Source organism: Streptomyces sp. NPDC002671 (genome assembly GCF_053592475.1).
This window is the reverse complement of the sequence record NZ_JBSFVU010000017.1, coordinates 1-217,920: the sequence shown is the minus strand read 5'-3', so window position 1 is coordinate 217,920 and position 217,920 is coordinate 1. Positions and strand designations below refer to the sequence as shown.

The following is a 217,920-nucleotide window of genomic DNA, read 5'->3' as shown; positions in this document are numbered from 1 at the left end:
ACGCCAAAGAGGTCGACGCAGAGGCGCCGAATCTTGGCTGGTACTTGCGGAATGGCTGTCCGGGGACCGACCGGAGTCGGCGCTCACGTCGGACAACTCGGAGAACACTACGGATCGGCATGGGGCGTGTCAACTCGGGTCCCCGGGGTTCAGTCCTTCTTGCCGGAGGCGAGTTCGCGGCTGCGGTCGCGGGCGGCCTCGAGGGCGGCGATGAGGGCCGCGCGTACGCCGTGGTTCTCCAGTTCGCGGATGGCGTTGATCGTCGTACCGGCCGGGGAGGTGACGTTCTCGCGCAGCTTGACGGGGTGTTCGCCGCTGTCGCGGAGCATCACGGCGGCTCCGATGGCGGACTGGACGATGAGGTCGTGGGCCTTGTCGCGCGGCAGGCCGAGCAGGATGCCGGCGTCGGTCATGGCCTCGACCAGGTAGAAGAAGTACGCGGGGCCGGAGCCGGACAGGGCGGTGCAGGCGTCCTGCTGGCTCTCGGGGACGCGGAGCGTCTTGCCGACGGCGCCGAAGATCTCCTCGGCGTGGGCGACGTGCTCGGCGGTGGCGTGGCTGCCGGCGGAGATGACGGACATCGCCTCGTCGACGAGGGCGGGGGTGTTCGTCATGACGCGGACGACCGGGGTGCCTTCGGCCAGGCGCTCCTCGAAGAAGGAGGTCGGGATGCCGGCGGCGCCGCTGATGACGAGGCGTTCGACGGGGATGTGCGGGGCCAGTTCGTCCAGGAGGGCGCCCATGTCCTGCGGCTTGACCGTGAGGATCAGAGTGTCGGCGGTCTTGGCGGCCTCGGTGTTGCTGACCGGGGTGACTCCGTAGCGGCTGCGGAGTTCTTCGGCGCGTTCGGGGCGGCGGGCGGTGACCAGGAGATCGGCCGGGGCCCAGCCCGCCCGGATCATTCCGCTGAGCAGGGCTTCGCCGATCTTGCCGGTGCCGAGGACTGCGACTTTCTGGCTCATGGGGTCATCCTCGCACCGGCGGGGAGAGGCGCGGGTGGATTGTCCGCTGGGCGGACGGGCTGGGCGGGCCGGGCCGGCTCACGCCGTCCGGCGGCGCAGGGTCGCCGCACCGAGGCCCAGTACGAGCACCGCGCACCCGGCGACGATCAGCGCGTCCCGTACGAACGTGGCGGTCATGTCGGCGTGGTGGAGGACCTGGTTCATGCCGTCGACGGCGTACGACATCGGGAGAGCGTCGGAGATGGCCTCCAGCACCGGGTGCATGTTCGAGCGAGGAGTGAACAGGCCGCAGAGGAGGAGCTGGGGGAAGATCACCGCCGGCATGAACTGGACCGCCTGGAATTCCGAGGCCGCGAAGGCCGAGACGAAGACGCCGAGGGCCGTGCCGAGCAGGGCGTCGAGGAGGGCGACCAGCAGGAGCAGCCAGGGTGAGCCGGTGACGTCGAGGCCGAGCAGCCACAGCGAGAGTCCGGTGGCGAGGGCCGACTGGACGATGGCGAGGATGCCGAAGGCGAGGGCGTAGCCGGCGATGAGGTCGGCCTTGCCGAGGGGCATGGCGAGGAGGCGTTCGAGGGTGCCCGAGGTGCGTTCGCGCAGGGTGGCGATGGAGGTCACCAGGAACATCGTGATCAGCGGGAAGATGCCGAGCAGAGAGGCCCCGATGTTGTCGAAGACGAGCGGGCTGGCGTCGAAGACATAGCGGAGCAGGATCAGCATCAGGCACGGGACGAGAAGCATCAGCGCGATGGTGCGCGGGTCGTGGCGCAGCTGACGTAGGACGCGGGCGGCGGTGGCGGTGGTGCGGGAGACGCTGAGCGTGGTGGGCGGCGCGGCCGGGCTCAGGTTCGTGTTCGGGTCCGGGTTCGTGTTCGTGTTCGGGTCCGGGTTCGTATTCGGGTCTGTGGGCGTCGGCGCGCTCGCCGAATTCGCTTTCGCCTTCGCCGCGTCGGCTGGATCGGCTGGATTCGTCGTACTCATCGGGTGCTCTCCTTGGTGCGGCCTGCGGCAGCCTCCCCCACGCTCGGATTCGCTCGCGCGGGGGTACCCCCACCGTCCACCAGGTGCAGGAAGGCGGCCTCGACGGTGTCCCGCGCGGTGCGGGCCCGGAGGGAGTCCGGGGTGTCGTCGGCGAGGAGCCGGCCCTCGCGCATGAGGAGCAGGCGGTGGCAGCGCTCGGCCTCGTCCATGACGTGGGAGGAGACGAGGAGGGTGGCGCCGCGGGTGGCGGCGAGGTGGTGGAAGAGGTTCCACAGGTCGCGGCGGAGCACGGGGTCCAGGCCGACGGTGGGCTCGTCCAGGACGAGGAGTTCGGGCGCGCCGAGCAGGGCCACGGCCAGCGAGACCCGGCTGCGCTGGCCGCCGGAGAGGTTGCCGGCGAGGGCGTCGGCGTGGCTGGTGAGGTCGACGTCGGTGATGGCCCGGGTGACGTGCGCGCGGCGGCGTTCGGCGGCGGCGCGGCCCGGGTCGAGGACGGCCGCGAAGTAGTCCAGGTTCTGGCGGACGGTCAGGTCGTCGTAGACGGAGGGGTTCTGGGTGACGTAGCCGATGCGGCTGCGCAGGGCGGGGTGGCCGGCCGGGAGGCCGAGGACCTGGAGGGTGCCGGTGACCTTGGCCTGGGTGCCGACGATGGCGCGCATGAGGGTCGTCTTGCCGCAGCCGGAGGGGCCGAGCAGGCCGGTGACCTGGCCGCGGGGGACGGTGAAGTCGAGCTGGTGGATGACCGGGCGGGGGCCGCGGACGACGGTGAGGTCTTCGGCGTGGACGGCTGGTGCGGGGGGTGGAAGGGGTGGCTCTGGCTCCCGCGAGTAATTCATCATGCGATGAATAATCCGCCCGGTGAGCAAATGCCGTCAAGGGGAGGTGGCTGGTGTGTCGTGCCGACCGGCCGGCCGTCAGGGCTTGAGCGCGACGAGCAGCAGGACGTCGTACGTCTCCTCGACGATGCCGTCCGGGAAGGCCTTCAGCAGGTGGGCTCGCTCCTCCTCCAGATAGGCGGTCCTGCGTTCCTCGGGGGCGACGAGGACGAACGAGTGGCTGCCTAGGTTGGCGAGGTGGGTGTCGAGCGGGACGCGGCGGCTCCAGCGGATCTCGCGGCGGGTGAAGCGGAGACGGCCGCTGGGGTCGGCGCGGTGGGTGCGTTCGGCTGCCTCGCGCCGCTCGCGGGCGGTGCCCACGCCGAAGCAGCGGCCGACGCGGTCGGCGGCCTCGGCAATCCAGTCGATGTCGAGGGCGTCGGTGTTCCACCACACGGCCAGCGCGCCGCCCGGGCGCAGCACGCGCAGCGCTTCCGGCGCCGAGCGGGCGGGGTCGGTCCAGTGCCAGGCCTGGGCGTAGGTGAGGAGGTCGGCGTGGTCGTCGGGCAGCGGCAGGGCGTTGCCGTTGCCCCGGACGAGCGGGATGTGCGGGAGTCCGCGGCGGAACTCGGCGGCCATGCCCGCGCCGGGTTCGACCGCGAGGACGTCGGCGCCGCGGGCGTGCAGCAGGGCGGTCGAGATTCCGGTACCGGCACCGACGTCCACGACCCGGGCGCCGGACAGGGGGCGGCCGGCCAACTCCTCGACGACGTCGAAGAGGGCGGGCGGATAGGAGGGTCGGTTCGCGGCGTACTGGGCTGCGGCGGCGTTGAAGGAGTCGGCGCGGCTGGTGTGGTGCGGGACCGAGGGGCCGGAAGGCGGCTGCGTCGTGGTCATACAGCCATGGTGTGTGGCGGGAGCGGGGGAGAACAGCGAGTTACGGCCACCCTGGTCCCCGCGCCTGTGACTCCCCCTCGGCTACCGGCGCTTCTTCCTCTTCGCCGGGTTGCCTGTGCGGCGGGTGGTACGGCGTTCGTACTCCGCGCGGGCCTTGTCGTACTCCTCGCGGTGCAGCTTCTCGCCGGGGGCCTCGGTGAGGGAGCGGAAGAAGTAGGCGAGGAGGGAGCCGACGAAGCCGATGGCCAGGAGGCCGCGCAGGGAGGCCTGGCGTGCGGGGTCGTGGCGCTTGCCGAAGCCTTCCCAGGTGTTGCGGAAGGCGAGCGCGCTACAGATCGCGAACATCGCGACGACCAGGACGGTCACGAGGGTGCCCGGCTCGGCGATCTGGATGCCCTCGTAGGCGAGGCGCAGCACGAAGCAGGAGGCGGCGGCCAGGGCGAGGGAGCCGACGGCCACGCCCGCCCGGCGGGCCGCGTAGCCGTCGTCATGGTTCACCCAGGACGTGCCGAAGAAGCGCAGGGGCTCGGGACGGGGGCCACCACCCTGGGCCCCGCCCTCGGAGCCCGCCGGGGTGCCCGGGGTGCCGGTTTCGTCGCTCACGGGACGATTATGACGCCGGGTGGGGGCGGGCCGGGGGGCGGGGGTCAGCCGCAGCGGGCGGCCACGTAGCCGTCGGTGCCCGTCTGGACGAAGGCGTCGGAGACGTACTGGCCGTTGCTGATGTTGTCCCAGATGTTGGTGGTGCCGTACGGGCCCGTGACCGTCGTGCCCGGTGACTGGCAGTAGATGTGGACCTTGGAGCCCTCGGGCAGGACGCCGACGAGGCCGTAGTTGGTCCCCGGACCACTGCGGACGTTCAGGCGGACGCCCGGGGCCACCGAGAAGTAGCGCAGAGACTCCGTCTGGACCGCCGCGGTCAGATCCTCCTGCCCGCCAGTGGTCTCTGCGTCTTCGGCGCGCTCCACAGACATGAACAGCTCCCCCCTCGAGCCCATGACTGCCATGGGTCCCGTCGACTCTCCTGAATCGCGTCTTGAAACACGTGTGCGCGACTCGCACGCGGAGGTTAGCAAGCCGTCTCCGTCTCGTACGAGTCATCGACTAGGCTCCGTGCGTCGCGCGCGCGGACGAACAGCACGGGGGTGGTCCATGGCGCCACAGCGCAGCACCGGAGCGGGGGCGGAAGCGGAACTTCCGGAGTACGCCGGTCACTACCGTCTGGAGTCCTGTCTGGGGTCCGGCGGCATGGGCGTGGTGCATCTTGCCCGCAGTACCTCGGGGCTCAAGCTCGCGGTGAAGGTCGTACACGCCGAATTCGCCAGAGATCCCGAGTTCAGGGGCCGTTTCCGGCAAGAGGTGGCCGCCGCCCGCAGGGTGAGCGGTGCCTTCACCGCGCCTGTCGTGGATGCCGATACGGACGGCGAACGGCCCTGGATGGCCACGCTGTTCATTCCTGGGCCGACGCTCTCCGAGCAGGTTAAGCAGAATGGTCCTTTGGCGCCCGAGCAGTTGCGCCGGCTCATGGCCGGGCTCGCGGAGGCGCTGCGCGACATCCATCGGGTCGGGGTCGTGCACCGGGATCTGAAGCCGAGCAATGTGCTGCTCGCCGAGGACGGGCCGAAGGTCATCGACTTCGGCATCTCCCGGCCGAAGGACAGTGAACTGCGGACCGAGACCGGCAAGCTGATCGGTACGCCGCCGTTCATGGCGCCCGAGCAATTCAGGAGCCCGCGTGAAGTGGGGCCGGCGGCGGACATCTTCGCCCTGGGGTCAGTGATGGTGCACGCGGCGACCGGGCGGGGGCCGTTCGACTCCGACAGTCCGTACATCGTCGCGTATCAGGTGGTGCACGACGAGCCGGATCTGACCGGGGTGCCGGAAAGCCTGGCTCCGCTAATACTCCGCTGTCTCGCCAAGGAGCCCGAGGAGCGGCCGACTCCCGACGTGCTGATGCGGGAGCTGCGGTCGGTGGCAGCTTCGTACGACACGCAGGCGTTCATACCGGCTCAGCGGAAGCCTGCGGAGCCGGCGTCCGAGGTGCACGCCGAGAAAGCGGTGCGCCGGCCCGGGAGGCGGGGCAAGAAGCGCATTGCAGCCTTGGGTGCCGCAGTGGTCGGCCTGAGCCTGCTCGGCGCCCTGGCTTCGGTTCAGCTGCTTGACCGGACGGGACACGGCCCTGAGGGCAAGCACCCGCAGACGGAGTCCGCCGCGTTCAGTACATGGGCGGTCAATCGGGTTGCCCCGGGCACCGGTATGCCTCAATGCTCATACGGGGCTGGGAAGTTGCTCTGCAGCCAGCCGGGAAAGGTCTTCGCGCTCTCCCCCGCGAACGGTGCCCTGCTGTGGCGGCACTCGGTCACCAAGCAACCCGCCGGCGGACCACCGGTGGTGTCGGCCGGTCTGGTGCAGCCCTCCACGAACGGCGGGTCACGTCTCACGGCCCTCGACCCAGCCTCGGGCGAGGAGGTCTGGCATCGGCGTCTGGGGGCGGGGACTGCAGTGCGGTATGTCGGCGGCATGGCCCTGCTCGTACGGTCCGACGGAACAGTCACCGGTGTGGACGCGGCGACCGGCGACACGAAATGGCAGCGCGGCTTCCGAGGACAGGACGCTTCGGCCTTCCTCCTCTCGTTCCCGGGGGACCCGTTGGCCTACGCGACCCGTACGTCCGATGACGGATCGAGCACGCGGGTGACCGCCGTGGATCCGCGCACGGGGCATGTGCGCTGGGACGCTCGACTCAAGGGGATGCTGACACCGTTCGGCAGCCAGGGCGGCGCGCTCTTCCTGCTCTCCACCGACAGTGTCTACAGGGGGACGAAGGGGGTCGTCCGCTACACGCCGGCCTCGAAGGCAACCCACCAAGTCACGCTGCCTGTCGCACTCGAAGACGCTCAAGCCACCGTACGGGGACATGTGGCCTACGTCCTGGCGGCCGATGGTTCGCTCGTGGCCGTCGACATGGACGCGCGGCGCCAACTGTGGCGACTGGAAACTGCCGTGAGCCGTGGATCGGCACCCGTCACCGATGGCGAGAAGGTGTACTTCAGCTCGGCTGACGGGAGGCTCCTCGCCGCCGACGCCCGGAAGGGAACGCTCGTCGGGCAGACGGAAGCACGCCTCGGCGATCACTCGGCCAGCGTCATGGGAGCACCCCCCTCGCCGATCGTCATCGGCACCCACGTCTACGCCACCGCCCCCGACGGCACCGTCTTCGCCCTCGACGGGCGGAACCCGGCGACCTGGTAGGCGGCGGGGCGTCAGACAGGGCCAGAAAGGGAAGGGGCCGCCCCCCGTTCAGGAGGCGGCCCCTTGTCAGGCTGTCAGGCGGTTCACGCCAGCTTCGTCACATCCCGCACCGCGCCCTTGTCCGCGCTCGTGGCCATCGCCGCGTAGGCGCGCAGGGCGGCGGAGACCTTGCGGTCGCGGTTCCTGGGGGCGTACGCCCCGTCCAGTTCCCGCTCGCGCCGGGTGAGTTCCGCCTCGTCGACCAGCAGCTCGATCGTGCGGTTCGGGATGTCGATGCGGATGCGGTCGCCGTCCTGGACGAGGGCGATGGTGCCGCCGGAGGCCGCCTCGGGGGAGGCGTGGCCGATGGAGAGGCCAGAGGTGCCGCCGGAGAAGCGGCCGTCGGTGATCAGGGCGCAGGTCTTGCCGAGGCCGCGGCCCTTCAGGTACGAGGTCGGGTAGAGCATCTCCTGCATGCCGGGGCCGCCCTTGGGGCCCTCGTAGCGGATGACGACGACGTCGCCATCCTTGACCTCGTGGGTGAGGATCCGCTGGACGGCCTCCTCCTGGGACTCGCAGACCACGGCCGGGCCCTCGAAGGTCCAGATGGACTCGTCCACGCCGGCCGTCTTCACCACGCAGCCGTCGACGGCCAGATTGCCCTTCAGGACCGCCAGGCCGCCGTCCTTGGAGTACGCGTGCTCGGCCGAGCGGATGCAGCCGCCCTCCGCGTCCTCGTCCAGCGCCTCCCAGCGCTCGGACTGGGAGAAGGCCTCCGCCGAGCGGACGCAGCCGGGGGCCGCGTGCCACAGTTCCACCGCCTCCGGGGACGGGCTGCCGCCTCGGACGTCCCAGGTCTTCAGCCAGTCGGAGAGAGACGGGCTGTGGACCGCGTGGACGTCCTCGTTCAGGAGGCCGGCGCGGTGCAGTTCGCCGAGCAGGGCCGGGATGCCGCCCGCGCGGTGCACGTCCTCCATGTAGTACGTGCGGTTCTTCGCGACGTTCGGGGCGACCTTCGCCAGGCAGGGGACGCGGCGGGACACCGCGTCGATCTGCTCCAGGCCGAACGGGACGCCCGCCTCCTGGGCCGCCGCCAGCAGGTGCAGGATCGTGTTCGTGGAGCCGCCCATCGCGATGTCCAGGGCCATGGCGTTCTCGAAGGCCTGGAAGGTGGCGATGTTGAGCGGGAGGACGGAGTCGTCGTCCTGCTCGTAGTAGCGGCGGGTGACGTCCATGACCGTGCGGGCCGCGTCGACGTACAGCTGCTTGCGGGCCGTGTGGGTGGCGAGGACGGAGCCGTTGCCGGGGAGGGAGAGGCCGATCGCCTCGGTCAGGCAGTTCATGGAGTTCGCGGTGAACATGCCGGAGCAGCTGCCGCAGGTCGGACAGGCGTTCTCCTCGATACGGAGGATGTCCTCGTCCGAGATCTTGTCGTTCACGGCGTCGGAGATCGCGTCGACCAGGTCGAGCGTGCGGACCGTGCCGTCGACCAGCGTGGCGCGGCCGGACTCCATCGGGCCGCCGGAGACGAAGACCGCCGGGATGTTCAGGCGCAGGGCCGCCAGCAGCATGCCCGGGGTGATCTTGTCGCAGTTGGAGATGCAGACCAGGGCGTCGGCACAGTGGGCCTCGACCATGTACTCGACCGAGTCCGCGATCAGGTCGCGGGAGGGGAGGCTGTACAGCATGCCGCCGTGGCCCATGGCGATGCCGTCGTCCACCGCGATCGTGTTGAACTCGCGCGGGATGCCGCCCGCCTCCTTGATCGCCTCGCTGACGATCCGGCCGACCGGCTGGAGGTGGGTGTGACCCGGCACGAACTCGGTGAAGGAGTTCGCGACCGCGATGACCGGCTTCCGGCCGATGTCCGCACCGGGTACACCGGAGGCGCGCATAAGGGCGCGGGCGCCCGCCATGTTGCGGCCGTGGGTGACTGTGCGGGACCTCAGCTCGGGCATCGTCGCTCGCTCCTTCGAAGACCTTCCGCCAGAGAGCTCTGGCACTTTCCGAGAGTACGCCGCCGCTCCAAGGGCTGGACTCGGTTGTCCGGAATACGGGACGGTCGTTTCACGGCGGCGGATCCGTGCGCCGCCCTCAGGGTGCGGTCAGGTGGCGCTGCACCACCGGTGCCACCCGCGCGATGATCTGCTCCAGGTCCGCCGACGCCACCGGCTCCAGCTTGATCACGTAGCGCATGATCGCCACGCCCACCAGCTGGGCCGCGGCCAGCTCGGCGCGCAGTTCCGCGTCCGGCAGGTGCACCTCGGCGGCAACGCGGTGCAGCAGCTGGGAGGCGACCAGGCGGCGGAAGACGGCGGCGGCGGTCTCGTTGTTCACCGCCGAGCGCACGATCGCAAGGAGCGGGGTCTGGGTGGCGGGGTCCTCCCAGATCCCGAGGACGAAGCGGGTGAACCGCTCGCCCACCCCCTCCAGCGGCCCGTCGGCGAGCGCGTGCGGCGCGTTGAGCGCGGGCGCGAAGGCGACCGCGATCGCCGCCTCGAAGACCTGTTCCTTGGTCCCGAAGTAGTGGTGGACGAGCGCCGAGTCGACCCCGGCGGCCTTGGCGATGCCGCGCACGGACGTCTTCTCGTACCCGCGTGCGGAGAACTCCTCGCGGGCCGCGGCCAGGATGCGGTCCCGGGTGTCGGCGGACTCCGTACGCGGCGGCCGTCCCCTTCTGCGCGCGGTTGCCCCCGTCATCGCCGGGGCACCTTCACCGCGGAGGCCAGGTGCAGCCGCGTGTACGCCAGGGCCTCGGCGAGGTCGGCCTCGCGTTCGGCGCTGGACATCGCGCGCCGCGTGTTGACCTCGATGACGACGTGGCCGTCGAAGCCGGTCAGCGCGAGCCGCTCCAGCAGCTCCGCGCAGGGCTGGGTGCCGCGGCCGGGGACCAGGTGCTCGTCCTTGGCCGAGCCGCGGCCGTCGGCGAGGTGGACGTGACCGAGCCGGTCGCCCATGCGGTCGATCATCGCCAGGGCGTCGGTGCGGGCCGTCGCGGTGTGGCTGAGGTCGATCGTGAAGTGCCGGTAGTCGTCCTTGGTGACGTCCCAGTCGGGGGCGTAGGCGAGCATCTCGCGGTCGCGGTAGCGCCACGGGTACATGTTCTCGACGGCGAACCGTACGTCCGTCTCGTTCGCCATCCGCCAGATCCCGCTGACGAAGTCGCGCGCGTACTGGCGCTGCCAGCGGAAGGGCGGGTGTACGACGACGGTGCTCGCCCCCAGCTTCTCCGCCGCCGCGCGGGCCCGCTGGAGTTTGACCCAGGGGTCGGTGGACCAGACCCGCTGGGTGATCAGCAGGCAGGGGGCGTGGACGGCGAGGATCGGGATGCCGTGGTAGTCGGACAGCCTGCGCAGCGCGTCGATGTCCTGGCTGACCGGGTCGGTCCACACCATGACCTCGACACCGTCGTATCCGAGGCGCGCGGCGATCTCGAAGGCCGTCGCCGTCGACTCCGGGTAGACGGAGGCGGTGGACAGCGCGACGGCCACGGGCACGTCCCTGGGTTCAGCCACGTCCGTCACCTTACGGGGTCGAGTGGCTCGGGGGTTGGGTGACTATTCGCCGTTGTGACGTTCGCCATTTGCCCGGGTGCGGGGGCGTCGTGGTTGCTCGCGCCCCGCGGCGGAGCCGCACATCGATACCGCCCCGCGCCCCTTCTCGCCGCAGTCAAGCGCCATCCATGTGGTCCAGGCGCCGGAGGATCACGCCCTCCCGCAACGCCCACGGGCAGATCTCCAGGTTCTCCACGCCGAACAAGTCCATCGCGCCCTCGGCCACCAGGGCGCCGGCCAGGAGTTGGTTGGCCCGGCCCTCGGAGACTCCGGGGAGTTCCGCGCGCTGGGCCGTGGTCATGCCGGCGAGGCGGGGGACCCAGGCCTCCAGGGACTCGCGTTTGAGTTCGCGCTGGACGTAGAGGCCCTCGGCGCTGCGGGCGGCGCCTGCGATGCGGGCCAGCTGCTTGAAGGTCTTGGAGGTGGCGACCACGTGGTCGGGGGCGCCGATGCGGCTGAATTCACCGACCGTGCGTGCTATCTCGGCGCGGACGTGGCGGCGCAGGGTGCGTACGTCGTCCGCGGTGGGCGGGTCGCCCCGCAGCCAGCCCGCGGTGAGGCGGCCCGCGCCGAGCGGGAGGGAGACGGCGGCGTCGGGTTCCTCGTCGATGCCGTAGGCGATCTCCAGGGAGCCGCCGCCGATGTCCAGGACCAGCAGCCGTCCGGCGGACCAGCCGAACCAGCGGCGTACGGCGAGGAAGGTGAGGCGGGCTTCCTCCTCGCCGGAGAGGACCTGGAGGCGGACGCCGGTCTCGTCGGCCACGCGCGCGAGGACGTCGTCGGCGTTGCCGGCCTCGCGGACGGCGGAGGTGGCGAACGGCAGGAGGTCTTCGACGCCCTTGTCCTCGGCGGCCTGGAGCGCGTCGCGTACGACGGCGATCAGCTTGTCGACGCCGTCGGTGCCGATGTGGCCGCTGCCGTCGAGCAGCTGGGCGAGTCGCAGATCGACCTTGTGCGAATGTGCGGGCAGCGGGCGGGCACCGGGGTGCGCGTCCACCACCAGCAGATGCACCGTGTTCGAACCCACGTCCAGGACACCGAGTCTCATATAGGGAACGCTACTGCCAGATCGCCGGTCCTCGTTCCCCGGAGCGGTCCTGGGCCACTTACCCTGGACGCGTGCCAAAGACGAAAAAGGCGAAGGCCGACAAATCCTCCAAGGGATCGAAGGATTCAGCGAAGGGTTCGGTGAAGGATTCTTCGCAGGTGAAGGCGGACAGGAAGGCCCCGAAGGTGAGCGACGAGAAGGGGCTCGACTTCGCGCGCGCGTGGGTGGAGTTTCCGGATCCGGCGGACGACGAACAGGTCTTCCGGTGCGATCTGACATGGCTGACCTCTCGCTGGAACTGCATTTTCGGCAGCGGCTGCCAGGGCATTCAGGCGGGCCGCGCGGACGACGGCTGCTGCTCGCTGGGCGCGCACTTCTCCGACGAGGACGACGAGAAGCGGGTCGCCGAGCATGTGGCACGGCTCACCCCGGAGATCTGGCAGCACCATGCCGAAGGCACGCGCGACGGCTGGGTGTCGGAGGACGACGAGGGGTCCCGGCAGACGCGGCCCTTCCAGGGGTCGTGCATCTTCCAGAACCGGCCGGGGTTCGCGGGCGGCGCGGGCTGCTCGCTGCACATCCTCGCCCTGAAGGAGGGCCGGGAGCCGCTGGAGACCAAGCCGGACGTGTGCTGGCAGCTGCCGATCCGGCGGACCTACGACTGGATCGACCGGCCGGACGACACCCGCGTGCTCCAGGTGTCCATCGGTGAGTACGACCGCCGGGGCTGGGGTCCGGGCGGCCACGACCTGCACTGGTGGTGCACGTCGGCGACGTCGGCGCACGGTGCGGGCGAGCCGGTGTACGTCTCCTACCGGGCCGAGCTGACCGAGCTGATGGGCAAGGCCGGCTACGACCGTCTGGTCGAGCTGTGCGAGGCGCGACTGGCGTCGCAGCTGCCGATGGTCGCACCGCACCCCGCCGACCCGGCGCCGTAACTCCGGCGCCACTCCTAGGGTCTTTCGTTTGGATCAGGCCGGATCAGGGAGCGGGGCCTGGTGCGTGCAGCTGCAAGGCGGAGGAGGGAGTCAACGCGGCGCGTTGGCGACTGACGACAACGCCGCTGGGGGTCCCCCCTCTGGGGGAGTGCGTGCCAGGCCCCGCGAGCCCGGCGTGATCCGAACGAGAGGCCCTAGCTGCCCGACGGGCTGGGCGTCCCGCTGTCGGACGGGGAGGGGGTCGGGGTCGGGGGGTCGGACGGGGGCGGGTCCGTGGGAGGGGTGCTCGGGTCGGTCGGGGTCGGGGACTGGCTGGTCGGCGAATCGCTGGGGGTGGACGGCGGGGGCGTCGGGCCGGAGCTTGAGGTCGTGGGCGGCGGGGTCGCGGGCGGCGGGGTCGCGGGGCCGCTGGGGGCGGTGCCGTAGCCGTCGATGGAGACGACGGCGCCGGCCGGGGCGATGGCCACCTGGGCGTGCCAGTGACCGGAGGGCTCGCGCAGATGGTCGACGTACACCTTGATCGTCAACGTGTCGCCGGGCGCCAGGGTGCCCGAGGACTGGCTGAGGTAGAGCCAGGCCGCCGTGGTGGTCGCGGACCAGCGGACCGGTGAGGGGCCCGAGGCGGTGAGGGTGATCAGCGTGGTGTCGCCGTCGTTCCCGGCGTCGACCGTGAGGTGTCCGGCGCCCTTCCTGTCCGCTCCGGTGATGCCGATGACCTCGACCGAGACATCCGCCTTGCCGTCCTTGCCGAGCCGGGCGCCGGGCTTCACGCGCGCGTTGCCGGCGTTCTCGTAGCCGCCGGACGTGTCGCCGCCGAGCGCCTCGGCACCCCGGGCCTCGCGCGCGGTGGCGGTGTGGCCGTCCTCCTCCCCGGCCGGTGAGCCCCGGTATGCGGCCCACAGGGCGAGCACGGGCGCGGCGACGACGGTGGCGACGACGGTCGTGGTGACGGCACGCGCGCGGATGCGGTCGCGGCGGGCCGCGCGGTCCTTGGGGTCCATCGGGAAGCCGCGCCGGTCGAAGCGGGGGACGGCCGCGCGCGGGTGGTTCGCGAGCGCGGCGTGCAGGTCCGCTCGAGGCGCCTCCAGCACGGGCAGTTCGGCGGGGGTGACCGTGGCGCCGGGCCACTGGCCGGTGACGGCGCGCTCGGCCGTGCGGCGGCAGCGCGGGCAGTCGTCCACGTGCCGGACCAGTTCGCGGCGCAGGGCGGTGCTGAGGACGAGGCGGCTGTCGCCGGTGAGGTGCGCCACGCTCGGACAGCTGCCGGCCTCGACCACGGCGAGGGCCGCGCTGGTCCGCTCGACCTCGCAGGCGGCGGAGGCGAGCAGTTCGCGGGCGGTGGCGGGTTCCATGCCGAGGACGGCGGCGACCTCGTGGGGGTCGAGGTGGTGGCGGACGGCGAGTTCCAGCGCCTCGCGCTGCTCGGGGCTCGTGCCGGCGGCCTCCGGCCAGGCGAGCAGGGCGAGTTCGCGGCGCCGCTGGTCCTCGGTCTCGGGGGCGAGGGGCGGATCGGGGACGTGTTTCCCGGCGGGGGCTTTTCCGTTGGAGGCCTTCCCGGCGGGGGCGCGGCCCGCCGCGTGGGTGGCCTGACGTTTCTGCTTGGCCTCGGCCAGCTTGCGCAGGCACGCCCAGCGGGCCAGCGCGTACAGCCAGGCCCTGCGGTCACCGGCCGCCTCCGGGACGCGCTGCCCGCGCCGCTCGGCCAGCGCGAGGACGTCCCCGAGGGCGGCGGTGGCGGCGTCGTGGTCGCACAGCACGGACAGGCAGTAGGTGAACAGACCGTCCAGGTACGGCTCGTAGCGCGCGGGCGTGCGCTGGGCGAGGGTGCGCGCGGCGGCGCGGTCGCGCGCCTCACGGTGTGCCCGGTGCGCCCGGTGCGCGCCGGTCGTGCGGGTCGTGGTCTCCGGCCTGCTGCTCATCACCCGTGCGACCGTAGGCGGCGGCGGAGTGCCCGTTCTGGCACCTTGAGCACTTTTAATCCGTACGGGTGAAACGATCCCTCATAAGAGGACACGAGGGCCGAATTCGGTGGCTCGATTCCGCTGGATGGTGGCCGGTTCAGGGTCCTTCGAAGGACGGCGGGGCGAGGAGGTCGAGGCTTCCGGGGAGGGGTGCCTCGGGGTCGTCGTAGAGGAGGGACAGCTGCTGGTTGTCGGGTGCGTCCCGACGGTCTCGCCAGAGTTGGACGGGCAGCTCCGCCAGGCCCCTGCACCGCAAGACCAGCGCCCTCGCCAGGGCGAACCGGTCCATGCACTCCGGACCGCAGTTGCCCGGGTGCGGCAGCGTGCTCCACAGGACGGCACCGTGCCCCGCCCTGATCAGCCGGGACATGAGCCGCCGGCCCGCGCCCTGGCTCACCGGACCGCAGAGGCAAGGGATCTGGCCGGCCGGGACCGAGGAGAACCGCCAGGAGCCGCTGCCCAGCGGGGTGTGGACGGCATCGAGCCGGCCGGCGTCGCGCAGGCTCTGCCAGTGGCGCAGCCGGTTCTCCTCCAGGGCCCCCCGCCCGAGGCCACGGATCGTCACCGGGCGCTGCTCGCCGAGGCGCCCGGCTGCGGACCCGGCCGTCCACGTATGCGGAGCCGAGTCGAAGTACTCCAGAGGAAGGGTGACTTCGAGCGGGACCGGGCGCTCCGGCAGGTCGCAGGAGCGGACGAAGGCGGCCAGCTGCTCGCCCATGGATCCGCCCAGCTGCATCCGGGGCACGGGAGCGCGTTCGGTGCCCTGCGCCAGCGCGGTCGGGAGGGAGTCCCTGACCACGCGCAGTGTCCAGTGCGCCCGCGTGGACCATGCCCCGCGTTCCACGTCCAGCTGGACCCGGAGGTCGGCCTCGGCCGCGCGCCGCCGCCGGTCCTCCGCGTAACTGCGGGTGCTCCGGGCCCGCACGGTGTCGCCGGCGGCGGCGAACGCCTGCTCGCTGATGTTCCAGGCGGCCTCGGCCTCCGAGGCGAGCCCCAGGTTCTCCCGGGCCCGTGCCACGACCTCCCAGGCGCGCGCCAGGGCGTGCTGGTCGCGCAGGGCCGTGAAATCGCGCATGACCCGCTCCGCGGTGCCGACGGCCGCCTCGGCCATGCCGGACCGGCTCAGCGCCTCGGCCCGGTACAGGTCGGCGCGCGCCGCCCCCGGCTGGTCACCGAGGGACCGGAACTCGTTGACGGCGGCGTACAGCGCCGCCAGCGCCTGCTGGTCGTCGCCTCTGTGGAGCAACGCCACGCCCTCGTGCATGAGCGCCTCGGCCTCGCCCCGCCGGTCCCCGACGCGGCGCAGTTCCCGGATCGCCTGCTGGAACGCGGCATGGGCGTTGTCCCAGTCGCTCTGTTCGGCACGCACCTGCCCCAGCGCGTCGTACGCCTTGGCGCAGCCCCTGAGGTCGGCGAGATCCTCGTAGAGGGCGAGCGCCCGCACATGGGAGTCGGCCGCCTCGTCGAGCAGGCCGAGGCCGCTCAGGGCGGCCCCGTGCAGGTTCCACAGGGGCGCCGCGCGGTGGCGGCTCCAGTCCGACTGCAGCCCCGCGAGGCAGCACCGGCGGCTGTCCTCGAAGCGCCGGCGCCAGTTGAGGTGGGCGCCGAGGTGCAGGGCGAGTTCGGCGGCCTGGTCGGCGTACGGCCCCTGGCTGTCCTCCAGCACCAGGGCGAGCAGGGTCGGGTGTTCCCCGTCCAGCCAGTCGAGGGCGCTGCTCCAGCCGTCGCGCGGCTCGACGGAGTCCTCGGCATCGCTCAGGCCGAGCGCCCGGACGGCGCCCCGGGTCCGCTGGACGCAGTAGCCGAGCAGGAGCTGCCGTGCCGAGGTCACCTCCTCGTCCGCGATGTGCCGCCCCGGGCTCTGCCGGACGTACGACCGCACCAGCGCCGGCATCCTCCAGCGTCCGCCGGCCTGGTTCCGCTCGACCAGGCCGGCGGCCTCCAGGCGGGCGAGGGACGCCTCCAGTCCGGTGGTGCCCATGCCGAGGAGCAGCTCCGGGTGGGCGTCCTCGCCGGGAACGACGGCCAGCAGGCGCAGCGCCCGCTCCTCGTCGGGTGCCAGATGCGCGAACTCGGCGTCGTACGTGCGCCGCAGCTCGCCGAAGTGGTGGAAAACCCCGCCCGCCCGCTCGACGGCCGCCCGGACCTCCGGTAGGGGGGCGGACGAGCGGGCTACGAGTTCCAGGGCCTGCGGTACCCGGCCGCACAGCTCGGCGAGTGCTGTCGCCGCTTCGGGGTCCGTGGCCTGGGGATCCAGCAGCTCGGCCGCGGCGCGGGGGGACAGCGGGTTCAGTCGCACGGGGTCCGGGCCGGCGGGGCTGCGGTGCCTTGAGGTGACCAGCGTGTGGAAGCCGTACTCCTGGGTGGAGTTCCACGGGGTCGGTCCGTCGTCGGGATCCACACCGTCGAAGAGGAACAGGGCGGGCCCGATTCCGGACTGCGTCACGGTCAAGGCGTGTCGCGCCCTCTCGTACGAATCCGGCTCACCGGGGAGGAAGTAGATCCCGCCGGGATACCAGCCCCGTGCCTCGGCCTGCTCGGCGGCGGCCACGGCGAGCGCGGTCTTGCCGATGCCGGGGATGCCGGTCACGGCCGTGGCGCGGCCTGCCGTCTCCGGGTTCAACAGCTCCACCAGCCGCGCGAGTTCCTCCTCCCGGCCGATGAGCAGGTCCGGAGCCGGCGGTGGCACGGACGGCAGCGCGGCGAGCAGCGACACGACCGCGTCCACCGCCAGTCGCGCCGCGATGTCGTCCACGGCGCAGATGCCGAGGTGTTCGACGCGCAGACCGTACATGGTCATGAAAGACGGATGCTGATCCGCATAGAGGACCGCGTACGGGCCCCCCGGGCGGACTCGTTCGACAGCACGGGAGGTTCGCAGTTCCCCGAACCGCACCCTCCCGTACAGAACCGCACGGGTGACCGACCGCAGCCACGCGGACGGCCCCGAGTACCTCGGGACCGTTTCGACCTTGTCCGCCACGAGGACGTCGCTGGGCAGCATCCCGCCCGGACGCCCCGGCACGACCGACACCGCGAGCGAGACGCGGAACTCACGGATGGCGGACGCGGTGTCCGCGACATTCCCCCCGCCGAGCATCTCGCCCCTCAGCAGCACCACCCGCCACCCGGTGTCCGACAGCCGCCCGACCTCCACCGAACTGCCGTACGTATACCGCCGCGGTTCTCCCTCCAGCCCCTCGACCCGGCTCCGCACCAACCGGTACAGCTCCTCGGAGCCGGGCGCGATCAACACGGTCGGGCCCGTCCGCCCCGAGTCCAGCCCCTCCGCCCTCGGCGACACCGCAGGCTCCCCCGCCGGCCCCGGCAGCGGCACCTCCACCACGTCCAGTACAGGTGCAGCCTCCCCCGCCCCGACCCGCACCTCCAGCCGCTCGCTGCGGAACGGCACCCCGCCCGCCGTGACGAGCGTGAGCCGCAGCGCGGTCTCGCCCTCGGGGCCGCCCGCCGCGTAGGTGACGAAGCGGGCGGGGCCGTACGTCCCGCCGAAGCGGTGCAGGACCAGGGTGGTGTCCCCGACCGCCTCCACGGCGAGGCCGGACTCGGCCTCCAGGACGCAGCCGACGGCGTACTCCTCGGTGTCGTACGGCCAGGTGCCGGGCTCCGGCCCGGCGAGCTCTACGTCGACGGTGACCAGGTACTTGCGGCCGGTCTCGACCTCCTCGGGCCAGCTCACCAGCGGGCGCAGGGGTACGGCGGACGCGCTCATGTGCCGTCGCCCCCTTCCCGGCCCTCCCGGCCCGGCTTCTCCAGCGTCAGCGTGGTCCCAGGGTGCCCGAAGTAGACGTACATGAAGCCGCTGAAGAACGCCTCCAGCGCCTGTTCGACCCGGGGTTCGTCGGCGTCCTCCAGGGCCCGCTCGGCCTCGCGGGCGTAGTACGCGCGGTGCCGGGTGAGTTCCTCGGCCAGGTTGACCGGGCCGTTCCGCGCGGCCTTGCGGACCAGCCGGGCGGCGAAGTCGTGGGCGTGGACCTTGCTGACCTCCGCGACGGTGGCGATGACCGCGCCGGCGCCCCATTTGAGGAACACCTCCGCGAAGTTGCGGGGCACGGCCGCCTTGTAGCGGTCGTCGACCACCGGGCGGGCGGAGACGCAGGAGTTGATGAGGACGGCGGCCCCGGAGGCGTGCAGGGCGTACATCTTCCAGTTCAGGGACAACTGGGGGTAGGGCACGCCGCCGAGTGTGAACTGCCTGATGTCCTCGGAGTATCCGCCGTGGCAGCGCATCAGCAGCAGGCCGAAGCCGGTCCGGGTGTCCTTGAGGCGGGTGCGCAGGTCGGCCATGGTGGTCGACCGGGTGCCTATCTCGTGCTGGGCGACGCCGTCCTGGTCGACGGCGAAGTCCGGGTCCTCGTAGACCATGACGCCACCCTTGCAGTGGCGGGGCCGGGCGTCGTAGCGCCAGGCGCGGTCGCCGTCCCACACCGTGGTCCAGCGGATGACGGGGAGCACGGCGCCGAGCCAGCCGCCGGTGTCGCCGGCCGGGTCGTCGGGCGCGGGGATGCCGACAGGTTCGCGGTGCAGGAGTTCCCAGGGGATCTCGTGCGCGGTCTGGTCCCAGACGATGAGGGCCGGGTCGTCCCCCTGGCGCAGGCGGTCGACCCAGGCGGCCAGCACCGGCTGGGTCTGCCACCAGCCCTTGAGGTGCAGGTAGGTGTCGCTCCAGGTCCCGCCCTCGCTCGTGGCCCGCGCGACCAGCTGGGGTATCCCGAGGCCGGGCGGGCGGCGCGACGCCAGATGGTGGGGCCGGTTCGGGCTGGACACCCGGCCCCGGTGGTGGAAGTGCAGCCCGATGCTGGGACGGCCTTCATGGGTGATGTTTTCGACGCGCAACAGGGCGGCACCGGGCGGGAGTTCGGCCGGCAGGACGACGTCCTCGGGCGGGAACTCCAGCGGGTCCGAAGCGGCTTCGGCCTCGAACTCGGGCTCGGCCCGGTCCGTGCCGGGCGCGGGCACCGGTGTGCGGGGCTGCCCGATCCTCGCGGGCGCGAGCTCGTCCGCGGGCTGGTCCGCGTCCGCGTACAGCCGGCTGCGCAGGCTCATCGGCTCCGTCGTCATGCGGGCGCCCCCGGGGCCACGACGAGGGTGGCGCCGAGCGCCTCCGCCAGTTCGACGGGGAGGTGCGGGTACTGGTCGAGGTCCGGTGCGATGACGACCGCGCGGACCCGGTTCAGGGTGGCCGCCGTGGCCGCCACCCGCAGCGCGTCGGCGACGCCCTCCCGGCGCACCCCGCTCGGCACCCGCCCCCGCAGGCTCGCGTCCAGCGGTACGTTGCCCCGGCCGTCGGTGGCGACGACGAACAGGACCTCGTCGACCACCGCCCGGCCCCGGCGCAGGTACCGGCGCAGTTCCTGCACGGCCAGGTCGAGGGCGTGGGCGAGCGGGCTGGCGGTGCCGGGGGGCCGGTCGAAGGCGGCGAGGAGGGCCGGGTCGAGCAGCGAGGGCACCCGCACGCGTTCCGCGCACAGCTCGTCCTCCGCGCCCGCGTGCCCGAACTCCACGACGGTGACGGCGGCGTTGGTCGCATAGGCCCAGCGCAGGCAGGGGGCGAGCGCGGGCGCGCGGTCCCAGTCGCGGCAGGAGTGGTCGAGGACCAGGACCAGGGCGTGCGCGGGCTCCGGACGACGGCGGTACTGGCGCAGGTCGGCGGGGCCGAGGCGGAGCGGCCGGGTCCGCGTCTCGGGCTCGGACAGCCGGGACTTGGCGGCCTCGACGAGGCTCGGGACGAGCGCGAGGTCGTGGACGTCCCGGGCGCGCATGGTGCCGTTCGGGCGGCCGTGCCGGCGCAGGGCGGCGCCCCGGCGGCGGGTCGCCGGGCGCAGCGAGCCGAGCTGCGGGACCGCGTCCGCGGAGTCCTCCGGGTACGGCGAGTCCTGGGGGTAGGGCGACGGCGGGGCGGCCGGCGGCTGCGGGGTCACCGGTACGGCCGTGAGGGGGCGGGGCGGCGCGGGAACGGCGACCGGGGTGGGTACGGGGGCGGTGGGGCCGGGCGGCTGTGCCGCGGGCTCCTCGGTGGGCTCCGGCGGGGCGTCCGGGCCGAAGGTGCGGCGGGGCGGCGCCTCCGGGCGGGGCGGGAGCGGTGCGATGCCCAGCAGGACGGCGGCCTGCCGGAGGTGGTGGACGTCGGCCCGCGGGTCCCCGGCGCGGGCCGCGAGGGCGCGGGCACAGCGGGCGAGGGCGAGGCCCCGGCGCAGGCCGCTGTCCGGGGGCACGAGGTCGGTCGCGAGCGCGGCGGCTTCCGGGGTGAGGGCGGGGGACGGCCCGCCCGCCGGGACGTACGGCAGGGTGGGCAGCGCCGCCACGAGCTTGTCCCGATCGGCGGGCAGGTCCCAGAAACCGTCGGTGCCGAGGCTCCACAGCGCGTCGTTGAGCGCCTCCGCCGCGACCCGCACCGGGAACCGGTCCAGCAGGTGCGGGGAGAGCCCGGCGGCCTCGGCGCGGCCGGTGGCCGCGAGCCAGTGCGCGCGGGGGCGCCAGCGCAGGCTGTGGCCGTGCATCTCCACGTGGGCCGCCTCGGCACCGATCAGGCTGACGGCGGCCCGTACGACAGCGGGGCCGGCCTGGCCGAGATCGGGGACGAGAAGCACCGGGGGCGGGGCGCCGGCCCCCTCCACCAGCAGCCCCGGCACCAGCCGGAACCCGTCGTCGTCCAGCCGTGGCCGCAGCCACAGCTCCTCCTCCCCGAGCCAGGACCCCAGGGTGCGCACGGGAGCGCCGGTACCGCTGTGGGCGGCCAGCCAGGCGCCGAGGACGGGCAGGAAGCCGGGGTCGAGCCCGAGGAAGAGGACGCCGCCCGCGCCGGGTTCGGTGGCCAGGCAGGCGAGGACGGCCAAGGCACGACCGATCGGGTCCTGGTGACCGCCGTCGTCGCGGGAGGTCGAGCCCGGCGGGCCACCGCCGTCCTTGCCGGTCCGGTCCGGCATCGTCAGGTCCGGCATCGTCAGAACGCGGGGCCCACGAGCAGGTTCCACACCAGGACGTCGTCCTCCTCGGTCCACGCCGGAAGGGTGCCCGTGTCGCCCCGCCCGCGGCGGTGGACGAGGGCCGGTTTGGCGACCCGGCGTACGTGCTCGACGGTGGCCTGTCCGGCGTCCTCGATCGCGGCGAGGGCGCGGGCGGCCCGCAGCAGGACGATCTCCCCGCGGTGACCGGCGAGCCCGAAGCCCTCGGCGAGTGCGGCGCAGCCGGCGTAGACGTCGGGGCCGCAGGCGATGGTGCCGAGGCGGTCGCGCGCGGCGTTGAGCGTGGCCCGCTTCTCGGCGTCCGCGCGGCGCGCCTCGGCTATGAACTCCGAGTCGGGGTCCTCGCGTTCGGCCTCGAAGCGCAGGACGGTCTCCACGATCCGCCGCCGCTGCCGCGCGTCGCTCTCGGACTCCACCACGGCCACCAGCCCGAAACGGTCGAGGAGTTGGGGGCGCAGCCCGCCCTCGTCCGGGTTCATGGTGCCCACCAGCGTGAAGTCCACGTGCCGGGTCTGCTCGGAGCGGTGGTCGCGTTCCAGGGAGAGGATGCCGGTGGAGGCGGCGTCCAGGATGATGTTGACCAGGTAGTCGTCGAGCAGGTTGATCTCGTCCACGTACAGCATGCGGGCCTCGGACCGGGACGCCTGCACCAGCAGCCCCTCGGACCTGAGCGCGGTGCCGCCCATCAGCTCTTTGATCCGCCAGCCGCCCAGCACCCGGTCGTCGGTGGCGCCGATCGGCATCGTCACGGGCAGCCCGCCGACGGCCATCTTCGTGAAGGCGCGCACGGTGGTCGTCTTGGCGGTGCCGCGCTGGCCGGTGGCGAGCACGCCCCCGACGGCCGGGCAGACGTAGGCGATCTCCAGCGCGGTGCGCAGTTCCTCCTGGCCGACTATGAGGTCGTACGGCAGGACGGTCGCGAGCGCGGCGGCCTCCTGGGCGGCGGCTTCGCGGGCGTACTCGTCCCACGGGTCGTCCGACGGGCCGTGGTCGTCGTGCCCGACGTGTTCGCCCCGCTCGTCCGTGTCGGGCGTCTCGTCCATCATCACTGTCCCTGTCCGCGTGCCTGTCCACGTGCCTGTCCGCCGGTCGTGCCCTGGTTCGCGCCAGGCGGGTCCGCCGAGGCCGACGAGTCGTGGGTGTACTGGAAGCCGGGCGGCAGGGGTACGCCCTGGCGCCACAGGTCGCACCAGGCCGCCGCGACGCGCTGTTCGTCCGCCGGGGCCCCGGGGAGTCCGACGGCCAAGGCCCGCAGCAGCGCGAACCGGTGCAGGTCGAAGGCCACGTGCAGGGACTCCCCGTAGGCGAGCGCCGCCTGCACCGCGCCCCGGTAGGCGAGCCACGCCGTCGCCAGGGGGATCAGGGCCAGCAGCAGCCCCCAGCCCGTGCGGGCGAGCAGGACGGCCGCGACCACGCCGGCGACGGCCGCGGTCGCGGCCATCCGGGCCGCGCCGTCCACGGTGTCCCGGCGGTCGTCCACGATCGCCCGGGTCTGCTCGCCGAGCAGCGGGTAGAGCCGGGGCCAGGCGACCACCGCGTCGTACCCGAACTCCCGCCCCGCGGTGTCCTCGGCGGCGGCCAGCGCGTTGCCGAGGGCGGTGGGGCGCACCAGGTGGTCGGGAAGGGGGTAGCGGCGGCGCAGTTCGCTGCCCGCGACCCCGGCGCGCTGGACTGTGTCGGGCGGGAGGGCGAGCGCGGTGGGGGCGGGGAGGCCGTGCGACTGCGGAGGGGGGACGGGCCCGATGGCGGGCAGCTCGGCCCGGCGTTTCCACTTCGCCCGGCGGGCCAGCTGACGGCGGCGGGCCCAGCCCGAGCCCAGCCGCTCGGGCCAGCCCCCTTCGAGGAGCCGGACCAGGGAGGTCTGCAGCGGGGCGAGCAGGACGGCGGCGAGCGTGACGCCGATCAGCAGCAGGAGCGTCTGCCCCACGCCCAGGGAGCCCGCGGTCTTCCACGCGCGCGCGGTGCTCAGGTGGCCTCCGGCCGGGCTCTTCCAGCCGCGGGCCCCGGCCCAGACCAGCAGGAGGATGTAGAAGACGGCGGCGTACGTCGGCAGGTATCCCACCTGGTAGAAGCGCCGCCCGCTCCCGAGCCCGGACGGCGGCTGCAGCGCGTCGTTCAGCTTCATCGCACCAGCTCCATGACGCCGTGGCCGTTCGGGCACCCGGGCAGCTCCCGGACGTCGTAGTAGGCGGTCGCCTTCCGGGCCCCGCACACCCGGCACACGAACTGCAGGGCGCGGTACTGCGTGGACACGCCGAGCAGGCCGGCCCGGTCGCCGGCGCCTAACTCGGGGGCGGGTGCGGGGGCGGGGGGCGCGGCGGTCTCTTGGGCCCGCCACAGACGCGTGCGCCCGCTGATCCCGATCAGTGCGGTGTCTTCAGGCTGCCCTTTGAGCAGGAGGGCGACGCCCCGGCAGCCGGGGTCGGCCCTGAAGAGCGATTCGAGGAGCTGCGCGACCACGGGGGCGCGCTCCTCATCAGGGTCGACACGGAGGGAGTTCTGGTACGTGGTCAAGCCGGGGTCGAGAAGTCCGCCATAGACCTCGCGCGCATACGCGATCCGGTCCTCGTCGCCCGGCACGTGCCCCTCCGCCCCCTGCTGTGGGCCGCTCCACGACCGCCCCGACGTGGAGTTCTGCAGCGCCGATTGTAGGGAGATCCCCCGCCCGGGGAAGGCGCATTGCCCCAATCCGAGGGCCGCGCCTCACCCGCACAGCCGAGGCGTTGTCAGTGGGCTCGGCTACGGTTTCCGCATGGCTGCCCGTTCCAAGACCACCAAGGACCGCCCGTCCTACCGCTGCACGGAGTGCGGCTGGCAGACGGCCAAGTGGCTCGGGCGGTGTCCCGAGTGCCAGGCCTGGGGCACGGTCGAGGAGTACGGCGCGCCCGCGGTGCGTACGACGACCCCGGGCCGCGTGACGACGTCCGCGCTGCCCATCAGCCAGGTCGACGGCCGCCAGGCCACCGCCCGCGCCACCGGCGTGCCGGAGCTGGACCGGGTGCTCGGCGGCGGTCTGGTGCCCGGCGCGGTCGTGCTGATCGCGGGCGAGCCCGGCGTCGGCAAGTCCACCCTGCTGCTGGACGTGGCGGCCAAGGCGGCGAGCGCGGAGCGCCCCACCCTGTACGTGACCGGCGAGGAGTCGGCGAGCCAGGTGCGGCTGCGCGCCGACCGCATCGGTGCCCTGCACGACCACCTGTACCTGGCCGCCGAGACCGATCTGGCCGCCGTCCTCGGCCACTTGGACGAGGTCAAGCCGTCGCTGCTGATCCTCGACTCGGTGCAGACGGTGGCCTCCCCGGAGATCGACGGCGCGCCCGGCGGCATGGCCCAGGTGCGGGAGGTGGCCGGGGCGCTGATCCGCGCGTCCAAGGAGCGCGGGATGTCCACGCTCCTCGTGGGCCACGTCACCAAGGACGGCGCGATCGCGGGCCCCCGCCTCCTGGAACACCTGGTGGACGTCGTCCTGCATTTCGAGGGCGACCGGCACGCGCGCCTGCGTCTGGTCCGGGGCGTGAAGAACCGCTACGGCGCCACGGACGAGGTCGGCTGCTTCGAGCTGCACGACGAGGGCATCACGGGCCTCGCCGACCCCAGCGGGCTCTTCCTGACCCGGCGCGACGAACCGGTCCCCGGCACCTGCCTGACGGTCACCCTGGAGGGCCGCCGCCCGCTGGTCGCGGAGGTGCAGGCGCTGACCGTGGACTCCCAGATCCCCTCCCCGCGCCGCACCACCTCGGGCCTGGAGACCTCCCGCGTGTCGATGATGCTCGCGGTGCTGGAGCAGCGCGGCCGGATCAGCGCGCTCGGCAAGCGGGACATCTACTCCGCGACGGTGGGCGGCGTGAAGCTGTCGGAGCCGGCCGCCGACCTGGCGATCGCCCTCGCCCTCGCCTCGGCGGCCAGCGACACCCCGCTGCCCAAGAACCTGGTGGCCATCGGTGAGGTGGGCCTCGCGGGCGAGGTGAGACGGGTCACGGGCGTGCAGCGCAGGCTCGCCGAGGCGCACCGGCTGGGCTTCACGCACGCACTGGTGCCGGGCGATCCGGGCAAGGTCCCGCCCGGGATGAAGGTCATGGAAGTCGCCGACATGGGGGACGCGCTCAGGGTGCTGCCGCGCTCCCGTCGCCGAGAGGCCCCGCGGGAGCCGGAGGAGCGCCGGTAGACTTTGCCCAGGTCTCGCCCGTCCGTACGAACCGCGTGCGGTAGCGGGGGCGCGTCAGAACCTGCGACCGGAGGAGTGCAGTGGCAGCCAACGACCGGGCAACGGCTCCCGGAAAGTCCGGTGGGAGTGCCGGTTCCGATCGCCTGATGCGCGCCTCGCTGAGCGCCGTGGCTCCTGGTACGCCGTTGCGCGACGGCCTGGAGCGGGTCCTGCGCGGCAACACCGGCGGGCTCATCGTCCTCGGCTCCGACAAGACGGTCGAGGCGATGTGCACGGGCGGTTTCGTCCTGGACGTCGAGTTCACCGCGACCCGGCTGCGGGAGCTGTGCAAGCTGGACGGCGGCATAGTGCTGTCGTCGGACCTGTCGAAGATCCTGCGCGCGGGCGTGCAGCTGGTCCCGGACCCGACGATCCCCACGGAGGAGACGGGCACGCGGCACCGCACGGCGGACCGGGTGAGCAAGCAGGTCGGCTTCCCTGTCGTCTCGGTCTCCCAGTCCATGCGTCTGATCGCCCTCTACGTCGACGGTCAGCGGCGGGTCCTGGAGGACTCGGCCGCGATCCTCTCCCGCGCGAACCAGGCGCTGGCCACGCTGGAGCGGTACAAGCTCCGCCTGGACGAGGTCGCGGGCACGCTGTCCGCGCTGGAGATCGAGGACCTGGTCACGGTCCGGGACGTCTCCGCGGTGGCCCAGCGGCTGGAGATGGTCCGCCGCATCGCCACCGAAATCGCCGAATACGTGGTCGAACTGGGCACCGACGGCCGTCTTCTGGCGCTCCAGCTGGAGGAGTTGATCGCCGGCGTGGAGCCCGACCGCGAACTGGTCGTGCGGGACTACGTCCCCGAGCCGACGGCAAAGCGTTCCCGCACGGTCGAAGAGGCCCTCTCCGAACTGGACGCACTCACCCACGCCGAGCTCCTGGAAATGGGCACGGTGGCGCGTGCGCTGGGCTACACCGGCTCCCCCGAGACCCTCGACTCCGCGGTGTCCCCGCGCGGCTTCCGCCTGCTCGCCAAGGTCCCCCGGCTCCCGGGCGCGATCATCGACCGCCTGGTGGAACACTTCGGCGGCCTGCAGAAGCTGCTCGCTGCGAGTGTGGATGACCTGCAGACTGTGGACGGCGTCGGAGAGGCTCGGGCGAGGAGCGTCCGCGAGGGCCTGTCGCGGCTGGCCGAGTCGTCGATCCTGGAGCGGTACGTCTGATTCGGGGCTAGTCGGCCGACAGTACGAACGACGCCTGGGTCTTCGTGAACCCCGGTGCCTTCGCCTCCAGCAGATACGTCGTACCCGTCTTCGCCGAACCCCCGGAGGGCTTCGCGCAGTGCGGAGCACTCGGCTTCCGGTCCCACTTCACCGTGTACGTGATGCTCTCCCCCGCCGGCACCCGGAACATCAGGCTCCCGGGCCCCTGCGGACAGTCGGCCGACGACCAGAACGTGTCGCCACCATCCGTCGGCGTGATCGTCAACACCGCACTCTTCGGCCCGAGATCGACCTTGCAGTCCCCGGACGACGTGTTCTTCGCGGTGAGTTGGAAGGTCGGCACCTGGTCCGGCGAGAACGAGTTGTGCAGACTGCGCAGGTTCAACGCGACTGCCCCGGCGGTGCAGTCGGGCAGCGAGGAGGACGTGGGCAGCGCGTCGGCGGCCCCGACGCCGGTCCCGCCGGAGCCGGAGCCCCCGCCGGAGCCGGAGTCCCCGCCCGAGCTGGACGAGCCGTCACTGGAACCGCCCGTGTCCTCGGAGCCGGAACCGCCGTCGGAGCCGGACGAACCGTCACCGGAACCACCGGAGCCGCCCGACTCGTCGCTCCCGCCCGGGTGTTGGCTGATGGCGGGCCCGGAGACGGACGGACCTGGAGTGATCGTGGGTGCGGGATTCTTGCCGTTGGACGCGCCCGCGTTCTTCTTGCCACCCCCGCCGCCGGCCGTGACGATCCAGGTGACCAGCAGCGCCAACACGGCGACCACCGACAGCATTACGGCCCTCCTTCGCCAGTAGATGGAGGAGGGAAGCGGCCCGACCGGATTGCGCAGAGAACCCACGCGCAAACTGTACGAGAGATCGGCGCGCTGTCTTGCGCCACCCGCCGCCCGGACCCCAACTTTTCCGGATCATCATCCCGGCAACTTCCGTGACAGTCAGGCACCTTCACCCGTGATCGCCATCCGTGATCACATTCAGTGACCGCGATGTCACCACGCCGCCGCGCCGCCACGGCCGGGCCCGCCCCAGTCGTGGCAGGATCGGAAGGCCATGACTGAGAAGCTCCACACCCCCGTGATCGCCTGGTTCGACACCCACGCCCGCGACCTCCCCTGGCGCCGCCCGGAAGCGGGCCCGTGGGGGGTGATGGTCAGCGAGTTCATGCTCCAGCAGACTCCGGTCAGCCGGGTCCTGCCGGTCTACGAGCAGTGGCTGTCCCGCTGGCCGCGCCCCGCCGACCTCGCGAAGGAGCCGCCGGGCGAGGCGGTCCGCGCCTGGGGCCGGCTCGGCTATCCGCGCCGCGCACTGCGTCTGCACGGCGCCGCGGTGGCCATAACGGAACGGCACGGCGGGGACGTACCGACGGACCACGCGCAGTTGCTGGCCCTGCCCGGCATCGGCGAGTACACGGCAGCCGCGGTGGCCTCGTTCGCGTACGGGCAGCGGCACCCGGTGCTGGACACCAACGTCCGCCGGGTCTTCGCGCGGGCGGTGACCGGGGTGCAGTACCCGCCGAACGCGACCACGGCCGCCGAGCGCAGGCTCGCCCGCGAGCTGCTGCCCGAGGACGAGGGGACGGCCGCCCGCTGGGCCGCGGCCTCCATGGAGCTGGGCGCGCTGGTGTGCACGGCGAAGAACGAGGAGTGCGCGCGCTGCCCGATCGCCGCGCAGTGCGCCTGGCGGCTGGCCGGCAAGCCGGAGCACGAGGGGCCGCCGCGCCGCGGACAGACGTACGCCGGTACCGACCGCCAGGTGCGCGGCAAGCTGCTCGCCGTACTGCGGGAGGCGCACACGCCGGTGCCGCAGGCGGTGCTGGACCGGGTCTGGCACGAGCCGGTGCAGCGCGCCCGCGCGCTCGACGGGCTCGTGACGGACGGTCTGGTGGAGCCGCTGCCGGGCGGGCGCTATCGGCTGCCGCTCACCTGACGCACTGCCAAGTCACAGCGGAACGGCCTCCGTTACAGAACACCTCACCCGGCAAAACGCACCATAAAGGGGCAAAGATAACCGCCCCCTTACCCAGGACCTACTTCCGTTACACAACCGACGGACAGCCGATTGCCAGCCGCAGGCTGCCTCGGACAACGCCGTGACAACAGCTCCGTAGCTTCTTGTGCGTGCCGGCGGACCACCGGCACAGCAGCAGGGCTTCAGGCATGAGCCGGAGAACACGGGGAACGGAGGCGGTTGATCATGGCGCAGGGCGAGGTGCTCGAATTCGAGGAGTATGTCCGCACTCGGCAGGACGCGCTGCTGCGCAGCGCCAGGCGGCTGGTGCCGGACCCCGTCGACGCCCAGGATCTGCTGCAGACCGCGCTCGTGCGGACGTACGGCCGCTGGGAGGGCATCGCGGACAAGCGGCTTGCCGACGCCTACCTGCGCCGTGTCATGATCAACACGCGGACCGAGTGGTGGCGGGCGCGCAAGCTGGAGGAGGTCCCCACCGAGCAGCTGCCCGAGGCGCCGGTCGACGACGCCACCGAGCAGCACGCGGACCGCGCGCTCCTCATGGACATCCTGAAGGTGCTGGCTCCGAAGCAGCGCAGCGTCGTCGTGCTGCGACACTGGGAGCAGATGTCCACGGAGGAGACGGCCGCCGCCCTCGGCATGTCGGCCGGTACGGTCAAGAGCACGCTGCACCGGGCGCTCGCCCGGCTCCGCGAGGAGCTGGAGGCCCGCGATCTGGACGCACGCGCGCTGGAGCGTGAGGAGCGGGAGCGTTGCGCGGCCTGACCGGGGCCGGGCCCAGTGGGGCCCGAGAGAGTTCTATGGCGGTGATCGCGGCTGCGGCCTCGGTCATCGCCCTCGCCCTTTTCGTCGCCGCGTGCAGCACCGGCGGCACCGGCGCCCGGGACGAGGGCCCGGCGCACGCCTCCGCGATGAAGGGCGCCGTCGCCGCGCCCTCGCCGAGCCCCACCGAGAGCTACCGGCAGGTGAACGCCCTGGCGCTGCTGCGGCAGGATCCGGCGGTCTCCCCGGCGATCAAGCGCGAGCTGAAGCCGTGCAGCGGCGAGGACGGATACCCGGTGAACGTCACCTACGGCGACCTGACCGGCGGACCCGTGAACGACGTCCTCGTCAACGTGGTGAGCTGCGGCGACCAGGTCGGCATCGGGGCGTATGTGTACCGGGACGAGGACGGCGCGTACAAAAATGTGTTCAAGGCCGAGGAGTCCCCGGTCTACGCGGAGATAGACGGGGCCGAGCTGACCGTGACCCAGCAGGTGTACGACACCGACGATCAGATGTCGAACCCGTCCACCGAGAACGTGATCACCTACGACTGGAGCGCGAGAGCGGGACATTTCTTCGCGAAGCACACCCACCGCACGGACTACGGCAAGGCCGGCGTGAACGCGGCCCCCGCGCCGGACAACTGACCGGCCCCGCGCACACCGACCACCAGCACACACCGACCACCAGCACACGAAGACTGAGAGCACCGGGATGGCTGACCAGACCCACGTCCTGTTCGTCGAGGACGACGACGTCATCCGCGAGGCCACCCAGCTCGCCCTGGAGCGGGTCGGCTTCGCGGTCACCGCCATGCCCGACGGGCTGTCCGGCCTGGAGGCGTTCCGGGCCGACCGCCCCGACATCGCGCTGCTGGACGTCATGGTGCCGGGCCTGGACGGGGTCAGCCTGTGCCGTCGTATCCGCGACGAGTCCACCGTGCCGGTGATCATGCTCTCCGCACGTGCCGACTCCATCGACGTCGTCCTCGGCCTGGAGGCGGGCGCCGACGACTATGTGACCAAGCCGTTCGACGGTGCCGTCCTGGTCGCCCGGATCCGCGCGGTGCTGCGCCGCTTCGGGCACGCGGCCGGCGGGGCCGCGCAGCCGGCGGATCCCGGTACGGAGGTGAACGGCGGCCTGCTGACCTTCGGCGACCTGGAGATCGACACCGAGGGCATGGAGGTGCGCCGGGCCGGGCGGACGGTCGCGCTCACCCCGACCGAGATGCGGCTGCTGCTGGAGTTCTCCTCGGCGCCGGGCACCGTGCTCTCCCGCGACAAGCTGCTGGAGCGCGTGTGGGACTACGGCTGGGGCGGGGACACCCGGGTCGTCGACGTCCATGTGCAGCGGCTGCGCCAGAAGATCGGCCAGGACCGGATCGAGACGGTCCGCGGCTTCGGCTACAAGTTGAAGGCCTGAGCGGGGCGGCATGATGCGGGGGATACTTCGGCACCCGGTCCGCAGCATGGAGCGCGCGGGCCTGCACACCGGGCTGAGATGGAAGCTCAGCGCGGCGATCGCTCTGGTCGCCGGGCTGGTGGCGATCGCACTGAGCCTGGTCGTGCACAACGCGGCGCGCGTCTCGATGCTGGACAACGCGCGCGACCTGGCCAACGAGCGGGTGCAGATCGCGCAGCGCAACTACGAGCTGTCCGGGCGCCCGAACTTCCCCAACATCAAGATCGACGACCCCGAGCTGCCGCCCGCGCTGCGCGAGAAGGTCGAGGGGGGCCGCCGGGCCAGCGACGTCTCGGAGCACCCCGGTTCGTCCCCGGACATCTGGGCGGCCGTACCGGCCAAGGACGGCCATGTGCTGTCCCTGCACAGCCACTTCCCGAACCGCAGCGCGGACGTGATGCGGGACCTCGACCAGGCCCTCGTCATCGGCTCCATCGCGGTCGTACTGGGCGGCAGCGCGCTCGGCGTGCTGATCGGCGGGCAGCTGTCGCGCCGGCTGCGCAAGGCGGCGGCAGCCGCGAACCAGGTCGCCAACGGCGAGACCGAGGTCCGGGTGCGGGAGGCCATCGGCGGGGTCGTACGGGACGAGACCGACGATCTCGCGCGCGCCGTCGACGCCATGGCGGACGCGCTGCAACAGCGCCTGGAGGCCGAGCGGCGGGTCACCGCCGACATCGCGCACGAACTGCGCACCCCGGTGACAGGCCTGCTCACGGCCGCGGAACTCCTGCCCCCCGGCCGCCCCACGGAACTGGTCCTGGACCGGGCGAAGGCGATGCGCACCCTGGTCGAGGACGTGCTGGAGGTCGCCCGCCTCGACAGCGCCTCCGAGCGGGCCGAGCTGCAGGACCTCATGCTGGGCGAGTTCGTCGCCCGGCGCGTCGCCGCCAAGGACCCGGACATCGACGTACGGGTGGTGCACGAGTCGGAGGTCACCACCGACCCGCGCCGCCTGGAGCGCGTGCTGTTCAACCTGCTCGCCAACGCCGCCCGGCACGGCAAGCCGCCCATAGAGGTCACCGTCGAGGGCCGGGTCATCCGGGTCCGCGACCACGGCCCCGGCTTCCCCGAGGAGCTGCTGGCCGAGGGCCCGAGCCGCTTCCGCACCGGCAGCAAGGACCGCTCCGGGCAGGGCCACGGCCTGGGCCTGACCATCGCGGCCGGCCAGGCCCGCGTCCTCGGCGCCCGCCTCACCTTCCGCAACATCCGCCCCGCCGGCACCCCCGACCACCTCCCCGCCGAGGGCGCGGTGGCCGTGCTCTGGCTCCCCGAACACGCCCCGACGGACACCGGCAGCTACCCGATACTGCCGCTGTCCGCGGACATCGGCTGAAACCAGGGACACCGGCTGAAAAAGCCGAAGACCCCCGGGGCGGACACCGACCGGGGGCCTTCAGTTCGGTTCAGGTGCGGCTCAGACCGCCTCGACCACCTGCATCGGAGCGACGTCCGCGCCGTCCTCCGACGGCTTCTGGGGCCCGCTGCGCAGCGGGACCTCCTTCACGAACAGCGCCGCGGCCAGGACCGACACCGCGATCACCGCGCCGAGCAGGAACGCCGAGTGCGTACCGGCTGACACCGCGTGCTGGTAGGCGTCCCGGATCTGCGGCGGCAGCTTGGCCAGGTGGGCCGCGTCCAGCTGGGCCGACTTCTCGGTGATGCCCTTGCCCATCGTGCCGGCCCGCTCGGCCATGACGTCCTTGACCCGGTTGTTGAACAGCGCGCCCATGATGGCCACACCGAAGGAGGAGCCGAGCGTACGGAACAGGGTGGCCGAGGAGGACGCCACGCCCATGTCCTTCATCTCCACGCTGTTCTGCGCGACCAGCATGGTGACCTGCATCAGGCAGCCCATGCCGGCGCCCAGCACGGCCATGTAGAGACCGGACGTGAAGCGGGTGGTCCCGGTGTCCATCAGCGACAGCAGGTACGCGCCCCCGATCATCAGGGCGCCGCCGACGATCGGGAACACCTTGTAGCGGCCGGTGCCGGTGGTGACGCGCCCGGCGATCATCGAGGTGACGAGCATCGCGCCGAGCATCGGCAGGAGCAGCAGACCCGAGTTGGTGGCGGACGCGCCCTGCACGGACTGCTGGTACAGCGGCAGGAACAGCGTGGCGCCGAACATCACGAAGCCGGTCATGAAGCCGATGACGGACATCAGGGTGAAGTTGCGGCTGCGGAAGATGTGCAGCGGCAGCACCGGCTCCACGGCCTTGGTCTGCCAGAACACGAACCCGACCAGCGAGGCCACGCCGATGCTGATCAGCTCCATGATCCGCGCGGACGTCCAGGCGTACTCGCTGCCGCCCCAGGTGGTGACCAGCACGATCGAGGTGATGCCGAGGGTCAGCAGCGCGGCGCCCAGGTAGTCGACGCGCGCCTTGGAGCGCTTCTTCGGCAGCTGGAGCACCACGGTGACCAGCGCGAGCGCGACCACGCCGAGCGGCAGGTTGATGTAGAAGGCCCAGCGCCAGCCCCAGTTGTCGGTGATGGTGCCGCCGACCAGCGGGCCGCCGATCATGGCGAGCGCCATGACACCGGCCATCAGACCCTGGAACTTGCCGCGCTCGCGGGGCGGGACCAGGTCACCGATGATCGCCATCACGCCGACCATCAGACCGCCGGCGCCGAGACCCTGCACGGCCCGGAAGCCGATGAGCTGGCCCATGTTCTGCGCCATGCCGCTCAGCGCCGAACCGACCAGGAAGATCACAATGGAGGTGAGGAAGGCGCCCTTGCGCCCGTACATGTCACCGATCTTGCCCCAGAGCGGGGTGGAGGCCGCGGTGGCCAGGGTGTAGCCGGTGACCACCCAGGACAGGTGCTCCAGGCCGCCCAGCTCGCCGACGATCGTCGGCATCGCCGTGCCCACGATCATGTTGTCGAGCATCGCGAGCATCATCGCGATCATGAGCGCGAGCACGACGACCCGTACGCTCCGGGGCTTCTTCTCGCCCATGTCCCGGCCCGTGCCCTTGGGTTCTGCCACGTGCGCGGCCCTGGGCTCCTCGGCCTCGGGGGCGCTTTCCGCCGCGCCCGTCAGCGTGTCCGCCATTTTCGACTCCCCCCGCAGCGCCACTTACTTGACGCCCGGCTAGTTGACTACACTTGGGACGGTAGACCTGTAACTAGCCGGGCGTCAAGTAAGTATTTTCGGGGCGTCAAGCGCATTACCTCGGGGGGCGAGGAGTACGAGAATGAGCGGCACCATGGACGGCATCAAGCAGCAGCGACGCGGCAACACGCGTCAGCGCATCCAGGACGTCGCGCTCGAACTCTTCGCCGAGCAGGGGTACGAGAAGACCTCGCTGCGCGAGATCGCCGAGCGCCTCGACGTCACCAAGGCGGCCCTGTACTACCACTTCAAGACCAAGGAAGAGATCGTCGTCAGCCTCTTCGAGGATCTGACCGGACCGATCGAGGCCGTGATCGAGTGGGGCCGGCACCAGCCGCACACGCTGGAGGCCAAGCAGGAGATCATCCGGCGCTACAGCAAGGCCCTGACGGGCGCCGAGCCGCTCTTCCGGTTCATGCAGGAGAACCAGGCGACGGTGCGGGAACTGCGCATCGGCGACACCTTCAAGGATCTGGTGCGCCGCCTGAGGGACATCATCATCGAGCCCGGGGCCCCCCTCGTCGAACAGGTCCGCTTCGTCAGCGCCATCTTCACGATGCACGCGGGGATGTTCGTGATGCAGGACATCGAAGGCGACCCCGAGAAGCGGCGCGAGGCCGTTCTCGAAGTCGCCGTGGACCTCGTCACGCAGGCGTACGAGGGCGCCCACAAGGACCGTTAGTCCGCAAGGACTGCCGGATCACCTGGGTCAGACCTTCACGCCCTGGGCGCGCATGAAGGCGACCGGGTCGACCGCGGAGCCGTAGTCGGGCGTCTTGCGGATCTCGAAGTGCAGGTGCGGGCCGGTGGAGTTGCCGGTGCTGCCGGACAGCGCGATGTGCTGGCCGGTCTTCACGACCTGGCCGATCCGGATGTCGACCCGGGACAGGTGCGCGTACTGCGAGTAGATGCCGTTCCCGTGCTTGATGACGATGGCATTGCCGTACGCGGGGCCGTCGCCGGCGCCGTTGGGGCCGGCCTTGACGACGGTGCCGCCGTGCGCGGCGACGACCTCGGTGCCGGTCGGGACGGCGAAGTCCTGGCCGCTGTGCTTGTGGATCCAGTGGCTGCCGGCCTGGTCGAAGCCCGCGGAGAGCGTGTACTTCTTCACCGGGTCGACCCAGGCGGTGGAGGACGGCGCGGCAGCGCTCGCGATCCCGGTTCCCACCACGGCCGTGGCCCCGACTCCGGCGGCCAGGACGGCCACGCGGGTGGAGAGCGAGGACGTACGGGAAGAGCGGGACGTGAAGCGCTTGAACATGGAGACCTCATGGGTTCGGGGACAGATCGGCCACCTGGCGTAAAGAAGTTCGCCGCGGTGGCCATCCCTTGGTAACCCAGCCCCCCGTCCGCGCCCAACCCCCCTCATTTACGGCACCCGGTAGTAGATGACCACGGAACCAGGGGCGGACATCTGCGCAAATGCACCACTATCAAGGGTCGTAACGGACATATCGCCTGTGCGCCATATCACCTGCACCGCAAACCTCAGCGCGCATAAATGTGACGCACACCCCTGTCCACCTACCGTTCAGTAACCTTACGGTTCCCTTCACGCCACCATCGCCTCAGATCATGCGCCTGACAAGCAGGCACGTGTACGACGTGAGAGGACCCCCCACCGATGACCACACGCCCCTGGGCGCTCCGCATATCCGCGACCGCCGTCTCCGTGGCCGCCCTGGCCGCGATGGCCGCCCCGGCCCAGGCCGCGACGGCGGACAGCACCGCCGCGAAGGTCGACTACGCCACCTGGCAGAAGGACTGCACGGCGGTCATGAACCAGGCGCTGCCGTACCTCAAGGAGCGCATCGAGGACGCCAAGCCCGGCGAGAAGCAGGCGATCGTCTTCGACATCGACAACACCACCTTGGAGACCGACTTCGGCTTCAGCTACCCGCAGCCGGCCAACAAGCCCGTGCTGGACGTCGCCAAGTACGCCCAGGAGCACGGGGTCTCGATCTTCTTCGTCACGGCCCGCCCGGGGATCATCTACTGGCCCACCGAGTACAACCTCGAGTACGACGGCTACGACGTCTCCGGTCTCTACGTCCGCGGCCTGTTCGACCTCTTCAAGGACGTCGCCGCCTACAAGACCGCCCAGCGCGTCGACATCGAGAACAAGGGCTACACGATCATCGCGAACATCGGCAACAGCGCCACCGACCTCTCCGGTGGCCACGCCGAGAAGACGTTCAAGCTGCCGGACTACAACGGGCAGTTGTCCTGACGCACGGCTGAATCCGCAGGTTAGGCTCCATCCATTCGCCGGACTCACGGGGGTGGACGGATGGAGCCGACCGTACTGGGCAGCAAGCTGGCGTCCAGCCTGATCGGGCCGCTGGTCAAGAAGCTGTTCGTGGCCGACGGGCCGGGCGCGGGGCTGGTCGACAAGCCGGTGCGGCTGTCCGCGCTGGTGTCCTTCCGGGGCGAGAAGCGGACGCTGGGCGAGAAGGACGTACGCAAGCTCGCGAGCCGGCTCGTCGCTCAGGCCATGGCCTCCCCGGGCGCGCCGCCGTTCCCTCCCGACGAGGAGACGGCCGTCACCGACACCCTGACCGGCCGGCTGCTCGCCCTGGGCGACCTGGACATGGACGACGTACAGGCCGTACACCTGGGCAGCCACGAACTCGCCCAGCAGCTGCACCGCCACGCCCCGCCCCCGGACGGCCTGTCCGCCGACGCCTGCGTCTTCCTCGACTCCGCGACGCAGTGGGCGTGCCTGCACATCCTGGAGTTCTTCACCCGCCGGTCCACGTTCGTGGCCCGGACCCTGGTCGAACAGACCCGGATCCAACGGGAACTGATCGCCCGAGTCGACGAGTTGATCGCCCGCGTCCCGCGCCCCGACGCCCGCGACACCGCCTTCGAACGCCGCTACCTGCCCTACGTGGCCGACCGGCACAACCACATCACCATCTACGGCATCGACCTGCGCGACTCCCCCGACCGCTGGCCCCTCGAAGTCGCCTACCTCAGCCTGGAGGCGACCCCGGCCGAGGAACCCGTACCGGACGCGGCACCCGACGAGCGTCCGCCCGCCCCCGCGGGCCGGCTGCCCGCCGAGGAGGCGCTGCTCACCGACTCCCGCGTGCTGCTGCGCGGCGACGCGGGCTCCGGCAAGACGACCCTGGTCCAGTGGCTGGCGGTCACTGCGGCCGGTGACGGCGACCGTGTTCCCTTCGTCCTCCCCCTGCGCACCCTCATCCGCACGGGCCAACTGCCGCCGCCCGCCGACTTCCTGAGGGCGGTGGGCTGCCCGCTCGCCCCGCCGGAGGGCTGGGCCGACCGCGTGCTGACGGCGGGCCGCGGCCTGGTCCTGGTGGACGGCCTGGACGAGATCCCGGCCGCCGACCGCCACCGCACCCGCGACTGGCTGCGCGCGCTGCTCGCGGCCTACCCCGGCAACCACTGGCTGCTGACCTCCCGCCCGACGGCCGTACGCCCCGACTGGCTGGCCGAGGAGGGCTTCCGGGAGCTGTCCCTGGCCCCGATGCGGCGCGCGGAGGTGGCGACGTTCGTGCACCGCTGGCACACGGCGGCCCAGGCAGCGGAGTACGAGGGTCCCCTCCTCGACTCCCTGCGCACCAAACGCGATCTGGCCCGGCTCGCCACCAACCCCCTGATGTGCGGCCTGATCTGCGCCCTGCACCGCGAACGCCGCGGCTATCTCCCCACGGGCCGCAAGGAGTTGTACGACGCCGCTCTCACGATGCTCCTCGCCCGCCGGGACCGGGAGCGGGGCATGACCGTCCCGGAACTCGGCGAGGAGGCCCAGCTGGAGCTGCTGCAACGCCTCGCGTACGCCCTGGTGTTGAGCGGCCGTACCGAGATGGACCTGGCCACGGCCGAGGGGATCGTGGAGCGCTGCCTGCCGACGGTGGCGTCGGCGGCGGGACAGGGCGACGCGGGCGCCGTTCTACGGGTCCTGATGCTCCGCAGCGGCCTGCTCCGCCAACCGGCCGAGGGAGTCGTGGACTTCGTCCACCGCACGTTCCAGGACTACCTGGGCGCGCGGTACGCCGTCGAGGAAGGCCACCTGGACGTCCTCCTGAGCCATGCGGACGACACCCAGTGGGAGGACGTCATCCGCATGGCAGTGGCCCACGCCCGGCCGCGTGAACGCGCCTCGCTGCTACGGCAGCTGCTGGACCGGGACACCTCTCGCCTGACCTTGCTGGCGCTGGCCTGCCTGGAGCATGCGGCTGCGTTGGAGCCCGGGGTACGGGCTGAGGTCGAGGCGCGGGCGGGGGCGCTGATACCGCCGCGCACGACGGAGGACGCGCGGGCACTGGCAGAGGCGGGACCGCTGGTGCTGGAGCTGCTGCCGGGGCCGGACGGGTTGTCCGAGGAGGAGGCGCGGGGGGTGACGGTGACCGCCTCGCTCCTCGGGGAGACGGAACCGGAGGGGGCGCTGGCGGTGCTCCGCCGGTTCCGGGAACATCCGGACCTGGATGTGCGACGGCAGCTGGTGGGGACCTGGCGCCGGTTCGGCAGTGCGGAGTACGCGGCCGAGGTATTGGACCACCTGGACCGGGAGGGCCTTCTCATAGAGTGCGAGTCGGCCGAACAGCGCGTATGCCTCGCCGGGATGCACCCCTGGACCCAGGTCTCCTTCCGTGGCCCCCACCGCGTCAAAGACATCCTGGCCTCCCTGCCCGCCCCCGAGGAGGTGACAGCCCTTGACCTGAGGAACAACCCCGATCTCACCGATCTGTCCGCCCTACTGCCCTTCGGCTCCCTCCGCCAGTTGTGGCTGAGTGAATGCCCCATGGCAAAGGGTCTGGAGCAGCTGTCAGCCCTGTCACTCGACGGTCTCTGGATCGGCTCTGTCGCCGACATGACGGGGATGCGGTCGCTGCGCTCGCTGACTCGCCTCTCCGTAAGCCAGGAGCTGCCGGGCACCGGCCTCGCCGACTCGCTCCCGGTCGAAGCACCACTGGAATTCCTCTTTCTGGGCCACGACAGCACCATCAGCACAGGGCTGCGCGAGTTGCGGCACTGGAGCACGCTGCAGAAGCTCAGCCTCGGGCCGCTGACCACGGGACTCACGGTCGCCGACTGGCAGGAGGTGACCGCCCTGCCCGAGTTGGACCACCTGTATCTGAACGCATCGATCATCCAGGACTTCCCGGACTCCATTGAGCTGATGCCCGAACTCCCCGGCATCGAGACACTCCGGGTCGCCGCGATGCACGGCGCCGAGGACCTCTCCGCCCTGGTCCCCCGGCTGCCTGGGCTGCGCTCGGTGATCCTGACCAACCGGCCCGGGAGCCGGTTCCCCGACTCCCGTTTCGCCGCCCTCTTCCCCCACGCGGAAGTCACCCTGGAACCGCGCTGAAAACGCCGAAAGGGGCCGGCGCCCAAAAGGCACCGGCCCCTTTCACTCGGCCAATTCGCCGAAGGCCTACGCGTCCTTGCTCAGGTTGGGCCCAGCCCCACCCGCGGCCTGCTCGATCGGCGGGACGTCCGGCAGTGCGGACTTCTCCTCACCCCGGAAGGTGAACGTGGCGGAGTCGCCCTCGCCCTCGGTGTCCACGACCACGATGTGACCGGGACGCAGCTCGCCGAAGAGGATCTTCTCGGAGAGCGAGTCCTCGATCTCGCGCTGGATCGTGCGACGCAGCGGACGCGCGCCCAGCACCGGGTCGTAGCCCTTCTTGGCCAGCAGCTCCTTGGCGGACTGGGACAGTTCGATGCCCATGTCCCGGTCCTTCAGGCGCTCGTCCACCTTGCTGATCATCAGGTCGACGATCCGCAGGATGTCCGCCTGCGTCAGCTGCGGGAAGACGACCACGTCGTCGACGCGGTTGAGGAACTCGGGCCGGAAGTGCTGCTTCAGCTCGTCCTGGACCTTGTTCTTCATGCGCTCGTAGTTGGTCTTCGTGTCACCCGAGGCCGCGAAGCCCAGGTTGAAGCCCTTGGAGATGTCCCGGGTGCCGAGGTTGGTCGTCATGATGATGACCGTGTTCTTGAAGTCCACGACCCGGCCCTGGGAGTCGGTCAGGCGACCGTCCTCCAGGATCTGCAGCAGCGAGTTGAAGATGTCCGGGTGCGCCTTCTCGACCTCGTCGAAGAGGACGACGGAGAACGGCTTGCGGCGGACCTTCTCGGTCAGCTGGCCGCCCTCTTCGTAGCCCACGTAGCCGGGGGGCGAACCGAAGAGACGCGAGACCGTGTGCTTCTCGCTGAACTCCGACATGTCGAGGGAGATCAGCGCGTCCTCGTCACCGAAGAGGAACTCGGCGAGCGCCTTGGACAGCTCGGTCTTACCGACACCGGACGGGCCGGCGAAGATGAACGAACCACCCGGACGCTTCGGGTCCTTCAGGCCCGCGCGCGTACGGCGGATCGCCTTCGACAGCGCCTTGACGGCGTCGACCTGGCCGATGACCCGCTTGTGCAGCTCCTCCTCCATGCGCAGCAGGCGGGAGGACTCCTCCTCGGTCAGCTTGAAGACCGGGATGCCGGTGGCCGTGGCGAGGACCTCGGCGATCAGCTCGCCGTCGACCTCGGCGACGACGTCCATGTCGCCGGCCTTCCACTCCTTCTCCCGCTTCGCCTTGGCGGCCAGGAGCTGCTTCTCCTTGTCGCGCAGGGAGGCGGCCTTCTCGAAGTCCTGCGAGTCGATCGCGGACTCCTTGTCCCGGCGGACGGCGGCGATCTTCTCGTCGAACTCGCGCAGGTCCGGCGGAGCGGTCATCCGGCGGATGCGCATCCGGGAACCGGCCTCGTCGATCAGGTCGATCGCCTTGTCCGGCAGGAAGCGGTCCGAGATGTAGCGGTCGGCCAGGGTGGCGGCCTGGACCAGGGCCTCGTCCGTGATGGAGACGCGGTGGTGCGCCTCGTACCGGTCGCGCAGGCCCTTGAGGATCTCGATCGTGTGCGGCAGGGACGGCTCGGCGACCTGGATGGGCTGGAAGCGGCGCTCCAGGGCCGCGTCCTTCTCCAGGTGCTTGCGGTACTCGTCCAGCGTGGTCGCACCGATGGTCTGGAGTTCGCCGCGGGCCAGCATCGGCTTCAGGATGCTCGCCGCGTCGATGGCGCCCTCGGCGGCACCCGCACCGACCAGCGTGTGGAGCTCGTCGATGAACAGGATGATGTCGCCGCGGGTACGGATTTCCTTGAGCACCTTCTTCAGGCGCTCCTCGAAGTCACCGCGGTAGCGGGAGCCGGCGACCAGGGCACCGAGGTCGAGGGTGTAGAGGTGCTTGTCCTTGAGGGTCTCGGGCACCTCGCCCTTGACGATGGCCTGGGCGAGGCCCTCGACGACGGCGGTCTTGCCGACGCCGGGCTCACCGATCAGCACCGGGTTGTTCTTGGTACGGCGGGACAGCACCTGCATGACCCGCTCGATCTCCTTCTCGCGCCCGATGACCGGGTCGAGCTTGGACTCACGAGCCGCCTGGGTGAGGTTCCGGCCGAACTGGTCCAGGACGAGGGAGGTCGAGGGCGTGCCCTCGGCCGGCCCGCCGGCCGTGGCGGTCTCCTTGCCCTGGTAACCGGAGAGCAGCTGGATGACCTGCTGCCGCACCCGGTTGAGGTCTGCGCCCAGCTTGACCAGGACCTGGGCGGCGACGCCCTCGCCCTCACGGATCAGGCCGAGCAGGATGTGCTCCGTGCCGATGTAGTTGTGGCCCAGCTGAAGGGCCTCGCGGAGCGACAGCTCCAGGACCTTCTTGGCACGGGGAGTGAAGGGGATGTGCCCGGACGGGGCCTGCTGGCCCTGGCCGATGATCTCCTCCACCTGCTGGCGGACCGCCTCAAGCGAAATGCCGAGGCTCTCCAGGGCCTTAGCGGCGACACCTTCACCCTCGTGGATGAGACCCAGGAGGATGTGCTCGGTGCCGATGTAGTTGTGGTTGAGCATCCGGGCTTCTTCCTGAGCCAGGACGACAACCCGCCGCGCGCGGTCGGTGAACCTCTCGAACATCGTTAATCGCTCCTCAGAGCGGTCAGGCAGTGGGGGGAACTTCCCCTCCCTGTCCTTCCGCAGCTTAGTCCCGCAAGCGGGGACCGCTCATTCCAACTGCCGACACCGTCCTTGGCCTCCTGACCCCGAACGCCGACATCTGCTCCAACCCGATGGTGCGAGACGATGTTCCCGCAGGCCAGGCAGTTATCCCACTCACCAGTACGCCGATGGCGAACGTGAGACGGCCGTCCCTGCGTGTCGCCCCCTCCCACTAGGCATGTCTTACCCGCTGGGACTGACACTCCATGCGGCGCGCACTGGTTCCCTCCGCTATGGGCGAACAACCTTGCGCCTCCCCTGGGCCCCACGCGCCCCCCACTTGGGCACGGTGCGCATCTACATGCGCACCCAGCGTAACTCGATGGCGTCTTCACCTGTTGCACTTGTCATGGTTGGCTCGGTCCCCCTCCCCCGGCAGCCGCTCGGCACTCCCGGCCCGCCGGACGGCCCGGACACCGTGGTCCGGCGCTGGGCCGCGGCCCGGCTCTGGTACGAGAACGATCTGGGCTGGACGATCGTGCCCGGACCGCCCGGACAGCCGTTCTGGCTGGTCACGGGGGTGCGGTTCGATGTCCTCGATGTGCCGGCCGAGGCGGGCGCCGGGGCGCTGCGGCACCTCGCGCCGGGCTCTCCGGTGGCCCTGTACGGCGACCGGATGCGGCTGCTGGTGGCCGCGGGCAGCGCGGAGGAGCTGCCGGGGCTGCTGGACTGGCTGGAGTGGAGCGCGCTGGCGCTCGATCTGCGGGTCCTGGGCGCCGGCGGCCTGATGGAGGCTCCGGCCCCGCCCGGCCCGCTCTCGCCCGGCCTGCTCCCGCCCGGCCCGGCCTTCACCGGGTCCGAGGCTCCGTTCCCGGGGCGCTCGGCCGCCGGGGACCGCGCCGAGTCCGTGCAGGGGGCCGCCGTATGGCTGCGGCCCCCTGAGCCGGGGTGCGCGGCCGAGGCCTCGCTGCCGGCACTGTCGGCGCTGGGGGGTGTGGGGCGCGTGGGTAGCGCCCCCGATCTGGTGCGACTGGTGGACACGGTGGCAGCGCAGTGTCACCGGGTCCGGTTGCGGCGCGCCTGCGCCGGGTCGTCCGCCGGTCGGCGAAATCAGCCGTTGGCCTTCTCGTAAGCCTCGCGGATGGACGCGGGAACACGGCCACGGTCATTGACCTCAAGGCCGTTCTCCTTGGCCCAGGCGCGGATCGCCGCAGTGTCCTGGCTGCCCGCGGAAGCGGCACGCGCCTTTCCACGCCCGCCGGCGGCACGGCCTCCGGTACGACGGCCACCCTTCACATAGGCCTCGAGAAGGCCACGCAGCTTGTCCGCATTGGCGGTCGTGAGATCGATCTCGTACGTCTTGCCGTCCAGTGCGAACGTGACGGTCTCGTCCGCCTCGCCGCCGTCGAGGTCGTCGACAAGAAGGACCTGAACCTTCTGTGCCACGGCATTTCCTTTCATCGATAACGTGAGGACCAGGTGGTACGGCGTCCGCCCGTTTCGCCGCCCCCTGTTATATGCAGTACTGCAGTACGTCGGAAAGCAAACCGCTTTTGCCGGAAAAACACAAACCCCCGGGAGAGACCCCGGGGACCGGCCCCGCCCGGAAACATGCGCGTTTCGGACATAGGGAACCGGGGCAATGACGATCACAGATGCAGAAGCATCCGGCTGTTGCCCAAGGTGTTCGGTTTCACTCGTTCGAGACCGAGGAACTCGGCGACGCCCTCGTCATAGGAACGCAAGAGCTCGGCGTACACATCGGTGTCGACCGGAGTCTCCCCGATCTCCACGAAGCCGTGCTTCCCGAAGAAGTCCACTTCGAAGGTCAGGCAGAAAACCCGGCGCACGCCGAGCCAACGCGCGGTCTGCAGCAACTTCTCCAACAACTGGTGGCCGACACCGGCGCCCCTGAGGCCGGGCTTCACCGCCAGAGTGCGGACTTCCGCGAGGTCTTCCCACATGACGTGCAGCGCGCCGCAGCCGACCACCTCGGCGTTGTCGTCGCGTTCCGCGACCCAGAACTCCTGGATGTCCTCGTAAAGCGTGACCGTGGCTTTGTCGAGCAGGATGCGGCCGCGGGCGTAGGCGTCGAGGAGGTCGCGCACCGCCGGGACATCACCGGTCCGGGCCCGCCGGACAGTGATGGCTTTTGCGGAGACTTCGGGTTGCTCTGCTGACATGAGCGGACGCTATCGCCCGGAGGTCTCCCCCGCCGAGCCGGGGTTCTCCTCTTGCGGGGCTTCCCCGGCTTCCCGGGCTTCCGGCGCTTCACGGGTTTCCGGTGCCTGGAGTTCCGGTACCTGGACGATCCGTACGGCGTCGCTGAGCGCCTGGCGCTGTTCCTCGCTCATCATCCCGAAGAAGGCGACGAGAGCGGCTGCCGGGTTGTCGCTCTGCGACCACGCGTCGTTCATCAGAGCGGCCGCGTAGGCGGCTCGTGTCGACACGGCTTCATATCGATAGGCCCGCCCTTCCGCCTCCCGGCGGACCCAGCCCTTCTGATGGAGATTGTCCAAAACGGTCATCACGGTGGTGTACGCGATGGAGCGTTCCTGCTGAAGGTCTTCCAGGACTTCTCGAACGGTCACCGGGCGGTTCCACTTCCACACCCGCGTCATGACCGCGTCTTCGAGTTCTCCCAATGGGCGAGGCACAACTCAGAACAATAGTGGGAGTTCAGGGCAATGGCGTGCCAGACGTGCACTAAGGCGACAAACAGGAACAAAAAGGTCAGGCGCCGCCAGGTCAGGCGTCGCCGCCGGCGGAGGCCTGGCGCGTGCTCTCCGCGCGCGCGAGGGCGGCGTCGACGGCCGCGTCCTCCTTGGCCTTGGCGACGCCGCCCTGGGTCTTCACGATCACCCGGACCAGACCGATGAAGAACACGGCCATGACGACCGGGGGAACGAGCGCGGAGACATAGTCCATGCCTCCAGAGTAGCCACGCGGGAACGGGCGAAAGGGGCGGGGTGGGTGAGTGCGGGAGACGGCTGCTCAGCCCGCTGCTCAGCCCGCCGCCAGCTGCCGCGTCTCGGCCGGCGGGGCCGGCGGCGCCGGACGCGTGGGCGGCTTGCGGCGCGGGAAGACCTCGCCCGGGGTCGGGATGGGGCGCTTGGGGCGCTCCGGTCCGGTGGCCGGGGGTTCGGCGGGGCGCCGCGGCGGGGTCTGCCCGGGCTTGCGCCCGGGCTCCTGTGCGGGGTTCTGCGCGGGTTTCTCCGACTCCTCGGCCTGTTCCGCCAGGGGCCCGGCCACGCCGCCCGGAAGGGCCAGCAGGCGGGTCCTGGAGGGCGGTACGGCGGGGGCGGGGGCCGTGCGCGCGCCCTGGGCGAAGCGAGCCCGTACGTCCTGCTCGGCGAGCGCCTGGCAGCGGTCCAGCAGGGCGGCGGCCAGGGGGTTCCCGCGCAGGGCGCGCAACGCGGCGAGGTCGTCCGGCGTCGGCCGGTGCCCGGCGCCCAGCGCCTCCTCCAGGAGGTCGAGGTAGCCGGCGGCGGTGCCCGGCAGGGCGGCGCGATAGCGGCCGAGGTCGGCCACCAGGAAGGCGCGCAGCCGGGCGCCCTCGCGCATCGCCTCGTCGAGCGACTCGGCGAGGCGGAAGCAGTCCTGGACGTCCTCGGCGGACGCTGGGCCGGGGTGAAGGGCGAGGGCGAGGGCGAGGCGGAGCACACGCAGCTCCTCCGCGCCGAACGCCACGCCGCCGCGGGATCCGTATGGCGTGGGCATGCGGCGACGCTATCGCTAATCGGACAAAAGTGATGGATCGGGCAGTTGTGTCGTCGCGTGTCGCCACGGCTTTCCCCCGACCGGGGCCACCCGCCCGCCCGGCAGGCGGGTCACCCGCGGGTCACATGCGGGACATGTTGCGCTCGTACACCAGGCGCAGCCCGATCAGCGTCAGCCACGGCTGGTGCTCGTCGATCACCGAGGACTCCCCCAGCACCATCGGCGCGAGCCCGCCCGTGGCGATCACCGTCACGTCGTCCGGATCGTCGGCCAGCTCCCGCGCCATCCGGCCGACCACCCCGTCGACCTGCCCGGCGAAGCCGTACACGATGCCCGCCTGCATGGCCTCGACCGTGTTCTTGCCGATCACGTGGCGCGGCCGGGCCACCTCGATCTTCCGCAGCTGGGCGCCCTTGACACCGAGCGCCTCCACGGAGATCTCGATGCCGGGCGCGATGACCCCGCCGACGTACTCCCCGCGCGCGGAGACCGCGTCGAACGTCGTCGCCGTACCGAAGTCCACGACGATCGCCGGGCCGCCGTACAGGTCGACGGCGGCGACCGCGTTGATGATCCGGTCCGCGCCGACTTCCTTGGGGTTGTCGGTGAGGATCGGCACGCCCGTCTTCACCCCCGGCTCGACCAGCACAGCGGGCACGTCGCCGTAGTACCTGCGGGTGACCTCGCGCAGCTCGTGCAGGACCGACGGCACGGTCGCGCAGATCGCGATGCCGTCGATGCCGTCGCCCAGTTCCTCGCCGAGCAGCGGGTGCATGCCCATCAGGCCCTGGAGCAGCACCGCCAGTTCGTCGGCGGTGCGGCGGGCGTCCGTGGAGATGCGCCAGTGCTCCACGATGTCCTCGCCGTCGAACAGGCCGAGGACGGTGTGCGTGTTGCCGACGTCGATCGTGAGGAGCATGGCCCTTACTCCGACTCGCGCAGGTCCAGGCCGATGTCCAGGATCGGCGAGGAGTGGGTGAGGGCGCCGACGGCCAGGAAGTCCACGCCGGTCTCGGCGTACGCGCGCGCGTTGTCGAGGGTGAGCCGGCCGGAGGCCTCCAGCAGGGCCCGTCCGCCGGTGATCGCGACGGCCTCCTCGCACTCCCCTGGCGTGAAGTTGTCCAGCAGGACCAGGTCGGCGCCCGCGTCGACGACCTCCCGCAGCTGGTGCAGGGTGTCGACCTCGACCTCGATCGCCAGCTCCGGGAACGCCTCCCGTACGGCCTTGAAGGCCTGCGCGACGCCGCCGGCGGCGACCACGTGGTTGTCCTTCACCAGGGCCGCGTCCGAGAGCGACATGCGGTGGTTGACGCCGCCGCCGCAGCGCACCGCGAACTTCTCCAGGGACCGGAGGCCCGGGGTGGTCTTGCGGGTGTCGCGGACCCGGGCGCGGCTGCCCTCCAGGATGTCCGCCCACGCGCGCGTGGCGGTCGCGATGCCGGACAGGCGGCACAGGATGTTCAGCGCGCTGCGCTCGGCGGTGAGCAGGTCGCGGGTGCGCGTGGTGACCGACAGCAGCTTCTGTCCGGCCTCGACGCGGTCGCCGTCCTCGACGTGCCGCTCGACCTCGAACTCGTCGGTGCAGACCACGGAGAGCACGGCCTCGGCGACCCGGAGGCCGGCCACCACGCCCGCCTCGCGCGCGGTGAAGTCGCCGGTGGCCACCGCGTCCTCGGAGATGGTGGCGACGGTCGTCACGTCGACGCCGCCGTCCAGGTCCTCCTGGATGGCCACGTTGGCGATGTCCTCGACCTCGACGGGGTCGAGTCCGGCCTCGGCCAGGAGCTGGGCGAGCGCGGGGTCGAGACCGCACTCCAGATACTCCTCGTCGCCCTCCGCGCCACAGGCGCAGCCGTCGCCGCAGCCGCCGGTCGGGACGAGGGGAAGGTCGTCGGTGCTCACGTCTGTCACTGCTCCTGGGGGCGCTGGTGGTTCCTGGTAGGGGGGAAGTCTGCGGTGTCCGTGGTGCGTACGGCCAGCGACCGGTCCGGATTCAGCCGTACGACGATGTGGCGCCGCCAGTCGGTGTCGTCGCGCTCGGCGCGGTCCTCGCGCCAGTGGCAGCCGCGGGTCTCCTCGCGCAGCCGGGCGGCGGCGACCAGGACGCGGGCCACGCACAGGAGGTTGGTGGCCTCCCAGGTGTCGACGCCGGGCTCGGCGGTCTTGCCGTTCTCCTCCAGCGCGTCACGGGCCTCGGTGCGCAGCCGCTGGAGCTGGTCGGCGGCCTTCTCCAGCGACTGGGCCGAGCGCAGCACGCCGGCGCCCTCGGTCATGATCCGCTGGATGGCGAACCGGGCCTCGGGGGCCTGCAGCGGGTGCTCGGGCTGCTCGGGGTACGGCACCGGCGCGGGCACGCGCGCGTCAAAGCCGTTCTCCGCGTGGACCCGGGCGATGTCGGCGGCGATGCGCTCGGCGTAGACGAGGCCTTCGAGGAGGGAGTTGGAGGCGAGCCGGTTGGCGCCGTGCACGCCGGTGCAGGCGACCTCGCCACACGCGTACAGGCCGGGGACGGTCGTGCGCCCCCGCGCGTCGGTGCGGACGCCGCCGGAGGCGTAGTGGGCGGCCGGGGCGATCGGGATGGGCTCGGTGAGCGGGTCGATGCCGTTGGCGCGGCAGGCGGCCAGGATGGTGGGGAAGCGGTGCTCCCACATCTCGGCGCCGAAGTGCCGGGCGTCGAGGTACATGTGCTCGGCGCCCTGTTCCAGCATCCGCCGCAGGATGCCCTTGGCGACGATGTCGCGCGGCGCCAGCTCGGCCAGCTCGTGCTGGCCCACCATGAAGCGCACGCCGTCGCCGTCGACCAGGTGGGCGCCCTCGCCGCGCACCGCTTCGGAGACGAGCGGTTGCTGCCCCTCGGCGTCCGGGCCGAGGAACAGCACGGTCGGGTGGAACTGCACGAACTCCAGGTCGGAGACCTCCGCGCCCGCGCGCAGCGCCAGCGCCACGCCGTCGCCGGTGGACACGGACGGGTTGGTGGTCGCCGAGAACACCTGGCCCATGCCGCCGGTCGCGAGCACCACCGCGGGCGCGTGCACGGCGCCCACGCCGTCGTGCTGGCCCTCGCCCATCACGTGCAGCGTGACGCCCGCTGTACGACCCTCGGCGTCGGTCAGCAGGTCCAGCACGAGCGCGTTCTCGATCGTGCGCAGCCCACGCGCGTGTACGGCCTCCACGAGTGCCCGGGAGACCTCCGCGCCGGTCGCGTCGCCGCCCGCGTGCGCGATCCGGCGCCGGTGGTGGCCGCCCTCGCGGGTGAGGTGGATGTCGCCCTCGTCGTCGGTGTCGAAGTGCGCGCCGGTGGAGATCAGCCGCCGTACCGCGCCGGGCCCCTCGGTCACGAGGATCCGTACGGCCTCCTCGTCGCACAGGCCCGCGCCGGCCACCAGGGTGTCGTCGAGGTGCTGTTCGGGTGTGTCGCCCTCGCCGAGGGCGGCGGCGATGCCGCCCTGCGCCCAGCGCGTGGAGCCGTCGTCCAGGCGGGCCTTGGTGACGACGACGGTCGTCAGGCCCGCGGCCTCGCAGCGCAGGGCCGCGGTCAGGCCGGCCACTCCGGAGCCGACGACGACCACGTCCGCGGAGATGGACCACCCGGGTTCGGGTGCGTGCAGTCGTATGCCTGTGCTGGTCACGAGGCGGCTCCGAGGGTTCCGAAGGTGAGCGGGAGGTTGTCGATCAGCCGGGTCGTGCCGACCCGGGCGGCGAGGGCGAGCACGGCCTCGCCGGTGAAGTCGTCGCCGATCTCGGTGAAGTCGGACGGGTCGACCAGGGCGAGGTAGTCCAGGCTCAGCGGCGGGTCGAGGCGGGCGGCCTCGTCCAGCACCTGCCGGGCGGCAGCGCGGACGGCCGCCGGGAAGCCGGGCGCCGAGGCGGCCACGGCATGCGCGTCGGCCGCCGCGCGGGACTCCCCTATGGCGCTCAGCGCCTCGGCACGCGCGCGCGTGGAGGGCACTTCGCGGGCCCGCGCGCGCAGCGCCTCCTGCGCGGCGTGCCGGTCGCGGCCCGCGAACAGCGCGCGGGACAGGGCGAGCGCGGTGCGGCGCTCGTCGGGCGAGAGGTAGCGGTTGCGGCTGGAGAGGGCGAGCCCGTCCTGCTCGCGCACGGTCGGCACGCCGACGATCTCCACGCCGAAGTTCAGGTCCCGCACCATGCGCCGGATCAGGGCCAGCTGCTGGGCGTCCTTCTGCCCGAACAGGGCCACGTCGGGCCGGGTGAGGTGCAGCAGCTTGGCGACGACGGTGAGCATGCCGTCGAAGTGGCCGGGCCGCGCGGCACCCTCCAGGCGCTCGCCCATGGGGCCCGCGGAGATGCGCACCTGGGGTTCGCCGCCCGGGTAGACCTCGTCCACGGAGGGTGCGAACACGGCGTCGGCGCCGGACTGTTCGGCGAGCTTCAGGTCGGCTTCGAGGGTGCGCGGGTAGCGGTCCAGGTCCTCGCCCGCGCCGAACTGGAGCGGGTTGACGAAGACGGTGACGACGACCTCTCCGTCCGGACCGGCGATCTCGCGCGCGCCGCGGATCAGGGTGGCGTGGCCCTCGTGCAGGGCGCCCATGGTCATCACGACGGCCCGGCGGCCGGTGCGCACGCGCGCGTGCAGCTCTTCGGCGGTGCTCAGCAGGGCGGTGGTCATCAGGCGTTCCCCTCGGTGCCGTTCGTGCCGCCGGTTCCGCCGGTGCGGGCGCTCTGGTCGGCGAGCACGCCGAGCAGGTCCTCGGCGAGTTCCGGCTTCAGCAGGCCGTGTGCGAGGGCCCGGTCGGCGGTGGCGCGGGCCATCGCGACGTAGCCCGCGACGGTCTGCGGTGCGTGCTTGCGCAGCTCGGTGACGTGCGCGGCGACCGTGCCGGCGTCCCCGCGCGCGACGGGCCCGGTGAGGGCCGCGTCGCCGGAGCGCAGGGCGTTGTCCAGGGCGGCGCCGAGCAGCGGGCCGAGCATCCGGTCGGGCGCCTCGACGCCGGCCGTGCGCAGCAGCTCCATGGACTGGGCGACGAGGGTCACCAGGTGGTTGGCGCCGAGCGCGAGGGCCGCGTGGTAGAGCGGGCGGTTCTCCTCGCTGATCCACTCGGGCTCCCCGCCCATCTCGATGACCAGGGCCTCGGCGGCCAGCCGCAGCTCCTCCGGCGCGGTGACCCCGAAGGAGCAGCCGGCCAGGCGCTGGACGTCCACGGGGGTGCCGGTGAAGGTCATCGCCGGGTGCAGGGCCAGCGGCAGCGCGCCCGCGCGCAGGGCCGGGTCGAGGACCCGGGCGCCGTAGCGGCCGGAGGTGTGCACGAGCAGCTGTCCCGGGCGTACGGCCCCGGTCTCGGCGAGCCCGGCGACGAGCCCCGGCAGGGCGTCGTCGGGGACCGTGAGCAGCACCAGGTCGGCGCGCTGGAGGACCTCGGCGGGCGGCACGACCGGCACGTCGGGGAGCAGGGTCGCGGCCCGCCTGCGGGAGGCGTCGGAGACCGCGGAGACGGCCACCGGGCGATGCCCGGCGAGCTGGAGGGACGCGGCCAGCGCGGGGCCCACGCGTCCGGCGCCGACGACGCCGACGGTGAGCCGCGCGGGGCGGTCCTTGAGGTCTGGCTGGTGGACTGTACTCACGCGCGGTGGCCTTCCCGTTCCAGTCCGCTCTGGGTACCGGACGATTTCTCGTCATGTTAACGCTATCCGGTCCGGCGGCAGCCGTCTGTCCACAGGCTGTGGGTTTCCCCACGTCCGCTTCACCGGGTCGCCGCGTCTGCGTCACCGGGCCGCCGCGCGGAAATTCCCGGTGCCCCCGCCGGTCCGGCACGGCATGATCCACGGCATGACGGACACGGCTGAGCAGGGCACGGGGCAGGACGAGGGACGATCGGCGCGGGAGCGGCTGCGGGAGCGCCGCGCGAACGCCCGGCGGCAGGCGGGGCGCAGGTTGTCCCGCGCGGGGTGGAGCGGCACGATCCGCGAACGCCTCGCCCATCTGATGGACGCGGCGCCCGGGGTGTACGACCTGGACGAGCCGGCGGACATCTACGGCGACCGGATCGTGGCCGCCCTGGAGGAGCGCGTCGCCGCGCTGCTCGGCACGGAGGCCGCCGCGTTCTTCCCGACCGGCACGATGGCCCAGCAGGTGGCCCTGCGCTGCTGGGCGGCCCGCACGGGCAACCCCACCGTGGCCCTGCACGCCCTGTCCCACCCCGAGGTCCACGAACGCCATGCGTTCAGCCAGGTCAGCCGTCTGCGCCCGGTCCGCGTGACCAGCGAGCCCAGGCTGCCCACCGCCGAGGAGATACGCGACTTCGAGGAGCCCTTCGGGGCACTGATGCTGGAACTGCCCCTCAGGGACGCCGGTTTCGTGCTGCCCACCTGGGAGGAGCTGACCGGGGTCGTCGAGGCAGCGCGGGAGCGCGACGCGGTGGTGCACTTCGACGGCGCGCGCCTGTGGGAGACCACCGAGCACTTCGGCCGCCCCCTGGACGAGATCGCGAGCCTGGCCGACAGCGTCTACGTGTCGTTCTACAAGTCCCTCGGCGGCTTCGGCGGCGCCGCGCTCGCCGGCCCGAAGTCGCTGGTCGAGGAGGCGAAGACCTGGCGGCACCGGTACGGCGGCATGGTCTTCCAGCAGTTCCCGACCGCCCTGTCCGCGTTCGTCGGCCTGGAGCAGGAGCTGCCCCGGCTGCCGGAGTACGTGCGGCACGCGCGCGTGGTGGCCGCCGCGCTGCGCGAGGGGTTCGCCGAGACCGGGGTGGCGTGGGCGCGCGTGCACCCCGAGGTGCCGCACACCCACGAGTTCCAGCTCTGGCTGCCGTACGAGGCCGAGGTGCTCGCCGAGGCGGCCGTACGCCAGGCCGAGGAGACCTCGGTGATGCTCTTCGCGGACGCCTGGGACGCCAAGGGGCCCGGCATGGCGGTCACCGAGGTCGTCGTCCGCGCGGCGGGCCTGGAGTGGACGGCCGACGATGTCCGCGCGGCCGTGCGGGACTTCGTCGACCGCCTGCCGGACAAGGCCTGGCCGAGTCCCGTGGATTGACGGCTGCTGTCAATCCACAGGGGCGCTGTCAGTGGCCGGGTGCACCATGGGGGTCATGAGCGTGACCATCGACATCACGGGGCTGGCCGCCGATGGGGGTGCCTCCGGCTCGGGCGAAGCCGAGAGGTGGGGGAGGGTTTCGGTTGTGCCCTCTCCGCTGGCGGAGCTGGGCCGGGCTCTGCACGCGCTCAGCGAACCCGGCCACCACCCGGAGCTCCAGGGCTGGGTGACCGCCGTCTCCAGCCGGCTGGACCCGTCCCTGGCCGACCGGTTGTGCGAGGCGGACTTCCTGTGGCGTACGACGTTCTCCGACGTGTTCGCCCCGTTCGCCGGGATCCCCGGCCGCCGCGCGGTCCCGGGTGCCACGCTCGCCGACGAGCTGGACCTGCTGGACAAGTTGACGGACGGGCAGTTCGTCAACGCCGCGCTGGAGTTCATCTGCCAGCCCCGCTACTACCTCCGGGAGAAGGGCCCCCTGGAGGATCCGGAGCTGCGAAGGCACTCCCTGGACATGGCCGCCGCGCGCGGTGCCGTCCAGGAGCGGTTCACCCGCCGCCTGCTGGACGACCCGCCGGCCGTCCGCGCCTGGTTCCGGCAGCTGGTGCTCGACTGCGAGGAGGCCTTCTTCGCCGACACCTGGGCCCGGGTCCAGCCCCAACTCGCCGCCGACGCCCGGCACAAGACCGAACTGCTGCGCCGCAAGGGGCTCGCCGAGGCCCTCGCGGCGCTCTCCGGCGCCGTCTCGCTGGACGAGGAGGCCGGCCTCATCTCCGTCGACAAGCTCCTGGTGGGCCACACCGTCACCGGCGACGGCGGCCTGGTCCTGGTGCCGACCAGCCTCGGCTCGCCCCATGTGCTGGTCCTGCACCGGTACGGCTGGCAGCCCGTGATCAGCTACCCCGTCAAGCCCTCGCGCCCGCAGGCGCCGTCCGTCGAGCAGCTCACCCGCCGTCTGGAGGCGCTGGCCCACCCGGCACGGCTGCGGCTGTGCCGCGATCTGGCCCGCGGCCCGCACAGCACGACCGAACTGGCCGACGCGCACGGTGTGTCGGCCCCGGAGATATCCCGGCACCTGGCGGTGCTGAAGAAGGCCGACCTGATCACCAGCTGCCGCCAGGGCCGGTACGTCCGGCACCAGCTGGACCTGTCCGCCGTGGCCCGGCTGGGCAGCGACTTCATCGAGGGCGTCCTGCGCTGAGCGGACCGCCTCGGGCAGCGCCGCCGGGGCTCAGCCGAGGCTGCCGCCCGCGCGCACCAGCCCGGTCTCGTACGCCAGCACCACCACCTGCACCCGGTCCCGCAGACCGAGCTTGGTGAGGATGCGGCCCACGTGGGTCTTCACGGTCGCCTCGGACAGCACCAGGCGGGCCGCGATCTCCCCGTTGGACAGGCCCTGCGCGACCAGCACCATGACCTCGCGCTCCCGGTCGGTGAGCCGCTCCAGCTGCTGGTGCCGGGGTTCCTTGGTCGTGGAGGGCAGCATGGGCGCGAAACGGTCCAGCAGCCGCCGGGTCGTGGAGGGCGCGACGACCGCGTCGCCGCTGTGCACCGCGCGGATGGCGGTCAGCAGCTCGCCGGGCGGCACGTCCTTGAGCATGAATCCGGAGGCGCCCGCCTTCAGCCCGGAGAAGGCGTACTCGTCCAGGTCGAAGGTGGTCAGGATCAGCACCTTCGGCGGGTCGGACTCCATGCAGATCCGCCGGGTGGTCTCCACGCCGTCCAGCTTCGGCATGCGCACGTCCATCAGGACGACGTCGACGGCGGTGGAGCGCAGCTCCTGAAGGGCCTCGACGCCGTCGCCCGCCTCCGCGACGACCTCCATGTCCGGCTGGGCGGCGAGCACCATCCGGAACCCGGTGCGCAGCAGCGCCTGGTCGTCGACGAGCATCACGCGGATCGTCATCGGGTCCTCTTCTGTTTCGGTCGTTTCCGTATGGGACGTCAGTTGGGACGTCAGTGCGCCGGCTTGAGCGGCAGCAGCACGCTGATGCGGAAGCCTCCGCCCGGGCGGGGGCCGGCGTCCAGGGTGCCGCCGACCATGCCGACCCGCTCGCGCATGCCGATCAGGCCATGTCCCTGCCCGTCGGCGCCGCCCTCCTCGTACAGCTCGTGCGGGGCGCCCTTGCCGTCGTCCTCGACGAGCAGGCCGAGCCCGTCGTCGAAGTAGACCAGCCGGACGCTGGCGCCGGCGTCGGGCCCGCCGTGCTTGCGGGTGTTGGTGAGCGCCTCCTGCACGATCCGGTAGGCGGTCAGCTCCACTCCGCTGGGCAGCGGGCGCGGGGTGCCCTCGACCTTGAAGTCGACGGGCAGGCCGGAGTCGCGGCACTTCTCGATCAGCTCGTCGATCTGCTCGACGTCGGGCTGCGGGACGTACTCCCCGCTCTCCCGGTGCTCCCCGGTGCGCAGCACGCCCAGCAGGCGGCGCATCTCGGCGAGGGCCTGGCGGCCGGTGGAGGAGATCGTCTCCAGAGCCTTCTTCGCCTGGTCGGGGGCGGCGTCGAGGACGTAGGCGGCGCCGTCGGCCTGCACCACCATGACCGACACGTTGTGCGCGACGACGTCGTGCAGCTCGCGCGCGATCCGGGCGCGCTCGGCGGCGACCGCGACCTTGGCCTGCGCCTCGCGCTCCTTCTCCAGGCGGGCGGCGCGCTCCTCCAGCTGGGCGAAGTAGGCACGCCGGGTGCGCATGGAGTCGCCGAGCACCCAGGCCAGCGCGAAGGGCACCGTCTGGAACACGGCGAGGGCGGCGTGCCCGAGGAAGCTGCTGTGCTCGGCCGGCCAGCGGATCTGCGCGAGCGTCGCCGCGCCCAGGCTGGCGGCGAGGGCGATGCGGGAGGCCCAGCGCTCGCCGATCGCGGCGACCGTGTAGGTGATCACCAGCAGGGCGAAGTCGGCGACGGTCGTCTCGACGTCGAGGATCAGCTGGGCCAGGCCGGTCGCGAGGGCGAGCAGCAGCATCGGCTCCGGGAACCGGCGGCGCAGCGCGACGACGACGCACAGCACCGCGGACACGGCCACTCCCGTAACGATCGTCCCGTGGTGGCCGGGCGCCCCGTTCAGATTGACCACGCTCACGCCGGAGAGCCCGAGCAGGACGACGGCCCAGAAGGTGTCGAACCAGGTCGGGTGACGGCGGAGGAAGTCGTAAAGGCGCTGCACGTAACCCAGAGTAGGGAAAACAGCAGGGTGCGGGGGTCAACCGGAGGGCCGATCCATGCCCGGCGCACATACTCCGCAAGGTGGAGGAGGTGATCATCTGTACGCCTAATCTGTCCCGGTGACGGATGAGACAGCAGGGAAAGCGGAATCCGCTCCCCAGGGCGCGCGCGGCTGGCGGGAGGCGACCCGGGCGGCCCTGTACGGACCCGGCGGCTTCTACCGGCGCCCGGAGGGCCCGGCCGGTCACTTCCGTACGTCCGTGCATGCGTCCCCGCTGTTCGCGCGGGCCGTGGCCGGGCTGCTCTGCCGGGTGGACGAGGCGCTCGGGCGGCCCGCGGCGCTGGACTTCGTCGACATGGGGGCCGGGCGCGGTGAGCTGGTAACCGGAGTGCTCGCCGCCCTGCCGGCCGAGGTGGCCGCCCGCGCGCGCGGGTACGCCGTGGAGCTCGCCGACCCTCCGGCGGGCCTGGACGAGCGCATCACCTGGCTGAGCGAACCGCCGGACGCGGTCACCGGGCTGCTGTTCGCCAACGAGTGGCTGGACAACGTGCCCGTGGACGTCGCCGAAGCGGACGCGGCGGGCGTGCCCCGGCTGGTGCTCGTCGCGCAGGACGGCACCGAGCGGCTCGGCGAGCCCGTGACCGGCCCGGACGCGCACTGGCTGGCGCGCTGGTGGCCGCTGCCGGCGCGGGAGGGGCTGCGGGCGGAGCTCGGGCTGCCCCGGGACCTGGCGTGGGCGTCCGCGGTGGACCGGGTGGCGCGGGGGCTCGCGGTGGCCGTGGACTACGCGCACACCCGCGACACGCGCCCCCCGTTCGGGACGCTCACCGGCTTCCGGGAGGGGCGCGAGACGGCGCCCGTACCGGACGGGTCCTGCGACATCACGGCCCACGTCGCGCTGGACGCGTGCGCGACGGCGCCCACGGCGCGCACTCTCCCGGCCGCGCGCCTCCTCACACAACGCGAGGCCCTGCACGCCCTCGGTCTCACCGGCGCACGCCCCCCGCTCGCGCTGGCCTCCACGGACCCCTCGGCGTACGTGCGTGCCCTCGCGGGCGCGGGCGAGGCCGCCGAACTCACCGCACCGGGCGGCCTCGGCGACTTCGGCTGGCTGCTCCAGCCGGTGGGAATTCCGGACCCGCTCGCCTGAGACCTACTTGTCGATGTCTCCGACCACGAAGAACATCGACCCCAGGATCGCCACCATGTCCGAGACCAGCGTCCCCGGCAGCAGCTCCGTCAGGGCCTGGATGTTGTTGTACGACGCCGAGCGCAGCTTCAGCCGGTACGGCGTCTTCTCGCCCTTGCTGACCAGGTAGTAGCCGTTGATGCCGAGCGGGTTCTCGGTCCACGCGTACGTGTGCCCCTCCGGGGCCTTCAGCACCTTCGGCAGCCGCTGGTTGATCGGGCCGGGCGGCAGCTCGGCGAACCGGTCCAGGCAGGCGTCGGCCAGGTCCAGCGCGTTGTGGGTCTGCTCCAGAAGGCACTCGAAGCGGGCGAGGCAGTCGCCCTCGCCGCGGGTGACGACCTTCAGGGTGTCCTGCAGCTCGCCGTAGGCCAGGTACGGCTCGTCGCGGCGCAGGTCGAAGTCGACGCCCGAGGCGCGCGCGACGGGCCCGCTCACACCGTAGGCGTGCACGACCTGCGGGGTGAGCGCCCCCACGCCCCGCGTGCGCCCCCGGAAGATCTCGTTGCCGAGCACCAGGTCGTCGAAGACGTCCATGCGCGAGCGCACGTCGGCCACGGCGGCACGCGCGCGTGCCGTCCATCCGGCCGGCAGGTCCTCCTTCAGGCCGCCGACGCGGTTGAACATGTAGTGCATGCGCCCGCCGGAGACCTCCTCCATGACGTGCTGGAGCTCCTCACGCTCCCGGAAGGCGTAGAAGATCGGGGTGATACCGCCGAGCTCCAGCGGGTACGAGCCGAGGAACATCAGGTGGTTCAGCACCCGGTTCAGCTCGGCGAGCAGCGTGCGCATCCACACCGCGCGCTCGGGGACCTCCATGCCGAGCATCCGCTCCACGGCGAGGACCACACCCAGCTCGTTCGAGAACGCCGACAGCCAGTCGTGGCGGTTGGCGAGCATGATGATCTGCCGGTAGTCGCGCGCCTCGAAGAGCTTCTCCGCGCCCCGGTGCATGTAGCCGATCACCGGCTCCGCGTGCTGGATGCGCTCCCCGTCCAGGACCAGCCGGAGCCGCAGCACGCCGTGCGTGGACGGGTGCTGAGGGCCGATGTTGAGCACCATGTCGGTGCTCTCGGCGGCACCGCCGATCCCGATCGTGGTCTCGGTCGTAGGAGTCATGGACCCAGTCTCCCCTACGTACGCTGACCCCATGGAGACGGGGAGCCCGCAGGACGCGGGTGCGGAGGCGGGGGCAGCGTCGGGTCCCGAGCCGGTGTGGCGGGGGCTGCCGCCCGGCCTGCTGCGGATGCGCCGGCTGCTGCTGGTGGTGTGGACGGCGCCGGTCGCGCTCGGCACAGGGCTGCTGGGCGGCCTGCTCGGGGGCCCGGCATGGGCGGCCCTCGCGCTGCTGCCCCTGGCCCTCGCCGCCTGGTCCTGGCGGCTGCTGGCCCGCAACTGGCGCTCCTGGCGGTACGCCGAGCGCGCCGACGATCTGCTGATCAGCCGCGGTGTCCTGTGGCGCGAGCAGACCGTGGTGCCGTACGGGCGGATGCAGCTGGTGGAGGTCACCTCGGGGCCCGTGCAGCGGCGCTTCGGGCTGGCCGGCGTGCAGCTGCACACCGCCGCCGCGGCGACCGACGCGGCCATCCCGGGCCTGGACCCGGCCGAGGCCGAGCGGCTGCGCGACCGGCTCACCGAGCTGGGCGAGGCCCGTTCGGCGGGCCTGTGACGGCCCCCGAGCCGGACGGCGGCATACCGGAGCGCCCGCCCGGCACCGAAGCCACGGAGGCCACCGAGCGGCGGCTGCACCCCGTCACACCCTTCAGGCGGGCCTGGGCGCCGGTCACGGTGCTCCTCGGCTGGGCGGTCCACGACCCGAGCGGGACGCAGGAGAACCTGGCGCGACTGACCACCACGATGCTCCTCACGGGGCTCGCGGTGCTGGTGCCGGTGGCCGGCCTCTACGGCTTCCTGTCCTGGTGGTTCACGCACTTCGCGGTGACCGACACCGAACTGCGCATCCGTACCGGCCTGCTGTTCCGGCGCACCGCGCACATCCGGCTGGAGCGCGTCCAGGCCGTGGACGTCTCCCGGCCGCTCCTCGCGCGCGTGGCGGGCGTCGCCAAGCTGCGCATCGACGTCGTAGGGGCGGACGACAAGGACGAACTCGCCTTTCTGGGCGAGCGGGAGGCGCGCGCCCTGCGCGCGGAGCTGCTCGCGCGCGCGGCGGGTTTCACGCCCGAGACCGCGCGCGAGGCCGGCGAGGCTCCGGCGCACGAGCTGCTGCGCGTGCCCCCGCGCGAGCTGGCGCTCTCCCTCGTACTGACCGGCGCCACCTGGGGAGCGCTGTGCGCCGCCCTCGTCGTACCGCCCGTGCTGTGGCTCCTCACGCACAACGCGTGGACGGTCCTCGCCGCCGCGCTGCCGCTGTTCGGCGGGGCGGGCGCGGGCAGCGCGGGGCGGTTCGTCGCCGAGTACGACTGGACGGTCGGTCAGTCCCCGGACGGGCTGCGCATCGACCACGGGCTGCTCGACCGCACGCACGAGACGGTGCCGCCGGGGCGGGTGCAGACCGTGCGGTTCGTGGAGCCGCTGCTGTGGCGGCGGCTCGGCTGGGTACGGGTGGAGCTGGACGTGGCCGGGTCCAAGAACTCCGTGCTGGTACCGGTCGCCCCGCGCGCGGTGGCCGAGTCGGTCGTCGCGCGCGTGCTGCCCGGCGTGACCGTGCCGCACGAACTGTCCCGGCCGCCGCGGCGGGCCGGGTGGTGCGCGCCACTGTGGTGGCGCGGACACGGGCTCGCGGTCACCGACTCGGTGTTCGCCGCCCGGCACGGCCTGCTGCGCCGCCGCCTCTCCCTGGTCCCGCACGCCAAGGTGCAGAGCGTACGGCTCACCCAGGGCCCCTGGGAACGCTGCTGGGGGCTCGCCGACGTCCACGTGGACACCGGTGCCGACAAGACCGTCACGGCCCGCCTGCGCGACGCCGAACAGGCCGCACGCCTGCTGCACGCCCAGGCGGACCGCTCCCGCACCGGCCGCCACGACGCCCGTCCCGACCGCTGGATGACGTGAGCCCGGCTCACCCCCTTGCGGGGCGGCCGGGCTCGGTGTCGTCCGGTGTTCGGGCTCAGGAAGCCGCGCTGCGCAGCCCCTGGACGTCGATCTGCTCGGTCTCGTCGTGGGCGGTCAGGTCGATGACCTGGCCGACGCGGTCCGCGCGGTCGTCGGCGGGCTTGAACTCGGCCTCGGTCTCGGCCTTGTGCAGCGCGAGCGCCTCCTGGCCGACGACGTCGGCGAGGTCCTCGTTCTGCACGGAGTCCAGCGCGGCGGACGCGTTCTGCTTCTGAGTGCCGAAGAAATCGAACCCGCCCTGGACCACCGGGCGCCGCGCGGGCGCCGCCGGTACGACGGCCACGGCGGTCGGCACCGTGAAGTGCCCGGCGGGCTGCCGGCCCGCGGGCGCCTCGGACTGGGCCGGTGCCGTCGGGGCGGCGGCCTCGCCCGCGTGCGGGTCGGCCGCCTCGGACTGCCCCTGCGCCTCGTCCTCCCGGGCGGGCTGGGAACTCGCGTCGCCGCGCGGCACACCGGAAGTGTCCGTCACGCGGTCAGTGACGCCCTCTCCTTTGGCGGCGGGCCCGGCGCTGTCGGACGCCTCCGGCCCGGCCCCGGCGCCGCTGTCGCGGTCGAACCGGGCCAGCGCCGACAGGGCCTTCCGGTACAGCCGGGCGCCCTCGGACGAGAACACGGCGGGCGCCTTCACGTCGGCCTCGGGCTCGGCCGGCTCAGGTTCGGCAGGCTCCGGCCTGACCGGCTCCAGCTCGGCCCGCTCCGGTTCGGCGCTGCGCGCGGGCGGCAGCGCGGGGACGGTCGAGGTCGCGGTCGAGGGCTCCGCCGCCTCGATCTCCAGCAGCCGGCGTCCCTCCAGGGCGCTCGCGCGCTCGGTCTCCGCGGTGGCGTACCGGCGCAGCAGAGCCGCGTGCTCGTTGCGCAGGCCCGCCAGCTCGGCCCGCTTGGCGCGCAGCCGCTGCTCCAGCTTGCCGCGCAGTTCGCGCGACTCCTCCAGGTCGGTCTCCAGTTCGGCGACCCGTTCCTCGTAGCGCCACTCGTCGCTGGCACGTGCGCGCGTGAGGTCGGCGACCTGCTTGCCCGCGTGCGAGTCCCAGCGGCGCATCACGAACGCGCCGACGGCTGCCGTCGCCGCCGCGGCGGCGGCCAGCGCGCGCAACACCGTGGTCTCGGAGAACACCCAGGGACCCAGCGCACAGGCAACGGAGACACCGGCGATCGCCGACGGCGGCAACAGCCGGTGCAGAGGCGGGGAATGGCGGTGGCGTCCACGTGGCATGGCCAGAAACTTACCGGGTGTAGGCGAATCGCGGACCCCCGCCCCGTAAAAACACAGCCACACCTCGGGCTTCAAAGGGCATCAGGGGCCCGGCGCTCAGCGATCGGTCAGCCGCCCGCTCAGCCACTGGAGCGTCGCCGGGATCTCCCGCCGCCAGGTGTTGAAGTTGTGCCCGCCGCTGTTCAGGATGATCGACGAGATCCGGGTCAGGTTCGTGGCCTGCACCTGCTGGACGAACTTCAGGGTGTCCTTGTAGTTGTGCTCGCCGATCTTGCTGCTGGTGACGAGCAGCGAGGTGTCGGGCGCCGGCTCGTGACCGAGCGTCCACCACAGGTTCGAACGATTCTGCAGGGCCTTGTCGCCGTGGAAGAGGTCACCGGTCGTGGGGTCGATCGGCGCCTTGTAGTACGGCGACAGGCCCGCGCCGGCCGCGTACACGTTCGGGTGGTGCATGGCGAGCTTCAGCGCGCAGTAGCCGCCGGTGGAGTCGCCGAGGACGCCCCAGCTGGCCGGGCGCTTGCCCACCCGGTAGTGGCCGCCGACCGCCTCGGGCAGATCCTTGGCGAAGAACGACTCCGTCTTCGGCCCGCCCGGAATGTCCACGCACTCGGTGTCGCGCGGCGGCGCCACCGTCGGGCGCATCATCACCAGGATCATCGGCTGCATCCGCCCGTCCTTGGCCAGGTTCTGTGCCGTATGCGGGTACTGCAGCTTGCTCACGAGCGCCTGCGCCGTTCCGGGGTAGCCGGTCAGCACGACGGTCGCCGGGAACGTACGCGTGCGGTACTGCGGCTGGAAGTACTCCGGCGGGAGGTAGACGTAGGCCGGTGTGGCGATGTGGGTCGTACGGCCCACGATGTCGACCTTCTGGATCTGTCCGGACATCTCCGGCCGCGCCCCCTTCGACCCCGGCACCTGGGCGGTGGAGACCACCTGGAGCGGGCCGCCGGTGCTGCCGTTGGCCGAGTGGTCGACGACGACACCCTGGTCGGTCTCGTTGCCGAGCAGGTCCGCCCAGCTGGCGTAGAAGCCGAAGGACTGGTTCACGGCGATGCCCAGGGAGGCGCAGAGCGCCAGCTGGGTGGCGAACAGCAGCCCGACGCGGCCACTGACGGTCCGCCAGTTCTGCCGGGCCAGCCGCGGCCAGAGCCACACGGTGCCGATGAACAGCACCACCGCGAACAGAACCGTCAGGACCAGCAGTTTGTTGCTCGTGAGACCCATGGGCTGCTTCCTGTCTGCGCTTTCCTGACTGCGCGTCCGCCCGCGCCCCCCGCAACTTCGTTGCGAGGCCTTGCCCGGGGCTTTCCTTGGCCTTTGACCCGACTTTCCGAAGGGGAGTGAACCTCTTCCTCCGAGACACCGTCCTAGAGGGCGCAATGTCGCCGGATGCCCCAATCGGCACCGGGTTCAAGGTCTCTCGCAGAACTACGGGATGCGATGTCTGTCAGGATAGATGGGGAAATGTCGGGCGGGGTTCCGGGCCGATCAAGCCGGGCGCGGCGCATAATGCGCGGCCCGCGCCCCGAGGCCGTCCCCGCTCTGATCGGCAGGGCGTGCGCCCTCGTGGGTGTCCTGGACATTGCGTCGGGCGTCTTCCCGCGCTTCCGGCACAGCCATATGCACGCCATCGCCGAGGTGCTGCCCGGCTCCTTCGGGCCCTTCGCGGCGGCGCTCTCGCTCAGCGCCGGCGTGCTGTTGCTGCTGCTCGCGCACGGGCTCAGGCGGCGCAAGCGCCGGGCATGGCGCGCCGCGGTCGCGCTCCTGCCGGCGGGCGCGGTGGGCCAGTTCGTGTACCGGCACTCGCTCATCGGCGTGCTCATCTCGGTGGCGCTGCTCGCACCGCTGCTGCGCCACCGCGACGAGTTCGCGGCGCTCCCCGACCCGCGCAGCCGGTGGCGCGCGCTCGCCAACTTCATCCTCATGAGCGCCGGTTCCCTCGCCCTCGGGCTGGTCGTCGTCAGCGCCCACCCGAACACCGAACTCGGCGACCCGAGCCTGGCCGACCGGCTGACGCACGTGGTGTACGGCCTGTTCGGCTTCGAAGGCCCGGTGGACTACGCCGGCAACACCTCCTGGACGGTCGCCTTCTCCCTCGGCGCGCTCGGCTGGCTCACCGCGGTCACCACCGTCTACCTGGCCTTCCGCCCCGAACACCCGGCCGCCCGGCTCACCGAGGAGGACGAGAGCAAGCTGCGTGAGCTGCTCACCAAGCACGGCGGCCGTGACTCCCTCGGCCACTTCGCGCTGCGCCGCGACAAGGCGGTCGTCTTCTCACCCAGCGGCAAGGCCGCCGTCACCTACCGCGTCGTCTCAGGCGTGATGCTCGCCAGCGGCGACCCGATCGGCGACGTCGAGGCCTGGCCGGGCGCCATCGAGCGCTTCATGGACGAGGCCAAGGCGCACTCCTGGACCCCCGCGGTCATGGGCTGCTCGGAGACCGGCGGCGAGGTGTGGACCCGCGAAACCGGTCTCGACGCCCTCGAACTGGGCGACGAGGCGGTGGTGGATGTCGCGGATTTCTCGCTCGCCGGACGCGCGATGCGCAACGTGCGCCAAATGGTCAAGCGCATCGAGCGGGCCGGCTACGAAACCCGGGTACGGCGCATCCGTGACCTCGGCGAGGCCGAACTGGACCGGATCCGGCGGGCGGCGGAGGACTGGCGCGGCACCGACACCGAGCGCGGCTTCTCCATGGCCCTCGGCCGCATCGGCGACCCCACCGACGGCGACTGCCTGATCGCCACCGCCCACAAGCAGGACGAGGAGCCCGGCGAGTACGGCGACCTGAAGGCGATCCTGCACTTCGTGCCCTGGGGCACCGACGGCGCCTCCCTGGACCTGATGCGCCGCGACCGCTCCGCCGACCCCGGCATGAACGAACTGCTGATCGTCGCCGCCCTCCAGGCCGCGCCGAAGTTCCGCATCACCCGGGTCTCGCTCAACTTCGCGATGTTCCGCTCGGCCCTCGCGCGCGGAGAGAAGATCGGCGCCGGTCCGGTGCTGCGCGCCTGGCGCGGGCTGCTGGTGTTCCTCTCGCGCTGGTTCCAGATCGAGTCGCTGTACAAGTTCAACGCCAAGTTCCAGCCGCGCTGGGAGCCGCGCTTCGTGGTCTACCGCGCCTCCGCCGACCTGCCGCGCATCGGCTTCGCCGCCATGCAGGCCGAAGGCTTCGTCGACCTCGCCCTCCCGCTCCCGCGCTTCCTGCGCCGCCGCCGGGCAGCCGCCCAGCGCCCCTGCGCGCACGCGGTGGCGGAGCGGGACGTCCGGGCCGCTTGAGCCGCGCGGCATGCACCCGAACTGGCCCTGGGGGTCCCCCCTGCTCGAGCGAAGCCGAGAGCTTGGGGGAGGAAGTGCCATCCCCTCCAGCACCGGGGCTTCCGCCCGGGCCGCGGCGCGTTCACGCCACCTTCCTGGGCCTACGCTGAACGTATGAACAACCTCAGCGGGCGCGGGCATGTGGCGGGCCTTCCGGCGTGGGACCGGTGCGCGGTCATGGGAGTCGTCAACGTGACCCCCGACTCCTTCTCCGACGGTGGCCGCTGGTTCGACACGAGCACCGCCGTCAAGCACGGGCTCGACCTGGTCGCCCAGGGCGCGGACTTGGTGGACGTCGGCGGCGAGTCCACCCGCCCCGGCGCGACCCGCGTCGACGAGGCCGAGGAGCTGCGGCGCGTCATCCCCGTCATCCGCGGCCTCGCCGCCGAAGGCGTCGTCGTCTCCGTGGACACCATGCGCGCCTCGGTGGCCGAGCAGTCCCTCGCGGCCGGCGCCGCCCTCGTCAACGACGTCAGCGGCGGCCTCGCCGACCCCACGATGATCCCGGTGGTCGCCGACGCCGACGCCCCCTTCGTGGTGATGCACTGGCGCGGCTTCCTGGACGGCGGCAACGTCAAGGGCGTCTACGAGGACGTCATCACCGAGGTCGCGAACGAGCTGCACGCGCGCGTGGAGGCCGTTCTGGAGGGCGGCATCGCCCCCGAGCGCATCGTGGTCGACCCCGGTCTCGGCTTCTCCAAGGAGGCCGAGCACGATCTCACCCTCCTCGCTCACCTCGACCGCCTGCACGCCCTCGGCCACCCTCTGCTGGTCGCCGCCTCCCGCAAGCGTTTCCTCGGCCGCGTCCTCGCCGGCCCCGAGGGCGCGCCCCCGCCGGCCCGGGAGCGCGACGCCGCCACGGCCGCCGTCTCCGCGCTCGCAGCGCACGCCGGCGCGTGGGCGGTGCGCGTGCACGAGGTACGCGCCACCGCGGACGCCGTGCGGGTCGCGCGCGCCGTGGAGGAGGCTCGGGAAGCGGTACGAGACGGAGCGCTGGACGGGGCGCATACGACCGGTGGTGCACCGGAAGGAGCCCGGTGAGCGCCCCCCACACCGACGTCGAACAGGTGGAGGCCGCCAACACCGCCTTCTACGAGGCGATGGAACGCGGCGACTTCGAAGAGCTGTCCTCGCTCTGGCTCACCCCCGCCGACCTGGGCGTCGACGAGGAGTACCACGACCCGGCGGACACCGGCGTGATCTCCTGCGTGCACCCTGGCTGGCCGGTGCTCACCGGCCGCGGCGAGGTCCTCAGGTCGTACGCGCTGATCATGGCGAACACCGACTACATCCAGTTCTTCCTCACCGACGTCCATGTCTCCGTCACCGGCGACACCGCCCTCGTGACCTGCACCGAGAACATCCTCAGCGGCGGCCCGGCCCCTGAGGACGGCACGGAACTCGGCCCCCTGGTCGGCCAGCTCGTCGTCGCCACGAACGTGTTCCGGCGCACCTCCTCCGGCTGGAAGCTCTGGTCGCACCACGCCTCGCCCGTCCTCGCGGAGAGCGAGTCCGACGAGGACGGCCCAAACGGTGACCAGAACGGCACGAATGGGGCGAATCCGGACGACGGGCCGCTCAGCTGAGCGGGTAAACAGGACTCGCAGGGGCCAAGAAGTGGTTGGAATCACGAACCCGGGGGTAGGTGCGGCTTCCAGCCCCTGACTCGGCCCGGTTCCCCAGGGGAAACGGGCGATGAACCCTTCCTGGACCCTTCCCGGGGCCACGGCCCTGTGGCCCGGCCGTGTCAGTGCCCGCAGGTAGATTCGTCTGTGGCCGGTGTGCCGCCCGCACGTGGTACCGCCCGGCCGTTCCCGACGATTGCAGGAGTGATTCGCGTGGATCGTGTCGCGCTGCGCGGCCTGAAGGCCCGCGGGCACCACGGAGTGTTCCCCAAGGAGCGCGAGGAGGGCCAGACCTTCATCGTGGACCTCGTCCTTGGCCTGGACACCCGGCCGGCGGCGGCCGACGACGACCTGGCGAAGACCGTGCACTACGGCATCGTGGCCGAGGAGGTCGTGGCCGTGGTCGAGGGCGAGCCGGTGAACCTCATCGAGACGCTCGCCGAGCGCATCGCACAGACCTGCCTGAAGCACGAAGGGGTCCAGGAGGTCGAGGTCTGCGTCCACAAGCCGGACGCCCCCATCACCGTCCCCTTCGACGACGTGACCGTCACCATCACCCGGAGCCGAGTATGACCCGACCTTTCGCCCAGGGTCACAGCGACCCGACCGTACAGCCGGTGCCCGCCTCGGTCGTCGAGCAGGTCGACGCCGCGGACACGACCCTCCAGAACCCGAAATGGGCCGTGATCTCCCTCGGCTCGAACCTCGGCAACCGCCTGGAGACCCTCCAGGGAGCCGTCGACGCCCTGGAGGACACCCCTGGCGTCCGCGTGAAGGCCGTCTCCCCGGTGTACGAGACCGAGCCGTGGGGCGTGGAGCCCGGCAGCCAGCCGTCGTACTTCAACGCGGTCGTCGTCCTTCGGACCACGCTGCCCCCGGCCTCCCTGCTGGAGCGTGCGCACGCCGTCGAGGAGGCGTTCAACCGCGTCCGCGACGAGCGCTGGGGCCCGCGCACCCTGGACGTCGACATCGTCTCCTACGCCGACGTCACCTCCGACGACCCGCACCTCACCCTCCCCCATCCGCGCGCCCACGAACGCGCCTTCGTGCTCGCCCCCTGGCACGACGTGGACCCGCAGGCCCAGCTGCCCGGCCTCGGCACGGTGGCCGAACTGCTCTCCGCCGTCACCCGCGAGGGCGTCGAACCCCGCAGGGACCTGGAACTCCGACTGCCCGAGTAGTCGTTAAGGTCTAGACGGGTCGAGACGACCACAGTCCGGGAGCGGTCCGGGCACAGTCCGGGAGAGCGGTCCGGGGGAGCTGAAGGGACACCGTGAGAGAGCTGCGCATCAGGGTGCTGGCCGGCGTGTTCGTCGTGGCCGGAGTCCTGTCCTGGGCGGGCGCCCGCCTCTGGAACTCGATCGGGACACTGCCCAGCGTCCCCTTGGCCGCCCCCATCGTCCTGGCCCTGATCGCCATGGTCCTGCTGTCGACGGCGCTCTCGCTGCGCGCCCGTTTCAAGGCCCAGCGCGAGCGCCGCCCCGGCGCAAAGGGCGTCGACCCCCTGATGGCCGCCCGTGCGGTCGTCTTCGGCCAGGCCAGCGCCCTGGTCGCCGCCCTCGTCGCCGGCATGTACGGCGGCACCGGCGTCTTCCTGCTGGAGCTCCTGGACATCCCCGCCCGCCGCGACCAGGCCATCTACGCCGGCTTCTCGGTCCTGGCCGGCATCGGCGTGATAGTGGCGGCCCTGTTCCTGGAGCGGGTCTGCAAGCTCCCCGAGGACGACGACCAGAACCACGCGGGCGCGGAGCCGGTGGCCTGACCACCGGCTTCGTCCGGCAGACTCAGCGCGCCATGATGAGGCTCATCGCCTCGTTCCGCGTCGCCGCGTCCCGCAGCTGGCCGCGCACCGCCGACGTTATGGTCTTCGCGCCGGGCTTGCGGATACCGCGCATGGACATGCACATGTGCTCGCACTCGACGACCACGATCACGCCCCGCGGCTCCAGGATCTCCATCAGGGAGTCCGCGATCTGCGTGGTGAGACGTTCCTGAACCTGGGGACGGCGCGCGTAGACGTCCACGAGGCGGGCCAGCTTGGACAGGCCGGTGATCTTCCCCGTGACGGACGGGATGTAGCCGACGTGGGCGACACCGCGGAACGGCACCAGGTGGTGCTCACAGGTGCTGTAGACCTCGATGTCCTTCACCAGCACCATCTCGTCGTGCCCGAGGTCGAACGTCGTCGTCAGGACGTCCTCGGGCTGCTGCCACAGGCCCGCGAAGATCTCCTTGTACGCCCGCGCCACCCGGCCCGGCGTCTCCCGCAGGCCCTCGCGGTCCGGGTCCTCGCCGACCGCGATCAGCAGCTCACGTACGGCGTTCTCGGCGCGCTTCTCGTCGAACTCGCCGATCGGTCCCTCGCCGTCCAGCGTCACGGGGTCGGTCATCTGGTTCCTCGTTCCTGTGCTGTACGCACGTGCGGCCACGGCGTCTCATCTGCGGACATGCGAAATGCCGCGCCCCCCAGGCTAAAACCTGGGGGGCGCGGCATTCATTCCGGGCCGTTGGCCGAAACCGTCAGCTCTCGGTGCGGTCCTCCGGGGCGTCCGTCACCGGGGCGGACTCCACGGCCGTGGACTTGACCGTGCTGATCGCCGCCGTCGCGCCGTTCGAACCGTTCGAACCGTTCGTCAGTGCCAGCTCCTTCGGGGAGAGCACCGGCGGGCGGGTGGACGGGGTGCGGCGGGAGGAGCCGGTCCAGGCGGGCCGCGGCGGGCGCTTGACGATGGGGGCGAAGATCTCGGCGATCTCCTCCTTGCCCAGCGTCTCCTTCTCCAGCAGCTGGAGAACGAGGTTGTCGAGCACGTCGCGGTTCTCGACCAGGATCTCCCAGGCCTCGTTGTGCGCGTTCTCGATGAGCTTCTTGACCTCTTCGTCGACCAGCGCGGCGACCTCTTCCGAGTAGTCGCGCTGGTGCGCCATCTCACGGCCGAGGAAGGGCTCGCTGTTGTCGCCGCCGAACTTGATCGCGCCGAGCCGCTCCGTCATGCCGTACTGCGTGACCATCGCGCGGGCCAGGTTGGTGGCCTTCTCGATGTCGTTGGCGGCACCCGTGGTCGGGTCGTGGAAGACCAGTTCCTCGGCCGCGCGGCCGCCCAGCATGTAGCCGAGCTGGTCGAGCATCTCGTTGCGGGTGGTCGAGTACTTGTCCTCGTCCGGGAGCACCATCGTGTAGCCCAGGGCCCGGCCGCGGGACAGGATCGTGATCTTGTGGACCGGGTCGGAGTTCGGCGAGGCCGCCGCGACCAGGGCGTGGCCGCCCTCGTGGTACGCGGTGATCTTCTTCTCCTTGTCCGACATGATCCGGGTCCGCTTCTGCGGGCCCGCGACCACGCGGTCGATCGCCTCGTCCAGCGCCTTGTTGTCGATCAGCTTCTGGTCGCTGCGGGCCGTCAGCAGGGCGGCCTCGTTGAGCACGTTGGCCAGGTCGGCACCGGTCATGCCCGGGGTGCGCCGGGCCACGGCGGCCAGGTCGACGTCTGTCTGGACCGGCTTGCCCTTCTGGTGGACCTTGAGGATCTCCAGGCGGCCCTGCAGGTCCGGCGGGTCGACCGCGATCTGCCGGTCGAAGCGGCCGGGGCGCAGCAGCGCCGGGTCGAGGATGTCCGGGCGGTTGGTGGCGGCGATCAGGATCACACCGCCCTTGACGTCGAAGCCGTCCATCTCGACGAGCAGCTGGTTCAGAGTCTGCTCGCGCTCGTCGTGACCACCGCCGAGGCCGGCGCCACGGTGACGGCCGACGGCGTCGATCTCGTCCACGAAGACGATCGCCGGGGCGTTCGCCTTGGCCTGCTCGAACAGGTCACGGACACGGGAGGCACCGACACCGACGAACATCTCGACGAAGTCCGAGCCGGAGATCGAGTAGAAGGGGACCCCCGCCTCGCCCGCCACGGCGCGCGCGAGGAGCGTCTTGCCGGTACCGGGGCGGCCGTAGAGCAGCACGCCCTTGGGGATCTTGGCGCCGACGGCCTGGAACTTGGCCGGCTCCTGCAGGAACTCCTTGATCTCCTGGAGCTCCTCGACGGCCTCGTCGCAGCCCGCGACGTCCGAGAAGGTCGTCTTCGGGGTGTCCTTGGTGATGAGCTTCGCCTTGGACTTGCCGAAGTTCATGACCCGGGAGCCGCCGCCCTGCATCTGATTCATCAGGAACAGGAAGACGACCACGATCAGGACGAAGGGCAGCAGCGAGAGCAGGACGCCGACGAACGGGTTCTGCTTGGACGGCGAGACGGTGTAGCCGTCCGGGATCTGCTTGTCCTGGAACTTGGTCTGCAGCGTGTTGGCGATGGTCACGCCCTGGTCGCCGATGTAGCTCGCCTGGATCTTCGAGCTGCCCTCGACCTTCTGGCCGCTCTTGAGTGTGACCTTGACGGTCTGCTCGTCACCGGTGGTGAGTTTGGCCGACTCGACCTTGTTGTCGTTGATCGCCGCCACGACCTGGCCGGTGTCCACCGTCTTGTAGCCGCCGGACGAGCCGACGACTTGCATCAACACGACCACGGCAAGGACGGCCAGCACGATCCACATGACCGGCCCACGGAAGTATCGCTTCACGTCCATCCATACGGAGCGGTGCCGCCCCGTCCCTCCTGCCATAGTGAGTTTGATAAGACAGTTCTTCTGACGGTACCCCAGCATTGTTGCCCGAAGCCGCACGGAGCGGTTTCGACGGCTGGCAATCCCGTCTCTGCATGCTCCAACGGCGCGAAACCCGCTGGGGTTCCCGATCGTCTTACAAGGGCTGGCCCGATTGGCTCACACCGGAACCCGGCCCGGGCTCAGCCGCCGTAGACGTGAGGCGCGAGCGTACCGACGAACGGCAGGTTGCGGTACTTCTCGGCGAAGTCGAGGCCGTAGCCGACGACGAACTCGTTGGGGATGTCGAAGCCGACCCACTCGACATCGATGGCGACCTTGGCGGCGTCCGGCTTGCGCAGCAGCGTGCACACCTTCAGGGAGGCGGGCTCGCGCGAGCCGAGGTTGTTGATCAGCCAGGACAGGGTCAGGCCGGAGTCGATGATGTCCTCGACGATCAGGACGTGCTTGCCCTTGATGTCGGTGTCGAGGTCCTTGAGGATCCGCACGACGCCCGAGGACTGGGTGCCCGCGCCGTAGGAGGACACGGCCATCCAGTCCATGGTGACGGGGGTGGACAGCGCTCGGGCGAGGTCCGCCATGACCATCACGGCGCCCTTCAGCACACCGACGATGAGCAGGTTCTTGCCCGCGTACTCCGCGTCGATCTTCGCAGCCAGCTCGGCCAGCTTCGCGTCGATCTCTTCCTTGGTGATGAGCACCTGCTGGAGGTCGGCACCCATGTCTTTCGCGTCCACCCGCATCACTTTCGGTCGTCCCGCACTTACGGCCACCGGCTGCCCGGACAGCCTTCGGAGGGTCTCTCCTGGCGTCGGGATCCAGCCTCGCCGAATCACCGCGATTCAGCCTTGCCGAATCACCAGTCTGCCACCCTGACGCTGGGCGACGACTTTGCCCGGGAGATTGATGGCTCCCTGACCGCGCCAGCCGGTGATCAGCCGGTCGACTTCCTCGATGTGGCGGGCGAACAGCGAACCGGCCGGAGCACCGGCCTCGATGGCGGCACGGCGCAGGATGCGGCGGCGCACGGCGGGCGGCAGGGCGTACAGCTTGGCGCACTCCAGCAGGCCCGCCGCGTCGCGCACGGAGGCCTCGGCCTGGCCGGCCCAGGCGTCGAGGGCGTCCGCGTCGTCGCGGGAGAGCTGGGCGGTGCGGGCGAGCGCCTCGATCACACCCTTGCCGAGGGCCTTCTCCAGCGCGGGCAGCCCTTCGTGGCGGAGCCGGGAGCGGGTGTAGGCCGGGTCGGTGTTGTGCGGGTCGTCCCAGACAGGCAGGGACTGGACCATGCAGGCCTTGCGGGCGGTCTGCCGGTCGAGCTGCAGGAAGGGGCGCCGGTAACGGCCGCCGGCCCCCGAGACCGCGGCCATTCCGGACAGAGAGCGAATGCCGGAGCCTCGGGCGAGGCCGAGCAGGACGGTTTCCGCTTGGTCGTCCCGGGTGTGGCCGAGCAGGATCGCGGCGGCGCCGTGGCGATCGGCAACGGCGTCGAGGGCGGCGTAGCGGGCGTCCCGGGCGGCGGCCTCGGGGCCGCCTTCGCGGCCGACGGTTACGGCGACGGATTCGGCGGGGGCGAGGCCCAGTTCCCGCAGCCGCAGGACGACCTCGTCGGCGCGCAGGTCGGAGCCGGCCTGGAGGCCGTGGTCGATGGTGATGCCGCCGGCGCGCATGCCGAGCCTGGGCGCTTCGAAGGCGAGGGCGGAGGCCAGCGCCATGGAGTCGGCGCCGCCGGAGCACGCGGCGAGCACGAGCGGAGAGGGGGGCCGCTCGGCCGGCCGGTCCGGCTGGTCGCCGGAGGTCTGGTGGTCGTTGAGGATGTCGTGGAGGACGCGGCGGACCGCCAGGCGTATCGCCGCGACCGCAGGATGGGGACCCATGTCCGGTTCCCTTCATTCATGAAGTTTTCGGGGGCGACCCCGAGTTCGGTCACTCAGAGTGTGTCGATGGTGACAGAAGCGGGCCGTTCCCCGAGCATTGCACGCCTACCCATCGCCGACGGTCCCTCGGACGGGTGATTGGAGAGGCGTTCGACTGCCGTCGGCCGGATTCGGTTCACGACCCTTTCGCGCCGTTCACGACTCGGCCTTGCGGTGCACCCGCGCGATCCAGTCCGCCGGTTTGGCGATCTCCGCCTTGGTGGGCAGGGTGTTGGGTGAGGTCCATACGCGGTTGAAGCCGTCGACGCCGACCTGTCCGACGACGGCCCGTACGAAGCGTTCGCCGTCCCGGTACTGCCTGAGTTTGGCATCCAGACCCAGCAGCTTGCGCAGGGCGAGGTCGAGCCGCGAGGCGCCCTTGGCGCGGCGCTGCTGGAACTTCTCGCGGATCTCGGAGACGGTCGGTACGACGCTCGGTCCGACGCCGTCCATGACGTAGTCGGCGTGGCCCTCCAGCAGCGACATCACGGCGGTGAGCCGGCCGAGGATCTCGCGCTGGGCCGGGGTCTGCACGAGTTCCACGAAGGAGCGTCCGCCGTCGTCCTCCTCGCCCTCGGGGCGACCGCCGGCGAGGGACTGGGCGGCGTCCCGGATGCGCTCCAGGAAGGTCATCGGGTCGACGTCGGTCTCCGCCAAGAACGACTGGATTTCGCCCTCGAGATGGTCCCGCAGCCAGGGCACGGCGGTGAACTGCGTGCGGTGCGTCTCCTCGTGCAGGCACACCCAGAGGCGGAAGTCGTGCGGCTCGACGTCGAGTTCGCGTTCGACGTGGACGATGTTGGGCGCGACGAGCAGCAGCCGGCCGCCGCCGTTCGCCGCGGCGGGCAGGTCGCGGCTGGCCGGGGCGAAGGTCTCGTACTGGCCGAGGACGCGGGAGGACAGGAACGACAGCAGCATGCCGAGTTCGACGCCGGTGACCTTGCCGCCGACGGCGCCGAGGACCGCGCCGCCGGGGGTGCTGCCGCGCCGCTCCTGCATCTTCTCCAGGAGCGGTTTGAGGATCTCCCGGAAGCCGGCGACGTTGGCCCGCACCCAGCCGGGCCGGTCGACGACCAGGACGGGGGTGTCGTGGGTCTCGTCGGTGGCCATTCGAGTGAAGCCCCGGACGTGTTCCTCCGAGGCTTTCGCGTGCCGGCGCAGCTCCGCGACGACGGCCCTGGCCTCGTCACGGCTGACTTCGGGGCCCGGTCGTACGAGCCGTGTCGCGGTTGCCACCGCGAGGTTCCAGTCGACCATCCCGGGAGATGTGGCGCCACCGATGCTCGTCATGTGTCAACCGTACGTGAGCAGTCCCACTTGGGGCAGGCCGTGTGGTGCGCTGGGGCCGGGGGTCGGCACACAGTCACCGGCAGCCGCACCCCGCCAACGCCGTCGCCGTCCTGTCCAGGGCCGACTGGGCCTCCAGACGGTTCGTCGTGCCGTAGGCGAGGAACGCGAAGGCGAGGAGGCGGCCGTCCTGGTCCACGACCGTGCCCGCCAAGGTGTTCACGCCGGTCAGGGTGCCCGTCTTGGCACGTACGACACCGGCCGCGCCGTCCGTGAAGCGGCTGGTCAGGGTGCCGGTGAAGCCGGCCACGGGGAGGCCGGTGAGGACGGGGCGCAGGCCGGGGCGGGCCGGGTCGCCGGCCTTGACCAGGAGGGCGGTGAGCAGGCCGGCGGTGAGCCGGTCGTCGCGGTCGAGGCCACTGCCGTCGTGGAAGGCGGCGCCGTTGACCGGCAGACCGAGCTTGCGCAGCTGGGCGCCGACGGCCTTGGCGCCGCCGGCGAAGCTGGCCGGTCGGCCGCTCGCGAGGGCGGTCTGACGGGCCAGGGCTTCGGCGATGTCGTTGTCGCTGTAGGTCAGCATGCGCTCGACCACCGCGGACAGCGGCGGCGAGGAGACGGTGGCAAGGCTCTGCGCGCGCGTGGTGGCCTTGGAGAGGCCGGGGGACGTGGTGGTGATCCCGTCGTCCTTGAGGAAGCCCGCGAACTTCCGGGCCGCGTCCGCCGCCGGGTCGGTGACCCGCACGGCCGGGCCTTCGGTCGAGCCGTCGGTACGGCCCTGGTCGGCGGTCAGCGCGCTGACGAGCGCGATGTTGTCGTCGACGCCCATGCGGTGCAGTGCGGGCCCGGAGTAGAGCGTGGTGTCGTAGGAGAGGGTGATCTTGCGGATGCCGCGGCCCTGCAGGGCTTTCGCGGTCTGGGCCGCCAGGGTGCGCAGGCTCGCCCAGCCTCCGGCCTTCGGCCGGGCCGTCAGGGTCGGGTCGCCGCCGCCCACCAGAACCAGTTCCCTGGTGTCGGGTTCGAGGACGGCACGGGTGGTGAAGCGGTGGTCGGGGCCGAGGGCGGACAGCGCGGCCACGGCGGTGGCGATCTTGGTGGTGGAGGCGGGGGTGAGGGCCTTCTCCGCACCGGTGCCGTAGAGGCGCTTGCCGGTGGCGACGTCGACGACGGCCGCCGAGTGGCCGGCGCCGAGCGCAGGGGCGTCCAGGAAGGGCTTCAGGACGTCCGAGAGGGCCTTTTCCCCGGGCGGCGCTTCTTTGGTCGTCACGGCCCCCGTGGCGCCGCCCAGGCCCGCCAGGACGGCCTCGGCGCTCGGCGCGGGGCGCGGCGCCCCCGCGCCCGTGCCGGAGCCGTGATCTGCGCCACCCGTCCGCTCCAGGGCGACCGCGCGGTCCCGCTCGGCCGTACGCTGACCGTTGGCGTCCCAGGGACCTGTCACGGACACCACGCCCGCGGCCAGCGCCAGCCCGGCGGTGGCGGCACCCGCGGTGTAGTGCCAGGTCCTGAGGGTCCGTGGCCGGGGGAGGCGGCCGAGCAGCGGTCGCAGTGCCCCGGTCAGCCGTGCTGTCCGCGGTTTCGCAGCCGTCACGGCGCTCGCCAGACGCGGTCGTACGGCGTTCGCGATCCGCACCACGTGCGGTCTCGCGGCTCGCCAAGGCCTCAGCTCTGGCACGACCACCAGCCCCTTTCGCGATCACACACCTGCGTGAGGGACACTTAATCACCAGAACTATGTGCTGATCATGGAGGAGCCACCGGTGGAGTTCGACGTCACGATCGAGATCCCGAAGGGTTCGCGCAACAAGTACGAGGTGGACCACGAGACCGGTCGGATCCGCCTGGACCGTCGCCTCTTCACCTCGACCGCCTACCCGACCGACTACGGCTTCGTCGAGAACACCCTCGGCGAGGACGGCGACCCGCTGGACGCGCTGGTCATCCTGGACGAGCCGACCTTCCCGGGCTGCCTGATCAAGTGCCGTGCGATCGGCATGTTCCGGATGACGGACGAGGCGGGCGGCGACGACAAGCTGCTCTGCGTTCCGGCCACCGACCCGCGTGTCGAGCACCTGCGCGACATCCACCACGTGTCGGAGTTCGACCGCCTGGAGATCCAGCACTTCTTCGAGGTGTACAAGGACCTGGAGCCCGGCAAGTCGGTCGAGGGCGCCAACTGGGTGGGCCGCACGGACGCCGAGGCGGAGATCGAGCGTTCCTACAAGCGCTTCGAGGAGCAGGGCGGTCACTGATCTCCCTGCATTCCACGGGCCGTACGCACACGCGTGCGGCCCGTTTGCGTACGCATGCGCATACTGAGGCCTACGGAAGGTGTCGTTCAGGGAGCGGTTTGAGGTGACGCAGGCGGAGGCGCAGGACCGTAAGCCCCGGTCGGACGAGGCGCGAGCCGTGTACGACCCGGAGCTGACGTCCGAGTTCGCCATTCCCGAGGGCATCGAGGTCCCCGAGGCCGGCGCTGAGCCGGAGACGACGTCCGAGTTCGCGGTGCCGCGGGGCCTGGAGACACCGCACCCGCCGAGCGCCGAACCGGAGGGGTCGGCGTTCACCACGCCGCGCGGCTATCACGCGCCGTCCGCGTTCACCCCGGCGACCGGGATGCCGGCGGTCAGCCTGATCAAGGACGCGCCCTGGCAGGACCGGATGCGGACGATGCTGCGCATGCCGGTGACCGAGCGGCCGGCGCCGGAGCCGGTGCAGCGGGTGGAGGAGGAGGGCGGCCCGGCGATCCCGCGCGTGCTCGACCTGACCCTGCGTATCGGCGAGCTGCTGCTGGCGGGCGGCGAGGGCGCGGAGGACGTGGAGGCCGCGATGTTCGCGGTGTGCCGCTCCTACGGCCTGGACCGCTGCGAGCCGACCGTCACCTTCACGCTGCTGTCGATCTCGCACCAGCCGTCGCTGGTCGAGGACCCGGTCACGGCGTCCCGGACGGTACGGCGGCGGGGCACCGACTACACGCGGCTCGCGGCCGTGTTCCGGCTGGTGGACGACCTGTCCGACCCGGAGACGCATGTCTCCCTGGAGGAGGCCTACCGGCGGCTGGCGGAGATCCGCCGCAACCGGCACCCGTACCCCGGCTGGGCGCTGACCCTGGCCAGCGGACTGCTCGCCGGCGCGGCCTCCGTGCTGGTCGGCGGTGACCTGCTCGTGTTCGTCGCGGCGGCGATCGGCGCGATGCTCGGCGACCGGCTCGCCTGGCTGTGCGCCGGGCGCGGGCTGCCGGAGTTCTACCAGTTCACGATCGCCGCGATGCCTCCTGCGGCGATCGGGGTGGCCTTCGCGCTGGCGCACGTCGACGTGGCGGCGTCCGCCGTCATCACCGGTGGACTGTTCGCGCTGCTGCCCGGACGGGCGCTGGTGGCGGGCGTGCAGGACGGGCTGACGGGCTTTTACATCACCGCAGCCGCCCGCCTGCTGGAGGTCATGTACTTCTTCGTCGGCATCGTGATCGGCGTGCTGACCGTCCTGTACTTCGGCGTGAAGGTGGGCGGCAGGCTCAACCCGGACGCGGCACTGAACATCTCCGAACGGCCGCTGCTGCAGATCGCGGCCTCCATGATGCTGTCGCTGACCTTCGCGGTGCTGCTCCAGCAGGAACGATCCACCGTGCTGTGGGTGACGCTCAACGGCGGTGTCGCGTGGTCGGTGTACGGCGCGATGCACTACGCGGGCGGCATCTCCCCGGTCGCCTCCACGGCCGTCGCGGCGGGCCTGGTGGGCCTGTTCGGACAGCTGCTGTCGCGCTACCGGTTCGCCTCCGCGCTGCCGTACACGACGGCGGCGATCGGGCCGCTGCTGCCCGGTTCCGCGACGTACTTCGGGCTGCTGTCCATGGCGCAGAACCAGGTCGACAAGGGGCTGGTGTCGCTGGCCAAGGCCGCCTCGCTCGCCATGGCCATCGCCATCGGCGTCAACCTGGGCTCGGAGATCTCCCGGCTGACCCTGCGGATCGGCTCCGCCGGGAAGCGGAGGGCTGCGAAGCGGACTCGGGGTTTCTGATCGCCCCTTGCTAGTGCTGGCGGTGGTCGTAGGGGTACTGGTTCTGGTCGTACTGGTTCTGGTCGTACTGCTGCGGGTACTGCTGCTGGTCCTGCTGGTCCCAGTACGGCTGCTGGTCGTAGCCCTGCTTCTGCCGCGGGTCGTACCCCTGGTTCCAGTCCTGCTGCCGGGGCTGGGGCTGCTGGTACGGCTGCTGGTACTGCTCCTGCTGGTACGGCTCCTGCTGGTACTGCTGCCCATGCTGCTGCGGGTACGGCTGCTCCGGCTCGATGCGGCGCAGCTGGGTCGTCGCGTCGTCCATCGGCGGTGCCGGGCGGACCGTCTGCGGGGCCGCCGGCTCGGTCCGCGGGGCCTTCTTCTCCTTGCTCCGGGCCCGCAGGAACTCGATCGCGATCGGGACCACCGAGACGAGGACGATCAGGATGAGGATCGCCTCGATGTTCTTCTTGACGAAGCCGATGTTGCCGAGCCAGGAGCCGAGCAGCGTGACGCCCGCGCCCCACAGGGTGCCGCCGATTATGTTGAAGGTCAGGAAGGAGCGGTACCGCATGCCGCTGACGCCGGCGATGATCGGCGTGAACGTCCGCACGATGGGCACGAAGCGGGCCAGGACCAGGGACTTCGGGCCGTACTTCTCGAAGAACTCGTGCGCCTTGGTGACGTTCTCCTGCTTGAACAGGCGTGAGTCGGGCCGGTTGAACAGGGACGGGCCGACCTTCTTGCCGAACATGTAGCCCGCCTGGTCACCGAGGATCGCGGCGAGGCAGATGAGCGCGATCGCGCCCCACAGCGGGAAGTCGAGCTGGTGCGACGTGATCAGCAGGCCGCAGGTGAACAGCAGCGAGTCACCCGGCAGGAAGAAACCGATGAGCAGGCCGGACTCGGCGAAGACGACGAGCAGCAGACCCCAGATGCTGTATGTGTCGAGCAGATAGTTGGGGTCCAGCCAGCTCGGGCCGAGGGCGAGTGTCATCACGGGTCCGGGCTCCTGAGGGGGACGAGGACGGCTACGGCGTCCATGTGGGCCACACGTGGTCGCACAACGCTATCAACGCCAGATGGCCGCCCCAGGTTCCACGGGTGGCTCCAGGATGCACTGTGCGACAACCGGGACGAAGCTGTGAGCCATGGGACTCGATGACTACGGTGGCGGCCAGGGGCCCCAGCCGGACGTGCTGGTCGTGACGACGAACGAGATGCCCGGATACCGGGTGCAGGAAGTCCTCGGCGAGGTCTTCGGGCTCACCGTGCGCTCACGGCACCTCGGCAGCCAGATCGGCGCCGGGCTGAAGGCCATGATCGGCGGCGAGCTGAAGGGGCTCACCAAGACGCTCGTGGAGACCCGCAACCAGGCCATGGAGCGGCTGGTGGAGCAGGCACGCGCGCGTGGCGCCAACGGCGTGCTGGCGTTCCGGTTCGACGTGACCGAGACCGCGGACGTGGGCACCGAGGTGTGCGCGTACGGGACGGCCGTGGTGCTGGCCCGGGAGTAGCGCTCCCGGGCCAGGGGGACGGGAGGTCACACCGTGTGCCGGTCGGCGTTCGCGGTGATCGCGTCCCGCAGGTGCTCGGCGAGACCCTCGTGCATGGAGTCGTAGAACGCCCTGAACCGCTCGTCGGCGATGTACATGTCGCCCAGGCAGCGGTGCATCTCGTACGGGCAGTCGTAGAACCACCTGCTGATGTGCTGCCGGTGCTCCTCGGCCAGCTCCATGGCGGCCTCACCGGTCGGCGGGTCACCGGCGGCCACCAGGGCGGCGTACCGGGCGCTCCAGTCGTCGACCTCGGCCTGCAGCCGCTTCCAGTCCTCCTTGGTGTAGGTCGCGGCGCGGCGCTGCGACTCGGTGTACTGCTCCGTGCCGCCCCAGCGCGCCTCCGCCTCCTCGGCGTACTGCTCGGGGTCCTTGTCCCCGAAGACCTCGAACCGCTCCTCCGGCGTGAGGTTGATGCCCATCTTGCGTGCCTCCATGGCGTGCTCCACGGCCGCGGCCATCTTCTGGAGCTTCTCGATCCGGGCGGTCAGCAGTTCGTGCTGGCGGCGCAGGTGTTCGCGCGGATCCACGTCCGGATCGTCGAGCAGGACCGCGACCTCGTCGAGCGGGAAGCCGAGCTCCCGGTAGAACAGGATCTGCTGGAGCCGGTCGAGGTCGGCGTCGCCGTAGCGCCGGTGACCGGCGTGGGTGCGCTCGCTCGGGACGAGCAGGCCGATCTCGTCGTAGTGGTGCAGGGTGCGCACCGTGACCCCGGCGAACTGCGCGACCTGCCCCACGGAGTAGATCTGTCCCACGGAGTAGCTCACTTTCCGCTCCTTCGGTCGGTACGCGCTCCACGGTGCGGCCTCACGCCACGTGAGGTGCAAGCCTGCTTCAATCCAAGCCACGCATCCACTCCGCTGCTGAGGAGGGCAAGCCCATGGCGCTGCACCAAGGTCCGGAGAAACACGACGAGCGGTCGCTGGCGGTCAACCCGTTCTTCGGTGAGGCCAACCCCGTCGGCGGCATGACCGAGGCCCCGCCCACACACCGGCTCCCGGACGCCCCGATGTCCCCGACGACGGCGTACCAGCTGGTGCACGACGAGCTGATGCTGGACGGCAACTCCCGGCTGAACCTGGCGACCTTCGTCACCACCTGGATGGAGCCGCAGGCCGGGAAGCTGATGCAGGAGTGCCGGGACAAGAACATGATCGACAAGGACGAGTACCCGCGCACGGCCGAGTTGGAGAAGCGCTGCGTGGCGATGCTCGCCGACCTGTGGAACGCGCCGGACCCCTCGGCCGTCGTCGGCTGTTCGACCACCGGTTCCAGCGAGGCGTGCATGCTCGCCGGGATGGCGCTCAAGCGCCGGTGGGCCAAGCGCAACGCCCACCGCTATCCGGGGGCACGGCCCAATCTGGTCATGGGCGTCAACGTCCAGGTCTGCTGGGAGAAGTTCTGCAACTTCTGGGAGGTGGAGGCCCGGCAGGTGCCGATGGAGGGCGACCGCTTCCACCTGGATCCGGAGGCCGCGGCGCAGCTGTGCGACGAGAACACCATCGGGGTCGTCGGCGTCCTCGGCTCCACCTTCGACGGGTCGTACGAGCCCGTCGCGGAGCTGTGCGCGGCCCTGGACGCCCTCCAGGAGCGCACCGGGCTCGACATCCCCGTGCACGTCGACGGGGCGTCCGGGGGCATGGTGGCGCCCTTCCTGGACGAGGACCTGGTGTGGGACTTCCGGCTGCCCCGGGTGGCCTCGATCAACACCTCGGGGCACAAGTACGGCCTGGTCTACCCGGGCGTCGGCTGGGCGCTGTGGCGGGACCAGGAAGCGCTGCCCGAGGAGCTGGTCTTCCGGGTCAACTACCTGGGCGGCGACATGCCGACCTTCGCACTCAACTTCTCGCGGCCCGGTGCGCAGGTGGTCGGGCAGTACTACTCGTTCCTGCGGCTGGGCCGGGAGGGCTACCGGCTGGTGCAGCGCTCCACCCGGGAGGTGGCGTGCTCGCTCTCGGAGCGGATCGCGGCGCTCGGCGACTTCCAGCTGCTCACGCGCGGGAACCAGCTGCCGGTCTTCGCCTTCACCATGGCCGACAGTGTGTCGTCGTACGACGTCTTCGACGTCTCCCGGCGGATGCGCGAGAGCGGCTGGCTGGTGCCCGCGTACACCTTCCCGCCGAACCGGGAGGACCTGTCCGTGCTGCGGGTCGTGTGCCGCAACGGCTTCTCGCACGACCTGGCCGACCTGTTCATGGCGGACCTGACCCGCCTCCTGCCGGAGCTGCGCCGCCAGCCGCACCCGCTGGTCCGGGACAAGGAGGCGGCGACCGGGTTCCACCACTAGCGCGTGTCTTCGGGGTGCCGCTCCCCCGTGGCGTAGGGGTTCTCCTGGCCCTCGGCGAGTACGCCGACGAACGGTTCGCCCTCGCCGGCGAAGGTGTAGGCGCCCTTCTCGATGCGTGCGATCAGGCCCTGGGTCCAGGCGGCCTCGCCGTCGGCCGCGTGGACCCACATGTTCATGATCTCGCCGATGTGGCCGAGCCTCTCCGGGCCGTCCTCGGGGATGTAGTGCTCGGTGACGGAGCCGCGCCACTCGGCCAGCCGGCGCAGCCGCTCCCGGAGCAGGGCCACCACCTCGGCGCGCTCCAGGTCGACCATGAAGCCGATGGCCGTGGAGAGCAGGTCGATGCTCCGGTCGCGGGCGGCCAGGGCCTCCCGAAGGAGCGTGAAGTACTCCTCGGTTCCCTGCTCGGTGACCTCGTACTCGGTGCGGGGCGGTCCCCCGGCCGTGGACGGCGCGATCTCGTGCGCGTGCAGCAGTCCCTGCCGGGCCATCTGCTTCAGGGCGTGGTAGATCGAGCCCGGCTTGGCGTTGGACCACTCGTGCGCGCCCCAGTACTCCAGGTCGGCGCGCACCTGGTAGCCGTGGGCCCGCCCGTGCTGGCGGACCGCGCCCAGCACGAGCAGACGGATCGCTGACATGCGGTCCAGGTTAGGCGTGTACGGCTATCCCGCCTGCTCCAGGGCCACCAGCTCGAACGCGGTCTTGCCGTCCAGGGACTCCCGGATGATGTCGGCGTGGCCGGCGTGCCGGGCCGTCTCGCGGATCAGGTGCAGGCACAGCCAGCGCAGCGAGACGCGGCCCTCCGGCGGGAACCAGGGGTCGGGCGGCAGCGGGAAGGAGTCGTCCAGGCTGGGCGCGGAACGGATGAACTTCTCCGTCTCGGCGGCGACCTCCGCCCAGTACGCGAGCTGCCCGGCGACCGTCTCGTCCTCGGTCAGCTGGAAGCACTCGTGCCAGTTCGACTCGTCGCGCTTGATCGCCGGCGGCTCCTGCTTGGCGCGCGCCACCCAGCCCTGCTCGACCTCGGCCACGTGCTTGAGCAGACCGCCCAGGGACAGCTCGCTCGCGCTGGGGCGCATGCGGGCCTGTTCCTCGGTGAGCCCCAGCAGGGCCCGGCGGATCCCGCCGCGCTGTTCCTCCAGGAAGGAGAGCAGCGCCCCGCGCTCGTCGCCCTGTGTCTCCGCGCTCACGTGCGTGACCATGACCGGCCGCCTTTCCTCGGGTTTTCCCCGGGTGTCCTCGGGTCCGTTTCCCTGACACCGAGAAAGCTACGGGCCCTTGCGGTCAGGTTCTGTCCGCAAGGGCCCGTCGGGCGATGAAAGCCCCGAAGGAAAACCTAGAACGGGAAGCCGCTGCGGCCGTGCTGCACGGAGATCCACTTGATGGTGGTGAAGGCCTCCATCGTCGTCTCGCCGTTCAGGCGGCCGATGCCGGAGTGCTTCTCGCCGCCGAAGGGGACGAGCGGCTCGTCGTGCACGGTGCCGTCGTTCACGTGGAACATGCCGGTGTCGATCTGCTTCGCGAAGGCCACACCGCGCTCGATGTCACCGGTGTGCACGGCGCCACTGAGGCCGTAGGGGGTGTCGTTGACGATCCGGACCGCCTCCTCCTCGCCGTCGAACGGGACGAGGAAGACGACCGGGCCGAAGACCTCCTGCTGGAGCAGGCTGGAGCCGGCGGGCACGTCGGTCAGCACGGTGGGCTCGACCAGGTTGCCGGAGACGGTGCCCTGCACCAGGGCGGTGGCGCCCTCGGCGAGCGCCTGCTCGATCGCGCCCGAAATCGCGTTGGCCTGGGTGGTGTTGATCACCGGGCCGATGACGGTCTGCGGGTCGCTCGGGTCGCCGACCTTGAGGGTCTTGACCTTGGCGACGAACTTCTCGGTGAACTCGTCGGCCACGGACCGGTCCACGAGGACCCGGTTCGCGGCCATGCAGACCTGGCCCTGGTGGACGAACCGGCTGAAGACCGCCGCGTCCACCGCGTAGTCGATGTCGGCGTCGTCCAGCACCACCAGCGCGCTGTTGCCGCCCAGTTCGAGCACCGCGCGCTTGAAGTTCTTGGCGCACACGGTCGCGACGTGCCGACCGACCCGGTCGGAACCGGTGAAGGAGATGACCTTGGGGATCGGGTGGTCGATGAAGGCGTCGCCTATCTCGGCTATGTCGGTGACGACGACGTTGAGCAGACCGCCCGGCAGCCCCGCCTCCTCGAAGATCTTCGCGACCAGGGTGCCGCCGGAGATCGGGGTGTTCTGGTGCGGCTTGAGGACCACGCCGTTGCCGAGGGCGAGCGCCGGGGCCACCGACTTCAGCGACAGCAGGAAGGGGAAGTTGAAGGGGCTGATCACGCCGACGACGCCCACCGGAACCCGGTAGACCCGGTTCTCCTTGCCGTCCGTCGGGGAGGGCAGCAGCTTGCCCTCGGGGCGCAGCGCCAGGTGGACCGACTCGCGCAGGAACTCCTTGGCGAGGTGCAGCTCGAAGCCCGCCTTGACGCGCGTGCCGCCCAGCTCCGCGATGATCAGGTCGGCTATCTCCTGCTCGCGGTCCTCGATCAGCCTGAGCGCCCGCTCGAAGACGGCACGGCGGGCGTACGCGTTGGTCGCGGCCCACTGCTTCTGCGCGCGGGCGGCTGCCTGGTAGGCCTGGTCGACCTCGTCGACCGTGGCCACGGTGATGGCGGCCAGCTTCTCGTCGTTGTAGGGGTTGAAGTCGATGACGTCCCAGGAGCCGGTACCCGGACGCCACTCACCGTCGATGTACTGCAGGGCCAGGTCGGTGAAGTAGGACGACATGTGATCCCTCAATCGTTAGCAGACACCAGATCCACTCACAGTCTGATCACACGTCATCGTACTTGTGTTTCAAGAGAGTTGAAGGAGTCCGCGGAGCAGATCCCGGCTCTCGTCCGGGCCGGGGCTGTCCTGCTGCAACTCCTTCAGCGCCTGCTCGTACTGGGCGACGTCCTCCCGCTTGTCGAGGTAGAGGGCGCTGGTCAGCTGCTCCAGGTAGACCACGTCGGACAGGTCGGACTCGGGGAAGCTGAGGATCGTGAAGGCGCCGCTCTCGCCGGAGTGCCCGCCGAAGCTGAACGGCATGATCTGCAGCCGTAGGTTGGGCCGCTCGGAGAGGTCGATCAGGTGCTGGAGCTGGCCGCGCATCACCTCGCGGTCGCCGTACGGGCGGCGCAGTGCGGCCTCGTCCAGCACGATGTGGAACTCGGGGGCGTTGTCGTCCAGCAGGTGCTTCTGCCGCTCCAGGCGCAGCGCGACCCGCCGCTCCACGTCGGCCGGGCTCGCGCCCTTCATGCCGCGCCGGACCACCGCGCGGGCGTACGCCTCGGTCTGGAGCAGGCCGTGCACGAACTGCACCTCGTAGGCGCGGATGAGGGAGGCGGCGCCCTCCAGGCCCACATAGGTGGGGAACCAGCTGGGCAGGACGTCGGTGTAACTGTGCCACCAGCCCGCGACGTTGGCCTCCCGGGCGAGGGAGAGCAGCGACTCGCGCTCCGCCTCGTCGTTGATGCCGTACAGCGTCAGCAGGTCCTCGACGTCTCTGGTCTTGAAGCTGACCCGGCCCAGTTCCATCCGGCTGATCTTCGACTCGGAGGCGCGGATGGAGTATCCCGCCGCCTCGCGCGTGACCCCCCGCGCTTCACGCAGTCGCCTGAGTTGCGAGCCGAGCAGCATGCGCCGCACCACCGATCCGGGCTCTCCCGCGCTCACGTTCGTCGCCTCCCCAACCGTCTTCAGGGGCCGAAGTCTGCCACTAAAACGCTTCGCGCAGTACTCATCCGGTTACGGAAACGGAAAGAGGTCGGCCGCTTGTGCGCAGGGCGGAGACGGGTTCGCCGCCGCCAACCGCCCGCAGACGACTCCCAGATGGCGGAAAAAATGGCCAAGAAGCGGTACGGGCAGGTTCAATTCGGTCTCGTGCACGTGCATCTGCCCTTGCATCTGCTCTTCCCATCCGAAACCATGGTCCCGCGCCACCGCTGCATCGCAACGACCGCGGAATCCCGGGAGTGCCTCGCATGGGAACGAATGGATCGACCATGCTCAAGCCATTACGGCAGGGCCTTCCGCCACTCGACCCCGCGGCCGTGTCCGATGCCGCCTCCTGCGCACTGCCCGCCCGCTACGAAGCGGTGCGCGAGGCCCGTCGCTTCACCCGGAACACCCTCGACCAGTGGGGCGTGGACGACCGCTTCGACGACATATGCCTGGTCGTCTCCGAACTCGTCACCAACGCCCTGCGACATGGCCTGCCGCTCCCCCACCATCCTTCCAGCGAGGCCCTGCGGGCCGCACCTGCCGACTCGGCCGAGCCGGGCCGTGCCGCCGACCACGGACCGTCCGTGCGGCTGCATCTGATGCGCTGGACCGAGCGGTTGGTGTGCGCGGTACGCGACCCGAGCCACGAGACACCCGTCCCGCGCGACTCGGACGACTTCTCGGCGGAGTCGGGTCGCGGCCTGTTCCTGGTCGACTCCTTCAGCGACAGCTGGGGCTGGCACCCGCTCGCGGGCACGCTGAGCGGCAAGGTCGTATGGGCGCTGTTCCGGCTTCAGTCCTCCGACTGAAGCCGGAACGCGGCATTCACGGCCTTCTGTGTTCACAGCCTTCGACCGCGGAGTCTTTCTACGCGCGTTAACCCGTCCGACATCTCTGCACGACCGGCCCGTTCGCGGCCGGTGCACGTGCGTCAGCTCGTCAGGTGGTCGAACTCGCCGTCCTTGACGCCGAGGAGCATCGCCTCGATCTCCGCCCGCGTGTAGACGAGCGCGGGCCCGTCCGGGAAACGGGAGTTGCGTACGGCCACGTCGCCGCCCGGCAGCCGCGCGAACTCCACGCAGGAGCCCTGCGAGTTGCTGTGCCGGCTCTTCTGCCAGGCCACTCCGTCCAGCTGCGTGGCAGCCATGCCGTTGTACACGTCGTACCCCTTGTACACGCTGTCAACGTCGTGGTCCACAGGTCGCTCCCCGGTGGTGCACTGGCTGGTGTGGCCATAGATGCTGTAGTCAACTGACCCGGATCATAGCCCTGTTCACATGCAGATGCATGGGCAGATGCACGTGCACACGGGGTGTTCCCTCGGTTACTCCTTTGACGCCCGCTTTACCGAAGCTGGTTGAGCGTCTGCCCCAGAGCGGGCAGGCCATGTCCCGCCAGCCCCCGCCCATGATCTTCCACGCCATCGTCCGAGCCGGATCGTCCGGATCGAATCCCTCGTGTACTGGAAACAGACGCGTTCCGCGCCCTTCCTGTTCCAGGGTCCAGGTGATGATCCGGTCCGCGGGATTGGCGGGATCGTCGAATTGGTCGGCCAGGGCCCGGCCGGGCTGCGGTCGAGGTTTCCTACCTGTCTCTCGGGTCGGCGTCCGCAGGTCCCTCCAGGGCCTGCTGATAGCTTGCTGCGGGTCCTCCGGCCACGGGCGGCCGGCCGCTACAGCTAGGAGCTTGACGTGACTTGGGCGACTGCAAGGGTGCGCACCACGGCCGTGGCCGTGGCCGCGGGTCTGACGGGCGCGCTCGCGCTGACGGCGTGCAGCAGCGGGGGCGACAGCTCCAAGGACGACTCCACGCCGAGCCCGTCCCCGACGGCCACCGCGGGTTCGAGTGCCCCCACCGGCGCCGCGCCGGGGGCCTCCGGCAAGCTCGAGGGCAGCTGGATCACCACCACGGGCGGCAAGGTCGTGGCGCTGGTGGTCAACGGGAAGAAGGCGGGGCTCTTCGCGACCGGCGGTGCCGTGTGCAGCGGCACGGCGGGCACCGAGGCCGGGATGCAGATGATCCATCTGACCTGCGCCGACGGCAGCAAGGACCGGGTGTCCGGCATGGTCGACTCGGTCGACGCGAAGGCCATGAAGGTGACCTGGTCGGGCAAGCTCGGCCAGGAGACGTTCACCCGGGCCGAGGGCGGCAAGCTGCCCTCCGGGCTGCCGACCGGCCTGAAGCAGTGACTCCGGAGGGGCGCGCGTACGAGCCCGGGGCGCAGGCGCCATGATGCTGGGGCACCGTCACCGCCTCGACAGGAACCAGCCCATGCGCGCCATTCCGCTCACGCTCACCGTCCTCGTCTCCGCCCTCGCCCTGACCGCCTGCAACGACGGTGGAGGGGGCGGGAGCAAGGGCGCCGGTTCGGGCTGCGCCGTCGGCAAGGCCTCCGTCAACGCCAGTGCCGCGAGCGTGGCACCGGCGGCCGGGGACACCGGCGAGGTCGTCGTCGGCATCACTAACCAGAGCGCGCCCTGCACCCTGGACGGCTTTCCGCACGTCGAGCTCGAGCAGGCCGGCCGCGCGGTGACCCTGAAGCCCCAGGCGGGAGCCAAGGCCCAGAAGCTGAAGCTCGCCAAGGGCGACTCCGCGACCTTCACGGTCACCTATGTGCGCGGCAAGGACAGCGACGCGAAGACGCTGAAGGCCACGGCGATGCACCTCACCCTGCCGGGCAGCAAGGCCTCCCAGGACTTCCCGTGGAAGTACGGACCGATCGCCGGCCGGACCGGCCAGGGCGACCCGAACGCCTACGTCAGCGCGTTCCAGCGGCCCGGGGACTGACAGCGCCGCTCGCGGCCTACGGCAGCCGCGGCCGGGCTCCGACCTGGGCCTGGTCCGCAGCCGCCGCGCCCTCCGTCCAGCCGGCCGCGTCGGTCACCCCGCGCAGCCGGGTCGTGGTCGTCTCCGGGAACATGTGGTCCAGGCGGTCGGTGACGGCTATCGCGCGCGTGGCCAGCACCGGCAGCAGATCCTGGGTGACCTGGGTCTCGGCGGCGGCCCTGAGCCGGTCGCCGACGCGGTGCGCGTAGGCCGCGAAGAAGGACTGCCGGAAGGTCTTGGTGCGCTTGCGGCCGCCGGCTCTCTGCGCGGCCTCCGCCCTGGTCATCGCGTGCGTGGCCTGCACCAGCAGCGAGGCGTGGAGCAGCTCGACCGCCTCCAGGTCGGCCTCGAAACCGACGACCGTGGTGAAGCACAGCGGTTCGTTCCACACCGCGCGGCAGTGGTTGGCCGTCGCGACCGCGTCCAGCAGCACCGCCTTGGACTGCTCGTACGGCGGCTCGACCCCGATCCGGCAGGCTCCGGGCGCGTCCGGCGCGGGCGCGGCGGCGGCGAGCAGCGCCTCGTCCACACTGTGCCGGGCCATCAGCTCCTGCGCCTTCGCGGTGAGCGCCTCCGCCTCCTCCGGGAACCCGGTGGCCTCGGCCTTGGCGAGCAGGGCGCGGATGCGGGTGAGCATGCGGGAGGCGGCGGGACCGTGCTCCCGGCGGGGCTCCTCCAGGGGTTCGAGCGCGGGCAGCCGCAGCAGCAGGCGGTACAGCTCCAGGACGGCGGTGGCGTGCGAGAAGCGGTCGCCCGCGTGGGCGGAGTCCTGCGGCAGAGCCTCCAGCTGGGCGGCCCAGCGGCCCCCGCGCGGGCGGTCTTGCCCGGCCTGGGCCCGGATCAGCCCGGCGGCCAGGAGTACGTGGAGGTCGTCCAGCTCCCGCCGCACGAGCCGTACGACGTCGGCGGGCTGCCAGCCGCGCCGCCAGGCCGCCGCCACGAACTCCTCGCCCCGCCGCGCGAGTTCCGTGTCCGCGGCGGGGTCGGCCGCGAGGAGGGACGCGCCCGTGTCGAGGCCGGAGTCGGTGTCGTCGTAGAGGGAGGCCTGGAAGGCTTGCTCGACGGTGCTGCTGGTGCTGGTCACGTGTCGATCGTGCCATGCGCCGCCGACAGCGCGGCGCGGTCGTCCACAGGCTGTGGACAACCGGCCCGTGGACGGCCGCGCCCGGCTGTCAGGGCCGCGCCAGTTCCAGCAGCGCCCGGTCGAGGGCGTCCTCGGCCGCGCACGCGATGTCCGGGCGGATGCCGGTGCCCTCCCAGTTGGTGCCGGACACCGGGTTGATCGAGCGGGCGACCGGGATCGCGACCTCCAGATGCGGGTGGACCGTCCAGCCCTCGCGCGGGTGCGCCCCGCCCCTGGTCGTCTCCCCCACGATCACCGCGCGGCCCAACTGCTGGAGGTTGTACGTCAGTTCCTCGGCGGCGGAGAAGGTGTCGCCGCTGGTGAGCACGTAGACCGGCTTGGTGCCGCCGAAGCGGGCGCCCGGGACGTGCGGCAGGCTCCAGTACTGGTCGTAGCGCTCCCCCGCGCGCGTGTACTGGGTGTTGAGGTGGGTGCGCTCGTCGAGCAGGTAGCTGCAGACGAAGGCAACCGTCTCCGGGTCGCCGCCCCGGTTGCCCCGCAGGTCCAGGATCAGCGCCTGCGCGCGGGCGGCCAGCGTGAGCGCGGCCGTGAGCGGTTCGGCGGACCAGGCGAGCGGGAAGAGGGCCGGGCCCAGTTCGAGCAGGGCGGTGCCGCCGGCCAGCAGCTCCACGCGCGGAATCCCGCCCAGGGAGGTGTCGAACCGGCGGCGCATCTCGGCCAGCGCGGCCTCGCCCTGCTCCTCGGGGACCCGGTCGGGGTGGTACCTCAGGTACAGGTGCAGATCGCCGTTGTCCGACTGGAGGTCCGCGGTGACCCGGGCACCCAGCTCCTCGGCGCTCCCGGCGTCGTACGCCCCCTCGGCGAGGCGGCGGCGCAGCAGCGCGGCGAGCCGGTCGCCGACCTCCGGGAAGACGTACTGCTCGGCGACGAGCCGGGCGGTCTCCTCGATCACGGCGGCCGTGTCGGCGACGGGGATCTGGGGCTGGGGCGTACCGGGCGTACCGGGCGTCAGGGTGGTCATGATGGGAGTACAACATCGACTTGCGAAAGCGTCAAGGAAATTAGACGCTTGATGCGCGACCGGACGGGACGACATGCGCGAGCACGAAGACGTACGCGAACAAGAGGATGTACTGGAGATCTCCGCCCCCGAGCAGTTCGCCGCGCTCGCCCACCCGCTGCGCCAGCGGCTGCTCTTCGTGCTGACCCATCAGCCCGCCACGATCAGCCAGCTGGCGGTGCGGCTCGGGGTGGCCAAGGGCAGCGTGGCACACCACCTCAAGGTGCTGCGCGAGGCCGGGCTCGTCCAGGTCGTGGAGACCCGGCAGGTCCGGGGCGGGACGGAGCAGTACTACCGACGGGTCGGCCGGCGCCTGCGGGTCGCGGAGCCGCAGGCGGCGGGTACGGCGGCACTGCTGAGCGCGGTCGCCCAGGAGCTGGACCGCGCCCCCGGGGACCCGCTGCTCAGCCTCCGGCATCTGCGCCTCTCCCCGGAGCGGGCACGGCAACTGCGGGACACCCTGGCCGAGCTGGTCGACGACGCCGAGGAGGACGCGGGCGGGGAGCCGGTGCACGGGGTGCTGGTGGTGATGTACGAGCACACGGGGTCATAGCCGGGCGACCCGGGCGCTGGACCCCTTCAGATCTGTCAACCGTCGGTTGACACCACAAGGGTGGCAACCTACGGTTGACACATGGCGACCAACCCGAACATCACGGCATCCGTACGCCTCGACGACCTCATCGAGGCGATCAAGAAGGTCCACCCCGAACCCCTCGACCAGCTCCAGGACGCGGTGCTCGCCGCGGACCACCTCGGTGACGTGGCCGATCATCTGATCGGGCACTTCGTCGACCAGGCCCGCCGCTCCGGCGCGTCCTGGACCGACATCGGCAAGAGCATGGGGGTGACCCGGCAGGCGGCGCAGAAGCGGTTCGTGCCCAAGGAGTCCGCCGACCTCGACCCCAGCCAGGGCTTCAGCCGCTACACACCGCGCGCGCGGAACGTGGTCATGGCCGCCCACAACCAGGCGCTGACCGCGCGCAACCCCGAGGGCCGCCCCGAACACCTGGTCCTGGGGCTGCTGGCCGAACCGGAGGGCCTGGCCGCGAAGGCCATCACCGCGCAGGGCGTCCTGCTGGACGCCGTACGCCAGGCCGCGACCGCCGCGCTCCCGCCCGCCTCGGAGCAGGTCCCGGACCTCGTCCCCTACGGCCCCGAGGTGAAGAAGGTCCTCGAACTCACCTTCCGCGAGGCCCTCCGGCTCGGCCACAACTACATCGGCACCGAGCACCTGCTGCTGGCCCTGCTGGAGCACGAGAACGGCGAGGGCGTCCTCAACGGGCTCGGCGTCACCAAGGCGGCGACCGAGGAGTACGTCGCCGGGGTGCTCGCGCTGATGATGGAGAAGAACGGGCCGGAGGCCGACCAGGAGGACTGACGCCAGGAAGGCTGAAACCGCAGGTCAGCACCATTGTCAGACCTGCCTGCCACACTCGCAGTCATGACCGACCGGTGGGCGCTCGCACCGGCCGAGGACGGTGGCGTGGACGTCGCCCCCCTCGGCCCGGACGGGCTGCCCGCCGGGCCGGCGCGGCGGGAGAGCGAACTCGCCGGGGCGGTGCGGAGCCGCCCGGAGGTGACACGCTGGGTGTGGCGGTCGACCCCCGAGGTCTACCCGCGTCTGCTCGCCACGGGGGTGCGAGTCGAGCGGTGCTACGACATCGAGGACGCCGAAACACTGCTGCTGGGCCACGAGGGACGGTACGGCGAGCCGCGCTCGGCCGCCGCCGCCCTGGCCCGCCTCCGCGGCGGCCCCGTACCGCCCGACCCGCCGCAGCGCGCGGCCGAACCGGGCGCCCAGTCCCCGCTGTTCGAGCCCACGGGCACCCGGCTGCCCCTCGGCGACCTCCTCGCCGTCTACGCCGACCAGCAGCGGCGGCACGAGAAGACCGCCCACCCCGACCGGATGCGGCTGCTGACCGCCGCCGAGTCGGCGGGGATGCTGGTGGCCGCCGAGATGAACCACGCGGGTCTGCCCTGGAGCGCCGAGGTCCACCGCGAGCTGCTGCACGACCTGCTCGGCGAGCGGTACGCGGGCGGTGGCGAGCCGCGCCGCCTCGCCGAGCTGGCCGACGAGGTGTCCGCGGCCTTCGGCCGCCGGGTCCGGCCCGACCTGCCCGCCGACGTGGTCAAGGCCTTCGCCCAGGCCGGGATCAAGGTGAAGTCAACACGCCGCTGGGAGATCGAATCCCTCGACCACCCGGCGGTCCAGCCCCTGCTGGAGTACAAGAAGCTGTACCGCATCTGGGTGGCCCACGGCTGGTCCTGGCTGCAGGACTGGGTACGCGACGGCCGCTTCCGGCCGGAGTTCCTGGCCGGCGGCACGGTCACCGGGCGCTGGGTGACCAACGGCGGGGGCGGGCTGCAGATCCCCAAGGTGATCCGCCGGGCCGTGGTCGCCGACCCCGGCTGGCGGCTGGTCGTCGCCGACGCCGACCAGATGGAGCCACGGGTGCTCGCGGCCATCTCCCGCGACCCGGGCCTGATGGAGGTCGCCGGCCGCGAGAGCGACCTCTACCAGTCCGTCTCCGACCGGGCCTTCTCCGGCGACCGCGACCAGGCCAAGCTCGCCGTGCTCGGCGCGGTCTACGGCCAGACCTCCGGCGACGGTCTGAAGAACCTCGCCGCGCTCCGCCGCCGCTTCCCCAAGGCCGTGGCCTACGTCGACGAGGCCGCCCGCGCCGGTGAGGAGGGCCGCCTGGTGCGCACCTGGCTCGGCCGGACCTGCCCGCCGGCCGCCGGGGCGGGCGAGGACGCGGCGGAGGAGGCGGGCATCCCCGTGGGCGACGGCGACGCAGAGAGCCCCGCGGACGGCCGGGCCGAGGGGTGGGTCCCCGGCTACGCGTCCACGAACTCCCGCGCGCGGGGCCGCTTCGCGCGGAACTTCGTCGTGCAGGGCAGCGCCGCCGACTGGGCCCTGCTGCTGCTCGCCGCGCTGCGCCGGGCCTGCGCGGACCTCAGGGCCGAGCTGGTCTTCTTCCAGCACGACGAGGTGATCGTGCACTGCCCCGCCGAGGAGGCCGACACCGTCGTCCACGCCATCCGGGAGGCGGCCGACCTCGCCGGGCGGCTGACGTTCGGGGAGACACCCGTGCGGTTCCCGTTCACGACGGCGGTGGTGGAGTGCTATGCCGACGCCAAGTGAACGCGCTTCAGGGGCGCTTCGGCCGTCCAGGGCCCTTCGGCCAGCCCGCGAGCAGCGTGCGCAGCTCGGCCGACACCGTCTGCTCGTCGGTGCCGTCCAGCGCCGCAAGAGCCGCACACCAGACGTCGTACGCCTCCGCGTCGCGCCCCTGCTCCCGCAGCAGCAGCCCGTGCTGGTGCCGGGCGAGGCCGCCCATGTAGCGGTCGGCACGGGCGTCGGCGCGGCGCAGCAGCTCGGCGCACTCACGGCCCGCCCGCCCGGACTCGCCCAGTTTCCGCAGTGCGCGGACCAGACCGAGCCGAGTCTGGGACTCGCCGTGCCAGTCGCCGTGCCCGCCGAGAATGCGCATGCTTTCCTCGAAGTGCCGGGCGGCGGCAGCCGGTTCGCCGAGCGCGAGGTGGGCGTAGCCCATGTTGCAGTGCGCCGAGTGCTGCACGATGACCGCGCCGATCGCGTCCCCGATCGCCAGCGAGCGCCGGTGCTGCTCGATGGCCGCGCGCGGGTCGGTGTGCTCGTAGAGGTTGCCGAGGTGGCTGTGCGTGACGGCCTCGCCGAACGGGTCGTTCAACTGCCGGGAGTACGCGAGGCTCTGCCGCAGCGCCTCCTCGGACTCCGCGTACCGTCCGAGCCCCTCCAGCAGCAGCCCCCGGTTGTTCAGACAGCGCCGGACCCGGGCGGCGAACGTGCCGAGCCGCTGCCAGATCTCCAGGGCCTGGCCGGTGAGGACCAGGGCGTCCTTGTGCCGGCCGGTCAGGAAGTGCAGCCCCGCGAGGTCGCTGAGCGCGTATGCCTCCGCCGGCTCGTCCCCGAGCGCCCGCGCGGTGGCGAGCGCGGCCCGGACCAGGACGTCCATCTCGGCGACCCGGCCGCTGCGCTGGACGTACGGGATGAGCAGCCGGACCAGCACGGACAGATACGCGGCCCGGAGCCTGTCGGAGGTATCGGCGTTCCGCTCCACCAGCGCGACGATGTTCTCCAGCTCCACCTCGCCCCAGGCGAAGGCCTCCTCGGCGGACTCGAACGGCAGCAGGGCCGCCACGTCGGCGGTGTGCTCCGCCGGTTCGGCGGCGGTGGACCGCCGCCGGTCGTCCTGGTCCAGCCCCGGTTCCACGACCGCCATGACCTGCCGCCCGGCCACGGCGGCGTACCAGCGCAGGGCGGCGGTGTCGGGGGCGGGGTCCGTCGGGGACTCCTCGGCCAGTTCGCGGGCGAAGTCGCGGACCAGGTCATGCGGGGCGTAGCGGCCGTACGCCGTCTCCTCCAGCAGGGCCACGTCGACCAGGCGGTCCAGGGCGGCCTCGGCGCGGCGCTCGTCCGTGCCGACGAGGAGGGCGATCAGCGGGGCGCCGTACGTCGGCAGGTCGAGGGCGCCGATGCCGCGCAGCACGCTGGCCGCGTCCCGGTCGGCCTCGCGCTCGGCGGCGGCGAGCGCGTCGTGGGCGACGGCCAGCGAACGCCGGACGCTCAGGTCGTCGTACTCCAGCTGACGCAACCGCCCGTCCCTGGCGGCCAGTTGGTGCGCCAGCACATCGGGGGTGAGCGCGCGGCGCGCGGCCAGCCGGGCGGCGACGACGCGCAGCGCCAGCGGGAGCCGTCCGGTCAGCTCGACCAGCGCGTGCCCGGCATCGAGCCCCTCCCGTCCACTCACCGCGCGCAGCAGCGCGGCGCTGTCCTCCCCGGTCAGCGGGCCCAGCGGGAAGCGCCGGGCGCCGTCCAGGGCGGTCAGCGGCGAGCGGCTGGTGACGATGACCGCGCAGCCGGGCCCGGCCGGCAGCAGGGGCCGCACCTGGGCCGCGTTCGCCGCGTCGTCCAGCACCAGCAGGATGCGGGCCGGGGCGAGCAGCGAGCGGAGCAACGCGGCGGCTGCGTCCGGGTGTTCAGGGATGCTCCGGGACTCCGCACCGAGGTCCCGCAGCAGCGCGGCGAGCGCCTGCGTGGAGGTGAGCGGGGTCATGCCCGGGGTGGCGCCGTGCAGGTTGACGTACAACTGGCCGTCGGGGAAGCGTTCCCGCAGCTCGTGCGCCACGTGCAGGGCCAGCGCGCTCTTGCCGACACCGGCCATGCCGCTGATCACCGCGACGGCGGGAGCCGGGGCGGGCGGCGGCTCGGCCAGGGCCCGGCGCAGCTCACGGGACACGTCGGTACGCCCGATGAAGTGGGCAGGCGGGGCGGGGAGTTGAGCCGGGCGTGGGGTGTTGCGGGCAGCCGTAGGGGTGGCGTCGCGAGGGGAGGCGGAAGCCGGCGTGGCTTGCCCGCCCGGGGACGCGGAGGCCGACGGGGGCTCCTCCTGCGGGGACGCGGGAGCCGACCGGGTTTCCTTCCGCGGAGAAGCCTGCGCGGGGACGCGGGTGGGTCGCGAAACCGCGGCATGCTCGCGCCCGCTGCCCTCATCAACTGACGCAAGCTCGCCCGCCGTTACGGGGGTGTGCGGCGGGTGCTCCCGTGCGCTCGCGGGGCCGGAGTCGGCAGAGCCGCCGGAACCGGAGGCGGCAGTCTCGCCGGAGGCTCCGGAAGCGGGCGGAGCAGTGCCGGTGCCGGACGCGCCGGAGGCCTGTCCCGTGCCCTCGTTCCCGCGCAGCACCTCGATGTGGGCCGCGCGGACCGCCGCGCCGGGCTCGATACCGAGGTCCTCGACGAGGCGGGCCCGCAGGTCGCGGTGGACGGCGAGGGCCTCGGCCTGGCGGCCGGTGCGGTGCAGGGCGAGCATCAGCTGGCGGTGGTACGCCTCGCGCAGCGGATGCTCGGCGACGAGTGCCGTCAGCTCGGGCACCAGGGCGGCCAACCGGGTGCTACCGATGGCGAGTTCGGCGTCGTAACGCCACTCCAGCAGGAGCAGCCGCGCTTCCTCCAGACGCTGCACCAGGGCGTATCCGCCGAGGTCCGCCTCGGGAGAGAGCCCGCTCAGTGGTGTGCCGCGCCACAGCGCGAGCGCGGCGGTGCAGGCGCGCACGACCCCGGCGCAGTCCTGCCGGGCGTAGGCGGCACGCGCCTCGGCGATTCGGGCGTCGAAGACGTGCACGTCCAACTCACCCTGGTCGACGCGCAGTACGTACCCCGGAGCCACGGCCCTGAGCCGCTCGGGGTCGTCCAGGAGCCGCCGCAGCCGGGCGACGTGGTTGTGCAGTGAGGCCTGCGCGGAGACGGGCGGGGCCCCGCCCCACAGGGCGTCCTTCAGCGACTCGACCGAGACGACCCGGCCGGGCTCCAGCAGCAGCGCGGCGAGCAGGGCGCGCACCTTGGGGCTGCCGATGGCGCGGACGGTGCTGTCGGCGCCGTCCGAAATCCCGTACGGCGGCCGGTCGTACAGAACAGGCGGCCCCAGCAGTCCGAACCGCAGCTCGCAGGGCCCCTTCACTTCGCTCCGCTGCCTTTCCACGCGGTCGGGGCCGACCGTGCTCCGGGGCGGGCGCTCGCCCACTGTCTCCTGGCGGATTTCCACCCTGCCCACAACGGTTTCCCGCCACCTTCTGTCTGCCGTCCCGGCCAGGATTCGCCGGGGTTCCAGGAACGCCTCCACCGGCGTCCGCAGTGTTCCGGCCAGCCGGTCCGGGGCTTGCGAAGGAACCGTTGGCCATATGTTAGCGATCCGTTGGCGGGCCCTGATCTGATCATTCCATCGGATCCGCCCAACGGCGCGCGCGCATGGCGCGTAACTCGGGGGAGTGTCGCCGCAGGCTGGATCCGGGGACGCAGAAGGGCCCCGGTCGGCGGAGGTGAACGACCGGGGCCCCGTCCCGTCCCCTTTGCCGCACGCTCTCGCGCCCGACGACAAGGCGCCTCCCTCTCAGATGACGGGCGGACGCCCGAGCCGGGTGAGCCGCAGCACCGTCCGCCACCGCATGGGCCGCCGCTCGCCGGCGGGCTCCCGCACCCCCTCCACGAACCCGCCGAACCACGCCCGCAGTCCGGCCAGGGAGCGGGTGCGGGCAAGGGTGAGCAGCGTCCACACGGCGAGGTGCACCGGGATCAGCGGCAGAGGCAGCCGGCGGCGGACGAGCCAGACCCGGTTGCGGGCATTGACGCGGTAGTAGATGGCGTGCCGGGCGGGCGAGGTCCTGGGGTGCTGCAGGAGCAGCTCGGGGACGTACCTGATCTTCCATCCCGCGTCGGCGGCGCGCCAGGCCAGGTCGGTCTCCTCGTGCGCGAAGAAGAACTCGGCGGGCCAGTCCCCGGTCTCGGCCAGCATCGCCGTGCGCAGGGCGTGCCCGCCGCCGAGGAACCCGGTGACGTAACCCCCGCGCATCGGATCGGACTTGCCGACCCGGGGCACGTGCCGCTGCTGCGTCTCGCCGTGCTCGTCGGCGATACGGAACCCGACGATGCCCAGGCGCGGGTCGGCGGCGTAGATGTCCCGTACCCGCCGCAGCACATCGGCGTCGACGAGCAGGCCGTCGTCGTCCAGCTCCACGACGACATCGACGTCCCCGAACTCCCGCAGCCGCGCGAGGGCGACGTTCCGCCCGCCCGGGCAGCCGAGGTTCTCCTCCACGCCGATGGTGGTGACCTCGCCGGGCAGCGAGAGCCTGCGGGCGAACTCGGGCAGCGGGCAGCCGTTGCCGACGATCACGATGCGGGCGGGGGCGAGATCCTGCTTGGCCACGGACTCCAGCAGGGCGTCGACTTCGGCGGGCCGGTTTCCCATGGTCACCACGGCAACGGCGATCCTCGGCTCCGCCACGTCCCTCACCTCATCCGCCCGACGGCGGCGACCGCGCCCGACCGCGCGGCACTCGCCGTTCATCAGGACGTGGACTCAGGTCCGTTGGTTCAGCCCGAACCGCTCACTTCGCCACCCTCTTACTCCCCTTTTATCCACACCTTTCCAGAAGTCCCGGGACGGAGCGGCTCGCAAGTGCGGAAGCGGACCCACGAGGACCATGCCGGGCCTGACCGGTGAGGCCCGCTTCGGCCTCACCGGTCGCTGAAAGCCGACGAGGCCCGTTTACGGTGTGCCGGTCGTGTTGAAGCCCCTGTCGAGGTAGGGGTACTGGTCCGGAACGTGGCCGTCCGCTGCGACCAGGCGGGCGATGCCGCCCTCGTCCCGCCAGACCTGCCGGGAGGAGCCGAAGGAGAATCCGCCGAATTCCGGGTGGGCTTCGTTGGTGTAGATCCGGTAGCGCTGGCCGGGCTGGATGACCGTCCCCGGAGGGAAGGGGAAGTCGCGCCCGGTGGGCTTGGATTCCACGACCCAGCCGGTCAGGTCCTGGGGCGCACCGCCCTGGTTGAAGATCTCGACGTATTCGTCGGCCTGGCCCGGGCCCGTGCCCAGGTAACGCAGGTCGGAGATGATCACGTCTGGTTCTTCGGCGGTGAACATGCAGACGACCTCGGCGAAGTTGACTCCGCCCTCGGGGCTGCGGAACTGCCGGACGATCTGGCCGCCCTGCTTGAACCCGCTGAGGACCGCCCGGTACTGCTTGCCGTCGATCGTGACGGGCTGGGGGTGGGTGAACTCCTGCAGGTCGACCAGGTCGTCGTCCACGGGACTGCTGCCGGTCGTGTTGGGTGTTTCGTTGTGATGGAAGCTGAAGTTCAGGTCGGTGGTGCTGCCGTCCTCGAACATGACGTTGATGCTGAGCTGGACGTCGAACTGGCTCGGGCTGACGCTGGTGGGCAGGTTGCGGTGCACGAAGGTACCGACGACGAACTCGGTGCCGTCGAGTTCGACGTCCGCGGCCCAACCGCGGAACTGGTACCCGCTCTGGGAGCCGCTGCTGCCCCACCTGACGTCCGCGGTGCCCAAGCCGTTGATCGGCGAGGCGGCCGGATTGGTGGACGGGAAGACGCCGGTGGTGACGACGGTGGTCATGGTCTGACTCCTGCTCTCTCAGTCCTCGTCTGCTCTCTCTGTCCTCGGCTGCTCTCTCAGTCCTCGTCCTCGATGACCTCGGCCTTGAGCTTGGCCGGGGGCGCGGTACCCACCTGTGCGACGCCGTCGGTGAAGCGGCCGGGTCCGGCGCCGTCGACCGCTTCGAGGCCGCAGGTGTAGACGATGCAGTCCTTGTCCTCGCGGTTCGTGTTCAGGTGCACGTGGTACGTGAAGTTGAGCGTGCGCCCGTCGCCGCTGACCTGGGCCTGGACCGGGGGCAGGTTGCCGCCGGTGGTCTGGTCCATCCGCTTGTACTGGGCGCCCACCATGCCGTTCCAGCGGAAGCCGGTGGGGGCGGTGAAGACGTGCTCGCGTTCGCCGGCGTCGACGGTCTCGCTCCAGTTCGGCGTGCGGACACAGATGTTGATGGTGGTGCCCAGGCCACCAGGCGCGTCCTCGACGCCGCCTTCCTGCCACACCACGAGGTCCAGCTTCTGCGCACGGCCCTGTTCGTAACCCCAGTCGTAGCCGTTCGCGTACTGGTCCTTCTGACCGCGCGTGCCGTCGCGCGGCGGGTCGGCGTGGGGCCGGCCGGCGAGCGCGTCGGCACGCCCCTGCTCCTCTCCCCGTGCGTAGGCTTCTCTCTTTGACTGCACGTCAGTGGCCATTCCGCGTCCTCCTGGACAGTGATCGAAGCGTGCGATGAAACGGTGGGGGCTGCGCGTCCGGAAAACGGAACGAGGAAGCCGCCTGCGGCTTCGGACGGGGCATTCGCGCGGCCACTACGGCATGTACCGGGCCGTCATCCGGGACCATCGTTAGCCCGGACCCGCGGGCGATATGCCACCGTTCCCCCGTTTGGAATGCCGGATCGATTCTGCGTCACTTGTTCGAGTGGAACTGAGGTGCGTCAGGGCGCACGGATGCGGACATCGCAGCCCCGCGCCTGGCTGCAGGCGTCGGCGCCACTGCCCGCCGCCTCGGCGCTTTCATCCGTCCCCCGCCACCACCCGTCCCTCTCGGCTTCTCCCTCGTGCGGGTGGAGCGCTCGGTGTGCTGCTCCTGCGGGGCCGACCCGGCCGGTATGCAGGGGCAATGCCAACGACTGCGCAGAAGGAGACGGACATGCGGGAGACGAGGTCGTGGAAGTGGAAGGCGCCGGGCGCCACGGAGGACCGACCGCAGCGGTGCCACGTGGTGACGGCATGACGGCGAAGGCCGCGGCTCGGCGGCAGAAGCAGGTCTCCCCGGACGGGCTCGGCGAGCCGGTCACCGTGGCGGGAAACGGCACCGCCGGATTCTCCGGGGACGGCGGGCCCGCGCCCGAAGGACAGCTGGCCTTCCCCGCAGACGCGGCCGTGGGAGGCGGGGCGGTCTTCATCGCCGACCATGCCAACCACCGGGTCCGTCGGATCGACGGTTCCGGCGTGCTGACGACGGTCGCCGGGGACGGGCTGCGGGGCTTCGCCGGGGACGGCGCGGACGCGGGGCGGTCCCGGCTGGGCTTCCCGTCCGCTCTCGCGGTCGCCCCGGACGGAGGCGTGCTCGTCGCCGACGAGATGAACCACCGGATCCGCCGGATCGCCCCCTCGGGCGTCATCGACACCATCGCGGGAGACGGTTCCCGGGGCGGCGACGGCGACGGCGGCCCCGCCGCACACGCCCGGCTGGACGCCCCGTGCGCCCTGGCCATGGACAGCGCTGGAACGCTGTACATCGGGGAAGCGGGCAGCCCCAGGGTGCGCAGGATCGGCAGCGACGGCGTCATCAGCACGGTCGTCACGGCATCCGGAGGATCCGCGGGCTCCGGTGCGGCCGACGCCGGCGAGGCGTTCCTGCCCGCGGGTCTGGCGGTCGACCCGGCCGGACAGCTCTACATCGCCGATCCGGCCGGCCGCCGGGTGCTGCTGCGGGGCAGGGACGGGACGCTGCGGGTACTGGCGGGACCGCCGGGCGCGAGCGACGGCGCCTTGGAGGTCGACTGGAGCGCACCGTGCGCGGTGGCTGTCGACGCCCAGGGGGCCGTCTACGCCGCCGACATGAACGGACACCGGGTGTGGCGGCTGGCCGATGGAGCCGCCCGGGTCGTCGGAGGGCCGGATCCGGCGGCAGTTGAGGCCGCCGAGGCCAAAGGCCCGGCCGAGGCCGCCGCCACATCGCTGGCCTATCCGTGCGGTCTCGCGGTGGACCCGGCCGGGCGACTGCTCGTGGCGGACAACTTCCACCACCGGATCGCCGCACTGCCTCTCACCGCCGCTTCCTCCCAGGCCATCGAGCCTGAACGGGAGAAGAAGCCGGAACCCGGGCCGGAAGGAGCACCCGAACCGGAACGTGGCACCGACGGTGCGCAGGACGGCGACGGGAGTGCCGCGAGCACGACGGCCGCGCGACTGCTGGTCCGCCAGGAAGTCGGGGTGGAAGTGCCGCGCGGAGGAAGCGAGTTGATCCATGTGCGGGTCTCGTCCACCGACCCCTGGGTCCCGGGACGGGTGGAGCACCGCTTCACGGCTCCGACGGGTTTCGTCTTCGACGGCCGTGCGACCTGCGCGTACTACCGCGCGGATCGCACGGTGCTCCCCGGCGGGGAGGCGACGGCGACAGTACGGGACGGCGGCAGGGAGCTGGCCGTCACGGACGAGCCCCGCCTGAACACCCCGGGCCATCCGGCGGCAGCCCTGGTCTACACGCTCGGCATCCGGGCCCTGACGGACGCCGAGCCAGGCCGGTACACCGACGGACGGGCGGCCATCGCGGGCCGGCCGGAAGTGCGCTTGAAAGCGAGTGTGCTGGACGACGAGGACTAGCCGAAACCGGCACGGTCCCGCAGAGCCGCCCGTGGCGAACGCTCCACCATGGGCGGCTCTTTGCGTTTTCAAACCCCGAATATGCAAGTAAACGTTTCTTTACCCCCCACGTCACCCGTGTGAACGTCACAAGTTGTAATCAGTGCGATGCAATGCGTTAGCGTTCGAAACGTGTTCGCTCCGTTCCTCCCGAGACTCGGCCCCCCGGGCCCCTTCCCGGGCACTCCGCTCACCCATCCGCTCGACCGGAAGTGGCTGCACTACGCGTTCCTGTCCCGCTGCGGCCGGCAGGCCCTGATCGCCAACCTGTCCGTCCTGGGGTCCTCCACCGGAACGGTCTTCGCGGATCCGGGCGCCCCGGCCACCGGACGGCGCAGCGGCACCGGCACGGCCGCCGAGGGGCAGCACATGGCCATCCTTCTCGTCCACGAGGAGGGGCACGGCTGGAGCGGGACGCAGTTCAACGCCGAGCAGCCCGGACTGCCCTGGTCGGCGTTCCGGCTACCGCATCCGCACGGCGAGCCCGGCGCGTTCCGGGTGGCGGCCCGGTCGGCGGCGCCGGCGGCAGACGTACGGCTGACCCGGACCAGCAGGCCGTGCACCTCGCAGTGCGCGCCGTTCGGCGAGGACGAGTACCTGCGGTGGCAGTCGGAGCCCGGTGTCCTGGGCACCGGAACCCTGCGGCACGGCGACGGCACAGCCACGGAGACGGACCTGCTGGGCTACCACGAGCGGGTACGCGGCCGGTGGTCCTGGCCCACACTCGGCGGCTGGGTGTTCGGATTCGTCAACGACCCTTCCGGCCCCGCCGACGCCGCCCCGCCCTCGGCGGTGGTCTTCACCCTGATCCAGCCCACGCGTCCGGCGGACGCGGCCAACGGGTCGGTGATGCTGTGGCGCGACGGGCGCATGATCCGTCACTTCCCGCGCCGCAACCTGCACGTGGCGGTCAGCGGCAGCCTGGACCGCGACCGGGTGGCGCTGGTGCCGCCGCTGGCGGACATGCTGGGCACCCCGCCGATGGCCGCGGTGCCCGGCCGGCTGCTGATCACGGCCCGCCTCGGCGACGACCGTCTCGTCCTCGACTTCCGCTCGCACACGGCGGGCCGGATCGCCAACCCGTCCGAGACCAGCCTGCACCCGTTCAGCGTGCACGAGACCCTCGGTCCGTGCACCGTGGAGGGGCGGGTCGGCGGGCGCAGTATCGGCTTCCACACCGGGGGCATCGTGGAGTTCGCCGGAGGTGCCCATGACTGAGACCCTGCCCGCGTTCACCGGTGCCCGGCTTCTGGACGAGACCGTCGCCGCCCTGTCCGACCGGGCGCCGGCGATCCTCGCCGCCGCAGCCGATCAGCTGCGCGGCATCCGGCTCGGCCTGCACTTCAACGACGGCAGTCACGCCACGCTCACCGCGCGGCACAGCCGCATCGTCGTGGACCAGGACCGCTGCCCGGATCCGGACGTCGAGGTCGCCTTCGACAACCGGGCCATGAACCTGCTGTTCGACCTCCAGCGCGCGCCCATCGACCAGGTCCTGCCCGAAAGCCTCGACGTCCGCGGCTCCCGCGACGACACCCTCGCCGTGTGGCGTGCCTTCACGCTGCTGTCCCAGCGCGCGGCCGGCCTGCGCAGCATGCAGGAACTCTGGGGCACCTACCGCGAACAGGCCCCCCAGCTGTGGGGCGCCGCGGTACCCGCCGCCCGGGAGCCGCCCGCCGACCTGGTCGACTGGACGGCGCTGGACTTCCTCGCCCGGCGCTCACCCGAGGACGCCCCCGCGCCGCCCGCGCTGATCGGCGACACCACCGTCAGTGCCCCGCGCGTGCTGTGGGACGGCCGCATCAGCACCAGCTGGTCGCTGGAGGAAACCGTCCGCGACGCGGACCTGATGGAGACCATGCGCCGGTGCCGGGCCCGCACCAACGAAGAGATCGAACGGCTCCTGCCGGACCGCGAGCCCCGCGCCGAGCTGTACGACCTCATGCGCTCCTACCCCGCCCGGCAGGGCAAGGGCCTGCGGCCCACCCTGACCATCGCGGCCTGCGCCGCCTTCGGGGGGCGTCCCGACGACGCCGTACGCGCCGCCGCCGCGCTGGAGCTGTTCCACAACGGCTTCCTCGTCCACGACGACATCGCCGACGAGTCCACCCACCGGCGCGGCCTGCCGACCATGCACGAGGAACACGGCCTCGGCCTGGCCGTCAACGTCGGCGACGGACTGAACCTGCTCGCCGTCGACGCCGTCCTGTCCAACCTCGAAACCCTCGGCCTGGCCCGCACCCTCGGCCTCATCCACGAGACCGTGCACATGTGCCGGGAGTCCATCGAGGGGCAGGCCATGGAACTGGGCTGGATCCGCCACGACGTCGTCCCCGAAGCCGACGACGCCTACTTCACGATGAGCACCAAGAAGACCGGCTGGTACACCTGCATCAGCCCGTGCCGCATCGGCGCGGTCTGCGCCGGTGTCACCGACCCTGCCGTACTGGGCCGGTTCGACGAGGCGTTCCGCCTCATCGGCATCGCCTTCCAGATCCAGGACGACATCCTGAACCTGGTCGGCGAGGAGGCCCTCTACGGCAAGGAGCCGCTCGGGGACCTGCTCGAAGGCAAGCGCACGGTGATGCTGATCCACCTCTTCCGCACGGCATACACCCACGAGCGCCCCCGGCTCTTCGACGTGCTGCGCAGGCGCCGCACCGACAAGACCCAGCAGCACGCCGAGGAACTCCTCGCCGCCATGCACCGGCACGGCTCCATCGAGTACGCCACCGACCTCGCCGACCGGCTCGCCGCCGAAGGCATCGCCCGCTTCGAAGAAGACCTCCGGATCATCCCCGAGAACGAAGGCAAGGCCGTCCTGCGGCAGATCGCCCACTACGTCACCTCAAGGCCACTGTGACTACGACCACACCACCCCCGAACGGCCCCGCCGACACCGGCCCGCCGACCCCGACCGACCTGCGGGCCTTCGCCTTCCTCGGTCAGGTCAACAGCCGTCTGCGCCAGTGCCTGTGCACCCTGGCCCGACACGGCGTGGCCCTGCGCCACCGCGACCCCGAACGCGCCCGCCTGCTCCTCGACACGGTCCGGCCCTGGCCCTTCTACAAGGGAGGCCAGTTCCTCTTCGACCTCATGGAATGGGAGGACCTCATGGTCGACGGCGACCCGCCGCCGCCGGCATCCACCGAGCGGATCGTCTCCGCCTGCACCCTGCCCGTCCAGTGGCTCGCCGCCGCCACCGCGGAGGCACCCGCCACGACGAAACTGATCCCCGGCCAGCGCACCGCCGCCGCGCTCGACCTCCCCCTGCGCCTGCTGGCCACCACCGCCCGCACCGCTTTCCTGGGCGCCGCACAGGACCTCACGGATCTGTTCGGCACGCCCGCTCCCGAGGCCGAGACCGAGGACGACACCGGATACGCCACCGCCCCGGAAGACGACCCGCAGGGCACCGAAACCGAACTGCCGCCCCTGGAGGCAGGTTTCTACCTCTACGAGGACGTCGTCCTGGGTGCCCTCGCCGTCCTCGGCCCGCTCCTGGCCGACCACGCACCCACCGACGCAACCCCCTCCGCCTAGCTCGTGGCGGCCGTCTCCAGCCCCGACGGTGCATGAGCAGGCGCCCCAAGCCCGCCACCGGCGGATCCGCCCACGCGGAAACCACCCATTCGCAGAAGGGAAACCCATGGCCACCGAGACCCAGGCCCCGGTAGAACCGGGTTCCGAGAACAAGCTCTACATCCTCCAGCAGGGCATCGTCGAGGACGCCCCGGGCGGCGTTCCGGCTCACCTCAGCTTCGGCATCCTCAGCACCGTTCCGGACCCGGTGAACCCCGGCGACATCACCTTCAGCCTGAAGGCGCCCACGGGCTTCGTGTTCACCAGCTGGCTCTCGTGGGCCTACCACGACGTCAACACCCTCCAGGCCAAGGGCAACATGAAGACCACCCAGGGCACCCTCGGCGACGGAGGCCGCACGCTGACCTTCACCCACAAGCCGTACCTGGCCAGCAATCAGGAGGCCCTCGGCTACGCGGCCCAGGTCACCGCCATGGACGGCGCGACGCCGGGCCGCTACACCGACGGTCAGCTCAAGGTGGGCGCCGCCAACCCGATCAAGCTCAAGGGCCGCGTCCTCGACTCCAACGAGGACTGATCCCCCTGACGGACGGGCCCGTCGGTGGTTCCGCTGAATGAGAAAACCCCAGGTCAGAAATAATCTGACCTGGGGTTTCAGGGCGTTTCAGTGGAGCCGCCTTCGGGATTCGAACCCGAGACCTACGCATTACGAGGGCCTGCAGGATCGTGACAGATGGTGCTCGATGATCACGCTCGGTCCTGTTTTCCCAGGTCAGGGCATATTCACGGTGCCGGGCGATCTGCCCCGTACGGCTCGTGCTACACCGTCCGCTCACGCATCGCTCACGCAAAAGAGGCTGCTGACCAGTGCGTTCTCTCCCTCTGACGCGGCTCTGCATTCCGACCAACTCCGAGGCCGCATCAAGCGCGGCAGCGTCTTCAGCAGCCGAGCCAGCGCTGTTCCGGGTGACCTCCGCGCGTGCGGAGCAGACGGCCGACCGTACGACAACACCCCTGACCCTGGCGGGTGACCTCCGCGGATGCAGAGCAGACCGGCAGATCGCAACGGCCTGCACTTCGTGGTGGGGTGACCTCCGCGAGTGCGGAGCGGACGCACCGTTCCTCCCTAAGTTCGCGGTGGGCGTCGGGCTACCTCCGCAGGCGGAGCAGACACGATCCCGCGCAACCCCTCCAGCGGATTCTCGAGCGGCCCCGCGGGCGAGGAGCCGGACTCCAAGGCGGCCTCGAACCGCTTCTCGAACACCGGGCGCCCCCGCACCCGCGGAGGTAACCCATGGTGGCAGTTGAGCAGGTGGCTGCCGTTCTGGTTCGCTCCGCAACCCCTGGAGGTAGACCGTGGAGTTATAACTCCCGCAGCCCCGTCAAGATTCGCCCGATCAGCAGCGGGGTGGCCGCCTGGCCGCTGGCGCCGCCCGGCTCATTGAGCGAGGTGCTGGGCCGCGCAGGCACGTGTGCCCAGACGATCTTCCCCGGACAGTGTCCAGGGTGGTAGTAGCCCCAACAGCTGGCCATGGCCTGGGTCAGGAGAAGTCCACGGCCGCCGGTTGTACCGAGACCGCTGGCGCGGGGTACCGGTGGTCTGGGGTCGGCGTCACCGACCGAGAGCACTACGCCATGCTCAGTGGGCCAGAGCCTGAGGGTGATCACACCGGGGCCGGCAGATCCCGTGCTGCTGGAGCCGAAGCTCTCGACCGTGCGTGCGTGAAGGATCGCGTTGGTGGCCAGCTCCGAGACGAGGAGTCTGGCGACTTCGACGCCCTCGGCAACGGACCTGACATCCCCCGGGGCTGTCATTGCGAAGATCTTCGCATATGTCGGTCACGCCCCGCTGACCACCGCAAACGCAAGATCAACTAACCTTGCAACAGCCCCGCCAGCTCCACGGCGTCGCACTTGAACTCGGCGGTATACCGCTTGCTGAAGTTGCTCTTGCTACTCACTACCTGGACTGCTTCCTCCGAGACCCATCAGTCCCAGTATCAGGCTGACCAGATCAACGGTGGAGCTTCAGTTCTGAGCTCCTTCAAACGCGCCTCAAGGAACTCCCTTTCAACCTCGTTGTCCGTCATTGATATTGCTTCGGTGTACGAGTCCAGGGCCTCGTCGACGCGCTCCAGGCGGCGCAGGAAGTCGGCGCGAGCAGCCGCGAAGTAGTGGTATTCGGCCAATTTGGGATCGTCCGCCAGCTCGTCGAGCGCCTCGAGACCGGCGGACGGACCGTGGGCCTGGCCGATCGCGATGGCCCGGTTCAGCAACACCACCGGTGAGGGCCATATGCGCAGGAGGGCGTCATAGAGTCCGACGACTGCGCTCCAGTCGGTCGCCTCCCAGTCGGCGGCTTGGGCGTGCACGGCCGCGATCGCCGCCATTAGCGGGTACCGGGTCGGCGGTCGGTGCCGCATGGCGGAGGCGACAAGCCGCAGCCCCTCCCGGATCTGGGAGGCGTCCCAGAGTGTGCGGTCCTGCTCGGAGAGAGGGACGAGCGAACCATCCGGTCTGGTACGACTGTACCTGCGCGCATCGGTGAGCAGGATGAACGCGAGCAGACCCGCCGGACCCGGCTCACCCGGTAGCAACTGGTGCAACATGCGGGCCAGATGTGTGGCACGGCCGACCAGGTCACGGCGCTGAAGCTGATCGCCGGACGGCGCCGTGTGCCCAGTACTGAAGACCAGATGGACCACGTCGAGCACGGCATCCACGCGGCCGGGCAGTTCCTCGGGAGGCGGTTCCCGATACGGAATGCGAGCCGCCTTGATCTTCTTCTTGCCCCGGGTGAGCCGCGCCGACATGGTCGGAACCGACACCAGCAAGGCGCGGGCCACCTCGGCTATCGAAAGACCGCACACCAGACGCAAGGTGAGGCCGACGCGCGTCTCGACATCGAGCAGCGGATTGCAGCAGGTGAAGATGAGCCGCAGCCGGTCATCGGGAATGTTCTGATCGGCGATCGCCTGGTCGGCAGCCGGCGCCGTCTCCTCTTCTGCGAGCAGTGGGAGCTTGCGGCGGAGGGTGCCATGGCGGCGGATCACGTCCATTGCGCGACGCCGGGCGGTGACGGTCAGCCACGCTTCGGGCCGGTCCGGAATGCCGTGCGCCTCCCACTGTGTCAGTGCCTGGGTGTAAGCCTCCTGCACGCACTCCTCGGCCAAGTCGAGATCGTGGGTGAGGCGTACGGTGGCGGCGAGCAGGAAACCCCATTGCTGGCGGTGTGCTTCGGCGACAGCGGCTGCGACGGTTGTGCTCATCGGTGCTTCGGTGACCCGGCGTCGGGCGTGGGGCGAATCTCGCGTACCTCGACACCGCCGTGCATTACCGGAATCTGTTCGGCGACTTCGATTGCCGCGTCCAAGTCCTCGGCCTCGATAAGGAAGTAGCCCGCGACGACCTCCTTGGACTCGATGAAGGCGCCGTCGGTGACACTCACTCCACCGTCGGCTTCGCGGCGGACGGAACGGGCTGAAGGGCTCGGCCACAGTCGCTGGCCGCGCTGCACGCTTGACTCGTTTCGCGCCATGAATTCCTGGAAGCGGCCGATGAGAGCCGCGCTGGCCGCCGGCGACATCGCGGCAGTGCGTGTCTCATCCTCGTAGATGAGCACCAAGTACTCTGCCACCGCCCATACCCCCTCGTTCTCACTTCGCCGGCCGCCTGCAAACGTAATCACCGGCCGGCCACGTTGCACGCTACAGCGTTCTCCCGCCGACTGTCGACGGGACTGATGCGGTACGGGAGTCGACGCCGGCCTGGCGGGCACACCCGGTGCGAGCAGGGCGAATCACCGCGAGATGGCCCCGACTTGGCGGTCTGCGACTTCGAGTGGAGACGCAGGCGGGCCCCGAAGCGTCCGGGGGTGACGCCTCGGGGCCCTGCCTGTTTCCGGTCCCGGCCGATGCGACCGCAATCGGAATCCGGGTGCCGCAACGGCCTCAGGAGGAGGTGGTGCTGCCAACCAGGGTGGCCTCGGGTGCCTCCTCGGTGAGACCGACACGGTCGTGCAGACGCTTGAGGGGGGCGGGCGCCCACCAGTTGAACCTGCCCATGAGCCGCATCATCGCCGGAACGAGGAGGCATCGGACGATGACGGCGTCCACGAGCACGGTCAGGGCGAGTCCCAGACCGAAGAGCTGCATGAACGACACGTTCGAAATGCCCATACCAGTCAGCACGATGGCCATGATGAGAGCCGCCGTGGTGACGATGCGTCCGGTCCTCGAGACACCCATCGCCACCGCGTGGGTGTTGTCCTCGGCGGTCTGCCCCGATGCCAGCCACTCCTCACGCATCCGGGAGAGCAGAAAGACCTCGTAGTCCATGGACAGGCCGAACGCGAGGCAGAACATCAACACTGGAATGGTCGGGATGAGGTACCCGGTCGCGGTGAAGTCCAGAACACCGGACAGGTGCCCCTCCTGGAACACCCAAACCGTCATGCCGAACGCCGCACCGAGCGACAGCGTGTTCATGAGCAGTGCCTTGATCGGCAGTACAACGCTGCCGGTGAAGAGGAACAGCAGTACGAACATGGTGAGCGCCATCAGTGCGATGGCATACGGCATCGGTGCTGACAGTGCGTCGAGGACGTCCTGGTTCTCGGCGGTGGCACCCGCGAACAGCACGTCACCGGGACTCTTCACGTCACGCAGATTGTTCAGCATCTTGTCGGCCCCGTCCGAGTACGGGTCCAGCCCGGTGCTTACGCGCAGCACGGCGCCCCCGTCGTTGGCGAGTTGCTTGTCCGCCGGTCCGACCCGCGAGCCGTCGACGAAGGCTCCGCTCGAGCTGAGCACATTGGAAGCACCGCCGACCTTGGACAGTTCGCTCGCGTACGCGGCCAACTCCGCGTCACTGCCCTTGAATCCGGGCAGCACGATCGTGACCGAGGCAGCCGGGTCCTGCGTGAACTCCTTGCGCACCAGATCGCCGACCTCACGGCTCTCCGAGGCGGACTTGGTGATCACCCGGTCGTCGGGGTAACCCCATTGCGCCGAAAGGAAGGGCAGGGCGACGGCGGCCAGGCCGAGCGTGGTCAGCAGCGACACCGGAACGGCCCTGCGGGTGACGGCGTGAACCATCCGATACCAGAAGGTCTGCTGCGGTGCGACCACACGGGGCGGGCCCAGCTTGAACCAACGGCGCATCGGTATACGGATGTCGAGCTTGTCGATGCGCCGCCCGAGCAGGATCAGCGCGGCGGGAAGCACCAGCACCGCCGCCAGCGCGGCGGCCAGCACGACGGCGACCCCCACATAGGCGAAGGACTTGAGGAAGAACATCGGGAAGACGATCAGCGCCGCAAGTGCCAGGGCGACGGTCATCGCCGAGAACACCACGGTGCGCCCTGCCGTCTGGACGGTACGTACCACCGCGTCCTCGATGTCGCGGCCGTCGCGGAGTTCCTCCCGGTATCGGCTGACGAGCAGGAGGCTGTAGTCGATGCCGAGCGCGAGCCCAAGCACGGTCGTCATGTTCAGCGCGTAGATGGACACGTCCGCAAACGTCGTCACCAGACGCAGGATCGCGAGGGTCGCCATGATGGAGACCGCGCCGATGAGCAGCGGCAGGCCGGCCGCGACGAGGCTGCCGAAGACGACCATCAGCACGATGAGCGAGATGGGGAAGGCCACCCCCTCACCGACGGCGGCGTCCTTGGAGACTGTCTTGTTGAGCTCGCCCATCAGCGTGCCGTAGCCGCCGACCTTGACCGTCACCTTGTCCGACCGGGGAAGGCCGTCCTGGATCTGCTCGCCGACCTTCGGCAGGTCGGTCTCTCCTACGTCGATCCGGGCGGTGACCAGTCCGGTGCCGCCGTCCTTGCTGCGCAAGGCCGGTCCGAGTTCCGGGCCTGCGGTCCAGTAGGACTGCAGATTCACAATATCCTTGTGCGAGTTCAGCCACTCTGTGACGTCAGCAGCGGCGCTTCGAGCCGCCTTGCTGTCTACACCGCCATCCGAGGTGATGGCGACGACGAGATTCGGCTGAGCACCGCTGAAGTGATCATCGAGAACCTTCATGGCGCGAGTTGATTCGGCATCCGGCGCGGTATACCCACCAGCCTTGAGATGGTCCATCACTGATGAGCCGAGCGCGCCGCAGGCAATGACGAAGATGAGCGCGCTGATGAGGATTGCTTTTGGCCGGTTGATCGCCAGATGGGCGAATCGGGTCAGCATTCTCTATCCCTTACCGGGTGTTCCCCTGTTTGCTATTGTGAAAGCATTCACATTCAGGGTAGTGGCGCCTCCGGTCCATAACCATCTGTGCGTTGCCGCACACAAAGTCCGCGTGTGGAGCCGAGGCCGGCCACGTAGGGGCGGCCACGGTGGCCCGGCCGCCACAGCGACAGCCACCGGTACGGCGACAGGCGCGTGGACCATCCGCGTGGCTTGAACTATTCGGTCATCAGCTGTTTTTGGACAACCTGGCCGCAATCCGGGGGTGGTTGTCCGTCCGGGCACTTGCTCATCCGACGTACTGCTGAATGGCCTCGATCGGAGGCCGCAGCCTACGGGGGCACAGTGACGAGCTCAGCCGAAGTCGTGGTACGAATCCGAACGGGCAGCGCAAGCGCCAACTCTCCCTATGAACAGCGAGCCGGCCACCCGCCCCAAGAACTGGCAGCCGTACCGCCTCTTCTGCATACGGCGCAGGAGCGCCACGCGATGCCGCCGGAGCGGACCACAGTGGCCCCGACCGAGTCCTCCTCATCGCCTGTCGGGTTCGCGGCGACGCTGGCCGAGCGCAGGGCACTCACCAACAGTTACGCCACACGCTACATTCAGGCGGCAAAGCAGGAGAAAACCCTCATCCTTGACGAACTGTGCGCGGCGACCGGCTGGCACCGCAGCCATGCCCGCAACGCGATCCTGAACGCCGCGCGTCTCAAGCTCGCCAAGCCGGCGCAGGGCAGGAGCGTCAAGTACGACGCCGACGTCGTTGCCGCGCTGAAGCTGTGCTGGACCATCCTCGACCGGCCGGCGTCCAAGCGTCTGGCACCGATGCTTCGCGATCTGGTTCCGGTCCTGCGCCGCCACAACGAGTTGCGTGTCGACGACCGGACAGCCGAACTGCTCATGTCCATGTCTGCAGCGACGATCTGCCGTCGTCTTGCGCCGCTCCGGCGGTCCCACGATGCCGATCTGCACCTGCGGCCCGGTTCCAGGCTGCGCAGTGAACTCCCACTCGTCACCTGGACAGAGTGGGACCACAGTCGGCCCGGGTTTTTCGAGATCGCAGTCGTCCACCATGACGGCGGCACGGTGAGCGGCCGATGTCTGCTGACCGTGGCAGCCACCGACATCGCCACCGGCTGGACCGAGAACCGCACGATCAGGGAAATCGGTCAGCTTCCCCTCGCCTTGAACGAGATTGTCAGGAACCTGCCCTTCCCGGTACTCGGGCTCGATTGCGGAAGTCACGGAACCGAGATCGACGAGGTGCTGCTCCGCTGGTGCCGGCAGAGCCGGGTGACCTACACTCATGCCCGCCCGGCCGGCCTGGGCAGTCACCACATCGGCCAGCAGAGCTGGAGGATGCTGCACGCCCTTGCCGGTGAGTACCGCTACGACTCCGCCGATGAGCAGGCGCTCCTCAACGAGATCTGGGCCGCGCTCTCACGGCTCACGAACTATTTCTACCCACAGCAACGTGCGCTGACCGGCGTGGGACAGGACGGCAGTTACCGCAAGAGGTACGAGACGGCGACGCCGTATTGCCGCACAGAACGCCACAGCTGTGTGTCCCCGGAGGACAAGGCGATCCTCGGCGACACCTATCCGCGCCTCAATCCGGCCGAGCTGTACCGCCAGGTCCAGGCGTCAGCGGCCCGACTGCACCTCATCGCCGAGAGGCGGGCCACATCTCGCGCAACGCGCACAATCAGTCGCGCCTCATGACGAAGTGACGAACGGCTTGCCCCTGCAGTGACGGCTCTGGGGCAAGCCGTTCCGCGACTCGCGGCGCGTCAGCGCCGCTCGTAGATGCGCTTGTGCCCGGACAGTGCGGCCAGCCGGTAGGGGCCATTCGTCTGACGGGGTACGGGATGGTCCCCTCCGTCCGTCGGAAGGGAACGCGCGTGCAGTTCCCGATAGGTGGCGTGGTCTATCGTCCGGCGGCGCTGGATCGCCTCGTGGTGCGCCGCGCTGCGCAGGTAGGCACGGTACCCCGGCACGATACTTCCGGCGAACAACTCCGCCACGCTGCCGGAGCCATAGCTGAGGAAGCCGATGGTCCGGTCGGTCAGATCCTCTTCGCCGTCGAGCAGCGCGGCGAGGGCGAGATAGAGCGAGGCGGTGTAGCTGTTGCCGATCACGGCGTTGTAGCGGGTGGTGGGCTCCAGCACGCGGGCGATGTCCTCGTCGTCGAGCTGACACCCGGAGTAGTTCAGCAGGTGACGGTGCGCCTTGTAGGCCATCTTGGTGAACGGCTGGTGATAGCAGAAGGCGTGGAACTCGTCCAGCGCGCGACCTCCTTGGTCGCCGTAGTCCTTCCACACCCCCTCGACCGCCTGTAGATAGGCGGAAATGGACTCCCGACCGTCGACAAGGGCCGTGTCCCGGTAGTTCGGCCGCCAGAAGTCCATGACGTCGCTGGTGAACAGGCCCGAGGTCGGCTCGATCCGCACCAGCGAGGGGTCCTCGCCGACCAGCATGGCTACCGCGGCCGCTCCCTGAGTGGCCTCACCCGGGCTGTCCAGGTCGTATTTGGACACGTCGCTCGCGATCACAAGGACCTGTTCGGAGCGGTTGCGGTGCACCAGGCCCATGGCGAACTGCAGTGCCGCCGTGGCCCCGTAACAGGCCTGCTTGAGTTCGACCACCCGCGTGGAGGTGGGCAGTCCGAGCAGCGAATGGACGTAGACCCCGGCCGATTTGGCCTGGTCGATCGACGACTCCGTCGCGAGCACGACCGTCCTGATGCGGTTGGCGCCGTGCCGGGCGACGATTGGAGCGGCAGCGGTCGCGGCCATCGTCACGATGTCCTCGTCCGCCGCGGGAATGCTCATCGAGCGCTGTCCGATGCCCACGTGGTACTTGCCGATCGGGGTGCCGTTGTGCTCGGCCAGCTCCGTATGCGGCAGGACGAATTCCGTTGTGGCAAACGACAGATCGTCGATTCCGATGGTGGGGCTCCCACCGTCTCTGCTCATGCCTGCACCTCGGCCGCCGCCGTCGAGTGACTGCGTTCCAGGTGGACGTGGGCGCGCATGAGTTCACCGGGATTGGTCTGTGCCGCGAGCAGCGAGAGCTCACCGCACAGCACGGTAGCGGCGCACAGGACGGCGAGCCGTCGCGCGTTCTCACCGGGCTCGCGCTCCTCCCGGCATCCGAGCCGGACCAGATTCTCCTCGACGAAGGGGATGCCCTTGCCGTTGCCGACTGTGCCCACGATCAGGTTGGGAAGCGTGCAGGAGAAGTAGAGGTCCCCATCCCGGTCCTCGGCCACCGTCACGCCCTGGGAGCCCTCGACTATGTTGGCCGCATCCTGTCCGGTCGCCAGGTAGAAGCCGAGCAACATGTTGGCGAAGTGCGCGTTGGCCGAACGGATCCCGCCGGCCAGCAGGGTGCCGATCAGATTCTTGCGCACGTTCAGCTTGGCGACCTTCTCAGCCGTCGTGTGCAACCTGCTTTCGACCAGGGCGCGTGGAATCAGGAGTTCGGCGACCACGTTCTTGCCGCGACCGAGGATGCCGTTGATCGCGGTGGCCTTCTTGTCGGTGCAGTAGTTGCCCGAGATCGAGCTGTAGGAGATGCCGGGGATCGTCTGCAGGATATGGGTGAGCAGCGCGTCGGCAGCGAGCGTGGCCATGTTGTGCCCGGAGGCGTCTCCGGTGCTGAACTCGAAGCGGATGAACAGCAGATTGGCGGCTATCTCATGCCGCACGGCGACCAGTTCGGCGAACCTGCTGCAGGTGCGCACGACCTTGCGCAGGTCCTCGAACCGCAGGTCGAGCTGTTGCACGGCAGCGTACGCGGCCTGGGCATCCTCGGCCTCCACGAGCACCGATCGGGTCATCCGCTCATCGACGAGGGTGCAGACGACTCCACGTTCGGTCAGCATGGAGATCTTGGCGCCACGGCCGACGGACGGCCACAGTGGCGATTCGTAGGTGGCCAGCGGGACCTGTGTCTCGGTGGTGGTGACGTTCCCCGAGACGCGTATCGGCCCCACCCACCTCATCGGGACTCCGGCCGTTTCCGTGACAGTGGTCATCGTGCGTTTCCCGTCGTCGACTGGGTGGGTTCCAGGTGCTCCGATCGCGAGTTGAGCGAGCGGGTGTCGATTCCCCGCTCGGCGCAGAACGCGAGCAGTTCGCCCTTGATCAACACGTCGCACTCGGCCAGCTCGGCCGGCGTGCGCGCACCCAGTGCGGTCATGAGGGCGGTCAAGTGGTCGAGCCAGGTGGAAATCTGGGTGATCAGCGCCTCGACACCGCCGTCCAGGAGGGTGCGCAGAAAACCGCCGGAGACGCCGGCCGCGGCGGCTCCGAGTGCCAGGCTGCGGGCGACGTCGAGCGGATTGCGAACTCCCCCGGATGCGAGTACCGGGATTTCGGCGGGTTGTGCGTCGAGAAGACACGCGGGAGTGGACAGCCCCCAGTCGTTGAGATAGGCGAAGTCGGACACCGCCCGACGGTCGTTCTCCACCTTGGCGAAGTTCGTGCCGCCGCGACCGCCGACGTCGGCGACGCGCACACCCAGCTCCCGCAGGGCGGCGATGGTCCTGCGGCTCAGGCCGAAACCGACCTCCTTGACGATCACCGGAACGTCGAGTCCGGCCACGATTCGCTCGATCTGCGGCGCCCAGGCGGAGAAGGAGCGGTCGCCCTCGGGCATTGCCGTCTCCTGGATGACGTTCAAATGGATCTGAAGGGCGTTGGCCTGAAGGAGATCGACGGCCCGCCGCGCTTCGTCGACGGACGCATTGGCGTTGATGTTCCCCATGATGAAGCCGTCGGGGTTCTCTCGACGCATCACACTGAAGGTTGCCGCTGACGACGCGTCCTTGAAGTAGGCGCTCATGGAGCCCGTGGCGATGGCCAGGCCGGTCTCGCGGGCGGCAATGGCCAAGTCCCGATTGATGACCCCTGTGTTGACGCTGCCGCCGGTCATCGCGTTGATATAGAGAGGGGCCTGCCACTCGAACCCGGCGAATCCCGTGGCCAGGCGAACATCGGAGCGGTCGATACCGGCCAGGGCGTGATGGACGAACGTGACGTCGTCGAACTCGTTCTGCCCACTGTGCCTGCGCTGTTGCTCGACGGTGAGCCGGACGTGATCGTCCTTGCGTTCAGCGATCATTGCGTACGTTCCTTTCACTTGTACTTTCCTCGGCAGGAAGCAGTGGCAGGTGTCTCACTCCTGCGGTGGCCCACCGGTTTCGCAACTTACGTATTCGCGCGTCGTCTTCAGCGGGCATCAGGGCGATTCCGCAGTCGCCTCCTCCCGCCCCGGACGGTTTCGCCGCGCCTCCCAGTGCCTCGGCGGCCTCGCACAACGCGGTCAGCTTTGGCGTGAAGATGCCCAGCCCCACCGCTTCGTCGAGCTCGGCGAGTGCTCGGCGGGATCCCCGTATCCGGTGCAGCAAGGTCTCGCGGTCCCCCTGTTCGAGGGCTGTGATCGACGCGTGCACACAGTCGGTCATACGGGCCATGAAGCGCTTGTGCGCGGTGCTGCCCCGCCAATGACGACGGCCGAGTCGTGAGACGAGCGAGTCCGTGGAGACGGGGGTGCCGGTCCAGCCGATCTCGATGCCAAGCCGGGCGGGTGGTGGCAGCCGGCGCACTTCGAAGCCCGGCCATGCCGCGCGTAAGGTCTCGTCGATACCTCTCCGCGCCGCCATTGCGAGAACGGCAGCCCGGTCAGGTGCCCGATAGGCGATCCATCCGCCCCAGGTACTGGCTGCGAGATCAGCGCAGGATGATCGGGTATTGAGCCGCGCCGTGGCGATGAGGGCGAGCCGGAACCGGGCTTCCGGCGATAGGTCCAGGCCGTGGTACGCCGCCAGGGCGGCGACCGTCGCCACCGTTACCGCACCGCTCGAACCGAGACCGAACTTCGTCCCTCGATCGTGGAGTTCACTGCTGATCGACAGGTGCGCCCCGGATGCGGACCACCCACGCTCGGCCAGCTGGGTGTGCATCACCTCGATCACCGACAGGACGCAGGCCAGAACGCTTCGGGCGCGCTCACCGTCGCCCGGGCCGCACCACACAAGCCCGCCGCCCGCCTGCAGCCGGAAGCGCGCCTCCCCGTCCAGGAGATCGGAGACAATCACGATGTCTGCTCCGGCCGGCTCGGACACGGTGACGCGTACGTATCGGTCAACGGCCATGATGATGGCGGGCGTTCCAGGCTCGATGACGGCGTACTCACCGGAGACGAACAGCTTTCCCGGCGCCTGCCGCGACACCGTACCCTCGGCAGACATCAACTGCCTACGGGGAGCAGGCGGGCGCCGAGCCCGCTGCGGGCCACTACGACCGAGCCGCTCGGGATGGCGTCGCGCAGCGCCGCAGCCACCCGGTCGGCGTCCGCGCTGTGGCACAGGACCTTGACGTTGGGGCCCGCGTCCATGGTGCCGTAGGCGGGTGTGCCTTCCTGTCGCAGTTGGAGCACCCGGTCGAGCAGGGTCAGTGTGCCGGGCGACAGGTAGCGCACGGCGGGGCGGGCCGCCAGCATCGTGGCGTGCATGCCAAGCGCATTGCGCTCAGCGATCTCACCCACCGCGTCCAGGTCACCACGCCCCAGTGCGAGGCGCATCTCGATCAGGTCTCTCTCGCTCGAAGCGGCCCAGGGCCGGTAGAACGGCGAGGTGTCGACGGTCCGCCGCATGGCCGCGCGGCTGGACACAGCCTTCGGGCGGCCGTCCACCAGTGCGATCACCAGCGCGGGGTCAAGGCCTCTGACGGGCACCGGCTCGGCGTAGGAACTGCCGTCCGGGTCCGCCTCCCCGCCCGCGTGCCACTGCGAGAAGCCGGCGAAGACCGACCGCGAGGCCGAACCCGAACCGCGCCTGGCGAGGCGGGAGAGCTCGGTGGCGTCGAGACCGAGGTCGTATGCGGCTGAGGCCGCGACGGCCAGAGCGGCGAAGCCACTCGCCGAGGAGGCGACGCCTGCTGCGGTGGGGGCCGTGTTGTGGCTGTCGACCACCGCCCGCTCGCGTCGCCCGGCCAGCTCGCGGACCAGGTCGAGAAAGTCGAGGACACGCCGCAGCGTCTCGCCGGCAGCATGCCTGCCGTTCAGCGTCACTCGGTCCGCGCCCGCCGCCGGGGCGAGGCGGACAGTGGTGGTCGTCGGGAACACGTCCAGGGTCATCGACAGGCTGCTCGTCCACGGGATGACGAGTCGCTCGTCGCGCTTTCCCCAGTACTTGATCAAGGCGATGTTCGGCTGGGCGACAGCCGTCGCAGCTCCGGCGACTTCCGGGGTACGCGGGCGGGACGGGCTCGTCCGGAGTCCTTCAGTGGGCATGGTCGGTGCTCCTCCCGAGCGGCGCGATCCAGGTACGCGTCGCGCCGGCGTCCTGCAGCCGGGTCTCGATCCGCAGTGCCTGGGCAGGCCCGCCCGCGAGCGCGATCATGCAGCCGCCCAGTCCGCCACCGCTGATCTTGGCGCCGAGGCTGCCCGCCGCCAGCGCGGCGTCGACCAGAGCGTCGATCCGTTCCGTGCTGAGGCCCGCCGAACCGAGCAGCGCGTGGTATCTCGTGAGGCTGCTTCCGAAGTCTTCGGCCCGGCCCTCGGCGAGATCGCTTACGGCCGAGCCGGTCAGTTCCGTGGCCCGGCGCACGAAGTCCTCCTGCGCGCCGGGACCGTGGATGAACGCGGACTGCAGGAGCTCCACCGCCGCCTTCGTCTCACCTGCTGCACCGCTGTCCGCGATGACGAGGAAGCCGTCGAAGCCGACGCGTAGTTCCCGGGCTGTGCCCCCCCGGAAGCGGATGGGGGCGGGTGCACCCGTGGCGAGCGCATCCACACCGCTTGCCCTGCCATGGGCCATGCTCTCCGCGATCTGCACCAGTTCGAAGATCGCGGACTCGTCGAGTTCGTGGTCGAACAGGTCGGCCAGACCGAGGACGATCGATCGTGCGCACGCCGCGCTGGAGCCGAGGCCACGGCCCAGTGGAATGGCGCAGTCGACCACCACGTCGATGTGTGCCTCGTCGGTGACCTCGACCCGCTCCTTGAACTCCTCCACGAGGCGCTGCAGGCCGTCGGTTGCCTGCAGCGCCACCGTTCCCGACACGGAGCTGGTCACGGAGAAGGAGACCTCACCGGTGCGGTCGTCGGCGCCGGGAAGTCGCGTGACGGTCGCCGTCACCGGCAATTGCGGGATCGGCACGGCGAGTGCCTCCGCGCCGTACACGACCGCGTGCTCCCCTATCAGGATGATCTTGCCGTGGGCTCGTCCGATTCCGATACGGCGGGTACCGATCCCGCCCGCCAGGCCTTGTGCCGAGGTCGGCGAAGTCAACGCGCTCATCCCCCTGGTTGTGTGCAGCGCTGTGAGTCGTGTGTCGGAGGGGCGCTTCGGGCGCCCACGTGACCACCACGTGGGCGCCTGGGGCGGTGCCCAGGCCCGGGTGCGAAGTGGCTCAGTTCTGGGCCAGGACTCCGATGCCCACCAGCATCGTCATGCTGCTCATCAGCATGCTGAGGTACGGGCCCACCAGAGACTTCTTCTTGACCGTGGTGACCACGCTCTCAATAGGGGCGTTCGCCGCCTTGGAGAGCGAGTACATGTAGACCTGGCAGACGAGCCAGGCGGCGATGAAGAGGATCATGGCCCAGTTGAACCCGGAGTTCAGGTACACGGACCCGACGATCGCCAACGAACCGACGCACAGGAGTACGGACTGGACGGCAAGTGTCTTCTTGATGCCCAGGGCGCGAACATATGTCCGCACACCGAACTCCTCATCGTCGAAATAGTCCTCGACCTGGTTGGTCGTGAACAGCGCGACGAGTACGACGGTGAGGGCCGCCGTGGCCACGACGTTGGTCCACTGGAGGTGGTTCTCGAAGGCGCGCAGCACGAAGAGCTGCGGAATCCACACCCACATGTACAGGCCGAACAACTGGCCGACGCCAGCGCTCTTGAGGTGCCACGGGGGAAGCGAGTACTGGGCACCCACGATCCAGCCGGCCGCCACAATCAGCAACAGGTCCCAGTGTCCGGTCCGGATGGCCAGGAAGGCGGCCAGACCCACGTAGACGAGACTTGTCAGGACGATGTCGCCGACGACCCGCCTGACTCCGAGACCGAAGACAGCCGTGGCCAGACGGGACTTGTTCGCCGCGTCCTCCCACCGGTCAGCCAGGGCGTTGATCTGGTCCGCGAGCTGCATGTTGACGATCGCGAACAGCAACGCCATCGCCGCGTTCACCGACAGCAGCTCGTCCCAGCTCGTGGCCCCCAGCACCGCCGGTGCGAGGCCGATGAGGATGTGGCCCGGCAGGAACTCGGGGCGGCGAATGAAGAAGTAGTACTTGAGGCGGGTTCCCAGCGGTGGCCGGACCGGATCGTCCTCGCTGGTATCGGTCAGGATCCGGCTCAACCGTGCACGGGTTGAGGCATCGGCTGTTGACATGCTTTGCTTTTCCTTTTCGTCTCTCTGCGGCACAGCTGGGGTTTGTGACTGCTGCGGCCGAATGCCGGTGGCCTGAGCAGTCGTGAAGCTCGTCGATGACCGGCGAGGGGCAGGACGAGAGAGATGACGGCACCCCGGTCCCGCGGTCATGCTGCAGTGGGCGGGGGGATGATCTCCCGCGGAACTGGTGTTCCTCGTGGACCCGGAGGGCGGGAACCGCGGTCAGGAGTGGGTGGTCGACCGGCCTTCGACGACTTGCCGGTAGTCAGTCGCGATGGTTTCCAGCTCGTCGGCCACGTCGCCTACGGCGCCCTCGGCCAAGGTCCGTTCGGAGCGGTCCATGCGGCGGTTGGCCTCGACGATCGCACTGGTGGCCGGCAGCCGGATGCTCTCGTAGCGTTGGAGCGCGGCCGGCACGTCATCGCCGGCGTCGGCGAGTTCGGCGGCCAGCGCGATGCCGTCGAGAATGGCCTGGGTGCCGCCGTTGGCCCCGATCGGGTACATCGGGTGGGCGGCGTCACCGAGGAGGGTGACCCGGCCCTCGCCCCAGGAGGTCAGTGGGTCGCGGTCGACCATCACGTGGTGCATGAGCTGCGGGCTCGACTCCAGGGTCGCCCGTACGTCGAGCCAGCCGAAGTCCCAGTCGGCGAAGTGCGGCAGCAGATCCTCAAGCTTTCCAGGACTGAGCTGCGTCTCACCCTGCCAGTCCGGATCCGCCGCCAGGCACACCCAGTTGAAGAGAACCTCGCCGCGCTCGGCGTGCGGCCGCGAGCACGGGTAACCGACCATCCGGTTGGCCTGGTCATCGGAAGCGATGATCATCGTCCTGCCGTCGATGAACTCGGGGAGTGTGGTCAGGCCACGCCACATCCGCACGGGGGTCCGGCGCAGCGGTGGCCCGTCGGGGTGAAGCTGCGCCCGGATGGCAGAGTCCACTCCGTCACCGGCGATCAGCGCATCGGCCCTGAGGACGGAGTCACCTGAGGAGCGCGAACTGATGTGAACGCGCACCTCGTTGTCCTCCTGATCGAAGCCCCGCACCCGAGTCGCGGTACGGATCGCGTCAGCTCCGAGGCGCGAGCGGACCGCGTCGAGCAACATCATCTGCAGTTCGCCGCGGTGGATGGAGTACTGCGGATGGTCGTGGCCGGCGGCGATGCCCCGAGGCTCGGACCACAGGGTGGCGCCCTTGTGGTCGATGTAGCGGTGCTCGCGGGTGGCGATGCCTGTGGCCGCCAGCCTCTCGCCCAGGCCGAGGGTGGTCAGTTCGGCGATCGCTGCGGGTTGGATGTTGATCCCGACACCCAGCGGCCGGATCTCCGGCGCCTTCTCGAGCAGGGTGACGCGCAGTCCACGGGCATGCAGGGCGAGCGCTGCGGCCAGTCCTCCGATCCCGGCCCCTGCGATGACGATGCTCGGGGAAGCTGCCTCGGTCATGACGGCTGTCGCCTTTCTCTACGGATGAGCGTCTGCGAATGAGGGCCAGTGGGGGAAGTCAGGGAGCCGTGACGACCGAGGCCACCGAGTACACGCCCGGCGCGGGCTTTCCGAGGAAAGCGGCCTTCCTGCCGTACTCCTGCGCGGCGGGATCGGCCATCGTGGCCTGGATGTCCGCGAGGCTGCGCCACTGCGCGACGTTCACGACCCTGCTGCCGTCCGTGCCTGCGAGAATCGTTCCGGATACGAATCCGGGGCGATGCCGGATTACCTTCTCCAAGCCCTCGTTGAGGACACCGAGGAGTTCCTTGTGTTTGTCCGGTTCGACTTCGAAGACGTTGATCAGAGTGACGAGATCATCGGTTGCGCGAAAAGCGAATTCCGTCATGCGGCTGAAGCTAGCAACTGCCCCGCTTTCCGAACCACACTTCCATTGACTCACGAAAATGCTCGCGTCCAGGAAATTCAGTCGAGCGGAAGAACCCGCTCCGGGGGAAAGGACGGTGACAGGTCGGCGAATACCGCTCGGCGCAGCCCTGTCAACCTTGTCGGCCCCATAACGGGTTTAGGCAATCATGCGGGGCGTCGCGCGGGTGGACAAGGCTTCGGGGCGTGTGCGGAAAACGAGCACGGCGGGCGGTCGGCTGTCTCGCCGACCATCGCCGCGAGCATCCCACACCGGGGAAACCGTGGCCGACGACGTACCCTCCCCGTCGGCCACGGCATCTGCCCCGATGCCACACCTTCGCCGCCCTGATGTGCCGGGCGGCCTCGGAAGCCGGACTCGACCCCGACCGGCTCAGCCCCACCCGCGCGAGGTCAAAAGCGTACGGAAGAGCCTCGTGCCACCGTCAGGCCGAGGCCGGCGATCCCTCGTGATCGAGCGTGAAGCCTTCGTAGTCCGCGGCGACGATCTCCCGCAGCTTCTCCCGGTAGGCGGCGATGCCGCCGAAGTAGAAGAGCGTGCGCCGCTTCTTTCCAGAGATGTTCGAGCCGAAGATCCAGGAATCGGTCTGTGCGAACAGACTGTGCTCCGCCAGCTCCCGGCACATGGCGGTCCACTCCTCCTCCGCGGCGGCGGTGGCCTCGACCGTGCCGATGCCACGCCGCCGGGCGGCGTCGATGGTCTCCGCGATCCAGTCGACCTGGGTCTGGAGGGCGGGCGGCAGGTTGGAGAAGACGCTGTTGGGGCCGAAGACCGTGAAGAGATTCGGGAATCCGGTCATGGCCACACCGAGGTAGCTGCTCGGGGCCTCGCCCCAGTGCTCCTTGAGGGTCACACCGCCACGGCCCCGGATGTCGATCCGGTTGTAGCTCCCCTGCATGGCCTCGTAGCCGGTCGCGAAGACCAGGACGTCCAGATCGTGCTGGGTGCCGTCCTCGGTCACCACTCCTGTCGGCGTGATCCGGACGATCGGGTTCTCTTTGGTGGATACCAGCGTGACGTTGTCGCGGTTGTAGGACTCGTAGTAGCCCGTGTTGCAGATGGGCCGCTTCGCGTAGAAGTCGGTCGGCATGAGCTTGCGTGCGGTCTCCGGATCCCGCACAATTTTCGCGATCTTGGATCGGATGAATGAGGCGGCGGCCTCGTTGGCCGCCGGATTGAATGCGATGTCCGCAAAGGTGCCGAACATGAAATGGAACCCGTTGCCCTGGTTCCAGCTCTCCTCGAATTTCCGCTCACGCTCTTCGGCGGAGACGTCCATCGCGGAGATCTCGCTCTCCCGGAAGCCACAGGCGACACGCGAATCGAATACCTGCTTCCAGAACTGCTCGTGGTTCTCCCGGTAGTCCTCGATGAACTCGTCGCTGAGCGGCTTGTCGCCGGCCGGGACGACATACTGCGCGGAGCGCTGGAAGACGGTGAGGTGTTCGGCCATCCGGGCGGCGGCGCCGACGAACTGGGTACCGGTCGAGCCGGTACCGATGACCCCGACCTTCTTTCCGGTGATGTCGAGGCCTTCCGGCCAGGCGCCGGTGTGCACCTGCGTGCCCGCGAAACTGTCCCGTCCCTCGATGTCGGGGAAGACGGGGGTGGACAGGGGGCCGAGCGCACCGACGACGTACGTGGCGGTGAATTCCTCGCCGCGGTCGGTCCGTGCGGTCCACAGGTTGGAGTCCTCGTCGAAGGTCAACGACTCCACCGTGGTGCCGAGCTGTATGTCCTCGCGCAGGTCGAACCGGTCGACGACGTGCTCCAGATAGGCCAGGATCTCCGGCTGGGTCGCGTACCGGTTCTTCCAGTTCCACTCCCGCAGCAGATCGCTGTCGAAGGAATAGCGGTACACGATGCTGTCGACGTCGGCGGCGGCGCCTGGATAGCGGTTCCAGTGCCACGTGCCGCCGATGCCGGTCCCCCGCTCGAAGGCACGTACGTGCACGCCGAGTTCGTTGCGGAGCTTGTGAAGCATGTAGATACCTGCGAATCCGGCCCCTATGACGATCGCGTCGAGATGAGTCGGTTTCCTGGTCATATCAGTCTTTCGGCTCGTGCTGGACAGAAGGAAGGCATCGGTGAGGGAGACGGTGTCGGTCACGGCTGGAGCCTGACGACGTGCCATCCGGCGGAGGTCTTCTCGTACCGCAGGCGATGGTGAAGCCGCGTCTTGGCGGCGGACCAGAATTCGACGCTGTCCGGCGTGAGCCGGTATCCCACGAATCGCTGCGGGCGGGGCAAGGGAGCCGGCGCGGCGGCGTACCGTTGGTTGTCGGCGAGCAGCCGTTGCGGGTCGTCGAGCGTTTCGCTCTGCCGGGACGCCGTGGTCATGGAGTGCAGGCCGGGCTCACGGGCGTACCACAGCCGCTCGTTCTCCGCGTCGTCAAGTCGGACCACCGGGCCCGAGACGCACAGCTGTTGTGCGGTCTCGCGCCAGTAGAACAAGCCGGAGGCCCAGGCGTTCTCGGCCAACTCGCGGCCTTTGCGGCTGGTGCTGTGCGTGGTGAACAGCAGCCCGCTGTCCGCCACTTCGATGACCTGGACGATCCGGTTGGAGACTCGGCCCGCCCGGTCGGCCGTGGCCAGGGACAGTGCCATGGGCTCACGTACACCGCGCTCGACGGCGTCAGCCGTCCACTGCCTGGCCAACCCCATGGGGGCGGGCGGCGGCGTGTCGTATTCGGGGAATGGAAGACCGACCGTTCCGGTCAGGGATTCGAGAATGCTGCTCATGGTGCTCCCTCAGACATGGATGGTGCCCTCGGCGGCGACCGTGCCGTGGCCGCTGACCCGCACGAGACCCACCTCGCCGCTTTCCGCGAGCGTGGCCATGGCGAACATGACCGAGTCACGGCCGAGTTGGACGCCTTGGTGGATCTCCACGGTCTTCCCGTACTCCACGCGCCCGTGCCGGGCGAGGTGGACGGCGAGCGAGCCGGCGGCGGATCCCGTGGCCGCGTCCTCGACGACCCCGTAGGCGGGCGAGAACATCCGGAGCTGCCACCGCTCGCCCTCCTGGGCGAAACAGTTGGCGGCCATGTCGGGGAAGGCGGCGAGCGCTCGATGGTCGGGCCGCAGCGCGGCCAGCGCCTCCGCGTCGGGCAGTCCGACGAAGACGTGCCGTGGGCCGTTGCGGTACACCTCCACCGGCAGAGTGGAGGAGGTGATGCCGAGCGCCGCGAGCAGCGCCTCGGCGTGCTCGTACGGCTCCCAGACCGGGATCGGCTGCTCCATGGACACGTAAGCGCTTCTCCCTCCGCACCGGTCATCGGAGGTGCGGTCGATGCGGAACGGCACGACCCCCATCTGCGTCTCGAAGCGCAGGCGGTCCCTGCGAAGGTCGAGCGCGACCGCGACAGCCGTACCGAGCAGCGGATGCCCGGCAAAGGGGAGCTCGTTGACGGGGGTGAAGATCCGCACCCGCACATCCGCGTCCTCGACCGTCGGCGGCAGCAGGAAGACCACCTCGGACAGGTTCATCTCCTTGGCGATGCGCTGCATCTGACTACTCGTAAGGTCCGAGGCGTCGAAGAACACCGCTACCGGGTTGCCACGAAGCGGCTCGGTGGCGAACGCGTCGACGACGACGTACCGGTGCGAGGAGTCGCGGACACCGACGGGGCCCGCGCCTTGTACCACCGCCTGCACCTCGAAGTGGTCCCGGTGCGTGATCGGATAGCCGACCACGGAGGCAGCCAGGTTCTCGGGGAGCGACGGGGGCCGCGAGCCGTCCCAGACGATGACCGCGCCCCAGCGCTTGCCGGCAGGGTCGGCGATCCAGAACTTCTCCCGCAGACCCTCGACGGCCTGCCAGGCCTGGACGACACCGTCCTCATTCAGATGCCGCTCGAGGCTCTCCACTGTGGCGGGGGAACCTTCGAGATCCCACCACGCGATTTCCATCTTCATCGTGTCATAACCCCCTCGAACATGTCAGTGAGGATGCGCGGCCCGTCGACGGTGAGCAGGGACTCCGCATGGAACTGCAGGGACGCGAACCGGTCGCCGCGCAACGCGTGGACACCGCTCGTGACCGGGTCGCGACTGATCTCCACCTGCACACCACCAGCGCTCTTCCAGCGGTCGGTGGTACTGCGGGCCTCGAACGTGTTGTAGAAGCCGACCCGCTCCGCATTGCCGAACAGCTCGATCCGTCGCTGTGTGCCCTGGTTCGGGTGCTCGCGGCGCACCAGGGGCAGGCCGAGCCTGTGGCACAGCACCTGATGACTCAGGCAGACGGCGACAAACGGGCGCCGCTCCCCCAGGAGTTCGCCGATCACCCGGTCCAGGGCGGCGATCTTCGGGTGCGTGGTGTCGCGGGGATCACCTGGGCCCGGTCCGAGCAGGACGACATCGTGATCGCCTGTCTCGAAGGGCTCGTCGAAGCGCCGCACGGTGACGCTCAGCCCGAGTGCGTGGAGCTGATGGTCCAGCATCGAGGTGAAGTTGTCCTCGGCGTCGATCACCAGCGCCTTGCGCCCGTTCAGGATCCTCGAGGAGACCCCTTGGCCGGCGTCCTGTCCGACCCAGAAGCCCGCGATGCCCTCGTTCCGGCTCCTCAGCGAGGCGAGTACGCTCGGGTCCTGCGCCGGTGATCGGCGGGGTGTGCACTCCCCGAACGCCTCAAGCAGCGCGGTCGCCTTGGCCCTGGTCTCTGCCACCTCGCTCTGCGGATCGGAGTGGCGTACGAGCGTGGAACCGACCGAAATCGACAAGCGCCCGGAGGGTTCAAGGACGGCCGTACGGATGAGAATGGCCGAGTCCAGCGTTCGGCGGCCGGCCTTGTCGGTACCGGCCAGGCCGATGATGCCGCTGTAGTATCCGCGCCCGTCGGGCTCGTAGCGCTCGATCACCCGGGCCGCGCTCTCCACTGGGCTCCCGGTGACCGTGGGCGCGAACATCGTGGCCCGTAGCACTTCGGGGATGTCCCTGTTGGCGGTGCCACAGATGTGGTACTCGGTGTGGGCGACCTTGGCCATCTCCTTGAGATGCGGGCCACTCACCTGCACCGTGCCCGGCTCGCAGATCCGGCACATCATCTTCAGTTCCTCGTCGACCACCATGTACAGCTCCTCGGCCTCCTTGCGGTCGGCGAGGAACTCGGTCAAACCCTTGAGGGTGGGACCGCCGTCCGGGTAGCGATAGGTACCGCTGATCGGATTCATCGTGGCTACGCCGTCGGCCAGGCTGACGTGCCGTTCCGGCGAGGCGCCGATGAGTGTCACGTCTCGGGTCCGGACCAGGAAGGTCCAGTACGCCCCGCGCTCACGGGAGAGCAGTTCGCGGAAGGCCGAGAGCGCCGACTCAGGGCGGTAGTCCGTGATGTCGGCCAGGTAGGTGCGCTTGATGACGAAGTTGGCACCTTGGCCGGTGCCGATCTCGTCGGCGAGCACCGCCTTGACCGTCTCCGCGTACGCCGCGTCATCCGGTTCGAAGTGACCGTCGGCCAACCGCACCGTGTGCTGCGGCAGCCTCTCGAGCACAGTGGACAGCGCGTGGTGCTCCTCCTCGGTCACCGCCATCGCGATGAGAGGTGTGCCGTCGTCAGGCGCCGGATAGCCGCGCTCGGCGAGCTGCCGGTAGGGGACGACGACCAGGACGTCGGTGCTCGCCTCGCCACGCGCGGATCCCGTGGACCCGCCCTGCCCGAGACCGATCGCGTCGAGCGAGGCGGGCTGGCTGACATCGCCTCTGAACACCTGCACGTCGCGGCCGTGTTCGCCGTCCCGGCAGACGATCGCGAAGTTCTCGGCACTGCCGTCGAGAACGGCCTGGAGCAGATCGCTCTTTGCCGGGGCAGGTGGGCTGTGTGGCGTGTGCTTCCTGGGATCGTTGTAGTCGGTCACGTCAACAGTCCGTCTACGTCCGTCACCTTCGCGCAGCACCTCGCCGCGTGCCTCAGGGTCATCCGATGGTCGGCCGCGGAGAAGTCGCCGATGGCGTCGCCGACCAGGAAGACCCGGATGTCGTTGCTGTACGCCTCGAGCGCGGTCGTGAGGATCCCGATGTGCCCGTACACACCGGTGATGACCAGCTGGTCACGGCCCTCGGCGCGCATGCGCTGGAGCAGATCGGTACGGAAGAAGGCGCTGTAACGCCACTTCAGCAGGTTCCAGTCCGCGGCCTCGGGGGCCAGTTCGGCCACGATGGAGCGATCGGCCGCGGAGCTGGTCATGCCCGGTCCCCAGAAGTCTCGGAGCAGGCCCCGGTCCTCTTCGGACATCCGCCCCGGCTGGGCGGTGTAGGCGACACGCATTCCGCTGTCCACGCAGCGCTTGCGCAGCGCGGCCGTGTTGTCCACCAGGCGGCTGCGCATTTCCTGTCCCAACGGCTCCAGGAAGTAGTTCTGCATGTCGTGGATGAGCAGGACCGCCCGGTCCGGGCTCACCCGCCAGTCCACACCGCCGGTCGGCAAGTCGCTTCCAGTGGGAAGGTCGTACGGTTCGACGCGAAGAGAGGTGGTCAACGCCTGTACCCCTTACTGAGAGCGGAAGCCGCGGACGCGGCAAGGACGTCCGACCACGCCGAGACCACTTCGGCGGCCTGGTCCGGATCGAGCCGCGGATCGCACAGAGTCGGCATGCCGGCGGCCTGCGTGACGGGCCTCGACCGCGGCACTGAGCCGCCGAGGCATTCGTCGACCGCGTACGGGCTCGCCTCCAGGTGCAGGCCGTGTGCGCGTACGCCCGCGTCACTCAGCTGCTCGAGGAACTGCCGCACCTCGTCGGCGACCACGGCGACGTCACGGCTCTTGGTGCCGTCCGCCAGCTTGCTCGTGTTGCCGTGCATCGGATCGCAGAACCACAGGACGGGGCGGCCTTCGTCCCGGACCGCGCGAACGAGGGCCGGCAGCCGTTCGCCGATCATCTCGGCGCCCATACGCACGATGAGCGTCAGACGACCCGGTTCACGGTGCGGATCCAGCCGACGGCACAATTCGAGCAGCTCGTCGGGTGTCGTCGTCGGGCCGACCTTGCAGGCGACCGGGTTGATGATCCTGGACATCAACTCCACATGGGCTCCGCCGAGTTGTCTGGTCCGTTCACCGATCCACGGCCAGTGGGTCGAACTGAGCATCCACCGACCGTCGTCGAGCTTGCGGACCTGCGGCTGCTCGTAGTCCATGAGCAAGGCCTCATGACTGGTCCACAACCGGTCCTCGGCGGCTCGCCGGATCCAGTCGCCTGTCCGCCAGCCGAGATGTTGCAGCGCCTCCCGAGCGGCCATGAAGCACATGAGCATGCGCAGCGGATCGGGCTGCCTGCTGTGCTCGTCGGGCTCGGGAGCGTTGACGATATGCCCCCGGTAGGCGGGCAGGACAAGGCCGTCGACCTCTTCGGTCGACTGTGAGCGGGGTTTCGCGAACTGCCCCGCGATCCGCCCGACGCGGAGCACCGGCAGTCCCGCATCGGCGCCGAGCATGTCGGCGAGCTGATGGACAAGCCCGGCCCTCGCGGAGATGTGCGGCTCGCTGCACTCGTCCGGGTGCTCGGCGCAGTCACCGGCCTGAAGAACCAGGGCCTCGCCCCTGGCCACCTTCTCCAGCGCCTGACGCAGCGCGAGGATCTGTTCGGGGCCGACCAGGGAATCGGTTGCCGAAAGAACGTTGCGTACTTGGGCGAGCTGGTGCGGATGTTCCCATTCCGGCTGCTGGGCTGCGGGAAGCCTCAGGTCCAGGAAGCCTGAATTGTTCACTCTATTCTACCCCCGTAGATTTGCAAATAACAGGCCACTCAACTTCCGGCCGGGCTCATGTTGGTATTCCTTCCCGCTTCACCTGCGGCACCTCGATGCCGAGCGCGCGGAATTGCTGACATGGGTTCATGAATTCGCGCTGGAGCCTGATCTTTCCGTTCTCAAAACGGAAGTAATGGATGAAGTGGTTCTCGTAGAACCCCTCCGAGTAGCCAGGGAAAAGAATCTTCCCTCGCCCGTTGCACTCGACCCAGAACTGATTCGGGTCCTGCGTGTCAAAGATCTCGATGTCGACCCACGTCCAGTCGGGGAAGCACTTCAGGGACCAGACCGCGTGCTCGCCGAGCCTGTCCCGGCCGCTGATCACGATAGGTTCACCGGTCTCGGTGGTCCAGAGGCCGCCTTGGCCGTCTTCGGTGAACAATTCATGCCGTCGCAAACGATCCTGTCCGCGGGTGTTCATGTACTGCTCGACGATCCGGCGATTCGCTTCACGGTCGCCGGTAATTGCGTCGGGTGATACCGTTTCCGTTTTGCTCATGTTTATCGACCTCGCGACTTCGGAAAGGAAAGTCGAGTTGTTTCGGAGATTTCCGTGGAATGTTTACTCAGGACGCGTGCAGTTGAGTTTCGGGCAATTTACCGAGGAGTAGCCAGCGGTCGCAAATATGCGTTGCCTCATAGACGTGCGCGCGTTGCGCCGTAGCGTGATGAAGTCTTCTCGGTAACGTCTCGTGACGTTCTGTGATATTCGTTCAGGCGGTACGGCCGTGCTCGAGCTGGAGCAGGACGAGGGCGGCTCGGGCGATGCGGGTGATGGCGGCTGGGTCGAGGCTGACCTGCGCGGGGCCTTGAAAGTGACCGTCCTCGCTCGACGTCCGGAGGCCGACACAGCTCCAGACCCTCGCGGACGCCGGACAAGTCTTCTGGCTTCGAGAGCTGACGGTCCCCCCGAGTTCCAGAACCAGGGTCTCGGCAGAAAAATCCACGACACCGTGATTACGGGGCGCGCGGAGAGTGCCACCACTCTGACGTGCATCATCGACAACCAGCCAGCCCACGATGCCTACCTGCGATGGGGGTACACGGTGATGGGGGAGATCAAGCATGCCCCCGAATCGCCGGTCCGGCCGTCCGATGGGCGACCTCCATATGACCGCCCCTTCCTCTCCTGTCTCCCCTGCCGCCAAGGTGGACTCCTACTTCGACCCGGCGTGCCCCTTCGCCTGGATCACCTCCCGCTGGATTCTTGAGGTGAGCCAGCAGCGCGAACTGGACCTGAGATTCAGGGTGATGAGCCTCTACATACTCAACGAGAACCGCGAACTCCCTGACTGGTACCGCGAACTCGTCGACACGTCACTCAGCCTCGTCCGGATCTGCGTCGCCGCCGAGCAGCGGTACGGCAACCAGGTGCTGCCCGCCCTCTACACCGCGCTCGGCACCCGCATCCACAACGGCGGGGACAAGAACTTCACGAGCGTCGCCCGGCAGGCACTGGCAGAGGTGGGCCTGCCGTCCTCCCTGATGGCCGCCGCGGACAACGACGAACACGACGAGACACTGCGCAAGAGCCACCACGTGGGAATGGACCCGGTCGGCGAGAACGTGGGCACACCCACCCTCCACATCGACGGCGTGGCCTTCTTCGGCCCCGTCCTCAACTCGATCCCACGCGGCGAGGAAGCCGCCCGCATCTTCGACGGCGCCCGCGCCCTCGCCAACTACCCCGACTCGCACCAGCCCGCCGTACGGCTGCGTCGAAGGCGACGATCGACTTCTGCCGCCGGTACGGGTCAGCAGCCGCGTAGTGAACCTGGACGGGCATTATCAGTGGCCGCGTGGACGAGCCGACCGCCTGCAATGGCACCCTCCTCTTCCCTCTCGGCACTTCCGCGCCCTCCCGCTCCGGCTCGGCGGCCGGCGCGATGGCCTGGGCCACCATCTCCGGCGCCACCAGGTGCAGGGCCTCCTCCTCGTGCATCCCGATCCGCTCGGCAACGGAACGCAGCAGGAGAGTCGCCACGTCCCGGACCGCCACCGGCTCGACTACGACTCCACGGGTCAGCAAGACTGCGCTCGTCTGCGCGACCAGAGACACCACGCCCCGCCGATCCGAGGTGCCTGCCGACCCGACCCGCTCCGGCCCCAGCGGACAGTCCGCCTCCCCGCCCTGCGCGTTCCCCGGAGCAGCCTGTCTGCGCTCCCGCGTCCGAATGCGCTCCCCTGCAACTACACGGGAGCCCCGCGCCGCTTCCGACAGCCGCCCATCATCCTCAGGGGAAAGAAAAAGTCCCAGGTCAGAAGCATTCGACCTGGGACTTGAGAAGAGCCGCCTTCGGGATTCGAACCCGAGACCTACGCATTACGAGTGCGTTGCTCTGGCCATCTGAGCTAAGGCGGCGCGCCGTCCGCACTATGGTGCGATCAGCAACGTCGGTAAGTCTACACAGTTTCCGGGGGTGCTTCGTACCGGCCCCGGAGCGGGGTGCTTCGAGGCCGGTCGCAGGGCTATGAGCAGCGCTTTCCGGCGGGTGGCGGGGTGCCCTGGAGGAGGTAGGTGTCGATCGCCGAGTCGATGCAGGTGCTGCCGCGGCCGTAGGCGGTGTGGCCGTCGCCGACGTACGTCAGGAGGCGGGCCGAGGAGAGCTGCCGGGCCAGGGACTGCGCCCAGGGGTAGGGGGTCGCCGGGTCGCGGGTGGTGCCGACCACGACGACGGGAGCCGCGCCCTTCGCCAGGATCCGGTGCGGTTCGCCCGTGGCCTTCACCGGCCAGTACGCGCAGTTCAGCGAGGCCCAGGCCAGGCCCTCGCCGAACACCGGGGAGGCCTTCTCGAACGCCGGCAGGTCCTTCTCCACCTGCTCGGGGCTGGTGAACGCGGCTGGCAGGTCGAGGCAGTTCACGGCGGCGTTGGCCATCATCAGGTTGCTGTAGTGGCCCCCCGCGCCGCGTTCGTAGTAGCTGTCGGAGAGGGCGAGCAGGCCCGCGCCGTCGTTCTCCTTCATCGCCGACGACAGGGCCTCGCGCAGCTGCTCCCACGTGCCCTGGTCGTACATCGCCGCGATCACCCCGGTGGTGGCCAGCGCCTCGCCGACCTGTCGGCCGTCCTTGTCGCCGGCCGGGACGGGGTGGGCGTCCAGCTTGCGGAAGAAGGCCTTGAGGTGGTCGCCGACCTGGGCGGGTGTCGTGCCCCGGCCGCCGAGCGGGCAGTCCGGCTGGCGTACGCAGTCCTCGGCGAACGCCTGGAACGCCGTCTCGAAGCCCGCCGTCTGATCCAGGTTCATCCTGCGCGCGCCGAGGGCCGGGTCCATCGCGCCGTCCAGGACCAGGCGGCCCGCCCGCTGCGGGAACAGCCCGGCGTAGGTCGCCCCGAGGAAGGTGCCGTACGACGCGCCCACGTAGTTCAGCTTCGGTTCGCCGAGGACCGCCCGCAGGATGTCCATGTCCCGCGCGGCCTCGACCGTGGACACGTGCCGCAGCAGCCGCGCGGAGTGGGCTCCGCAGCTCTCCGCGAACTTCTTGTACGCCGTGACCAGCGCGTTCGTCTCCCGCTGGTCGTCGGGCGTGCTGTCCGTCTCGGTGTACGCGTCCATCTGGCGGCCGTCGAGGCACTCGACGGGCTCGCTGCGGGCGACGCCCCGCGGGTCCATGGCGACCATGTCGTAGCGAGCGCGGATCCCGGCCGGGTAGCCGATGCCCGCGTAGCTCTGGAGATAGGCGATCGCCGAGCCCCCCGGACCGCCCGGGTTGACCAGCAGCGAGCCGAGCGGCTTGCCCGTGCCGGTGGCCTGCTTGCGGGCGACGGCGAGCCGGACGTCACCCGAGCCCGGTTCGGCGTAGTCCAGCGGGGCCTTCATCGTCGCGCACTGGAAGCCGGAGACACCGCAGTTGCGCCACTGCAGCCGCTGCCCGTAGTACGGCGCCAGCGCGGACGGCGTCGCGCGCGGCAGCGCGGCCAGCGTCGCGTCCGCCGACTCTCCGACGGACGAGCTCGAACTCCCGGAGGAACAGGCGGACACGAGCAGCGCGGCGGACACGAGCAGCGTGGTCGTGAGGCGGGCGACCGTGGTTCGGGTGCGGCGGGAGGACCGGGCTCGGGTCCGGCGGAGGGAGGGCCTGGTGTGCATCATCCGAGCGTAACGCTGCGCGATGATCTGGGTGCGCTGCGTGTGCAGCGTGGCTCGTACGGGGGACGCCCGTCAACGCCCGGGTGCCCCGCTCACCCCGGTCACCCCGCCCGCAGCGCCATCGTCATCGCCTCGACCGCCAGCAGCGGGGCCACGTTGCGGTCCAGGGCCTCGCGGCAGGCGGCGATCGCCTCGATGCGGCGGAGGGTGGACTCGGGGGTGCTGCCGCGGGCCAGGCGCTCCAGGGCGTCCTCGGTGTCGGCGTTGGCGATCGCCACGCGGGAGCCGAGCTGGAGGGCGAGGACGTCGCGGTAGAAGCCGGTGAGGTCGCCGAGGGCGATGTCGAGGCTGTCGCGCTGCGTGCGGGTTCTGCGGCGCTTCTGCATGTCCTCGAGGTCCTTGATCACGCCCGCCGTGCCGCGCGGCAGCCGGCCGCCCTGCGTCGCGCCGAGTGCCGCCTTCAGCTCCTCCGTCTCCTTGCCGTCCATCTCCTCGGCGAGCTGCTTGGCGTCCTCGGCGGCGGCGTCGACCAGCTCCTGGGCGGCTCTGAGGCACGCCCCGACCTCGTCCAGGCGCAGCGGCAGCTTCAGGACGGCGCCGCGGCGCTCGCGGGCCGCCGGGTCGGTTGCCAGGCGGCGGGCGCGGTCGACGTGGCCCTGGGTGGCGCGGGCGGCGGAGGCGGCGACGGCGGGCTCGATGCCGTCGCGGCGTACGAGCATGTCGGCGACGGCGTCGACCGACGGCGTGCGCAGGTTCAGGTGGCGGCAGCGGGAGCGGATGGTCGGCAGGACGTCCTCGACGGAGGGGGCGCACAGCAGCCAGACCGTGCGGGGGGCGGGCTCCTCGACGGCCTTGAGGACGGCGTTGGCCGACTTCTCGTTGAGCCGCTCGGCGTCCTCGACCAGGATGATCTGCCAGCGGCCGTTCGCCGGGGCGGTGAACGACTTGCGGACCGTGTCCCGCATGTCCTTCACCAGGATCTCGGCGCCGACGGCGGCGACGGTGGTGACGTCCGCGTGGGTGCCGAGCAGCGCGGTGTGGCAGCCGTCGCAGAAGCCGCAGCCGGGGGTTCCGCCGAGGGCACGGTCGGGGCTCACGCACTGCAGGGCCGCGGCGAAGGCCCGCGCCGCCTGGTTCCGGCCCGCTCCGGGCGGGCCCGTGAACAGCCAGGCGTGGGTCATCTTCGATGCCTCGGGCAGCGGCTGGTCCGCCGCTGCGGCGGTGACGAGGGCGTCGGCGTCCCGCGCGGCGGCGTCGAGCACCGCGCTCACCTTCTCCTGCCCGACGAGGTCGTCCCACACGGTCATGGGTCACGCCGCCCTTCCGTCACACTCCGCGTTCCGGGATCCATTGTGCGGGTCGGCACTGACAACGCGGGGCGGCGCCCGTCGGAACCCCGACGGGCGCCGCCCCGGTGAGACCTCGCTCAGCCGCGTCGGCCTCGGCCACGGCCCGGGCGGTCCTGGTCCTCGCCGGGTTCGCCGTACCCGTCGTACTCCTGCTCGTCGTACGAACCCAGCAGCTCGTCCGCCAGCGACGGCAGGTCGTCCAGCGGGGTCTCCTCGGCCCATTCGGGGCGCGGCCGGCGGCGCGGCCGGCCGTCGGCGTCGAGCTGCGGCATCTCACGCGTGCGGTCCTCGGAGCCGTCGGGGCCCGCGGCGGGCCGCTCGTCCCGGAAGAAACCGGGCGGCACCCGGTCCGCCGGGTCGCCACCACGCACGGAAGGCAGTACGGCGGTCTCGTCGGCCGGCCCCGGGGAGACCGCCGGCAGGACCGCGGTCTCGTCGGCGGCGCCCGGCGTCACCTGGGGCAGCACGGTCGTCTCGTCCGCCGCCCCGGGATCCGGCGGCTGCGGCAGCTCGGCCGTCACCTCGGAATCGGCCGCCCCGGCAGAGCGGGCGTCGCGCTCCGCGCGCGCGTCCTCGCGTACGGGCCGCGGCACCGCCGTCTCGTCCGCACCCGGCGACACGACCGGATTCGGAACCGTCTCCTCGACGCCCGGCGACACCACCGGTGTCGGCACGGTCACCGCGTCGGGCGTCACACTCGGGGCCGCCGGGCGCGGCGCGCTGGGCTTGCGAGCGGCCACGTCGGCCGCCGCCGCGGCCTCGGCCGCCTCGCGGCGGGCCGCCTCGGCCAGCAGCAACGCCTCCTCGGCCTTCCGCTGCTTCTCCTGGCGGCGCGCCTCAGCCTCCGCGCGCAGCCGCGCCTCTTCCTCGGCCTGCTTGCGGCGCCGCTCCTCCTCGGCCCGGCGGCGGGCCTCCGCCTCGGCGCGGGCCTTCTCCTCCGCGAGGAGCCGCTGCCGCTCCTCCTCGGCTCGGCGGCGCGCTTCCTCGGCCCGCTGCCGGGCCTCCTCCGCCTGCCGTTCGGCCTCGCGGCGCTGCGCCTCCTCCAGCTCGCGGCGCTTGCGCTCCTCCTCCTCGGCGCGCAGCCGGGCCAGCTCCTCCTGGCGCTCGCGCTCCAGGCGCTCCTCCTCGGCCTTGCGCGCGGCCTCTTCCTCGGCCTTGCGGCGCGCTTCCTCCTCGGCCTGCCTGCGCGCCTCCTCCTTGGCCTTGATCTCGGCCTCGGACAGCGGCAGCACGGTGTCGAGCCGGTGCCGGATCACCGTGGTGACGGCCTCGGGCTCCTGTCCGGCGTCCACGACCAGATAGCGGCCCGGGTCGGAGGCGGCGAGCGTGAGGAAACCGGCCCGCACGCGCGCGTGGAACTCGGCGGGCTCCGACTCCAGCCGGTCGGGGGCCTCCGTGAACCGCTCGCGCGCGGTCTCCGGGGGGACGTCCAGCAGGACGGTGAGGTGCGGGACGAGTCCGGCGGTCGCCCAGCGGTTGATGCGGGCGATCTCGGTCGGGGACAGGTCGCGGCCGGCGCCCTGGTAGGCGACGGACGAGTCGATGTAGCGATCGGAGATGACCACCGCGCCGCGCTCCAGGGCGGGGCGTACGACGGTGTCGACGTGCTCGGCCCGGTCGGCGGCGTACAGCAGCGCCTCCGCGCGGTGCGACAGGCCCGCCGAGGAGACGTCCAGCAGGATCGAGCGCAGCCGCTTGCCCACGGGGGTGGCCCCCGGCTCGCGGGTGAGCACGACCTCGTGGCCCTTGGCGCGGATCCACTCGGCGAGGGCCTCGGCCTGGGTGGACTTCCCGGCGCCGTCGCCGCCCTCCAGGGCGATGAAGAAGCCGTTCGTCGCGGGGGCCTGGACCGGGTCGTCGCCGCCGAGCAGCGCGTCCTTGAGGTCCTGCCGCAGCGGCACGCCGGAGCGGTCGTCGACCTTGGCGAGCACCAGCGCGGCCACCGGCAGCAGCAGCGCGCCGACCAGTATCAGCGTGAAGGCGGCACCGCCGTGCCCGAACACGAACCGGCCGTGCTCCAGGTGGTGCGGCCCGATGAGCGCCGCGACCAGGGGCGCGATCAGCGCACCGAGCGCTATGAAGACCCGGACCACCGCGTGCAGGTGCTCGGTGGTGCGCGCCCGGCGGTATTCCTCGGTCTCCTGGTCCAGCAGGGTGTGCCCGGTGTTGGCGGCCACGCCCGCGCCGGTACCGGCCAGCGTGACGATCAGCAGCACCGTGGTGACGTCCGGGACGAGCCCGGCGGCCAGCAGGGCGACACCGGTGAAGGCGATCGCGAGGGCGAGGAGCCGGCGGCGCGAGAGCGAGGGCAGCAGCGCGGGCGCCGTACGGACGCCGACGGCGACGCCGCCGGTCAGGCCGAGCACCAGCAGGCCGTACAGGACCGGGCCGCCGCCCAGGTCCTTGGCGTGCAGCACGCACACGGCGACGGCGGCCGAGATCGCGCCCGCCACGGCGGCGCAGGCCAGGACGAGCAGCGGAATGGCCCCCGTACGGCCCTTGTCCACACCCGTGCCGGTGCGCGGGCGGCGCAGGCCCTCCAGCGGTGACCGCGGGCGCGGGGTACGCGTGCCGGGCAGCTCCAGGAAGGTCAGCACGGACAGGGAGGCGGCGAACAGGCCGGCCGCCACATACGCCCCGAGGGCCGCGTGGTGCTGGTCGAACCAGGAGACGCCGGTGCCCAGCAGGTTGTTCAGCAGAGCGGCCACGACGAGCGCCGCCGCGGCCAGCGGGACCGCCAGGAAGCTGGTGCGCAGCGCGAGGCGGCGCAGGGCGTCCAGGTGGTCCGGCAGCGGCCGTACCGTCGCCCCCTCCGGGGGCGGGGCGGGCAGCAGGGCGGGGGCCGCGCTCTCCCGGCACACCGTCCACAGCCGCTCGGCGACGCCGGTGACGAAGGCGGTGACCAGCAGGACGGCGAGTGCGTTGTCCGGGGTCCAGTCGATCCACAGGGGCGCGACGATCAGCAGCGCGGCGCGCAGGCCGTCGGCGCCGACCATGGTCCAGCGCCGGTCGAGCGGGCCCTCGTGCCCGGTGAGCGAGGTCAGCGGGCCGAGGAGGACCGCGCCGAAGAGCAGGGTCGCGAGGATCCGGGCCCCGAAGACGGTCGCCACTGCGAACGCCACGCCCCGGTAACCACCGCCGAACGAGCCCTGGGCGATCGCCGCCTGAAGAGCGAGGACGACCAGCACGAGCAGCGCGAGGGTGTCGCCGACACCGCTGACGAGCTGCGCGCTCCACAGTCGCCTCAGCTCGGGTCGGCGCAGCAGGGAACGGACGGCGCGCTCACGGGAGTCCGCGACGAGGGCGTCGTCGGGCGCCGTGGCGTCGTCCGGTGCTGTGGGGTGGGCCGTTGGCTGCTCGGCTCGCGTCATGCTTTCAGCCTATCGGCAGCCACCGACAGCCTGCTCCGGCCGCCCGGAGTTGCGCAGGCGCCGACACCGAAGCGATGCCAAGGCGTTCTCTTCGCGAACCCGAGCGAACGAGTCCGGACACGGCGAAGGCGGCCCTCTGTCGTCGAGGGCCGCCCCCACCACCTGAACCGTCAGTCCTCCGCGCCGGAAGCCGTCGCCTTCTTCGCGGTGGTCTTCTTGGCGGTCGTCTTCTTCGCGGCGGCCGTCGTCTTCTTCGCCGCCGTCTTCTTGGCGACGGTCTTCTTCGCCGGGGCCGCCTTCTTCGCCGGGGCCTTCTTCGCCGTCTTCTTGGCGGGCCCCTTCGCGCGCTTCTCGGCGAGCAGCTCGAAGCCGCGCTCCGGGGTGATCGTCTCGACACTGTCGCCGGAGCGCAGGGTCGCGTTGGTCTCGCCGTCGGTGACGTACGGGCCGAAGCGGCCGTCCTTGACCACGACCGGCTTGCCGGAGACCGGGTCCTCGCCCAGCTCCTTCAGCGGCGGCTTGGCGGCGGCCCGCCCACGCTGCTTCGGCTGGGCGTAGATCGCCTGGGCCTCCTCCAGCGTGATCGTGAAGATCTGGTCCTCGGACTGCAGCGAACGCGAGTCCGTGCCCTTCTTCAGGTACGGGCCGTAGCGGCCGTTCTGCGCGGTGATCTCGACACCGTCGGCGTCGGTGCCGACGACGCGCGGCAGCGACATCAGCCTGAGCGCGTCCTCCAGGGTCACCGTGTCCAGCGACATGGACTTGAAGAGCGAGGCGGTGCGCGGCTTGACCGCGTTCTTCCCCGTCTTCGGCGTGCCCTCGGGGAGGATCTCCGTGACGTACGGGCCGTAGCGGCCGTCCTTGGCGACGATCTGGTGGCCGCTCTCCGGGTCGGTGCCCAGCTCGAAGTCACCGCTCGGCTTGGCCAGCAGTTCCTCGGCCAGCTCGACGGTCAGCTCGTCCGGCGCCAGGTCGGCCAGGATGTCGGCGCGCTGGTGCTCCTCGGTGTCCTTCTCGCCGCGCTCGATGTAGGGGCCGTAGCGGCCGACCCGCAGCACGATGTCGTTGCCCACCGGGAACGACGACACCTCGCGCGCGTCGATCGCGCCCAGGTCGGTCACCAGCTCCTTGAGACCGCCGAGGTGGTCGCCGTCGCCGTTGCCGGCCTCGGCGGCGCCCGTCGCCTCGCCCTCACCGAAGTAGAAGCGCTTCAGCCACGGCACGGCCCGGGCCTCACCGCGGGCGATGCGGTCGAGGTCGTCCTCCATCTTGGCGGTGAAGTCGTAGTCGACGAGCCGCCCGAAGTGCTTCTCCAGGAGGTTGACGACGGCGAAGGACAGGAAGGACGGCACCAGGGCCGTGCCCTTCTTGAACACGTAGCCGCGGTCGAGGATCGTGCCGATGATCGACGCGTACGTCGACGGGCGGCCGATCTCGCGCTCTTCCAGCTCCTTGACCAGGGAGGCCTCGGTGTAGCGGGCCGGGGACTTGGTGGCGTGGCCGTCGACGGTGATCCCCTCGGCGGACAGCGCGTCCCCCTCGGCGACCTGCGGCAGCCGGCGCTCGCGGTCGTCCAGCTCGGCGTTCGGGTCGTCGGCACCCTCGACGTAGGCCTTCAGGAAGCCGTGGAAGGTGATCGTCTTGCCCGAGGCGCTGAACTCGACGTCGCGGCCGTCGGCGGCGGCGCCGCCGATCTTCACGGTCACGCTGTTGCCGGTCGCGTCCTTCATCTGGGAGGCGACGGTCCGCTTCCAGATCAGCTCGTAGAGCTTGAACTGGTCGCCGGTCAGGCCGGTCTCGGCGGGAGTGCGGAAACGATCACCCGAGGGGCGGATCGCCTCGTGGGCCTCCTGGGCGTTCTTGACCTTGGCGGCGTACGTGCGCGGCTGCGGCGGCAGGTAGTCGGCGCCGTACAGCTGCGTGACCTGGGCGCGGGCCGCGGCGATCGCGGTGTCGCTCAGCGTCGTGGAGTCCGTACGCATGTACGTGATGTAGCCGTTCTCGTACAGCTTCTGCGCGACCTGCATCGTGGCCTTCGCGCCGAAGCCGAGCTTGCGGCTCGCCTCCTGCTGCAGCGTCGTCGTACGGAACGGGGCGTACGGCGAGCGGCGGTACGGCTTGGACTCGACGGAGCGCACGGAGAAGCGGGTGTTCTCCAGGGCGGCGGCGAGGGCGCGGGCGGTCGCCTCGTCGAGGTGGAGGATGTTCGCGCTCTTGAGCTGTCCCAGGGAGTCGAAGTCGCGGCCCTGCGCGATCCGCCTGCCGTCGACGGTCTGCAGGCGGGCGACCAGCGACGACGGGTCCGAGGAGTCCCCCGCGCGGCCGGTCGCGAAGGTGCCCGTCAGGTCCCAGTACTCGGCAGAACGGAAGGCGATGCGCTCGCGTTCCCGCTCGACGACGAGACGCGTCGCCACGGACTGCACGCGGCCGGCGGACAGCCGGGGCATGACCTTCTTCCACAGGACCGGCGAGACCTCGTAGCCGTAGAGGCGGTCGAGGATGCGGCGGGTCTCCTGGGCGTCGACCAGCTTCTGGTTGAGCTGGCGCGGGTTGGCCACGGCCTCGCGGATCGCGTCCTTGGTGATCTCGTGGAACACCATGCGCTTGACGGGGATCTTCGGCTTGAGGACCTCCTGGAGGTGCCAGGCGATGGCCTCGCCCTCCCGGTCCTCATCGGTGGCCAGGAACAGCTCGTCGGAGTCCTTCAGGAGGTCCTTGAGCTTCTTGACCTGGGCCTTCTTATCGGCGTTGACCACATAGATCGGCTGGAAGTCATGTTCGACATCCACACCGAGGCGGCGGACCTCGCCGGTGTACTTCTCGGGCACCTCGGCGGCGCCGTTGGGAAGGTCACGGATGTGCCCGACGCTCGCTTCGACTACGTAGCCGGGGCCGAGGTAGCCCTTGATCGTCTTCGCCTTGGCAGGCGACTCGACGATGACAAGTCGGCGGCCGCCCTGTGCGGTCTCGCTGGTCGGGGACAACTTGGCTCTTCTCTCCGGTCGACGCTGGGGCCTCCCCAGGCCTTCGTCCCGGGGTCGCGGCGTACTGCTGGCACGTGTGACGCTGCGGAGTGTGACGGTACATCCCGCTCCCGTGTCAAACGGGAAAAGCCCACAACGGCCACTCGAACGGTAACCCGACTACCGCCATTCCTGCCGCCCGGAGTGACCGGTACCCCTTCGTCCCCTGTCCGGAGCGTGTTGCTCCCCTTACTCTCGCGACACCTCCGTGACCCTGCCCACGCCGACGTCAGAGGCGGGTGAGGCAGTACACGCCGAGCCCCAGCGCGACGAGCGAGACGGCGCCCGCGAGGGTTGCCGATGCGACCTGGTTCACACCGTGGGCGACCGGCTCCCGGCGCCGCAACCGGGTGACCGTCCACCCCAGCAGGGCGCCCCCGAACAGGGCGAACACCGCTCCCGCGAAGATCGCCGGTCCGCTCTCCATGACCCCGCCCACCCCTTCCGTACCGCCCGTCCGCCCAGCGCGGGGAGAGTGGCACGCTTGGGAGGCGAGCGGGCGACATCGGGGTGAACCGAGGGTCAACGAGTTACCGAACGCGCGATCGAACGATGCCCGGGCGGGCCCGACCAGACCGGCTCCGCGTAATTTTCCAGCCGTTTTACGACGCCCACGCGCTCCCGCCACGGCAGCAGCGCGCTCCCGGCCCGTGCCACCGGCATACGGCGACGGTCCGGAAGCGGGCTGCGGCGGCCTGCGCAGCCCGCGTACGACGGCCGGCCCGGCCGCCGGGCCCGGCTCAGCGCACCGGCTCCAGGAACCCCTGTTCCACCAGCAGCCGGATCTGCGCGGGCGTGCGGTCGCGGAGCGACACCGGGTCCTCGCCGACCAGTTGGGCGATGGCGTCCAGGATGACGCCCGCGCTCAGCGTGCCGTCGCACACGCCCGCGAAGCCGGCGCCGACCGTGTCCACCTTCGTGGCCCGGCGCATGCCGCGGTGCTGGCGCAGCACCACGTGCTCCGGATCCTCGGCACCGGGCAGTCCTACCTGCTCCTGGACCACCTCGGCGGCGAGCTTGAAGTGGCTTTCGAGCAGCGCCGCGTCGTCGTGCTCCCGGAGGTAGTCGACGCGGTCGAAGTGCGCCCGGATGGTGTCCCCGAGGGGCTGTTCGACCGGGTGCGGCCACTCCTCCACGGTGACCGTGGGCTCGGCCGCGCCAGTCCTGCGCAGGGTGATCCAGCCGAAGCCCACCGCCCTGACCTTGCGCGCCTCGAACTCGTCGAGCCAGGCGTCGTAGCGCGCCTGGTACTCCGCCGGGTCCTGGCGGTGGTCACCGGCGTCCCTCAGCCACAGCTCGGCGTACTGCGTGATGTCCTGCACCTCGCGCTGCACGATCCAGGCATCGCACCCGCGCGGCACCCATGACCTGAGCCTGTCCTGCCAGTCCTCCCCTGCCACGTGCTGCCAGTTGGCGAGAAACTGCGCGAACCCGCCCTCGTTCAGCCGTTCCCCCGCCTGCTGAACGAGCGAGCGGCACAGATCGTCCCCGCTCATTCCGCCGTCGCGGTACGTCAGCCGGGCGCCGGGAGAGATGACGAAGGGCGGGTTGGACACGATGAGGTCGAACTTCTCGTCGTCCCGCACCGGTTCGAAAAGCGAGCCCTCGCGCAGCTCGGCGGCGGGCGCGCCGGAGAGCGCGAGGGTGAGCGCGGTGATGTGCAGCGCGCGCGGGTTGAGGTCGGTGGCGGTCACGCGCGTGACGTGCTGGGCGGCGTGCAGCGCCTGGATGCCGGAGCCGGTGCCCAGGTCGAGGGCGGCGGCGACGGGCGTGCGCACGGTGATGCCGGCCAGCGTCGTGGAGGCGCCGCCGACACCCAGCACGACGCTCTCGTCCCGCTGTCCGATGCCTCCCGCGCCACCCACCGCGCAGCCCAGGTCGGACACGATGAACCAGTCCTCGCCGCCGGGACCGCCGTACGGCCGTACGTCCACGGTCGCGGCCACCTCGTCGCCGCCCACGCGCGTGAGCCACCCGGCCTCCAGGGCCTCCTCGACCGGCAGAACGGCCGCCACGCGCGCGTGGGGCACCGGTTGCTGGAGCAGGAACAGCCGTACGAGGGTCTCCAGCGGCGTGTCGCCGCGGGTGGCGCGCAGGGCGGGCACGGTCTCGCTGCGGGCCAGCGCCGCGTACGCGGGGGCGCCGAGCAGATCGAGCAGGCCGTCGGCGGTGAAGGAGGCGGCGAGCAGCGCCTCGCGCAGCCGTGCGGCGGCTGCGGGGCTGTCGGAGGCGGGCAGGGGGGCGAGTCCGGAGTCAGTCACGCCCCCATTGTGGCCCGCGAAGGCGGCCTCAGCCGGTCGTCGCGGGCGCCGCCGAGCCCAGCTTCTTGCAGCTGGGCTGCTGGGCGATCGCGTTCTGGACGTCGCCCTGCTCCAGGTTCTTGAGCGCCTCGGTGCCGCTCTTGTTCTTGGTCTCCAGCTCCGTCATCTGCGCGGCCACGTCGTGCAGGCCCTTGGCGAACTTCGCCTGGTTCTTGGTGTTGAGCGCGTCGACCTTCTTCTTCAGGTCGGCGTACGAGGTGGAGAGGCCGCTGAGGTTCCTGACCACGTCCTGCTGCCGCTTGGCGCCGCCCTCGATCCCGGGGGGCGCGCCGGCGTTGCTGATGGCGGCGGCAAGCGCCTTGTAACCGTCGGCCATGTCCTGGAAGGCCTTCGAGTCCGTCTTCTGGATGGTCGCGGGCGGGTTGGTGGTGTCCGCGGCCGTCTTGGCGATCGCGGCGTTCGCGGCCTTGATCTTCGCGTCCTGTGCGGGCACCGCGTCGCACACCGTCTTGGCCCAGGCCACCATCTTGGGGTCGGGCCCGCTGTCCTTGCTGCTGGTGCATCCCGACAGCGCTGCCACTACCAGTACCGCACCGCCGGACAGTGCGGCCGCGAGCTTCTTGTTCACCGGATCGGTCCCTTCCATGGCTCTCGGGCCCCCGGAATCTACACGGCGGACCGAGTCCCTCCATATTCTGAATGCCCCCTAAGGAACCTTTTGCGACCATTTGCACCGAGAGAGAGAAGGCTCACGACGTGGCCGAGGCCACACACGACGACGGGCGGGCGGCGCGTCAGCACGCGCCGCCCGCCCGCCCGTTGAGCAGGTCTTCTCCGGACGGCCTATGAAACCACCGCAGGATCGGTCGAGTTGGCGACCCGCTCCGCGCTCCCCTCTTCGTCGCCCACGGTGATGCCACGCCGCTTGGAGACGTAGACCGCGCTGACGATCACCACGAGCGCGAGGACCGCGATCGCGATCCGTACGCCGACGCTCTTGTCCTCGCCGTAGGAGAACTTGATCACCGCGGGCGCGATGAGCAGCGAGACCAGGTTCATGACCTTCAGCAGCGGGTTGATCGCCGGTCCGGCGGTGTCCTTGAAGGGGTCGCCGACCGTGTCGCCGATCACCGTGGCCGCATGGGCCTCGCTGCCCTTGCCGCCGTGATGACCGTCCTCCACCAGCTTCTTGGCGTTGTCCCAGGCGCCACCGGAGTTGGCGAGGAACACGGCCATGAGCGTGCCCGAGCCGATCGCGCCGGCGAGGTAGGAGCCGAGCGCGCCGACGCCGAGCGTGAACCCGACGAAGATCGGCGCCATGACGGCGAGCAGTCCGGGTGTGGCCAGCTCCCGCAGGGCGTCCTTGGTGCAGATGTCGACGACCTTGCCGTATTCGGGCGTCTCCGTGAAGTCCATGATCCCGGGCTTCTCGCGGAACTGCCGCCGCACCTCGAACACGACCGAACCGGCCGACCGGGACACGGCGTTGATGGCGAGTCCGGAGAAGAGGAAGACGACCGCGGCGCCCGCGATGAGGCCGACCAGGTTGTTGGGCTGCGAGATGTCCAGCGACAGGCTCAGCGGCGCACCCGGCCCGGTGAGCTTCACGCCCACGTCCTGCACGTTGGTGGTGATCGCGTCCCGGTAGGACCCGAACAGCGCCGACGCCGCGAGGACGGCGGTGGCGATCGCGATGCCCTTGGTGATGGCCTTCGTGGTGTTGCCGACCGCGTCCAGGTTGGTGAGCACCTGCGCGCCCGCGCCCTGGACGTCGCCGGACATCTCGGCGATGCCCTGCGCGTTGTCGGAGACCGGCCCGAAGGTGTCCATGGCGACGATCACGCCGACCGTGGTGAGCAGGCCGGTGCCGGCCAGGGCGACCGCGAACAGCGCCAGCATGATCGACGTACCGCCGAGCAGGAACGCGCCGTACACGCCGAGCCCGATGAGCAGGGCGGTGTAGACGGCCGACTCCAGGCCGACCGAGACGCCGGCGAGGACGACGGTGGCCGGACCCGTGAGGGAGGTCTTGCCGATGTCCCTGACCGGGCGGCGGTTGGTCTCGGTGAAGTAGCCGGTCAGCTGCTGGATGACGGCGGCGAGCAGGATGCCGATGGCCACCGCGACCAGAGCGAGGATCCGCGGGTCGCCGCTCTTGGCCCGGATCGCCGCGTCTGTGACGCCGTCGAGCCTGTGGTACGACGACGGCAGGTAGACGAAGACCGCGATCGCGACCAGCGCCAGCGAGATCACCGCCGAGATGAAGAAGCCGCGGTTGATCGCGGTCATGCCGCTGCGGTCGCTGCGCCGCGGGGCGACCGCGAAGATGCCGATCATCGCGGTGAGGACGCCGATCGCGGGCACCAGCAGCGGGAAGGCGAGCCCGGAGTCGCCGAACGCGGCCTTGCCGAGGATCAGCGCGGCCACCAGGGTCACGGCGTACGACTCGAAGAGGTCGGCCGCCATGCCCGCGCAGTCGCCGACGTTGTCGCCCACGTTGTCGGCGATGGTCGCGGCATTGCGCGGGTCGTCCTCCGGAATGCCCTGCTCGACCTTGCCGACCAGGTCGGCGCCGACGTCGGCGGCCTTGGTGAAGATGCCGCCGCCCACACGCATGAACATGGCGATCAGGGCGGCGCCGAGGCCGAAGCCCTCCAGCACCTTCGGCGCGTCGGCCGCGTACACCAGCACCACACAGGAGGCGCCCAGCAGGCCGAGCCCCACCGTGAACATGCCGACGACGCCGCCCGTGCGAAATGCGATCTTCATCGCGGTGTGCGAGACGGTGGTGAGATCCTTTTGCGGCTCGCCTTCGGCCGGGGTGGCTTCCCGTGCTGCGGCGGCGACCCGCACATTGCTGCGCACGGCGAGCCACATGCCGATATAACCGGTGGCCGCCGAGAAGGCCGCACCGATCAGGAAGAACACCGATCGTCCGGCCCGCTGATTCCAGTCGTCCGCGGGCAGCAGCATGAGCAGGAAGAACACCACGACGGCGAATACGCCGAGCGTGCGCAACTGCCGGGCCAGATAGGCGTTGGCGCCTTCCTGGACCGCCGCCGCGATCTTCTTCATGCTGTCGGTGCCCTCGCCCGCCGCGAGCACCTGACGGACCAGGATCCCGGCGACCACGAGCGCCGCCAGCGCGACGGCGGCGATGACCACCACCAGGACGCGGTTGTCGTGGGTCAGGACCGCGGCTGCGAGAGTTGTGGGATGGCCCAACTGATGAGGGGTAGAAAGCCCCGCCATTCGTCCTCCTTGACGCTTGGGCTGAGCTCAAGATGTGGACGGATTGTAGGTACCCCGGAGTGATCTAAACAGGGCACGGTAAACAGAATTGGCTGTGACGTGCTCTTCAGCAAACCCGAACGAGGTAACGCCTCAAAGGCATTGACGGCCGCATTGACGCTTGATCGAATTATCAGGCTATTGATCGTGAATTTCTTCACGAATTCGGAGTGCCGCGGGAAACAGTCGGCGGAAACACGACAAGGGCCCTGCTCAGCAGGGCCCTTGTGAGGTCGCGGGGTGGCTCAGACGAGCGCGGCGGCAGGCGGTGCGGTCGGCCAGGTCATGCGGATCAGCCCGCCGTTCTCCCCGGTGGTGACCTTCACGTCGTCGACGAGGCCGCTGATGACCGCGAGGCCCATCTCGTCCTCCTCGGCCTCCGCCTCGGCCTCCTCGCCGGCCGCGCCGTCACCGGGGACGGCGTGCGGGGCCTCGTCGCCGACCTCGATGGAGAACTGCTTCTCCTCCTCGATCAGCGCCACCTTCACGGGCGCGGTGATACCGCTGCTCTGGTGCAGTCCGACGGCACGGGAGCAGGCCTCGCCCACGGCGAGCCGGACCTCGTCCAGGACGGCCTCGTCCACCCCGGCCCTGCGCGCCACCGCTGCCGCCACCAGCCGGGCGGTACGGACGTGCTCGGGCAGCGCGCTGAAGCGGAGTTCGACGGTGGCCATGCATCCCCCTCGCGACTACGGGCGTGCGTTCGAGGGCCGGGCCGCCGAGAGCCCGACCCCCCTGATGAACTTCTGTGCCCCGGCCGGACAGGCCCGAGGCGGACCGGGCCTGCCGACGTCCGGGCCGGTCGGCGGCCCGGGGTCGGCGGATGGCCCGGAGGGTCAGTCGGTGGCCGCCACCGCTTCCTCGACCGAGGTGTGGATCGGGAACACCTTGGTGAGACCGGTGATACGGAAGATCTTGAGAATGCGCTCCTGGTTGCAGACCAGGCGCAGCGAGCCCTCATGGGCACGCACCCGCTTCAGGCCGCCCACCAGCACGCCGAGCCCGGTGGAGTCGAGGAAGTCGACGCCCTCCATGTCGACGACGAGGTGGAAATTCCCGTCGTTGACCAGCTCGACCAGCTGCTCACGCAACTTGGGCGCGGTATATACGTCGATTTCGCCTCCGACCTCGACGACCGTGCGATCGCCGACGGTACGGGTCGACAGGGACAGGTCCACGGATCCTCCAGCACCTTGCTATCGAGCGGGTCACCCCTCGGGACACCTCGGCTTGCGGCCCCCGGGGCGCTTCGCCAGCCGCGATGGCATTCAATCACTTACAGCAGGCGTGCACGACGCCTTGGCCCCATTGTCCGCCACGCCAGTGACACACTCGGTGCCGATGGCCAAGAATCACCGATCCGATCGATCCCCGGCGGACCCGGCTTCCCGCCCGTCTCCGGGCGCGGTCCTGCACCGGCTCGCCTCCGGGCCGAGCCGGGCTGCGCGCATCACTCATACGGAGCACTTGCCCCCGCGCGCGGGCCGCCATGCCGTCTGGCCTGACCGGATTCGGTCCGAGGTGATCGCGGCCGTCCGGGCGCGCGGCATCGAGCACCCCTGGGCGCACCAGGCGCTGGCCGCCGAGCACGCCCTGGACGGGGACTCGGTGGTCGTCGCCACCGGCACCGCCTCCGGCAAGTCCCTCGCCTACCTCGTGCCCGTCCTGTCCACCCTCCTGGACGGCTCCGAGGCCCCCAACGGCCGTGGCGCCACCGCTCTCTATCTCGCGCCCACCAAGGCGCTCGCGGCGGATCAGTGCCGGTCGGTGAAGGAACTTTCACAACCCCTGGGCGCCGCCGTACGCCCGGCCGTGTACGACGGCGACACCCCGTTCGAGGAACGCGAGTGGATCCGCCAGTACGCCAACTACGTCCTCACCAACCCCGACATGCTCCACCGGGGCATATTGCCGTCCCACCCCCGCTGGTCCTCCTTCCTGAAGTCGCTCAAGTACGTCGTGATCGACGAGTGCCACACCTACCGGGGTGTCTTCGGCTCGCACGTTGCCCAGGTGCTGCGCCGGCTGCGCCGCCTGTGCGCGCGCTACGGCGCCTCGCCCGTCTTCCTGCTGGCCTCCGCGACCGCGGCCGAGCCCGCCGTCGCCGCCGGCCGGCTGACCGGCCTGCCGGTGGTCGAGGTCGCCGACGACGCCTCCCCGCGCGGGGAACTCGTCTTCGCCCTCTGGGAGCCCCCGCTCACCGAGCTGCACGGCGAGAAGGGTGCGCCCGTACGGCGTACCGCCACCGCCGAGACCGCCGACCTGCTGACCGACCTCACGGTGCAGGGCGTGCGCTCGGTCGCCTTCGTGCGCTCCCGGCGCGGCGCCGAGCTGATCTCGGTGATCGCCCAGGAGAAACTGGCCGAGGTAGACCGCTCCCTGGTCCGGCGTGTCGCGGCCTACCGCGGCGGCTACCTCCCCGAGGAGCGCCGCGCCCTGGAGCGTGCCCTGCACTCCGGCGAACTCCTCGGCCTGGCCGCCACCACGGCCCTGGAGCTGGGCGTGGACGTCTCCGGCCTGGACGCCGTGGTGATCGCCGGGTATCCGGGCACACGCGCCTCCCTGTGGCAGCAGGCGGGCCGCGCGGGCCGCTCCGGACAGGGCGCCCTGGCGGTCCTGGTCGCCCGCGACGACCCCCTGGACACCTTCCTCGTCCACCACCCCGAGGCCCTGTTCGACCAACCGGTGGAATCGACGGTCCTCGACCCCGACAACCCCTACGTCCTCGCCCCGCACCTGTGCGCCGCCGCCGCGGAGCTCCCGCTGACCGAGGAGGACCTGGACCTGTTCGGCCCCGCCTGCGCGGAGCTGCTGCCGCAGCTGGAGGCCGCGAAGCTGCTGCGCCGCCGGACCAGGGCCTGGCACTGGACACGCCGGGAGCGGGCCGCCGACCTGACCGACATCCGCGGCGCGGGCGGGCGCCCGGTCCAGGTCGTGGAGGCCGGCACGGGACGCCTGCTGGGCACGGTCGACGCCGGTGCCGCGCACTCCACGGTGCACGAGGGCGCGGTGCACCTGCACCAGGGCCGCACCTATCTGGTGCGCTCCCTCGACCTGGAGGACTCGGTGGCCCTGGTCGAGCAGGCCGACCCGCCGTACTCGACGGTCGCCCGCGACACGACGTCGATCGCCGTCCTGGAGACGGACACCGAGATCCCCTGGGGCACCGGCCGCCTGTGCTACGGCTCCGTCGAAGTCACCAACCAGGTCGTCTCCTTCCTCCGCAGGCGCCTGATCACGGGCGAAGTACTGGGCGAGACGAAACTCGACCTCCCTCCTCGTACGCTGCGCACACGCGCGGTGTGGTGGACGGTCACGGAGGACCAGCTGGACGAGGCCCGGATCAACCCGGAGATCCTCGGCGGCTCCCTGCACGCCGCCGAGCACGCCTCGATCGGCATGCTGCCCCTCTTCGCGACCTGCGACCGCTGGGACATCGGCGGCGTCTCCGTGCCGCTCCACCCCGACACCCTCCTTCCCACGGTCTTCGTCTACGACGGCCACCCCGGCGGCGCGGGCTTCGCCGAGCGCGCCTTCCACACCGCCCGTGCCTGGCTGGCCGCCACCCGCGAGGCCATCGGCTCCTGCGAGTGCGAGGCCGGCTGCCCGTCCTGCATCCAGTCCCCCAAGTGCGGCAACGGCAACGAGCCGCTGCACAAGAGGGGCGCGGTACGACTCCTCACGGTCCTGCTGCGAGGGGCACCGGAGCAGCCGGAGCCTTCGGCTCGGCAGCCGCGAGAGGATTCGACGGCGGGTTAGGCCGTTCGGGTGAGATGCCGAGGGTGGGGCGGGGCGGAAACGGCTCCCGGAGGCGGCCGTGCACCCCGGCCGGAGGCTGCGACGCCACCGGACCCGCCGGGCCCGCTCTCGCCCTGACCTCCGCCGCGAAGGGCCCCCGGCCCGAGGCCGCGGTCACGTCCGAGGTCTCGCCCACGAGCGCGCACCGCACCAGCCGCACGCCCTGGGCCGCGGCCACCCGACTCGCGCGGGCACAGGCCTCCGTGCCGCCCTCGGCCCAGTGGTCCGCCGCCGCGAGCGCTGCCAGATCCGCTGCGCCGGCCGCCCGGTGCCGGACGACGACGGCCTGCCCGAGGGCGAGCACGACGCCGAACACCACACACAGCAGGGCGATCGCCCCAAGGCTCCAGACGGTCGCGGAGCCCCGGTCGGAGCCGGCCCGGTCGGCCCCGGACCCGCAGCCGCGCGAGCCGTCCCCGCGCCCGAGTTTCATGGCCCCGCCCCTTTCGTCCCCACGGTCTCCTCGGCCAGCGCCACGGCCTCCTCCCGTACCTCGAACGGCAGTCCGCTCAGCACCGGCGGCTTGGCCACCACCGTCACCCGGACCTGGTCGCCCTCGTGCCCCACGGTCACCCGCGCCCCGCGCGGTGCCGCGTCCCGGGTCACCCTCAGCACCGCCTCGGCCGGGTCCTGGCGGGCCGCGGACCGGGCGCCCGCGCGGGCGGCGTCCACGCACTGGATCTGGGCGGCCACCACGAGCAGCCCCCAGACCAGCGCCATGGTGAACGCCACCAGCACGGACAGCACCACGGCCGCCTCGGCGGTCACGAACCCCCGGTCCCCCGCTCGCTCACATCCGCGCACTGAGCGCTCGCTTCACGATGGCCTGCAGCTCCGCCTTCACTTGGCCGCTCGTGACGACCTCGTAGAGCAGCAACGCGAACCCGACTGCCGCGATGATCCCCATCGCGTACTCGGACGTCACCATCCCCGCGTCCCGTCCCGCGCCCCGGCGGCACGTCCCCCACAGCCACGCCGCGGCTTGCCTGGCCGTCGTACGCACCCTGCCCGTCCTGCTGATCTTCGTGCTCATCTCAACCCCCATGAGGTTCAGTCCTGTTGTGCTTCTCTGCTGTTCTTCGTGTTCACGTGTGCTCGGCCGTCCTCGGCCGTCCTCGCTCGCCTCACCTCCCTCCCAACACGCCACCCGCGAGCCCGATCACGACGGGCAGCACGCCGATCGCGATGAAGGCGGGCAGGAAGCACAGCCCCACCGGCGCGGAGACCAGCACGGCCGCCCGGCGCGCCCGGGCCGTGGCGGTGCGGGACCACTCCGCGCGCGCGTCCGAGGCGAGGCGGGCGGCCGGTCCGGCCGCCGGGAGCCCGGACTCGTCGGCCCGGCGCAGCAGCCGCGCCAGCGCCCCGGCGCCCGGCAGCGCGGCCAACCGCCGCCAGGCGTCCGCCGGTTCGCCGCCGAGCCGCACCTCCGCCGCGCCCCGCGCCAGCTCCTCGCCGACGGGTCCGCCGAGGGCCTCCCCCACCGCCTGGGCGGCGATCACCGGGCCGGCACCGGCGGCGATGCATGCCGCCAGCAGGTCGGCGGCGAGCGGGAGTTGGCGTGCGGCCCGCGCGGTGTCGACCTCCGCCACGCGGCTCCCCTCCGGTTGGTGCCGGCGCCACCGCCACAGCGCCGCGCCGGTGACCAGCCCCAGCAGGGCCCCGGTGAACCCGCCGACCAGCACCCAGGCTCCGCACACCGCCCCGGCCGGGGGCAGCCATCGCCGTACGGCGCCCACAAGGCCGTAGGGCTGCCTGGGTGTCACCGCGAAGTGCGGGGCCAGCAGCTCGGCCACCCGACGCCGCGCCTGGCGTCGGCGCCGGACCAGGTCCAGCCGGTGGACCGACCAGCCCAGGGCCGTCACCGCGGCCACCGCCACCCCCAGCCTGTGGACGACTTCCCCGCTCATACTGCCTCCGCTCCCCGCACGATCCGGGCCGCCCACCACACCCCTGCCGCCTCGAACACCGCCCCGGCCACGAGGCAGCCCAGCCCGGCCCCGGTGTGCAGCAGGACCCGCAACGGGTGGGCACCCATCGCCGCGCCGAGCAGCAGCCCGAGGGCGGGCAGCGCGGCGAGCAGCAGTGCGGTGGTCCTGGCACCCGCCAACTGGGCGCGCAGGTCGGCTCGTTGGTCCTGTTCGGCACGCAGGGCCCCGTCCAGCCGGTCCAGGCCGGCCGCGAGTCCGGCGCCCTGGTCCACGGCCACCCGCCAGCACGCGGCGAGCCCCAGCAGACCTTCGGCGCCCGGTTGCCGGGCCGCCGCGGCGAGTGTGCCGGGCACGTCTCCGCCGAACCGGGCCGCGGCGGCCACCGCCGGCTGCGCGTCCCCCAGCCCGCCGGAGTCCCGCGCGGCCCGCAGCAGCGCCTCGCCGGGCTGCCGTCCGGCACGCACCTCCCCGGCGAGGGCACCGCACAGGGCGATCACCGCGTCCGCTCGCCGCTCCCTGGCCCGCCGGGCCTGCCGGGCCAGCCGCACCCGTCGCAGCACCGGCACTCCGGCCGCCCCCGCGAGGGCCGGGATCACCGAGGCGCCCAGCAGTGCGAGCAGCAGCCCGGCGGCGAGCGACCACCATTCGGCACCCAACCGGTCGTACCGCCGCCGGAGTTCGCCGAGGGCCTGCTCCCAGGAGGGCGGTCCGGTGGTCACCACTCCGCCGCCCGCGAGCAGCAACCGTGCCCGCCGCGTCCCGTAGTGCCGCCCCCCGAGCACCCACACCGCGCCCCCGAGGCACACCGCAGCCGCCACCCACATCTCACCCACCCCCATCTCACCCATCGCTCCGGTCACTCCGATCACTCCCGAACCCGCCCGTTCCGCCGAGCAGTCGCCGCAGCCGTTCCCAGCCGTGCTCCCTGGCGAAGGCCCGCTCCCCCCAGCGCAGCGCGGGTACCGTCCGCACCAGCCCCGTGGACTCCCGCTCCAGCACGTGCACTTCGGCGATCCGGCGCCGCCCGGACCGGTCCCGTGCGAGATGGAGCACCACGGAGACCGCCGCTGCCAGCTGGCTGTGCAGCGCGGCCCGGTCGAGCCCGGCCGCCGTGCCGAGCGCCTCCAGACGGGCCGGTACGTCCGCGGCGGCGTTGGCGTGGACAGTGCCGCAGCCGCCCTCGTGGCCGGTGTTGAGCGCGGCCAGCAGGTGCACCACCTCGGGGCCGCGCACCTCCCCGACGACCAGCCGGTCGGGCCGCATGCGCAGCGCCTGCCGGACGAGGTCCTCCAGGGTGACCAGGCCCGCGCCCTCCTGGTTGGCGGGCCGGGTCTCCAGCCGTACGACGTGCGGGTGGTCCGGTCTCAGCTCGGCCGAGTCCTCGGCGAGCACGATCCGTTCGCCCGGTCCGACCAGGCCGAGCAGGGCGCTCAGCAGGGTCGTCTTGCCGCTGCCGGTGCCGCCACTCACCAGGAAGCTCAGCCGGGCCGCCAGCAGCGCGCGCAGGATCCGGTCGCCGCCGGGCGGCACGGTGCCGGCCGCGACGAGTTCGTCGAGGGTGAACGCCCGGGGCCGTACGACCCGCAGGGACAGGCAGGTGCAGCCGACGGCCACCGGGGGCAGCACGGCGTGCAGCCGGGTCCCGTCCAGCAAGCAGACCAAAACACACGTGCGATTCGCGGAGGGCCCCGACATCATGGATCCAGTGATCACTACGGAGTACGACGGTTGCGGGCGGTGCCTGGTGGGTGTGCGCCGGCTCTCGCGGAAGTCAGACGCGTCTAACAGCCCCGAGAAGCAGTTAGAGCAGGTCCTCAAGGCCACAGAGGCTGTAGGTGGTCACGTCATCGCGTGGGCGGATGACTGGGAAGTATCCGGCGCTACCGACCCTTTCACGAGGCCAGGGCTTGGCCCTTGGCTCCGTGGCGAGGCTGGCCCCTACTCGGGCATCGTCGGAGCAGCAGTCGACCGGATCGGCCGCAATCAGCGAGACGTGCTCAACACCGCATACGCAATCCACGAGTCTGGCCGCCTGCTCATCACCTACGGCCACGATGGCCCGTGGAATCTCGACGACACCAACGACGAGATGCGTCTTTCCATGGAGTCATTTGGCGCACAAATGGAGTTGCGAGCCATCCAGAAGAGAAACCGCGAAGAGACCGTACGGGCTCGCGCCGCCGGGCAGCCGAAGCAAAAGAACCGCTACGGATATCGCTTCGTGCGACTGACTCCGACCGGAAGAGTTGACCACGTAGAAATCGACCCCATTCCGGCCAAGATTCTCCGAAAGGTCACAGAAAGGATCTTGGCCGACGAAACTGGAACGATAACCGTGCACACGGAAGCCGGACGCCTGAGCCGTGAGGGAATCCTATCGCCGGGGGATTACCGCAACAAAGCCAACGGTCGTGAAGTAAAGGGAAGCCCCTGGAGTACGGACACACTAAAGGAGTTGCTGACAGGAGAGGGATCTCTCGGTTACCTGATGCACAAAGGGCGCCCCGTAATCGGCCCCGACGGGCATCCTACGCGACTCGCTCCCCCTCTATGGGATCGCGCAATTCGCGATGCATTGATCAAGAAGACTGCCCCCAAACAGGAAAAGCCTCGAACCCCGAAGGGAACTTACCTCCTTACGGGAATGGCTTTCTGCGGGAATTGTGACGAAAAGGCCCACATCAGGAGGACCAAGCGAAGCATGCCGAAAAGCGCATACTGCTGCAATGCGCGCCTCCGTGGAGTGCCCGCGTCCAAGGACTGCAAACCCGCACCTGTAATTACTTGCGAGCGGCTTGACCAGGAGGTCACCAATTGGTTTCTCTCTAGGTACGGCAGCGGACAACTCATGAAGCGTCAATACGATCCCGGCACTGGGTACGCCGCTCGCATCGCAGAGCTAGAGGCAGACCGTAAACGTCTTCGCGACGACCGGTCAGCAGGTTTGTACGACGCCGACGACGACGCAGAATGGTACCGGAAGGAGTATGCGCGAATGGGGCGGGAAATATCTGAATTGAAGAAGCTTCCTGACCGGCCCGCAGGCATGCGCTTGGTGCCCACGGGAAAGACAGTCATGGATGAATGGAATAACGCCAAGGACAACGTGGCCCGGCGTGAACTCCTGAATGGGTTTGAGGTACGCGTGGAGATCTTCCCCACGAACGCCGAAGAACGCATTCGGATTACAGGTGCCGACATTCATTCTCAGGCCGCCTAGCACCGCCAAAGTGGGCCCCGGGCAAGGGGACAGGCTTGCCCGGGGCCCACTTGCAGCCTTAGTACCTAAATTGGAGCGACGGCAGAATATAGAGGATCGTCAAACCCGTTCGCGTCTTGAATTCCACAGACTCTAGCTTCAATCGACAGGGCACAGAACGCGAATCGCCATTGGCTGACATCTTGATCATCTCTTCGGGATTCCACATGTCGGAGCTGAAAAAGAATTCTCCGATCTCGGTTTCTCCGGACAAGATGAAGGTGATTCCCGCATCGGTAACATCCCTCACCAGGATCTCAACGACAGGAGATTCGGTCAGTACTTCCCATCGACCACGTGGGGAATCCTCGATGCCCCGCACTTCGCCGCCCAGCTTACGCGCCGTTACCTGCGCTACGTCTCGGGAATCTGTCGTCACACGCCATTCATGCAGCACCTCTCTTCGACCGCTGAGTACGCGGTCCGAGTGGAAGTGTCCCGCATATTCCCTACGCGGCATAATCCCACCCCTCGGCAGCCAAGTCCCTTCTGATTTCTCTCAGTGCTGCGAGATCTTCAGCGATGCCACACGCAATTTCTGCTTCTGCCGGCGAGTGCCCGGAGCCGACATAGCGCCAGGCTGATTCCGTGACGGTCTCTCGGCCCTCCAGGGCGAGCAAGCCGCCGCCCTGGTAGTCCGCCCGCACCGCTCGCAGCGCCCCGTAAGTGGTGGAGTACTGGCGTGATTTGGTGAGCACGTGGCCCCGGTAACCGAGCGCGTGAGCCCAGGCCCGCAGGTTCAGCGCCTCCAGCTCTGGCAGGCCGCCCAGGCGCCAGCAGGTGGCCATGAGCGCCCGCAGGTGGGCATTCACGGGGGCAAGACGGATGCTGTCGAAGTCCTGTATCCGGTAGTCGATGCCGCCCGAGTCGCCGACGCTCTTGGAAACGTATTTCGCGACGTAGGCCGCAACGGCGCTATCGGTCACGGCCGATTCGGTGAATGCGTCGCTGCGGATCGCGTGTGCGTCGCGCTGTTTGCCCCACTTGATGACCCGCTCACCGGTCGCAGGGGAATACGGGGTGTGTACCTCTACTTGGTCCGCAGCCGACCACACGGCATCTGACAGCAAGTCAGTTGTGGCCCACAGGGGCGGGGGCGACGAGGGACCGTCGGGCCCGTCGAGCCGGATAACCGCATGGAAGTGAACGGCGCCCCGGTCCTGGTATTCGGCGACTTTGGCAAAGGAGAGGGTCAGGTGTTCCCGCAGGCGGGTTTGCGTGATTCCTGCCGCCGTCGCCAAATGCCGCCTGAGCATGTGGCAATAGCGATTCCATAACTTGCCGGCGGAGGCGTGCCAGAGGACGTGTCCGGGGTAGTCGTAGCAGTCCCGGCACAGGGGTTGGCCCACCATGGAGTCGCTGTCGGTGTGCTTCTGACCGCAGCCCAGAGGCCGCCCGTGTTCGCAGACTCCGCCGTCCCGACGAGGACGGCACACCCCGCCGTCGTCAGCACGGTGGACAGCGCCGAATGAGGGAGCCGTGAGGGTGACGAAGAGCCGGGGGTGATGCCGAACGCCGTCAGCGACGCCCTTACCGCCGAGCAGGCCTGAGCGGACCAGATGGAACGTGTCGCCCGCGTGCAGATACGAGCAGGGCTCACAGCGCGTCTCGCGCCGGTTGCGGCACCGTACCGGCATCCGGCCGCCGGGTTCGCCGCTGGTGTCGTAGTGCCGCAGCACTTCCCCCGTGACGGCATCACGGGTCGTGGTGTGCCCGGCAAGGTAGATCGGGTGAGCGCACCCGCCAATGGACTTGATCTGATCGAGCCAGCGCGAGAATCCGGGTTCATGGACGAGCCGGATAAGGTCACGCTCGGTAGACGAAAGAAGGCGCAGACGCTCAGCCTCATTGAGGACTGAGCGCCGCGCCTCATCCGATATCACAGACATTCGGAGGCCCCCTTTCACGAGGAATAGGCGCGGCATTCATGGATTGACTCCGTCTTTGTCTCTACTCGGCTACGGCTTCAGCTCTGCTCGAATGATCTACGAAGAGTGTTTTGTGTTTTCGAGAGGCCCGAGGACAGTGCGACCGATTTCATCAGGGCCAGAGATAGGATTCCTTCACCCAGCCCCACCGTCCCGCGTTCGGCCCGCTGGTGACCTTGCCGTATCCCCAGTCGAATTTCTTGTTGCAGTACTCGGTGAAGTGCACGCCCTTATACAGGGTTCCGAGAGACGTGTAATTCGTTCCCGGACCACTGCGCAGGTTCACAGCCGTCGTGGTGGCCTCCTTCTGCGGGTAGGCCCATTCCCAGTCACATGCCCTGGGGAGGGCCGACGCCGAAGCAGTCGGGGCAGCGACCAGGGCGCCACCGATGAGAAGAGCGGTCGCGGCAGCGGCACCCACGATGCGCGTAGTGATGTTCATTCTTGTTCTCCTTGTTGATTCAGAGAGGTCAGCCGGTAAATAGGCCAACCATGGCCGAAACGATTTCCATCACGGGGTACGAAAACGGCGTCATTGCCAGCAGGAACCCGAACAGAGAAATCAGGGTTGCCTGATACCAGCGGATTTCCCGTGACCGCGCGGTAAGGACCACATACAGGAACAGGTACGAGTCGATGACCCATATCTGTGTCTGCGTCATTCCGCTGCACCTCCTTTCTCGAAAGTCACGGGGTCGGGCTGTGTCAGGAACGGGTTCACCGGGGGGTCCATCCGGGCGATCCCGGCCGCATCGGCGGTAGTGACGAGACGGGAACGGGCGCGCATCCACCGGCCGCCCATGGCGACCACGGCAACGCCCTGTTCGTCCTCGGTGATACTCAGGGCGGTGATCACGGCATCCGGATTGATGTCCCCCAAGGTCATCTCGGCTGACGCCTCGTCGTGCGCGCGGTGGGCGACACGTCCGCCGAGCTGGGCCCGCAGCGCGGTGACGCGGGAGCCGATGTCGGAGCCGACCCGCTGTCCCGCGATGACCAGGTGGACACCGAGCGCCGCGCCGAGCTGGGCGACCCGCAGCAGCAGCGTTCCGCACTGTTCCGCCTCGTCCTTCGAGGCCCGAGAGCCGTCAGTGAGGTACAGCTCTGCCAGCTCATCCACCATCACGACGAGGGGTACCGGCCGCTGTTCCTCGGGCAGTTCCCAGACGGACCGCTTACCCCACGCACGGCAGCGACTCATGCGCGCCTGAATCTCTTCCACCACGCCGGACAGCAGACCGACCGCCCCCGTCCGGTCGATGGCCAGCGCGGAGAGCCGCCCGCCGAACAGGCCAAGTTCCATGCCGCCCTTGCAGTCGATACCGACCAGGGCAACTGACTGAGGTGCCAGCGCAAGCACCAGCGCCGCCAGGAGCGACGATTTCCCGGACTGTGTGGCGCCCGTGATCAGCCAGTGCGGCACGCGCCGCAGGTCGATCACCCACGGCTCGCCGTCCTCGATTCGGCCCACGTCCGCCGACAGCAGCTCCGCAGCCGGCGCACGGACAGACGTGAGGTCACCGGTCAGCGGATCAAGGGCCGTGACATGGATCAGCACCTGTCCCCGACGCGGGGAGGTGACCCGCACCCCGTGCACGTGCCAGGCGTGTTCCATGGCACGGGCCGCCGCGAAGTACGGCGCCGGAGTCTGCCCCGGATGCAGCAGCACCCGCAGCGTCAACCCGGTTTTCGTCGGCACCGGCCACGAGAGCCGAGGAGGCCTGGGCCGCAGCGCCTGCCCCTGCACCACGAGATCACGGCCGATCACCCGGCGGTCCGGCGACGTGCTCACCGACAACCCGTTGAGCTGCGTCAGCCGCCGCCAGGTCGTCAGGATGCGCAGCGCGGTTCCGGGGTAGCCGACCAGCCACCACCTCCACGGCCACCGCCTCACCGGGATGCCCCGAGCCGCAAGACGCGGTTCCCACCAGCGCTGTGTCACCACGCCCACCAGGAGCAGCGCCATCAGGACCCAGACCACCGGGGACGCAGGCATCAGCCGTCCCCTTCCTTGGTCCGGGCCAGGACCAGCCGGGCGCGCATCATGGCCGTCTCGGCGTGACGAGCCGTCAGGCCGAGGAGGAAGCGAAGGGTGGGGATGTCGTCGGACGTAGCGAGCAGCGCCTCAGCGCCGGCCAGCGTCCGCAGGTCCCGCAGCAGCGAGCCGAAATGCCCGTCGACGCAGAACACCGGGTCGTCGCGGTCCGCAACCTCCCCGTCGTCCGCCTCGTCAGCGCCGACCGCCGCCCGCATCTCCTTGGCCATGCGGGCAGCCTCGTCAGCGATCACGGCCGCGCACGGGTCCTTGCACGCGAACACCTGTGACTCATTCGCAGGCGACCGACCCACCGGAATCGAGGTGATCTTCGCCGTGAGGAAGTCTGCGTTGCACACCACGCAGGCCATGCCGTCCGCCTGCCGGGCGTTCAGGTGCCAGAAGTACCGTTCCATCACGCGTCACCGCCCGCCGACTTTCCGCGCGGGCCGGCCGCCGGAGCCGTCGAGGCGGGAGCGCCACCGGAGCCGGACACGGGTGTGATCGCATCGGCCCGGTAGGTGGTGCCGCTACGGCCGTCCACCGCCCAGTCGTTGGCCCACAGGTTCGTGACCCTGACCTCACTGCCCTCCGTGAGGCCCTGCGGCTGTCCGCTGGTGACAACGTGAACGACGTCTGTACGCCGTCCCTCCGCCTGCCGCACCGACAGGCCCGTGATCCACAGCGGGTTTCCCTCACGATCCCTACGCGTCTCTCCTTCCGGCGTCGTACGCGGTTCCGGAGCGATCACACAGCGGATCGCGCCGAGCCGAGCAACATCAATCGGCTTGTTGTCCAAGGGGATTCACCTCTCTCCAGTACATCACGCACCCAGCCACTCATCCGGATGAGTTGGGGCGATCATCTTGACTCGCCATCGAAGCAGGGTCAACCACTTATCCGGATGAGTGAAGCAGGGGTGTGCGGCAGAGGGTCAACCACTTATCCTCATGAGTGCGCGGCGTATACCAGGCGGCACTGACAACGACCACTGACCAGCAGCTCAGCTTGAAGCCGTACGAGTACTCACACCCCCCGACCCGCGAAGGACACGAGCCATGGCAGCCCGAGAGCACATCGAACGCGCCCCGTCCATGTACTTGCAGGTAGCTCAGCGCATGGCCACCGACATCAAACGAGGTCGCTACCAGGCCGGCGATCTCCTGCCGTCCGAGTCGGAGATGGTGAAGATGTACGGCATCGGCAAGCACACCGCGCGTGCCGCCGTCGCCGAGCTGCGCCGCATGGGACTGGTTGAGTCCTTGCAGGGCAAGGGCAGCAGGGTACTTCCCACCGGCGGAGTTCTCCCCGCCACCCGCGTTGACCGGTCCATCCAACGCAGTACGAAGGGCAGTTGGCACCTGCCGGAGATGACAGAGACGGAACCGCCCGCCGTCACCAGGACCGCGCTGGACGGCCCCCCCGCACTGCTACTGGACCAGCAGGACCAAGACGCCATCAACGTAGACCGCCTGATCCACGACCCGGCCACCGGCGCCCGCATGGCCCACCGTGTTCTGATCCCGATGGCCACCGCCGCCGAGGTGCCCACTCTGGCCGAGCAGCCAGACGCCGAGATCATCGACCTGTACCGGCAGCTTGCCGAAGCCGGACTCCGCCTGTCGTTCACCGAGCACGTCACCGCCCGCGCCCCCTATCCCGACGAGCGGACCGCACTCGGACTCAGCGACGCCAGCCCCCTCCTGATCACCTACCGCGTGACCACCGACGCGGACCAGAGCCGCCCGTTGCTGTGCGAGGAGTTGAAGGCCCCCGCCGCCATGTGCCAGCTCACCTACCCCGTGACCCCGACGAAGTCAGCCGTCAAGCGCGCCGCCCGCCAACGATCCGAATCGGAGTAACTTCTCTTTACTTACTCAAGGGCGCGCCTTCGGCGCGCCGGGGCGGCCCTGCCGCCCCGGCCGGGCGTGCGGCCTTCGGCCGGTCCCGTCCGGGCGGCAGCCGCCCGACACCACCACCGCACCCGACCAAGCAGAGAAGCCCCCCGTGGAATCGTCGCGGGGGGCTCTGTCGTCTGCTCTGTCGGCCACCGGGGATAGTGAGCTACACGGCCGCCAGGCCCCGCACTCCCCCATCACGGGCCCCAACTCGGCACGGTGGCCACAGTGGTTCACCAAGGGCGCCAACGCCGCTCACCGTGGCATCCAGTGCCGTGACGAACGGGGTTGCGGGCGGTGGTACCAGGGGCGCTACAGCGCACCCCTGGACCCCGCCCACGCGTGGCAACCTCACGCGCGAACAAGGTTTCGTCATGGTCAAGATCCGTGCGCGCGTGAGGTCACCACGCACACGATCTCACACGGTGCCGCCGTCGTCAGGAGCTGTAGCCGACGACCCGCAGTCAGCCGGCACCAAGACGCCGAGGCAGCCTCACCCGCTAGTTCCGGCAGGTCCGTGCGTGCCTCTCAGCGGCGAACCGAGCAGGACCCGCACCCGTGATCAGGATCGGCCGCCGGCACCCCTCACACCGTATGAACTCCCCACGCCGATCCGTCTCGACCCACACACGCGAGCCCGCCGCCGTACGCCAGTCATCCCGCCCCATCCCGTCTGCCCTTCCCTCTCGTTCCAGCACTCGCGCAAGCAACCGAGCGCCCTCCGGACACAGCCACACCACCGGCTCACCGTGCGCCCCCGCATGGGGCACCGCTCGCACCGCCCGTGCGTCCATGCCTAATTCGCCTAACCTGTCGTTCAGTTCCTGGGCCGCCTCGTCCGCCTCACGCCAGCCTGACAGGTAGTCAACTCCCGGCACGAACACAGCATCGTCAGGGCCGCCGTACCCCGCCCCCGGAGCGTTCACCATCGCACACCTTTCCGGCCCCCTCCCCGCCGTCCCCGGAGGCCACCCCGTTCGAGATCGAACATATTTCCGCAAAGGCCAAATAGGCCAGCAGACTATGCCCCTGCATGCTGCGAGCACACGGCTACACACAGTCAAAATCTGAAACGCCACTAACAAACACAAGATCTACACATTTCTGCCACATGCTCAACGCAAGCCAAGTGGACACACAGGAAGCGGCCCCCTCCCCGCCATCGAGACAGAGAGGGGGCCACCCATCACTTCAACCCTCCGGAGTGGCGAGTCAGTAGAGGTACGCCTCCGTGACCCACCCGACATAACCGCCCGGCAGGCCACCAGCCGAATCGGTCTGCAACATCACCTCGTCCCAGACCTGGCCCGTGCCGTCGTAGGCGGAGGTGACGACCTGCACCAGCTGCCCCTCGTAGATCAGGCCGAGTATCGTCCGATCGGTTCCCGGGCCCGTGCGCACCCGCAACCCGTCGACCGTCGCCGACTTGAACACGGACCGGTCCGTGTTGTACGTCGTGCCGCTTCCGCCCGTCCGGCCGGACGAGTACCCCGGATCCGGGATCATCGCCGATGCCGTCGAGACGCCCACCAGGCCGACGCCGGCCACCAGCGCCCCCGACACCACCAGCGTCCGCAGTGCCTTACGCCCCATGATCGAAATCCCTTCGACTCGAAGAGGACGAGCAGCCACCGACCCATCAGCCGCTAGCCACTCATCCGGATGAGTGGCTAGCATCCATCGCCACCCCTGAGGAGGTCAACCACTTATCCGGATAAGCTGCCGCGACTGGAGTTCGGTGCAGGCAGTACGACGAAAGCCCCGACGCATCCTCTCCCAAGGCGGAGACGCGACGGGGCCTTCGTTGACGCGACCTTGTAGGCGGTACGCAGGTCAAGCAGTTCAGACGACGCCGAACCCTCCGGCCTGGACGCACCTCATGAAGGAAGAGAACGCATCGGCGGGGAACTCCAGCACCGCGCCAGCAGGCGTCTTGGAGTCGCGGACGGGGACCACACCGCGCGAGGCGGCGAGGTTCGTGGCGACCTCAATGCAGTTGCCGCCGTTGTTGCTGTAAGAAGACTTGAACCAGCGGGGGGATTCGGTCGTCACGGGGTGCCCTTTCGTACCTGGCTGATCATGGCCACAGATGCCGCCTGAGAGAGCGATTCGGCCTGTAGTTGATGGTAGGCCGTCAGCATGGGCAGCACGGAGGGGGTTTCACGGTCGAGATGCCCCTGAGCTTGCGACTCGGCATAGGCGACCAAGGATCGGTCAGGGAGCGTAAGCAGGTTCACTGGTAGGTCGAACGGACGACGCTCGCCTATGTCGAACGGCGCAACCTGTAGCACCGTGTTAGGGCGAGCGGCGAACTCGACCAAGCTTTCAAGCTGAGCATCCATGACCTCACGGCCGCCGACGGGTCGCCGGATGCAACTTTCGTCCATGACGACGAACATCATGGGAGGGCGAGGGTGCTCTAGCGCTTCCTGTCGCTCCGCCAGGAACGAGACACGTTCAGCAGCTTGCTCGGGCGTGATGGCACCGCGCTGCACGGCGCTGTCCGCCAGGACCCGCGCGTATGCCGGCGTCTGCAACAGACCGGGCACGATCCCGATTTCGTACAGCCGGATCTCTACCGCTCGCCCCTCGTAGCCAACGTACTCCGGGAAGCCCTCCAGCAAGGCACCATGGCGAATCTCGCGCCACTTGCGTTCGAACATGTCGCCCGTGCCGAACGCTAGGTCTGCACTACGCGAGAAGCGCAAGGTCGGCATCTTCCGACCAGTTTCGACCGATGAAATATGCGAGCTGGAATATTCCATCTTGGCTGCTAAGTCCTCCTGCCTCCAGCCCTGTTCCTCTCGTGAGCTGCGTAGAAGCGCCCCGAAGGCTGCTTGGGGCGAGCTGTCTGCATCCAACTCCCGTCGGTTCAAGGGACCTTCACCAACCTTTCTTCCGCCTCTGACAAGTTGAATGGTTCCCGACTGTAGGCCACGCTGAACCGCCCTGGTAGTGGAAGCACTACGGAGAGGAGCGGTCGTGTCTGGCAAGAACGACCCCGCCCAGTGGCAGGGGCCCCCGCACGTTCCCAGCCCTGGCACGCTCGTGGTGGACGTGCATGATCGGGTCGGCGAGTTCCGGGGCGTGGCGTACGGATACTGGTTCCTGCGTCCGGTCACGGGCGGCAAGGAATGGTCGGTTGCCCCGGATGAGGTACAGCCGGCGAGCCCCGCGCAGCGCTTGCAGGCCGAGACTGCCCGCGCGAATGCGCGTAGCCGGGGTGAGCTGCTGTGAGTATCCGAACCCGCCGCAACTTCGCCTCTTCCAACATGACCAGCCAGCCGGATCCAGCGGGCTACTGGTGCGAAGTGCTCGCCGAGGGACTCGTATACGGCACGGGCCAGACGGCGCGATACGTCTTAGGTACCTTCCAGACCATTTCCCCCATGCTCGCGCTGCGGTGGCTCCGTGGCGAGGCACGGCGCATTGCCGATCGACTCGACCCCGACCCGGCACATTCGCCGTGGTTCGTGCCGACCGAATGCGAAGCGGCACCCGAACACGACTGCCCCACCGAGTTACGTGTGTGGTGCGAGGGACGAGAAGACCAGCGCGCGGCCCGTGATCGCATCAAGGCCGGCGACCCGCTGATCGTCGTGGTCCCCGACGCGGACTGTCTCTACACGCTGTCCGTCTGGCCCATGCGGAAGAACTTCGATTCCCCCAGCCCCCGCCCTGGTTGTGCGAGCCACAGGAAGACCGCTCAGGCGGGTTGGCCACCACGACCAGGGCGGGCCACCAGTGCAGCCCCAGAGTTCCGCTGCTCTGAGACTCCGCCCTCGCCACATTGATTCGCTCTGTGACGGGGGCGGGCACTACCCCCGAGCCCGACCCGGCCGGGATCGCCCAGCAGAAAGGGACGCGGAGATGACCGCGACCACAGAACACAACACCAGAGAGCCCGAGACCGGAAGCAACACCGAAACCGCCGAGCCGACCGCCCCGGACGACCAGGACGACAACGAGCACCAGGACGACGCCGCCGCATCGCTCGGCGGATACCTGCTGCTCATCGGATAACGGCAGCCGTCCGGCCCCGGAAGCCCACACACCGCAAGCGGAAGGAATCAGCACGGTGACGACACTCCTTGAACCGCCCGCCGCATCCCCGACCGCCGGCATCCAGTCCCTTGAACTGGAGATCACCGGTAAGTGCCAGCTCACGTGCACGCACTGTCTGTCCGAGTCCAGCCCGCAGGCAACACACGGAACGATGACCCTCTCGGAATGGCGCACGGTGATCACGGACGCCGCTGCACTCGGCATCCGGACCATCCAGCTCATTGGAGGTGAGCCGACCGTTCACCCGCACTGGCAGGAGTTCACCGAACTGGGCTTGTCACTCGGGCTGCACGTCGAGGTGTATTCGAACCTCTACCACGTCAAGCCCGAGTGGTGGGACCTGTTCACCCGCGAAGGCGTGACGCTCGGTACGAGCTACTACAGCGACGACCCCACCGAGCACGACAAGATCACAGGGCGGAAGGGGAGTTACGTCCGCACCCGGTGCCACATCCGCGAAGCCGTGAACCGAGGCGTGACCATCCGGGCCGGGATCGTTGACATCCTGCCGGAGCAGCACGCAGCCGAAGCCCGCGCCGAGCTGGAATCCATGGGCGTGAAGCACATCAACACTGACCGAGTGCGCGCCGTCGGGCGCGCCGCACTGCCCGGCACGAAACCTACGTTGGGCGAGATGTGCGGACGGTGCACGCGCGGACGTGCCGCCATCCTCCCGAACGGGGACCTTGCCGGTTGCGTGCTCTCGCGCGACTTCCCGGCGGGCAATGTGCGGGAAACCCCGCTCGCCGAGCTGTTTCGCGGGAAGGCATGGGGGGAGCTCTCGGCAAGCATCCCTCCCCCGCGAGCGAACGCGTGCCCGCCCGACGACAGCGGGGATTGCGACCCCGCCAACACCGAAGCGTGTGACCCCGCGTTCTGACTTGGAAGGCCCCGCAACATGGATTGGCATGGCAAGGCGAGCACCCTTGCGGACCGAGTGACCGACCCGGATTCGCGGTGGCTTGCCCCCGTGGTGCGCGTCGCACGTCACCAACTTGTCCCGCGCTGGTGGGACGTGGACGACTCGGGACGATGGGTACTGCGAGACGGACCGAGCGACCCGGAAGCGTGGGCGGAAGCCGCCTACGCGGACCGCTCGCTGATCACCAGGGTGGGCACGCTGCACGCCGACCAGGCCGAGCCCGACGCCCAGCCCGAGGGACGGCCCACGTCGTCCGCCACGTTGCCGAGCTTGGTCGTGCGGATGCTGCGGCACGGCCGACTCGGCGAGGGACTGTCTCTGCTGGACTTGGGGACGGGTGCCGGCGGGCTCACGGCATACGCCTGTCACCGGTTTGGAGACGCGTGCGTGACGAGTCTGGACGTGGACGCCTACCTAGTCAGCGCGGCGGGCGAACGGCTTGCATCCATGGGCTATCACCCGAAGATGATCACGGCGGACGCCACCGAGCACGTGCCAGGGTCGTACGACCGGATCGTGTCGACAGTGGCACTGTCTCCGGGGCCGGGTCTCCGGGCGGTACTCGGCGCGCTGGAACCCGGCGGGCGGATCGCAACGACGCTCGCGTGCACTTCCCTGATCATCACCGGATGGAAGCACCGGAACGGGGATGTGGTCGGGCAGGTGGAGCGGGATATGGCGGGCTTCATGATCACCCGGTCCGGTGACGACTACCCACCTGCCCTTGCCGACCTGTTCGCTCTCGCCCGCGACGCGAACGGGGAGCAGACGAGCACCGGCCGTTACCCCGTGGTGGACGTGGCGAATGCATGGGAACTCCGTTCCATGCTGGAAGTAACCACGCCAGGCGTCGAACTCGGCTACAAGACCAGCGAGCGGCACAGGACTGCCTACCTGGTACACCCCGACGGTTCATGGGCGCGCGCGTCCGCCGAGTGGATCGACCCGCCCGAGGTGCACCAGAGCGGCCCGCAACGGCTCTGGGATGCGCTGGAACGCATCCGGAACCGACTGAATGCGGAGGGCGCATTGCCGCTACTCGGTGCGCAAGTCCGCATCACGCCCGATGGCGTGTGCCATCTATCCCGTGGTCGATGGCACGTCTCCATGGGCGCCCTGTAAGCCCGGCACACCGCAGTTTCCCCACCCCTGGGTGTGCTGGTCGGTGACGCGGCCCGAGCGTCACCACACCGCCCGTCCGTGTGCTGCCCCCGTGGCGCGCGGGCGGGCTCCGCGCTAGTCGCCCTGGTACTCGTTCTCGCCCCGCTCAACGGGACCGGCAACGAACGACCCCTTGCCCCACCGGGTCTCGACGAGCCCCTTTTCCCGAAGGATGCGCACCGCCCGGCGGGCAGTCTCCCGCGCTACGCCGTGCCGCTCGCACAACTCCGCTTCTGAGGAAATCGGGTCCCCCGGACGCTTGCCCTTGATCTCTTCCGTAAGAGCGTCCAACACATCCATGTAGGGGGCTCGCGGGGCGTGCGGATTCTCGGAGCGCTCGGGCATGGGCAGAGCGTAGACAACGGGCCGATCCTGAGCGACTTAGACGGGCAGATGAGCTAGACAGGTAGACGAGTTAGACGTGTTGGCTTAGCGTGATGCCCCGAACACGAAAACGCCCCGACAGACCGATTAGGCCCGGTCCATCGGGGCTTGCCGAGACAGCTTCAAGGGAGCTGAAACGACCATGCGCGATGGTATCGCCCGCGCCCTTACCTGGGTGCTCTCCGTCTTTACCCCTCGCCGGCCCGGACGCCACAGCGCCGAATACTTCGCCGGACGCACCGCAGTGCCCGAACCCGCCCCCGTAAGCCCGTGGTCCCGCCCGTGGGCCAGGCCGTCCTCTCAGGAAGTCCGAGCCATCTTCAAAGACGAGTGGGCACAAAGATTGCCCGCCGTACAACGTGAACGGCTCTGGGCCAGCCAGTTCGCAGCGCTCGGGGTGGACTACGACTTTCCGACCATGGGTCTCCGCAGCGTCGTGACGCGAGAGAAGGTGGCCGCGTGACCGCCTCTCGATTCGTCGCCGCACTGCTCGGATCCGAACCCGTTCACGAGCCTTCCGGCGCGGCGTGCTGCCGCTGTCACCAGTGGACATACGCACCCGTGGCCGTCCGGCACATCGAGCGCCCGAGCGGCCCTGGAGTGACCCTGTATGCATGCCCGAGCCATGCCGTCGAGTTCACGCACGGTCCTACCTCTGGTGAACTGGAGCGGGGCGCGTGAGCACCGAAGAGTGATCACAAGTCGTCCAACCCGCTGACCACCAACCACCAGGCCCCGCCCGGCACTTCTTGCCAGGCGGGGCTTCAGTTTCGCATCACAGGCCCCACGTTCACGGGGTAGGGTGTGTTTAGTTCTGCTTCCTGTCGGGCAGCCGTGCGTCCGCCCAGGGCCGTGCGTCGTCCAGCCGGCGTCCGGCCACGGAGGCCAGGCGCTGCGCGAGGCGTCGTACGGCGGCGGCGTCGGGGAAGGCGACCGGTGTCAGTTCCAGGCCGCCGCCCCGGTCGACCCAGACCCGGTCCGGGGCGGACACCAGCACGTCGGTGACGTCCTGGTCGGCGAGCAGCGGCTCCAGGGGGCCGGTGCCGACGAGTTCGGACCTCAGGTGTTCGGCCGCGCCGAGCACTTCGGCGTCGCCGAGCACGCGGCCCTGTTCGCGCAGTGCCTGGGCCACCCGCGCGGGGGTGGGTTCGGCGCCGCTTTCCGCCAGCCGGCGCCGGACGCCGTCGAGCAGGGCCGCGCCGTCGGCCCGGCCGAGTCCGGGAAAAGCGCCGGGAGGAGTCATCGCGCGTCTCCCGCCTCGGCCAGGGTCCGCTCCCAGAAGTTCGCGCAGAAGCGGGCCAGGGGGCCGCGTCCGGTCGCTGCGGGCGGTTTCGCCCCGCCCTGCGGGCGGAGCAGCGCCGGTTCGACGGGAACCTGGCCGGCCAGCGGCAGGCCCAGCAGCCCGGCCACCTCCCGGTCGTCGAAGCCGGGCGCGTACGGCCCGCGTACCGCCACCCGCAGGTCGCGTACGACCATGCCGACGGCGGCGGCGACGCGTCCCGCGGCGGCGACCGCCCGCAGTTCGGCGGGGACGACCAGCAACGCCAGGTCGAGCTGGGCGAGGGCTTCGGCGACCCCGTCGTCCAGGTGACGGGGCAGGTCGACCACGACGGTGCCGCCGCGCCGCCGGGCGGCGGCGAGCACCGCGCGGACGGCCTGGTGCGGGACGGCGACGCAGTCGCCGCGGTCCCAGCTGAGCACCCGCAGCGCGTGCAGTTCGGGCAGCGACTCCTCCAGGGCGCCGCCGCCGACCCGGCCGCGCGAGGCGGCGAAGGCGGGCCAGCGCAGTCCCTCGGTGCTCTCGCCGCCGAGGAGTACGTCGAGTCCGCCGCCGAGCGGATCGGCGTCCACGAGCAGGGTGCGCAGTCCCTCGCGCGCGGAGGTGACAGCGAGCGCGCAGGCGAGGGTGGACGCGCCGGCCCCGCCCCGGCCGCCGATCACCCCGACGGTGAGCGCCGGGCGGCCGACGCCCTCGGCGACGTCGGCGATCCGGTCGACCAGCCACTGCTCGCCGTCGGGCAGCATCAGGACGTGGTCGGCGCCGATCTCGACGGCCCGTCGCCACACCCCTGAGTCGTCCTGGTCGCGGCCGACCAGCACCACTCCGCGCCGGCGGCCGGCGCCGCGCACCCGGCGGGCGGCGTCGTCGCCCACCAGGACGAGCGGGGCCGTTTCCCAGCCGCCGCCGCGTTCCGGAACGCCGTGGTGGACCTCGGGCGTGGCACCGGCCGCCGCGCACAGGCGCAGCAGATCGTCCAGCAGTTCGGCGTCCTCGGTGACGATGAGCGGCCGACCGGGCCGGCTTGCCCCGGCGGGCGGCGGGTCATGGGTGACGGTTCCGGTCACGTGTGCTCCCCCTTCGCTGCGTGTTCCGCGCGGACCCCTGCGGTCACGCGATTCCCAGACGTGTGAAGAACCGGCATGCGGCCTCCATATGAGCGGCCGGCAGAAACCGGCCATACGCGCTCCGGCAATGGGAACCGGCCATGAACTCGCCGGCTCGGACCGCGCTGGAATCACGATGGGGCGAAGCTCGAAATCATGTGGATCTTGGTGGAAATCTGTGGACAACTCAGCGGCTGTGAATATTGATGTCACCCATACCGGTGACCCCTGCGCTGATCCCTGTACGACTTCCGCAGAGCAGCCCACTGATTACCCTGAGTAACAGATCATGGGCATGGCGAAACGGCGGCCGAAGCCGCCGGTCCGGAGCCTCGCGACTCCACAGAAAAGAGAAAACCCACCCGGACATGCGACGACCCCCGCCGGGGGGGAGAGCGGGGGTCGTCCCCACGGCCGACTCGGGGGGGGAGGAGTCGGACCGGGTTAGCACGGTCGCGAACGATCCGTGACTTCCATGGTGTACCCGAGAGCCCTCTCAGGCAAACCCACGCGCCCCACCTTACGCCGAATGGTGGGCGCCTATGCTCTGGGTCGTGGAAAACCACTCCTTGCCCCGCGCAGCAGCGTTCTTTGACCTGGACAAGACGGTCATTGCGAAGTCGAGCACGCTCACCTTCAGCAAGTCCTTCTACCAAGGCGGACTGATCAACCGCAGGGCCGCACTGCGTACCGCATACGCCCAGTTCGTCTTCCTGGTCGGTGGCATGGACCACGACCAGATGGAGCGCATGCGCGAGTACCTGTCGACCATGTGCCGCGGCTGGAACGTCCAGCAGGTGCGCGAGATCGTCGCCGAGACGCTGCACGACCTGATCGACCCGATCATCTACGACGAGGCCGCCTCCCTCATCGAGGAGCACCACGCGGCCGGACGCGACGTCGTGATCGTGTCCACCTCGGGCGCGGAGGTGGTCGAGCCGATCGGCGAGCTGCTGGGCGCTGACCGGGTGGTGGCCACGCGCATGGTCGTCGGCCCCGACGGCTGCTTCACCGGGGAGGTGGAGTACTACGCCTACGGCCCGACCAAGGCCGAGGCGGTCCGGGAACTGGCCGCCTCCGAGGGGTACGACCTCGACCGCTGCTACGCCTACAGCGACTCCGCGACCGACCTGCCGATGCTCCAGGAGGTCGGGCACCCGCGCGCCGTGAACCCGGACCGCGCGCTGCGCCGGGAGGCACTCGCGCGCGAGTGGCCGGTTCTGGAGTTCCGCCGGCCCGTGCGCCTGAAGCAGCGGCTGCCCACACTGTCCGTGCCGCCGCGCCCGGCCCTGGTCGCGGCGGCGGCCATAGGCGCAGCCGCCGCGACCGCGGGCCTCGTCTGGTACGCCAACCGGCGCCGCGGCACGGTGTCCTGACCGGCCTCCCGGCCGGTTTCCCGGCTGCCTTCCCGACCACTTTTCCGGACGATTCGACCCCGTTCGAACCTGAAAGTAAAGATGTGGAGGCAGGGGTACCGCTTGCCTCTGGCGTGCAGTACAAAGGATTTAAGGCCCGCGAGACCACAGGACATCCGAGAGGATCACCTACCACTACGCAGTCGGCCCCACGGACCCTTGCATGAACATCGGGCACCCACGCGACGTCGACCCGTCGATTACGGGCCAGCCGCACCAGGTGACGGGCAAAGCACCCCGGCCTGATGGGCGAATATCGAGGACGCCTGGTAACCGGGTGAACATGCCAGCGGCGGTACGAGGACTCGTACCGCCGCAACCCGTTCAGGGGGCGTTTCTCAGGCCGCGCCGCGCTGCAGCGCCTCGCACACCGCCGTCGACTCGCGCACACCCAGCTCGACAGCCTTGCCGCAGTGCGCGATCCAGGCCGCCATGCCCTCGGGGGTCCCGGAGACGTACCCGTCCAGTGCGGCCAGGTAGGAGGCGCGCCCGAGTTCGGCGTACCCCACCTCGGCCGGGCAGACCGACTTGGGGTCCAGGCCGCTCCCGACCAGCACGATCCGCTCGGCCGTGCGCGCGACCAGGCCGTTGTGGGAGACGAAGGGGCGCAGCGCCAGCAGCTCGCCGTGCACCACGGCGGCCGTCACCAGCGCGGGCGCCGAGCTTCCCGCGATGATCAGGTCCGCCAGGCCCTCCAGCCTGCCGGACACCTCCCGGGCGTCCGGCAGCGGCAGCTCGACCAGCGGCTCGTCGACCGCCTCGCCCGCCTGGCGCGGTCGGCCGACCTCGTCGCCCTGGGTCGCGGCGGCCACCAGATGCAGCCGGGCCAGCACCCTGAGGGGCGACTGCCGCCAGATGGAGAGCAGCTGACCCGCCTCCGCGGTCAACCGCAGGGCCGCGCCCATGACGCGCGCCTCGGGGTCGCCACTGAAGTCCGTGCGCCGGCGCACCTCTTCCAGCGCCCAGTCGGCGCCGGACAGCGCCGCGGAGCCGCGGGCGCCACGCAGCGCCGCCTCGGAGGTGATCTCGTTGCTGCGGCGCCGCATGACCCGGTGTCCGTAGACCCGGTCCACGGCCTTGCGCACGGACTCCACGGACTCGGCCACGCCGGGCAGGGAGCCCAGGGCTGCGAGCGGATCGGCGGTCGCGCCTGTCGTACTCATGAGTACGACAGTAGCCACCCCACCGCCCCACCCCACGATGGAGTGGTCTTCTTCACTCGGGCTGCCACGCACAGCTATCACCCGACTACCGTTGGTGAACATGAAAATTGCTTTCGTCGGGAAGGGCGGCAGCGGCAAGACCACGCTCTCCTCCCTCTTCATCCGCCACCTCGCGGCTGCCGGCGCCCCGGTGGTCGCCATCGACGCGGACATCAACCAGCATCTCGGCCCCGCACTCGGCCTCGACGAGGGGGAGGCCGCCGCGCTGCCCGCCATGGGCGAGCGGCTGCCGCTGATCAAGAACCACCTGCGCGGCGGCAATCCGCGCATCGCCTCCGCCGCGACGATGATCAAGACGACCCCGCCCGGCACGGGCTCGCGGGTGGTCCGGGTGCGGGAGCCCAACGCGATCTATGACGCCTGCGCGCGTCCGGTGGAACTCGACGGCGGTGCCGTCCGTTTGATGGTCACGGGCCCCTTCACGGACGCCGACCTGGGGGTCGCCTGCTACCACTCCAAGACGGGAGCGGTGGAGCTGTACCTGAACCACCTCGTCGACGGCCCCGACGAGTACGTCGTGGTCGACATGACGGCGGGTTCGGACTCCTTCGCCTCCGGCATGTTCACCCGCTTCGACATGACGTTCCTCGTCGCCGAGCCGACCCGAAAGGGGGTCTCCGTCTACCGCCAGTACAAGGAGTACGCCCGCGACTTCGGGGTCGCCCTGAAGGTCGTCGGCAACAAGGTCCAGGCGCAGGACGACATCGACTTCCTCCGCGCAGAGGTCGGGGACGACCTGCTCGTGACGGTCGGGCACTCGGACTGGGTGCGCGCCATGGAGAAGGGCCGCCCGCCCCGGTTCGACCTCCTGGAAGAGACCAACTCCCGTGCGCTGCAGGCCCTTCGGGCCGCCACCGATGCCACGTACGAGCTGCGGGACTGGGAGCGCTACACCCGGCAGATGGTGCACTTCCACCTGAAGAACGCCGAGGCGTGGGGCAACGAGCGCACCGGGGCCGACCTGGCGGCGCAGGTCGACCCCGGGTTCGTGCTCGGCGAGGACATCGACGAGGGCGTGGCGGCTCCCGCCTGACGGCTGCCGCTCGCCGCTCGCCGCTTACTGCCTGTCCGCCGGCGCCCCGGGCACGCCCTTCGGTGCCGGGGCCGGGCGGCCGGAGAGGAAGGACGCCCAGCCCTGCCTGGGGGCCTCGCCCACGTTCAGGGTGCGCATCTTCTGAAGGACCTGCGGGTCCTGGGCGTCCAGCCAGTCGACGAGCTGATGGAAGGAGACACACCGCACGTCCGGCTTGTTGCACACCTCCTTCACCACGTCCTCGACGGCACGCATGTAGGTGCCGCCGTTCCAGGACTCGAAGTGGTTGCCGATGATCAGGGGCGCGCGGTTGCCGTCGTAGGCCCGGTAGAAGCCCTTGATCAGACCGTCCCGCATCTGGTCGCCCCAGTCGGCGAACTTGTCGGGGTCACCCTGGGTCTTGGTGCCGGACTGGTTGACCATGAAGTTGTAGTCCATGGTCAACTGCTCATAGGTGTGCCCGGGGAAAGGCACCAGCTGCATCGACAGGTCCCACAAGCCGTCCTTCTTCTTGGGCCAGACCTGGTTGTTGACGCCGCTGGAGTCATAGCGGAAACCGAGCCGGCGGGCCGCCTTCATGAAGTTCCTCTGCCCTTCCAGGCAGGGGGTGCGGGCGCCGATCAGCTCCTTGTCGTAGTCGAAGGGCAGCGGCGACGACTTCTTCATGCCGGTGTTGGTCTTCCAGGACTTCACGAACTGCTTGGCCTGGGCGATCTCGCTCAGCCACTCGTCCACCGACCAGGTGCCGACCCCGCCGTCGGGGCCGCAGAAGTGGCCGTTGAAGTGGGTGCCGATCTCGTTGCCCTCCAGCCAGGCCAGCCGTACCTGCTTGAGGGTGTCGGCGATGCCCTGCTCGTCGTTGAAGCCGATGTCGGAGCGGCCCGGCGAGTGCTGCGGTGGCCTGTACAGGTCGCGTTTCTCCTCCGGCAGCATGTACACACCGCTGAGGAAGTACGTCATGGTCGCGTGGTTCTCCTTGGCGACCTTGCGGAAGTGCGAGAACAGCTTCTGACTGTCCTCGCCCGCCCCGTCCCAGGAGAACACCACGAACTGCGGGGGCTTCTGACCGGACTTCAGCCGCTCCGGTCCGGGCAGATGCGGCTGCGCGCCGGTGTACGCGGTGGACCCGTCGCCGATCAGCCGGACGGCACTGTTCTTCTGCGGGCCCGGCGCCCCTTCCTTGGAGCCGTCGCCGCTCGCGCAACCGGCGAGCGGCGCGGCACAGGCCGCGGCGACCACGGCGCCGACGGCGATCCTCTTGGTGGCGGCCATGTTCCGCCCACCTACTTCCTTCTCTCAGACAAACGCTGACGAGGGCCTTTTCTGGTGATGTGCCGGGTTGCGCCGACAGCGCCGTCAAGGTCGCACGGGACCGAGAAGGAATTAGTACGACAAGCCGATAAAATGACTAATTCATCCATCTGAGGCAACGGCTACGCCTTTTGCGACAAAAAGCCATGCGAGACCTTTACTCCGCATTGCGAGTCATTTACGGACTAACCGACATGGGACCGGTGAGCGGCTCTACGGCAGACAGGTCTACACCAATTTTCCGGCCCGCCCTTGTCACCAGCCCCCGCGTCTGATGAGCTGTGGCCTGGGACACAACGGACACCCCAGGAACACAACGGACACCCTGGGAAAGGGAGATGTCGTGAGCAACGAGAGCCTGGCCAACCTGCTCAAGGAAGAACGCAGGTTCGCGCCGCCCGCCGACCTGGCCGCGCACGCCAATGTCACCGCGGAGGCGTACGAACAGGCCAAGGCTGACAGGCTCGGCTTCTGGGCGGAGCAGGCCCGGCGGCTGACCTGGGCCAAGGAACCGACCAAGACGCTGGACTGGTCGAACCCGCCCTTCGCGAAGTGGTTCAAGGACGGCGAGCTGAACGTCGCCTACAACTGCGTGGACCGGCATGTGGAGGCCGGGCACGGGGACCGAGTCGCCATCCACTTCGAGGGCGAGCCCGGCGACAGCCGCGCCATCACCTACGCGGAGCTGAAGGACGAGGTCTCCAAGGCCGCCAACGCCCTGCTGGAACTGGGAGTTCGCAAGGGCGACCGGGTCGCGATCTACATGCCGATGATCCCCGAGACCGCGATCGCGATGCTGGCCTCGGCCCGGATCGGCGCCGCGCACTCGGTCGTCTTCGGCGGCTTCTCGGCGGACGCGCTCGCGACCCGCATCGAGGACGCGGACGCCAAGGTCGTCATCACCGCCGACGGCGGCTACCGGCGCGGCAAGCCGGCCGCGCTGAAGCCCGCCGTGGACGAGGCGATCGAGAAGGTCGACAACGTCGAGCACGTGCTCGTGGTGCGCCGTACCGGGCAGGACGTGGCCTGGACCGAGGGGCGGGACTTCTGGTGGCACGACCTGGTCGAGCGCCAGTCGGCCGAGCACACCCCCGAGGCGTTCGAGGCGGAGCACCCGCTGTTCATCCTCTACACCTCCGGTACGACGGGTAAGCCGAAGGGCATCCTGCACACCTCCGGCGGCTACCTCACGCAGGCGGCGTACACGCACTGGGCGGTGTTCGACCTCAAGCCCGAGACGGACGTGTTCTGGTGCACGGCCGACGTCGGCTGGGTCACCGGGCACTCGTACATCGTCTACGGGCCGCTGGCCAACGGCGCGACCCAGGTGATGTACGAGGGCACGCCGGACACCCCGCACCAGGGCCGGTTCTGGGAGATCGTGCAGAAGTACAAGGTCACGATCCTCTACACCGCGCCGACCGCGATCCGGACGTTCATGAAGTGGGGCGACGACATCCCCGCTAAGTTCGACCTGAGCAGCCTGCGCGTCCTGGGTTCCGTCGGCGAGCCCATCAACCCCGAGGCGTGGATCTGGTACCGCAAGCACATCGGCGCCGACAAGACGCCGATCGTGGACACCTGGTGGCAGACCGAGACCGGCGCGATGATGATCTCGCCGCTGCCCGGTGCCACCGAGACCAAGCCCGGCTCGGCCCAGCGCCCGCTGCCCGGCATCAGCGCCACCGTCGTCGACGACGAGGCGAACGAGGTGCCCGACGGCGGCGGCGGTTACCTCGTCCTGACCGAGCCGTGGCCGTCGATGCTGCGCACCATCTGGGGCGACGACCAGCGCTTCCTCGACACCTACTGGGCGCGCTTCGAGGGCAAGTACTTCGCCGGCGACGGCGCGAAGAAGGACGACGACGGGGACATCTGGCTCCTCGGCCGCGTGGACGACGTGATGCTCGTGTCCGGGCACAACATCTCCACCACCGAGGTGGAGTCGGCGCTCGTCTCGCACCCCTCGGTCGCCGAGGCGGCCGTCGTCGGTGCCACCGACGAGACCACCGGCCAGGCGATCGTCGCCTTCGTCATCCTGCGCGGTACGGCCTCGGAGGACGACAGCCTGATCGCGTCCCTGCGCGACCATGTCGGCGCCACGCTCGGCCCGATCGCCAAGCCCAAGCGGATCCTGCCGGTGGCGGAACTGCCGAAGACCCGCTCCGGCAAGATCATGCGCCGCCTGCTGCGGGACGTGGCCGAGAACCGGCAGCTCGGTGACGTCACCACGCTGACCGACTCCACGGTCATGGACCTCATCCAGACCAAGCTCCCGGCGGCGCCGAGCGAGGACTAGGGCGTACGGCAGGACCACGGCGTACGACAGAAGGGGCGCCCGGCGCAGAACACGCCGGGCGCCCCCTTTGTGCATAACGTACGGATAACCGGATGCATCCCACGGCAACCTTAGGTAAACTAAGCAAAGTCCAACGTGAAAAGACCCTCAAGGTGTGCCGGGAAGTCTGGTCGGCAAGCGTTCCGCCCTGCCCACCGACCCGGAGGTCCCCGCCGTGGCCGCGCCCCGCACCCCCGCCCCCGCCCCCGCCCCCGCCCGCAAGGTCCTCGGACGCCTGTCGCTGCCCGAGCGGACCTTCGTGGCGGACGCGCTGCGCACCGAGACCGTCGGCGGCGTCCTGCTGCTCGTCGCCGCCGTCGCGGCGCTGATCTGGGCGAACGTCCCCGCCATGCGAGGCAGCTACGAGACCGTCAGCCACTTCCACTTCGGCCCGGACGCCCTCGGTCTGCGCCTGTCCGCCGCCCACTGGGCAGCCGACGGGCTCCTCGCCGTGTTCTTCTTCGTCGCCGGCATCGAGCTCAAGCGTGAGCTGGTCGCCGGTGACCTGCGCAACCCCAGGGCCGCCGCGCTGCCCGTGGTGGCGGCGCTGTGCGGCATGGCCGTACCGGCGCTCGTCTACACCCTCACCAACCTCACCGGGCACGGCTCCGGGCAGGGCTGGGCGGTGCCCACCGCGACCGACATCGCCTTCGCGCTCGCCGTCCTCGCGGTCATCGGCACCTCGCTGCCCAGCGCCCTGCGCGCCTTCCTGCTGACGCTCGCGGTCGTCGACGACCTGTTCGCGATCCTGATCATCGCGGTGTTCTTCACCGACCGGATCCACTTCGCCGCGCTCGGCGGGGCCGCCGCCGGGCTGCTGGTCTTCTGGCTGCTGCTGCGCAAGGGCGTGTGCGGCTGGTACGTGTACGTGCCGCTGGCCCTGGTGATCTGGGCACTGATGTACAACAGCGGCGTGCACGCCACCATCGCGGGCGTCGCGATGGGCCTGATGCTGCGCTGCACCACCCGGGAGGGCGAGGAGCACTCGCCGGGCGAGCACATCGAGCATCTGGTCCGCCCGCTGTCGGCCGGGCTGGCCGTCCCCCTGTTCGCGCTGTTCAGCGCGGGGGTGCCGGTCTCCGGCGGGGCGCTCGCGGACGTGGTCACGAAGCCGGAGACGCTCGGCGTGGTGCTCGGCCTGGTCGTCGGCAAGGCGGCCGGCATCTTCGGTGGCACCTGGCTGACCGCCCGCTTCACCCACGCCGAGCTCAGTGAGGAACTGGAGTGGGCCGACATCTTCGCGGTGGCGACCCTCGCCGGTATCGGCTTCACGGTCTCGCTGCTCATCGGCGAACTGGCCTTCGAGGGCGACGCCGTCCTGACCGGCGAGGTGAAGGCGGCCGTCCTCACCGGCTCGCTGATCGCGGCCGTGTGCGCGACGGTGCTGCTGAAGATACGTAACGCCAAGTACCGCAGGCTGTGCGCGGATGAGGAACGCGACGAGGACCTCGATGGCATCCCGGACATCTACGAGCAGGACAACCCGGCGTACCACCTGCGCATGGCCGAGATCCACGAGCGCAAGGCCGCCGAGCACCGGCGCATCGCCGCCGAGCAGGCCGCCGCGGCCCGCCACGGGCTTGCGGAAGTGCCGGGCGGGGCAGGCGAGGAGAACGGCCGTCCGGCATGATCTGACGAGACGGTACAGAACAAGACGGCACACATGCGGCACGAGAGACCTCTTAGGGAGAACGCGATGAGCGCACCCGACGGCAGCCCGGTCGGCGCCGAACGCAGCATCGGCCAGCTGTTCGCCTCGGCGACGACCGACTTGTCGGCACTGGTGCACGACGAGATCGCGCTGGCCAAGGCCCAGCTCAAGCAGGACGTGAAGCGTGGCGCGATGAGCGGCGGCGCCTTCACGATGGCCGGTGCGGTGCTGGTGTTCTCCCTGCCGATGCTCAACTTCGCGCTGGCGTACGGCATCCGGACCTGGACCCACTGGAACCTGGCGATCTGCTTCGTGCTGTCCTTCGCGGCCAACGTGCTCGTCGCCCTCCTCCTCGGGCTCATCGGCGTGGCGCTCGCGAAGAAGGCCAAGAAGAGCAAGGGCCCGCAGAAGGTGGCCGCGTCGATGAAGGAGACGGCGGGCGTCCTGCAGAACGCCAGGCCGCACCCGCGCCCGGAGCTGCTGGAGGACAAAACCCGCGAAGCCATCGAGGCTGTGGCACGCTCGTCGTCATGACGGACCCCACCGCCCCCTCGGTCGTACGCATCGACATTCCCGGTGGGCACAAGGTGACGCACCGGGACGTCGCCGCCAATGGCGCCCGCTTCCACATCGCCGAACTCGGCGACGGCCCCCTGGTGCTGCTGCTGCACGGGTTCCCGCAGTTCTGGTGGACCTGGCGGCACCAGCTGGTCGCGCTCGCCGACGCCGGCTACCGGGCGGTGGCGATGGACCTGCGCGGCGTCGGCGGCAGTGACCGCACCCCGCGCGGGTACGACCCCGCCAACCTCGCCCTGGACGTCACCGGCGTGATCCGCTCCCTCGGCGAGCCGGACGCCGCGCTGGTCGGCCATGACCTCGGCGGCTACCTGGCGTGGACGGCCGCGGCGATGCGGCCCAAGCTCGTACGGCGGCTCGCGGTCGTCTCGATGCCGCATCCGCGGCGCTGGCGAGCCGCGATGCTGCGGGACGCCCGGCAGACGGCCGCCAACTCCTACATCTGGGGCTTCCAGCGCCCGTGGATCCCGGAGCGGCAGCTGACCGCCGACGGCGGCGCGCTGGTGGGCCGGCTGATCCGGGAGTGGTCCGGGCCGCGGGCGCCGGAGGACGAGGCGGTGGAGGCATACCAGCGGGCCATGTGCATCCCGTCCACCGCGCACTGCTCGATCGAGCCGTACCGCTGGCTGGTGCGTTCGCTGGCCCGCCCCGACGGCTTCCAGTTCAACCGCAGGATGAAGCGGCCGGTGCGGGTGCCCACGCTGCATCTGCACGGCTCCCTCGATCCGGTGACCCGGACGCGCAGCGCGGCCGGCTCGGGCGAGTACGTCGAAGCCCCGTACCGCTGGCGGCTGTTCGACGGCCTGGGCCACTTCCCTCATGAAGAGGACCCGGTGGCGTTCTCCACGGAACTGGTCAACTGGCTGAAGGATCCTGAGCCTGACAGGTGACCGGTTGAATGCGTGGAGTATCCGGTTCCTGGACAGTTGTCCCTCGAACGGCCACATGCCTGCCGCATAGGCCAATTGGGGGGGCCGGAGGCGGTTATCGACCTTGGGGCAGGGGCAGACGTCGGGGTATGGGCTGGACGCACGACTACAGTGACGCACCCCGCAACCGCCGCTCGGCCTCGGGTCTGAGCATGCCTCAGCGAGGCACCCCGCAGCTCGCGGACGGCGACCTGCGGGTGGGGATTTCGCGCATCCTGCGGCGCCGGGCCCGCTGGGTCTCGGTACGCCTGCGTCACCCACGCGGCTGAACCGGCGCCGACCGTCCCACCCCGCAACCCGCTTACAGGGCGCAGCTGTCGGTGCCCACCTGCTCGTCGGCCGTGCGCCCGCGGTCGGCGTCCGACCGGATCTCGTCCGCCGTCAGGGCGTAGCCGGTCTGGGCGTCGTCGAGGGACTTGGCGAACACCACGCCGTACACCTTGCCGTCGGGCGTGAGCAGCGGGCCGCCGGAGTTGCCCTGGCGGACGGTCGCGTACAGCGAGTAGACGTCGCGGCGGACGGTGCCGCGGTGGTAGATGTCCGGGCCGTTGGCCGTGATGCGCTGGCGCACGCGCGCGGCGCGCACGTCGTACCCGCCGTTCTCCGGGAAGCCCGCGACGATCGCGCCGTCGCCACCGGTCGCGTCCCGCGGGGCGAACTTGAGGGCGCGTGTCTCCAGACCCGGTACGTCGAGGACGGCGATGTCACGCTTCCAGTCGTACAGGACGACCTTGGCGTCGTACCTGCGGCCGATGCCGCCTATCTGCACGGTGGGCTCGTTGACGCCGCCGACGACGTGCGCGTTGGTCATGACGCGGTGGTCGGCGAAGACGAACCCGGTGCCCTCCAGGACCTTGCCGCAGCTCTGCGCGGTGCCGGTGACCTTGACGATGGAGCGCTGGGCGCGGGCGGCGACCGGGCTGCCGGCGAGGGCCGGGTCGGGCGGCCGGACGTCGGTGATCGGCTCGTTGGCGAAGGGGCTGAAGACCTGCGGGAAGCCGTTCTGGGCGAGGACCGAGGAGAAGTCGGCGAACCACGTGTTGGCCTGCGCGGGCAGCACCCGGGAGACGCCGAGGAGCACCTTGGAGCCGCGGACCTCCTTGCCGAGCGTCGGCAGGGTCGTACCCGCGAGGGCCGAGCCGATCAGCCAGGCCACCAGGAGCATCGCCACGACGTTGACCAGCGCGCCGCCGGTGGCGTCCAGGGCGCGGGCCGGGGACCAGGTGATGTAGCGGCGCAGTTTGTTGCCGAGGTGGGTGGTCAGGGCCTGCCCGACAGAGGCGCAGACGATGACGACGACCACGGCAACAATCGCGGCGGTGGTGCCGACCTCCGCGTTGTCGGTCACGGCGTCCCAGATGACGGGCAGCGTGTACACGGCGACCAGGCCGCCGCCCATGAAGCCGATCACCGACAGGATGCCGACGACGAAGCCCTGGCGGTATCCGACGACCGCGAACCAGGCAGCCGCGACCAGCAGCAGGATGTCCAGCACGTTCACGGGTTCACCCTGTCATGAGCGCCAGTCGATCGGGACCTGCTTCTCCCTGTCCCAGGGGCGCTCCCAGCCCGCGAAATGCAGCAGGCGGTCGATCACTCCGGCCGTGAAGCCCCACACCAGTGCCGATTCGACCAGGAATGCCGGGCCTCGGTGGCCGCCGGGGGAGACGGTGGTGGCGCGGTTGCCGGGGTCCGTGAGATCCGCCACGGGGACCGTGAAGACCCGGGCGGTCTCGTTCGGGTCGACGACGCCGACCGGGCTGGGCTCTTTCCACCAGCCGAGCACGGGGGTGACGACGAAACCGCTGACCGGGATGTACAGGGCGGGCAGGACGCCGAAGAGCTGGACGCCGGCCGGGTCGAGCCCGGTCTCCTCCTCCGCCTCGCGCAGGGCGGCCCTGAGCGGCCCGTCGCCCTTCGGGTCGCCGTCCTCGGGGTCGAGGGCGCCGCCGGGGAAGGAGGGCTGGCCGGCGTGCGAGCGCAGGGAGCCGGCGCGCTCCATGAGCAGCAGCTCGGGGCCGCTCTCGCCCTCGCCGAACAGGATCAGCACCGCCGACAGCCGCCCGGAGCCGTTCTTCGGCGGCAGGAAGCGGCTGAGCTGTATCGGCTCGACGGTCTCCACCGCCTGCACGACCGGGTCCAGCCAGCCCGGCAGCCCCTCCTTGCTGAGCGCCACCGAACCGCGCTGCGCACCGCTCGTACGACCCGTGCCCGCATGGCCTGTGCCCGTCTGGCTCGTGTGCGTCATGGCCACCCCCGTCCTGCCGTGTCCAACGCCCGAGGGCATCGAGATCGTTCCGTCACGCGGCCCCCAGTGGCGGCGCCGCCTTGCCGCCCGCGTCGAGGTAGGCCTGCGGCGGGTTCAGCCGCTGGCCGGGGTAGCCGCCCTTCTCGTACTTGAGGAGCTTCTTCGCCTTCTCCGGGTCCGTCTCCCCCTCGCCGTAGGCGGGGCAGAGCGGGGCGATGGGGCAGGCGCCGCAGGCGGGCTTGCGGGCGTGGCAGATCCGGCGGCCGTGCCAGATCACGTGGTGGGACAGGTCGGTCCAGTCGCTCTTCGGGAACAGCGCGCCGACGGCCGCCTCGATCTTGTCCGGGTCGGTCTCGCCGGTCCACTGCCAGCGCCGTACGAGCCGCTGGAAGTGCGTGTCGACGGTGATCCCGGGCCGCCCGAAGGCGTTGCCGAGCACGACGAAGGCGGTCTTGCGGCCGACGCCGGGCAGCTTGACCAGGTCCTCCAGCCTGCCGGGGACCTCGCCGCCGAAGTCCTCGGTGAGGGCCTTGGAGAGCCCTATCACCGACTTCGTCTTGGCCCGGAAGAACCCGCACGGGCGGAGGATCTCCTCGACCTCCTCCGGGTTGGCGGCGGCCAGGTCCTCGGGGGTGGGGTACTTCGCGAAGAGCGCCGGGGTCGTCTGGTTGACCCGCAGGTCGGTGGTCTGGGCCGAGAGGACCGTGGCGACCAGCAGCTGGAAGGGGTTCTCGAAGTCCAGCTCGGGGTGGGCGTAGGGATACACCTCGGCGAGTTCGCGGTTGATCCGGCGGGCACGGCGGACCAGGGCGGTGCGGGACTCGTTGGCAGCCGGCTTTTTGCGAGGTACCTTTTGTTCAGATTTCAGGCTTTTATTACTTCCGCTGGAGCCTTGTTCGCCCACAGCGGAATCGCGACGTACAACCACCCGCCCAGCCCCCTTGGCCTGTGTTCTCACCGGCGATTTGGACACCCGGCCAGCCTAAAGCCCGGCACCGACATCCGCCCCGGACCCGGAAGATCAGCCCCCGATTGGACCCCTGCCGCTTACCCCGGGACACCTGTACGGCATCCTTGTGACAGATCACACTGTTTGGACCGTCCGGCAAAATGGGGAACACGGTCCCCTGGTACCAAGGGGGAGCAAGATCCCCTGAGCAGGTCGACAAGGAGAGAACTCGTGGACGACGTTCTGCGGCGCAACCCGCTCTTCGCGGCTCTCGACGACGAGCAGTCCGCGGAGCTTCGCGCCTCCATGAGTGAGGTGACCCTCGCACGTGGCGACTCCCTGTTCCACGAGGGCGACCCGGGCGACCGGCTCTACGTCGTCACCGAGGGCAAGGTCAAGCTGCACCGGACCTCCCCCGACGGCCGCGAGAACATGCTCGCCGTCGTCGGCCCCGGCGAGCTGATCGGCGAGCTGTCCCTCTTCGACCCGGGCCCGCGCACGGCGACCGCCACCGCGCTGACCGAGGTCAAGCTGCTGGGCCTGGGCCACGGCGACCTCCAGCCCTGGCTGAACGCCCGCCCCGAGGTGGCCACCGCACTGCTGCGCGCCGTCGCCCGCCGACTGCGCAAGACCAACGACGCCATGTCCGACCTGGTCTTCTCCGACGTCCCCGGCCGCGTGGCCCGCGCCCTGCTGGATCTGTCGCGCCGCTTCGGCGTGCAGTCCGAGGAGGGCATCCACGTCGTCCACGACCTCACGCAGGAGGAGCTGGCCCAGCTGGTCGGCGCGTCCCGCGAGACCGTGAACAAGGCGCTGGCGGACTTCGCCCAGCGCGGTTGGCTCCGCTTGGAGGCGCGGGCGGTCATCCTGCTGGACGTGGAGCGGCTGGCCAAGCGGTCCCGCTGACCCTGGCCGTGACCGTACGGACTGTTTGACGCGGACCGGCGCCGAAAATGCGCCGTGCTTCCGCGTCACACAGGGCACAGTGAGCGCATGCCCGAACCCCCCGTCCCGCACGGCCTCGACAACCAGGGCTTCATCGAGCGCGAAGGCTCCCTCGCGCGCGTGCCGCCCGTTTTCCGCCCCGTCGTGGCCACCGCGCGCGACCGGGTGCTGGACGCCTTCGGGGCGCGGCTGCACAGCGCGTACCTCTACGGGTCGATTCCACGCGGCACCGCGCGCGTGGGACGCAGCGACCTGGACCTGCTGGTCGCCCTGCGCGAGGAGCCGACGGACGCCGACCGGGATGCGGTCCGTGCCCTCGGCGAGGCGCTCGACGAGGAGTTCCCGCAGATCGACGGCGTCGGCACCCTGCTGTACGGCCGGGACCGGCTGCTGAGCGAGCTGGAGCGGTACGACCTCGGGTGGTTCGTCGCCTGCCTGTGCACCCCGCTGCTCGGGGACGACCTCGCCGAGTACCTGCCCCGCTACCGCCCCGACTCCCTGCTCGCCCGCGAGACCAACGGCGACCTCGCGCGGTGGCTGCCTCGCTGGCGGGAGCGGATCGCGGCGGCGGAGGACACCGAGGAGGCCCGGCGACCGCTCGTGCGCTTCATGTCCCGCCACCTCGTCCGCACCGGGTTCACCCTCGTCATGCCCCGCTGGAACGGCTGGACGAGCGATCTGCGCGAGATGGCCGAGGTCTTCGGCGCGTACTACCCACAGCGGGCCGCTCAGCTGCGTACGGCGGCGGAGTACGGCCACGAGCCCGTCGGCGACCCGGACGTCCTGCGGTCGTACGTCGACGACCTGGGCCCCTGGCTCGCGACGGAGTACGCGCGCGTGCACGGCGTGAAGGCCCCGCGCCCGGAGGACCAGCCCGTTCCTGGCCCAGACGCAGGCTGACGTACACCCGTACTCAGCCCTCGCTGAGCAGAAGCGGAGCTAGATCAGCCCGTGCTCGCGCAGATAGTCCAGCTGGGCCCGGACCGACAGCTCCGCCGCCGGCCACAGAGAGCGGTCCACGTCGGCGTACACATGGGCGACGACCTGGGCCGGGGTGCGGTAGCCGTCCTCGACGGCCGTCTCGACCTGGGCCAGGCGGTGGGCGCGGTGGGCGAGGTAGAACTCGACCGCGCCCTGGGCGTCCTCCAGGACCGGCCCGTGGCCCGGCAGGACGGTGTGGACGCCGTCGTCGACCGTCAGGGAACGCAGACGGCGCAGGGAGTCCAGATAGTCGCCGAGACGGCCGTCCGGGTGCGCCACGACCGTCGTACCGCGGCCGAGGATGGTGTCGCCGGTCAGCACCGCCCGGTCGGCCGGGAGATGGAAGCACAGCGAGTCCGCGGTGTGCCCGGGGGTCGGTACGACCCTCAGCTCCAGGCCGCCGACCGTGACCACGTCCCCGGCGGCGAGGCCCTCGTCGCCGAGCCGCAGCGCGGGATCGAGGGCACGCACGCGCGTGCCGGTCAGTTCGGCGAAACGGGCGGCGCCCGCCGCGTGGTCGGGGTGGCCGTGGGTGAGCAGGGTGAGGGCCACGCGCCTGCCGGCTTTCTCGGCCGTCGCGACGACATGGCGCAGGTGGCCGTCGTCCAGCGGGCCCGGGTCGATCACCACGGCCAGCTCGGAGTCGGGCTCGGCGACTATCCAGGTGTTGGTGCCGTCCAGGGTCATCGCGGAGGCGTTGGGGGCCAGCACGTTGACGGACCGTTCGGTGGCGGGGCCGGAGAGGACACCGCCCCGGGGCTGGCCGGGGAGGGCTGCTGCGTCGGTCATGCGGGGCCACCCCCGGTCGTCGGAGCACCGGTCGCCGGAGCGGTCGGGACGTGCTTGGTGAACTCGTCGTGCCCCGGCCAGGACAGCACGATCTCGCCGTCCGCGAGGCGGGCCTGCGCGAGCACCGGCGTCATGTCGCGCGCGGGCGCGGCGGCGAGGGCCTCGGCGGCCGTCGGGTACGGCAGCAGCTGGCGCAGCGTGGCGATGGTGGGCGGCATCATCAGCAGCTCGCCCTTGTCGTACCCGGCGGCGGCCTCCGCGGGGCGGATCCACACCGTGCGGTCGGCCTCCGTGGAGACGTTGCGGGTGCGCTGCCCCTCGGGGAGCACGGCGACGAAGAACCAGGTGTCGTAGCGGCGCGACTCGAACTCCGGGGTGATCCAGCGGGTCCAGGCGCCCAGCAGGTCCGAGCGCAGCACCAGGCCCCGGCGGTCCAGGAACTCGGCGAAGGACAGCTCGCGCGCGACCAGGGCGGCCCGGTCGGCCTCCCAGTCGTCCCCGGTGGTGTCGCCGACCACCGAGTCGGGGTCGGGTCCGGCGAGCAGGACGCCCGCCTCCTCGTAGGTCTCCCGCACGGCCGCGCAGACGATCGCCTGGGCACCGGTCTCGTCGACGCCCAGGCGTTCTGCCCACCACGCGCGCGCGGGGCCCGCCCAGCGGACCTGGCGTTCGTCGTCGCGCGGATCGACACCGCCGCCGGGATACGCGTACGCGCCTCCGGCGAAGGCCATGGAGGCGCGTCTGCGCAGCATGTGGATGGCAGGGCCGGCGGGGGTGTCCTTCAGGAGCAGCACCGTGGCCGCGCGCTTGGGGGACACCGGCGTGAGGGTGCCGTCCGCGAGCGCGCGGATGCGCTCGGGCCATTCCTGGGGGTACCACTGCCCATTCGCCATGGCCGGAGGCTATCCCGTATAGGGCGAATGTTCGAGAGGTGCCCGAGGTCGGTGGGGCCTCAGTGAGCGAGCGGGCTACTGGGCCAGCTCGACCTGGATCTCGACCTCCACCGGCGCGTCCAGCGGGAGCACCGCGACACCCACCGCGCTGCGGGCGTGCACGCCCTTGTCGCCGAGGACCTCGCCGAGCAGCTCGCTGGCGCCGTTGACGACACCGGGCTGCCCGGTGAAGTCGGACGCCGAGGCGACGAAGCCGACGACCTTCACCACGCGCGCGATGCGGTCCAGGTCGCCGACGACGGACTTCACGGCGGCCAGTGCGTTCAGCGCGCAGGTGCGGGCCAGCTCCTTGGCCTCCTCCGGCGTGACCTCGGCACCCACCTTGCCGGTGACCGGCAGCTTGCCCTCCACCATCGGCAGTTGGCCGGCGGTGTACACGTACACGCCGGACTGCACGGCCGGCTGGTACGCGGCCAGCGGCGGTACGACCTCCGGCAGGGTCAGGCCCAGTTCGGCCAGCTTTTCCTCGACCGCGCTCATGCCTGCTTCTCCCGCTTCAGGTAGGCCACGAGCTGCTCCGGGTTCGGCCCGGGCACGACCTGGACGAGCTCCCAGCCGTCCTCGCCCCAGGTGTCCAGAATCTGCTTCGTGGCATGGACGAGCAGCGGCACGGTTGCGTATTCCCACTTGGTCATGGGGCTGACTGTAGCCGCTGTCGTCCACCGGGCATGTGCCGGACATGTGGCCGGTCACGACCGTGGTCGTGCCGTGACTGGGCTGCGTTGTGTCGCGGTTGCTCCCCGCTTGTCCCGCAGTTGTCCACAGCCTCCAGCACGGCCGTCGGCCGGACTGGTTAGGCTCGAAGACGTGAGCAGGCTCCAGGTCGTCAGCGGCAAGGGCGGGACCGGAAAGACGACGGTCGCCGCCGCCCTCGCGCTGGCCCTCGCGACCGAGGGGAAGCGGACGCTTCTCGTGGAGGTCGAGGGCCGGCAGGGCATCGCACAACTTTTCGAAACCGACGCACTGCCCTACGAGGAGCGGAAGATCGCCGTCGCTCCCGGGGGCGGCGAGGTGTACGCGCTGGCCATCGATCCCGAACTGGCCCTTCTGGACTATCTCCAGATGTTCTACAAGCTCGGCGGCGCGGGCCGGGCCCTGAAGAAGCTCGGTGCCATCGACTTCGCCACCACCATCGCGCCCGGCCTGCGGGACGTCCTGCTCACCGGCAAGGCGTGCGAGGCGGTGCGCCGCAAGGACAAGCGCGGGCGGTTCGCGTACGACTACGTCGTCATGGACGCCCCGCCGACCGGCCGGGTCACCCGCTTCCTCAACGTCAACGACGAGGTGGCGGGGCTCGCGAAGATCGGCCCGATACACAATCAGGCGCAAGCCGTGATGCGGGTGCTGAAGTCACCGGAGACGGCGGTGCACCTGGTGACGCTGCTGGAGGAGATGCCGGTCCAGGAGACCGCCGACGGCATCGCCGAACTCCACGCGGCACGGCTGCCGGTGGGCCGCGTCATCGTGAACATGGTCCGGCCCCAGGTGTTGGACGCGGCCGACCTGGAACTCGTACGGACCGTGGAGCGTTCCTCTGTCGCACGGGCTCTGTCGGCGGCCGGTCTGGGCGGGGCCCGGCGCGGCGGGCACGCGGAGCGGCTGGTGGACCCGCTGCTGGAGCAGGCCGCCGAGTACGCCGAGCGGCACGCGCTGGAGCAGGAACAGCGAGCGGCCCTCGGCGAGCTGGACCTGCCACTGCACGAACTGCCGCTGTTCTCGGAGGGCATGGACCTGGCGGGCCTGTACGAACTCGCCATCGAGCTGCGGAAGCAGGGGTTGTCATGAGCGCGGACGAGACCACGACGGAGGACACCGCCCGCCCTCACCTCTCCCCCGCGCGCGTGCTCGACGTCGACGCACTGCTGGACGACCCGAAGACCCGGATCGTGGTGTGCTGCGGCTCGGGCGGGGTGGGCAAGACGACGACCGCGGCGGCCCTGGGGCTGCGGGCGGCCGAGCGGGGCCGCAAGGTGGTCGTGCTCACCATCGACCCGGCCAAGCGGCTCGCCCAGTCGATGGGCATCGACTCCCTGGACAACGTGCCGCGCCGGGTGAAGGGCACCGACGGTGACGGCGAGCTGCACGCCATGATGCTCGACATGAAGCGCACCTTCGACGAGGTCGTGGAGGCGCACGCGGACGCCGAGCGGGCGGCGGCGATCCTGGCCAACCCCTTCTACCAGTCGCTCTCGGCGGGCTTCGCGGGCACGCAGGAGTACATGGCGATGGAGAAGCTGGGGCAGCTGCGGGCGAAGGACGAGTGGGACCTGATCATCGTCGACACCCCGCCGTCCCGCTCGGCGCTGGACTTCCTGGACGCGCCCAAGCGGCTCGGCTCCTTCCTGGACGGCCGCCTCATCCGCCTCCTGACGGCCCCGGCGAAGCTGGGCGGACGCGCGGGGATGGCGTTCCTCAACGTCGGCATGTCGATGATGACCGGCACGCTGGGCAAGCTGCTGGGCGGTCAGCTCCTGAAGGACGTCCAGACGTTCGTGGCCGCGATGGACACCACGTTCGGCGGCTTCCGCACGCGCGCGGACGCCACGTACAAGCTGCTTCAGGCGCCCGGTACGGCGTTCCTGGTGGTGGCGGCCCCGGAGCGGGACGCGCTGCGCGAGGCGGCGTACTTCGTGGAGCGGCTGGCCGCGGAGGACATGCCGCTGGTGGGGCTGGTGCTCAACCGGGTGCACGGCAGCGGCGCGGGCCGGCTGTCGGCCGAGCGGGCGCTCGCCGCCGCGGAAAATCTTGAGGACCCCCGCATTGTGGATCAGTGGGACGGGAAAGCTGGACTTCGTAACTCTCCCGACACGTACGGCAGTTCACAATCTCCAGCACCTGGCTCCGCAGCCGGGGACACGGCCGAGGCCGAGGCCGAGGCTCCCGAGGAAGGCTCCCCCGCCGACACGGAGCACTCCGTGCCTCCTCGCTCCGTGGACCAGCTCGCCGCGGGCCTGCTCAGGCTGCACGCCGAGCGCATGCAGCTACTCTCGCGCGAGCAACGCACCCGCGACCGCTTCACCGCCCGCCACCCCGAGGTGGCGGTGGTCGAAGTACCCGCACTGCCCGGCGACGTACACGACCTCACGGGCCTGCGCGACATCGGAACCCGGCTCGCGGCCGGGCGGCCGGAGCTGCCGTAGGCGCGGGCAGAGTTGCCGTAGGCACAGGCGGACCGGCGTTTTCCGAGGGCGATGCCCTCAGCTCACCGCCGCGTAGTTCTCGTACACCTCGTCGCTGTCGAGGGGCACGATCCCGGCGCCCCGCTCGTACTCCGAGCGGGCCGTCTCCAGCAGCCTGCGCCAGGAGCTCACCGTGGGCCGTCTGCGCAGCAGCGCGCGGCGCTCCCGCTCCGTCATGCCTCCCCACACGCCGAACTCGACGCGATTGTCCAGCGCGTCGGCCAGGCACTCGGTGCGTACCGGACATCCGGTGCACACCGCCTTGGCCCTGTTCTGCGCTGCTCCCTGAACGAACAGTTCATCCGGATCAGTAGTGCGGCAGGCAGCCTGCGCACTCCAGTCGGTTACCCAGCCCATACCGGCGCCGTCCTCTCCCGAATCGAGGCTCCCCCACGGCGGCAGCGGCATATTCACCGCCGCCAGTTGAGGACGTTACGGAAGGTGGGCACAGCGCAACACCCCCTTCGGGCCCAATCTTGAATGGCCCGAACGGACTATGGGTAAGCGGCAGATCACCCGCGGGAGTGAGCTGACGACATACGCGACCATCCCGGCAAAGCGGGACAGCTGCGATGCGTCATACCGGACGCCAGACGACACAGCAGGCGGATTCGGACACGCCCCTCGGAAACCGGCCCGGCAACCGGTTCCCGAACCCGGGGTAGTCCGGAACGATTCGGGGCCGCCGGACGTATAGATGACGTAGAGATGACGCGACCGCACTGCTGTGACAGTTGAGAGCAGCTTAGGCCAAGGCCTGTGCGCGTGTCCGGCGAATGCGAAGCCCGCCCGTCCCCGTTTGCCGAGCCGTGACGCGGTCGCTTATACGGAATGTTCACAAGTACGGATTAGGCTGCCCCCCATGCCAAAGAAGCGCTCGGGTGGTGGTCTGTCGCCAACGCAGCAGGCCGCCAAGTTCGTCGGTGTCAGTGTGCTCGCGGGAGCCGTCATGGCCGGCATCGCGCTGCCCGCGGCCGGAGCGCTGGGCCTCGCGGCCAAGGGCTCGGTCCAGGGCTTCGACGAGATCCCGGCCAACCTCAAGAGCCCCCAGCTCAGCCAGCGCACGACGATACTGGACAATCAGGGCGGCCAGATCGCGACCGTCTACTCCCGTGACCGCACGGTGGTGGAGCTCAAGGACATCTCGCCGTACATGCAGAAGGCGATCGTCGCGATCGAGGACGCGCGGTTCTACAAGCACGGCGCGATCGACCTCAAGGGCGTGCTGCGCGCGCTGAACAAGAACGCGCAGAGCGGCGGGGTCGCCGAGGGTGCCTCCACGCTCACCCAGCAGCTGGTGAAGAACTACTTCATCGAGGAGGCCGGCGACGACCCGACGAAGGTCGCCGAGGCCACCCAGCAGACCCTGGGCCGCAAGGTCCGTGAGCTGAAGTACGCGATCCAGATCGAGCAGAAGCTCGGCAAGAAGAAGATCCTGGAGAACTACCTCAACATCACCTTCTTTGGCGAGCAGGCCTACGGCGTCGAGGCCGCCGCCCAGCGCTACTTCTCCAAGCCCGCCAAGCAGCTGAAGCTCCAGGAAGCCGCCCTGCTGGCCGGCATCGTGCAGTCCCCGAGCCGCTACGACCCGGTCAACGACGAGGCCGAGGCCACCAAGCGGCGCAACACCGTCCTGCAGCGCATGGCCGAGGTCGGCGACATCTCCCAGGCGGAGGCGGACAAGGCCAAGAAGCAGCCGCTCGGCCTGCACGTCAGCCAGCCCAAGAACGGCTGCATCACGGCCACCAAGGACTCCGCGTTCTTCTGCAAGTACGTCGAGAACGTCTTCCTCACCGACCCGGCCTTCGGCAAGACCCGCGAGGAGCGCGCCAAGCTCTGGAACCGCGGCGGCCTGACGATCCGTACGACCCTGGACCCGCAGGCCCAGGATTCGGTCCAGCTCTCCCTGAAGCAGCACGTCTACCAGTCCGACCGGGTCGCCGCCGCCGCCACGCTGGTCGAGCCCGGCACCGGCAGGATCCTGGCGATGGGCCAGTCGCGGCCGTACGGCTACGGCAAGAACGAGACCGAGTACAACTACTCGGTCGACCGGGCCATGGGCGGCTCCAACTTCGGCTTCCCGACCGGTTCGACGTTCAAGCCGTTCGTGGCCGCCGCCGCGGTCGAGGGCGGCAAGTCGGCGACACAGGGGTACAGGTCGCCGTACAAGATGACGTACCCGAGCCCGGTCCAGACGTGCGGCAGCAAGCCGTGGCTGAACGACCGCAACTACACGGTGGAGAACGAGAACAACTCGGAGCACGGCCCGTACCGCATGAAGGAGGCGATGGCCAAGTCCATCAACACCTACTTCGTGCAGCTCATCTCCGACATCGGCCTGTGCCCGGTGGTGAAGATGACCGACGCGCTGCACGTCGTGCAGGGCAACGGCGACAAGCTCCCGCAGAACCCCTCCATCGCGCTCGGCGCGATCGGCCTCTCGCCGCTGACCATGGCGGACGCGTACGCCACCTTCGCCGCCCGCGGCATGTACTGCACGCCGATCGCGATCGAGTCGATCAGCCAGCAGGTCGGCCACGAACAGAAGTCGATCCCCGTGCCCAAGTCGACCTGCTCACGCGCGATGAGCGAGAAGACCGCCGACACGGTCAACACCCTGCTGCGCGGCGTGGTCGACTCCGGTACGGGCCGGCAGGCGGGCCTGACGGACCGGGAGAGCGCGGGCAAGACGGGTACGACGGACTCCCGCAAGAACGCCTGGTTCGTCGGCTACACGCCCAACATGGCCGGCGCGGTCTGGGTCGGCGGCCCCACCCAGGACGTGCTGATGACCGACATCACCATCGGCGGCGTCTTCCACAACGAGGTCTACGGCGGTCAGGTCCCGGGCCCGATCTGGAAGGACGCCATGACCGGCGCCCTGGCGGGCAAGCCCGCCCCCGGCTTCAACCTGATCGACATCCCCGACGACGACGGTGAGGGGAAAGACCGGGGAAAAGGCCGAGGCAGGGACGACGGGAACACCGGAGGCGGTGACAACGGGGGCGGAGCGACCGGCGGCCTGATCGGCGGCCTGACGGGCGGCGCCACCGCGGGCGACACGACCGGCGGCGCCACCGGCGGCACCTTCCCGACCCCGACGATCTCCCTGCCGGGCAACCTCATCCAGGGCCAGAGCAATGGCGGGCCGAACGGGAACGGGATCGGGGGCCGGCGAGGCTGAGTCCCGGTTCCGCCCGGACACGACGACGGGGCCGCACCTCCTGAGTGGAGGTGCGGCCCCGCTGTCGTAAAGCCGGAATCAGTCCGTGCTCAGCCCTGGAGGAGCTTCTTCACGGCGGCGGCGACGCGTCCGCCCTCGGCCTGGCCGGCCACCTTCGGATTCACGATCTTCATGACGGCACCCATGGCCCGCGGCCCCTCGGCGCCGCCGGCCTTCGCCTCCTCGACGGCCTGGGCGACGATCGCCTCCAGCTCCTCGTCGGACAGCTGCTTGGGCAGGTACGTGGCGAGGAACTCGCCCTCGGCCTTCTCCCGCTCGGCCTGCTCGGCACGGCCACCCTGCGCGAAGGCGTCCGCGGCCTCACGACGCTTCTTCGCCTCGCGGGTGATCACCTTGAGGACCTCGTCGTCGGACAGCTCGCGCTTCTCCTTGCCGGCGACCTCCTCCTTGGTGATCGCGGCGAGGGTCAGCCGGAGCGTCGAGGAGCGGAGCTCGTCGCGCTCCTTGATCGCGGCGTTGAGGTCGTCGTGCAGCTTCGACTTGAGCGTGGTGGTCATGGGGTCGATTGTCGCAGGTGTCCGAGCCCGAACGCCCGCTGATTAAACGGCGGCCGGTCTCAGGGCGGGGGCGGGGTCTGACACGATGGCCGTATGCGCGCGCGATACGGAGTACCCCTGGGAATCATGGCGGCAGGCGCCGCCGGACTGGCGTACGCGGCGGGCTTCGAGGCCCGCTCCTTCCGCCTCCGACGAGTGACGGTCCCGGTCCTCCCGCCGGGCATGCGCCCGCTGCGCGTGCTCCAGGTCTCCGACATCCACATGGTCGGCGGCCAGCGCAAGAAGCAGCGCTGGCTGCAGTCGCTGGCGGGCCTGCGCCCCGACTTCGTGATCAACACGGGCGACAACCTGTCGGACCCGGAGGGCGTGCCGGAGGTCCTGGACGCGCTCGGCCCGCTGATGGAGTTCCCGGGGGCGTACGTCTTCGGCTCCAACGACTACTACGGCCCCAAACTCCGCAACCCCGCCCGCTACTTGCTGGAGAAGACGAGCGGCAGGCACGGCCTGAACGGCAACGCGCCGGTCGTGGGGGCCATCCACAACCCGTGGGAGGACCTGCGGGACGGCTTCGACGCGGCGGGCTGGCTGAACCTGACGAACGCCCGGGGTGTGCTGAAGGTCGAGGGCGTCTCGATCGAGCTGACCGGCCTGGACGACCCTCACATCAAGCGCGACCGCTACCGGCAGGTGGCAGGCGGCCCGTCCGGGACGTCCGACTTCTCGTTCGGCGTGGTCCACGCCCCGTACCTGCGCGTCCTGGACTCCTTCACGGCGGACGGCTACCCCCTGGTCCTGGCCGGCCACACCCACGGCGGCCAGCTCTGCATCCCCTTCTACGGCGCCCTGGTCACCAACTGCGACCTGGACACGGACCGGGTGAAGGGCCTCTCGACGCACACGGCGGAGGGCCGCACGTCGTACCTCCATGTCTCGGCGGGCTGCGGCACCAACCGCTACACCCCGGTCCGCTTCGCCTGCCCGCCGGAGGCGACGCTGCTGACGCTGACGGCGCGGGAGTAACCCACTCGGACGCCCCCAAATGGCCCCATGTCCGCCCTCTCCCTAGCGTGAGGGCATGACCGCACCGATACCCAGGGACATCCCGGACCTGCCCCCGGTCCCGGGCCCTTCCCTGCTGCTGCCCGCACCGGTCCCGGCCATGGCGGTGACAGGCCCGACGCGCCGCCCCCTGGTGGCGGTGTTCCGTCTCCTGACCGCCCTGGCGGCGGCTGCCGCGGTGGCCCTGGAACTCCTGCTGGGCTCCCCGGCCCGGACGCTGAGCTACTTCAGCGTCCAGACCAGCATCCTGGTGGCCGTAGTCATGCTGGTGTCGGCGTCCAGGGCCTGGCGGGCCCGCCGCCCGGTCCCCGCGTCCGTGACAGGCGCCATACTCCTCTACGCGGTGGTCACGGCGCTGGTCTACCACCTGCTCCTGGACCACACGACGCCTCCGTTCTCGATGACGGACGCGACCACGGCCCCGGCGCGCTGGCACGCCCAGTGGGGGGTCCTGCAACTCCTCCACACAGCCGTCCCGGCAGCGGTCGTCCTGGACTGGCTCCTCCTCACCCCCGCGGCCCGCCTCCGCCTCCGCCCCGCCGCGGCCTGGCTCCTCTACCCCCTGGCCTACCTGGTCTTCTACCTGACCCGAGCGGCCTTCCTGTCGCCCTCCACCCCGTCCCGCTACCTCTACCCCTTCCTGGACGCAGCCGCCCACGGCTACCGCAGCACCCTGGCCAACGCCCTCCTGCTGGGCCTCGCCATCTACGCCCTGGGGATCCTCCTGGTCGCCCTGGACCACACCCGCCCGACCCCGACCCGCCGCCGCTTCTAAACCGGATTTCGTCTCCAGCCACCTGTGGGCTAAAGTAAACGACGTCGCCGCGACAAGCAGCGACATCGGGGTGTAGCGCAGCTTGGCAGCGCGCTTCGTTCGGGACGAAGAGGTCGTGGGTTCAAATCCCGCCACCCCGACAGCCGTAACACCAGGTCAGGCCCGATGCTGAGAGATCAGCATCGGGCCTGACCTGCTTTGCGGGCCCGCTTTGGGAGCCATTTGGGAGCCGACCTCAGGAAGCGGCTCCCCGGCGGCTCCCAGCAAGTGGTGTTCCGCGGTCGAGATGGATGTGCACTGTGTGCGCTCCGTCCAAGCCATCCCCATGGCTTGTGCCAAGGAGACGGCAGGCGATACGACGATCACCATGCACCGATGGTCTCCGTTGAACGACCGCCAGTTAGCGCTCCTCACCCGCATCGGATCCGGAACCGACCCCGTCACGTCGGAAAGCCCCGAGCTCGCCCTCACCGCTCGCGCGCTCAAAGAGCGGGGTCTGATCACTATGCCCAAGAAGAGTGGGAAGTGGCAGGCGGAGATCACCGACGCTGGACGCTTCTACCTGGAGCACGGGCATCATCCGGACCGTCCCGTGCAGGCTCCACGCAGACCTCGTTCAGCGGCAACAGCAGCCGAGGCGCCGACCGCCTCTCACCCTCAGCAGGACGCCGCTCCCCCTATGAAGACGAAGCCTCCCTCGCAGCGTGCCGCGAAGCCCCTGCCGCCCTCACCGGCGGAAGTCGGCGCGGCACTGATCACACAGGTACAGGAAGCCGGACGATTCCTCCGGATCCCGAACCCCAGCGTCGAGGAACGGGCTCGCTACCGCAGAGCCTTCGACGCGGCACGGCAGTGCGCACCGGAGGGGTACCACCTGAAGTACAGCGGTCGGGCGAAGGGCGACTTCTTCCTCGGCCTGCTGCGGGTGACCGGCGAGGACGACACCGAGTGGAACCGGATCCGCCTGGCACGCAGTCGTGTGATCACCGATGTCGAGGATGTGCTCACGGCGGTCACCGCGGATCACAGCGCCTTCGAGATCTCGGAAGAGGTTCTGCCCCGGGTGCTCTCGCTGCTCCGACTCCTCACCGAGCAGGCTCTCGCCCGCCACGGCGAGATCGCGGTGTCCAAGAAACGCAGGCAGCCGAGGCCGCTGCTCACCGTCCACGGCAGGACATATGAGGTCACCTTCCGGGAACGGCAGAAGCCGGTCCGGTACGTGCCCAAGCAGGCGGGCCGCCGTACGTACGACTGGCAGCGGGTCACCCCGGCACACAGGCTCGAGCCGTCCGGCGAGCTGGAACTGCTGATCGGCCAGCAGCACTCGGGCTACAGCTACGGCCACAATTACGGCTGGAAGAAGGAGTGGGTCGACACCGCCAAGAAGCCGTTGGAGGAGCAGGTCGGTTCAATCTTCCGGGCGTTGAAGGCGCGCGCGGAGGAACAGGAGCAGGCTCGGCTGAAGTACGAAGCTGAGCAGCGGCACCTACGAGAGGAACGTGAGCGGCAGGCAGCCGAGCGCCAGCGTCTGGAAGCGGAACTGGAGGAGCGGACGCGGCGCGAGTGGGAGACCGCCGTCAGCGCGGCTTCGATCAAGGCAGTTCACGCGGTCCGAGCGGACCACTTCAGCACGGCCCTGGAGCAATGGCGGGCCGCAGGGGAGATCCGGACCTTCTGCACCGCTCTGGATGAAGCCGCCGCCGCATCGGACAACTCCCTCGAAGCCGAGAGGCTACGAGAGTGGTCGGCCTGGGGGAAAGCGGAGGCAGAACAGCTCGACCCCACCAGGAACGACAAGGGCCTGGCTTCTCTCAACTTCCACGCGGAGCCCACGAAAGACCAGCTACGGCCGTTTCTCGACGGATGGCACCCGCGCAGGCCGGAGAAGGAGAAGCCCCCGCCCCAGCCCGCACCGCCCAGACCGGAGCCAGAGCCGTGGCGATCCGTCATCGGCGCACGTCAGGATCAAGGCTGGCGATATGGACGCCAAGGTCGCGCTGAATGGTGGAGGCGATGACGCCGTGGCCACGATCGCGTAGGGCCGTGACCGCCTTCTCCACCAGCTCGCCCAGCCTGATGACCTCGGCGCGCAGGGCGACCAGCTCGTCATAGCGGTCAGCCTTGTCCTCGCCGCACCATGCCCGGACTGTCCGCAGGACTGCCGCGTCCGCATCCAGCTTGCGGTCGTCCCGGCGGCTGTAGGAGTACCACGAGGACTGTGCGCGTTCCTGCTCGATGGCCTGCTGCTTGCGGTCCACCTCCGGAAGGATCTCGTCGGCGAGGCGGCCGGCCACCTGGCGGGCGATGCGCTCGGTGACCGGCCACCCGGTCAAACACATGCCGTCGCTCTTCTCGTAGAGCATCGCGTCGGCACGTAGTTCAGCGGCATCCATGCCGATGAGCAGTGCCGTGTCGTCGAGGCGGCTCAGCTCCAGAACTCCTGCGTCCGCAACCCCTCGGCGCAGGCGCAGCCTGTTCTTCGGACGGACGAACCCGAGAATCATTCGCGCGGCCTCGAATTCCGTGCTGCCGCGTACGTGGCGTGACGCCTCGGCCAGCGCCGACTCTGCCCTGTCATCCGCGAGGAACGTATCGGTGTCCGCCCACAGTGCTACGAGCGAGCCAGGGTTGACCCATTCCTGCAGGCCATTGCTGTCACCTTCGAGAAACCGCACGTGGATCCAACCAGACCTGCCCGGGCCGCCCACTCGAACGATCTCCACCTGCCGGATCGCGCTGCCCAGCGCCTTCGGCCTCACTCGGTATGCCCAGTGCTCGCCAATCTCCATATGCCCATTGAGCCAGTTCTGTTGGCCGCGTCACACGGCATTCGCCGTAACCGCCAGAGTGAGCTGGTGGCTCCAGGTTGACGCTGCCTCGGCAACGCAAAGACCCTGGGAGGACTGTGCCCCCTCGGCGGCGAACGCCGAGGGGGCACAGCAACATCAGGGCTCGATCGGCATACGCGACTCCCTGCGTGCGTGCAGGAGATTGCGCAGTACGCGCACCGATGATGTGGGACTCATCGCCAGGCGACCGTCGAGTGCCGTCTCCCATTGCTCGGTGAGCCCGAGCATGAGGCGCTTACGCATGCCCGGGGTGACGTGGGCGTAGCGCGCCGAGACCGAGCCGTCGATATGGCCCATGCGTTCGTCCATGAGCACCTTCTCGGTGCCGAGGTCCTCCATCATCGTCCGATGGGTGTGGCGCAGACCGTGCGGGGTGAGGCCCTTGGCTATCGGGATCCAGCAGGAGTCGGCCCGCTCGCTGGCGCCGCGCCCCCGCGCCGGCACTCCTGGCCACGGCTCACCGAGCAGGGGCACGGGCCGCGCCTCCTGCGGGGCCTTCTTCGGGTACCAGCCGGAGACCGCCGGGGTGAACAGCCAGGTGGCGAAGCCGTTTCGGCGCCAGTGGGAAGCGTGCTCCGGTACGGCGCCACCCCGTACGAACCCGAGGTCCGCGATGGCCTGCTTCACCTTTGCTCGGGTGGCTTCGGTGACGCGGTTGGGGTGGTTGAGGACGTTGGACACCGTGCCCGTGGAGACTCCGGCGCGGCGGGCGACGTCGACGAGCTTGGCGCCCTGATGGCCACCTGTGCGGGCCGCGCCTTGGCCTCGGAAGACGTAGGTCTTGCCGTGGCAGGGGCAGGGGGTGGGTTTCGTACGGGCGATGTGGTTGGCCACCAGCGCTGACAGCCAGTCCATCGGGTCGATGGTGCGGTAGCTGTCGTCCTTGGGCGGACAGCGCACCAGCTCGCCCGTGTCGAGTTCGTACAGCTGCCATTCGACACGGACGGCCCCAGGACGGGCGAACTCGGTCTCCAGGCCGACGATTTCACCCCAGCGCATGCCCGTGTACCCCTTGAGGACCACGGCGACGAACTCGTCGTCGCGGCCGGAGAGCAGGGCCGCCCTCTCTGCGGTCAGCAGGATGCCGAGCGCGTCGGTGACGACCTTCTCCGGACCACGGTCTCGGGACCGGCCCGCGCGCTTGCCGCGTCCACGCCGCCTGGCGGCCGGGTTTGACGTGATCAGGCCCTCGTCGACCGCGTCCTCGAAGATCAGGTGAAGCGTCGAGCGCCAGGTCTTGACGCTGGAGGCCGCGTAGGCGGCCTTCTCCTTCTTCTCCCAAAGGTCGACGTCCGTGCGCAGGATGCCGGCAAGCGCCTTGTCCTCGAACTCGGGGAGCAGATGCTCCTCGATGTGCCGCTTGTAGTTCTGCATGGTCGAGGCGGCCAGGTCCTGGCCCTCGTACCAGCGGTTGGCGTACTCGCCGAAGGTCTCCTGGCCGAGCGCCGGGTCGCGCCAGTCGCCGCGCCGGTACTTGTTCTCAGCCTCACTCGCGGCGCGCTGGGCCTCACCCTTGGTGGCGAACCTGATCGCCTTGCCCGTCTCATCGACGACCGTGAGGTGCTTGCCGGGCGCGGTCTTGTATCGGCCGCGCCAGTAGTTTCCGCGCTTCTCCGCGAAACCCACGTGTTCCTCCCCTTCCTCGTCGTCGCTCTAAGCGGCGGTACCGAACTGGCTCTGGCGTGCTCGGCGTGGTGGCCGGGCGCGCAGGGAGGCCGTGGGCACGGCAGACGGAGGAGAGGGCTTGCGGGTTGGCGGCTTGGGAGCGGAGGCAGTTGCCAGGTGCTGCCGCGCGTAGGAGGGGCGGTCCTCGTGCATACGGATGATCTCCGCGAGGTGCTCGCCGGTGAAGCGGTAGGCGCGGCCGACGCGGGTGAACGGGATGAGCCGTGGACGGGCACGATCCTTGACCCACCAGGCAGAGCAGCCGAGGACGGCGGCGACCTCCTCCGGGACGTACAGGCGCGGGAGAGCGGCCTCCGAGTGCGGAGTCGGCGCGGAGGCAGGGGGTATCGCGGATTGGCGCAAGGGATGAGTCCTCTTCTGGCGGGCATGGGTGCGGCAACACCGGCCCGCCGGTCGATCGCTAGGGATGAGGTGAGGTGTCCGTGCTGGGGGTTTGCGGTCCCAGGACGGGAGTGGATCAGGGCCGGCGGCTACGCCTCGCCTGAGGAGCTGGTGTCCTCGCGCTGGTCCGCGGACGATGGTCCGTAGGACTCCAGCAGATGCTTGGCAGCTGCCTCGGCCATGGCGTTGGAGACCATCACGTCCGCTTCCTCACGGATGTCGGGGTGCTCGGCGAGGTATGCGTCCAGGGCGTCACGTGCCTGGGTGAAGGCGGCGTTGGCGCGCTGGGTCTCGCGGTACGCGTCCACGATGGCGTCGATGAGTTCCATCGCGCGGGCCTGGGCGGCGAGCTGCGGGGGGCCGACGAGGTTGCGCAGGTCGATGCCGAAGACCTCGGCGAAGCCGATGGCCTCGTCGAGGTTGATGCGGCGCTTGCCGTTCTCGATGCGCCAGACCGCCGACGGGTTCATGTCGAAGCCGGCCTCGTTCAGGCGGTCGGAAAGAGCGTTGGTGCTCCAGCCGTGCGCCTCGCGCTCGAGCTTGATGCGCACCGCGACGTTCGCCTCACCGCTGAGCAGCACGCCCTGCGGGGCGTCTTCGTCCGCCACGGCCACCTCCTTCCGTTCGTAGCAAGTCACTGCCGTATGCAGCGACCTGCCCACAATAACATCCTCCTGCACCATGCAGAGAGCTTCTGCAATCGGCAATTCGTGTGGCATGCTGATAACCCCAAACCACCAGCCCTAGGAGTCCCCACGTAGCGCCACATGCAAAAAGCCCCCGGCTGGCACCGGGGGCCAAGCGCAAACCTCTCAACCGCCATCCCTAGCGATCGACCCGCGTGGCCGGGATTGCCGTCCCATATGGCCCGCGAGCAGAGGAGCTGAAGCCCAGTATGACCGAACCCCAGACGAATACGCCATCCCTCCAGGCCGACGGCACACCGGCCGACGCAACCGGCCAGCCGACCCACACAGCGCCACCCGCAGACGCGGCCCGCGACGACAAACTCGAAGTCGTGCCTGCGTTCGAGGGGGCTCAGATACTTGATGACCTGCGGGACCGGATCAAGCAGTTCGTCGTGATGCCGAGCGAGGAAGCCCTCACCGCAGGAACCCTTTGGGTGGCGGCCACCCATCTGCAGCCCGCGTGGCAGCACGCGCCGCGCCTGGCAGTGGTCGGCCCGGCCAAGCGGTGCGGCAAGTCGCGGCTGCTCGACGTGGTAACCGAGACCGTGCACGCGCCGCTAATCACGGTCAACGCCAGCCCTGCGGCGATCTTCCGCTCGATCACTGCCGAGGATCCGCCCACGCTCCTGGTCGACGAGGCCGACACGCTGTTCGGCACCGCCAAGTCGGCTGAGCGCAACGAGGACCTGCGCGGCCTGCTGAACGCCGGCCACCAGCGCAACCGGCCCACCCTGCGCGTCACCGGCCCTGAACACACACCGGTCGCCTTCCCGACCTTCGCCATGGCCGCCCTGGCGGGCATCGGTGACCTCCCCGACACGATCATGGACCGGTCGGTGGTCATCCGGATGCGCCGCCGAGCACCCGGCGAAACCGTCGCGGCGTTCCGCACAGGGCGGGACACCCCTGCCCTGCACGCCGTACGCAACCGCCTCACCGCCTGGCTCCAGCCCCAGCACACCGAGGCGATGGACGCCGAGCCGGGCATGCCGGTCGAGGACCGTGCAGCCGACACCTGGGAGCCCCTGGTGATCGTCGCCGACCTCGCCGGAGGCGACTGGCCCACGCTGGCCCGAACGGCCTGTCGGGTGATGACCGCCCACGAGTCGGGCAAGGACGCGGACACAGGGCTGCGCACCCGCATCCTGATCGACATCCGCCGAGTCTTCACCGCCGAGCGCAACCCCGCCGCGCTGCGCACGAGCCGCCTGCTCGAAGAGCTCAACAACGACGAGGAAGCGCCATGGGCCGAGTACGGCTCTACCGGGCTGACCTCGCGCCGCCTCGGGATTCTGCTGGAGGACTACGGCATCCGCCCGGGCAATCACCGTTTCCCCGGCGGCGGCCAGGCCAAGGGCTACGCCCGAAACCAGTTCCTCGACGCCTGGGCCCGCTACTGCCCCGCACCGGCAGTCGAAACGGCGAATCCAGCCAAGCCCGGCGAGGCCGCAGGCTCCGCCACCAGCACCAGCACCAGCACCAGCACCAGCACCGCAGCCTGACCCGGCTCGACCCGTAACACCCGTCCCCGCGCAGGTCAGCACAGGGACGGGTGATCGGCCCGCAACGGGTCAACCCGACATCGTCATGTCTCTCGTACCTGCCCTGACCAGGCACGCAACGGGTGGTACGAGTCACCGCACCTAACAGCGGCCCCTTTCTCCTGCGCCCCTGAGCGCCGCCCAACACCACCTGGAGTGCTTCCGCTTGACTCCTCGCACCGCCCTCACCGCGCCCTCCGCCATACCGGGCAGCTCCGCGATCCGCTTCGGCATCGCCCTGCTCGGCGCCATCGGCTTCGCCCTCTCCTACGACGCACTCCGTCAGATGGCCGTCGCCATCCACATCCGCGGAATACTCACCTATGCCTTCCCGCTCGTGATCGACGGGTTCATCGCCATCGGCGTCGGCGCCCTGCTCATCCTGCGCACCGCCCCGCTGCTCTCTCGCCTCTACGTGTGGGCACTCGTCGGACTGGCCACCGCCACGAGCATCTGGGCCAACGCCCTGCACGCGGTCCGCCTCAACCAACAAACCCGCCCGGACGGACTGCACCTGGACGACATCACCGTCGGCGTCCTGTCCGCCATCGCTCCGCTCGCCCTGGCCGGCGCCGTCCATCTCTACATCGTGATCCGCCGCCATCCCACGCCTGGCGCCCAGGAAGTGTGCGCCGCCGTACGCCATACCCCTGCCAACCACATCCCCAGCGGCACCGATGGCGCCCAGCTCGCCGCCCCCGTCGGAGAGGAACCCGATCGCCCGGACCCACTCGCTCTCGAAGTGGCAGACGGCCACATCGATGTGGCTCGGGTTTCCGCCGACATGGCGCAGGGCGTCGCCAATGCGCCGGAGCTCCCACAGCCTTCTGCCAAGCCGGAAGCCCCGAAGCTCCGCACGGTGTCCGACGAACTCCTCGCCATCGCTCGCAGCGCGCCGCTAGGACGCGGTGGCCGCGCCTCACGCCGCCACATCGAGGATGCGATCCGCGGCGAGGGCCTCACCATCGGCAAGGCCGAGGCAGAGACGATCAAGAAAGCCCTACAGGCCGAACTCGACGAAGCCGCCGCTCAGGGGCAGACCGAACTGGCCAAGGTCCCTGCTGGCGCCTTCTGAGCCTACGACCGCTCCCGCTCGACTCGCACCACCCGTCCCCGCGCAGGTCAGCGCGGGGACGGGTGACCAGCCCGCAACGAGTCCACCCGACATCGCCCCGCATCACAAACGTTCTACGGAGAACTTCCCCATGCACAACCCGTACGACGAACTCCCCGCCACCCAGCAGGCGATGACGACCACCGCCACCCAGCCAGCAAGGTATGCCGCTGGACCGTCCAAGGGCCGGTCCAACGAAGCAGCCTCCGCCCCAGGGGTGGCGGAGGCCCTCGGGCACCAGGGGGTGCCAGAGGAGGAACAGCCCGTCCACACCGCCGACGCTCCGCTGCCGCGAGCCGCCGACGCCGCCGCGCTGCACCGCGTCGCCCGACGCCGCCAGCGCAAAGACACCCAGCGCAAGGAGCGTGTCGACGTGCGCTACAGCGTCGACGAGAAGGCCGACATCCTCCGCATGGCCCGCTCGCTGAGCATCGCCGGCGCCCACTACGTCGGTGCCGTCGTCATGGCCCACATCCACGGCGACCTCACCCTGCCTGGCCAGCGCACCCCGCTAGACGACTACATCGACGAGCTGACCGCCCTCCGCAGCCAGGTCGCCAAGATCGGCCACAACATCAATCAGATCGCGAAGAAGCTCAACTCCGGTGGCCATTCACACCTTGGGGACACCGCCCTCCTGAGCCAGGCCGAACGCACCCTGGACGTGGCCGGCACCACCGTCCGCTACATCGCGGCAGCCACAAACCAGGCAGCCGCCAAGAAGTCGGCCTGATGATCGCGAACATCCGAAGCGGCAAGGAAACCGCCGGCCTCATCCGGTACCTGTTCGACACGAAAAGGGCCAAGGACCACACCGACCCTCATCTGGTCGCCTCCTGGGACGGCTTCGCACCCGACCCAGGCCGTTCCGAGAACGTCGACGCCACGAGGAACCTCTTGGTGGCGGACCTAGACCTGTACGTCAAGCAGGCCACACGGCTCGGCCGCGCCCCCGAGCGGCACGTGTGGCACTGCTCGGTACGCGCCGCGCCCGAAGACCGCATCCTCAGCGACGAGGAGTGGGCCGACATCGCCCGCCGGGTCGTCGCGGCCACCGGCATCGCGCCGGACGGCGACCCGGACGGCTGCCGCTGGGTCGCCGTCCGCCACGCCCCCGACCACATCCACATCGCCGCCACCAAAGTCCGCGGCGACCTGCGCACCGCCCGCCACTGGAACGACTACCTGACCGCCGACCGAGAACTCGCCGCGATCGAGAAGGAATACGGCCTGCGGCAAGTCGTACGCGGTGACCGCACCGCCGCGAAGCGCCCGACCCGCGCCGAGCAGGAAAAGGCCCACCGCCAAGGCCAGCAGAAGCCCGCCCGCGAACGTCTGCGCTCCACCGTCCGCACCGCAGTAGCCGCTGCCACCAGCACCGAGGAGTTCGTGCACCTCCTCAGCCACGTCGACGGGGTGCTCGTCGAGGTCGTGCACTTCCCCTCCGGAGACGTACGCGGCTACAAGGTCGCCTGCGAAGACACCACCACCGCCGGCAACGAGCCCATCTGGTTCTCGGGCTCCGAACTCGCTCCGGACCTGTCCTTCCCCAAGATCCGCGAGCGCCTGGAAGCCACCGACCCGCAGCTCACCGAGCAGCCGGGTCGACGCAGGCCCAACCCCTGGCATCAGGCCACCGCCGCCACCGAACGCATCCCCCACCGCCTCGACCATGCCGACGATGAAGCCGCCCAAGGTCACCTCGCCGCATTCGGGGAAGCCCTCGACGCCCTACCTCTCATCGCGCCCCAGCCCGTTCGGTCCCAACTCCGCGAGGCAGCAATCACGTTCGAGCGCGCCACCCGATCCCGCATCCGAGCCGATCACCACCATGCCCGCGCGCTGCGCGGTGCCGTGCGGGCCATGCTCCGCGACGCGGCTCCCAGGGACGGAGCTGCCCTGGCGATGTTCCTCGACGCCGCGATCCTCGTCGTCATCGCCGCCACCCGCTGGCACCAGCTCCGCCACCACGATCAGCAAGTCGCAGCCGCCCATCAGGCGGTGATCCACCTCCAAGCGGCCTACGACCAGGTGGCTGCCGCCCCCCTGGCCGCCCTGGCCCAGCGCCGACCGCCGCAGCAGACGGTCGAGCGGCACATCCACGTCATCCGACGGTCCGTGCCCGAACACGCGGAGCAGGTGCTGGAGGACGCGGCCTTCGACGCCCTCGCTGCCACACTCACCGAGGCCGAGGCCGCAGGACACGACCCCAAGCAACTCCTCCAGCAGGCCGCCGACCAGCGCGCCCTGGACGATGCTCGCCACCCGGCACGGGTCCTGACCTGGCGCGTCCAGCGTCTCAGCGCAAGGTCGGCGCCCAGCGCACGCGCCCGTGCAGCGCAGGCTCGCAGCGCACCATGGCGACCCGGCGAACCGATACCGGCGGCAACAGCTACCCCGCACCCGCAGGCGCCGCACGTTCGACGACGCTGATCACACCCGCTCGGGCAGCCTGGGGGTGAGCAGCTCCAGCGCTTCCTCCCAGCGGAATCGGTCTGCCCCACCGCCGGCCTTCGGCCGGTGAGGCTCATACGAGCCGATCAGGACGCCCATCTCGCGCAGCCGGTCGAGGCTCTGTCCGTACGCGGGGTGGGCGGCCTGCGCCGAGTTCACGTACGGCAGGACGGCGGTGGGGATGCCGAAGCCGTACGCCTCGCACAGGATGCCCAGGGCGAGCGTGTCGGATATCCCTGCGGCCCATTTGTTGACCGTGTTGAAGGTGGCCGGGGCCACCGCGATGGCGTCGGCGGGAGGCAGCGGGCGTGGATCATCGGGGGAGCGCCACGCCGAGCGGATCGGATAGCCGGTCTGGGTCTCGATGGCCGTCGCATCTATGAAGCCCAGGCCCTGTGGGGTGGCGATGACGCCGACGTCCCAGTCCGCCTCCTGGGCGGCCGTGATCAGCTTGCCCACGTCGCCGGCGACTCCGGCCGCGCACACGACGACATAGAGGAACGGCTTCTTGGTCTGCTGGTCGGGCTGGTCACTCACGCGGGGACTCCCAGTTGACGGCTGAAGTGATGCAGTGCAGGCAGGGTACGGCGGCGATCGCGGGCGGCCATGTCGGCGACCAGCTCCCGGACAGCGGGGCGGCGGATGTCCTGGGCCGCGCAGCTCTCGGCAATGCGCAGCGCCTGGTACCCATCAGCGAGGCGGCCCTGCTGGCTGTAGGCGCGGGCGGCGTCGACCCACAGGGCGGCACGGCGCTCGGGTACCGGAATATGCCGCCTCATGAGCGGCCGGGCTGTTTCCAGGGCGATGCCTGCGTCACCGAAAGAGACGGCCGCGCTGACCTGATGGAGGGCAACGTTGGTGGGGCTGAAGTTCGCCCATGCATCGGGCCGGTCGAAAGCGACGTAGCGAGCCACCTCTCGGGCTTCGGTGAGGAAGTCCTCGGTGGTGTCGCGGTCTCCGTTCCTGCTGGCTGCGGTCGCCCCACGGAGCAGCAGCAAGCCAACTGCTGCCAGGTAGCGCGGCGGCCGCTGGTCGTAGGAGCCGGTGAGCTGGTCGGCGGTGTGGCGGATGATGTTCACGGCCTGCGAGGTGTGCTTCTCGCGAACGAGGACGTGAGCGTGAACGCGGACGCTGGCGGCGAGAGCGATGGGGTCCCCGGATCGCTCCGCCTCGGCCATGGCGCGACCGGCCGCGAGCCAGGCGTTGCCCTGATCCGCTCGCTTCAGCAAGAGGCTCACTGACGTCTGGTACGCGGTCGCGAGCAATCCGGACGCCTCAGCCGTGCCGGATGAACCACCGGCTGCCTGACGCAGGTCGGCGATCAGCCCCGGCAGGGTGCGCTCCAACTCCGTGTAGTCGCACGTGCAGAACAACCGCCGCACCGCCCGTGTTCGATCGCGCAGCCCATTGATGTCCAAGGCTTGGCCCGTGGCCGCTGGACTCGTACCGGGCAGCAGGACCTGAACCAGATCGCGGTGGGCTGCGGCGGGCGAAGGCGGAACCGCGAGCGCGGCAACGCCCGCGGCAAGGAAGGTACGGCGGTGCATGTCCTCTGCCTCAAGGTCCGAGGTGCTGGTACTCGACGCGGCAGCGAGGCCAAGGCGGTGCAGCGGAATGTCCAGCGCTTGTGCGACCTCGCGCAGCATGCGGACATCATCGGTACCCCGGCCACTCTCCAGGCGGCTCACCTTCGACTGGTGATACCCAAGCGCGGCAGCAACGTCTTTCTGCGAGCGCCGCTGTAACACGCGTGCCTGACGGATCACTTCTCCGATCCGTCTCGCCTCGCTCTGTGCCTCGGCCATCTGTGCCACGGCTCCTCCTGCCGCCGCCGATCCTGCCTGCTCAACCGAGCGTAGCCGAGGGGCGATTGGCCGTGATGCAGCTCCTGCATAAGTGATGCAGCCACGGCACATGGCCTGGCTCCGCTTGCGCCTGGCGCGGTTGCGTGGAGGAGCCGCACCGATCCAGGAGGTCTCTCATGGAAGTGCACCAAGTCCGTTTCCCCGTTTCCGGCACACCTGCTGCCGCTGCGTCCGCGCGGCGGCAGCTCGCGGGCGCGATACGGACCTGGGATGCGCTCCTGGGGCCGGAACTCCTGGACACGGCGGAACTGGTGGCCGCCGAGCTGATCGCGAACGCGGTTCGCCACGCGGGAAACGGACCGATCTCGGCCGGCGCGCGTCTGAGCGACGCACGTCTGCTGATCGAGGTGACAGACACCAGCCCCGACGTCCCGCAGGTCGGTCTGCCCGCCACGGACGAAGAAGGAGGACGCGGCCTGTTCCTCGTCGCCGCGCTCGCAGATCGCCACGGATTCGATCAGGTGCCACGAGGCAAACGCTGTTGGGCCGAGTTCAAGGTGAGCGCCCCCTGCCAGCCCTCCCAACGCCTTCCCTTGCAGAGGAGTTGACTGTTGACAGCCGTACGGGTTCCTCCAGTCGCAGCAGAAGTAGTCGCCATCCGGCCCGGCAGCCCGCTTACCGGTTCCGTCGGGGTCGACGGATCCAAGAACGCGGCGTTGCCCCTGCTGGCCGCCGCCGCGGCCATGCACCGACCGGTGCATGTGGGCAACGTTCCGAGCAACACCGACGTCGAGACCATGCTCACCCTGCTTCAGCAGGCCGGCTGGCACACGGCCCGCCCCGTCAGCGATCCACACACCGTGGTGATCCTGCCGAGCGACAGAATCCAGTCGGGCCCTGATCCCGACACCGCCGCCCGCATCCGGGCCTCGTACTACCTCGTACCCGCGCTGCTGGGCGCTTACGGGCGAGCCCGACTTCCCTGGCCGGGCGGCTGCCGAATCGGGGAACGCGGGATGGAGCAGCACTTCAAGGTCTACGAGCGCTTCGGTGACCGCACGACCGTCGACGACCACGGCTACCTCGTGGAGGCAGCAGCCACCCAGACCGGAACGGTTTCGATCATGCTGCCTTTCCGCTCTCGGGGCGCGAGCATCGCCGCTCTCCTGCGTGCGGCCGTAGCCGGACGGCCGCTGCGTCTTGGCCAGCCCAACCTGTCACCGGAAGTACTCAGCATCGTCGAAGCATTGCAGGTGGCCGGATGGGAGTGCCGGGTCAGCGAATCCGTCCTGACGCTCGCGCCGCACCCGGCCGCCCCCACCGAGACCATCACCTGGAGGGTGCCCGGCGACAAGATCGAGGCCGGAACACTGGCCTGTGCCGTCGCGGCGACCGGCGGCGACGCGCGCATCTGCGGCGTACGCGGCGATGACGTCGCTCCTCTGGTCGCCGCCCTGCGATCGCTCGGCGTACCCGCCGACACCAAGGGCAACGTGCTCGCCGTGCAGGCCCAGGACGCCCACCCCTCCGACAAGCCACTGCGAGCCATCGCCTCCCTCTCCCCCGGCGGTCTGGACGCTGACTTCGAACCACCGCTCATGGCGTTTGCCCTCTCCCGCCCCGGTACCCATCTGTTCGCTGACACCATCAACCCGGGCCGCCACGGCAACCTCTTGCCGCAACTCGCCCGCCTGGGTGCCGAGATCCGCGAGCTTTCACCCACCGAGTGCCGCTTCACCGGCCCGCAGCAGCTGACCGGCGCAGGGGTGGAGGCCACCGACATCCGCACGGGCTCCGCTCTGCTCATCGCCGGCCTCACCGCTCGCGGCGTCACCACGCTCGGCGGGCTCGAACAGCTCCGGCGCGGCCATGCTGACCTGCCCACCAAGCTGCACGCCCTAGGCGCCGACATCTGTGAGGTCACCCCGTGAGCCGACAGCTCCGGCGGATCATCGCCACGACCGACGTGCATTCCGCCTTCGACTCGGCCGCAGCGATGCTCGCCCACCTCCACACCGCCAGGGCCGACAGCCTGATCGTGGACTGCGGTGACTTCTTCGAGGGCAGCGGCTTCTACCGCTTGGGCAAGGGCCGGATCGAGCACCATGTCCTCACTAGCCTCTACGACTTGCTCGCGCCGGGTAACCACGGCTGGCCGCACTACTTCGAGCCGGCGCTGCACGAGATGACCGTGTGCGCCAATGCGGTCGACGAGAACGGCAAGCCCCTCTTCGACCGCGTACGCATCAACCGCATCGGCGGCCGTCGAGTCGCCGTCACCGCGGTGATCGGACCGCAAGCGTTCAACGCGGTTCCCGTCGACCAACGCGCAGGCCATCAGGTCTCCGATCCGGCCCAGGCCCTGCGGAAGGTGATGCTGGAGCACCACCACTGCACTGATGCCTGGATCGTGTTGTCCCACTCCGGCTTCGACGAGGACCTGAAGCTCGCCGCCGCGTGCCCGTTCGCGGACGTCATCTTCTCCGGCCACTGTCACAGCGACACCTACGGCCCCGTGCACATCGGCGACACCCTCGTCGTAAAGGGCCACGAGCTCGGCCTCGGATACGCCACCGCGGAGCCCGTCGGCAGCGGCTGGGGCGCCCGCGCGTGCGCCTTCCCGGACTCGGTCGCGATCCCCGAGGGCCTCACCGCACTGCATGACGAGATCAGCCTCGTGGCACGGACGCTGACGAGCCCGCTCGGCACGGTGAACGAGCCCTACCGCAATACCCCGTTGGACCGACGCCGCCTCCTGGCCGAGATCGCCGGCCGACTGCACTCCGGTCTCGGCGCGGACGCGGTCATCCTCAACGAGACCGCCCTGCGTTCCACCCCGCTCGGCCACACCCTGACCCTCGGCGACCTGCTGTCCATCGAGCCCTTCGACAACCAGCTCGTCCACGCCTTCCTCCCCGACAAGTACGCCCAGGGCCACGACAAGCTGCTCGACCACCTCACCGAACGCGTCGGTCCGCTGGTCATCACTCCCAAGCCTCTGCCGTCGGCGATACGCAGCGTGCTGACCACCGACTACCTCGCCGACAGCTACCTCGGCGGACGTACGCATCAAGCCGGACTGCGTCTGGGGCAGGTCGCGCGAAGTGTCCTGGCCACGCCCTTCCCCTCAACCGCCGGCCTCATCGAAGGAGGCGAACAATGATCCTCACCGGACCCGAGATCACCGCCGCAACACACGACGGCCGCCTGGCCATCAACCCCTTCGAGCCGGACCAGATCAACCCCAACAGCTACAACGTCCGCCTCGGCCCCACGCTGCTGACCTACACCGCCGCCGAGATCGACGCCCACCACTCCAACCCCACCCACGAGGTCGAGATCGACCGGGGCGGATACGTACTCCAGCCCGGCGAGCTCTACCTCGGCCACACCATCGAACACGTCGGCTCCGACACCTTCGTGCCCCTGCTGTTCGGCCGCTCCTCCGTCGGCCGACTGGGCCTGTTCGTCGAGATCACCGCCCCGATCGGAGACATCGGCTTTCACGGCCAGTGGACGTTGATGCTCTCCCCGATCCGCCCGTTGCGCGTCTACGCAGGTATGAAGATCGGCCAGATCATGTTCTTCGTCTCCACCGGCGCCATCGACCTCTACCGCGGCAAGTACCAGGCCGCCGTGGGCCCCCGACCGTCGGCCTACTGGCGCGACCTAGCAAAACTTCGGACGGTGGCCTCGTGATCCTCACCGGCCCCGCAATCGCCGCCGCCGTCCGGACCGGCGAGATCACCATCGAGCCGTACGACCCCGCCCGGCTCTCCCCGAATGCCTACGACTGGCGTCTCGGCGACACACTCCGCGTCTGCGACGGTGACCTCGACGCCGCCACCCCTACTGCATTCATGGAGCAGCCCATCCCCGCCACCGGTCTGGTACTGCAGCCCGAGACGCTCTACCTCGGCGTCACGCTGGAAGAGACCGGCTCGGAGACCTACGCACAGATGCTCAACGGCGACCGCACCATCGGCGCCCTCGGTATCTGGGTCCACGTCTCAGCCCCGCTCGGACACCAGGGCCACGCCATCCGCTGGACCCTGGAAATCCGTGCCGCCCGGCCCGTGCGCGTCTACCCGGGGATGACCTTCGGAAAGCTCGTCTTCCTCACGGCCTTCGGCGCCCCGGTCAGCTACCAGCAGCAACCCGCCAAGTACGCGTCGACAGAAGGCATCGACATCTCCCGCCTGTACGAAGAGATTCCCGGAGGTGCCCTGTGAGCTCCCTCTCGGCCACCGGGCCGTTGGCCGCCACCTTCCTGGACCTGCCCGCCGGAAGCCCCGGCGGCAGCGTCGAACTCTTCCTCGACCTCTACACGGGCGACCGTCCCCTCATCCCTGCACGCGCGTTCATGCTGACCCCGTCGAGTCCCAGACGCCCTCTGCCCGCCGGGCTCGACTTACTTCCCGTGACCGGGAAGTGTCTGGAGGGTCCCGCCTTCAGTCGCTATGTCTCAGCCCTGCGCAGGGCTCTCGCAATGGCGATCAACCCGGCCCAGATCGGTGTACTGCACCTGCAGCACCTCGCCTTCGGTGCCACTCCCGCCCTGATGCGGGCGCTCCCCCTGCATCCCCGCATCGCCTTGGTCCACGGCACGGACCTGATCTTCGCCGAGACCCACCGCGACCAGCTCCAGGTTCTACGCGAAACCGCCAGAGCAGCCGACGCGATCGTCGTTCCGACGGGGGCAATGGCCGACCATCTCCTCAAGCTCGCCCCACAGATCGACCGCCGAAAGATCACCCGCATCCCCTGGGGCATCCCCGACCACCTGCTCACCGATCCACCGCCTCGGTCCACCCGCACGTCCTCCAGCCACCTGCGACTGCTGTACGCGGGACGGCTGACCGCCGAGAAGGGCGTCGAGACCCTGGTCAAGAGCGTGGCCCCGGTGCCAGGCGTCGAGCTGAGCATCGCCGCCCCCAGAGCCCAGTTCCATGCCCTGGCCCCGCTCCTGCAACGGGCCGGCGTGAGGGCCCGCTACCTCGGCTGGCTCCGCCGCCCACAGCTGTGGAGGGCGTTCACCGAGCATGACGTTCTGGTCATGCCGTCCACCACCCTGGAGGCCATGGGCCTGGTCGCCCTGGAAGCCCAAGCCTGCGGGCTGCCCGTCCTCTACCAACCCGTTCCCGGCCTCAGCGAAGCCCTCGCCGCCTCCGGCGTTGCCACCGACTTCACCCACTCTGCCGCCCTGGCCCGTGACCTCGACCGGCTACGCACCTCCCCCGGCCTGTTGCCCGCCCTACGGCAGGCGGGCTACGCGAACGCCGCGCGCTATCCGCTCTCAGCGACCGCTCGGTCTCTGACCGAGCTCGGCCGCCAACTCGCCTGAACAGCCCTTCAAGCGGTCCGCCACGCCGCTGCCCGGCCCGCTCCGTGAACGTCACTACGCTGGCCGGCGGGATGCCCCGGCGAAGAGGGAGACCATGACGTACGACATCGACCGCATCAAAGCCCTGCTCGACGAGGGCGTCCGCGACAAGGTGTACCCCGGCGCCGTGTGGGCCGTCGGCGACGCCAATGGCATCCGCGCCCAAGGCACCACTGGTGTCCTCGATCCCGACGAGCCGGACGTGCCGATGCGCGCCGACACCGTGTTCGACGCCGCCAGTCTCACCAAGATCCTCGCCGTCTGGTCATCCATCGGCGCTCTGTGGGAAGACGGTGCGCTCACCCTCGACCAGCCGCTCGGCAACTTCTGGCATGAGGTCACCGGCCATCCGCTCGGAGCCGCTACCGCGCGGCAACTGCTGACGCACACCGCCGGCCTCCCCTTGCGGGCGCAACTGAAGAACCTCTATGGCACCAATGGGGACGACATCCGCCGCGGTGTATTGCACGAGCAACTACACCGGCACCCCGGCGAGGCCGTGGAATATACCGACCGGGCCGCACTCGTCCTCGGCTACCTTGCCGAACACCTCTCCGGCCAATCCCTGGACCAGCTGGCCACCGACCGCATCTGGCAACCCCTGGGCATGCACAGCACCCGCTTCGGCCCTGTGCCCGACGACATCGCCGCCCGCTGCGCGCCGACCGAACTCGACCAGGAAACCGACACTCACCTCAAAGGCATCGCCCACGACTTCTCCGCGCGCCTCTTGGGCGGCGTCTGCGGCATCGCCGGCGTCTTCACGGTCCTCGACGACCTCGTGGCCTTCCTGCGCTACATGCTCGATACTTCTACGTCTCGGACCAGTGCCGGCTTCGGGGACGAATGGACCAGGCACTCCCTTACTCTCCAGACCGGCAATCTCCAGCCGATCCGTGGTCTGTTCTGGCATCCATCCCCCGATACCAGCCCTGAACAGGATGTATGGGTCCATTACGGTTTCACCGGTACGGGCATGTGGATTTCACCCACCCAGGGCCGGTGGGCTGTGCTCCTGACCAACAAGCTGTACTACACCCGCGACCGAGGACCTCTGACAGGCATCCGCAACACCTTTCGCGCAATCGGCTTCGACTGACTTCCTCAGGGCGCGGGCCAGAATCGATTGCGTCCCTCAGGACGTGCCCCACGGCGGGTGTCATCCTGGGGCATGACGACTGACTGGAGAACATGGAGTCCTGACTGGCGCAGATTGGACTGCCTGGCCGGTTGCGGGGAGTTGGTCAAACGGGCCCGGCATGCGTGGGTCGAGATAGGTGGTACGCGCTCGGGTAGCTGGTTGATCGGGACACGGGTCGACGTGGGCCGCGCCTTCGCGGACCCTCTGCCTCCGCCGGACGACGAGCAGTTGTACATGCTGGGGGCGGCGCACAGGTCCTGCCTCGCAACTGCTGTCGGACTTCTCCGCGCGAGCAAAGCTCAACTGGGCGATGACCTTACTGAGCCTTTTCCAACCTCACCCTGAGCTGGTCAGATGCAGAGTGAGTATCGCTTGGACGAGGTTGGTGATCCGGGCGGTTGAGCATCGGAGTTTG

The 217,920-nt window shown here is 70.4% G+C and carries 191 protein-coding genes, 2 tRNA genes and 5 pseudogenes; 75 read left to right on the top strand and 123 right to left on the bottom strand.

Translation table 11 applies throughout. The annotated features are described in order from the left end of the window. Window positions 1–149: 149 nt before the first annotated feature. The 6 genes from proC to ACWD35_RS26190 form a co-directional block, all read right to left on the bottom strand. Window positions 150–962: a pyrroline-5-carboxylate reductase gene (proC, locus tag ACWD35_RS26215; RefSeq protein ID WP_451353738.1), complete on the bottom strand. Its 813-nt coding sequence runs from the start codon at window positions 960–962 to the stop codon at window positions 150–152. 78 nt (window positions 963–1,040) lie between these two features. Continuing rightward, window positions 1,041–1,940: an ABC transporter permease gene (locus tag ACWD35_RS26210; RefSeq protein ID WP_451353737.1), complete on the bottom strand. Its 900-nt coding sequence runs from the start codon at window positions 1,938–1,940 to the stop codon at window positions 1,041–1,043. Then, window positions 1,937–2,779 carry an ABC transporter ATP-binding protein gene (locus ACWD35_RS26205; protein ID WP_451353736.1) on the bottom strand — a complete coding sequence of 281 codons (843 nt, stop codon included), beginning with the start codon at window positions 2,777–2,779 and terminating at the stop codon, window positions 1,937–1,939. The genes ACWD35_RS26210 and ACWD35_RS26205 overlap by 4 nt, the downstream gene beginning before the upstream one ends. A 75-nt stretch (window positions 2,780–2,854) precedes the next feature. Then, a complete protein-coding gene (locus tag ACWD35_RS26200; RefSeq protein WP_451353735.1) occupies window positions 2,855–3,652 on the bottom strand; it encodes a class I SAM-dependent methyltransferase in 798 nt (265 codons plus the stop codon). Between the two features lie 81 nt (window positions 3,653–3,733). Then, window positions 3,734–4,255, bottom strand: coding sequence for an EamA/RhaT family transporter (locus ACWD35_RS26195; RefSeq protein ID WP_451353734.1), 522 nt, complete (start codon window positions 4,253–4,255; stop codon window positions 3,734–3,736). Window positions 4,256–4,299: 44 nt separating this feature from the next. Beyond that, the gene (locus ACWD35_RS26190; protein WP_451353733.1) at window positions 4,300–4,626 is read right to left on the bottom strand and encodes an SH3 domain-containing protein; all 327 of its coding nucleotides are present in this window, start codon (window positions 4,624–4,626) and stop codon (window positions 4,300–4,302) included. Between the two features lie 178 nt (window positions 4,627–4,804). Here ACWD35_RS26190 and ACWD35_RS26185 point away from each other — a divergent pair, with 178 nt between their 5' ends. Further along, window positions 4,805–6,904 carry a serine/threonine-protein kinase gene (locus ACWD35_RS26185; protein ID WP_451353732.1) on the top strand — a complete coding sequence of 700 codons (2,100 nt, stop codon included), beginning with the start codon at window positions 4,805–4,807 and terminating at the stop codon, window positions 6,902–6,904. A gap of 83 nt (window positions 6,905–6,987) precedes the next feature. Here ACWD35_RS26185 and ilvD read toward each other — a convergent pair whose 3' ends face one another. From ilvD to ACWD35_RS26165, 4 genes are all read right to left on the bottom strand, one after another. Continuing rightward, entirely contained in the window at window positions 6,988–8,841 is a 1,854-nt protein-coding gene (gene ilvD, locus ACWD35_RS26180; protein WP_451353731.1) for a dihydroxy-acid dehydratase, read from the bottom strand. A gap of 136 nt (window positions 8,842–8,977) precedes the next feature. Then, complete coding sequence (locus tag ACWD35_RS26175; RefSeq protein ID WP_451353730.1) at window positions 8,978–9,583, bottom strand: TetR/AcrR family transcriptional regulator; 606 nt, start codon at window positions 9,581–9,583, stop codon at window positions 8,978–8,980. After that, window positions 9,580–10,398: a sugar phosphate isomerase/epimerase family protein gene (locus ACWD35_RS26170; RefSeq protein WP_451353729.1), complete on the bottom strand. Its 819-nt coding sequence runs from the start codon at window positions 10,396–10,398 to the stop codon at window positions 9,580–9,582. Before ACWD35_RS26170 ends, ACWD35_RS26175 begins: the two co-directional genes overlap by 4 nt. A 154-nt stretch (window positions 10,399–10,552) precedes the next feature. Next, a complete protein-coding gene (locus ACWD35_RS26165) occupies window positions 10,553–11,485 on the bottom strand; it encodes a Ppx/GppA phosphatase family protein (protein WP_451353728.1) in 933 nt (310 codons plus the stop codon). A 140-nt stretch (window positions 11,486–11,625) separates the two neighbouring features. On the opposite strand from ACWD35_RS26165, the gene ACWD35_RS26160 reads away from it, so the two are divergent. Further along, window positions 11,626–12,423, top strand: coding sequence for a hypothetical protein (locus tag ACWD35_RS26160; protein WP_451353749.1), 798 nt, complete (start codon window positions 11,626–11,628; stop codon window positions 12,421–12,423). 194 nt (window positions 12,424–12,617) lie between these two features. Here the strand turns inward: ACWD35_RS26160 and ACWD35_RS26155 are convergent, their stop codons facing one another. The 7 genes from ACWD35_RS26155 to ACWD35_RS26125 all read right to left on the bottom strand — a co-directional run bounded on the left by ACWD35_RS26155 (window position 12,618) and on the right by ACWD35_RS26125 (window position 23,947). Then, window positions 12,618–14,342, bottom strand: a complete 1,725-nt coding sequence (locus ACWD35_RS26155) for a BACON domain-containing protein (RefSeq protein ID WP_451353727.1) — start codon at window positions 14,340–14,342, stop codon at window positions 12,618–12,620. 139 nt (window positions 14,343–14,481) lie between these two features. Beyond that, the gene (locus ACWD35_RS26150; RefSeq protein WP_451353726.1) at window positions 14,482–18,114 is read right to left on the bottom strand and encodes an AAA family ATPase; all 3,633 of its coding nucleotides are present in this window, start codon (window positions 18,112–18,114) and stop codon (window positions 14,482–14,484) included. Next, window positions 18,111–19,463, bottom strand: coding sequence for a hypothetical protein (locus ACWD35_RS26145; protein WP_451353725.1), 1,353 nt, complete (start codon window positions 19,461–19,463; stop codon window positions 18,111–18,113). The genes ACWD35_RS26150 and ACWD35_RS26145 overlap by 4 nt, the downstream gene beginning before the upstream one ends. Beyond that, window positions 19,460–21,343 carry a hypothetical protein gene (locus tag ACWD35_RS26140; RefSeq protein WP_451353724.1) on the bottom strand — a complete coding sequence of 628 codons (1,884 nt, stop codon included), beginning with the start codon at window positions 21,341–21,343 and terminating at the stop codon, window positions 19,460–19,462. The genes ACWD35_RS26145 and ACWD35_RS26140 overlap by 4 nt, the downstream gene beginning before the upstream one ends. A gap of 2 nt (window positions 21,344–21,345) precedes the next feature. Then, a complete protein-coding gene (locus tag ACWD35_RS26135) occupies window positions 21,346–22,410 on the bottom strand; it encodes an AAA family ATPase (protein WP_451353723.1) in 1,065 nt (354 codons plus the stop codon). 2 nt (window positions 22,411–22,412) lie between these two features. Then, window positions 22,413–23,492 (bottom strand): hypothetical protein, encoded by a 1,080-nt coding sequence (locus ACWD35_RS26130; RefSeq protein WP_451353722.1) that lies wholly within the window; start codon window positions 23,490–23,492, stop codon window positions 22,413–22,415. Beyond that, on the bottom strand, window positions 23,489–23,947 hold the full coding sequence (locus tag ACWD35_RS26125) for a hypothetical protein (RefSeq protein ID WP_451353721.1): 459 nt from the start codon (window positions 23,945–23,947) through the stop codon (window positions 23,489–23,491). The genes ACWD35_RS26130 and ACWD35_RS26125 overlap by 4 nt, the downstream gene beginning before the upstream one ends. A 172-nt stretch (window positions 23,948–24,119) precedes the next feature. Between ACWD35_RS26125 and radA the strand changes: the two genes are divergently transcribed. Continuing rightward, on the top strand, window positions 24,120–25,529 hold the full coding sequence (gene radA, locus ACWD35_RS26120; protein ID WP_451353720.1) for a DNA repair protein RadA: 1,410 nt from the start codon (window positions 24,120–24,122) through the stop codon (window positions 25,527–25,529). Between the two features lie 80 nt (window positions 25,530–25,609). Then, entirely contained in the window at window positions 25,610–26,734 is a 1,125-nt protein-coding gene (gene disA / locus ACWD35_RS26115; RefSeq protein WP_451353719.1) for a DNA integrity scanning diadenylate cyclase DisA, read from the top strand. Between the two features lie 7 nt (window positions 26,735–26,741). Here disA and ACWD35_RS26110 read toward each other — a convergent pair whose 3' ends face one another. After that, window positions 26,742–27,575 (bottom strand): hypothetical protein, encoded by an 834-nt coding sequence (locus ACWD35_RS26110; RefSeq protein WP_451353718.1) that lies wholly within the window; start codon window positions 27,573–27,575, stop codon window positions 26,742–26,744. 211 nt (window positions 27,576–27,786) lie between these two features. Here ACWD35_RS26110 and ACWD35_RS26105 point away from each other — a divergent pair, with 211 nt between their 5' ends. The 5 genes from ACWD35_RS26105 to cseC all read left to right on the top strand — a co-directional run bounded on the left by ACWD35_RS26105 (window position 27,787) and on the right by cseC (window position 32,263). Next, the gene (locus tag ACWD35_RS26105) at window positions 27,787–28,662 is read left to right on the top strand and encodes an A/G-specific adenine glycosylase (protein WP_451353717.1); all 876 of its coding nucleotides are present in this window, start codon (window positions 27,787–27,789) and stop codon (window positions 28,660–28,662) included. A gap of 267 nt (window positions 28,663–28,929) precedes the next feature. Continuing rightward, complete coding sequence (locus tag ACWD35_RS26100) at window positions 28,930–29,469, top strand: SigE family RNA polymerase sigma factor (RefSeq protein WP_451353716.1); 540 nt, start codon at window positions 28,930–28,932, stop codon at window positions 29,467–29,469. 35 nt (window positions 29,470–29,504) lie between these two features. Further along, window positions 29,505–30,116, top strand: a complete 612-nt coding sequence (locus ACWD35_RS26095; protein WP_451353715.1) for a hypothetical protein — start codon at window positions 29,505–29,507, stop codon at window positions 30,114–30,116. A 67-nt stretch (window positions 30,117–30,183) separates the two neighbouring features. Then, a complete protein-coding gene (gene cseB / locus ACWD35_RS26090) occupies window positions 30,184–30,891 on the top strand; it encodes a two-component system response regulator CseB (RefSeq protein ID WP_451353714.1) in 708 nt (235 codons plus the stop codon). A 13-nt stretch (window positions 30,892–30,904) separates the two neighbouring features. Then, complete coding sequence (gene cseC / locus ACWD35_RS26085; RefSeq protein ID WP_451353713.1) at window positions 30,905–32,263, top strand: two-component system sensor histidine kinase CseC; 1,359 nt, start codon at window positions 30,905–30,907, stop codon at window positions 32,261–32,263. Window positions 32,264–32,344: 81 nt separating this feature from the next. Here cseC and ACWD35_RS26080 read toward each other — a convergent pair whose 3' ends face one another. Beyond that, a complete protein-coding gene (locus tag ACWD35_RS26080; protein WP_451353748.1) occupies window positions 32,345–33,892 on the bottom strand; it encodes an MDR family MFS transporter in 1,548 nt (515 codons plus the stop codon). Between the two features lie 238 nt (window positions 33,893–34,130). Here ACWD35_RS26080 and ACWD35_RS26075 point away from each other — a divergent pair, with 238 nt between their 5' ends. Continuing rightward, window positions 34,131–34,730, top strand: coding sequence for a TetR/AcrR family transcriptional regulator (locus tag ACWD35_RS26075; RefSeq protein WP_451353712.1), 600 nt, complete (start codon window positions 34,131–34,133; stop codon window positions 34,728–34,730). Window positions 34,731–34,757: 27 nt separating this feature from the next. On the opposite strand, the gene ACWD35_RS26070 is transcribed toward ACWD35_RS26075, so the two are convergent. After that, entirely contained in the window at window positions 34,758–35,309 is a 552-nt protein-coding gene (locus ACWD35_RS26070; protein ID WP_451353711.1) for a M23 family metallopeptidase, read from the bottom strand. A 363-nt stretch (window positions 35,310–35,672) separates the two neighbouring features. Here ACWD35_RS26070 and ACWD35_RS26065 point away from each other — a divergent pair, with 363 nt between their 5' ends. Together ACWD35_RS26065 and ACWD35_RS26060 are read left to right on the top strand one after the other, a co-directional pair. Beyond that, window positions 35,673–36,278, top strand: a complete 606-nt coding sequence (locus tag ACWD35_RS26065; protein WP_451353710.1) for an HAD family acid phosphatase — start codon at window positions 35,673–35,675, stop codon at window positions 36,276–36,278. 60 nt (window positions 36,279–36,338) lie between these two features. Beyond that, entirely contained in the window at window positions 36,339–39,389 is a 3,051-nt protein-coding gene (locus tag ACWD35_RS26060; RefSeq protein ID WP_451353709.1) for an NACHT domain-containing protein, read from the top strand. Window positions 39,390–39,455: 66 nt separating this feature from the next. On the opposite strand, the gene ACWD35_RS26055 is transcribed toward ACWD35_RS26060, so the two are convergent. Further along, the gene (locus ACWD35_RS26055; protein ID WP_451353708.1) at window positions 39,456–41,981 is read right to left on the bottom strand and encodes an ATP-dependent Clp protease ATP-binding subunit; all 2,526 of its coding nucleotides are present in this window, start codon (window positions 41,979–41,981) and stop codon (window positions 39,456–39,458) included. Between the two features lie 403 nt (window positions 41,982–42,384). Here ACWD35_RS26055 and ACWD35_RS26050 point away from each other — a divergent pair, with 403 nt between their 5' ends. After that, a complete protein-coding gene (locus ACWD35_RS26050; RefSeq protein WP_451353707.1) occupies window positions 42,385–43,134 on the top strand; it encodes an SCO3374 family protein in 750 nt (249 codons plus the stop codon). On the opposite strand, the gene ACWD35_RS26045 is transcribed toward ACWD35_RS26050, so the two are convergent. The 10 genes from ACWD35_RS26045 to ACWD35_RS26000 form a co-directional block, all read right to left on the bottom strand. Further along, window positions 43,113–43,448, bottom strand: coding sequence for a histone-like nucleoid-structuring protein Lsr2 (locus ACWD35_RS26045; protein ID WP_451353706.1), 336 nt, complete (start codon window positions 43,446–43,448; stop codon window positions 43,113–43,115). The two genes, ACWD35_RS26050 and ACWD35_RS26045, sit on opposite strands and share 22 nt — an antisense overlap. 203 nt (window positions 43,449–43,651) lie before the next feature. Next, the gene (locus ACWD35_RS26040; protein WP_451353705.1) at window positions 43,652–44,185 is read right to left on the bottom strand and encodes an amino-acid N-acetyltransferase; all 534 of its coding nucleotides are present in this window, start codon (window positions 44,183–44,185) and stop codon (window positions 43,652–43,654) included. Between the two features lie 9 nt (window positions 44,186–44,194). Beyond that, complete coding sequence (locus ACWD35_RS26035) at window positions 44,195–44,647, bottom strand: BlaI/MecI/CopY family transcriptional regulator (RefSeq protein WP_451353704.1); 453 nt, start codon at window positions 44,645–44,647, stop codon at window positions 44,195–44,197. A gap of 103 nt (window positions 44,648–44,750) precedes the next feature. Next, entirely contained in the window at window positions 44,751–44,930 is a 180-nt protein-coding gene (locus ACWD35_RS26030) for a hypothetical protein (RefSeq protein ID WP_451353703.1), read from the bottom strand. Window positions 44,931–45,008: 78 nt separating this feature from the next. Continuing rightward, entirely contained in the window at window positions 45,009–45,692 is a 684-nt protein-coding gene (locus ACWD35_RS26025) for a hypothetical protein (protein WP_451353747.1), read from the bottom strand. 151 nt (window positions 45,693–45,843) lie between these two features. Beyond that, window positions 45,844–46,641 (bottom strand): type III pantothenate kinase, encoded by a 798-nt coding sequence (locus tag ACWD35_RS26020; RefSeq protein WP_451353702.1) that lies wholly within the window; start codon window positions 46,639–46,641, stop codon window positions 45,844–45,846. A gap of 5 nt (window positions 46,642–46,646) precedes the next feature. Then, complete coding sequence (gene nadC, locus ACWD35_RS26015) at window positions 46,647–47,624, bottom strand: carboxylating nicotinate-nucleotide diphosphorylase (protein ID WP_451353701.1); 978 nt, start codon at window positions 47,622–47,624, stop codon at window positions 46,647–46,649. A gap of 5 nt (window positions 47,625–47,629) precedes the next feature. Continuing rightward, window positions 47,630–49,351 (bottom strand): L-aspartate oxidase, encoded by a 1,722-nt coding sequence (locus tag ACWD35_RS26010; protein WP_451353700.1) that lies wholly within the window; start codon window positions 49,349–49,351, stop codon window positions 47,630–47,632. Then, entirely contained in the window at window positions 49,348–50,349 is a 1,002-nt protein-coding gene (panC, locus tag ACWD35_RS26005; protein ID WP_451353699.1) for a pantoate--beta-alanine ligase, read from the bottom strand. The genes ACWD35_RS26010 and panC overlap by 4 nt, the downstream gene beginning before the upstream one ends. Continuing rightward, a complete protein-coding gene (locus ACWD35_RS26000) occupies window positions 50,349–51,302 on the bottom strand; it encodes a Rossmann-like and DUF2520 domain-containing protein (protein WP_451353698.1) in 954 nt (317 codons plus the stop codon). The genes panC and ACWD35_RS26000 overlap by 1 nt, the downstream gene beginning before the upstream one ends. Window positions 51,303–51,507: 205 nt before the next feature. Here ACWD35_RS26000 and ACWD35_RS25995 point away from each other — a divergent pair, with 205 nt between their 5' ends. Together ACWD35_RS25995 and ACWD35_RS25990 are read left to right on the top strand one after the other, a co-directional pair. After that, the gene (locus ACWD35_RS25995; RefSeq protein WP_451353697.1) at window positions 51,508–52,710 is read left to right on the top strand and encodes a threonine aldolase family protein; all 1,203 of its coding nucleotides are present in this window, start codon (window positions 51,508–51,510) and stop codon (window positions 52,708–52,710) included. Window positions 52,711–52,765: 55 nt separating this feature from the next. Then, window positions 52,766–53,908, top strand: a complete 1,143-nt coding sequence (locus ACWD35_RS25990) for a DUF5937 family protein (protein WP_451353696.1) — start codon at window positions 52,766–52,768, stop codon at window positions 53,906–53,908. A gap of 30 nt (window positions 53,909–53,938) precedes the next feature. Here the strand turns inward: ACWD35_RS25990 and ACWD35_RS25985 are convergent, their stop codons facing one another. Together ACWD35_RS25985 and ACWD35_RS25980 are read right to left on the bottom strand one after the other, a co-directional pair. Next, window positions 53,939–54,613 carry a response regulator gene (locus ACWD35_RS25985; protein ID WP_451353695.1) on the bottom strand — a complete coding sequence of 225 codons (675 nt, stop codon included), beginning with the start codon at window positions 54,611–54,613 and terminating at the stop codon, window positions 53,939–53,941. Between the two features lie 50 nt (window positions 54,614–54,663). After that, window positions 54,664–55,869, bottom strand: coding sequence for a sensor histidine kinase (locus ACWD35_RS25980; protein WP_451353694.1), 1,206 nt, complete (start codon window positions 55,867–55,869; stop codon window positions 54,664–54,666). A 118-nt stretch (window positions 55,870–55,987) separates the two neighbouring features. Here ACWD35_RS25980 and ACWD35_RS25975 point away from each other — a divergent pair, with 118 nt between their 5' ends. Continuing rightward, a complete protein-coding gene (locus tag ACWD35_RS25975) occupies window positions 55,988–57,019 on the top strand; it encodes an SAM-dependent methyltransferase (RefSeq protein WP_451353693.1) in 1,032 nt (343 codons plus the stop codon). A 3-nt stretch (window positions 57,020–57,022) separates the two neighbouring features. Here ACWD35_RS25975 and ACWD35_RS25970 read toward each other — a convergent pair whose 3' ends face one another. Next, window positions 57,023–58,174 carry an NADH-quinone oxidoreductase subunit D gene (locus tag ACWD35_RS25970; RefSeq protein WP_451353692.1) on the bottom strand — a complete coding sequence of 384 codons (1,152 nt, stop codon included), beginning with the start codon at window positions 58,172–58,174 and terminating at the stop codon, window positions 57,023–57,025. A 31-nt stretch (window positions 58,175–58,205) separates the two neighbouring features. Here ACWD35_RS25970 and ACWD35_RS25965 point away from each other — a divergent pair, with 31 nt between their 5' ends. Together ACWD35_RS25965 and ACWD35_RS25960 are read left to right on the top strand one after the other, a co-directional pair. After that, entirely contained in the window at window positions 58,206–58,724 is a 519-nt protein-coding gene (locus tag ACWD35_RS25965; RefSeq protein WP_451353691.1) for a PH domain-containing protein, read from the top strand. Continuing rightward, entirely contained in the window at window positions 58,721–60,067 is a 1,347-nt protein-coding gene (locus tag ACWD35_RS25960; RefSeq protein WP_451353690.1) for a PH domain-containing protein, read from the top strand. Before ACWD35_RS25965 ends, ACWD35_RS25960 begins: the two co-directional genes overlap by 4 nt. A gap of 55 nt (window positions 60,068–60,122) precedes the next feature. On the opposite strand, the gene ACWD35_RS25955 is transcribed toward ACWD35_RS25960, so the two are convergent. Both ACWD35_RS25955 and ACWD35_RS25950 read right to left on the bottom strand, forming a co-directional pair. Then, complete coding sequence (locus ACWD35_RS25955) at window positions 60,123–61,340, bottom strand: hypothetical protein (protein WP_451353689.1); 1,218 nt, start codon at window positions 61,338–61,340, stop codon at window positions 60,123–60,125. A 96-nt stretch (window positions 61,341–61,436) separates the two neighbouring features. Continuing rightward, window positions 61,437–62,564, bottom strand: coding sequence for an alpha/beta hydrolase (locus ACWD35_RS25950; protein WP_451353688.1), 1,128 nt, complete (start codon window positions 62,562–62,564; stop codon window positions 61,437–61,439). Between the two features lie 240 nt (window positions 62,565–62,804). Here ACWD35_RS25950 and ACWD35_RS25945 point away from each other — a divergent pair, with 240 nt between their 5' ends. The 6 genes from ACWD35_RS25945 to ACWD35_RS25920 all read left to right on the top strand — a co-directional run bounded on the left by ACWD35_RS25945 (window position 62,805) and on the right by ACWD35_RS25920 (window position 68,045). Then, window positions 62,805–64,619: a phosphatidylglycerol lysyltransferase domain-containing protein gene (locus ACWD35_RS25945; protein ID WP_451353687.1), complete on the top strand. Its 1,815-nt coding sequence runs from the start codon at window positions 62,805–62,807 to the stop codon at window positions 64,617–64,619. Between the two features lie 153 nt (window positions 64,620–64,772). Beyond that, the gene (gene folP, locus ACWD35_RS25940) at window positions 64,773–65,699 is read left to right on the top strand and encodes a dihydropteroate synthase (protein WP_451353686.1); all 927 of its coding nucleotides are present in this window, start codon (window positions 64,773–64,775) and stop codon (window positions 65,697–65,699) included. Next, window positions 65,696–66,244 carry a nuclear transport factor 2 family protein gene (locus ACWD35_RS25935; RefSeq protein WP_451353685.1) on the top strand — a complete coding sequence of 183 codons (549 nt, stop codon included), beginning with the start codon at window positions 65,696–65,698 and terminating at the stop codon, window positions 66,242–66,244. Before folP ends, ACWD35_RS25935 begins: the two co-directional genes overlap by 4 nt. A gap of 252 nt (window positions 66,245–66,496) precedes the next feature. Further along, a complete protein-coding gene (folB, locus tag ACWD35_RS25930) occupies window positions 66,497–66,856 on the top strand; it encodes a dihydroneopterin aldolase (protein WP_356299925.1) in 360 nt (119 codons plus the stop codon). Then, on the top strand, window positions 66,853–67,464 hold the full coding sequence (folK, locus tag ACWD35_RS25925) for a 2-amino-4-hydroxy-6-hydroxymethyldihydropteridine diphosphokinase (protein WP_451353684.1): 612 nt from the start codon (window positions 66,853–66,855) through the stop codon (window positions 67,462–67,464). The genes folB and folK overlap by 4 nt, the downstream gene beginning before the upstream one ends. Window positions 67,465–67,556: 92 nt before the next feature. Next, complete coding sequence (locus tag ACWD35_RS25920; protein ID WP_451353683.1) at window positions 67,557–68,045, top strand: DUF3180 domain-containing protein; 489 nt, start codon at window positions 67,557–67,559, stop codon at window positions 68,043–68,045. Window positions 68,046–68,067: 22 nt separating this feature from the next. On the opposite strand, the gene folE is transcribed toward ACWD35_RS25920, so the two are convergent. From folE to dacB, 6 genes are all read right to left on the bottom strand, one after another. Continuing rightward, the gene (gene folE / locus ACWD35_RS25915; protein WP_451353682.1) at window positions 68,068–68,673 is read right to left on the bottom strand and encodes a GTP cyclohydrolase I FolE; all 606 of its coding nucleotides are present in this window, start codon (window positions 68,671–68,673) and stop codon (window positions 68,068–68,070) included. A gap of 130 nt (window positions 68,674–68,803) precedes the next feature. Then, window positions 68,804–70,849 carry an ATP-dependent zinc metalloprotease FtsH gene (gene ftsH / locus ACWD35_RS25910; RefSeq protein ID WP_451353681.1) on the bottom strand — a complete coding sequence of 682 codons (2,046 nt, stop codon included), beginning with the start codon at window positions 70,847–70,849 and terminating at the stop codon, window positions 68,804–68,806. Window positions 70,850–71,067: 218 nt separating this feature from the next. Beyond that, window positions 71,068–71,628 (bottom strand): hypoxanthine phosphoribosyltransferase, encoded by a 561-nt coding sequence (hpt, locus tag ACWD35_RS25905; RefSeq protein WP_451353680.1) that lies wholly within the window; start codon window positions 71,626–71,628, stop codon window positions 71,068–71,070. 99 nt (window positions 71,629–71,727) lie between these two features. Continuing rightward, entirely contained in the window at window positions 71,728–72,759 is a 1,032-nt protein-coding gene (gene tilS, locus ACWD35_RS25900) for a tRNA lysidine(34) synthetase TilS (protein WP_451353679.1), read from the bottom strand. A gap of 195 nt (window positions 72,760–72,954) precedes the next feature. Further along, window positions 72,955–74,088 carry a zinc-dependent metalloprotease gene (locus ACWD35_RS25895; protein ID WP_451353678.1) on the bottom strand — a complete coding sequence of 378 codons (1,134 nt, stop codon included), beginning with the start codon at window positions 74,086–74,088 and terminating at the stop codon, window positions 72,955–72,957. 73 nt (window positions 74,089–74,161) lie between these two features. After that, on the bottom strand, window positions 74,162–75,760 hold the full coding sequence (dacB, locus tag ACWD35_RS25890) for a D-alanyl-D-alanine carboxypeptidase/D-alanyl-D-alanine endopeptidase (protein WP_451353677.1): 1,599 nt from the start codon (window positions 75,758–75,760) through the stop codon (window positions 74,162–74,164). 79 nt (window positions 75,761–75,839) lie between these two features. Here dacB and ACWD35_RS25885 point away from each other — a divergent pair, with 79 nt between their 5' ends. Both ACWD35_RS25885 and ACWD35_RS25880 read left to right on the top strand, forming a co-directional pair. Beyond that, complete coding sequence (locus ACWD35_RS25885; RefSeq protein ID WP_055708033.1) at window positions 75,840–76,331, top strand: inorganic diphosphatase; 492 nt, start codon at window positions 75,840–75,842, stop codon at window positions 76,329–76,331. A 103-nt stretch (window positions 76,332–76,434) separates the two neighbouring features. Further along, window positions 76,435–78,096 carry a threonine/serine ThrE exporter family protein gene (locus ACWD35_RS25880; RefSeq protein WP_451353676.1) on the top strand — a complete coding sequence of 554 codons (1,662 nt, stop codon included), beginning with the start codon at window positions 76,435–76,437 and terminating at the stop codon, window positions 78,094–78,096. Between the two features lie 10 nt (window positions 78,097–78,106). Here ACWD35_RS25880 and ACWD35_RS25875 read toward each other — a convergent pair whose 3' ends face one another. Further along, window positions 78,107–79,072 carry a DedA family protein gene (locus tag ACWD35_RS25875; RefSeq protein ID WP_451353675.1) on the bottom strand — a complete coding sequence of 322 codons (966 nt, stop codon included), beginning with the start codon at window positions 79,070–79,072 and terminating at the stop codon, window positions 78,107–78,109. Between the two features lie 151 nt (window positions 79,073–79,223). On the opposite strand from ACWD35_RS25875, the gene ACWD35_RS25870 reads away from it, so the two are divergent. Continuing rightward, the gene (locus tag ACWD35_RS25870) at window positions 79,224–79,589 is read left to right on the top strand and encodes a YbjQ family protein (RefSeq protein ID WP_451353674.1); all 366 of its coding nucleotides are present in this window, start codon (window positions 79,224–79,226) and stop codon (window positions 79,587–79,589) included. Window positions 79,590–79,615: 26 nt separating this feature from the next. Here ACWD35_RS25870 and ACWD35_RS25865 read toward each other — a convergent pair whose 3' ends face one another. Continuing rightward, window positions 79,616–80,395 carry a MerR family transcriptional regulator gene (locus tag ACWD35_RS25865; RefSeq protein WP_451353673.1) on the bottom strand — a complete coding sequence of 260 codons (780 nt, stop codon included), beginning with the start codon at window positions 80,393–80,395 and terminating at the stop codon, window positions 79,616–79,618. Between the two features lie 113 nt (window positions 80,396–80,508). Between ACWD35_RS25865 and ACWD35_RS25860 the strand changes: the two genes are divergently transcribed. Beyond that, a complete protein-coding gene (locus ACWD35_RS25860) occupies window positions 80,509–81,915 on the top strand; it encodes a glutamate decarboxylase (RefSeq protein WP_451353672.1) in 1,407 nt (468 codons plus the stop codon). Here the strand turns inward: ACWD35_RS25860 and ACWD35_RS25855 are convergent. The 4 genes from ACWD35_RS25855 to ACWD35_RS25840 form a co-directional block, all read right to left on the bottom strand. Further along, window positions 81,912–82,553 (bottom strand): PadR family transcriptional regulator, encoded by a 642-nt coding sequence (locus tag ACWD35_RS25855; RefSeq protein ID WP_451353671.1) that lies wholly within the window; start codon window positions 82,551–82,553, stop codon window positions 81,912–81,914. The genes ACWD35_RS25860 and ACWD35_RS25855 overlap by 4 nt on opposite strands. 24 nt (window positions 82,554–82,577) lie before the next feature. Next, complete coding sequence (locus ACWD35_RS25850; RefSeq protein WP_451353670.1) at window positions 82,578–83,117, bottom strand: DinB family protein; 540 nt, start codon at window positions 83,115–83,117, stop codon at window positions 82,578–82,580. A gap of 134 nt (window positions 83,118–83,251) precedes the next feature. Continuing rightward, a complete protein-coding gene (locus ACWD35_RS25845) occupies window positions 83,252–84,712 on the bottom strand; it encodes an aldehyde dehydrogenase family protein (RefSeq protein ID WP_451353669.1) in 1,461 nt (486 codons plus the stop codon). 69 nt (window positions 84,713–84,781) lie between these two features. Beyond that, complete coding sequence (locus tag ACWD35_RS25840; RefSeq protein WP_451353746.1) at window positions 84,782–85,606, bottom strand: helix-turn-helix domain-containing protein; 825 nt, start codon at window positions 85,604–85,606, stop codon at window positions 84,782–84,784. A gap of 344 nt (window positions 85,607–85,950) precedes the next feature. Between ACWD35_RS25840 and ACWD35_RS25835 the strand changes: the two genes are divergently transcribed. Next, window positions 85,951–86,499 (top strand): ATP-binding protein, encoded by a 549-nt coding sequence (locus tag ACWD35_RS25835; RefSeq protein WP_451353668.1) that lies wholly within the window; start codon window positions 85,951–85,953, stop codon window positions 86,497–86,499. 122 nt (window positions 86,500–86,621) lie between these two features. Here ACWD35_RS25835 and ACWD35_RS25830 read toward each other — a convergent pair whose 3' ends face one another. Further along, window positions 86,622–86,888, bottom strand: coding sequence for a DUF397 domain-containing protein (locus ACWD35_RS25830; RefSeq protein WP_451353667.1), 267 nt, complete (start codon window positions 86,886–86,888; stop codon window positions 86,622–86,624). A gap of 146 nt (window positions 86,889–87,034) precedes the next feature. Further along, window positions 87,035–87,228, bottom strand: a pseudogene (locus ACWD35_RS25825) (SRPBCC domain-containing protein); the annotation flags it as partial. A 153-nt stretch (window positions 87,229–87,381) separates the two neighbouring features. Here ACWD35_RS25825 and ACWD35_RS25820 point away from each other — a divergent pair. Together ACWD35_RS25820 and ACWD35_RS25815 are read left to right on the top strand one after the other, a co-directional pair. Continuing rightward, window positions 87,382–87,879 (top strand): hypothetical protein, encoded by a 498-nt coding sequence (locus ACWD35_RS25820; RefSeq protein WP_451353666.1) that lies wholly within the window; start codon window positions 87,382–87,384, stop codon window positions 87,877–87,879. Between the two features lie 82 nt (window positions 87,880–87,961). Then, entirely contained in the window at window positions 87,962–88,477 is a 516-nt protein-coding gene (locus ACWD35_RS25815) for a DUF4232 domain-containing protein (RefSeq protein ID WP_451353665.1), read from the top strand. 16 nt (window positions 88,478–88,493) lie between these two features. Here the strand turns inward: ACWD35_RS25815 and ACWD35_RS25810 are convergent, their stop codons facing one another. Together ACWD35_RS25810 and ACWD35_RS25805 are read right to left on the bottom strand one after the other, a co-directional pair. Next, window positions 88,494–89,600, bottom strand: a complete 1,107-nt coding sequence (locus tag ACWD35_RS25810; protein WP_451353664.1) for a DUF2786 domain-containing protein — start codon at window positions 89,598–89,600, stop codon at window positions 88,494–88,496. An 88-nt stretch (window positions 89,601–89,688) separates the two neighbouring features. Further along, window positions 89,689–90,621: a S41 family peptidase gene (locus ACWD35_RS25805; protein WP_451353663.1), complete on the bottom strand. Its 933-nt coding sequence runs from the start codon at window positions 90,619–90,621 to the stop codon at window positions 89,689–89,691. A 73-nt stretch (window positions 90,622–90,694) separates the two neighbouring features. Between ACWD35_RS25805 and ACWD35_RS25800 the strand changes: the two genes are divergently transcribed. The 3 genes from ACWD35_RS25800 to ACWD35_RS25790 all read left to right on the top strand — a co-directional run bounded on the left by ACWD35_RS25800 (window position 90,695) and on the right by ACWD35_RS25790 (window position 93,808). Continuing rightward, entirely contained in the window at window positions 90,695–91,213 is a 519-nt protein-coding gene (locus ACWD35_RS25800; protein ID WP_451353662.1) for an ArsR/SmtB family transcription factor, read from the top strand. 81 nt (window positions 91,214–91,294) lie between these two features. Beyond that, window positions 91,295–92,041 carry a Clp protease N-terminal domain-containing protein gene (locus tag ACWD35_RS25795; RefSeq protein ID WP_451353661.1) on the top strand — a complete coding sequence of 249 codons (747 nt, stop codon included), beginning with the start codon at window positions 91,295–91,297 and terminating at the stop codon, window positions 92,039–92,041. 63 nt (window positions 92,042–92,104) lie between these two features. Further along, entirely contained in the window at window positions 92,105–93,808 is a 1,704-nt protein-coding gene (locus ACWD35_RS25790) for a bifunctional 3'-5' exonuclease/DNA polymerase (RefSeq protein ID WP_451353660.1), read from the top strand. Window positions 93,809–93,815: 7 nt separating this feature from the next. Here the strand turns inward: ACWD35_RS25790 and ACWD35_RS25785 are convergent, their stop codons facing one another. From ACWD35_RS25785 to ACWD35_RS25770, 4 genes are all read right to left on the bottom strand, one after another. Next, window positions 93,816–97,163, bottom strand: a complete 3,348-nt coding sequence (locus tag ACWD35_RS25785; RefSeq protein ID WP_451353659.1) for a BTAD domain-containing putative transcriptional regulator — start codon at window positions 97,161–97,163, stop codon at window positions 93,816–93,818. Window positions 97,164–97,592: 429 nt separating this feature from the next. Continuing rightward, a complete protein-coding gene (locus ACWD35_RS25780) occupies window positions 97,593–98,486 on the bottom strand; it encodes a glycosyltransferase family 2 protein (RefSeq protein ID WP_451353658.1) in 894 nt (297 codons plus the stop codon). Window positions 98,487–98,750: 264 nt separating this feature from the next. Next, window positions 98,751–99,617 (bottom strand): choice-of-anchor K domain-containing protein, encoded by an 867-nt coding sequence (locus ACWD35_RS25775; protein ID WP_451353657.1) that lies wholly within the window; start codon window positions 99,615–99,617, stop codon window positions 98,751–98,753. Window positions 99,618–99,673: 56 nt separating this feature from the next. Continuing rightward, entirely contained in the window at window positions 99,674–100,285 is a 612-nt protein-coding gene (locus ACWD35_RS25770; RefSeq protein ID WP_451353656.1) for a hypothetical protein, read from the bottom strand. Between the two features lie 537 nt (window positions 100,286–100,822). On the opposite strand from ACWD35_RS25770, the gene ACWD35_RS25765 reads away from it, so the two are divergent. From ACWD35_RS25765 to ACWD35_RS25745, 5 genes are all read left to right on the top strand, one after another. Beyond that, window positions 100,823–102,421 (top strand): serine/threonine protein kinase, encoded by a 1,599-nt coding sequence (locus ACWD35_RS25765; RefSeq protein WP_451353655.1) that lies wholly within the window; start codon window positions 100,823–100,825, stop codon window positions 102,419–102,421. A 171-nt stretch (window positions 102,422–102,592) separates the two neighbouring features. Beyond that, a complete protein-coding gene (locus tag ACWD35_RS25760; RefSeq protein WP_451353654.1) occupies window positions 102,593–103,678 on the top strand; it encodes a hypothetical protein in 1,086 nt (361 codons plus the stop codon). Then, a complete protein-coding gene (locus ACWD35_RS25755; RefSeq protein WP_451353653.1) occupies window positions 103,671–105,323 on the top strand; it encodes a polyprenyl synthetase family protein in 1,653 nt (550 codons plus the stop codon). Before ACWD35_RS25760 ends, ACWD35_RS25755 begins: the two co-directional genes overlap by 8 nt. After that, the gene (locus ACWD35_RS25750) at window positions 105,320–106,003 is read left to right on the top strand and encodes a hypothetical protein (protein ID WP_451353652.1); all 684 of its coding nucleotides are present in this window, start codon (window positions 105,320–105,322) and stop codon (window positions 106,001–106,003) included. Before ACWD35_RS25755 ends, ACWD35_RS25750 begins: the two co-directional genes overlap by 4 nt. A 106-nt stretch (window positions 106,004–106,109) precedes the next feature. Next, the gene (locus ACWD35_RS25745) at window positions 106,110–106,580 is read left to right on the top strand and encodes a hypothetical protein (RefSeq protein WP_451353651.1); all 471 of its coding nucleotides are present in this window, start codon (window positions 106,110–106,112) and stop codon (window positions 106,578–106,580) included. 1,423 nt (window positions 106,581–108,003) lie between these two features. On the opposite strand, the gene ACWD35_RS25740 is transcribed toward ACWD35_RS25745, so the two are convergent. The 3 genes from ACWD35_RS25740 to ACWD35_RS25730 all read right to left on the bottom strand — a co-directional run bounded on the left by ACWD35_RS25740 (window position 108,004) and on the right by ACWD35_RS25730 (window position 112,095). Further along, entirely contained in the window at window positions 108,004–109,272 is a 1,269-nt protein-coding gene (locus ACWD35_RS25740) for an RNA polymerase sigma factor (protein WP_451353650.1), read from the bottom strand. After that, window positions 109,269–109,640, bottom strand: coding sequence for a YciI family protein (locus tag ACWD35_RS25735; RefSeq protein WP_451353649.1), 372 nt, complete (start codon window positions 109,638–109,640; stop codon window positions 109,269–109,271). Before ACWD35_RS25735 ends, ACWD35_RS25740 begins: the two co-directional genes overlap by 4 nt. 313 nt (window positions 109,641–109,953) lie before the next feature. Further along, complete coding sequence (locus tag ACWD35_RS25730; protein ID WP_451353745.1) at window positions 109,954–112,095, bottom strand: MMPL family transporter; 2,142 nt, start codon at window positions 112,093–112,095, stop codon at window positions 109,954–109,956. 591 nt (window positions 112,096–112,686) lie between these two features. Here ACWD35_RS25730 and ACWD35_RS25725 point away from each other — a divergent pair. Continuing rightward, complete coding sequence (locus ACWD35_RS25725; RefSeq protein ID WP_451353648.1) at window positions 112,687–113,919, top strand: hypothetical protein; 1,233 nt, start codon at window positions 112,687–112,689, stop codon at window positions 113,917–113,919. A gap of 68 nt (window positions 113,920–113,987) precedes the next feature. On the opposite strand, the gene ACWD35_RS25720 is transcribed toward ACWD35_RS25725, so the two are convergent. The 17 genes and pseudogenes from ACWD35_RS25720 to ACWD35_RS25640 form a co-directional block, all read right to left on the bottom strand. Continuing rightward, on the bottom strand, window positions 113,988–115,172 hold the full coding sequence (locus tag ACWD35_RS25720; protein ID WP_451353647.1) for a hydroxymethylglutaryl-CoA synthase: 1,185 nt from the start codon (window positions 115,170–115,172) through the stop codon (window positions 113,988–113,990). Next, window positions 115,169–116,236: a hydroxymethylglutaryl-CoA reductase gene (locus ACWD35_RS25715; RefSeq protein ID WP_451353646.1), complete on the bottom strand. Its 1,068-nt coding sequence runs from the start codon at window positions 116,234–116,236 to the stop codon at window positions 115,169–115,171. The genes ACWD35_RS25720 and ACWD35_RS25715 overlap by 4 nt, the downstream gene beginning before the upstream one ends. After that, complete coding sequence (gene fni / locus ACWD35_RS25710) at window positions 116,233–117,324, bottom strand: type 2 isopentenyl-diphosphate Delta-isomerase (protein ID WP_451353645.1); 1,092 nt, start codon at window positions 117,322–117,324, stop codon at window positions 116,233–116,235. The genes ACWD35_RS25715 and fni overlap by 4 nt, the downstream gene beginning before the upstream one ends. After that, complete coding sequence (locus tag ACWD35_RS25705) at window positions 117,314–118,453, bottom strand: phosphomevalonate kinase (protein WP_451353644.1); 1,140 nt, start codon at window positions 118,451–118,453, stop codon at window positions 117,314–117,316. Before ACWD35_RS25705 ends, fni begins: the two co-directional genes overlap by 11 nt. Then, the gene (mvaD, locus tag ACWD35_RS25700) at window positions 118,453–119,496 is read right to left on the bottom strand and encodes a diphosphomevalonate decarboxylase (protein ID WP_451353643.1); all 1,044 of its coding nucleotides are present in this window, start codon (window positions 119,494–119,496) and stop codon (window positions 118,453–118,455) included. Before mvaD ends, ACWD35_RS25705 begins: the two co-directional genes overlap by 1 nt. Then, entirely contained in the window at window positions 119,486–120,505 is a 1,020-nt protein-coding gene (gene mvk, locus ACWD35_RS25695) for a mevalonate kinase (RefSeq protein ID WP_451353642.1), read from the bottom strand. Before mvk ends, mvaD begins: the two co-directional genes overlap by 11 nt. Window positions 120,506–120,617: 112 nt before the next feature. Beyond that, a complete protein-coding gene (locus ACWD35_RS25690; RefSeq protein ID WP_451353641.1) occupies window positions 120,618–121,613 on the bottom strand; it encodes a UbiA family prenyltransferase in 996 nt (331 codons plus the stop codon). A gap of 222 nt (window positions 121,614–121,835) precedes the next feature. Beyond that, window positions 121,836–123,050 (bottom strand): FAD-dependent monooxygenase, encoded by a 1,215-nt coding sequence (locus tag ACWD35_RS25685; protein WP_451353640.1) that lies wholly within the window; start codon window positions 123,048–123,050, stop codon window positions 121,836–121,838. 58 nt (window positions 123,051–123,108) lie between these two features. After that, window positions 123,109–123,438 (bottom strand): putative quinol monooxygenase, encoded by a 330-nt coding sequence (locus tag ACWD35_RS25680; protein ID WP_451353639.1) that lies wholly within the window; start codon window positions 123,436–123,438, stop codon window positions 123,109–123,111. Between the two features lie 463 nt (window positions 123,439–123,901). Continuing rightward, window positions 123,902–125,524, bottom strand: a complete 1,623-nt coding sequence (locus ACWD35_RS25675) for a flavin-containing monooxygenase (protein WP_451353744.1) — start codon at window positions 125,522–125,524, stop codon at window positions 123,902–123,904. Between the two features lie 59 nt (window positions 125,525–125,583). Beyond that, entirely contained in the window at window positions 125,584–126,219 is a 636-nt protein-coding gene (gene phzG / locus ACWD35_RS25670; RefSeq protein WP_451353638.1) for a phenazine biosynthesis FMN-dependent oxidase PhzG, read from the bottom strand. 9 nt (window positions 126,220–126,228) lie between these two features. Next, window positions 126,229–127,395, bottom strand: coding sequence for a PhzF family phenazine biosynthesis protein (locus ACWD35_RS25665; RefSeq protein WP_451353637.1), 1,167 nt, complete (start codon window positions 127,393–127,395; stop codon window positions 126,229–126,231). Next, window positions 127,392–129,332, bottom strand: a complete 1,941-nt coding sequence (locus ACWD35_RS25660; RefSeq protein ID WP_451353636.1) for an anthranilate synthase family protein — start codon at window positions 129,330–129,332, stop codon at window positions 127,392–127,394. The genes ACWD35_RS25665 and ACWD35_RS25660 overlap by 4 nt, the downstream gene beginning before the upstream one ends. Further along, window positions 129,329–129,952: an isochorismatase family protein gene (locus tag ACWD35_RS25655; RefSeq protein ID WP_451353635.1), complete on the bottom strand. Its 624-nt coding sequence runs from the start codon at window positions 129,950–129,952 to the stop codon at window positions 129,329–129,331. Before ACWD35_RS25655 ends, ACWD35_RS25660 begins: the two co-directional genes overlap by 4 nt. After that, window positions 129,949–131,181, bottom strand: coding sequence for a 3-deoxy-7-phosphoheptulonate synthase (locus tag ACWD35_RS25650; RefSeq protein WP_451353634.1), 1,233 nt, complete (start codon window positions 131,179–131,181; stop codon window positions 129,949–129,951). Before ACWD35_RS25650 ends, ACWD35_RS25655 begins: the two co-directional genes overlap by 4 nt. Window positions 131,182–131,236: 55 nt before the next feature. Next, window positions 131,237–131,722 carry a PhzA/PhzB family protein gene (locus tag ACWD35_RS25645; protein ID WP_451353633.1) on the bottom strand — a complete coding sequence of 162 codons (486 nt, stop codon included), beginning with the start codon at window positions 131,720–131,722 and terminating at the stop codon, window positions 131,237–131,239. Window positions 131,723–131,936: 214 nt separating this feature from the next. Next, window positions 131,937–132,023 (bottom strand): annotated as a pseudogene (locus tag ACWD35_RS25640) (IS5/IS1182 family transposase); the annotation flags it as partial. 310 nt (window positions 132,024–132,333) lie between these two features. On the opposite strand from ACWD35_RS25640, the pseudogene ACWD35_RS25635 reads away from it, so the two are divergent. Beyond that, window positions 132,334–132,912: pseudogene (locus ACWD35_RS25635) on the top strand (mycothiol-dependent nitroreductase Rv2466c family protein); the annotation flags it as partial. Between the two features lie 599 nt (window positions 132,913–133,511). On the opposite strand, the gene ACWD35_RS25630 reads toward ACWD35_RS25635, so the two are convergent. The 11 genes from ACWD35_RS25630 to bldG form a co-directional block, all read right to left on the bottom strand. Continuing rightward, window positions 133,512–133,585 (bottom strand) — tRNA-Thr (locus tag ACWD35_RS25630). A gap of 107 nt (window positions 133,586–133,692) precedes the next feature. After that, window positions 133,693–135,309: an alpha/beta hydrolase gene (locus tag ACWD35_RS25625; protein WP_451353632.1), complete on the bottom strand. Its 1,617-nt coding sequence runs from the start codon at window positions 135,307–135,309 to the stop codon at window positions 133,693–133,695. Window positions 135,310–135,410: 101 nt separating this feature from the next. Then, the gene (locus ACWD35_RS25620; RefSeq protein ID WP_451353631.1) at window positions 135,411–136,616 is read right to left on the bottom strand and encodes a DNA polymerase III subunit delta'; all 1,206 of its coding nucleotides are present in this window, start codon (window positions 136,614–136,616) and stop codon (window positions 135,411–135,413) included. A gap of 119 nt (window positions 136,617–136,735) precedes the next feature. Then, window positions 136,736–140,029 (bottom strand): dTMP kinase, encoded by a 3,294-nt coding sequence (tmk, locus tag ACWD35_RS25615; RefSeq protein ID WP_451353630.1) that lies wholly within the window; start codon window positions 140,027–140,029, stop codon window positions 136,736–136,738. A 170-nt stretch (window positions 140,030–140,199) separates the two neighbouring features. After that, window positions 140,200–143,013, bottom strand: coding sequence for a type I DNA topoisomerase (topA, locus tag ACWD35_RS25610; protein WP_451353629.1), 2,814 nt, complete (start codon window positions 143,011–143,013; stop codon window positions 140,200–140,202). Between the two features lie 268 nt (window positions 143,014–143,281). Next, the gene (locus tag ACWD35_RS25605) at window positions 143,282–143,479 is read right to left on the bottom strand and encodes a hypothetical protein (protein ID WP_451353628.1); all 198 of its coding nucleotides are present in this window, start codon (window positions 143,477–143,479) and stop codon (window positions 143,282–143,284) included. 313 nt (window positions 143,480–143,792) lie between these two features. Beyond that, window positions 143,793–145,313 carry a DUF7059 domain-containing protein gene (locus ACWD35_RS25600; RefSeq protein WP_451353627.1) on the bottom strand — a complete coding sequence of 507 codons (1,521 nt, stop codon included), beginning with the start codon at window positions 145,311–145,313 and terminating at the stop codon, window positions 143,793–143,795. 28 nt (window positions 145,314–145,341) lie between these two features. Continuing rightward, window positions 145,342–145,959 (bottom strand): small secreted protein, encoded by a 618-nt coding sequence (locus ACWD35_RS25595; protein WP_451353626.1) that lies wholly within the window; start codon window positions 145,957–145,959, stop codon window positions 145,342–145,344. Window positions 145,960–146,156: 197 nt separating this feature from the next. Continuing rightward, the gene (locus tag ACWD35_RS25590) at window positions 146,157–148,565 is read right to left on the bottom strand and encodes a sodium-translocating pyrophosphatase (RefSeq protein WP_451353625.1); all 2,409 of its coding nucleotides are present in this window, start codon (window positions 148,563–148,565) and stop codon (window positions 146,157–146,159) included. 284 nt (window positions 148,566–148,849) lie between these two features. Next, window positions 148,850–149,278, bottom strand: coding sequence for an ATP-binding protein (locus tag ACWD35_RS25585; protein ID WP_451353624.1), 429 nt, complete (start codon window positions 149,276–149,278; stop codon window positions 148,850–148,852). A gap of 162 nt (window positions 149,279–149,440) precedes the next feature. Further along, a complete protein-coding gene (gene bldG, locus ACWD35_RS25580; RefSeq protein WP_010986038.1) occupies window positions 149,441–149,782 on the bottom strand; it encodes an anti-sigma factor antagonist BldG in 342 nt (113 codons plus the stop codon). 163 nt (window positions 149,783–149,945) lie between these two features. On the opposite strand from bldG, the gene ACWD35_RS25575 reads away from it, so the two are divergent. Further along, complete coding sequence (locus ACWD35_RS25575) at window positions 149,946–152,363, top strand: DEAD/DEAH box helicase (RefSeq protein WP_451353623.1); 2,418 nt, start codon at window positions 149,946–149,948, stop codon at window positions 152,361–152,363. On the opposite strand, the gene ACWD35_RS25570 is transcribed toward ACWD35_RS25575, so the two are convergent. The 6 genes and pseudogenes from ACWD35_RS25570 to ACWD35_RS25545 all read right to left on the bottom strand — a co-directional run. Continuing rightward, window positions 152,284–152,835, bottom strand: coding sequence for an Rv3654c family TadE-like protein (locus tag ACWD35_RS25570; protein ID WP_451353622.1), 552 nt, complete (start codon window positions 152,833–152,835; stop codon window positions 152,284–152,286). The genes ACWD35_RS25575 and ACWD35_RS25570 overlap by 80 nt on opposite strands. Next, window positions 152,832–153,170: a TadE family type IV pilus minor pilin gene (locus ACWD35_RS25565; RefSeq protein ID WP_451353621.1), complete on the bottom strand. Its 339-nt coding sequence runs from the start codon at window positions 153,168–153,170 to the stop codon at window positions 152,832–152,834. The genes ACWD35_RS25570 and ACWD35_RS25565 overlap by 4 nt, the downstream gene beginning before the upstream one ends. Window positions 153,171–153,192: 22 nt before the next feature. Next, a complete protein-coding gene (locus tag ACWD35_RS25560; protein ID WP_451353620.1) occupies window positions 153,193–153,435 on the bottom strand; it encodes a DUF4244 domain-containing protein in 243 nt (80 codons plus the stop codon). A gap of 91 nt (window positions 153,436–153,526) precedes the next feature. After that, the gene (locus tag ACWD35_RS25555; RefSeq protein ID WP_451353619.1) at window positions 153,527–154,309 is read right to left on the bottom strand and encodes a type II secretion system F family protein; all 783 of its coding nucleotides are present in this window, start codon (window positions 154,307–154,309) and stop codon (window positions 153,527–153,529) included. Next, the gene (locus tag ACWD35_RS25550; RefSeq protein ID WP_451353743.1) at window positions 154,306–155,178 is read right to left on the bottom strand and encodes a type II secretion system F family protein; all 873 of its coding nucleotides are present in this window, start codon (window positions 155,176–155,178) and stop codon (window positions 154,306–154,308) included. The genes ACWD35_RS25555 and ACWD35_RS25550 overlap by 4 nt, the downstream gene beginning before the upstream one ends. After that, window positions 155,171–155,983, bottom strand: a pseudogene (locus tag ACWD35_RS25545) (ATPase, T2SS/T4P/T4SS family); the annotation flags it as partial. The pseudogene ACWD35_RS25545 and the gene ACWD35_RS25550, both read right to left, overlap by 8 nt. Window positions 155,984–156,026: 43 nt before the next feature. Here ACWD35_RS25545 and ACWD35_RS25540 point away from each other — a divergent pair. Continuing rightward, window positions 156,027–157,550 carry a recombinase family protein gene (locus ACWD35_RS25540; protein ID WP_451353618.1) on the top strand — a complete coding sequence of 508 codons (1,524 nt, stop codon included), beginning with the start codon at window positions 156,027–156,029 and terminating at the stop codon, window positions 157,548–157,550. A 58-nt stretch (window positions 157,551–157,608) separates the two neighbouring features. On the opposite strand, the gene ACWD35_RS25535 is transcribed toward ACWD35_RS25540, so the two are convergent. The 7 genes from ACWD35_RS25535 to ACWD35_RS25505 all read right to left on the bottom strand — a co-directional run bounded on the left by ACWD35_RS25535 (window position 157,609) and on the right by ACWD35_RS25505 (window position 162,351). Further along, window positions 157,609–157,968: a hypothetical protein gene (locus tag ACWD35_RS25535; RefSeq protein WP_451353617.1), complete on the bottom strand. Its 360-nt coding sequence runs from the start codon at window positions 157,966–157,968 to the stop codon at window positions 157,609–157,611. Window positions 157,969–158,038: 70 nt separating this feature from the next. After that, window positions 158,039–159,478 carry a replication initiator gene (locus tag ACWD35_RS25530; protein ID WP_451353616.1) on the bottom strand — a complete coding sequence of 480 codons (1,440 nt, stop codon included), beginning with the start codon at window positions 159,476–159,478 and terminating at the stop codon, window positions 158,039–158,041. Window positions 159,479–159,629: 151 nt separating this feature from the next. Then, window positions 159,630–159,959, bottom strand: a complete 330-nt coding sequence (locus ACWD35_RS25525) for an SH3 domain-containing protein (protein ID WP_451353615.1) — start codon at window positions 159,957–159,959, stop codon at window positions 159,630–159,632. A 28-nt stretch (window positions 159,960–159,987) separates the two neighbouring features. Beyond that, entirely contained in the window at window positions 159,988–160,179 is a 192-nt protein-coding gene (locus ACWD35_RS25520) for a hypothetical protein (protein WP_451353614.1), read from the bottom strand. Continuing rightward, window positions 160,176–161,513: an FtsK/SpoIIIE domain-containing protein gene (locus tag ACWD35_RS25515; protein WP_451353613.1), complete on the bottom strand. Its 1,338-nt coding sequence runs from the start codon at window positions 161,511–161,513 to the stop codon at window positions 160,176–160,178. Before ACWD35_RS25515 ends, ACWD35_RS25520 begins: the two co-directional genes overlap by 4 nt. Next, on the bottom strand, window positions 161,513–161,968 hold the full coding sequence (locus ACWD35_RS25510) for a hypothetical protein (RefSeq protein ID WP_451353612.1): 456 nt from the start codon (window positions 161,966–161,968) through the stop codon (window positions 161,513–161,515). Before ACWD35_RS25510 ends, ACWD35_RS25515 begins: the two co-directional genes overlap by 1 nt. Further along, the gene (locus ACWD35_RS25505; RefSeq protein ID WP_451353611.1) at window positions 161,968–162,351 is read right to left on the bottom strand and encodes a hypothetical protein; all 384 of its coding nucleotides are present in this window, start codon (window positions 162,349–162,351) and stop codon (window positions 161,968–161,970) included. The genes ACWD35_RS25510 and ACWD35_RS25505 overlap by 1 nt, the downstream gene beginning before the upstream one ends. 259 nt (window positions 162,352–162,610) lie before the next feature. Between ACWD35_RS25505 and ACWD35_RS25500 the strand changes: the two genes are divergently transcribed. After that, window positions 162,611–163,414, top strand: coding sequence for a GntR family transcriptional regulator (locus tag ACWD35_RS25500; protein ID WP_451353610.1), 804 nt, complete (start codon window positions 162,611–162,613; stop codon window positions 163,412–163,414). A 1,248-nt stretch (window positions 163,415–164,662) separates the two neighbouring features. Here ACWD35_RS25500 and ACWD35_RS25495 read toward each other — a convergent pair. The 3 genes from ACWD35_RS25495 to ACWD35_RS25485 form a co-directional block, all read right to left on the bottom strand. Then, window positions 164,663–165,043, bottom strand: coding sequence for an SH3 domain-containing protein (locus ACWD35_RS25495; RefSeq protein WP_451353609.1), 381 nt, complete (start codon window positions 165,041–165,043; stop codon window positions 164,663–164,665). Window positions 165,044–165,292: 249 nt separating this feature from the next. Then, window positions 165,293–165,502, bottom strand: a complete 210-nt coding sequence (locus ACWD35_RS25490; protein WP_451353608.1) for a DUF397 domain-containing protein — start codon at window positions 165,500–165,502, stop codon at window positions 165,293–165,295. Next, window positions 165,499–166,326, bottom strand: coding sequence for a helix-turn-helix domain-containing protein (locus ACWD35_RS25485; protein WP_451353607.1), 828 nt, complete (start codon window positions 166,324–166,326; stop codon window positions 165,499–165,501). The genes ACWD35_RS25490 and ACWD35_RS25485 overlap by 4 nt, the downstream gene beginning before the upstream one ends. A gap of 106 nt (window positions 166,327–166,432) precedes the next feature. Here ACWD35_RS25485 and ACWD35_RS25480 point away from each other — a divergent pair, with 106 nt between their 5' ends. The 4 genes from ACWD35_RS25480 to ACWD35_RS25465 all read left to right on the top strand — a co-directional run bounded on the left by ACWD35_RS25480 (window position 166,433) and on the right by ACWD35_RS25465 (window position 169,559). Then, window positions 166,433–166,687 carry a hypothetical protein gene (locus ACWD35_RS25480; protein ID WP_451353606.1) on the top strand — a complete coding sequence of 85 codons (255 nt, stop codon included), beginning with the start codon at window positions 166,433–166,435 and terminating at the stop codon, window positions 166,685–166,687. A gap of 633 nt (window positions 166,688–167,320) precedes the next feature. Further along, complete coding sequence (locus ACWD35_RS25475; RefSeq protein WP_451353605.1) at window positions 167,321–167,473, top strand: hypothetical protein; 153 nt, start codon at window positions 167,321–167,323, stop codon at window positions 167,471–167,473. 55 nt (window positions 167,474–167,528) lie between these two features. Then, window positions 167,529–168,395, top strand: a complete 867-nt coding sequence (locus tag ACWD35_RS25470; RefSeq protein WP_451353604.1) for a radical SAM protein — start codon at window positions 167,529–167,531, stop codon at window positions 168,393–168,395. A gap of 303 nt (window positions 168,396–168,698) precedes the next feature. Further along, on the top strand, window positions 168,699–169,559 hold the full coding sequence (locus ACWD35_RS25465; RefSeq protein WP_451353742.1) for a methyltransferase domain-containing protein: 861 nt from the start codon (window positions 168,699–168,701) through the stop codon (window positions 169,557–169,559). Between the two features lie 114 nt (window positions 169,560–169,673). On the opposite strand, the gene ACWD35_RS25460 is transcribed toward ACWD35_RS25465, so the two are convergent. From ACWD35_RS25460 to ssd, 3 genes and pseudogenes are all read right to left on the bottom strand, one after another. After that, a complete protein-coding gene (locus ACWD35_RS25460) occupies window positions 169,674–169,943 on the bottom strand; it encodes a GntR family transcriptional regulator (RefSeq protein WP_451353603.1) in 270 nt (89 codons plus the stop codon). Window positions 169,944–170,794: 851 nt separating this feature from the next. Beyond that, window positions 170,795–171,225, bottom strand: a pseudogene (locus ACWD35_RS25455) (ATPase, T2SS/T4P/T4SS family); the annotation flags it as partial. Beyond that, window positions 171,222–172,328 carry a septum site-determining protein Ssd gene (gene ssd / locus ACWD35_RS25450; RefSeq protein ID WP_451353602.1) on the bottom strand — a complete coding sequence of 369 codons (1,107 nt, stop codon included), beginning with the start codon at window positions 172,326–172,328 and terminating at the stop codon, window positions 171,222–171,224. The gene ssd and the pseudogene ACWD35_RS25455, both read right to left, overlap by 4 nt. A gap of 581 nt (window positions 172,329–172,909) precedes the next feature. On the opposite strand from ssd, the gene ACWD35_RS25445 reads away from it, so the two are divergent. Further along, window positions 172,910–173,743: an HAD family hydrolase gene (locus tag ACWD35_RS25445; protein WP_451353601.1), complete on the top strand. Its 834-nt coding sequence runs from the start codon at window positions 172,910–172,912 to the stop codon at window positions 173,741–173,743. 377 nt (window positions 173,744–174,120) lie between these two features. Here ACWD35_RS25445 and ACWD35_RS25440 read toward each other — a convergent pair whose 3' ends face one another. Further along, window positions 174,121–174,945, bottom strand: a complete 825-nt coding sequence (locus tag ACWD35_RS25440; protein ID WP_451353600.1) for an oxidoreductase — start codon at window positions 174,943–174,945, stop codon at window positions 174,121–174,123. A 100-nt stretch (window positions 174,946–175,045) separates the two neighbouring features. On the opposite strand from ACWD35_RS25440, the gene ACWD35_RS25435 reads away from it, so the two are divergent. Continuing rightward, on the top strand, window positions 175,046–176,038 hold the full coding sequence (locus ACWD35_RS25435; protein WP_451353599.1) for an ATP-binding protein: 993 nt from the start codon (window positions 175,046–175,048) through the stop codon (window positions 176,036–176,038). Between the two features lie 24 nt (window positions 176,039–176,062). On the opposite strand, the gene ACWD35_RS25430 is transcribed toward ACWD35_RS25435, so the two are convergent. Further along, a complete protein-coding gene (locus ACWD35_RS25430) occupies window positions 176,063–177,310 on the bottom strand; it encodes a hypothetical protein (protein ID WP_451353598.1) in 1,248 nt (415 codons plus the stop codon). 382 nt (window positions 177,311–177,692) lie between these two features. Here ACWD35_RS25430 and acs point away from each other — a divergent pair, with 382 nt between their 5' ends. The 5 genes from acs to ACWD35_RS25405 all read left to right on the top strand — a co-directional run bounded on the left by acs (window position 177,693) and on the right by ACWD35_RS25405 (window position 183,112). Then, on the top strand, window positions 177,693–179,648 hold the full coding sequence (acs, locus tag ACWD35_RS25425; protein WP_451353597.1) for an acetate--CoA ligase: 1,956 nt from the start codon (window positions 177,693–177,695) through the stop codon (window positions 179,646–179,648). Between the two features lie 214 nt (window positions 179,649–179,862). Next, entirely contained in the window at window positions 179,863–181,317 is a 1,455-nt protein-coding gene (nhaA, locus tag ACWD35_RS25420) for a Na+/H+ antiporter NhaA (protein WP_451353741.1), read from the top strand. Between the two features lie 66 nt (window positions 181,318–181,383). Beyond that, window positions 181,384–181,872 (top strand): phage holin family protein, encoded by a 489-nt coding sequence (locus tag ACWD35_RS25415; RefSeq protein WP_451353596.1) that lies wholly within the window; start codon window positions 181,384–181,386, stop codon window positions 181,870–181,872. Then, window positions 181,869–182,804, top strand: a complete 936-nt coding sequence (locus ACWD35_RS25410; protein WP_451353595.1) for an alpha/beta fold hydrolase — start codon at window positions 181,869–181,871, stop codon at window positions 182,802–182,804. Before ACWD35_RS25415 ends, ACWD35_RS25410 begins: the two co-directional genes overlap by 4 nt. Before the next feature lie 128 nt (window positions 182,805–182,932). Next, window positions 182,933–183,112, top strand: coding sequence for a hypothetical protein (locus ACWD35_RS25405; RefSeq protein ID WP_451353594.1), 180 nt, complete (start codon window positions 182,933–182,935; stop codon window positions 183,110–183,112). A gap of 32 nt (window positions 183,113–183,144) precedes the next feature. Here ACWD35_RS25405 and ACWD35_RS25400 read toward each other — a convergent pair whose 3' ends face one another. From ACWD35_RS25400 to nth, 3 genes are read right to left on the bottom strand one after another with little or no spacing between them, the layout of a single operon-like run. Beyond that, window positions 183,145–184,344 carry a MarP family serine protease gene (locus ACWD35_RS25400; protein ID WP_451353593.1) on the bottom strand — a complete coding sequence of 400 codons (1,200 nt, stop codon included), beginning with the start codon at window positions 184,342–184,344 and terminating at the stop codon, window positions 183,145–183,147. A gap of 12 nt (window positions 184,345–184,356) precedes the next feature. Next, window positions 184,357–185,091, bottom strand: a complete 735-nt coding sequence (locus tag ACWD35_RS25395) for an NUDIX hydrolase (protein WP_451353592.1) — start codon at window positions 185,089–185,091, stop codon at window positions 184,357–184,359. 52 nt (window positions 185,092–185,143) lie between these two features. Beyond that, window positions 185,144–185,959, bottom strand: a complete 816-nt coding sequence (nth, locus tag ACWD35_RS25390; RefSeq protein WP_451353740.1) for an endonuclease III — start codon at window positions 185,957–185,959, stop codon at window positions 185,144–185,146. A 312-nt stretch (window positions 185,960–186,271) separates the two neighbouring features. Here nth and ACWD35_RS25385 point away from each other — a divergent pair, with 312 nt between their 5' ends. Together ACWD35_RS25385 and ACWD35_RS25380 are read left to right on the top strand one after the other, a co-directional pair. Further along, the gene (locus ACWD35_RS25385) at window positions 186,272–186,946 is read left to right on the top strand and encodes a Crp/Fnr family transcriptional regulator (RefSeq protein WP_018547939.1); all 675 of its coding nucleotides are present in this window, start codon (window positions 186,272–186,274) and stop codon (window positions 186,944–186,946) included. 87 nt (window positions 186,947–187,033) lie between these two features. Beyond that, window positions 187,034–187,885, top strand: a complete 852-nt coding sequence (locus ACWD35_RS25380; protein WP_451353591.1) for a nucleotidyltransferase domain-containing protein — start codon at window positions 187,034–187,036, stop codon at window positions 187,883–187,885. A 39-nt stretch (window positions 187,886–187,924) separates the two neighbouring features. On the opposite strand, the gene ACWD35_RS25375 is transcribed toward ACWD35_RS25380, so the two are convergent. From ACWD35_RS25375 to ACWD35_RS25360, 4 genes are all read right to left on the bottom strand, one after another. Next, on the bottom strand, window positions 187,925–188,755 hold the full coding sequence (locus ACWD35_RS25375) for an MBL fold metallo-hydrolase (protein WP_451353590.1): 831 nt from the start codon (window positions 188,753–188,755) through the stop codon (window positions 187,925–187,927). Continuing rightward, the gene (locus ACWD35_RS25370) at window positions 188,752–189,648 is read right to left on the bottom strand and encodes an NUDIX hydrolase (protein ID WP_451353589.1); all 897 of its coding nucleotides are present in this window, start codon (window positions 189,646–189,648) and stop codon (window positions 188,752–188,754) included. Before ACWD35_RS25370 ends, ACWD35_RS25375 begins: the two co-directional genes overlap by 4 nt. Before the next feature lie 75 nt (window positions 189,649–189,723). After that, the gene (locus ACWD35_RS25365; protein ID WP_451353588.1) at window positions 189,724–190,188 is read right to left on the bottom strand and encodes a RidA family protein; all 465 of its coding nucleotides are present in this window, start codon (window positions 190,186–190,188) and stop codon (window positions 189,724–189,726) included. Continuing rightward, window positions 190,185–190,343, bottom strand: coding sequence for a DUF4177 domain-containing protein (locus ACWD35_RS25360; protein ID WP_009189813.1), 159 nt, complete (start codon window positions 190,341–190,343; stop codon window positions 190,185–190,187). The genes ACWD35_RS25365 and ACWD35_RS25360 overlap by 4 nt, the downstream gene beginning before the upstream one ends. A gap of 172 nt (window positions 190,344–190,515) precedes the next feature. Here ACWD35_RS25360 and ACWD35_RS25355 point away from each other — a divergent pair, with 172 nt between their 5' ends. Both ACWD35_RS25355 and ACWD35_RS25350 read left to right on the top strand, forming a co-directional pair. Beyond that, window positions 190,516–191,493 (top strand): ArsA family ATPase, encoded by a 978-nt coding sequence (locus ACWD35_RS25355; RefSeq protein ID WP_451353587.1) that lies wholly within the window; start codon window positions 190,516–190,518, stop codon window positions 191,491–191,493. After that, a complete protein-coding gene (locus ACWD35_RS25350) occupies window positions 191,490–192,848 on the top strand; it encodes an ArsA family ATPase (RefSeq protein ID WP_451353586.1) in 1,359 nt (452 codons plus the stop codon). The genes ACWD35_RS25355 and ACWD35_RS25350 overlap by 4 nt, the downstream gene beginning before the upstream one ends. Window positions 192,849–192,905: 57 nt before the next feature. Here ACWD35_RS25350 and wblA read toward each other — a convergent pair whose 3' ends face one another. Then, complete coding sequence (gene wblA / locus ACWD35_RS25345) at window positions 192,906–193,244, bottom strand: transcriptional regulator WblA (RefSeq protein ID WP_451353585.1); 339 nt, start codon at window positions 193,242–193,244, stop codon at window positions 192,906–192,908. A 505-nt stretch (window positions 193,245–193,749) separates the two neighbouring features. Between wblA and ACWD35_RS25340 the strand changes: the two genes are divergently transcribed. Further along, the gene (locus ACWD35_RS25340; RefSeq protein WP_451353584.1) at window positions 193,750–196,071 is read left to right on the top strand and encodes a transglycosylase domain-containing protein; all 2,322 of its coding nucleotides are present in this window, start codon (window positions 193,750–193,752) and stop codon (window positions 196,069–196,071) included. An 89-nt stretch (window positions 196,072–196,160) separates the two neighbouring features. Here the strand turns inward: ACWD35_RS25340 and ACWD35_RS25335 are convergent, their stop codons facing one another. After that, on the bottom strand, window positions 196,161–196,628 hold the full coding sequence (locus ACWD35_RS25335; RefSeq protein WP_451353583.1) for a GatB/YqeY domain-containing protein: 468 nt from the start codon (window positions 196,626–196,628) through the stop codon (window positions 196,161–196,163). 93 nt (window positions 196,629–196,721) lie between these two features. Here ACWD35_RS25335 and ACWD35_RS25330 point away from each other — a divergent pair, with 93 nt between their 5' ends. The 4 genes from ACWD35_RS25330 (at window position 196,722) to ACWD35_RS25315 (ending at window position 200,479) form a co-directional block, all read left to right on the top strand. Next, window positions 196,722–197,648 (top strand): metallophosphoesterase, encoded by a 927-nt coding sequence (locus ACWD35_RS25330; RefSeq protein ID WP_451353582.1) that lies wholly within the window; start codon window positions 196,722–196,724, stop codon window positions 197,646–197,648. A gap of 55 nt (window positions 197,649–197,703) precedes the next feature. Beyond that, window positions 197,704–198,462 carry a Pr6Pr family membrane protein gene (locus ACWD35_RS25325; protein ID WP_451353581.1) on the top strand — a complete coding sequence of 253 codons (759 nt, stop codon included), beginning with the start codon at window positions 197,704–197,706 and terminating at the stop codon, window positions 198,460–198,462. A gap of 66 nt (window positions 198,463–198,528) precedes the next feature. Next, window positions 198,529–198,602: transfer RNA gene (locus tag ACWD35_RS25320), tRNA-Pro, on the top strand. Window positions 198,603–199,141: 539 nt separating this feature from the next. After that, window positions 199,142–200,479: a hypothetical protein gene (locus ACWD35_RS25315; RefSeq protein WP_451353580.1), complete on the top strand. Its 1,338-nt coding sequence runs from the start codon at window positions 199,142–199,144 to the stop codon at window positions 200,477–200,479. Here ACWD35_RS25315 and ACWD35_RS25310 read toward each other — a convergent pair. From ACWD35_RS25310 to ACWD35_RS25295, 4 genes are all read right to left on the bottom strand, one after another. Then, on the bottom strand, window positions 200,409–201,251 hold the full coding sequence (locus ACWD35_RS25310; protein WP_451353579.1) for a PE-PGRS family protein: 843 nt from the start codon (window positions 201,249–201,251) through the stop codon (window positions 200,409–200,411). The two genes, ACWD35_RS25315 and ACWD35_RS25310, sit on opposite strands and share 71 nt — an antisense overlap. A 156-nt stretch (window positions 201,252–201,407) precedes the next feature. Then, window positions 201,408–202,937 carry a LacI family DNA-binding transcriptional regulator gene (locus ACWD35_RS25305; RefSeq protein ID WP_451353578.1) on the bottom strand — a complete coding sequence of 510 codons (1,530 nt, stop codon included), beginning with the start codon at window positions 202,935–202,937 and terminating at the stop codon, window positions 201,408–201,410. A 27-nt stretch (window positions 202,938–202,964) separates the two neighbouring features. Continuing rightward, entirely contained in the window at window positions 202,965–203,339 is a 375-nt protein-coding gene (locus ACWD35_RS25300) for a helix-turn-helix domain-containing protein (protein WP_451353577.1), read from the bottom strand. Window positions 203,340–203,467: 128 nt separating this feature from the next. After that, entirely contained in the window at window positions 203,468–203,986 is a 519-nt protein-coding gene (locus ACWD35_RS25295; RefSeq protein WP_451353576.1) for a helix-turn-helix domain-containing protein, read from the bottom strand. 287 nt (window positions 203,987–204,273) lie between these two features. Between ACWD35_RS25295 and ACWD35_RS25290 the strand changes: the two genes are divergently transcribed. The 4 genes from ACWD35_RS25290 to ACWD35_RS25275 all read left to right on the top strand — a co-directional run bounded on the left by ACWD35_RS25290 (window position 204,274) and on the right by ACWD35_RS25275 (window position 209,155). After that, window positions 204,274–205,569, top strand: coding sequence for a DUF3631 domain-containing protein (locus ACWD35_RS25290; protein ID WP_451353575.1), 1,296 nt, complete (start codon window positions 204,274–204,276; stop codon window positions 205,567–205,569). Window positions 205,570–205,774: 205 nt separating this feature from the next. Further along, entirely contained in the window at window positions 205,775–206,683 is a 909-nt protein-coding gene (locus tag ACWD35_RS25285) for a DUF2637 domain-containing protein (RefSeq protein ID WP_451353574.1), read from the top strand. A 130-nt stretch (window positions 206,684–206,813) separates the two neighbouring features. After that, window positions 206,814–207,455 (top strand): plasmid mobilization relaxosome protein MobC, encoded by a 642-nt coding sequence (mobC, locus tag ACWD35_RS25280; protein ID WP_451353573.1) that lies wholly within the window; start codon window positions 206,814–206,816, stop codon window positions 207,453–207,455. Further along, window positions 207,455–209,155, top strand: coding sequence for a relaxase/mobilization nuclease domain-containing protein (locus ACWD35_RS25275; protein WP_451353572.1), 1,701 nt, complete (start codon window positions 207,455–207,457; stop codon window positions 209,153–209,155). The genes mobC and ACWD35_RS25275 overlap by 1 nt, the downstream gene beginning before the upstream one ends. On the opposite strand, the gene ACWD35_RS25270 is transcribed toward ACWD35_RS25275, so the two are convergent. Further along, a complete protein-coding gene (locus ACWD35_RS25270; protein WP_451353571.1) occupies window positions 209,156–209,713 on the bottom strand; it encodes a flavoprotein in 558 nt (185 codons plus the stop codon). Further along, window positions 209,710–210,981: a helix-turn-helix domain-containing protein gene (locus tag ACWD35_RS25265; RefSeq protein ID WP_451353739.1), complete on the bottom strand. Its 1,272-nt coding sequence runs from the start codon at window positions 210,979–210,981 to the stop codon at window positions 209,710–209,712. Before ACWD35_RS25265 ends, ACWD35_RS25270 begins: the two co-directional genes overlap by 4 nt. A gap of 176 nt (window positions 210,982–211,157) precedes the next feature. Here ACWD35_RS25265 and ACWD35_RS25260 point away from each other — a divergent pair, with 176 nt between their 5' ends. From ACWD35_RS25260 to ACWD35_RS25230, 7 genes are all read left to right on the top strand, one after another. Next, window positions 211,158–211,589 (top strand): ATP-binding protein, encoded by a 432-nt coding sequence (locus tag ACWD35_RS25260; protein ID WP_451353570.1) that lies wholly within the window; start codon window positions 211,158–211,160, stop codon window positions 211,587–211,589. 3 nt (window positions 211,590–211,592) lie between these two features. After that, the gene (locus ACWD35_RS25255) at window positions 211,593–212,912 is read left to right on the top strand and encodes a UDP-N-acetylglucosamine 1-carboxyvinyltransferase (protein WP_451353569.1); all 1,320 of its coding nucleotides are present in this window, start codon (window positions 211,593–211,595) and stop codon (window positions 212,910–212,912) included. Then, a complete protein-coding gene (locus ACWD35_RS25250) occupies window positions 212,909–214,144 on the top strand; it encodes a metallophosphoesterase (protein ID WP_451353568.1) in 1,236 nt (411 codons plus the stop codon). The genes ACWD35_RS25255 and ACWD35_RS25250 overlap by 4 nt, the downstream gene beginning before the upstream one ends. Beyond that, a complete protein-coding gene (gene dcd / locus ACWD35_RS25245; protein ID WP_451353567.1) occupies window positions 214,141–214,680 on the top strand; it encodes a dCTP deaminase in 540 nt (179 codons plus the stop codon). Before ACWD35_RS25250 ends, dcd begins: the two co-directional genes overlap by 4 nt. After that, complete coding sequence (locus tag ACWD35_RS25240; RefSeq protein ID WP_451353566.1) at window positions 214,677–215,213, top strand: dCTP deaminase; 537 nt, start codon at window positions 214,677–214,679, stop codon at window positions 215,211–215,213. Before dcd ends, ACWD35_RS25240 begins: the two co-directional genes overlap by 4 nt. Further along, window positions 215,210–216,325, top strand: a complete 1,116-nt coding sequence (locus tag ACWD35_RS25235) for a glycosyltransferase family 4 protein (protein ID WP_451353565.1) — start codon at window positions 215,210–215,212, stop codon at window positions 216,323–216,325. Before ACWD35_RS25240 ends, ACWD35_RS25235 begins: the two co-directional genes overlap by 4 nt. A 94-nt stretch (window positions 216,326–216,419) precedes the next feature. After that, a complete protein-coding gene (locus ACWD35_RS25230) occupies window positions 216,420–217,463 on the top strand; it encodes a serine hydrolase domain-containing protein (RefSeq protein ID WP_451353564.1) in 1,044 nt (347 codons plus the stop codon). The last annotated feature ends 457 nt before the right edge of the window (window positions 217,464–217,920 follow it).

Bases quoted from the DNA above. Each gene is read 5' to 3' on its own strand.
- proC (WP_451353738.1), bottom strand. From the start codon at position 962: ATGAGCCAGAAAGTCGCAGTCCTCGGCACCGGCAAGATCGGCGAAGCC.
- ACWD35_RS26210 (WP_451353737.1), bottom strand. From the start codon at position 1,940: ATGAGTACGACGAATCCAGCCGATCCAGCCGACGCGGCGAAGGCGAAA.
- ACWD35_RS26205 (WP_451353736.1), bottom strand. From the start codon at position 2,779: ATGATGAATTACTCGCGGGAGCCAGAGCCACCCCTTCCACCCCCCGCA.
- ACWD35_RS26200 (WP_451353735.1), bottom strand. From the start codon at position 3,652: ATGACCACGACGCAGCCGCCTTCCGGCCCCTCGGTCCCGCACCACACC.
- ACWD35_RS26190 (WP_451353733.1), bottom strand. From the start codon at position 4,626: ATGTCTGTGGAGCGCGCCGAAGACGCAGAGACCACTGGCGGGCAGGAG.
- ACWD35_RS26185 (WP_451353732.1), top strand. From the start codon at position 4,805: ATGGCGCCACAGCGCAGCACCGGAGCGGGGGCGGAAGCGGAACTTCCG.
- ilvD (WP_451353731.1), bottom strand. From the start codon at position 8,841: ATGCCCGAGCTGAGGTCCCGCACAGTCACCCACGGCCGCAACATGGCG.
- ACWD35_RS26175 (WP_451353730.1), bottom strand. From the start codon at position 9,583: ATGACGGGGGCAACCGCGCGCAGAAGGGGACGGCCGCCGCGTACGGAG.
- ACWD35_RS26165 (WP_451353728.1), bottom strand. From the start codon at position 11,485: ATGAGACTCGGTGTCCTGGACGTGGGTTCGAACACGGTGCATCTGCTG.
- ACWD35_RS26155 (WP_451353727.1), bottom strand. From the start codon at position 14,342: ATGAGCAGCAGGCCGGAGACCACGACCCGCACGACCGGCGCGCACCGG.
- ACWD35_RS26150 (WP_451353726.1), bottom strand. From the start codon at position 18,114: ATGAGCGCGTCCGCCGTACCCCTGCGCCCGCTGGTGAGCTGGCCCGAG.
- ACWD35_RS26145 (WP_451353725.1), bottom strand. From the start codon at position 19,463: ATGACGACGGAGCCGATGAGCCTGCGCAGCCGGCTGTACGCGGACGCG.
- ACWD35_RS26140 (WP_451353724.1), bottom strand. From the start codon at position 21,343: ATGCCGGACCTGACGATGCCGGACCGGACCGGCAAGGACGGCGGTGGC.
- ACWD35_RS26135 (WP_451353723.1), bottom strand. From the start codon at position 22,410: ATGGACGAGACGCCCGACACGGACGAGCGGGGCGAACACGTCGGGCAC.
- ACWD35_RS26130 (WP_451353722.1), bottom strand. From the start codon at position 23,492: ATGAAGCTGAACGACGCGCTGCAGCCGCCGTCCGGGCTCGGGAGCGGG.
- radA (WP_451353720.1), top strand. From the start codon at position 24,120: ATGGCTGCCCGTTCCAAGACCACCAAGGACCGCCCGTCCTACCGCTGC.
- ACWD35_RS26105 (WP_451353717.1), top strand. From the start codon at position 27,787: ATGACTGAGAAGCTCCACACCCCCGTGATCGCCTGGTTCGACACCCAC.
- ACWD35_RS26100 (WP_451353716.1), top strand. From the start codon at position 28,930: ATGGCGCAGGGCGAGGTGCTCGAATTCGAGGAGTATGTCCGCACTCGG.
- ACWD35_RS26095 (WP_451353715.1), top strand. From the start codon at position 29,505: ATGGCGGTGATCGCGGCTGCGGCCTCGGTCATCGCCCTCGCCCTTTTC.
- cseB (WP_451353714.1), top strand. From the start codon at position 30,184: ATGGCTGACCAGACCCACGTCCTGTTCGTCGAGGACGACGACGTCATC.
- cseC (WP_451353713.1), top strand. From the start codon at position 30,905: ATGCGGGGGATACTTCGGCACCCGGTCCGCAGCATGGAGCGCGCGGGC.
- ACWD35_RS26080 (WP_451353748.1), bottom strand. From the start codon at position 33,892: ATGGGCGAGAAGAAGCCCCGGAGCGTACGGGTCGTCGTGCTCGCGCTC.
- ACWD35_RS26075 (WP_451353712.1), top strand. From the start codon at position 34,131: ATGAGCGGCACCATGGACGGCATCAAGCAGCAGCGACGCGGCAACACG.
- ACWD35_RS26070 (WP_451353711.1), bottom strand. From the start codon at position 35,309: ATGTTCAAGCGCTTCACGTCCCGCTCTTCCCGTACGTCCTCGCTCTCC.
- ACWD35_RS26065 (WP_451353710.1), top strand. From the start codon at position 35,673: ATGACCACACGCCCCTGGGCGCTCCGCATATCCGCGACCGCCGTCTCC.
- ACWD35_RS26060 (WP_451353709.1), top strand. From the start codon at position 36,339: ATGGAGCCGACCGTACTGGGCAGCAAGCTGGCGTCCAGCCTGATCGGG.
- ACWD35_RS26055 (WP_451353708.1), bottom strand. From the start codon at position 41,981: ATGTTCGAGAGGTTCACCGACCGCGCGCGGCGGGTTGTCGTCCTGGCT.
- ACWD35_RS26050 (WP_451353707.1), top strand. From the start codon at position 42,385: ATGGCGTCTTCACCTGTTGCACTTGTCATGGTTGGCTCGGTCCCCCTC.
- ACWD35_RS26040 (WP_451353705.1), bottom strand. From the start codon at position 44,185: ATGTCAGCAGAGCAACCCGAAGTCTCCGCAAAAGCCATCACTGTCCGG.
- ACWD35_RS26030 (WP_451353703.1), bottom strand. From the start codon at position 44,930: ATGGACTATGTCTCCGCGCTCGTTCCCCCGGTCGTCATGGCCGTGTTC.
- ACWD35_RS26020 (WP_451353702.1), bottom strand. From the start codon at position 46,641: ATGCTCCTCACGATCGACGTCGGCAACACGCACACCGTCCTCGGCCTG.
- panC (WP_451353699.1), bottom strand. From the start codon at position 50,349: ATGACCACCGCCCTGCTGAGCACCGCCGAAGAGCTGCACGCGCGCGTG.
- ACWD35_RS25995 (WP_451353697.1), top strand. From the start codon at position 51,508: ATGACGGACACGGCTGAGCAGGGCACGGGGCAGGACGAGGGACGATCG.
- ACWD35_RS25990 (WP_451353696.1), top strand. From the start codon at position 52,766: ATGAGCGTGACCATCGACATCACGGGGCTGGCCGCCGATGGGGGTGCC.
- ACWD35_RS25985 (WP_451353695.1), bottom strand. From the start codon at position 54,613: ATGACGATCCGCGTGATGCTCGTCGACGACCAGGCGCTGCTGCGCACC.
- ACWD35_RS25970 (WP_451353692.1), bottom strand. From the start codon at position 58,174: ATGACTCCTACGACCGAGACCACGATCGGGATCGGCGGTGCCGCCGAG.
- ACWD35_RS25965 (WP_451353691.1), top strand. From the start codon at position 58,206: ATGGAGACGGGGAGCCCGCAGGACGCGGGTGCGGAGGCGGGGGCAGCG.
- ACWD35_RS25955 (WP_451353689.1), bottom strand. From the start codon at position 61,340: ATGCCACGTGGACGCCACCGCCATTCCCCGCCTCTGCACCGGCTGTTG.
- ACWD35_RS25950 (WP_451353688.1), bottom strand. From the start codon at position 62,564: ATGGGTCTCACGAGCAACAAACTGCTGGTCCTGACGGTTCTGTTCGCG.
- ACWD35_RS25945 (WP_451353687.1), top strand. From the start codon at position 62,805: ATGTCGGGCGGGGTTCCGGGCCGATCAAGCCGGGCGCGGCGCATAATG.
- folP (WP_451353686.1), top strand. From the start codon at position 64,773: ATGAACAACCTCAGCGGGCGCGGGCATGTGGCGGGCCTTCCGGCGTGG.
- folK (WP_451353684.1), top strand. From the start codon at position 66,853: ATGACCCGACCTTTCGCCCAGGGTCACAGCGACCCGACCGTACAGCCG.
- folE (WP_451353682.1), bottom strand. From the start codon at position 68,673: ATGACCGACCCCGTGACGCTGGACGGCGAGGGACCGATCGGCGAGTTC.
- ftsH (WP_451353681.1), bottom strand. From the start codon at position 70,849: ATGGACGTGAAGCGATACTTCCGTGGGCCGGTCATGTGGATCGTGCTG.
- hpt (WP_451353680.1), bottom strand. From the start codon at position 71,628: ATGCGGGTGGACGCGAAAGACATGGGTGCCGACCTCCAGCAGGTGCTC.
- tilS (WP_451353679.1), bottom strand. From the start codon at position 72,759: ATGGGTCCCCATCCTGCGGTCGCGGCGATACGCCTGGCGGTCCGCCGC.
- ACWD35_RS25895 (WP_451353678.1), bottom strand. From the start codon at position 74,088: ATGACGAGCATCGGTGGCGCCACATCTCCCGGGATGGTCGACTGGAAC.
- ACWD35_RS25870 (WP_451353674.1), top strand. From the start codon at position 79,224: ATGGGACTCGATGACTACGGTGGCGGCCAGGGGCCCCAGCCGGACGTG.
- ACWD35_RS25860 (WP_451353672.1), top strand. From the start codon at position 80,509: ATGGCGCTGCACCAAGGTCCGGAGAAACACGACGAGCGGTCGCTGGCG.
- ACWD35_RS25855 (WP_451353671.1), bottom strand. From the start codon at position 82,553: ATGTCAGCGATCCGTCTGCTCGTGCTGGGCGCGGTCCGCCAGCACGGG.
- ACWD35_RS25850 (WP_451353670.1), bottom strand. From the start codon at position 83,117: ATGGTCACGCACGTGAGCGCGGAGACACAGGGCGACGAGCGCGGGGCG.
- ACWD35_RS25845 (WP_451353669.1), bottom strand. From the start codon at position 84,712: ATGTCGTCCTACTTCACCGACCTGGCCCTGCAGTACATCGACGGTGAG.
- ACWD35_RS25840 (WP_451353746.1), bottom strand. From the start codon at position 85,606: ATGCTGCTCGGCTCGCAACTCAGGCGACTGCGTGAAGCGCGGGGGGTC.
- ACWD35_RS25835 (WP_451353668.1), top strand. From the start codon at position 85,951: ATGGGAACGAATGGATCGACCATGCTCAAGCCATTACGGCAGGGCCTT.
- ACWD35_RS25815 (WP_451353665.1), top strand. From the start codon at position 87,962: ATGCGCGCCATTCCGCTCACGCTCACCGTCCTCGTCTCCGCCCTCGCC.
- ACWD35_RS25805 (WP_451353663.1), bottom strand. From the start codon at position 90,621: ATGACCACCCTGACGCCCGGTACGCCCGGTACGCCCCAGCCCCAGATC.
- ACWD35_RS25800 (WP_451353662.1), top strand. From the start codon at position 90,695: ATGCGCGAGCACGAAGACGTACGCGAACAAGAGGATGTACTGGAGATC.
- ACWD35_RS25795 (WP_451353661.1), top strand. From the start codon at position 91,295: ATGGCGACCAACCCGAACATCACGGCATCCGTACGCCTCGACGACCTC.
- ACWD35_RS25790 (WP_451353660.1), top strand. From the start codon at position 92,105: ATGACCGACCGGTGGGCGCTCGCACCGGCCGAGGACGGTGGCGTGGAC.
- ACWD35_RS25775 (WP_451353657.1), bottom strand. From the start codon at position 99,617: ATGACCACCGTCGTCACCACCGGCGTCTTCCCGTCCACCAATCCGGCC.
- ACWD35_RS25770 (WP_451353656.1), bottom strand. From the start codon at position 100,285: ATGGCCACTGACGTGCAGTCAAAGAGAGAAGCCTACGCACGGGGAGAG.
- ACWD35_RS25765 (WP_451353655.1), top strand. From the start codon at position 100,823: ATGACGGCGAAGGCCGCGGCTCGGCGGCAGAAGCAGGTCTCCCCGGAC.
- ACWD35_RS25755 (WP_451353653.1), top strand. From the start codon at position 103,671: ATGACTGAGACCCTGCCCGCGTTCACCGGTGCCCGGCTTCTGGACGAG.
- ACWD35_RS25745 (WP_451353651.1), top strand. From the start codon at position 106,110: ATGGCCACCGAGACCCAGGCCCCGGTAGAACCGGGTTCCGAGAACAAG.
- ACWD35_RS25740 (WP_451353650.1), bottom strand. From the start codon at position 109,272: ATGAGCACAACCGTCGCAGCCGCTGTCGCCGAAGCACACCGCCAGCAA.
- ACWD35_RS25730 (WP_451353745.1), bottom strand. From the start codon at position 112,095: ATGGACCATCTCAAGGCTGGTGGGTATACCGCGCCGGATGCCGAATCA.
- ACWD35_RS25725 (WP_451353648.1), top strand. From the start codon at position 112,687: ATGCCGCCGGAGCGGACCACAGTGGCCCCGACCGAGTCCTCCTCATCG.
- ACWD35_RS25720 (WP_451353647.1), bottom strand. From the start codon at position 115,172: ATGAGCAGAGACGGTGGGAGCCCCACCATCGGAATCGACGATCTGTCG.
- ACWD35_RS25715 (WP_451353646.1), bottom strand. From the start codon at position 116,236: ATGACCACTGTCACGGAAACGGCCGGAGTCCCGATGAGGTGGGTGGGG.
- fni (WP_451353645.1), bottom strand. From the start codon at position 117,324: ATGATCGCTGAACGCAAGGACGATCACGTCCGGCTCACCGTCGAGCAA.
- ACWD35_RS25705 (WP_451353644.1), bottom strand. From the start codon at position 118,453: ATGTCTGCCGAGGGTACGGTGTCGCGGCAGGCGCCGGGAAAGCTGTTC.
- mvaD (WP_451353643.1), bottom strand. From the start codon at position 119,496: ATGCCCACTGAAGGACTCCGGACGAGCCCGTCCCGCCCGCGTACCCCG.
- mvk (WP_451353642.1), bottom strand. From the start codon at position 120,505: ATGAGCGCGTTGACTTCGCCGACCTCGGCACAAGGCCTGGCGGGCGGG.
- ACWD35_RS25690 (WP_451353641.1), bottom strand. From the start codon at position 121,613: ATGTCAACAGCCGATGCCTCAACCCGTGCACGGTTGAGCCGGATCCTG.
- ACWD35_RS25685 (WP_451353640.1), bottom strand. From the start codon at position 123,050: ATGACCGAGGCAGCTTCCCCGAGCATCGTCATCGCAGGGGCCGGGATC.
- ACWD35_RS25680 (WP_451353639.1), bottom strand. From the start codon at position 123,438: ATGACGGAATTCGCTTTTCGCGCAACCGATGATCTCGTCACTCTGATC.
- ACWD35_RS25675 (WP_451353744.1), bottom strand. From the start codon at position 125,524: ATGACCAGGAAACCGACTCATCTCGACGCGATCGTCATAGGGGCCGGA.
- phzG (WP_451353638.1), bottom strand. From the start codon at position 126,219: ATGAGCAGCATTCTCGAATCCCTGACCGGAACGGTCGGTCTTCCATTC.
- ACWD35_RS25665 (WP_451353637.1), bottom strand. From the start codon at position 127,395: ATGAAGATGGAAATCGCGTGGTGGGATCTCGAAGGTTCCCCCGCCACA.
- ACWD35_RS25645 (WP_451353633.1), bottom strand. From the start codon at position 131,722: ATGAGCAAAACGGAAACGGTATCACCCGACGCAATTACCGGCGACCGT.
- ACWD35_RS25625 (WP_451353632.1), bottom strand. From the start codon at position 135,309: ATGCACACCAGGCCCTCCCTCCGCCGGACCCGAGCCCGGTCCTCCCGC.
- ACWD35_RS25620 (WP_451353631.1), bottom strand. From the start codon at position 136,616: ATGACCGTGTGGGACGACCTCGTCGGGCAGGAGAAGGTGAGCGCGGTG.
- tmk (WP_451353630.1), bottom strand. From the start codon at position 140,029: ATGACGCGAGCCGAGCAGCCAACGGCCCACCCCACAGCACCGGACGAC.
- ACWD35_RS25605 (WP_451353628.1), bottom strand. From the start codon at position 143,479: ATGGAGAGCGGACCGGCGATCTTCGCGGGAGCGGTGTTCGCCCTGTTC.
- ACWD35_RS25595 (WP_451353626.1), bottom strand. From the start codon at position 145,959: ATGGAAGGGACCGATCCGGTGAACAAGAAGCTCGCGGCCGCACTGTCC.
- ACWD35_RS25590 (WP_451353625.1), bottom strand. From the start codon at position 148,565: ATGGCGGGGCTTTCTACCCCTCATCAGTTGGGCCATCCCACAACTCTC.
- ACWD35_RS25585 (WP_451353624.1), bottom strand. From the start codon at position 149,278: ATGGCCACCGTCGAACTCCGCTTCAGCGCGCTGCCCGAGCACGTCCGT.
- ACWD35_RS25575 (WP_451353623.1), top strand. From the start codon at position 149,946: ATGGCCAAGAATCACCGATCCGATCGATCCCCGGCGGACCCGGCTTCC.
- ACWD35_RS25570 (WP_451353622.1), bottom strand. From the start codon at position 152,835: ATGAAACTCGGGCGCGGGGACGGCTCGCGCGGCTGCGGGTCCGGGGCC.
- ACWD35_RS25560 (WP_451353620.1), bottom strand. From the start codon at position 153,435: ATGAGCACGAAGATCAGCAGGACGGGCAGGGTGCGTACGACGGCCAGG.
- ACWD35_RS25555 (WP_451353619.1), bottom strand. From the start codon at position 154,309: ATGAGCGGGGAAGTCGTCCACAGGCTGGGGGTGGCGGTGGCCGCGGTG.
- ACWD35_RS25550 (WP_451353743.1), bottom strand. From the start codon at position 155,178: ATGGGTGAGATGGGGGTGGGTGAGATGTGGGTGGCGGCTGCGGTGTGC.
- ACWD35_RS25540 (WP_451353618.1), top strand. From the start codon at position 156,027: ATGGATCCAGTGATCACTACGGAGTACGACGGTTGCGGGCGGTGCCTG.
- ACWD35_RS25530 (WP_451353616.1), bottom strand. From the start codon at position 159,478: ATGTCTGTGATATCGGATGAGGCGCGGCGCTCAGTCCTCAATGAGGCT.
- ACWD35_RS25525 (WP_451353615.1), bottom strand. From the start codon at position 159,959: ATGAACATCACTACGCGCATCGTGGGTGCCGCTGCCGCGACCGCTCTT.
- ACWD35_RS25520 (WP_451353614.1), bottom strand. From the start codon at position 160,179: ATGACGCAGACACAGATATGGGTCATCGACTCGTACCTGTTCCTGTAT.
- ACWD35_RS25515 (WP_451353613.1), bottom strand. From the start codon at position 161,513: ATGCCTGCGTCCCCGGTGGTCTGGGTCCTGATGGCGCTGCTCCTGGTG.
- ACWD35_RS25510 (WP_451353612.1), bottom strand. From the start codon at position 161,968: ATGGAACGGTACTTCTGGCACCTGAACGCCCGGCAGGCGGACGGCATG.
- ACWD35_RS25500 (WP_451353610.1), top strand. From the start codon at position 162,611: ATGGCAGCCCGAGAGCACATCGAACGCGCCCCGTCCATGTACTTGCAG.
- ACWD35_RS25495 (WP_451353609.1), bottom strand. From the start codon at position 165,043: ATGGGGCGTAAGGCACTGCGGACGCTGGTGGTGTCGGGGGCGCTGGTG.
- ACWD35_RS25475 (WP_451353605.1), top strand. From the start codon at position 167,321: ATGACCGCGACCACAGAACACAACACCAGAGAGCCCGAGACCGGAAGC.
- ACWD35_RS25460 (WP_451353603.1), bottom strand. From the start codon at position 169,943: ATGCCCGAGCGCTCCGAGAATCCGCACGCCCCGCGAGCCCCCTACATG.
- ACWD35_RS25445 (WP_451353601.1), top strand. From the start codon at position 172,910: ATGCTCTGGGTCGTGGAAAACCACTCCTTGCCCCGCGCAGCAGCGTTC.
- ACWD35_RS25440 (WP_451353600.1), bottom strand. From the start codon at position 174,945: ATGAGTACGACAGGCGCGACCGCCGATCCGCTCGCAGCCCTGGGCTCC.
- ACWD35_RS25435 (WP_451353599.1), top strand. From the start codon at position 175,046: ATGAAAATTGCTTTCGTCGGGAAGGGCGGCAGCGGCAAGACCACGCTC.
- ACWD35_RS25430 (WP_451353598.1), bottom strand. From the start codon at position 177,310: ATGGCCGCCACCAAGAGGATCGCCGTCGGCGCCGTGGTCGCCGCGGCC.
- ACWD35_RS25415 (WP_451353596.1), top strand. From the start codon at position 181,384: ATGAGCGCACCCGACGGCAGCCCGGTCGGCGCCGAACGCAGCATCGGC.
- ACWD35_RS25410 (WP_451353595.1), top strand. From the start codon at position 181,869: ATGACGGACCCCACCGCCCCCTCGGTCGTACGCATCGACATTCCCGGT.
- ACWD35_RS25405 (WP_451353594.1), top strand. From the start codon at position 182,933: ATGGGCTGGACGCACGACTACAGTGACGCACCCCGCAACCGCCGCTCG.
- ACWD35_RS25395 (WP_451353592.1), bottom strand. From the start codon at position 185,091: ATGACGCACACGAGCCAGACGGGCACAGGCCATGCGGGCACGGGTCGT.
- ACWD35_RS25380 (WP_451353591.1), top strand. From the start codon at position 187,034: ATGCCCGAACCCCCCGTCCCGCACGGCCTCGACAACCAGGGCTTCATC.
- ACWD35_RS25375 (WP_451353590.1), bottom strand. From the start codon at position 188,755: ATGACCGACGCAGCAGCCCTCCCCGGCCAGCCCCGGGGCGGTGTCCTC.
- ACWD35_RS25370 (WP_451353589.1), bottom strand. From the start codon at position 189,648: ATGGCGAATGGGCAGTGGTACCCCCAGGAATGGCCCGAGCGCATCCGC.
- ACWD35_RS25365 (WP_451353588.1), bottom strand. From the start codon at position 190,188: ATGAGCGCGGTCGAGGAAAAGCTGGCCGAACTGGGCCTGACCCTGCCG.
- ACWD35_RS25360 (WP_009189813.1), bottom strand. From the start codon at position 190,343: ATGACCAAGTGGGAATACGCAACCGTGCCGCTGCTCGTCCATGCCACG.
- ACWD35_RS25350 (WP_451353586.1), top strand. From the start codon at position 191,490: ATGAGCGCGGACGAGACCACGACGGAGGACACCGCCCGCCCTCACCTC.
- wblA (WP_451353585.1), bottom strand. From the start codon at position 193,244: ATGGGCTGGGTAACCGACTGGAGTGCGCAGGCTGCCTGCCGCACTACT.
- ACWD35_RS25340 (WP_451353584.1), top strand. From the start codon at position 193,750: ATGCCAAAGAAGCGCTCGGGTGGTGGTCTGTCGCCAACGCAGCAGGCC.
- ACWD35_RS25335 (WP_451353583.1), bottom strand. From the start codon at position 196,628: ATGACCACCACGCTCAAGTCGAAGCTGCACGACGACCTCAACGCCGCG.
- ACWD35_RS25330 (WP_451353582.1), top strand. From the start codon at position 196,722: ATGCGCGCGCGATACGGAGTACCCCTGGGAATCATGGCGGCAGGCGCC.
- ACWD35_RS25325 (WP_451353581.1), top strand. From the start codon at position 197,704: ATGACCGCACCGATACCCAGGGACATCCCGGACCTGCCCCCGGTCCCG.
- ACWD35_RS25315 (WP_451353580.1), top strand. From the start codon at position 199,142: ATGAAGACGAAGCCTCCCTCGCAGCGTGCCGCGAAGCCCCTGCCGCCC.
- ACWD35_RS25310 (WP_451353579.1), bottom strand. From the start codon at position 201,251: ATGGAGATTGGCGAGCACTGGGCATACCGAGTGAGGCCGAAGGCGCTG.
- ACWD35_RS25290 (WP_451353575.1), top strand. From the start codon at position 204,274: ATGACCGAACCCCAGACGAATACGCCATCCCTCCAGGCCGACGGCACA.
- mobC (WP_451353573.1), top strand. From the start codon at position 206,814: ATGCACAACCCGTACGACGAACTCCCCGCCACCCAGCAGGCGATGACG.
- ACWD35_RS25275 (WP_451353572.1), top strand. From the start codon at position 207,455: ATGATCGCGAACATCCGAAGCGGCAAGGAAACCGCCGGCCTCATCCGG.
- ACWD35_RS25265 (WP_451353739.1), bottom strand. From the start codon at position 210,981: ATGGCCGAGGCACAGAGCGAGGCGAGACGGATCGGAGAAGTGATCCGT.
- ACWD35_RS25260 (WP_451353570.1), top strand. From the start codon at position 211,158: ATGGAAGTGCACCAAGTCCGTTTCCCCGTTTCCGGCACACCTGCTGCC.
- dcd (WP_451353567.1), top strand. From the start codon at position 214,141: ATGATCCTCACCGGACCCGAGATCACCGCCGCAACACACGACGGCCGC.
- ACWD35_RS25230 (WP_451353564.1), top strand. From the start codon at position 216,420: ATGACGTACGACATCGACCGCATCAAAGCCCTGCTCGACGAGGGCGTC.